209 protein-coding genes and 9 pseudogenes (2 of these 218 only partly in view) are annotated in these 222,580 nt (G+C 71.8%); 114 read left to right on the top strand and 104 right to left on the bottom strand.

Going from position 1 to position 222,580, the window contains the following annotated elements:
• Both ABZ725_RS06345 and ABZ725_RS06340 read left to right on the top strand, forming a co-directional pair.
• A protein-coding gene (locus ABZ725_RS06345) for a sugar ABC transporter substrate-binding protein (RefSeq protein WP_358801600.1) crosses the window boundary here: on the top strand, positions 1–791 show its 3' portion. The gene continues 565 nt to the left of window position 1, outside the view; 791 of the gene's 1,356 nt are visible here — the last part of the coding sequence; the start codon falls outside the window, past its left edge; it ends in the stop codon at positions 789–791.
• Positions 792–878: 87 nt separating this feature from the next.
• Positions 879–2,081, top strand: a complete 1,203-nt coding sequence (locus ABZ725_RS06340) for a Gfo/Idh/MocA family oxidoreductase (protein ID WP_358801599.1) — start codon at positions 879–881, stop codon at positions 2,079–2,081.
• 38 nt (positions 2,082–2,119) lie between these two features.
• Here the strand turns inward: ABZ725_RS06340 and ABZ725_RS06335 are convergent, their stop codons facing one another.
• The 10 genes and pseudogenes from ABZ725_RS06335 to ABZ725_RS06290 form a co-directional block, all read right to left on the bottom strand.
• Positions 2,120–2,815: a L,D-transpeptidase family protein gene (locus tag ABZ725_RS06335; protein ID WP_358801598.1), complete on the bottom strand. Its 696-nt coding sequence runs from the start codon at positions 2,813–2,815 to the stop codon at positions 2,120–2,122.
• A gap of 101 nt (positions 2,816–2,916) precedes the next feature.
• Entirely contained in the window at positions 2,917–4,239 is a 1,323-nt protein-coding gene (locus ABZ725_RS06330; RefSeq protein WP_358801597.1) for an MFS transporter, read from the bottom strand.
• 81 nt (positions 4,240–4,320) lie between these two features.
• Entirely contained in the window at positions 4,321–5,247 is a 927-nt protein-coding gene (locus ABZ725_RS06325; RefSeq protein ID WP_358801596.1) for an SDR family oxidoreductase, read from the bottom strand.
• Positions 5,248–5,336: 89 nt separating this feature from the next.
• A complete protein-coding gene (locus ABZ725_RS06320; protein WP_358801595.1) occupies positions 5,337–5,708 on the bottom strand; it encodes a DUF4180 domain-containing protein in 372 nt (123 codons plus the stop codon).
• A gap of 49 nt (positions 5,709–5,757) precedes the next feature.
• Positions 5,758–6,387, bottom strand: coding sequence for an MBL fold metallo-hydrolase (locus ABZ725_RS06315; RefSeq protein ID WP_358801594.1), 630 nt, complete (start codon positions 6,385–6,387; stop codon positions 5,758–5,760).
• Entirely contained in the window at positions 6,387–7,472 is a 1,086-nt protein-coding gene (locus ABZ725_RS06310; protein ID WP_358801593.1) for an S-(hydroxymethyl)mycothiol dehydrogenase, read from the bottom strand. Before ABZ725_RS06310 ends, ABZ725_RS06315 begins: the two co-directional genes overlap by 1 nt.
• Before the next feature lie 233 nt (positions 7,473–7,705).
• Positions 7,706–8,620: pseudogene (locus tag ABZ725_RS06305) on the bottom strand (IS982 family transposase).
• Positions 8,621–8,753: 133 nt separating this feature from the next.
• Positions 8,754–9,257, bottom strand: a complete 504-nt coding sequence (locus ABZ725_RS06300) for an RICIN domain-containing protein (protein WP_059193282.1) — start codon at positions 9,255–9,257, stop codon at positions 8,754–8,756.
• 163 nt (positions 9,258–9,420) lie between these two features.
• Positions 9,421–9,603: a hypothetical protein gene (locus tag ABZ725_RS06295; protein ID WP_358801592.1), complete on the bottom strand. Its 183-nt coding sequence runs from the start codon at positions 9,601–9,603 to the stop codon at positions 9,421–9,423.
• Positions 9,604–9,666: 63 nt separating this feature from the next.
• Entirely contained in the window at positions 9,667–9,972 is a 306-nt protein-coding gene (locus ABZ725_RS06290; protein WP_358801591.1) for a hypothetical protein, read from the bottom strand.
• 400 nt (positions 9,973–10,372) lie between these two features.
• Between ABZ725_RS06290 and ABZ725_RS06285 the strand changes: the two genes are divergently transcribed.
• From ABZ725_RS06285 to ABZ725_RS06270, 4 genes and pseudogenes are all read left to right on the top strand, one after another.
• Positions 10,373–11,314: a winged helix-turn-helix domain-containing protein gene (locus ABZ725_RS06285; RefSeq protein WP_358801590.1), complete on the top strand. Its 942-nt coding sequence runs from the start codon at positions 10,373–10,375 to the stop codon at positions 11,312–11,314.
• 585 nt (positions 11,315–11,899) lie between these two features.
• Positions 11,900–12,774, top strand: a pseudogene (locus ABZ725_RS06280) (AraC family transcriptional regulator).
• A 35-nt stretch (positions 12,775–12,809) separates the two neighbouring features.
• Positions 12,810–13,285, top strand: a pseudogene (locus ABZ725_RS06275) (ABC transporter transmembrane domain-containing protein); the annotation flags it as partial.
• A gap of 142 nt (positions 13,286–13,427) precedes the next feature.
• Complete coding sequence (locus ABZ725_RS06270; RefSeq protein ID WP_358801589.1) at positions 13,428–13,790, top strand: antibiotic biosynthesis monooxygenase; 363 nt, start codon at positions 13,428–13,430, stop codon at positions 13,788–13,790.
• Positions 13,791–13,870: 80 nt separating this feature from the next.
• On the opposite strand, the gene ABZ725_RS06265 is transcribed toward ABZ725_RS06270, so the two are convergent.
• Complete coding sequence (locus tag ABZ725_RS06265) at positions 13,871–14,167, bottom strand: hypothetical protein (protein WP_358801588.1); 297 nt, start codon at positions 14,165–14,167, stop codon at positions 13,871–13,873.
• A 170-nt stretch (positions 14,168–14,337) separates the two neighbouring features.
• Between ABZ725_RS06265 and ABZ725_RS06260 the strand changes: the two genes are divergently transcribed.
• Complete coding sequence (locus tag ABZ725_RS06260; protein WP_358801587.1) at positions 14,338–14,703, top strand: nuclear transport factor 2 family protein; 366 nt, start codon at positions 14,338–14,340, stop codon at positions 14,701–14,703.
• Between the two features lie 24 nt (positions 14,704–14,727).
• On the opposite strand, the gene ABZ725_RS06255 is transcribed toward ABZ725_RS06260, so the two are convergent.
• Complete coding sequence (locus tag ABZ725_RS06255; RefSeq protein WP_358801586.1) at positions 14,728–15,276, bottom strand: MarR family transcriptional regulator; 549 nt, start codon at positions 15,274–15,276, stop codon at positions 14,728–14,730.
• Positions 15,277–15,347: 71 nt separating this feature from the next.
• Here ABZ725_RS06255 and ABZ725_RS06250 point away from each other — a divergent pair, with 71 nt between their 5' ends.
• Entirely contained in the window at positions 15,348–16,193 is an 846-nt protein-coding gene (locus ABZ725_RS06250; RefSeq protein WP_358801585.1) for a hypothetical protein, read from the top strand.
• 3 nt (positions 16,194–16,196) lie between these two features.
• Here the strand turns inward: ABZ725_RS06250 and ABZ725_RS06245 are convergent, their stop codons facing one another.
• Both ABZ725_RS06245 and ABZ725_RS06240 read right to left on the bottom strand, forming a co-directional pair.
• Positions 16,197–16,982 carry a hypothetical protein gene (locus ABZ725_RS06245; protein ID WP_358801584.1) on the bottom strand — a complete coding sequence of 262 codons (786 nt, stop codon included), beginning with the start codon at positions 16,980–16,982 and terminating at the stop codon, positions 16,197–16,199.
• A 132-nt stretch (positions 16,983–17,114) separates the two neighbouring features.
• Positions 17,115–19,079, bottom strand: coding sequence for a ricin-type beta-trefoil lectin domain protein (locus ABZ725_RS06240; protein WP_358801583.1), 1,965 nt, complete (start codon positions 19,077–19,079; stop codon positions 17,115–17,117).
• Positions 19,080–19,285: 206 nt separating this feature from the next.
• Between ABZ725_RS06240 and ABZ725_RS06235 the strand changes: the two genes are divergently transcribed.
• Positions 19,286–20,515: a glycosyltransferase gene (locus ABZ725_RS06235; protein ID WP_358802053.1), complete on the top strand. Its 1,230-nt coding sequence runs from the start codon at positions 19,286–19,288 to the stop codon at positions 20,513–20,515.
• A 13-nt stretch (positions 20,516–20,528) separates the two neighbouring features.
• Here ABZ725_RS06235 and ABZ725_RS06230 read toward each other — a convergent pair whose 3' ends face one another.
• Entirely contained in the window at positions 20,529–21,215 is a 687-nt protein-coding gene (locus tag ABZ725_RS06230) for a TetR/AcrR family transcriptional regulator (RefSeq protein ID WP_358801582.1), read from the bottom strand.
• A gap of 190 nt (positions 21,216–21,405) precedes the next feature.
• Here ABZ725_RS06230 and ABZ725_RS06225 point away from each other — a divergent pair, with 190 nt between their 5' ends.
• On the top strand, positions 21,406–22,662 hold the full coding sequence (locus ABZ725_RS06225; RefSeq protein WP_358801581.1) for a YncE family protein: 1,257 nt from the start codon (positions 21,406–21,408) through the stop codon (positions 22,660–22,662).
• Positions 22,663–22,902: 240 nt separating this feature from the next.
• Here ABZ725_RS06225 and ABZ725_RS06220 read toward each other — a convergent pair whose 3' ends face one another.
• Positions 22,903–24,765, bottom strand: coding sequence for an endoglycosylceramidase (locus ABZ725_RS06220; protein WP_358801580.1), 1,863 nt, complete (start codon positions 24,763–24,765; stop codon positions 22,903–22,905).
• A 132-nt stretch (positions 24,766–24,897) separates the two neighbouring features.
• Between ABZ725_RS06220 and ABZ725_RS06215 the strand changes: the two genes are divergently transcribed.
• A complete protein-coding gene (locus tag ABZ725_RS06215) occupies positions 24,898–25,992 on the top strand; it encodes an XdhC/CoxI family protein (protein ID WP_358801579.1) in 1,095 nt (364 codons plus the stop codon).
• 187 nt (positions 25,993–26,179) lie between these two features.
• On the opposite strand, the gene ABZ725_RS06210 is transcribed toward ABZ725_RS06215, so the two are convergent.
• A complete protein-coding gene (locus tag ABZ725_RS06210; RefSeq protein WP_358801578.1) occupies positions 26,180–26,674 on the bottom strand; it encodes a metallophosphoesterase in 495 nt (164 codons plus the stop codon).
• A 110-nt stretch (positions 26,675–26,784) separates the two neighbouring features.
• Here ABZ725_RS06210 and ABZ725_RS06205 point away from each other — a divergent pair, with 110 nt between their 5' ends.
• Positions 26,785–28,722 carry a glycosyltransferase family 2 protein gene (locus ABZ725_RS06205; protein ID WP_358801577.1) on the top strand — a complete coding sequence of 646 codons (1,938 nt, stop codon included), beginning with the start codon at positions 26,785–26,787 and terminating at the stop codon, positions 28,720–28,722.
• Between the two features lie 12 nt (positions 28,723–28,734).
• Here the strand turns inward: ABZ725_RS06205 and ABZ725_RS06200 are convergent, their stop codons facing one another.
• Positions 28,735–31,179, bottom strand: a complete 2,445-nt coding sequence (locus tag ABZ725_RS06200) for a SpoIIE family protein phosphatase (protein WP_358801576.1) — start codon at positions 31,177–31,179, stop codon at positions 28,735–28,737.
• 172 nt (positions 31,180–31,351) lie between these two features.
• On the opposite strand from ABZ725_RS06200, the gene ABZ725_RS06195 reads away from it, so the two are divergent.
• On the top strand, positions 31,352–33,505 hold the full coding sequence (locus ABZ725_RS06195) for a SpoIIE family protein phosphatase (protein ID WP_358802052.1): 2,154 nt from the start codon (positions 31,352–31,354) through the stop codon (positions 33,503–33,505).
• Between the two features lie 116 nt (positions 33,506–33,621).
• Here ABZ725_RS06195 and ABZ725_RS06190 read toward each other — a convergent pair whose 3' ends face one another.
• Positions 33,622–35,109, bottom strand: coding sequence for a S1 family peptidase (locus ABZ725_RS06190; RefSeq protein WP_358801575.1), 1,488 nt, complete (start codon positions 35,107–35,109; stop codon positions 33,622–33,624).
• A 795-nt stretch (positions 35,110–35,904) separates the two neighbouring features.
• Between ABZ725_RS06190 and ABZ725_RS06185 the strand changes: the two genes are divergently transcribed.
• The 4 genes from ABZ725_RS06185 (at position 35,905) to ABZ725_RS06170 (ending at position 42,055) form a co-directional block, all read left to right on the top strand.
• Positions 35,905–36,120: a type A2 lantipeptide gene (locus ABZ725_RS06185; protein ID WP_351917495.1), complete on the top strand. Its 216-nt coding sequence runs from the start codon at positions 35,905–35,907 to the stop codon at positions 36,118–36,120.
• An 85-nt stretch (positions 36,121–36,205) separates the two neighbouring features.
• Entirely contained in the window at positions 36,206–37,012 is an 807-nt protein-coding gene (locus ABZ725_RS06180) for an HlyD family efflux transporter periplasmic adaptor subunit (RefSeq protein ID WP_358801574.1), read from the top strand.
• Entirely contained in the window at positions 37,009–39,231 is a 2,223-nt protein-coding gene (locus ABZ725_RS06175) for an NHLP family bacteriocin export ABC transporter peptidase/permease/ATPase subunit (RefSeq protein WP_358801573.1), read from the top strand. The genes ABZ725_RS06180 and ABZ725_RS06175 overlap by 4 nt, the downstream gene beginning before the upstream one ends.
• A gap of 1 nt (position 39,232) precedes the next feature.
• Complete coding sequence (locus ABZ725_RS06170) at positions 39,233–42,055, top strand: NHLP bacteriocin export ABC transporter permease/ATPase subunit (RefSeq protein WP_358801572.1); 2,823 nt, start codon at positions 39,233–39,235, stop codon at positions 42,053–42,055.
• A 59-nt stretch (positions 42,056–42,114) separates the two neighbouring features.
• Here the strand turns inward: ABZ725_RS06170 and ABZ725_RS06165 are convergent, their stop codons facing one another.
• On the bottom strand, positions 42,115–42,966 hold the full coding sequence (locus ABZ725_RS06165; RefSeq protein ID WP_358801571.1) for an alpha/beta hydrolase: 852 nt from the start codon (positions 42,964–42,966) through the stop codon (positions 42,115–42,117).
• A 129-nt stretch (positions 42,967–43,095) separates the two neighbouring features.
• Here ABZ725_RS06165 and ABZ725_RS06160 point away from each other — a divergent pair, with 129 nt between their 5' ends.
• Positions 43,096–44,598: an MFS transporter gene (locus ABZ725_RS06160; protein WP_358801570.1), complete on the top strand. Its 1,503-nt coding sequence runs from the start codon at positions 43,096–43,098 to the stop codon at positions 44,596–44,598.
• Between the two features lie 277 nt (positions 44,599–44,875).
• On the opposite strand, the gene ABZ725_RS06155 is transcribed toward ABZ725_RS06160, so the two are convergent.
• Entirely contained in the window at positions 44,876–45,310 is a 435-nt protein-coding gene (locus tag ABZ725_RS06155) for a protease inhibitor (protein WP_358801569.1), read from the bottom strand.
• 304 nt (positions 45,311–45,614) lie between these two features.
• Here ABZ725_RS06155 and ABZ725_RS06150 point away from each other — a divergent pair, with 304 nt between their 5' ends.
• From ABZ725_RS06150 to ABZ725_RS06140, 3 genes are all read left to right on the top strand, one after another.
• Complete coding sequence (locus ABZ725_RS06150) at positions 45,615–46,226, top strand: hypothetical protein (RefSeq protein ID WP_358801568.1); 612 nt, start codon at positions 45,615–45,617, stop codon at positions 46,224–46,226.
• 158 nt (positions 46,227–46,384) lie between these two features.
• Positions 46,385–47,974, top strand: coding sequence for a cytosine permease (locus tag ABZ725_RS06145; RefSeq protein WP_358801567.1), 1,590 nt, complete (start codon positions 46,385–46,387; stop codon positions 47,972–47,974).
• A gap of 89 nt (positions 47,975–48,063) precedes the next feature.
• Positions 48,064–49,233 (top strand): lactate 2-monooxygenase, encoded by a 1,170-nt coding sequence (locus ABZ725_RS06140; protein WP_358801566.1) that lies wholly within the window; start codon positions 48,064–48,066, stop codon positions 49,231–49,233.
• Between the two features lie 81 nt (positions 49,234–49,314).
• On the opposite strand, the gene ABZ725_RS06135 is transcribed toward ABZ725_RS06140, so the two are convergent.
• The 4 genes from ABZ725_RS06135 to ABZ725_RS06120 all read right to left on the bottom strand — a co-directional run bounded on the left by ABZ725_RS06135 (position 49,315) and on the right by ABZ725_RS06120 (position 54,411).
• Positions 49,315–50,964 (bottom strand): RICIN domain-containing protein, encoded by a 1,650-nt coding sequence (locus ABZ725_RS06135; RefSeq protein WP_358801565.1) that lies wholly within the window; start codon positions 50,962–50,964, stop codon positions 49,315–49,317.
• Positions 50,965–51,435: 471 nt separating this feature from the next.
• Positions 51,436–51,813, bottom strand: a complete 378-nt coding sequence (locus ABZ725_RS06130; protein ID WP_351917472.1) for a toxin Doc — start codon at positions 51,811–51,813, stop codon at positions 51,436–51,438.
• Positions 51,814–51,816: 3 nt separating this feature from the next.
• On the bottom strand, positions 51,817–52,062 hold the full coding sequence (locus ABZ725_RS06125; RefSeq protein ID WP_351917470.1) for a hypothetical protein: 246 nt from the start codon (positions 52,060–52,062) through the stop codon (positions 51,817–51,819).
• Between the two features lie 108 nt (positions 52,063–52,170).
• The gene (locus ABZ725_RS06120) at positions 52,171–54,411 is read right to left on the bottom strand and encodes a glycoside hydrolase family 9 protein (protein WP_358801564.1); all 2,241 of its coding nucleotides are present in this window, start codon (positions 54,409–54,411) and stop codon (positions 52,171–52,173) included.
• A gap of 180 nt (positions 54,412–54,591) precedes the next feature.
• Here ABZ725_RS06120 and ABZ725_RS06115 point away from each other — a divergent pair, with 180 nt between their 5' ends.
• Positions 54,592–55,149 (top strand): cysteine hydrolase family protein, encoded by a 558-nt coding sequence (locus ABZ725_RS06115; RefSeq protein ID WP_358801563.1) that lies wholly within the window; start codon positions 54,592–54,594, stop codon positions 55,147–55,149.
• 196 nt (positions 55,150–55,345) lie between these two features.
• On the opposite strand, the pseudogene ABZ725_RS06110 reads toward ABZ725_RS06115, so the two are convergent.
• Both ABZ725_RS06110 and ABZ725_RS06105 read right to left on the bottom strand, forming a co-directional pair.
• Positions 55,346–55,687: pseudogene (locus ABZ725_RS06110) on the bottom strand (beta-galactosidase); the annotation flags it as partial.
• Between the two features lie 38 nt (positions 55,688–55,725).
• Entirely contained in the window at positions 55,726–57,006 is a 1,281-nt protein-coding gene (locus ABZ725_RS06105; RefSeq protein ID WP_358801562.1) for a transposase, read from the bottom strand.
• Positions 57,007–57,029: 23 nt separating this feature from the next.
• Between ABZ725_RS06105 and tnpA the strand changes: the two genes are divergently transcribed.
• Complete coding sequence (gene tnpA / locus ABZ725_RS06100) at positions 57,030–57,458, top strand: IS200/IS605 family transposase (RefSeq protein WP_358801561.1); 429 nt, start codon at positions 57,030–57,032, stop codon at positions 57,456–57,458.
• A gap of 99 nt (positions 57,459–57,557) precedes the next feature.
• Here tnpA and ABZ725_RS06095 read toward each other — a convergent pair.
• A pseudogene (locus ABZ725_RS06095) lies at positions 57,558–57,968 on the bottom strand (sugar-binding domain-containing protein); the annotation flags it as partial.
• A 225-nt stretch (positions 57,969–58,193) separates the two neighbouring features.
• Here ABZ725_RS06095 and ABZ725_RS06090 point away from each other — a divergent pair.
• Positions 58,194–60,584 (top strand): SpoIIE family protein phosphatase, encoded by a 2,391-nt coding sequence (locus tag ABZ725_RS06090; RefSeq protein ID WP_358801560.1) that lies wholly within the window; start codon positions 58,194–58,196, stop codon positions 60,582–60,584.
• Between the two features lie 73 nt (positions 60,585–60,657).
• Positions 60,658–61,953, top strand: a complete 1,296-nt coding sequence (locus ABZ725_RS06085) for an SLC13 family permease (protein ID WP_358801559.1) — start codon at positions 60,658–60,660, stop codon at positions 61,951–61,953.
• Between the two features lie 9 nt (positions 61,954–61,962).
• Here the strand turns inward: ABZ725_RS06085 and ABZ725_RS06080 are convergent, their stop codons facing one another.
• Together ABZ725_RS06080 and ABZ725_RS06075 are read right to left on the bottom strand one after the other, a co-directional pair.
• Positions 61,963–63,960 carry an RICIN domain-containing protein gene (locus ABZ725_RS06080; RefSeq protein ID WP_358801558.1) on the bottom strand — a complete coding sequence of 666 codons (1,998 nt, stop codon included), beginning with the start codon at positions 63,958–63,960 and terminating at the stop codon, positions 61,963–61,965.
• Positions 63,961–64,320: 360 nt separating this feature from the next.
• Positions 64,321–65,238, bottom strand: a complete 918-nt coding sequence (locus ABZ725_RS06075; protein WP_358801557.1) for a helix-turn-helix domain-containing protein — start codon at positions 65,236–65,238, stop codon at positions 64,321–64,323.
• Positions 65,239–65,312: 74 nt separating this feature from the next.
• Between ABZ725_RS06075 and ABZ725_RS06070 the strand changes: the two genes are divergently transcribed.
• Positions 65,313–66,137, top strand: coding sequence for a phytanoyl-CoA dioxygenase family protein (locus tag ABZ725_RS06070; protein WP_358801556.1), 825 nt, complete (start codon positions 65,313–65,315; stop codon positions 66,135–66,137).
• 56 nt (positions 66,138–66,193) lie between these two features.
• Here the strand turns inward: ABZ725_RS06070 and ABZ725_RS06065 are convergent, their stop codons facing one another.
• From ABZ725_RS06065 to ABZ725_RS06055, 3 genes are read right to left on the bottom strand one after another with little or no spacing between them, the layout of a single operon-like run.
• Entirely contained in the window at positions 66,194–67,162 is a 969-nt protein-coding gene (locus tag ABZ725_RS06065) for an aldo/keto reductase (protein WP_358801555.1), read from the bottom strand.
• Positions 67,163–67,196: 34 nt separating this feature from the next.
• The gene (locus tag ABZ725_RS06060) at positions 67,197–67,712 is read right to left on the bottom strand and encodes a flavoprotein (RefSeq protein WP_358801554.1); all 516 of its coding nucleotides are present in this window, start codon (positions 67,710–67,712) and stop codon (positions 67,197–67,199) included.
• A 9-nt stretch (positions 67,713–67,721) separates the two neighbouring features.
• Positions 67,722–68,183 carry a nuclear transport factor 2 family protein gene (locus ABZ725_RS06055; protein ID WP_358801553.1) on the bottom strand — a complete coding sequence of 154 codons (462 nt, stop codon included), beginning with the start codon at positions 68,181–68,183 and terminating at the stop codon, positions 67,722–67,724.
• A 121-nt stretch (positions 68,184–68,304) separates the two neighbouring features.
• On the opposite strand from ABZ725_RS06055, the gene ABZ725_RS06050 reads away from it, so the two are divergent.
• The 3 genes from ABZ725_RS06050 (at position 68,305) to ABZ725_RS06040 (ending at position 70,241) form a co-directional block, all read left to right on the top strand.
• Positions 68,305–68,850, top strand: coding sequence for a TetR/AcrR family transcriptional regulator (locus ABZ725_RS06050; RefSeq protein WP_358801552.1), 546 nt, complete (start codon positions 68,305–68,307; stop codon positions 68,848–68,850).
• 189 nt (positions 68,851–69,039) lie between these two features.
• Positions 69,040–69,663, top strand: a complete 624-nt coding sequence (locus ABZ725_RS06045; RefSeq protein ID WP_358801551.1) for a LysE family transporter — start codon at positions 69,040–69,042, stop codon at positions 69,661–69,663.
• 116 nt (positions 69,664–69,779) lie between these two features.
• The gene (locus ABZ725_RS06040; RefSeq protein WP_358801550.1) at positions 69,780–70,241 is read left to right on the top strand and encodes a nitroreductase family deazaflavin-dependent oxidoreductase; all 462 of its coding nucleotides are present in this window, start codon (positions 69,780–69,782) and stop codon (positions 70,239–70,241) included.
• A gap of 103 nt (positions 70,242–70,344) precedes the next feature.
• Here ABZ725_RS06040 and ABZ725_RS06035 read toward each other — a convergent pair whose 3' ends face one another.
• Positions 70,345–70,809: a pyridoxamine 5'-phosphate oxidase family protein gene (locus tag ABZ725_RS06035; protein ID WP_358801549.1), complete on the bottom strand. Its 465-nt coding sequence runs from the start codon at positions 70,807–70,809 to the stop codon at positions 70,345–70,347.
• A 115-nt stretch (positions 70,810–70,924) separates the two neighbouring features.
• On the opposite strand from ABZ725_RS06035, the gene ABZ725_RS06030 reads away from it, so the two are divergent.
• Together ABZ725_RS06030 and ABZ725_RS06025 are read left to right on the top strand one after the other, a co-directional pair.
• Positions 70,925–71,287 (top strand): DUF1304 domain-containing protein, encoded by a 363-nt coding sequence (locus tag ABZ725_RS06030; protein WP_351917443.1) that lies wholly within the window; start codon positions 70,925–70,927, stop codon positions 71,285–71,287.
• Positions 71,284–71,847, top strand: coding sequence for a TetR/AcrR family transcriptional regulator (locus ABZ725_RS06025; RefSeq protein ID WP_351917441.1), 564 nt, complete (start codon positions 71,284–71,286; stop codon positions 71,845–71,847). The genes ABZ725_RS06030 and ABZ725_RS06025 overlap by 4 nt, the downstream gene beginning before the upstream one ends.
• Before the next feature lie 7 nt (positions 71,848–71,854).
• On the opposite strand, the gene ABZ725_RS06020 is transcribed toward ABZ725_RS06025, so the two are convergent.
• Positions 71,855–72,715, bottom strand: coding sequence for a hypothetical protein (locus tag ABZ725_RS06020; protein WP_358801548.1), 861 nt, complete (start codon positions 72,713–72,715; stop codon positions 71,855–71,857).
• Between the two features lie 61 nt (positions 72,716–72,776).
• Positions 72,777–73,733, bottom strand: coding sequence for a helix-turn-helix domain-containing protein (locus ABZ725_RS06015; protein WP_358801547.1), 957 nt, complete (start codon positions 73,731–73,733; stop codon positions 72,777–72,779).
• Positions 73,734–73,803: 70 nt separating this feature from the next.
• On the opposite strand from ABZ725_RS06015, the gene ABZ725_RS06010 reads away from it, so the two are divergent.
• Entirely contained in the window at positions 73,804–74,754 is a 951-nt protein-coding gene (locus ABZ725_RS06010; protein WP_358801546.1) for an NADP-dependent oxidoreductase, read from the top strand.
• A gap of 3 nt (positions 74,755–74,757) precedes the next feature.
• Here ABZ725_RS06010 and ABZ725_RS06005 read toward each other — a convergent pair whose 3' ends face one another.
• Positions 74,758–75,864, bottom strand: a complete 1,107-nt coding sequence (locus tag ABZ725_RS06005; protein ID WP_358801545.1) for an NAD(P)-dependent alcohol dehydrogenase — start codon at positions 75,862–75,864, stop codon at positions 74,758–74,760.
• Positions 75,865–75,908: 44 nt separating this feature from the next.
• Positions 75,909–77,363, bottom strand: a complete 1,455-nt coding sequence (locus ABZ725_RS06000) for an aldehyde dehydrogenase family protein (protein ID WP_358801544.1) — start codon at positions 77,361–77,363, stop codon at positions 75,909–75,911.
• Positions 77,364–77,539: 176 nt separating this feature from the next.
• Here ABZ725_RS06000 and ABZ725_RS05995 point away from each other — a divergent pair, with 176 nt between their 5' ends.
• Together ABZ725_RS05995 and ABZ725_RS05990 are read left to right on the top strand one after the other, a co-directional pair.
• Entirely contained in the window at positions 77,540–77,932 is a 393-nt protein-coding gene (locus ABZ725_RS05995) for a MarR family transcriptional regulator (protein ID WP_358802051.1), read from the top strand.
• Between the two features lie 213 nt (positions 77,933–78,145).
• Positions 78,146–78,526, top strand: a complete 381-nt coding sequence (locus ABZ725_RS05990; protein WP_358801543.1) for an anti-sigma factor antagonist — start codon at positions 78,146–78,148, stop codon at positions 78,524–78,526.
• A 141-nt stretch (positions 78,527–78,667) separates the two neighbouring features.
• Here the strand turns inward: ABZ725_RS05990 and ABZ725_RS05985 are convergent, their stop codons facing one another.
• A complete protein-coding gene (locus ABZ725_RS05985; protein WP_351917429.1) occupies positions 78,668–79,621 on the bottom strand; it encodes a ribose-phosphate pyrophosphokinase in 954 nt (317 codons plus the stop codon).
• A 381-nt stretch (positions 79,622–80,002) separates the two neighbouring features.
• Between ABZ725_RS05985 and ABZ725_RS05980 the strand changes: the two genes are divergently transcribed.
• Together ABZ725_RS05980 and ABZ725_RS05975 are read left to right on the top strand one after the other, a co-directional pair.
• The gene (locus ABZ725_RS05980) at positions 80,003–80,692 is read left to right on the top strand and encodes a DUF4230 domain-containing protein (RefSeq protein WP_351917427.1); all 690 of its coding nucleotides are present in this window, start codon (positions 80,003–80,005) and stop codon (positions 80,690–80,692) included.
• 47 nt (positions 80,693–80,739) lie between these two features.
• Complete coding sequence (locus ABZ725_RS05975; protein ID WP_358801542.1) at positions 80,740–81,390, top strand: VanZ family protein; 651 nt, start codon at positions 80,740–80,742, stop codon at positions 81,388–81,390.
• 10 nt (positions 81,391–81,400) lie between these two features.
• Here the strand turns inward: ABZ725_RS05975 and ABZ725_RS05970 are convergent, their stop codons facing one another.
• Positions 81,401–81,637, bottom strand: a complete 237-nt coding sequence (locus ABZ725_RS05970) for a hypothetical protein (RefSeq protein ID WP_358801541.1) — start codon at positions 81,635–81,637, stop codon at positions 81,401–81,403.
• Between the two features lie 147 nt (positions 81,638–81,784).
• Here ABZ725_RS05970 and ABZ725_RS05965 point away from each other — a divergent pair, with 147 nt between their 5' ends.
• Complete coding sequence (locus tag ABZ725_RS05965; RefSeq protein ID WP_358801540.1) at positions 81,785–82,795, top strand: PHP domain-containing protein; 1,011 nt, start codon at positions 81,785–81,787, stop codon at positions 82,793–82,795.
• A gap of 292 nt (positions 82,796–83,087) precedes the next feature.
• On the top strand, positions 83,088–84,080 hold the full coding sequence (locus ABZ725_RS05960; RefSeq protein ID WP_358801539.1) for an SDR family NAD(P)-dependent oxidoreductase: 993 nt from the start codon (positions 83,088–83,090) through the stop codon (positions 84,078–84,080).
• A 67-nt stretch (positions 84,081–84,147) separates the two neighbouring features.
• On the opposite strand, the gene ABZ725_RS05955 is transcribed toward ABZ725_RS05960, so the two are convergent.
• Positions 84,148–85,137, bottom strand: coding sequence for an aminoglycoside phosphotransferase family protein (locus ABZ725_RS05955; protein ID WP_358801538.1), 990 nt, complete (start codon positions 85,135–85,137; stop codon positions 84,148–84,150).
• A 218-nt stretch (positions 85,138–85,355) separates the two neighbouring features.
• Here ABZ725_RS05955 and ABZ725_RS05950 point away from each other — a divergent pair, with 218 nt between their 5' ends.
• Both ABZ725_RS05950 and ABZ725_RS05945 read left to right on the top strand, forming a co-directional pair.
• On the top strand, positions 85,356–85,640 hold the full coding sequence (locus tag ABZ725_RS05950; RefSeq protein WP_358801537.1) for a hypothetical protein: 285 nt from the start codon (positions 85,356–85,358) through the stop codon (positions 85,638–85,640).
• 22 nt (positions 85,641–85,662) lie between these two features.
• Positions 85,663–86,262 carry an HD domain-containing protein gene (locus tag ABZ725_RS05945; RefSeq protein ID WP_358801536.1) on the top strand — a complete coding sequence of 200 codons (600 nt, stop codon included), beginning with the start codon at positions 85,663–85,665 and terminating at the stop codon, positions 86,260–86,262.
• Between the two features lie 189 nt (positions 86,263–86,451).
• Here the strand turns inward: ABZ725_RS05945 and ABZ725_RS05940 are convergent, their stop codons facing one another.
• The gene (locus tag ABZ725_RS05940) at positions 86,452–87,456 is read right to left on the bottom strand and encodes a zinc-binding dehydrogenase (protein WP_358801535.1); all 1,005 of its coding nucleotides are present in this window, start codon (positions 87,454–87,456) and stop codon (positions 86,452–86,454) included.
• A 164-nt stretch (positions 87,457–87,620) separates the two neighbouring features.
• On the opposite strand from ABZ725_RS05940, the gene ABZ725_RS05935 reads away from it, so the two are divergent.
• The gene (locus tag ABZ725_RS05935) at positions 87,621–88,199 is read left to right on the top strand and encodes an ABATE domain-containing protein (RefSeq protein WP_358801534.1); all 579 of its coding nucleotides are present in this window, start codon (positions 87,621–87,623) and stop codon (positions 88,197–88,199) included.
• Here ABZ725_RS05935 and ABZ725_RS05930 read toward each other — a convergent pair.
• Positions 88,163–89,524, bottom strand: coding sequence for an erythromycin esterase family protein (locus ABZ725_RS05930; protein WP_358801533.1), 1,362 nt, complete (start codon positions 89,522–89,524; stop codon positions 88,163–88,165). The two genes, ABZ725_RS05935 and ABZ725_RS05930, sit on opposite strands and share 37 nt — an antisense overlap.
• A 253-nt stretch (positions 89,525–89,777) precedes the next feature.
• On the opposite strand from ABZ725_RS05930, the gene ABZ725_RS05925 reads away from it, so the two are divergent.
• The 3 genes from ABZ725_RS05925 (at position 89,778) to ABZ725_RS05915 (ending at position 93,507) form a co-directional block, all read left to right on the top strand.
• Complete coding sequence (locus ABZ725_RS05925; RefSeq protein WP_358801532.1) at positions 89,778–91,031, top strand: FUSC family protein; 1,254 nt, start codon at positions 89,778–89,780, stop codon at positions 91,029–91,031.
• A gap of 45 nt (positions 91,032–91,076) precedes the next feature.
• Positions 91,077–92,138 (top strand): hypothetical protein, encoded by a 1,062-nt coding sequence (locus ABZ725_RS05920; protein WP_358801531.1) that lies wholly within the window; start codon positions 91,077–91,079, stop codon positions 92,136–92,138.
• Between the two features lie 103 nt (positions 92,139–92,241).
• Positions 92,242–93,507, top strand: coding sequence for a lactonase family protein (locus ABZ725_RS05915; protein WP_358801530.1), 1,266 nt, complete (start codon positions 92,242–92,244; stop codon positions 93,505–93,507).
• Here the strand turns inward: ABZ725_RS05915 and ABZ725_RS05910 are convergent.
• From ABZ725_RS05910 to ABZ725_RS05900, 3 genes are read right to left on the bottom strand one after another with little or no spacing between them, the layout of a single operon-like run.
• Positions 93,475–94,200, bottom strand: a complete 726-nt coding sequence (locus ABZ725_RS05910) for a DUF2470 domain-containing protein (RefSeq protein WP_358801529.1) — start codon at positions 94,198–94,200, stop codon at positions 93,475–93,477. The genes ABZ725_RS05915 and ABZ725_RS05910 overlap by 33 nt on opposite strands.
• Positions 94,201–94,226: 26 nt before the next feature.
• Complete coding sequence (locus tag ABZ725_RS05905; RefSeq protein WP_358801528.1) at positions 94,227–94,952, bottom strand: hypothetical protein; 726 nt, start codon at positions 94,950–94,952, stop codon at positions 94,227–94,229.
• A gap of 23 nt (positions 94,953–94,975) precedes the next feature.
• On the bottom strand, positions 94,976–95,590 hold the full coding sequence (locus ABZ725_RS05900; RefSeq protein ID WP_358801527.1) for a TetR/AcrR family transcriptional regulator: 615 nt from the start codon (positions 95,588–95,590) through the stop codon (positions 94,976–94,978).
• 108 nt (positions 95,591–95,698) lie between these two features.
• Between ABZ725_RS05900 and ABZ725_RS05895 the strand changes: the two genes are divergently transcribed.
• Positions 95,699–97,279, top strand: coding sequence for a cytochrome P450 (locus ABZ725_RS05895; protein WP_358801526.1), 1,581 nt, complete (start codon positions 95,699–95,701; stop codon positions 97,277–97,279).
• On the opposite strand, the gene ABZ725_RS05890 is transcribed toward ABZ725_RS05895, so the two are convergent.
• From ABZ725_RS05890 to ABZ725_RS05845, 10 genes are all read right to left on the bottom strand, one after another.
• Positions 97,241–98,107, bottom strand: coding sequence for a pentapeptide repeat-containing protein (locus tag ABZ725_RS05890; RefSeq protein WP_358801525.1), 867 nt, complete (start codon positions 98,105–98,107; stop codon positions 97,241–97,243). The genes ABZ725_RS05895 and ABZ725_RS05890 overlap by 39 nt on opposite strands.
• A gap of 25 nt (positions 98,108–98,132) precedes the next feature.
• Positions 98,133–98,876 (bottom strand): PIG-L deacetylase family protein, encoded by a 744-nt coding sequence (locus ABZ725_RS05885; protein WP_358801524.1) that lies wholly within the window; start codon positions 98,874–98,876, stop codon positions 98,133–98,135.
• Between the two features lie 28 nt (positions 98,877–98,904).
• Complete coding sequence (locus tag ABZ725_RS05880; RefSeq protein WP_358801523.1) at positions 98,905–100,206, bottom strand: alpha/beta fold hydrolase; 1,302 nt, start codon at positions 100,204–100,206, stop codon at positions 98,905–98,907.
• 104 nt (positions 100,207–100,310) lie between these two features.
• Entirely contained in the window at positions 100,311–101,345 is a 1,035-nt protein-coding gene (locus ABZ725_RS05875; RefSeq protein ID WP_358801522.1) for a LacI family DNA-binding transcriptional regulator, read from the bottom strand.
• Between the two features lie 91 nt (positions 101,346–101,436).
• Entirely contained in the window at positions 101,437–102,861 is a 1,425-nt protein-coding gene (locus ABZ725_RS05870; protein WP_358801521.1) for a BNR repeat-containing protein, read from the bottom strand.
• Between the two features lie 16 nt (positions 102,862–102,877).
• Entirely contained in the window at positions 102,878–103,198 is a 321-nt protein-coding gene (locus ABZ725_RS05865; RefSeq protein WP_351918476.1) for an L-rhamnose mutarotase, read from the bottom strand.
• Between the two features lie 17 nt (positions 103,199–103,215).
• Positions 103,216–104,298 carry a rhamnose ABC transporter substrate-binding protein gene (gene rhaS, locus ABZ725_RS05860; protein ID WP_358801520.1) on the bottom strand — a complete coding sequence of 361 codons (1,083 nt, stop codon included), beginning with the start codon at positions 104,296–104,298 and terminating at the stop codon, positions 103,216–103,218.
• Positions 104,299–104,342: 44 nt separating this feature from the next.
• Positions 104,343–105,335 (bottom strand): ABC transporter permease, encoded by a 993-nt coding sequence (locus tag ABZ725_RS05855; protein ID WP_358801519.1) that lies wholly within the window; start codon positions 105,333–105,335, stop codon positions 104,343–104,345.
• Entirely contained in the window at positions 105,328–106,401 is a 1,074-nt protein-coding gene (locus tag ABZ725_RS05850; protein WP_358801518.1) for an ABC transporter permease, read from the bottom strand. Before ABZ725_RS05850 ends, ABZ725_RS05855 begins: the two co-directional genes overlap by 8 nt.
• On the bottom strand, positions 106,398–107,915 hold the full coding sequence (locus tag ABZ725_RS05845; protein ID WP_358801517.1) for a sugar ABC transporter ATP-binding protein: 1,518 nt from the start codon (positions 107,913–107,915) through the stop codon (positions 106,398–106,400). The genes ABZ725_RS05850 and ABZ725_RS05845 overlap by 4 nt, the downstream gene beginning before the upstream one ends.
• A 283-nt stretch (positions 107,916–108,198) precedes the next feature.
• Between ABZ725_RS05845 and rhaI the strand changes: the two genes are divergently transcribed.
• The 6 genes from rhaI to ABZ725_RS05815 all read left to right on the top strand — a co-directional run bounded on the left by rhaI (position 108,199) and on the right by ABZ725_RS05815 (position 115,924).
• Positions 108,199–109,359, top strand: a complete 1,161-nt coding sequence (gene rhaI, locus ABZ725_RS05840; protein ID WP_358801516.1) for an L-rhamnose isomerase — start codon at positions 108,199–108,201, stop codon at positions 109,357–109,359.
• Between the two features lie 115 nt (positions 109,360–109,474).
• Positions 109,475–111,514 carry a bifunctional aldolase/short-chain dehydrogenase gene (locus tag ABZ725_RS05835; RefSeq protein WP_358801515.1) on the top strand — a complete coding sequence of 680 codons (2,040 nt, stop codon included), beginning with the start codon at positions 109,475–109,477 and terminating at the stop codon, positions 111,512–111,514.
• 5 nt (positions 111,515–111,519) lie between these two features.
• Positions 111,520–112,956, top strand: a complete 1,437-nt coding sequence (locus tag ABZ725_RS05830) for a rhamnulokinase family protein (RefSeq protein WP_358801514.1) — start codon at positions 111,520–111,522, stop codon at positions 112,954–112,956.
• A gap of 72 nt (positions 112,957–113,028) precedes the next feature.
• Complete coding sequence (locus ABZ725_RS05825) at positions 113,029–113,784, top strand: (Fe-S)-binding protein (protein WP_351918487.1); 756 nt, start codon at positions 113,029–113,031, stop codon at positions 113,782–113,784.
• A complete protein-coding gene (locus ABZ725_RS05820) occupies positions 113,781–115,268 on the top strand; it encodes a LutB/LldF family L-lactate oxidation iron-sulfur protein (RefSeq protein WP_358801513.1) in 1,488 nt (495 codons plus the stop codon). Before ABZ725_RS05825 ends, ABZ725_RS05820 begins: the two co-directional genes overlap by 4 nt.
• A complete protein-coding gene (locus ABZ725_RS05815; protein WP_358801512.1) occupies positions 115,265–115,924 on the top strand; it encodes a lactate utilization protein C in 660 nt (219 codons plus the stop codon). Before ABZ725_RS05820 ends, ABZ725_RS05815 begins: the two co-directional genes overlap by 4 nt.
• Here the strand turns inward: ABZ725_RS05815 and ABZ725_RS05810 are convergent.
• A complete protein-coding gene (locus ABZ725_RS05810) occupies positions 115,915–116,487 on the bottom strand; it encodes a hypothetical protein (RefSeq protein ID WP_358801511.1) in 573 nt (190 codons plus the stop codon). The genes ABZ725_RS05815 and ABZ725_RS05810 overlap by 10 nt on opposite strands.
• A 126-nt stretch (positions 116,488–116,613) precedes the next feature.
• Between ABZ725_RS05810 and ABZ725_RS05805 the strand changes: the two genes are divergently transcribed.
• Positions 116,614–117,471, top strand: coding sequence for a MoxR family ATPase (locus ABZ725_RS05805; RefSeq protein ID WP_358801510.1), 858 nt, complete (start codon positions 116,614–116,616; stop codon positions 117,469–117,471).
• Positions 117,468–118,820 (top strand): VWA domain-containing protein, encoded by a 1,353-nt coding sequence (locus ABZ725_RS05800; protein WP_358801509.1) that lies wholly within the window; start codon positions 117,468–117,470, stop codon positions 118,818–118,820. The genes ABZ725_RS05805 and ABZ725_RS05800 overlap by 4 nt, the downstream gene beginning before the upstream one ends.
• Positions 118,821–118,839: 19 nt before the next feature.
• Here ABZ725_RS05800 and ABZ725_RS05795 read toward each other — a convergent pair whose 3' ends face one another.
• From ABZ725_RS05795 to ABZ725_RS05785, 3 genes are all read right to left on the bottom strand, one after another.
• Entirely contained in the window at positions 118,840–119,196 is a 357-nt protein-coding gene (locus tag ABZ725_RS05795) for a cupin domain-containing protein (RefSeq protein WP_351918497.1), read from the bottom strand.
• 141 nt (positions 119,197–119,337) lie between these two features.
• On the bottom strand, positions 119,338–120,318 hold the full coding sequence (locus tag ABZ725_RS05790) for a threo-3-hydroxy-L-aspartate ammonia-lyase (protein ID WP_358801508.1): 981 nt from the start codon (positions 120,316–120,318) through the stop codon (positions 119,338–119,340).
• Positions 120,315–121,016, bottom strand: a complete 702-nt coding sequence (locus tag ABZ725_RS05785) for a PAS domain-containing protein (protein WP_358801507.1) — start codon at positions 121,014–121,016, stop codon at positions 120,315–120,317. The genes ABZ725_RS05790 and ABZ725_RS05785 overlap by 4 nt, the downstream gene beginning before the upstream one ends.
• Before the next feature lie 171 nt (positions 121,017–121,187).
• Here ABZ725_RS05785 and ABZ725_RS05780 point away from each other — a divergent pair, with 171 nt between their 5' ends.
• Complete coding sequence (locus ABZ725_RS05780) at positions 121,188–122,006, top strand: SAM-dependent methyltransferase (protein ID WP_358801506.1); 819 nt, start codon at positions 121,188–121,190, stop codon at positions 122,004–122,006.
• Positions 122,007–122,024: 18 nt separating this feature from the next.
• On the opposite strand, the gene ABZ725_RS05775 is transcribed toward ABZ725_RS05780, so the two are convergent.
• On the bottom strand, positions 122,025–122,939 hold the full coding sequence (locus ABZ725_RS05775; protein ID WP_358801505.1) for a helix-turn-helix transcriptional regulator: 915 nt from the start codon (positions 122,937–122,939) through the stop codon (positions 122,025–122,027).
• Positions 122,940–123,090: 151 nt separating this feature from the next.
• Positions 123,091–123,321, bottom strand: coding sequence for a DUF397 domain-containing protein (locus ABZ725_RS05770; RefSeq protein ID WP_358801504.1), 231 nt, complete (start codon positions 123,319–123,321; stop codon positions 123,091–123,093).
• A 129-nt stretch (positions 123,322–123,450) separates the two neighbouring features.
• Between ABZ725_RS05770 and ABZ725_RS05765 the strand changes: the two genes are divergently transcribed.
• Genes ABZ725_RS05765 through ABZ725_RS05755 form a run of 3 tightly spaced genes read left to right on the top strand, consistent with a single transcriptional unit; the run spans position 123,451 to position 125,424 of the window.
• The gene (locus ABZ725_RS05765; RefSeq protein ID WP_358801503.1) at positions 123,451–123,912 is read left to right on the top strand and encodes an ATP-binding protein; all 462 of its coding nucleotides are present in this window, start codon (positions 123,451–123,453) and stop codon (positions 123,910–123,912) included.
• A 22-nt stretch (positions 123,913–123,934) separates the two neighbouring features.
• Positions 123,935–124,423, top strand: a complete 489-nt coding sequence (locus ABZ725_RS05760; RefSeq protein WP_358801502.1) for a hypothetical protein — start codon at positions 123,935–123,937, stop codon at positions 124,421–124,423.
• A gap of 35 nt (positions 124,424–124,458) precedes the next feature.
• Positions 124,459–125,424, top strand: coding sequence for a pirin family protein (locus ABZ725_RS05755; protein WP_358801501.1), 966 nt, complete (start codon positions 124,459–124,461; stop codon positions 125,422–125,424).
• Between the two features lie 81 nt (positions 125,425–125,505).
• Here the strand turns inward: ABZ725_RS05755 and wrbA are convergent, their stop codons facing one another.
• Positions 125,506–126,117 carry an NAD(P)H:quinone oxidoreductase gene (gene wrbA / locus ABZ725_RS05750; protein ID WP_358801500.1) on the bottom strand — a complete coding sequence of 204 codons (612 nt, stop codon included), beginning with the start codon at positions 126,115–126,117 and terminating at the stop codon, positions 125,506–125,508.
• Positions 126,118–126,275: 158 nt separating this feature from the next.
• On the opposite strand from wrbA, the gene sigJ reads away from it, so the two are divergent.
• The gene (sigJ, locus tag ABZ725_RS05745) at positions 126,276–127,217 is read left to right on the top strand and encodes an RNA polymerase sigma factor SigJ (protein ID WP_358801499.1); all 942 of its coding nucleotides are present in this window, start codon (positions 126,276–126,278) and stop codon (positions 127,215–127,217) included.
• Positions 127,218–127,245: 28 nt separating this feature from the next.
• Here the strand turns inward: sigJ and ABZ725_RS05740 are convergent, their stop codons facing one another.
• Positions 127,246–128,016 carry an isoprenyl transferase gene (locus ABZ725_RS05740; RefSeq protein ID WP_358802050.1) on the bottom strand — a complete coding sequence of 257 codons (771 nt, stop codon included), beginning with the start codon at positions 128,014–128,016 and terminating at the stop codon, positions 127,246–127,248.
• Between the two features lie 174 nt (positions 128,017–128,190).
• Between ABZ725_RS05740 and ABZ725_RS05735 the strand changes: the two genes are divergently transcribed.
• Genes ABZ725_RS05735 through ABZ725_RS05725 form a run of 3 tightly spaced genes read left to right on the top strand, consistent with a single transcriptional unit; the run spans position 128,191 to position 129,523 of the window.
• Complete coding sequence (locus ABZ725_RS05735; protein WP_358801498.1) at positions 128,191–128,670, top strand: MarR family transcriptional regulator; 480 nt, start codon at positions 128,191–128,193, stop codon at positions 128,668–128,670.
• Positions 128,667–129,116, top strand: a complete 450-nt coding sequence (locus ABZ725_RS05730; RefSeq protein ID WP_358801497.1) for a MarR family winged helix-turn-helix transcriptional regulator — start codon at positions 128,667–128,669, stop codon at positions 129,114–129,116. Before ABZ725_RS05735 ends, ABZ725_RS05730 begins: the two co-directional genes overlap by 4 nt.
• 50 nt (positions 129,117–129,166) lie before the next feature.
• On the top strand, positions 129,167–129,523 hold the full coding sequence (locus ABZ725_RS05725; protein WP_358801496.1) for a tetratricopeptide repeat protein: 357 nt from the start codon (positions 129,167–129,169) through the stop codon (positions 129,521–129,523).
• 82 nt (positions 129,524–129,605) lie between these two features.
• Here the strand turns inward: ABZ725_RS05725 and ABZ725_RS05720 are convergent, their stop codons facing one another.
• Positions 129,606–131,003, bottom strand: a complete 1,398-nt coding sequence (locus ABZ725_RS05720; protein WP_358801495.1) for a PepSY-associated TM helix domain-containing protein — start codon at positions 131,001–131,003, stop codon at positions 129,606–129,608.
• 149 nt (positions 131,004–131,152) lie between these two features.
• On the opposite strand from ABZ725_RS05720, the gene ABZ725_RS05715 reads away from it, so the two are divergent.
• Positions 131,153–131,797 (top strand): peptide deformylase, encoded by a 645-nt coding sequence (locus ABZ725_RS05715; protein WP_358801494.1) that lies wholly within the window; start codon positions 131,153–131,155, stop codon positions 131,795–131,797.
• Positions 131,798–131,855: 58 nt separating this feature from the next.
• Here the strand turns inward: ABZ725_RS05715 and ABZ725_RS05710 are convergent, their stop codons facing one another.
• The gene (locus ABZ725_RS05710; RefSeq protein WP_358801493.1) at positions 131,856–133,277 is read right to left on the bottom strand and encodes an NAD(P)/FAD-dependent oxidoreductase; all 1,422 of its coding nucleotides are present in this window, start codon (positions 133,275–133,277) and stop codon (positions 131,856–131,858) included.
• Between the two features lie 119 nt (positions 133,278–133,396).
• Between ABZ725_RS05710 and trxA the strand changes: the two genes are divergently transcribed.
• Positions 133,397–133,771 (top strand): thioredoxin, encoded by a 375-nt coding sequence (gene trxA, locus ABZ725_RS05705; RefSeq protein WP_358801492.1) that lies wholly within the window; start codon positions 133,397–133,399, stop codon positions 133,769–133,771.
• Positions 133,772–133,786: 15 nt separating this feature from the next.
• Here trxA and ABZ725_RS05700 read toward each other — a convergent pair whose 3' ends face one another.
• The 4 genes and pseudogenes from ABZ725_RS05700 to ABZ725_RS05685 form a co-directional block, all read right to left on the bottom strand.
• Complete coding sequence (locus tag ABZ725_RS05700; protein ID WP_358801491.1) at positions 133,787–135,223, bottom strand: benzaldehyde dehydrogenase; 1,437 nt, start codon at positions 135,221–135,223, stop codon at positions 133,787–133,789.
• A 39-nt stretch (positions 135,224–135,262) separates the two neighbouring features.
• Positions 135,263–135,838 (bottom strand): annotated as a pseudogene (locus ABZ725_RS05695) (FAD-dependent monooxygenase); the annotation flags it as partial.
• A gap of 43 nt (positions 135,839–135,881) precedes the next feature.
• Complete coding sequence (locus ABZ725_RS05690; protein ID WP_358801490.1) at positions 135,882–136,919, bottom strand: LacI family DNA-binding transcriptional regulator; 1,038 nt, start codon at positions 136,917–136,919, stop codon at positions 135,882–135,884.
• 66 nt (positions 136,920–136,985) lie between these two features.
• Positions 136,986–137,702, bottom strand: a complete 717-nt coding sequence (locus ABZ725_RS05685; RefSeq protein WP_358801489.1) for a TetR/AcrR family transcriptional regulator — start codon at positions 137,700–137,702, stop codon at positions 136,986–136,988.
• Positions 137,703–137,821: 119 nt separating this feature from the next.
• Between ABZ725_RS05685 and ABZ725_RS05680 the strand changes: the two genes are divergently transcribed.
• Complete coding sequence (locus ABZ725_RS05680; protein ID WP_358801488.1) at positions 137,822–138,385, top strand: NAD(P)H-dependent oxidoreductase; 564 nt, start codon at positions 137,822–137,824, stop codon at positions 138,383–138,385.
• Positions 138,386–138,483: 98 nt separating this feature from the next.
• Positions 138,484–139,431: an FkbM family methyltransferase gene (locus ABZ725_RS05675; RefSeq protein ID WP_358801487.1), complete on the top strand. Its 948-nt coding sequence runs from the start codon at positions 138,484–138,486 to the stop codon at positions 139,429–139,431.
• A gap of 37 nt (positions 139,432–139,468) precedes the next feature.
• Here ABZ725_RS05675 and ABZ725_RS05670 read toward each other — a convergent pair whose 3' ends face one another.
• On the bottom strand, positions 139,469–140,440 hold the full coding sequence (locus ABZ725_RS05670) for a TerC family protein (protein ID WP_358801486.1): 972 nt from the start codon (positions 140,438–140,440) through the stop codon (positions 139,469–139,471).
• A gap of 296 nt (positions 140,441–140,736) precedes the next feature.
• Between ABZ725_RS05670 and ABZ725_RS05665 the strand changes: the two genes are divergently transcribed.
• Positions 140,737–141,714, top strand: a complete 978-nt coding sequence (locus ABZ725_RS05665; protein WP_358801485.1) for an alpha/beta hydrolase — start codon at positions 140,737–140,739, stop codon at positions 141,712–141,714.
• 357 nt (positions 141,715–142,071) lie between these two features.
• Here ABZ725_RS05665 and ABZ725_RS05660 read toward each other — a convergent pair whose 3' ends face one another.
• Positions 142,072–143,409 carry a TerD family protein gene (locus ABZ725_RS05660; protein WP_358801484.1) on the bottom strand — a complete coding sequence of 446 codons (1,338 nt, stop codon included), beginning with the start codon at positions 143,407–143,409 and terminating at the stop codon, positions 142,072–142,074.
• Positions 143,410–143,563: 154 nt separating this feature from the next.
• Here ABZ725_RS05660 and ABZ725_RS05655 point away from each other — a divergent pair, with 154 nt between their 5' ends.
• The 4 genes from ABZ725_RS05655 (at position 143,564) to ABZ725_RS05640 (ending at position 147,889) form a co-directional block, all read left to right on the top strand.
• Entirely contained in the window at positions 143,564–144,568 is a 1,005-nt protein-coding gene (locus ABZ725_RS05655) for a helix-turn-helix domain-containing protein (protein ID WP_358801483.1), read from the top strand.
• A 188-nt stretch (positions 144,569–144,756) separates the two neighbouring features.
• The gene (locus tag ABZ725_RS05650; RefSeq protein ID WP_358801482.1) at positions 144,757–145,905 is read left to right on the top strand and encodes an extracellular solute-binding protein; all 1,149 of its coding nucleotides are present in this window, start codon (positions 144,757–144,759) and stop codon (positions 145,903–145,905) included.
• A 125-nt stretch (positions 145,906–146,030) separates the two neighbouring features.
• Positions 146,031–147,248 carry a sensor histidine kinase gene (locus tag ABZ725_RS05645; protein WP_358801481.1) on the top strand — a complete coding sequence of 406 codons (1,218 nt, stop codon included), beginning with the start codon at positions 146,031–146,033 and terminating at the stop codon, positions 147,246–147,248.
• Complete coding sequence (locus ABZ725_RS05640) at positions 147,245–147,889, top strand: response regulator transcription factor (protein ID WP_358801480.1); 645 nt, start codon at positions 147,245–147,247, stop codon at positions 147,887–147,889. Before ABZ725_RS05645 ends, ABZ725_RS05640 begins: the two co-directional genes overlap by 4 nt.
• A 73-nt stretch (positions 147,890–147,962) precedes the next feature.
• On the opposite strand, the gene ABZ725_RS05635 is transcribed toward ABZ725_RS05640, so the two are convergent.
• Positions 147,963–149,420 (bottom strand): MFS transporter, encoded by a 1,458-nt coding sequence (locus tag ABZ725_RS05635; protein ID WP_358801479.1) that lies wholly within the window; start codon positions 149,418–149,420, stop codon positions 147,963–147,965.
• A gap of 150 nt (positions 149,421–149,570) precedes the next feature.
• Here ABZ725_RS05635 and ABZ725_RS05630 point away from each other — a divergent pair, with 150 nt between their 5' ends.
• Complete coding sequence (locus tag ABZ725_RS05630; RefSeq protein WP_358802049.1) at positions 149,571–150,026, top strand: MarR family transcriptional regulator; 456 nt, start codon at positions 149,571–149,573, stop codon at positions 150,024–150,026.
• A 25-nt stretch (positions 150,027–150,051) separates the two neighbouring features.
• Here ABZ725_RS05630 and ABZ725_RS05625 read toward each other — a convergent pair whose 3' ends face one another.
• From ABZ725_RS05625 to ABZ725_RS05615, 3 genes are all read right to left on the bottom strand, one after another.
• Positions 150,052–150,528: a hypothetical protein gene (locus ABZ725_RS05625; protein ID WP_358801478.1), complete on the bottom strand. Its 477-nt coding sequence runs from the start codon at positions 150,526–150,528 to the stop codon at positions 150,052–150,054.
• 84 nt (positions 150,529–150,612) lie between these two features.
• Positions 150,613–151,686, bottom strand: coding sequence for a low specificity L-threonine aldolase (locus ABZ725_RS05620; protein ID WP_358801477.1), 1,074 nt, complete (start codon positions 151,684–151,686; stop codon positions 150,613–150,615).
• Positions 151,687–151,693: 7 nt separating this feature from the next.
• Complete coding sequence (locus ABZ725_RS05615) at positions 151,694–152,344, bottom strand: TetR/AcrR family transcriptional regulator C-terminal domain-containing protein (protein WP_358801476.1); 651 nt, start codon at positions 152,342–152,344, stop codon at positions 151,694–151,696.
• 90 nt (positions 152,345–152,434) lie between these two features.
• Between ABZ725_RS05615 and ABZ725_RS05610 the strand changes: the two genes are divergently transcribed.
• From ABZ725_RS05610 to ABZ725_RS05595, 4 genes are all read left to right on the top strand, one after another.
• Entirely contained in the window at positions 152,435–153,565 is a 1,131-nt protein-coding gene (locus ABZ725_RS05610; RefSeq protein WP_358801475.1) for a PP2C family protein-serine/threonine phosphatase, read from the top strand.
• A 93-nt stretch (positions 153,566–153,658) separates the two neighbouring features.
• Positions 153,659–154,384, top strand: a complete 726-nt coding sequence (locus tag ABZ725_RS05605) for a response regulator transcription factor (protein ID WP_358801474.1) — start codon at positions 153,659–153,661, stop codon at positions 154,382–154,384.
• Positions 154,381–155,955: an ATP-binding protein gene (locus tag ABZ725_RS05600; RefSeq protein WP_358801473.1), complete on the top strand. Its 1,575-nt coding sequence runs from the start codon at positions 154,381–154,383 to the stop codon at positions 155,953–155,955. Before ABZ725_RS05605 ends, ABZ725_RS05600 begins: the two co-directional genes overlap by 4 nt.
• A 178-nt stretch (positions 155,956–156,133) precedes the next feature.
• Complete coding sequence (locus tag ABZ725_RS05595; protein ID WP_358801472.1) at positions 156,134–157,474, top strand: DUF3500 domain-containing protein; 1,341 nt, start codon at positions 156,134–156,136, stop codon at positions 157,472–157,474.
• An 81-nt stretch (positions 157,475–157,555) separates the two neighbouring features.
• On the opposite strand, the gene ABZ725_RS05590 is transcribed toward ABZ725_RS05595, so the two are convergent.
• Positions 157,556–158,944, bottom strand: coding sequence for a glycoside hydrolase family 43 protein (locus ABZ725_RS05590; RefSeq protein ID WP_358801471.1), 1,389 nt, complete (start codon positions 158,942–158,944; stop codon positions 157,556–157,558).
• Between the two features lie 239 nt (positions 158,945–159,183).
• Here ABZ725_RS05590 and ABZ725_RS05585 point away from each other — a divergent pair, with 239 nt between their 5' ends.
• From ABZ725_RS05585 to ABZ725_RS05570, 4 genes are all read left to right on the top strand, one after another.
• Positions 159,184–160,617, top strand: a complete 1,434-nt coding sequence (locus ABZ725_RS05585) for an amidase (RefSeq protein ID WP_358801470.1) — start codon at positions 159,184–159,186, stop codon at positions 160,615–160,617.
• 27 nt (positions 160,618–160,644) lie between these two features.
• Positions 160,645–160,863, top strand: a complete 219-nt coding sequence (locus ABZ725_RS05580; protein WP_351919620.1) for a hypothetical protein — start codon at positions 160,645–160,647, stop codon at positions 160,861–160,863.
• Between the two features lie 162 nt (positions 160,864–161,025).
• Positions 161,026–162,402: an SPFH domain-containing protein gene (locus ABZ725_RS05575; RefSeq protein ID WP_351919619.1), complete on the top strand. Its 1,377-nt coding sequence runs from the start codon at positions 161,026–161,028 to the stop codon at positions 162,400–162,402.
• Between the two features lie 60 nt (positions 162,403–162,462).
• Positions 162,463–162,909, top strand: coding sequence for a type II toxin-antitoxin system PemK/MazF family toxin (locus ABZ725_RS05570; protein ID WP_351919617.1), 447 nt, complete (start codon positions 162,463–162,465; stop codon positions 162,907–162,909).
• Positions 162,910–162,921: 12 nt separating this feature from the next.
• Here the strand turns inward: ABZ725_RS05570 and ABZ725_RS05565 are convergent, their stop codons facing one another.
• Positions 162,922–163,767: a TIGR02452 family protein gene (locus ABZ725_RS05565; protein WP_358801469.1), complete on the bottom strand. Its 846-nt coding sequence runs from the start codon at positions 163,765–163,767 to the stop codon at positions 162,922–162,924.
• A gap of 306 nt (positions 163,768–164,073) precedes the next feature.
• Here ABZ725_RS05565 and egtA point away from each other — a divergent pair, with 306 nt between their 5' ends.
• From egtA to egtD, 5 genes and pseudogenes are all read left to right on the top strand, one after another.
• Positions 164,074–165,375: an ergothioneine biosynthesis glutamate--cysteine ligase EgtA gene (gene egtA, locus ABZ725_RS05560; protein WP_358801468.1), complete on the top strand. Its 1,302-nt coding sequence runs from the start codon at positions 164,074–164,076 to the stop codon at positions 165,373–165,375.
• Entirely contained in the window at positions 165,372–166,733 is a 1,362-nt protein-coding gene (gene egtB, locus ABZ725_RS05555; RefSeq protein WP_358801467.1) for an ergothioneine biosynthesis protein EgtB, read from the top strand. Before egtA ends, egtB begins: the two co-directional genes overlap by 4 nt.
• Positions 166,733–167,524, top strand: a complete 792-nt coding sequence (gene egtC / locus ABZ725_RS05550) for an ergothioneine biosynthesis protein EgtC (RefSeq protein WP_358801466.1) — start codon at positions 166,733–166,735, stop codon at positions 167,522–167,524. The genes egtB and egtC overlap by 1 nt, the downstream gene beginning before the upstream one ends.
• A pseudogene (locus ABZ725_RS05545) lies at positions 167,521–167,676 on the top strand (L-histidine N(alpha)-methyltransferase); the annotation flags it as partial. The gene egtC and the pseudogene ABZ725_RS05545, both read left to right, overlap by 4 nt.
• A 269-nt stretch (positions 167,677–167,945) precedes the next feature.
• Complete coding sequence (gene egtD, locus ABZ725_RS05540) at positions 167,946–168,926, top strand: L-histidine N(alpha)-methyltransferase (RefSeq protein WP_358801465.1); 981 nt, start codon at positions 167,946–167,948, stop codon at positions 168,924–168,926.
• A gap of 371 nt (positions 168,927–169,297) precedes the next feature.
• Here egtD and ABZ725_RS05535 read toward each other — a convergent pair whose 3' ends face one another.
• The 3 genes from ABZ725_RS05535 to ABZ725_RS05525 form a co-directional block, all read right to left on the bottom strand.
• Entirely contained in the window at positions 169,298–169,918 is a 621-nt protein-coding gene (locus ABZ725_RS05535; protein WP_358801464.1) for a flavodoxin, read from the bottom strand.
• A 92-nt stretch (positions 169,919–170,010) separates the two neighbouring features.
• On the bottom strand, positions 170,011–170,193 hold the full coding sequence (locus tag ABZ725_RS05530; protein WP_358801463.1) for a hypothetical protein: 183 nt from the start codon (positions 170,191–170,193) through the stop codon (positions 170,011–170,013).
• 67 nt (positions 170,194–170,260) lie between these two features.
• On the bottom strand, positions 170,261–171,112 hold the full coding sequence (locus ABZ725_RS05525) for an aldo/keto reductase (protein ID WP_358801462.1): 852 nt from the start codon (positions 171,110–171,112) through the stop codon (positions 170,261–170,263).
• 151 nt (positions 171,113–171,263) lie between these two features.
• Between ABZ725_RS05525 and ABZ725_RS05520 the strand changes: the two genes are divergently transcribed.
• A complete protein-coding gene (locus ABZ725_RS05520; RefSeq protein WP_358801461.1) occupies positions 171,264–172,181 on the top strand; it encodes a helix-turn-helix transcriptional regulator in 918 nt (305 codons plus the stop codon).
• A 133-nt stretch (positions 172,182–172,314) separates the two neighbouring features.
• Here the strand turns inward: ABZ725_RS05520 and ABZ725_RS05515 are convergent, their stop codons facing one another.
• Entirely contained in the window at positions 172,315–172,722 is a 408-nt protein-coding gene (locus ABZ725_RS05515) for a helix-turn-helix domain-containing protein (RefSeq protein ID WP_358801460.1), read from the bottom strand.
• 105 nt (positions 172,723–172,827) lie between these two features.
• Here ABZ725_RS05515 and ABZ725_RS05510 point away from each other — a divergent pair, with 105 nt between their 5' ends.
• The 4 genes from ABZ725_RS05510 to ABZ725_RS05495 all read left to right on the top strand — a co-directional run bounded on the left by ABZ725_RS05510 (position 172,828) and on the right by ABZ725_RS05495 (position 176,585).
• Positions 172,828–173,466 carry an NAD(P)-binding oxidoreductase gene (locus ABZ725_RS05510; protein WP_358801459.1) on the top strand — a complete coding sequence of 213 codons (639 nt, stop codon included), beginning with the start codon at positions 172,828–172,830 and terminating at the stop codon, positions 173,464–173,466.
• A gap of 54 nt (positions 173,467–173,520) precedes the next feature.
• Positions 173,521–174,267 carry an NAD(P)-binding domain-containing protein gene (locus ABZ725_RS05505; RefSeq protein ID WP_358801458.1) on the top strand — a complete coding sequence of 249 codons (747 nt, stop codon included), beginning with the start codon at positions 173,521–173,523 and terminating at the stop codon, positions 174,265–174,267.
• A gap of 374 nt (positions 174,268–174,641) precedes the next feature.
• Entirely contained in the window at positions 174,642–175,670 is a 1,029-nt protein-coding gene (locus ABZ725_RS05500; RefSeq protein WP_358801457.1) for a hypothetical protein, read from the top strand.
• A 66-nt stretch (positions 175,671–175,736) separates the two neighbouring features.
• On the top strand, positions 175,737–176,585 hold the full coding sequence (locus ABZ725_RS05495) for an SDR family oxidoreductase (protein ID WP_358801456.1): 849 nt from the start codon (positions 175,737–175,739) through the stop codon (positions 176,583–176,585).
• A 257-nt stretch (positions 176,586–176,842) separates the two neighbouring features.
• Here the strand turns inward: ABZ725_RS05495 and ABZ725_RS05490 are convergent, their stop codons facing one another.
• Positions 176,843–177,181: a low temperature requirement protein A gene (locus ABZ725_RS05490; RefSeq protein ID WP_358801455.1), complete on the bottom strand. Its 339-nt coding sequence runs from the start codon at positions 177,179–177,181 to the stop codon at positions 176,843–176,845.
• Positions 177,182–177,332: 151 nt separating this feature from the next.
• On the bottom strand, positions 177,333–178,268 hold the full coding sequence (locus ABZ725_RS05485) for a helix-turn-helix transcriptional regulator (protein ID WP_358801454.1): 936 nt from the start codon (positions 178,266–178,268) through the stop codon (positions 177,333–177,335).
• Between the two features lie 210 nt (positions 178,269–178,478).
• On the opposite strand from ABZ725_RS05485, the gene ABZ725_RS05480 reads away from it, so the two are divergent.
• Both ABZ725_RS05480 and ABZ725_RS05475 read left to right on the top strand, forming a co-directional pair.
• On the top strand, positions 178,479–178,925 hold the full coding sequence (locus ABZ725_RS05480) for a cupin domain-containing protein (protein WP_358801453.1): 447 nt from the start codon (positions 178,479–178,481) through the stop codon (positions 178,923–178,925).
• A 16-nt stretch (positions 178,926–178,941) separates the two neighbouring features.
• Positions 178,942–179,506: pseudogene (locus tag ABZ725_RS05475) on the top strand (alcohol dehydrogenase catalytic domain-containing protein); the annotation flags it as partial.
• A 25-nt stretch (positions 179,507–179,531) separates the two neighbouring features.
• On the opposite strand, the gene ABZ725_RS05470 reads toward ABZ725_RS05475, so the two are convergent.
• The gene (locus ABZ725_RS05470) at positions 179,532–180,431 is read right to left on the bottom strand and encodes a helix-turn-helix transcriptional regulator (protein ID WP_358801452.1); all 900 of its coding nucleotides are present in this window, start codon (positions 180,429–180,431) and stop codon (positions 179,532–179,534) included.
• 188 nt (positions 180,432–180,619) lie between these two features.
• Here ABZ725_RS05470 and ABZ725_RS05465 point away from each other — a divergent pair, with 188 nt between their 5' ends.
• The 10 genes and pseudogenes from ABZ725_RS05465 to ABZ725_RS05420 all read left to right on the top strand — a co-directional run bounded on the left by ABZ725_RS05465 (position 180,620) and on the right by ABZ725_RS05420 (position 189,323).
• Positions 180,620–182,026, top strand: coding sequence for an MFS transporter (locus ABZ725_RS05465; protein ID WP_358801451.1), 1,407 nt, complete (start codon positions 180,620–180,622; stop codon positions 182,024–182,026).
• A complete protein-coding gene (locus tag ABZ725_RS05460) occupies positions 182,023–182,421 on the top strand; it encodes a DUF2255 family protein (RefSeq protein ID WP_358801450.1) in 399 nt (132 codons plus the stop codon). Before ABZ725_RS05465 ends, ABZ725_RS05460 begins: the two co-directional genes overlap by 4 nt.
• Positions 182,422–182,477: 56 nt before the next feature.
• Entirely contained in the window at positions 182,478–183,521 is a 1,044-nt protein-coding gene (locus ABZ725_RS05455) for an NAD(P)-dependent alcohol dehydrogenase (RefSeq protein WP_358801449.1), read from the top strand.
• Between the two features lie 283 nt (positions 183,522–183,804).
• Positions 183,805–184,188: a DUF2255 family protein gene (locus ABZ725_RS05450; protein ID WP_358801448.1), complete on the top strand. Its 384-nt coding sequence runs from the start codon at positions 183,805–183,807 to the stop codon at positions 184,186–184,188.
• A gap of 156 nt (positions 184,189–184,344) precedes the next feature.
• On the top strand, positions 184,345–185,940 hold the full coding sequence (locus ABZ725_RS05445) for a Na+/H+ antiporter (protein ID WP_358801447.1): 1,596 nt from the start codon (positions 184,345–184,347) through the stop codon (positions 185,938–185,940).
• Positions 185,941–185,963: 23 nt separating this feature from the next.
• Positions 185,964–186,347 carry a nuclear transport factor 2 family protein gene (locus tag ABZ725_RS05440; protein ID WP_358801446.1) on the top strand — a complete coding sequence of 128 codons (384 nt, stop codon included), beginning with the start codon at positions 185,964–185,966 and terminating at the stop codon, positions 186,345–186,347.
• A 108-nt stretch (positions 186,348–186,455) separates the two neighbouring features.
• Positions 186,456–186,824, top strand: coding sequence for a carboxymuconolactone decarboxylase family protein (locus ABZ725_RS05435; RefSeq protein WP_358801445.1), 369 nt, complete (start codon positions 186,456–186,458; stop codon positions 186,822–186,824).
• Positions 186,799–186,933: pseudogene (locus ABZ725_RS05430) on the top strand (cupin domain-containing protein); the annotation flags it as partial. The gene ABZ725_RS05435 and the pseudogene ABZ725_RS05430, both read left to right, overlap by 26 nt.
• A 49-nt stretch (positions 186,934–186,982) precedes the next feature.
• Entirely contained in the window at positions 186,983–187,675 is a 693-nt protein-coding gene (locus tag ABZ725_RS05425; RefSeq protein WP_358801444.1) for a hypothetical protein, read from the top strand.
• 445 nt (positions 187,676–188,120) lie between these two features.
• Positions 188,121–189,323: an aldo/keto reductase gene (locus ABZ725_RS05420; RefSeq protein WP_358801443.1), complete on the top strand. Its 1,203-nt coding sequence runs from the start codon at positions 188,121–188,123 to the stop codon at positions 189,321–189,323.
• A gap of 303 nt (positions 189,324–189,626) precedes the next feature.
• On the opposite strand, the gene ABZ725_RS05415 is transcribed toward ABZ725_RS05420, so the two are convergent.
• On the bottom strand, positions 189,627–190,886 hold the full coding sequence (locus ABZ725_RS05415) for an extracellular solute-binding protein (protein ID WP_358801442.1): 1,260 nt from the start codon (positions 190,884–190,886) through the stop codon (positions 189,627–189,629).
• Positions 190,887–191,147: 261 nt separating this feature from the next.
• On the opposite strand from ABZ725_RS05415, the gene ABZ725_RS05410 reads away from it, so the two are divergent.
• Entirely contained in the window at positions 191,148–191,363 is a 216-nt protein-coding gene (locus ABZ725_RS05410) for a dodecin (RefSeq protein WP_351919604.1), read from the top strand.
• 19 nt (positions 191,364–191,382) lie between these two features.
• Here ABZ725_RS05410 and ABZ725_RS05405 read toward each other — a convergent pair whose 3' ends face one another.
• Positions 191,383–191,874, bottom strand: coding sequence for a hypothetical protein (locus ABZ725_RS05405; protein ID WP_358801441.1), 492 nt, complete (start codon positions 191,872–191,874; stop codon positions 191,383–191,385).
• A 92-nt stretch (positions 191,875–191,966) separates the two neighbouring features.
• On the opposite strand from ABZ725_RS05405, the gene rpmF reads away from it, so the two are divergent.
• Together rpmF and ABZ725_RS05395 are read left to right on the top strand one after the other, a co-directional pair.
• The gene (rpmF, locus tag ABZ725_RS05400; RefSeq protein WP_358801440.1) at positions 191,967–192,137 is read left to right on the top strand and encodes a 50S ribosomal protein L32; all 171 of its coding nucleotides are present in this window, start codon (positions 191,967–191,969) and stop codon (positions 192,135–192,137) included.
• A 64-nt stretch (positions 192,138–192,201) separates the two neighbouring features.
• Positions 192,202–193,218: an LLM class flavin-dependent oxidoreductase gene (locus tag ABZ725_RS05395; protein ID WP_358801439.1), complete on the top strand. Its 1,017-nt coding sequence runs from the start codon at positions 192,202–192,204 to the stop codon at positions 193,216–193,218.
• On the opposite strand, the gene ABZ725_RS05390 is transcribed toward ABZ725_RS05395, so the two are convergent.
• From ABZ725_RS05390 to ABZ725_RS05365, 6 genes are all read right to left on the bottom strand, one after another.
• Positions 193,215–194,273: an NAD-dependent epimerase/dehydratase family protein gene (locus ABZ725_RS05390; protein ID WP_358801438.1), complete on the bottom strand. Its 1,059-nt coding sequence runs from the start codon at positions 194,271–194,273 to the stop codon at positions 193,215–193,217. The two genes, ABZ725_RS05395 and ABZ725_RS05390, sit on opposite strands and share 4 nt — an antisense overlap.
• A 114-nt stretch (positions 194,274–194,387) precedes the next feature.
• Positions 194,388–195,290, bottom strand: coding sequence for a lysophospholipid acyltransferase family protein (locus ABZ725_RS05385; RefSeq protein WP_358802048.1), 903 nt, complete (start codon positions 195,288–195,290; stop codon positions 194,388–194,390).
• Positions 195,290–196,054 carry a GNAT family N-acyltransferase gene (locus tag ABZ725_RS05380; protein ID WP_358802047.1) on the bottom strand — a complete coding sequence of 255 codons (765 nt, stop codon included), beginning with the start codon at positions 196,052–196,054 and terminating at the stop codon, positions 195,290–195,292. Before ABZ725_RS05380 ends, ABZ725_RS05385 begins: the two co-directional genes overlap by 1 nt.
• 226 nt (positions 196,055–196,280) lie before the next feature.
• Positions 196,281–197,030 carry a succinate dehydrogenase/fumarate reductase iron-sulfur subunit gene (locus ABZ725_RS05375; RefSeq protein ID WP_358801437.1) on the bottom strand — a complete coding sequence of 250 codons (750 nt, stop codon included), beginning with the start codon at positions 197,028–197,030 and terminating at the stop codon, positions 196,281–196,283.
• Positions 197,027–198,979, bottom strand: coding sequence for a fumarate reductase/succinate dehydrogenase flavoprotein subunit (locus ABZ725_RS05370; RefSeq protein WP_358801436.1), 1,953 nt, complete (start codon positions 198,977–198,979; stop codon positions 197,027–197,029). The genes ABZ725_RS05375 and ABZ725_RS05370 overlap by 4 nt, the downstream gene beginning before the upstream one ends.
• A gap of 2 nt (positions 198,980–198,981) precedes the next feature.
• Positions 198,982–199,653 carry a succinate dehydrogenase gene (locus ABZ725_RS05365; RefSeq protein WP_351914042.1) on the bottom strand — a complete coding sequence of 224 codons (672 nt, stop codon included), beginning with the start codon at positions 199,651–199,653 and terminating at the stop codon, positions 198,982–198,984.
• Positions 199,654–199,783: 130 nt separating this feature from the next.
• Between ABZ725_RS05365 and ABZ725_RS05360 the strand changes: the two genes are divergently transcribed.
• Positions 199,784–200,668 (top strand): LysR substrate-binding domain-containing protein, encoded by an 885-nt coding sequence (locus tag ABZ725_RS05360; protein ID WP_358801435.1) that lies wholly within the window; start codon positions 199,784–199,786, stop codon positions 200,666–200,668.
• A gap of 30 nt (positions 200,669–200,698) precedes the next feature.
• Here the strand turns inward: ABZ725_RS05360 and ABZ725_RS05355 are convergent, their stop codons facing one another.
• The gene (locus ABZ725_RS05355; RefSeq protein ID WP_358801434.1) at positions 200,699–201,589 is read right to left on the bottom strand and encodes an NAD(P)H-binding protein; all 891 of its coding nucleotides are present in this window, start codon (positions 201,587–201,589) and stop codon (positions 200,699–200,701) included.
• Between the two features lie 124 nt (positions 201,590–201,713).
• Here ABZ725_RS05355 and ABZ725_RS05350 point away from each other — a divergent pair, with 124 nt between their 5' ends.
• Positions 201,714–202,559, top strand: coding sequence for a LysR family transcriptional regulator (locus tag ABZ725_RS05350; RefSeq protein WP_358801433.1), 846 nt, complete (start codon positions 201,714–201,716; stop codon positions 202,557–202,559).
• 73 nt (positions 202,560–202,632) lie between these two features.
• On the opposite strand, the gene ABZ725_RS05345 is transcribed toward ABZ725_RS05350, so the two are convergent.
• The 3 genes from ABZ725_RS05345 to ABZ725_RS05335 all read right to left on the bottom strand — a co-directional run bounded on the left by ABZ725_RS05345 (position 202,633) and on the right by ABZ725_RS05335 (position 206,887).
• Positions 202,633–204,768, bottom strand: coding sequence for an EAL domain-containing protein (locus ABZ725_RS05345; RefSeq protein ID WP_358801432.1), 2,136 nt, complete (start codon positions 204,766–204,768; stop codon positions 202,633–202,635).
• Positions 204,765–205,577 (bottom strand): SAM-dependent methyltransferase, encoded by an 813-nt coding sequence (locus ABZ725_RS05340; protein WP_358801431.1) that lies wholly within the window; start codon positions 205,575–205,577, stop codon positions 204,765–204,767. The genes ABZ725_RS05345 and ABZ725_RS05340 overlap by 4 nt, the downstream gene beginning before the upstream one ends.
• A 326-nt stretch (positions 205,578–205,903) precedes the next feature.
• Positions 205,904–206,887: an SCO0930 family lipoprotein gene (locus ABZ725_RS05335; RefSeq protein WP_358801430.1), complete on the bottom strand. Its 984-nt coding sequence runs from the start codon at positions 206,885–206,887 to the stop codon at positions 205,904–205,906.
• A gap of 344 nt (positions 206,888–207,231) precedes the next feature.
• Between ABZ725_RS05335 and ABZ725_RS05330 the strand changes: the two genes are divergently transcribed.
• From ABZ725_RS05330 to ABZ725_RS05320, 3 genes are all read left to right on the top strand, one after another.
• Positions 207,232–207,870 carry a hypothetical protein gene (locus tag ABZ725_RS05330; protein ID WP_358801429.1) on the top strand — a complete coding sequence of 213 codons (639 nt, stop codon included), beginning with the start codon at positions 207,232–207,234 and terminating at the stop codon, positions 207,868–207,870.
• Between the two features lie 21 nt (positions 207,871–207,891).
• Complete coding sequence (locus tag ABZ725_RS05325) at positions 207,892–208,656, top strand: hypothetical protein (protein WP_358801428.1); 765 nt, start codon at positions 207,892–207,894, stop codon at positions 208,654–208,656.
• Positions 208,657–208,852: 196 nt separating this feature from the next.
• A complete protein-coding gene (locus ABZ725_RS05320; RefSeq protein ID WP_358801427.1) occupies positions 208,853–209,362 on the top strand; it encodes a hypothetical protein in 510 nt (169 codons plus the stop codon).
• 84 nt (positions 209,363–209,446) lie between these two features.
• On the opposite strand, the gene ABZ725_RS05315 is transcribed toward ABZ725_RS05320, so the two are convergent.
• Complete coding sequence (locus tag ABZ725_RS05315) at positions 209,447–209,953, bottom strand: hypothetical protein (RefSeq protein ID WP_358801426.1); 507 nt, start codon at positions 209,951–209,953, stop codon at positions 209,447–209,449.
• A gap of 333 nt (positions 209,954–210,286) precedes the next feature.
• Between ABZ725_RS05315 and ABZ725_RS05310 the strand changes: the two genes are divergently transcribed.
• Positions 210,287–210,958: a class F sortase gene (locus ABZ725_RS05310; RefSeq protein WP_358801425.1), complete on the top strand. Its 672-nt coding sequence runs from the start codon at positions 210,287–210,289 to the stop codon at positions 210,956–210,958.
• 40 nt (positions 210,959–210,998) lie between these two features.
• Here ABZ725_RS05310 and ABZ725_RS05305 read toward each other — a convergent pair whose 3' ends face one another.
• Positions 210,999–211,838 carry a polysaccharide deacetylase family protein gene (locus ABZ725_RS05305; protein ID WP_358801424.1) on the bottom strand — a complete coding sequence of 280 codons (840 nt, stop codon included), beginning with the start codon at positions 211,836–211,838 and terminating at the stop codon, positions 210,999–211,001.
• A 110-nt stretch (positions 211,839–211,948) separates the two neighbouring features.
• On the bottom strand, positions 211,949–215,215 hold the full coding sequence (gene lysX / locus ABZ725_RS05300) for a bifunctional lysylphosphatidylglycerol synthetase/lysine--tRNA ligase LysX (RefSeq protein WP_358801423.1): 3,267 nt from the start codon (positions 215,213–215,215) through the stop codon (positions 211,949–211,951).
• 88 nt (positions 215,216–215,303) lie between these two features.
• Between lysX and ABZ725_RS05295 the strand changes: the two genes are divergently transcribed.
• A complete protein-coding gene (locus ABZ725_RS05295) occupies positions 215,304–215,777 on the top strand; it encodes a universal stress protein (protein ID WP_358801422.1) in 474 nt (157 codons plus the stop codon).
• A 50-nt stretch (positions 215,778–215,827) separates the two neighbouring features.
• On the opposite strand, the gene ABZ725_RS05290 is transcribed toward ABZ725_RS05295, so the two are convergent.
• Positions 215,828–217,048, bottom strand: coding sequence for a CapA family protein (locus tag ABZ725_RS05290; RefSeq protein ID WP_358801421.1), 1,221 nt, complete (start codon positions 217,046–217,048; stop codon positions 215,828–215,830).
• Between the two features lie 222 nt (positions 217,049–217,270).
• On the opposite strand from ABZ725_RS05290, the gene ABZ725_RS05285 reads away from it, so the two are divergent.
• From ABZ725_RS05285 to ABZ725_RS05275, 3 genes are all read left to right on the top strand, one after another.
• A complete protein-coding gene (locus ABZ725_RS05285; RefSeq protein ID WP_351914009.1) occupies positions 217,271–217,819 on the top strand; it encodes a sigma-70 family RNA polymerase sigma factor in 549 nt (182 codons plus the stop codon).
• A 136-nt stretch (positions 217,820–217,955) separates the two neighbouring features.
• Complete coding sequence (locus tag ABZ725_RS05280; RefSeq protein ID WP_351914007.1) at positions 217,956–218,468, top strand: hypothetical protein; 513 nt, start codon at positions 217,956–217,958, stop codon at positions 218,466–218,468.
• A gap of 141 nt (positions 218,469–218,609) precedes the next feature.
• On the top strand, positions 218,610–219,272 hold the full coding sequence (locus ABZ725_RS05275) for a zf-HC2 domain-containing protein (protein WP_358801420.1): 663 nt from the start codon (positions 218,610–218,612) through the stop codon (positions 219,270–219,272).
• Positions 219,273–219,351: 79 nt separating this feature from the next.
• Here ABZ725_RS05275 and ABZ725_RS05270 read toward each other — a convergent pair whose 3' ends face one another.
• From ABZ725_RS05270 to ABZ725_RS05260, 3 genes are all read right to left on the bottom strand, one after another.
• The gene (locus ABZ725_RS05270; RefSeq protein WP_358801419.1) at positions 219,352–220,215 is read right to left on the bottom strand and encodes a DNA-formamidopyrimidine glycosylase family protein; all 864 of its coding nucleotides are present in this window, start codon (positions 220,213–220,215) and stop codon (positions 219,352–219,354) included.
• Between the two features lie 31 nt (positions 220,216–220,246).
• Positions 220,247–222,334: a SpoIIE family protein phosphatase gene (locus ABZ725_RS05265; RefSeq protein WP_358801418.1), complete on the bottom strand. Its 2,088-nt coding sequence runs from the start codon at positions 222,332–222,334 to the stop codon at positions 220,247–220,249.
• 74 nt (positions 222,335–222,408) lie between these two features.
• A protein-coding gene (locus tag ABZ725_RS05260; RefSeq protein WP_358801417.1) for a hypothetical protein crosses the window boundary here: on the bottom strand, positions 222,409–222,580 show its final stretch. Its footprint extends 296 nt past the window's final position; the window shows 172 of its 468 coding nt (coding positions 297–468); its start codon lies off the right edge, out of view; its stop codon occupies positions 222,409–222,411.

Genomic DNA, 222,580 nt, shown 5'->3' with positions numbered 1-222,580 from the left:
TCGACAACAACGGCAGGCGCGGCGACGAGCCCGGCTTCGACAAGAACGACGTCAAGGTCTACGGGCTGGCCACCAACGGCGGCGGCGACGCCGACGGCCAGACCCAGTGGAGCCCCTTCACCGGCTCGGCCGGCTGGAGCTACACGGACAAGGCGCGCTGGGGCACCGACTACCAGTACGACAGCAAGACCTTCCAGTCCGTCCTCAAGTGGTACTTCGGTCTGGCGGAGAAGGGCTATATGGCGCCCTTCACCGACTACAACATCCAGTCGAACCAGTCGAACGTCCAAGTCGCCTCCGGCAAGGCCGCGACCTCCTTCGACGGCGCCTGGATGATCTCCACCTACACCGGCTTCAAGGGCAGGGACGTCGCCACGGCGCTCACCCCGACCGGGCCGACCGGCAAGCGGGCCACCATGATGAACGGGCTCGCCGACTCCGTCACCAAGGGCGCCCACAACAAGGCGGGCGCCAAGAAGTGGGTGGCCTACCTCGCCTCCGACGCCTGCCAGAAGGTCGTCGGGAAGTACGGCATCGTCTTCCCCGCCACCCCGGCCGGTACACAGGCCGCCGTCGCCGCCTACGAGAAGAAGGGCCTCGACGTCTCGGCGTTCACCGAGCCCGTCGCGGACAAGAAGGCCTCTCGGACCTTCTCGTATCCGATCACCAACTACGCGGCCGACGTCTACGCCCTGATGCATCCCGCGATGGAGGACGTCTACGGCAACGGCGCGCCGGTGAGCGGCCTCGACGAGGTCAACAGCCAGATCAACTTCATTCTCGACCAGTAGACCACCGATCGGCGCAGTTCAACCGATCGGCACAGTCCAACCGATCAGCACCGTTCAGCAGATGACCAGTGAAGGGGCTCCACCCACATGACGTTCTCCCTCGGCATCGTCGGCGCCGGGCAGTTCTCCGGCCAGTTCGCCAAGCTGTTCCTCGCCCACCCGGGCGTCGGCGATGTCTTCGTCACCGATCTCCTCCCGGAGCGCGCCGAACAGCTCGCGGCCGCCGAGGGGCTGTCGGGGACCTTCCCCTCGTACGAGGCCATGCTGGAGTCGAAGGCGGTCGACGCGGTCGCGATCTTCACCCAGCGCTGGACCCACGGCCCGCTGGTGGTCCAGGGGCTGAACGCCGGCAAGCACGTCTACTCGGCGGTGCCCATGGCGATCACCCGGGACGAGATCGCGGCGATTCTCGACGCGGTTCGGGCCACCGGACTGACGTACATGATGGGCGAGACCAGTCAGTACAACCCGGCGACCGTGCACGCCCGCAACCGGATCGCCGAGGGCGCCTTCGGGCGGCTCTTCTACGCCGAGGGCGACTACGTCCACGACATGGACCTGGGGTTCTACGAGGCGTACCGGTACAGCGGCGGCGAGAACTGGAAGGCGACCGCCAGCTATCCCCCGCTGCTCTACCCCACGCACTCGGTGGGCGGGGTGCTCGGCGCCTGGCAGACGCACGCGGTGAGCGTGTCCGCGATCGGGGTCGAGGACGATCGCGGGGACGGGGTCTTCGACAGGGACGTCAGCCAGTTCGGCAACGACTTCTCGAACGCGACCGCGCTGTTCGAGGTGGCGGGCGGCGGCTCGTTCCGGACGAACGAGTTCCGGCGGGTGGGCTATCCGTCGCACATCCGGGAGTCGCGGTTCCGGTTCTTCGGAACGGAGGCCAGCATGGAGCAGCTCGCCACGGTGGCGTTCTGGCAGGACAAGAAGGGGGTGAAGGACATCAGCGAACTCCTCGAGCCCAAGCCCACGATGTCACCGGACGACCCGTCGCTGCAGCACATCGCGCCGGAGCTGCGAGCCGCCTTCACCTCGGGCTCGGCGCCGGTGCACGACCGGGCGCGGCTGCCGCGGGAGTTCGACCATCTGCACAACGGGCACGAGGGCAGCCACCACTTCCTGGTGGACGACTTCGTCACCGCGGTGAACACGCGCTCGCTGCCGTCGGTGAACGCGTGGGTGGCCGCCCGCTACACCCTGCCGGGCATCGTCGCGCACGAGTCCGCGCGGCAGGGTGGGGCGAGGCTTGCGATCCCGGACTTCGGGGACGCGCCGCAGAGCTGAGACCGCGGACAGATCCTGGCCGTCGGGGCCGGGCGCCGTCAGGTGCCCGGCTTGCGACCGTAGACGAAGACGTCGTCGCCGGTCTTCAGCAGCGACCAGTACTTCTTGGCGGCCGTCGAGGTCATGTTGACGCAGCCGTGCGAGCCCGGCGGGTTCCACATGCTGAGACCGACCGAGTGGAAGGCCTGACCGCCGTCGAAGAACTGGCTGTAGGGCATCGGCACGTTGTAGATGGTCGAGACGTGGTTCAGGTTGCGCCAGTAGATCTTCTTCAGACCGGTGCGGGTCTCGTACCCGTTACGGCCGGTGCGGACCGGGACGGGGCCGTAGACGAGCTTGCTGCCGTCCTGGATCCAGCTCAGCTGGAGGGTCAGGTTGACACAGGCGATGCGGCCCTTGTTGGTCGGGCACGTGCCCGCCTTGTTGGGCTTGTTGCCCACCGCCTTCTGCTTGTTCATCAGGTCCATCACGCCCCAGGTGACGGGCCCGGCGTAGCCGATGTTCGGGGTGATGCCGTGCTTGTTCTGGAAGGCCCGGATGGCCTTGCAGTCGGCGGTCGACTGCTTGCCGTCGACGGGCCGGCCGAGGAACTTCTCGACCTGCTTCTGGTACGGCCCGGCCGCCGTCGTACAGCTCGCGGCCTGCGCCGGTCCCGCACCCAACGCGAGCGTCAGCGGCGCGACCAGGCCGGTGACGCCGAGCAGGACGGCTCCTCGTCTGCGTATGTCCCCCATGGTTGCCCTCTCCCTGGCACAGTGGTGGCGATCTCGTCCTTCTAGACCGTCTTGTACGGGCACCGGTTGTAGACAGACTCAAGCTGTGACAAAACAGTGAACTATCTGTTCGTCCGGTCGTCGGCGGCCGTCCGAATCGCGGCGGTTGCGGACAGGCCGGGTCCGGGCAGGCCGGGGAACTGCTGGGGCGGGAGTTCGCGCCGGGTGCGGACCGGTGAGAGGAAGACGGGCAGGAAGTTCGCCGCCAGCAGTGCGCCACCCACCCAGAGGGTGGCCCGTACGCCGGCCAGTTCGCCGATGAGGCCGGAGAGGGCGGCGCCGACGGCCAGCGCCCCGGTCAGCAGGAAACGGAACGTGGCGTTCATCCGGCCGAGGAGGGCGTCCGGCGTCATCCGCTGGCGCAGGCTCACGCCGAGGACGTTGTCCACGCCGGTCTTGAACAGGATCAGCACCCAGGCCACCCCGGCGAGCCACAGCCAGGGCCCCCGGTCGATCAGGGGCACGAGGAGGGCCGCGGGCGCCAGGACCGGGCCGACGACGCCGAGCGCCCGCCCGTGCCCGAGGCGCCCGGCCAGCGGACGGGCGCACCAGGCGCCGAGCAGCAGACCGACCCCGCCCGCCGCCCCGAACAGCCCCAACACACCTGCGGAGAGGTGGAGTTCACGGACGAAGAGGATCGGCAGCATGGTGGTGATGACTTGCGAGCCCAGGTTGGTGAGAGCGGCGGTGAGCGCGAGCGCGCGCAGTTCCGCGTTGGCCAGCACATGCCGGACGCCCTCCGCGATCTGGGCGTGCAGCCTGGCCCCGGGCGGCGGGTGGGGCGTGTCGTCGCCCCGGCGGAGTGCGAAGAGCTGGAGCCCCGAGACGAGGTACGCACCCGCCGCGCACACCACGGCCACGGGCGCGGAGAGCAGTTGGACGAGTCCGCCGCCCGCCCCGCGTCCGGCGATGTTGCCCACCGCCTGGAGGCTGACGACGGCCGAGTTGGCCCGTACGAGGGCGGCGGGGCCGACGAGTTGGGGCAGCGCGCTCTGCGAGCCGACGTCGAAGAACACGGTCGCGCACCCGTTGAGCAGGACCACCGCGTACAGGTGGACGAGGGTGAGCGCGTCGAGCTGCCAGGCGACGGGCACGGACGAGAACAGCACGGCCCGGGTCAGGTCGGCGACGGTCAGGATGCGGCGGTGCCGCAGCCGGTCCACCCAGACCCCGGCCGGCAGCCCGATGAACAGGAACGCCACCGTGCTCAGGGTGGCCAGGGCGCCGATCTGCCCGGGGCTCGCGTCGAGCGCGCTCACCGCGACGAGGGGCACCGCGACATAGCTCACGTTCGTACCGAGCTGGCTCAGTGCGGTGGCCGAGAACAGGACGCGGAAGTCGCGGACGCGCCAGGGTGAGGCGGTCGGCTCGGTGGGGGTCTGCACGGGTGAACGCTGCCCGACGAGCTCCCTGCACCACAAGTGAAAAGATCTACAGGTACTGTTAAGCGCTGCTACGAGTACGGCTCAGCGATAGCCCGTGGTGTTCGCCGGCTTCCCCGGGTCCTGGACCTCGACCATGTAGCGCCAGGCGTCCGGGCGGCTGCCGTCGAGGTCGGTGAAGCCGTACACCGGGGCGAGGCCGCCGCTGGAGAGGGATCGACCGTTGTAGCGAGCCACTTCGGGGTCGGCGGCGAGCGCGGCGACGGCCCGGCCGACATAGCGGGGCGTCTCGGAGATGGCGAAGTGCGGGATGCGCTCGACGGCGTCGCGCCAGTTGTCCTCGCGGACGCCGAAATGGTCGAGCATCATCTCCGAGCGCAGCCAGCCCGGGGTGAGCGCCACGGCGGTGGCGCCGCGCGGGCCGAGTTCATGGCCGAGGGCGAAGGCCATCCGCAGCACGGACGACTTGGCGAGGTCGTAGAAGAAGTTCACGCGGTAGGTGTCGCGGTTGTAGTCGTTGGTGCCGTCGGTCATCTCGACGACCAGGCCGCCCGGCCGGCGCAGCAGGAGCGGGAGGGCGTGGTGGCTGGTGACGGCGTGGGTCTCCACGGCGAGCCGGAGCAGCCGCAGCCCGTTGTCGAGGTCGTGCTCCCAGACGGGGGTGTCCCACTCGAAGAGGTTCTCGCCGCCCCAGACATCGTTGACCAGGACGTCGAGGCGGCCCTGTTCGTCGGCGACCCGGTCGACGAGGGCGCGGACCTGTACGGGGTCGAGATGGTCGGTGGGCACGGCGACACCGCGGCCGCCCGCCTCGGTGACGAGGTCCGCGGTGTCCTCGATCGTCTCGGGACGGTCGTACTCGGAGCGCCGTTCACGGGTGCTGCGTCCGGTCACATAGACGGTCGCGCCGGCCGCGCCCAGTTCCACGGCGATGCCCCGTCCCGCTCCCCGGGTCGCCCCCGCGACCAGTGCGATCTTGCCTTCCAGAGTGCCTTGCAGCGGCGCCGACATGTCCGGCCTCCTTCACGTGTTCCCTCGGTGTCCGTTCTCGTCGAGGGTCGCGTGGAAGCCGGACATCCATTGTCGCCATTCCCGGGAAGTCACCCGGTGGGGCGCAGCCGGGTGTCGAGTTCGCCGTCGTCGGCCACGAACCAGAGCTGGCGGCCCTGGTTCGACTCGCGCACGAAGTCCCGCAGGGCGGAGCTCTCGGCGAGATGCCCGGAGATGTCTCCGACGACGGCCAGCCGGATCCGGTAGTTCGCGAACTTCTGCACGACCTCGCCCGCGACCCCGGACCGGAGCCGGAAGAACTCCTCCCCGCAGCGCTCCGCGGGGATCACGACGAGTCCCGCGTCGTGTCCCATGGCGTCGCCGATGAGATCGAGCGCGGCGCGCTCGCCGTCGAGCGCCGGCCCGTCGGGGGCGCAGCGCAGGACGCGGGTGTCGTGCAGGGTCACGAGTGCGGTGGTCATGCCCGTGAGACTACGGTCGGCCTCGGGCGCGGTGCGCGCGGTTTATCGGTCAGTGCCCCCGGGCGATCCATTCCTCCAGGTGGGGCGCCTCCGCGCCGATGGTCGTCGCTTCGCCGTGTCCGGTCAGCACCTTCGTCTCGGGCGGCAGGGCGAGCAGCCGGTCCTTGATGGACGTGATGATCGTCGGGAAGTGGGAGTAGGAGCGGCCGGTCGCGCCGGGGCCGCCGTGGAAGAGGGTGTCGCCGGTGAAGAGGACACCGAGCCCGGGCTCGTACAGGCAGACCGCGCCGGGCGCGTGCCCGGGGGTGTGCAGGACGGTGAGGTCGGCGCCGGCGGCCTCGATGACCTGGCCGTCGGCCAGGTGGGCGTCGGGCTCGCGGTGCGGGTGGGTGAGTTTCCACAGCGGCAGATCGTCGGGGTGCAGCCAGATCGTGGCGCCGGTCGCGTCGGCGAGGGCCGGCGCGGCGGAGATGTGGTCGTTGTGGGCGTGGGTGCAGACGACGGCCGTCAGCCGTCGGTCCCCCACGGCGGCGAGGATGGCGTCGACGTCGTGGGCGGCGTCGATGACGATCGCCTCGTGGTCGTCGCCGACGATCCACACGTTGTTGTCGACGTCCCAGGTGCCGCCGTCGAGGCTGAACTGGCCCGAGGTGACGAGGTGTTCGATGCGTGCGGTCATCACAGCACCACCACCGAGCGCAGGACGTCTCCGTGGTGCATCCGCTCGAACGCCTGCTCCACCTCGTCGAGTTGGATGGTCTCGGTGACGAATGCCCCCAGGTCCAGGCGGCCTTGGAGGTGCAGGTCGATGAGCATGGGGAAGTCGCGGGAGGGCAGGCAGTCGCCGTACCAGGACGACTTCAGCGCGCCGCCGCGTCCGAAGACGTCCAGGAGCGGCAGTTCGAGCTTCATCTCCGGCGTCGGCACGCCGACCAGGACGACCGTGCCGGCCAGGTCACGACCGTAGAAGGCCTGCTTGTAGGTCTCCGGGCGGCCGACGGCCTCGATGACGACGTCCGCGCCGAACCCGCCGGTCAGCTCACGGATCGCCTCGACGGCGTCCGTTTTCTTGGAGTTGACCGTGTGCGTCGCGCCCATCTTCCTGGCGGTCTCCAGCTTGCGGTCGTCGATGTCGACGGCGATGATCTTCGCGGCGCCGGCCAGGTTCGAGCCGGCGATCGCCGCGTCTCCGACGCCACCGCAGCCGATCACCGCGACCGTGTCGCCGCGGCCCACGTTGCCGGTGTTGATGGCCGCCCCGATACCGGCCATCACCCCGCAGCCCAGCAGCCCGGCCACCGCCGCCGACACCGACGCGTCGACCTTCGTGCACTGGCCGGCCGCCACCAGGGTCTTCTCCGCGAAGGCTCCGATGCCCAGCGCCGGAGACAGCTCGGTGCCGTCGGTCAGGGTCATCCGCTGCTTGGCGTTGTGGGTGTCGAAGCAGTACCAGGGGCGGCCGCGCCGACACGCCCGGCACTGCCCGCACACCGCACGCCAGTTCAGGATCACGAAGTCACCGGGAGCGACGTCGGTGACGCCCTCGCCGACCGACTCCACCACGCCCGCCGCCTCATGCCCGAGCAGGAAGGGGAACTCGTCGTTGATCCCGCCCTGCTTGTAGTGCAGGTCCGTGTGGCACACCCCACAGGCCTGGATCTTCACCACGGCCTCACCGGGACCGGGGTCGGGGATCACGATCGTCTCCACCCGCACCGGCTCGTTCTTCCCCGGCGCGATCACTCCGCGCACTTCCTGCGGCATGAGGCTGCCCCTTTCATCGGCGTCGTCCGTCCCAGGTCCGACCCTACGCGTGACTGATCGGTAAGGGCACGGCGGACAGTCCCGGAAGCCCTCCTTCCGGTCGGCCGGCGAGGCCGTCGACGTGGCCTGGGGGCTCCGACGCACTCCCCGAGGAGCCCCGTGGCCATCGCACGGACCGCCGCCGACCGACCCCGTGGCGGCTGCTGCTCGACTAGATGATCGATTCCAAGGGGTTAGTGGTCGTAGGTGGTCAGTGAGCGCAGGACGAGCTGGCCGGTGTGGTCGTTGTGCCAGATCGCGGCGGTCAGCGCGAGGATGCGCTGCATGACGCGGGCGATCACGCCGGCCTATGTGCGGCCTCGGTGCTGTTCGAGGTTGAGCTGGCCCTTGAAGGTCTCGTTGACCGACTCGATGACCTGCCGCAACGGCTTGAACAGCGGGGCCCCGGGGCGTTCCGGCTCGCCCTTGCGGGCCGGCCGCAGCAGCCGGATGTCCTGCTCGGCCAACTGGTGCTCGAAGTCGCGGCCGAAGTAGTTCTTGTCGCCGATCAGCGTCTGTCCGGGCCGGGCGGCGACGAGGTGCGGTTCGGCGGCGAGCAGGTCCAGCAGGGTCTCGCGTTCGTCGGCCTTGGCCCCGGTCAGGGCGAAGGCGATCGGCAGGCCCTGCAGGGTGCACACCAGGTGCAGGCGCAGGCCCCAGAAGAAGCGGCTGTGGCTGGCGCAGTACCCGTACTCGGCCCATCCGGCCAGGTCGGAGCGTTTGACGGTCTCGCGGGAGCGTCCGCACTCCACCGGCGTGGAATCCACGATCCACACGTCGTCGCTCCATACGGAAGTGTCGGTGGCCAGCAGCCGGGTTACCCGCCGCAGCAGCTCGGCGGCCTTGCGCAGGCGCTTGTTGTAGCCGGGCTGCTTCGGCAGGTAGGGGAAGAGCTGCCGCAGGTGGGAGCGGGCGTGGCGCAGCCACTTGGCCTCGGAGGTGAAGCCCAGCATGGCCTGCACCATGGCGAGCGTGACCAGCTCGGCATCGGTCAGTTGCGGAGCGATCCCGACCGCCGGACGCCAGGGCGCCAGATGCGGTGATTCCTTCAGCAGGTCGTCGGTCTTCACATAGAGTGCGGTGGCGAGGGAGTCCAACTCTGTCTTCACACACTGAGGTTGGGCTCCCTCCCCTTATGCGCGCAGCCGATCCCTTGGAATCTAGCTAGTGAGGCCCGGTTTCCCACTCGCAGTCCGGTCTGCTGGAACAGTCATTGGCGCCGGGCGCCTGGCCTGGGGTGTTTCAGGCGGGCATCGTCCAGATCTGGTTCGTGTTGTTCGTGAAGCAGTCCCACATCTGGATCCTGGCCCCGTCGGCGGCGCTCCCCGAGTCGAGGTCGATGCACTTGCCGCTGGCCACGTGCTGGAGCTGCCCTGCGTTCCCGAACGGGTCCTTGAGCTGCCAGACGGCTGCAATGTCACAACCAAAGAGCTGGAGCCCGGTCCCGTTCGGTACCTGGGCCGTGTTGCTGCTGATGTCGAGGCACAGCCCACTGTTCTGGTTGAGTAACTGGAAGCCGCCGCTCACCGGGACTTTGAGCCATGCCTGGTTGCTGCCGCCGTGGCAGCCCCACTGCAGGATCAACGCGTGTACCTGCGTCGAGCCGCCCTTGACGTCGATGCACTTGCCCGTGACGGAGTGCTTGATCGGCCCGAACCCGGCAGCAGACGCGGGTGCGGCGGTGACGCCGAGGCCGAACAGGCTGATGGCGCCGAGAGCCGTCGCGGCTCTGAGATACCTGGTCATAGTCTCTCCTCTGGAAGATCTCGTCGCCGGAACGACGAGATCAGTGGTCGGTGGCGCCCGGGTCGGCCGCGCCGCTGCCTTGCGGTGCTTATGCTGTGAATCAGCTAGACGGCCGCCGAGGCCAGGGTTGTTGCAAAGTCTGACGGTCTTGGATCGTTGCTGGTCAGGCCAGGCCGAGGAGATCCAGCGGGCGGTGGAAGGGCTGGTAGGACATCTTGCGGAGCCCGGCGGCGATATTGGGGTGGCCTGCTGCCCGTAGGTGGTTGATCGCGAAGCTGCGGAGGGTGGCCATGTTGTCGGGTCCGTGGCCGGTGCGGATCGTTGAGTCGCGCTCGGTTCCACGCATCAGCACGATGACCAGCCATGGTGTTGAAGGCCGCGCGCCCGATGGCAGCAGAACGGCATCCGGTCAGCAGTGGGAAATGGACCCGGCGGCCGCGGCGCTGTTGTCCACGTACGGCGCGTACGTCCATCCGGTGACGAACAGTTCGAGTCCGCCGAGGTGGTTGTAGCGCTCGTCGATGGTGTGATACCAGATGTTTCCTCTGCCCAAGTCCTGACCGGTGCTCCAGCAGTCGGCCAGAAGCATGTCACCGCTCCAGAGGTCCGGAACTCCGACCGTACCGGAGGCCAGATTGGTGCCGTTGAAGACGGCCGCACCGATCTGCATGGTGATCAGCGAGCTTGCGGACGCGCTCTCCGCCGTCGCCAACACCAGCCCCCCCGGCACTCAGTGCTGCAACGGCCGCCATCAAGGCGCCACGGCGCCGGAACTTGCCTCGCATATCTGCCTCCTGATCACTTGGGTGAGTACTCGCTTCAAGCAGCGGGCCGCTGTTCCGCCTGTCACGTCCCGTTCCGGTCAAGGGACCGGACGACCTGCCAGGACGGTCCGGAACACATGTGAAAGGCCCACCGCGGCGTCCACGGGTCCGCGTATTCACACGATCCCGGCCGTCGGCGACCGGGAAAATACGTTTCGGCCCTCGCCGAAACCTGGGATCCTCCGCAGTACGTCCGGACGTACTGCGGAGGGCTATACGGTGTTGCGTATTCACTTCACGCTTAGTGACCTGGCGCGTACCCGGCTGGCAGCTGTACCGAGTCCCCTCGGCGTGACTGCCTTCAGTGCCAGCCGGCTTGTGCACCGTACGGGGACTTCTGAACTCGACCTGTGGCGCCGTGCCGTCAGGGCTGCGTTGAAGCCGTCCGCGCCGCCACTGCTGAGCGGGCTGACACCGACCTCCTCCTCCCACCCCGTCCCCCGCTTCCTCCGTCCTCAGCAGGGCCTGCACACGCTGGAGGAGGAACTGGATCGGCTGCTGGCTACGCCCCGACAGGAGTTGCGCGCGGACCTGGAGTACGTGGCCCAGCACCGGAGCCTGCCCGGGTGGGCCCGCGAGCTGGCCGACGGTGACCGGGGTACCGCAGCCAGGCTTGCTCAGTCCATCCGCGATTACCACCGCATCGCCGTCGCACCGTACTGGCGCGGCCTGGCCTCCACGATCGCGGCCGACCTGGCGGAGCGCGCACGGCAGTTACGGGACGGCGGCCTGGAACAGGTGCTGAGCACCTTGCACCCTCGCATGCGCTGGCGCCCGCCACACCTGGAGATCGATTCCCCGGACGACCTGGACTTCCACCTTGGCGGGCGGGGGCTGCTGCTCGCCCCAGCCGCCTTCATGTCCTACGTTCCCTGCGACCCGGACGAAGAGCGGGCAACCGAGCAGCCAACGTTGTACTACGACGTTGCCGGCGACGGCCCTCCCCGAGCTCTGACAACCGGGCTCTACGGTCCCCATGGCGGGCTGGCCGCGCTTCTGGGGCACAGCCGCGCGGCTGTGCTCGAGGTGATCGCCGAGGGGGCGTCCACGAGCCAACTCGCCCGCCGGGTGGGCCTGTCGATCGCCTCGGCCAGCGAACACGCGACGGTCCTGCGGCGCGCCGGCTTGGTGACCACCCACCGCACCGGCAGGACCCGCCACCACAGTCTCACCCCCCTGGGCGCGGAACTCCTCCTCCACGCCGCGGCCTCGCCCCTGCCCGACCGCCACTGACTCCTGCGGGATCCAGCCGGCCATGAGGGAAGCCGAAGGCGAAGGCCGTGTGCGGGCCGTCCGGACGGACATAGGCGAACGGGTCGACCGACAGTCGTCACGCCACCGCAACCTGCGACTTCGCAGCATCACTCGGACTTTGAAACAGCCCTGCCGCCGAGGCACCCACGTCGTCCTTGCTGAGCAAAGCTGCAAGGGCTGCCCGGACTGCCTCAAACCGCGGCTCGCAAAACCCCTTAACATCAGTCATGGGCGTATGCCTCATGCAACGCCAGGGCTTCCTGCCCAACAATTCCCGTACTGGTTTTATCGGGCGGGGCGCGATCAAATCTTCTCTACTCCAGCAAGGCAGCCTGACAGCGCGCGATCGGGCCGCCGGACCCCTCGGTCACCGCTCCTGTCTTCGCCTCGCGGTCGGCTGATGGCCCGGTCGGCGCCCCAGACCGCAGCGCCGATGACCATCAAGGCGCCGCACGCGGCGAACGGCTCCGGCCTGGACTCGGGTGCCGGCCGCTGTGGCTCCTGCGGCTGTTTAGCAGGGTGGGCGTTCCTCTGTGGAGACGCAAGAAGGAAGGACGGATACGCGTGCTGGAGCGGCTGAATCAGGCGCTGGACCACCTTGGGCCTGCCTCGACCGGGAGGCCGATATAGCCGAGATAGCCCGGATCGCCGCGGTGTCGGAGTACCACTTCCGGCGGCTGTTCTCCGCGCTCGCCGGGATGCCGCTCCCGGTCTATGTGCGGCGGCGACGAATGACGCTCGCCGGGGCCGAGGTACTGGCCGGGGACCTGCTCAATGTCGCGGTGCGGTACGGGTACAGCTCGGGCGAGGCGTTCGCCCGGGCATTCCGGTCGGTACACGGCATCGGGCCGGGCGAAGCCCGGCGCACGGGTGCGGTGCTCACGGCACAGCCGCGCATCTCCTTCCGGGTTGTCGTCGAAGGGAGTACGACCATGCGCTACCGGATCGTGGAGAAGGAGTCGTTTCGGGTCGTTGGCAAGATGGCCCGGCTCCCGCTCGTGCGCGAGGGAGTCAACGCGGCCGCCGCGGCGCGCCTGGAAAGCTTGGACAAGCAGGCAATCGTAAGGATGAAGGAGCTGGCCGGCCAGGAGCCGGACGGGATCCTGTCGGCGGCGGTGTACCTGACCGACAGCCGGGAAGAGGGCGCCGAGGTGGACTACTGGATCGGCGTGGTGACCGGTCCCGAGGTGGCGGCCGAGGGGCTCGACGCCCTCGACGTGCGGGCCGGGACCTGGGCGGTTTTCGACAACCACGGGCCCTATCCGAGCGCCCTCCAGGAGCTGTGGCGGGACGTGTTCACGCAGTGGTTCCCCTCGAACCCGTACATGAGCCGGACAGGCCCAGAGCTCCTGAGGACGCAGCCGGTGGAGATCGGTGCGGAGACCGACTCCCAGCTGTGGATCCCGGTCGAGAGGGGCAGCAGGAGTGCCGGGGCGTGAACATCGGCACCGATCCCTTGGAATCGATCATCTAGGTGCGGCCACACCGCTGGACCCTGCTCGCCGGCGCGGTGCTCTCGCTCGTCACCGGCGCGACCGGGCTGCTGCTGCCGCTCGTGGCAAGGGAGTTGATCGACGACCTGGGCCACGACCGTATCTGCTGCGCCTGCGGATCACGGCCGTCGACCGGAGCGAGCCCGGCGATCTGATGGCCCGCATCACCTCCGACACGACGCTGCTGCGCGAGGTCACCACCGACTCGCTGGTGGGCCTCGGCACCGGCGGTCTCACACCGGCCGCCACGGTCGTGATGATGGGGCTGGTGGACCCGGTGCTGCTGGGGGTCACGCCGGCCGTGATCCTGTGCGCGGGCACGGTCCTCGGAGTGATCGTGCCGCGCATCAACCGGGCGAGCCGGCGCGCTCAGGACGCGGTGGGCGTGATGGGGGCCTCGCTGGAGCGGGTGCTGGGCCCGCTGCGCACGGTGAAGGCGTCGGGCGCCCACCGTGAGCTCGTGGCGGGCGGTCCGCTCTACGCGGAGCTTGCGGCGACCCAGTTTCTCGCGACGGTCGAGTGACGCGGGTTGTGGGCTCAGGCGGGTACGCGAGATCGTTCGAGGCGATCCTGCCGGTGTCGTCAGTTGGAGGACCTCCGTGACCGATCCTGCGCCCGCCTCGCTGCCCGCTCCGCCCTACTACGCCGTGGTGTTCACCGCCGTACGGACGGCCGGCGACAACGGCTATGCGGAGAGAGACGAGCGGATGATGAAACTCGCCGCCGACCAGCCGGGATTCCTCGGTGTCGATGCCGCTCGCGGTGCGAACGGCCTGGGGATCACGGTGTCGTACTGGCAGGACGAGGACTCGATCGCCGCGTGGCGGAATCACGCGGAGCACACCCTGGCCCGCGCGGACGGACGCGAGCACTGGTACACCTCGTTCGCGCTCCACGTGGCCAAGGTCGAGCGCGCCTACGGGTTTGCCCGCCCGGCAGATCAGCAGGCGCCACCGGCCTGAAGGAAGCCGACGAGGGCTGAACGTGCGCGGGGGCCGCCCGGTCGTCCGGACGGCCCCGTGGGTGGAGGTGCGACGCTCGGCTACTCGACCGAGGGCAGCAGCCCGGTGACAGGGCCGGCGAGGTCGGTGACCTGGTGCAGCTCGTTCAGCTTGTGCAACTGGCTCACGTTCTTCACCTCGCGCACCTGCTGGGAGACCGTCGGGAAGGCGGCCCGGTGCTCTGCGGGAATCTGGCTCGCGGCGAGCGTGTCCAGCGTGGTGATCGGGTTGAGCCGGCCGGCGTCCGGGCCTTCGGCCGCGTTCGCCATGGGCGCCGCGAGGCCAGTGACCCCGGCGGCGAGAGCGGCGATGGCGGCGATGCGTCGAGTGGAGATCATGCCCTCAGCAACGCGGCGGGCGCTGTCGTGGACACGGGCGGGCGGCCGCGCTCACCCGACGGGTGGAGCGGGTCGCCTGCGCTTGCCGAGTGCGGCGGGCCGGAGGAGCCTCGAAGGTGAGGGCCCGGCGGCCCGTCCTCCCCAGGGCCGCGCCCTCGAAGGAGGTCACCATGGGCACCGCGGCAGGCTCCGCCTTCGACACCGAGACCCTGCGCAGGGGCGTCGAGGGACAGACCGCGACGACACTGCTGTCGCTCTACGCCGACGACGCCGAACTGCGCGTCATCGACCACAACACCCAGCCCAGCCGCCCCAGAGTGCTGCACGGCCGGGACGAGATCGCCCAGTTGCTCGAAGACGTCTACAGCCGGGACATGACCCACAAACTGGAGGAGTGCATCGTCCAGGGCGACCGTGCCGCCTACAGCGAGTCCTGCCAGTACGCGGACGGTGTGCGCGTACTCGCCGAGTCGATGATCACATTGCGTGACGGCAAGATCGTCGACCAGACGTTGATCCAGGCATGGGACGAGTAGGAAGGAAGACCGCGGGGATCCAGGTCACCTCCCGGCTGACCTGGACCTTCGCGGTGCGGGCGGGGCTGGGGCGGTCGCGTCCGGCCCGGTCTCCGCTGCCAGTACCAGTGTTCGCAGCAGGTCGGCGAGTGTCTCTCGCTCTGCTGCGGACAGCGCTGAGAGCAGCGCGCTCTCACCCGCCTCCTCCGAGGCAGCGTGCCGTTCGAACGCGGTACGGCCGGCGTCGGTGAGCCGTACCCGCACCCGTCGGCGGTCGCCGCTCTCATGGGTGCGGACGATCAGGCCCGCGTCCTCGATGGGGCCGAGCCGTGCGGAGAGCGCTCCGCGGGTCAGGCCGAGCAGGTCGGCGAGGTGGGACGGACTGCTCTCGTAGGGCGGGCCCTGGCGGCGCAGCATCAGCAGGATCTTGAACTGTCCGTGGGACAGCCCGTCCGTGTCGAGGGCGTCGCGGCGGGTCTGCTGCAGGTACCGGGCCAGTACCGCCAGCCGCGCGACGATCTGCTCCTTGACCGGGTCCATCCAGTCGAGTTCCTTCGCCCATACGGCGACATGCCGGTCGACCGAGTCCTCCATGCCCTGCCCCTTCGCTGTCCGTCACAGTAGTTTTCTTGTGGATGGTTTTGCTCATAACTACCGTCCCTCGCATGCCGATTGCCACCGCTTGCCTTCCTGTCGACGAACTCCTGTGCGCTATACGTGAGTTGAGCCGCGCGGGCCGCTGGGAGACCGCCGCGCTTCTCCTCGAATCACTGTCGGTCACGGATCCGGACGCGCGTGCGCGCGTCGCGCTGACCGCCGCCGAAGTCGCCCTGGAACATGACTGGTTCAGCGGGACGGACACCGCGGCGGAACGGGTCGCGGTCGCGGTCGCGGAGAAGGAGACGCACACGACTCCCGGCGGTGCCTGGGATCTGGAGTTCGTACGGCTGCGGCACGACTACGCCCGGCTGCTCCTCGTCGACGGCACGCTGCGGTTCGGGCCCGTGGGCAAGGATCCCGAGGCGCTCGCCGCGCTGCGCCGCAGGGCGCGCGCCCTGCGCGACGGCGCACCGGACGACCGGCGGCGCGGCTGGGCGGCGCTGTACCTCGGCCTGATCACCGACAACCACTTCGCCGAGCGCACCGCCGCGCCCGTCCACTACGAGGCCGCGCTGCGGGCGGGCGAGGCGGGCGCGGACGATCTGCTGGCCCGGGAGGCCCTGCGCCACCTGGGCGACCACGACCACGACTGCGGGGACCGCACCCGCGCCCTGGACCGCTGGCGCCGCGCCACGGCTCTGGGCGCCCGGGCGGGCACCGTCCCCGGCACCCTGTCCCAGCAGTTGCTGCTGGCGGTCCTGGCCCGGGACAGCGGAGACGAGCCGGCCGCGCAGGCACTGGCGACGGAGGTGACCCGCTGGGCGGAGGCGATCGGCGCGACCCGGCTCGCGCAGCAGGCGAGCGCGTTCCTGGGCGGCACGGACCCGACGGCCCCGCCGCAGGACAGGTGACGGTCAGGCCTGCGCCAGGGTGTCGTCGGCGCCGACGGGGGCGTCCTCGGTCGGGGTGCGTGCGTGGCGGCGGATCACCGCGCTCAGCAGGACCAGCGCCACCGTCGCTCCGGCGCCGACGGGGAAGGCCGGCCAGTACGGGGGGACGTCTCCGAAGGCCGTGCGCATGAGGAGCGCGAGGAGCACGAACATGCCGACCGCCCAACCGAGCGCACAGGGGCCGAAACGATCGTCGCGCCCCAGCCGGACCCGGCCGGCCCGGGCCGTGAGGAAGGCGGCGGCGAGCACGGCGAGGGAGACGAGGTAGCCGGTGATCAACGGCATCAGCACCATCAGCGTGACGTCCAGCGCCCCGAAGTGCCAGCCTCGCCAGACGTTGCGGCCCTCGATCTCCACGACCCGCCCGTGCCACAGGCCGACCTGGACCCGCCGACCCTCCCAGAGGTCCCGCGCGGCCCGCTCCTCGACCTGGTCGACCGTCTTGTTCCCTTCGCCCAGGGCGAGTCGGACCGTGAACTCGGTGTGGCTGAGGAACGTGCCGTTGCCGCCGTCCTGGCCGCCGCCCGAGTATCCGGAGACCGTGCGCGAGGTCACCTCCGTCACGGTCGCCGCGGCGGTGTCCAGGGACCCGTTCGAGCGGGCGAGCGCGACGGCCGTCTCCTCGTAGGTGCGTCCGGCGAGCAGCAGGATCAGGACGACCATGACGAGGCGGAACACCGCCCGCCGGGCCCGTCCGCCCTTGGACCGGACCGTCCCGACGTCCGCTGCGGCCTCACTCGTGTCCGACATGGCTCCCCCTTGTACCCGCACCTCGGCAGGAGGAAGGGATGCCCGGTCGGATCAGCCCTCACACGCGATCCGGGCGGGCACGCGCGCGTGCCCGCCCGGACGGAACGGAACAGAACGAACCGGACCGGACTGTCAGGTCAGCGTCCACTTCTGGTTGTCGGCGGTGCCGCAGGTCCACAGCACGATCGGGGTGCGGTTGGCCGTGCCCGCGCCGTTGGCGTCGAGGCAGAGACCCGCGTTGACGTTGGTGATCGTGCCGTCGCTGTTGACGTTCCACTTCTGGTTGTTCTGGCCGTTGCAGTCCCAGATCACGACCTTGGTGCCGTTGGTGGTGCCGAGGTTGTAGGCGTCCAGGCACTTGTTGCCGTACACCACGAGTTCCTTGCGGGAGGTGTACGTCCAGGCCTGGTTGGAGCCGCCGTTGCAGTCCCAGATCTCCGCCTGCGTGCCGTTGGTGATGGTGCTGTTGTAGAGGTCCAGGCAGCGGCCGGACTGGGTGCCGACGACCAGGTTGCCGTTCATGCCGGGCAGCGGCTTGACCGTGATGTCGGCGAGGGTCGGGGCGTTCGTGAAGGTCAGGGTGTTCGACGAGCCCTTGGACAGGGCGACCTGGAGGGTGATCGTGCCCTGGCTGGAGCCGGTCGGCGGGAAGGAGACCGTGGTCGTCGTCTGGCCGTTGACCTTGAGGGTCGCGGTGCGGGCGGTGGACGCGGTGTTGGTGTAGGCCACGTCGACGACCTTCAGGCCGGTGCTGCCGGCGACCACGCCGGAGAAGCTCGACGTGCCGGCGTACGTGCTGCCCGACGCCTCGGTGCCGCCGCTGACGGTGAGCATGACCGAGCCGCCCGCCGGAACGCTCGCGGTGTAGCTCGTGGCGTACGTGCCGACGTCGGCGCGCGTCCACAGGTCACGGACGGTCGCGGAGGCGTTGGTGAGACCCAGGTCCGACCAGCGCACGGTGATGTTCTGGGCGGCGGAGGTGCGGTTGAGCAGGACGACGGCGCGCTTGCCGCTGCCGGCGAGGACCTTGCCGTACACCTGCGCCCCGGTGGTGTCCTCGGCGACCTTGACGCCCTGGAGGCCGCGCGCGTCCTGGTCGACGGCGATGACCTCGGGGTTCTTGAGGATGTTCGCCGTCTCGGTGGTCATCGTGGTCAGGTCGTTGCCGGCCAGGAGCGGCGCGCCGGAGATGGCCCACAGGTTCATGTGGGTGCGGTTCTGGGCGGCGGTGAAGCCGGTCATGCCGACCATCAGCATGTCCGGGTCGTTGTAGTAGCCGGTGTGCTGGGCGGTGGGGTGCAGGCCCTGGTCGAAGTTGGACAACAGGTTCGTCATCGACGGGTTGTTGCCGTAGAAGATGATGTCGGTGCTGGTCCGGTACATGGGGGCCAGGCCCGGGGCCCAGTTCCAGGTGTTCTGGTAACCCCAGTTGCAGATGGAGAGGGTCAGCGGGCGGCCCGTGGTGGCCGTCGCCTTCGTCACCGCCGCGCTGATCGCGGTGTACGTCGTCGGCGCGTCCAGGCCCTCGGCGTCGCCGCCGCACCAGTCGACCTTCACGAAGTCGAAGCCCCACTGCGAGAACTGGAGCATGTCCTGCTCGTAGTGGCCCTCGCTGCCGCTGCCCGGGGCGGCGGGGCGCCCGGTCGGGTAGTAGTAGCCGCAGCCGTCCTTGCCGGCGTCGGTGTAGATGCCGGCCTTGAGGCCCTTGCTGTGGATGTAGTCGGCGATGGCGCTCATGCCGCCCGGCCACTCGGACTCGTCGATGGTGATGTTGCCCGCGCTGTCGCGGGTGCCCTGCCACCAGCCCTCGTCGATGTTGATGTAGTTGTACCCGGCCGCCGGCAGCCCGGCGGCGACGAACGCGTCGACCTGCTGCTTGATGACGTTGTAGTCGATCTTCGCGGCGAAGCTGTTCCAGGAGGCCCAGCCCATCGGGGCGGTGGGCACGGAGATCTGGCGCGAGGTCGCGGCCTGGGCCGGGCCGGGCTGGACGAAGAGCAGGGCGGCGGTGGCCGTCAGCAGGAGGGCGAGGGCCCGCGCGGCGGCTGATCTCCAGCGCCGGGCGAGGCCCGGACGGAGGGGGGTTGGGGGAAACATGCGGCGGCTCCGAGGTACGAAATATCGAACGAGGGTCGATGAATCGAACGTATTGCGCGCCGAAAGTAGAGCCGCCGGAGGGTGAAGTCAACGGCTGGGACAGAAGTGATGTGACCGCTCTCAAAGAGGAAGTGGCTGCTTTCGTAGGGTCGTTCACCCCCACCGGGCTCCCCGCCCCCATACTGTCCGTCGTGCGAGTGGCGATCATGACGGCAGGCTCCCGGGGCGATGTCGCCCCCTTCACCGGGCTGGGGCACGCGCTCGTGCGCGCGGGCCACGAGGTCACCCTGGTCACGCACGAGCGGTTCGCGCCGCTGGTGGCGGGCTCGGGGGTGGGCTTCCACCCGCTGCCCGTCGATCCGCGGGCCGAACTGGAGTCCGAGCAGGGCCGGGGACTGCATCGCAGCAGCACCGGTCCGGGCAAGCTGCTGCGGGTGGCCCGGATGGCGCGGACGTTGGTCGGGCGCATGACCGACGACCTCATGATCGCCGCCCGCGCGGCCGACGCGCTCCTGCTCGCGGCCTCGGTGGCGCCGCTGGGCCACACCATCGCCGAGGGCCTGTCCCTGCCGAGCCTGGACCTCGCCCTCCAACCGGTCGCCCCCACACGGGAGTTCGCGCCGCCGTTGCTGGGCGGCGGCTCCTGGGGAGCCGCCGCCAACCGGCTCGCCGGGCACGGCGTCGAGCTGGCCGTCGAGCAGATCTTCGCCCCCGTCCTGCCGACCGTACGGGCCCGGCTGGGCCTGCCCGCCGTACGCCGCCCGATCGCCGGCCTGCGAGCCCGGGGCCGGCGCGGCCGGCCGGTCCTGCACGGCTTCAGCCCGCTGGTGGTGCCCCGGCCCCCGGACTGGCGGGCGGAGCTGGGCGTCACCGGGTACTGGTGGCCCTACGACCGCGAGAGTCGACTCCCGCCCGCCCTGCGGGAGTTCCTCGACGCGGGGCCGCCGCCGGTCTTCGTGGGCCTGGGCAGCGCGACCGTGCCCGACCCGCGGCGGCTGAGCGTCGAGGTCGTCCGGGCGCTGCGGCGGGCGGGGCTGCGCGGGGTGATCCAGCGCGGCTGGGCGGGCCTCGCGGCCGACGGGGACGACATGCTGACCGTCGACGACGTGCCGCACTCGCTGCTCTTCCCGGAGACGGCAGCGGTGGTCCACCACTGCGGGGCGGGCACGACGGCGGCCGGGGTGCGGGCCGGGGTGCCCGCGGTGCCGGTGCCGATCCAGTTCGACGAGGCGTTCTGGGCGGACCGCCTGGTCGCCCTGGGGGTGGCCCCGGCCCCGGTGCCGCTGCGCCGACTCACCGCCGACACCCTCGCCGACGCGCTCGTGCGGGTCACTCGGGACCCCGGGTACCGCGAGCGGGCGCGGGAGCTGGGGGCGGGGGTGCGCGAGGAGGACGGGGTGACGCGGGTGGTGGAGGCGGTGGGACGCCTCGCCTGACGACCGGCCGGGCCTACGCTGCCCCGGGCCCCGGCGTCGGCGTCGGCTCCGGCGCCCACCCGGGCGGTCGCAGGATCCCCAGCAGTTGCCGGACCAGTTCGTCGACGGCCTCCTCCAGAGTGGCCTCCACCCAGCCGGCGGTCCAGTCGTGCAGGAGGCCGTTGACGCTGCCGATGAACGCCGTGGCCGGGAGGCGGTAGTCACGGACGGCCGCCTCGCCGCGGTCCGCCGCGGCCATCGCCTCGCGGCAGATCAGCTCGATCCAGCGGGCGCGGCGGGCCAGGCGCTGTTCCTCCAGGCGAGCGCTGACGCCGACGATCTCGACGAAGGTGATGCGGATGCGGCGGGGATCGGCGGTGACGTTGGCGGCGTAGGCGCGGAAGATCGCGGTGGCGCGCTCGGCCAGCGGCAGGCCCTCGGCGCCCGCAACACCGGCCACGACCGCCGCCTCCGCCCAGTCGTTGACCTGGAGGTGCAGTGCCGCCAGGACGTCCTCGAGGGCGCAGAACTCCTCGTAGAACTGGCGGGTCGACAGGCCGGCCGCCTCGCTCAGCGACGCGACCGTGGTGCCGCGGTAGCCGGGGGCGCCGCCGAACATCTCCAGCGCCGCGTCCAGAAACCTCGCGCGTCGCTCGGCCTGCCGCTGTTCGGCGGTCTTGCCGGCGTACCGGCCGGTCGGCGCCCTGAGCCTGCCCGTCACTGACCCTCCCTCGTCGCTCCGTGCTCCCCCACCCCCGATTTTGTCGTGTCCGCAATCTTGCCGCGCAGGGCACCCCTTCCTTACTCTCCAGTAAGCAAACTCTGAACTCAAGCGTGTTCAGACTCGGGCAGGCGTGCGCGCGACCCTCCGCCCTGCCCTCACACCCGCCACCCCCAGAGGAGAGAGCAGCATGCCTGATTTCAGAACCAGGCGCCTTTGCTCCGTAGCCGCCGCCCTCGTCCTGACCGTCACCGCCCCCGCGACCGCCGCCACCGCCGCCTCCGACTCCTCCAGCGCCGCCGCCCTGCGCGAGGTGCTCTTCGTCGGCAACAACTGGGAGGGCACCGCGGACGTCATCAACTCCAGCGGTGACTTCGCGAAGGTCGGCCGGATCAACGTGATCCCCGACAAGGCCGCGCGGATGGCGGAGATCAACGCCGACCCGATCAAGTGGATCTACTTCCAGGCCATCCGCAACGGCGTCGGCGAGGGCCACGACCAGTTCGTCGACGACATGTACACCACTCCGGACGGCGCATCGGTGGTCGTCTCCCGGCCCAGTTTCGCCGACGTCGTCTCGATCGACCTGGCCACCGGAAACATCAACTGGCGTTTCCCGGTGTCCGGTTACCGCTCCGACCACATGGCCGTCTCGCCGGACGGGCTCCGGGTCGCGGTCTCCGCGTCGATCTCCAACACCGTGCACGTCCTGAACATCAGTACCGGGAAACAGTTGGGCTCGTTCAAGACCGGCGACAAGCCGCACGAGAACATCTTCACCAAGGACGGCAAGTACATCTACAACATGTCGATCGGCGACGTGAACACCTCGCAGGACGCGCCGTGGCAGGACTTCACGAAGGGCGACCGGCGCATCACCGTCGTCGACGCGAACACCTACCAGCAGGTCAGGATCATCGACATGCGGCAGCGGCTGGACGCGATCGGCCTCACCGACTACTCCGACGCGGTGCGCCCGGCGGTCTTCTCACCCGACGAGTCCAAGCTGTACTTCCAGGTCTCGTTCTTCAACGGCTTCTTCGAGTACGACCTCGCCACGGACCGGATCACCCGGACGAAGACCCTGCCGAAGAACCCGGCGACCAGCGACGACCGCACCACCTTCGTCAACGACTCGCGCCACCACGGCATTTCGATGAGCCCCGACGGCAGCAAGCTGTGCGTCGCGGGCACGATGGACGACTACGCGACGGTCGTCAACCGCACCACGCTCCAGGAAGGCCCGCTGGTCACCGCCTCCAAGCCCTACTGGGCCACGGTCAGCGGCGACGGAAAGAGCTGCGTCATCTCCGAGAGCGGCGCCGACCAGGTCACCGCGATCGACTTCGGCACCGGGCAGAAGATCGTGTCGGTGCCGGTGGGAGATCATCCGCAGCGGGTCCGGCTGGGCCATGTGGCCGCCGACTGGGCCGGAACGGTGAACTGACACTCCGCCATACTGCCGAAGCCGACGAGTGGGACACCGGCCGCCTCGCGGCCGGTGTCCCACTCGTCGGCGATGCGGCGATGCAGGGTGGGCAAGGTGGGCTCCGTCGCTTCGGCGCAGGCCGCGACCTGCCTCACGGAGTACCTCGTCCACCCGCCCTCACGCCCTCACGCCCTCACGTCAGGGTCGAGATTCGATCCTGACGTGAGGCGCGGGACAGAGCGCCGGCCGACGGCCGTTCTACCCCACCTTCTGCGCCACCCAGGCCGCCAGCTCCGTGCGGGCCGCCGCCAGCAGGGTCGCGGACGGGGCGGTCGCGCCGTTGGTGACCAGGGCGTAGTGCACGGCGCCCGTGTCGGACGTGCTCAGCAGCAGACGGCGGCTGCCGGTGCCGCCCGGTTCGACGGCGGCGGCGATCTTCGTGGTGGACGAGTAGGCGGGCGGGCCGTACACCGTGCCGAGGTCGGAGACGACCGTGGTGGCAGCGGTCGGGAAGGACGCGGGCAGGTGCAGCTCGGTGGGCGCCGTGCCGCCGTTCGAGCGCCACACCAGCACGCTGTACTGCCCGGAGCCGACCAGCGAGGCCACGTTCGGCAGGGTGCTGGGGACGGGGTTCCAGGTGAGCGTGGTGGAGCCGTCGCGGGAGCGGTCCTCATAGGTGAAGGCGACGGTCGTGCCGGAGGTCGCGCTCGGGTAGATCCGGTCGAGGAGACGGGCGTCCTGACGGAGCGTCGCCGTGCCGCTGTCGTCCAGACGGACGGCCGACAGGTCCTCGTCGTTCCAGGCGTCGCCCGTGGTGAGCAGCTTGTCGGGGTTGTCGTTCATCAGCTCGTGGTGGCGGCCGTTGTAGATGTCCCACTGCCATTGGCTGCCGGAGAGGACCGGGCCGGAGACGGCCGGGGTGGTCCACCAGGTCACGCCCTTCACCCGGGAGTCGAGTGCCTGGTACATCGCCTTCAGGACGGTCGGCGCCTTGCCCGCGGTGCTGCCGTTCAGCGGATGGCCGAACTCGCTGACGACGGCCGTGGTCCCGGCCGCCGCGGCCCGGTCGCGGACGGTGCCGAAGTCGGTGACGTACTGGCCGTTCTCCGCGTTGCCCCACATGAGGATCCCGGAGATCGCCTTCTGGTCGTAGAAGTGGGTGTTGAAGACGTAGCGGGAGCCGAGCGTGCCCGCGTCGAGGAGACCGCCCTCCTCCTTGCTGACGTTGCCGTTCCAGAAGAGGTTCGGCTCGACGAAGGCGGGCTTGTCCGTCCAGCCGGCCGCGTCCATCCGGGCCCGGAACTTCACGTAGAAGGGCCACAGGAGGTCGCGTTCCCAGGTGCGGCTGGCCTGACCGGAGTCGTAGCTGCCCGCGTACGGCTCGTTGTAGGGGTCGAAGCCGAGGACGCCCGCGAACTGCTCGGCGGTCAGGTTCTGCCTGACGTACGCCATGGTCTGCTGCGCCATGGAGAGGAAGGAGTCCTGGAGGCCGTAGGCGTTGTGCCAGAAGTCGTACTGGGCCTCCTTCACCGCGCTGTTCTGGGTGATGTTCTGGCCCCAGAGGAAGCAGATGCCGCAGGACTCGGCGGGGTAGCCGCCCAGGTCCACCGCCCACTGGGGAGCGCCGTCGCCGGTGTACCAGCTGCCCTCGTTGAACAGGTAGCGGGAGTAGAGGTCCTGGTGGAAGTCGGGGTAGACCCGGATGCCGGCGTCCAGGAAGGCGCCCATCTGGGCGGTGGCGGCGGCCAGGTAGGCGGTGTCGTACTGGCCGCGCACCGGTTCGGCGTAGGCCCAGGAGAGCAGGAAGCGGACGGAGTTGCCGCCGCCGAGGGCGCGCAGGGCCGTCGCCGACTTCTTGGCGTCGGCGACCGAGGCGAAGGGCAGCCCGTCGTTCTCGGCGAGTTTGGTCTCGCCGGAGACGTTGTAGCCGCGCAGCACGACCTCGCGGCCGTTGCCGTCGACGAAGCGGCCGCCGGACACGGTGAGCGCCGTGCCGTCGAAGGAGAGGGAGCCGGGGAGGGTGGCGGCGGTGGCGGCCGAGGAGCCCGCCGCCGTGAGGAAGCCACAGAGTCCGCAGAGGACTACCAGAACAGCGAGCAGACGTGCCCGGATATTCGGCATGTCCACTACAGTCCGGTGATTTCCAGACACCGTCAATACCTTCTGACCCCCGAGTAAGTTCATACTCCGTCAGTCACCGGGCCGGTCCCGTTCAACAGGACTCCTCACTGGTCAACGCATTACCGTTCAATCGTGCGCGAAATTCTCCCGATGCTGAGTGGGTGGTACGCCGCAGGCGAGCCGTTCGGGCTCGCCACCGTCGTCGCCGTCAGCCGCAGCGCGCCGCGCGATCCGGGCGCGGCGATGGCGGTGGGGCCGGACGACGAGGTGGTCGGCGGTGTCTCCGGGGGCTGTGTGGAGAGCGCGGTGTTCGAACTGGCCCAGGAGGTGGTGGCCGACCGCTCGGCCCGGCTGGAGACCTTCGGATACAGCGCCGAGGACGCCTTCGCCGTCGGGCTGACCTGCGGCGGCGAGATCACGGTGCTCGTGCGTCCCGTCACCGCGAGCCTGGACCCGTCGTTCGGCGCGGTCGCGGAGTCGGTGGCCGCGGGCGAGCCGGTGACCGTGGCCACGGTCACCGACGGTCCCGCACCGCGCGGTGCCGCCCTCGCCGTCTGGCCGGACCGGACCTCGGGCACCCTGGGCACGGACGGACTGGACGCCGCCGTCACGGCCGACGCGCGCGGCGAGCTCGCCCTCGGCGTCACCGGCGTCCGGCACTACGGGCCGCGCGGTGAGCGACGGGAGGACGCCGTCTCGGTGTTCCTGCACTCCTTCGCGCCGCCGCCGCGCATGCTGGTGTTCGGCGCGATCGACTACGCGGCCGCCGTGGCCCGCATCGGCGACTTCCTCGGCTACCGGGTCACGGTGTGCGACGCCCGCCCGGTCTTCGCCACGCCCGAACGCTTCCCGCCCGGCGTCGAGGTGATCGTGGAGTGGCCGCACCGGTATCTGCGGGGCACGGACACCGACGGGCGCACGGTGATCTGCGTACTGACCCACGATCCGAAGTTCGACGTGCCGCTGCTGGAGGTGGCGCTGCGCGGGCCCGCCGCGTACATCGGGGCGATGGGCAGCCGCCGCACCCACGACGAACGGCGTGCGCGGCTCGTCGAGGCCGGGCTCACCGACCGTGAGCTGTCCCGGCTGCGCTCACCGGTCGGGCTGGACCTCGGGGCCCGCACGCCCGAGGAGGTCGCCGTGTCGGTGGCCGCCGAGATCGTCGCGCTGCGCTGGGGCGGCAGCGGCGCCCCGCTGACGGCCACGGCGGGGACCATCCACCGCTGATCGGCCAATATCGGCCGAAAGGGGGTGTAGGGGGCGTGGAGCGGGGTAGGCGGCCAGAAGGACAGGCATGCATGTCCTCCCTTCGTCTCGCGAAGGAAGGAGGTCCGTTGAGGCAACGCACACTCGCAAGTTCCGGGCCGCCTCCGAGCCCACTCGGCCGGGGCGGCCCGGTCCTGTGTCCGCGGTTCTACGGCAGCCGGTGCAGGACCACGTCCGTGAGCCGGCCGTCGGCCGCGGTGGCGGTCATGAAGGTGCGGTGCGGCTGACGTCGGCGGTCGGTCGGGGAGCCCGGGTTGAGCAGCCGCAGTCCGCCCGGGGCCGTGGTGTCCCAGGGGATGTGGCTGTGGCCGAAGACGAGGACGTCCAGGTCGGGGAAGCGGGCGGCGCACCGGGCCTCCCGGCCCTGGGCGGAGCCCGTCTCGTGGACGACGCCGAAGCGCAGGCCCCCCAGTTCGGCGTAGGCGATCTCGGGCAGCCGGGCGCGCAGGTCGGGCCCGTCGTTGTTGCCGTACACGCCGACGACGGCGCGGCTGCGGCTCTCCAGCAGGTCGAGGGTGGCCGTGTCGACCCAGTCCCCGGCGTGGATCACCACGTCCGCGCGCGGGAGCTCGTCGAGCAGCGGGGCGGGGAGCTCCTTGGCGCGCTGGGGGAGGTGGGTGTCGGACATCAGAAGAAGGCGCACGGCCTCAGACTACGGACAGGTGAGGGGCGGTCGGCGGGGTTAGCATCGGGCCACGCGCACCCGCCGCCCCGCGCACGGCAGAGCGATCCAGCAAGGGGGCCAGGAGCCCGATGCCGGTCAAGGTCAGCGTCATCGTCCCCGTGTACAACCCCGGTCCCTACCTCGAGACCTGCGTCGCCTCGCTGCTGAGGCAGTCGCTCCCGCCGGACGAGTACGAGGTGATCTTCGTCGACGACGGCTCCACCGACGCCACCCCGGCCCTGCTCGACGCGCTGGCCGCCGAGCACCCCCGGGTCCGGGTGATCCACGAGGAGAACTCCGGCTGGGCGGGCAAGCCCCGCAACGTCGGCATCGACGCCTCCCACGGCGAGTACGTCATGTTCGTCGACAGCGACGACCACCTCGGGGACGAGGCCCTGGAGCGGATGTACGGCTACGGCGTCGCCAACGACGCGGACGTGGTCGTCGGCAAGACGGCCGGCCGGGGGCGCCGGGTGCCGGTGGAGCTGTTCCGTACGAACCGGCCGCGCGCCACCGTCGAGAACGCGCCGCTCATCGACAGCCTCACCCCGCACAAGATGGTCCGCCGGGCGTTCCTGGACCGCATCGGGCTGCGCTTCCCCGAGGGGCGGCGCCGGCTGGAGGACCATGTCTTCGTCACCGAGGCCTATCTGCGCGCGGACAACGTCTGCGTGCTCGGCGACTACGTCTGCTACTACCACGTCGGACGGGACGACGGCGGGAACGCGAGTCTGCGGCCGTTCGACCCGGCGGGGTACTTCAAGAACCTCCGGGAGGCCCTCGACGTCGTCGAGCGGTACACCGAACCGGGCCCGCTGCGCGACCGGCTGTTCCGGCGGTGGCTGCGCGTGGAGATGGTGGAGCGGCTGCGCGGCCGGCGCTTCCTGGACCTGCCCGAGGACTACCGCAGGGAACTGTTCGACGAGATCCACGCGGTGGTCGTCGAGCGGTTCGGGCCGGGTGTCGCGGCGCCGTTGCAGCCGACCCGGCGGGTGGTCGCCGCGCTGGCCGCCGAGGCGCGCTACGACGACGTCGTCGCGTTCGCGGAATGGGAGACCGGCGTCGCGCTCGCCGTCGACCCGGAGGACGTCGAATGGCGCAGCGGCGTGCTGCGGATCTCCTTCACCGCCGAGCTGATGCACGACGGCGGGCCGATGACGTTCCCGTCGGCCGGGGGCTCCCCGCGGTGGCCGCCGCACGACGTGGCCGAGGCGGTGCGATGGCTCGGCGCGGACACCGTGGGCCGGTTCGACCGGGCCGTGCCCGACCTGCTGCTGCGCGAGCGGGCCAGTGCGGCGCAGTACTTCCAGCCGGCGGAGGTGGTCCGGGAGACGGTTCCGGCGGGCGACGGCAGTCGGGTGCGGCTCGTGCTGCGGGCGACGGCCACCGTCGACCCCGCCACCGCGGTCAGCGGCAGCCCGGCCGGCGAGGGCCTGTGGGACGTGTGGGTCCGGGTGGACCTGGGCGGCTGGACCAAGGAGCTGCGGCTGGGGCCGGCGCCCCGCCATGGCCACGGCCGTCCGGCCCCGCCGGCCGGGGTCGTCGGGGGCCGCGTGGTGCTGCCCTACTGGACCGACCGGCACGCGAGCCTCGCGCTGGACGTCGGTCACGCGAGCGGACGGCTCGGCCTGGGCCGGGTCTCGGCCGGGGACGTCACCGTCGCCGAGGAACGGCTCCAGATCGTGCTGCCCCTGCATGTGCCCGAGGCCGCCGCCGCGCTGCTGCGGCTGACGGGGGCGCGGTCCGGCGGCTCCCGCGAGGTCTCCGGCACGCTGTCGCCGGGCGGACGGCTGGCGGCCGTCCTGCCGATCGACGAGCTGACCGGCGGGACCTGGCTGACGACCGTGTGCCTCACTCCCGGCGCGCCCGGGGCGCGCTTCCACCCGCTGCCCTTCGCGCTGCACATCGACGCGGACGGTGTCCTGGTGGTGCCGGCGCCCCAGCCCGGCAGCGCACGGCGCGCGGCCCGCAGGGTGCGCCGGGCGCTGTACCGGGCGCTCGGCAGGATCACGATCCGACGGAGGTGACCGGCCGGTTGATCACTCCAGCGGCAGTTCGCTCCACACCTGTTTGCCGCCGCTGACCGGCACCGTCCCCCAGGTGTCGGACATTGCCTCCACGAGGAGGATGCCGCGGCCGCCGGTGGCCTCCCAGCCGAGGGCGGTCGGCTTCACGGGGCTGCGGGGCGAGGCGTCGGTGACGGCGACGCGCAGCCGCCGGCCGATCAGGGTGAGGTCGAGGCGGACCGGGCCGTCGGTGTGCACGAGGGCGTTGGTGACCAGTTCGGAGACGACGAGGAGGGCCGCGTCCATCGCCGGGTCGGTGACGCCCCAGGCGCGCAGGGTGCGGCGGGTGAAGCGGCGGGCCTGCCGGGCCGCCTCCGGCACCCGCCACACCGTCCAGCCCTCGCGCAGGGGTTTGACGGCCATGCCGTCGTAGCGGATCAGCAGCAGGGCGACGTCGTCGCTGCGGTGGGCGTGGCCGAGGAGGTTGTCCGCGACGAGGCCGAGGTGGGCGGGGTCGGCGGCGGACAGGGCGCGGGCCAGGCGGTCCAGGCCCGTGTCGATGTCCAGGTCGGCGGATTCCACGAGCCCGTCCGTGGTCAGCGCGATGACGGTGCCGGGCGCCAGCCGTAGCGGGGTCATCGGGAACTCGGCCCGGGCCAGGACGCCGAGCGGTGGGCCGCCGTCCGTCTCGGCGATGTCGGTCGAGCCGTCGGGGCGGCGCAGCACGGGCGGCGGATGACCGGCCCGTACGCACCAGGCGGTGCCCTCCTCCATGTCGAGGTCGACGAAGCAGCAGGTGACGAAGAGGTCGGTCTCCAGTTCGAGCAGGAGCCGGTTGGCGTGGGAGACGACGACGTCCGGCGGGTGGCCCTCGGCGGCGTAGGCGCGCAGGGCCGTGCGCATCTGGCCCATGAGGGTGGCGGCGGCCGCGCTGTGTCCCTGGACGTCGCCGATGACGAGCGCGACATGGTGGTCGGGCAGCGGGATCACGTCGTACCAGTCGCCGCCGACGTCGAGGCCGGCGGTGGCCGGCAGGTAGCGGGCGACCGCGACCGCGCCGGCGAGTCTGGGCAGCCGGCGCGGCAGCAGCTGGCGCTGGAGCATGCCGACGAGTTCGTGCTCGGCGTCGAAGGCGTGGGCGCGCATCAGGGCCTGTCCGGCGAGTGCGGCGGAGGCGGTGAGCAGGGCGCGTTCGTCGGGGCCGAACTCGTGCGGCTCGTCCCAGCCGATGAGACAGGCGCCCGCCATACGGCCCCCGGCGGACAGCGGGAGCACGGCGAGGCCGCCCGGTCCGACCTCGGCGAGGGCCGGTTCCAGGGCGGTGCCGGCGGGCCAGATCCGGGCGCGGCCCTCGCGCAGGGCGGCGGCGAGGGTGGGCATGGCCCGCACGGGCGCGTCGGGCCACTCGGAGCGCCACTCCTGCTGCCACAGCTCGGGCCAGGACTCGGGTTCGGGCGGATCGAGGACGGTGACCACGAGCCGCTCGTTCTCCAGTTCGGCGAGCGCGATCCGATCGGCCCGCAGCGGCCTCCGCAGCGAGGCCACGACGGCCTGGCTGACATCGCGGACCGTGCCGGCGGTGGCGAGCGCGGCGGCCAGCCGCTGGACGCGGGCGACGTCGGTGACCTCGTCGCGCAGGGTGGAGGCGTCGGCGACCGTGCCGACGAGCCGGGCGGGGCGGCCGTCGCGGCCGGGCAGCAGCCGGCCGCGCAGCCTGAGCCACTTCGGCGGCCCGGTGGGCTGGAGCACCCGGAACTCCAGCTCGCGTTCGCCGATCGACATGTGGTCGGCCTCGACGACGGACATCAGCGAGGGCAGGTCCTCGGGTACGGCGAGCCCCAGCAGGGTCTCCACCCGGCCGTCGAACTCGGCCCGGCTCAGCGGGAACAGGTCCAGGATCTCGTCGCCGACCTCGACCCGGCCGGTGTCCATGGCCAGGCTGAAGGCGTTGGCACGCAGTTCCTCGCCCTCCACCGGGGCGGCGGCCGGGGCGGGGAGGGCCACGGCCGCGGCGACGAGTTCCAGACAGCTGCGGTCGTCGGCGTCGAACCCGCCGGGACGCTCGCCGACGGCGAGCAGACAGCCGCCCGCGCCGCCCCGGACGGGCAGGGCGGCGAGGTGGACGTCACGCGCGGGCATCCGCCGCGACTCCGCGCAGTCGGCGAGCTCCGCCGGGCCCAGCCACACCGGCCGCCCGGTGCGATGGGCGTCGGCGGCGGGCGAACGGCCGTCGAGCGGATAGCTCTCGCGCAGCCCGTACAGGGTCCTGGGGACGCCGGCCGACTCGACGAGGCGGAGCAGTTCGCCGTCCTCGCCGGGCGTGTAGACGGCGACGAGGGCCGCGCCCGCGAAGACGAGCGCCTGTTCGAGCGTGCGCCGCACCCGTTCGGGCGAGGCAGGATCGGCGGTGATCGTCTTGAGGGCGATCCCGGCACGCCGAGGTCTCGCTCCGCGCTCCCCGGCACCCTCACTGACCACGTCCGCAATTACAGCGCCAAAGGGGCCGGTGCGCAGCCCCTGCGCCTGTTTCACGGAGGTCGACAGGGCGGGGCGCACGGCCGCTTTCGGGCGGGCGGGCCACTCGCCGTGCGCACTGGGCCGCAAGGGGGCAGATTTGGAGCCCGGGACCCGCGCTGCGCCGGGCGAGGAGGTGGTCGCCGTGCCGGAGGAGACATCCGGCCAGGCTCCGGCGGCCGTATGGGCACCGGTCGGCCGGCCGCTGCTCTCCTTGGCGCTGACGTCGATGATGGACGACGTCGGGGCGCACTCCGGCGCCGTCTACCTGCGTCGGGGCGACGAGCCGGTGCTGGAGATGGCGGTGGTGGCGGGGCTGCCCCGGGCCTTCGCGGCGCCCTGGGAGCGGGTGGGGCTGAGCGCGCCGATCCCGGTCGCCGAGGCGGCGCGCGAACGACGGCTGGTGTGGGTGGGCGGCGAGGAGGACATGGCCCGCCGCTATCCGCGGATCGCCGTCGTCCTGCCGTATCCGTTCGCGCTGGCCGCGCTGCCGGTGGCGACCGCGTCCCGGGTGTACGGGGCGGTCTTCGTCACCTGGCCGGGCACCCACCCCACGGAGCTGTCCGACCGGGAGCGTCAGGAGCTGACGGCGGCCTGCGACCGGCTCGCGCTGCGGCTGGAGCGCGCGGCGGCGCAGAACCTCCCGCTGCGCCCCGAGGCCGATGTGGTGGACGCGGGGCCGCTGAGCGGGATCGCCGACACGCTCGGCACGTTGGAGGCGGCGCGGATGGTGGCCCGGCTGCCGTACGGGCTGTGCTCGCTGGATCTGAGCGGGCGGGTGGGCTTCGCCAACGCCGCCGCTTCCGAGCTGCTGGGCGTCCCGGTGAGCGGGCTGCTGGGCTCCCAGCTGTGGGCGACCATGCCGTGGCTCAACGACCCCATGTACGAGGAGCGCTATCGGGCCGCGCTGATCAGCCAGGACGCCACCTCGTTCGTGGCGCTGCGCCCGCCGTCGCAGTGGCTGTCGTTCCGGATGTATCCGAGCACCACCGGGCTCAGCGTCCGGATCAGCCGGGCCCGGGCCGTGTCGGAGATGGGCCCGGCCGATCCCCGGTCGGGGGACGCGCCGACCCGGCTGGTGTCGATGTCGCAGGCGCTGAGCCTGGCCGGGGCGCTCACCGAGACGGTGAGCGTGCAGGACGTGGTGGGGCTGGTCGCGGACGAGATCGCGCCGGCGGTGGGCAGTCAGGCCCTGGCGCTGCTCGGCGCCCGGGCCGGCCGGCTGCATGTGCTCGGGCACCACGGGTATCCCGACCCGCACACGGTGGAGCGGTTCGACGGGATGCCGCTGAGCGAGCCGAATCCGGGCGGGCACGCCGTCACCCACGGCGTCCCGGCGTTCTTCGAGTCCTGGCAGCAGCTGAATCACCTGTATCCGGCCCAGCACACCGGGCCGGACGGCTTCGCCGCCTGGGCCTTCCTGCCGTTGATCGCCTCCGGCCGGCCGGTCGGCGCCTGTGTGCTGGCCTACGCCGAACCGCACACGTTCTCCACGCACGAGCGCGCGGTGCTGACCAGCCTGGCCGGGCTGATCGCGCAGGCCCTGGACCGGGCCCTGCTGTACGACGTCAAGCACAAGCTGGCGCACGGGCTCCAGGCGGCGCTGCTGCCGCACTCGCTGCCGTCGCTGCCCGGCATCGAGGCGACCGCCCGCTATCTGCCGGCCACCCGGGGGATGGAGATCGGCGGGGACTTCTACGACCTGGTGCCCTCGCAGCCGCTGCCGGTGGCCGTGATCGGCGACGTACAGGGACACAACGTGACCGCGGCCGGGCTGATGGGGCAGATCCGCACGGCCGTGCGCGCGTACACGACGGTGGGTCAGGAGCCCGGGGAGGTCATGCGCAGCACCAACCGGCTGCTGATCGACCTGGGCTCGGAGCTGTTCGCCAGCTGTCTGTACCTGCGGCTGGACCCGGCCCGCGGGCGGGCGGTCATGGCCCGGGCCGGGCATCCGCCGCCGCTGCTGCGCCGGGCGGACGGCCGGGTGCGCGTCCTGGATCTGGCGGGCGGCCCGCTGCTGGGCATCGACGACTCGGCGACGTATCCGACGACGGAGGTCGAGCTCTCCCCCGGCTGCGTCCTCGCCCTCTACACGGACGGGCTCATCGAGACGCCGGGGGTGGACATCGAGGACGCGGTCGCCGAGCTGGGGACGCGGCTCGGCGAGGCCGGGGACCGTCCGCTGGAGGAGCTGGCCGACGAGCTGGTGGGGCACTACGCGGCGGCGGAGGAACGGATCGACGACGTCGCTCTGCTCCTGCTGCGGGCGTCGCCACCGGCGACATGAGGCGGGACGCGGCGGAGAACACGACGGTCCGGCCCTCCCGCCGGAGGGCCGGACCGTTCGACCGTGCGTCCGATCAGTCGTCGGTGATCAGTTGCTGATCAGTCGGTGATCAGCGATCAGTGGGTCTCGGTGCCCTCGGCACCCTCTTCGACGCCCGACTGGTCCTCGTTGCCGGCGCCCTGCTGGTGGTCGCCCGCGCCCGCTTCCTCGCCGCCGACCGCGTCACCGCCGGCCTCGCCTGCGCCGGCCTCGCCTGCGCCGGCTTCCTCGCCGCCGCCCTCGATGGCCTCGCCCGTGTTGTCGTCGATGCCGTCACCGTTCTCGTCCACAGCGCCCGCGCCGGCTTCCTCGCCGCCGCCCTCGATGGCCTCGCCCGTGTTGTCGTCGATGCCATCGCCGTTCTCGTCCACGGCACCCGCGCCGGCCTCTTCGCCGCCGACCTCGTCACCGGCGCCGAGTCCGCCGTCGCCGAGGGTCGCGCCGACCGCCTCCAGGGCGGTGGTCACCGGCTGGAAGAACGTCTCGCCGCCGACGGTGCAGTCGCCGCTGCCGCCCGAGGTCAGACCGATCGCCTGGCCGTCCTGGGTGAAGAGCGAGCCGCCGCTGTCGCCGGGCTCGGCGCAGACGTCCGTCTGGATCAGGCCCGTGACGGTGCCCTCGGGGTAGTTGACGGTGGCGTCGAGGGCCAGAACCTGACCGTCGTTGAGACCGGTGGTGCTGCCCATCCGGAAGACCTGGGTGCCGACCGTCGCCTCGGCGGCCTCCGTGATCTGGAGGGTCTGGTCGCCGAGGTTGACCTCGCTCGCGGCCACCGTGGCCGGGTCGTCGTACTTCACAAGCGCGAAGTCGCCGTCGCCGGGGAAGGTCGCCTGGTCGACGGTGGCGATGGGCTCGCCGTCCTCCGCGTCGGACCACTGCTCGGCCGCGACACCGCAGTGACCGGCCGTCAGGAAGGCCGGGGAACCGTCGCCCGCCGTCACGTTGAAGCCGAGGGAACAGCGCGCTCCGCCGCCGAATATCGCGTCGCCGCCGGCCACCTTGGTGGTGAGCGTGCCGGCCGACTTCTGGATCGTCGCCATGCCCGAACCGAGGGTCTTCACGGTCGACTCGAGCTGGTCCCACTTGGTGCCGGTGACCGTGGAGTCGGCGGTGACGAGGATCTTGTTCGTCTTGGGATCGACACCCCAGGCGGTGCCCGGAATGGTCGCTTCCTTCTTCAGCGTCGCCGCGGCCGCCTCGAGTTCGGCCGTGCTGTTGTCGACCTGGCGGATCTTGGCGCCGGCCTTCTTGGCCTGCACGATGACCTGGTTCTCGTCACCGTCGATGTTGATGTCGTCGCCCTCGACATTGATGACGTTGACGACCAGTTGCTGGCCCTCGCTGTCGTAGTACGAACCGGCGAAGGCTTCACCGAGCAGCTCGGCGAGCTGGGAGGCCAGGTCTGAGGCGTCGCCTGCCTTCAGGGTCTTCACCGCGGTGGCGTCGTTGGAGCCGCCGTCCTGGGAGGCGTTGGCCTGGGGAAGCAGGATGGCCGCTGCTCCGAGCGCCGCCACCGCGCCTGCGGCGATGATGACCTTGCGCTTCGTAACTCGCTTGTGACTCAAAAAACTCGACCTCCTGGGGGACGGGGTCTGCTGCCGGTGTCCGGCAGCTCCGTACAGCGGCGCCTGGTTGGTCATGGGTACGCAGGAGGCTCGTGGTGCGTTCAATCGCGTTTGCCAACTTCCTTTGCGAAACGCTGAATCGGCCATGACCCGCGCCCGACCCGGCCGCCGGGCGGACAACCGCCCAAATGGCGATGACGACCCCCTAAACCTCTCGTCCGCGAGCCGTCGAACTGAGGAAGACGGTCCGGCAGCCCACCTCGTTCCGGCGTGTGGTGATCGATTCGGATGGCTGGATCTCGCCGGTGATCACTCGGTGCTCACGTCGATACTTCCGAACCGACACCGTTCGTGGTCGGTCGGCGACGTTCCGTTCGGATCGGGGGGCGGAATCCTGGTTTCAGAGAATCTGCACATCGAATGCCCAAGCAGGTCACTGGATGCCGGGGTTCTGCACAACTCGACGGCCCCGGGCATGTCATTGGGGCGGGAGTGTCGGATTCGCCGCGAGGGCGCAGCGCGCTCATCCGAGCGATTCCCTCCCGAGGTGTGAAGAAGTCGCCGACAAGCCGTGCTCGGGCCTGCACGGTTCCACCCTCCTGTGCCGCAAGTGCCCAGGTGGGACAGGGGTTTGATTGGAAGCCTCGGCGGCGGACCTGCTTTGATCCATCGCACCGCAGGGCCGTCGGGGCCTCCCGGAAACGGGTGTCCGGCGCTCTCGGCCGCGGCCGTCGTCTGTCCCCAGAGGGGGCCGCTCCCCCCTTATGAAATATCCATGTGAAGGGAAGTTCCACCATGAACTCCACCCCCCAGGTTGAGACCGTCGAGATCTCCGACGCCGAGCTGGACAACGTCTCCGGCGGTCTGTCCCTGAACGCCCTCGGCACCGTCACCGGCCTGGTGGACGGCATCGCCCCGGTCTCCGGCCTGGTCGACACGGTCGTCGGCACCGTCACGGGTGTCACCGGCCTGAACACGGCCCCGGTCACCAACCTGGTCGCCGGTCTCTGATCGCGCCCTTTGTGACCCCTTGAGTCCCGGAGCCGTCACCCGGCTCCGGGACTCATCGGTGCTCCGAACTCCCGAGGGAAGTCCCGTGCAGTTCCGCCAACAGGCCCTCGCCAAGCTCCAGTCGCCGGAGGAACTCGACCTGCCGGTGCGTTTCGCGCGCCCGCAGGGCTGGCTGGTGCTGTCCGTGACCGTGGTCGTCCTGGCGGCCGCGTCCGTGTGGGCGGTGACCGGTTCGGTCACGTCCACGGTGAGCGCGCCCGCCGTCCTCACCCACGGCGAGGGCAGTTACATCCTCCAGAGCCCCGCCGCCGGGCAGGTCACGGCGGTCCTCGCGAAGGAGGGCGAGCGGCTGCCCGCCGACTCCCCCGTGCTGAGGGTGCGCACGGCCGAGGGCGACGCCGTGGTGCGGACGGTCGCCGCGGGCCGGATCACCGCGCTCGCCGCCACGATCGGGCAGATCATCGCCACCGGCGCGAACGTCGCCGCCGTGGAGAAGGTCGCGGACGCCGACGACCCGCTGTACGCGACGGTGTACGTCCCCGCGGAGAACGCCGCGTCGATCCCCGAGGACGCGGCCGTCGATCTGACCGTGCAGACCGTGCCGTCCCAGGAGTACGGCGTGCTGCGCGGCCATGTGAAGTCCGTGGACCGGACGGCCCAGTCGGCGCAGCAGATCGCCGCGTTCCTCGGCGACAGTCAGCTGGGCGGGCAGTTCACGAAGGAGGGCCGCCCGGTGGCGGTCCTGGTCCGCCTCGACAGGTCCGCCGCGACGAAGAGCGGCTACAAGTGGTCCTCGGCGGACGGGCCGCCGTTCGCGCTCACCTCCATGACCATGGCGACCGGTTCGATCCGGCTGACCGACCAGCGTCCCGTCGATTGGCTGCTCCCGTGACCGCGACCGAGCAGACCCGCAGCCGCCGCAAGGCCGCCCCGCCCCGGCGCACGGTCCCCAAGAGCCGGGTGAAGACGGTCCGCACGCCCACCGTGCTCCAGATGGAGGCCGTGGAGTGCGGGGCCGCGTCCCTCGCCATGGTCCTCGGCCACTACGGACGGCACATCCCGCTGGAGGAGCTGCGCATCGCGTGCGGTGTCTCCCGCGACGGGTCGCGCGCCAGCAACCTGCTGAAGGCGGCCCGCAGTTACGGCCTGACGGCCAAGGGCATGCAGATGGACCTGGCGGCCCTCGCCCAGGTGAAGTCCCCCGCGATCCTCTTCTGGGAGTTCAACCACTACGTCGTCTACGAGGGCCTCGGCCGTCGCTTCGGCCGTCGGGGCGTGTACATCAACGATCCCGGCAAGGGCCGGCGGTTCGTGCCGATGGAGGACTTCGACGGCAGCTTCACCGGGGTCGTGCTGGTGCTGGAGCCGGGCGCGGACTTCGAGCGGGGCGGGCGCAAGCCGGGTGTGCTGGGCGCGATGCCCGCCCGGCTGCGCGGCACCGCGGGCACCATGCCGGCGGCCGTGCTGGCGAGCCTGCTGCTGGTCCTGGTGGGCGCGGCCGTGCCGGCGCTGAGCCGGACCTACATCGACATGTTCCTGATCGGCGGACAGACCTCGCTGCTGGAGGTGCTGTTCGCGTCGATGGGCACCTGTGTGGCGCTCACGGTCGCCCTGACCTGGCTCCAGCAGGCCAACCTGCACCACGGCCGCATCATCTCCTCGACCCTCTCCAGCGCCCGCTTCCTGCGGCATCTGCTGCGGCTGCCGGTGACCTTCTTCTCCCAGCGCAGCCCGGCCGACCTGGTCCAGCGGCTCCAGTCGAACGACGCGGTCGCCGAGACGCTGTCCCGCGACCTCGCGTCGGCGGGCGTGGACGCGGTGGTCGTCGTCCTGTACGCGGTCCTCCTCTACACCTACGACCCACAGTTGACGTACGTCGGCATCGGCGTGGCCCTGCTCAACATCGTCGCCATGCGGATCGTGATCCGGCTGCGCGCGACCCGTACGGCGAAGCTGCGCGCGGACAACGCGCGGCTGACCAACACGGCTTACACCGGGCTGCAGTTGATCGAGACGATGAAGGCGACCGGTGGCGAGGACGGCTACTTCCGCAAGTGGGCCGGGCAGCACGCCACCACGCTGGAGGAGCAGCAGCGGCTCGGGGTGCCGAGCGCCTGGCTGGGCGTGGTCGCGCCGACGCTCGCCTCGCTCAACAGCGCGCTGATCCTGTGGATCGGCGGCATGCGGGCGATCGAGGGCCATATCTCGGTCGGCCTGCTGGTCGCCTTCCAGGCGCTGGTCACCCGCTTCACCGCGCCGCTGACCCGGCTCAACGGCGTCGCGGGCCGGATCCAGGACTTCGCGGCGGACGTGGCCCGGCTCAAAGACGTGGAGAACTTCCGCGCCGACCCGCTCTACGACCGGCGCGGCGGCGCCGACTCCACGCGCCGGCTCCAGGGTCACGTCGAGCTGGAGAACATCACCTTCGGCTACAGCCCGCTGGACAAACCGCTGCTGACCGGCTTCGACCTGACCGTCGGGCCGGGGCGGCAGGTGGCGCTGGTGGGCGGCTCCGGCAGCGGCAAGTCGACGGTGTCCCGGCTGATCTCGGGCCTGTACGCGCCCTGGGAGGGCGTGATCCGCATCGACGGGCAGCGGCTGGAGGACATCCCGCGCGGGGCGCTCGCCTCCTCGGTCTCCTTCGTCGACCAGGAGGTGTTCCTGTTCGAGGGCTCGGTCCGCGACAACGTGGCGCTGTGGGACCCGTCGATCCCGGACGACGCGGTCGTCGAGGCGTTGCGGGACGCGGCGCTCTACGACGTCGTCCTGCGGCGGCCCGGCGGCATCCACAGCAAGGTCGAGCAGGACGGCCGCAACTTCTCCGGCGGGCAGCGCCAACGTCTGGAGATCGCACGGGCGTTGGTGCGCCGGCCCAGCATCCTGGTGCTGGACGAGGTGACCAGCGCGCTGGACGCGGAGACCGAGCAGGCGGTGATGGACAACCTGCGCCGGCGCGGCTGTGCGTGTGTGGTGATCGCCCATCGGCTGAGCACGGTGCGTGACAGCGACGAGATCGTCGTGCTCCAGCACGGCACGGTCGTGGAGCGCGGGCGGCACGAGGAACTGGTGGCGCGCGGCGGCTCGTACGCGGCCCTGGTCAGGGAGCGTTGAGATGACGGCCGTACCCGAGGACGGCGGCGACGTCGTGCTCGCCGCGCTGGGGCAGATGGGTTCGCGGATCGACTGCGCCGGCTTCGGCCGCCTCGATCTGGAGGGTCCGCAGGTGCTGTGGCTGGTCGCGTCGGGTGCGTTGGACCTGTTCGCGGTGGACTCCGAACAGCAGGGCCACTGGCACCACCTGGGCCGTCTGGAGGCGGGCGCGCTGCTGCTCGGCCCGGTCACCGGCCCGCAGCACACGCTGGTGGCCCGTCCGTTGCGGGACTGCGTGGTGCATCGCATCGGTCTGCGCGAGCTGTACCAGCCCGCGAACACCCAGACCTGGTCCTACGACGAGTACGGCAACCCCCAGTACGTGCCGCCGACTTCGAGCCCGCTGGAGTACGCGCTCGCCCTCGGTGTCGGCCGGGGTCTGTCCATCCTCTTCCAGGCGCCGATGGCCACCGAGCGGGCGGCGGAAGTGACGGACGACGATGTGTTCTGGATGCAGGTGCCGCCGGGCAGTGTGCAGTACGGGTCGCTGTACGGGGCCGAGGCGGCCGCCGACCTGCTGATGGACCCCGCGGTGTGGCAGAGCATGGTCGACCAGCAGTACCGGCTGCTGACCACGCTGGACCGCTGGATCGAGCAACTGGAGCGCACCCACGAGACGCGCACGGCCGCCGGCATCAAGGCGGGCGAGGCGGTCCGCGCCCAGGCCGACCGGACGCTGCTGGCGTCGATCGGCAAGAAGTCGGGGCAGCGCACGACGGCTGCCGACGCCGACGCCACCTTCGCCGCCTGCAAGCTCGTCGCCCAGGCCGCCGGGATCACCCTCGCCGAGCCCTCGCAGATGGGCGCCGACAGCGACCGGCTGGACCCGGTCGAGCGGGTCGCGCTCGCCTCCCGGGTGCGCGCCCGCGCCGTACGGCTCGACGGCCGCTGGTGGCGGGACAACACGGGCCCGCTGGTCGGGCACCGGGCGCTGTCCGGGGCGCCGGTCGCGCTGCTGTGGCGGCGCGGCGGCTATGTCGCGGTGCACCCGGCGACCGGGCGGGAGACGCCGGTCGAGAAGGCCAACGCGGCGGAGTTCGAGCCGCGGGCCGTCATGTTCTACCGGCCGCTGCCGGAACGCCGGCCGAGTCCGCTCGGGCTGCTGCGGTTCAGCATGCGGGGCACCGGCGGCGATCTGACGAACCTGCTGCTCAGCGGGCTGGTGACGGTGGCGATCGGGGCGCTGGTGCCGATCGCGACCGGCAAGGTGCTCGGCGAGTACGTGCCGAAGGCCCAGCAGGGGCTGATCGTGCAGGTGTGTCTGGCGGTGATGGTGAGCAGCGTGGTCGCGGCGGCGTTCATGCTGCTGCAGAACCTGACCATCCTGCGGCTGGAGGGCCGGATCGAGGCGACGCTCCAACCGGCCGTCTGGGACCGGCTGTTGCGCCTGCCCACCAAGTTCTTCGCCGAGCGGTCGACGGGTGAGCTGGCGAGTGCCGCGATGGGCATCAGTGCGATCCGGCGGCTGATGGCGGGACTCGGTCCGTCGGTCGCGCAGTCCCTGACCATCGGCGCCATGAACCTGGGGCTGCTGCTCTGGTACAGCGTGCCGATGGCGCTGGCGGCGATCGGCATGCTGGTCGTCATCGCCGCCGTGTTCCTGGGCCTCGGGCTGTGGCAGGTGCGCTGGCAGCGACGGCTGGTGGTGCTCTCCAACAAGCTCAACAACCAGGCGTTCCAGACGCTTCGGGGACTGCCGAAGCTGCGGGTGGCGGCGGCCGAGAACTACGCGTACGCGGCCTGGGCGGCGCAGTTCGCGCGCAGCCGCGAGCTGCAGCAGGGCCTGGGCCGGATCAAGAACCTCAACACGGTGCTGGGCGCGGTGTATCTGCCGCTGTGCTCGCTGCTGATGTTCATGCTGCTGGCGGGTCCGGCGCGGGGTGCACTGTCGGCGGCCGACTTCCTCACCTTCAACACGTCGATGACGATGCTGCTCACCTCGGTGACCTCGCTGACCGGCGCCTTCGTCTCGGCGGTGGCCGCGCTGCCGCTGTTCGAGGAGATCCGGCCGGTGCTGGAGGCGACGCCCGAGGTCCGCACGGGCAACACCCGCCCCGGCCCGCTGACCGGCGCGCTGGAAGCCCGCCGTCTCTCCTTCCGTTACTCCGACGACGGTCCTCTGGTCCTCGACGACGTCTCCTTCGAGGTGCGGCCGGGCGAGTTCGTGGCGATCGTCGGCCCGAGCGGCTGCGGCAAGTCGACGCTGCTGCGGCTCCTCATCGGCTTCGACAAACCGGTGTCCGGCAGTGTGCTGTACGACGGCCAGGACCTCGCGGCCCTCGACCAGTCGGCGGTGCGCCGCCAGTGCGGGGTGGTGCTGCAGCACGCCCAGCCGTTCACCGGCTCGCTGCTGGACGTCATCTGCGGCACCGAGGCCTACACGCCGGAGGAGGCGATGGCGGCCGCCGAGCTGGCGGGCCTCGCGGAGGACATCAAGCGCATGCCGATGGGGCTGCACACGATCGTCTCGGGCAGCGGGTCGGTCTCGGGCGGCCAGCAGCAGCGCCTGATGATCGCGCAGGCGCTGATCCGCCGGCCGCGCATCCTGTTCTTCGACGAGGCGACCAGCGCCCTCGACAACGAGACGCAGCGCACGGTCATCGAGAGCACCCGCAAGCTCAACGCCACCCGGGTCGTGATCGCGCACCGGCTGTCGACGGTGCTGGACGCCGACCGGGTCGTGGTGATGGAGAACGGCAAGGTCGCCCAGCAGGGCCCGCCGGCCCAGCTCCTCGCGGACACCGGAGGCCGACTGCACGAGCTGGTACGACGGCAGCTGACGTAGTCGGTCGCGACGCGGGATCGGGGTCTGCGCATCGCGAGGGCGCGGCGGACGCGGCGGGCTCACGGTTCCTGCGGGGCGCCCGCCCACAGCCCGGGCACCCGGCCGCCGGCGCAGGTCAGCTGCTGGGTCGCCGTGACCCGCAGGGCCGCCGCGAAGCGGGCCGGGTCGCGCAGGAACTCCATGTGGATGCCGGGGAACTCCGCCCAGGGCGCCCCGATCCGGCGGGCGATCTCGATCGAGGGGCGGGCGTAGTAGGTGCCGCGGTCCTCGGCGCCGGCGGCCAGGAGGATCGGGAACGGGGCCGCCCGGAGGGCCTCCTCGTCGGGGCGGAAGGCGCCGAAGCCCGCCCATTCCGTCCCGAAGAGGTGGTCCTGGTTGGCCAGGAAGCGCTGCCAGAGGTCGGCGGGCCAGCGGTAGGCGCCCTCGCCGCGGGTCGTCTCGGCGAACCGGCGCCCGGCCGCGGGCCCGCCGCCGGCGGCGTACAGCGCGGCCACCTCGGGGAAGAAGCCGCGCTCCGGGTCGCCGTCCGGCAGGACGTTCACGGCGGGCGGTTCATGGGCGATCAGGCCCGCCACCGCCTCCGGGTGCGCCGCGGCCAGGGTGAGTCCGATGATCGCGCCCGCGCTGTTGCCGAAGACCAGGGCCCGGCCGCCGGCCAGGCCGTCGATCAGCGCGCGGGCGTCGGAGGCCTGCTGGGTGAGCCGCATCGGCCCGTCGCCCGCGCCGCCGCTGCGGGAGTTGCCCCGGCGGTCGTAGGTGATCACCGTGAAGGCGTCGGCGAGGTCCTCGGCCACGGCCGTGTAGTAGCCGGCGTCTCCCCCGGCCCCGCTGATCATCAGCAGCGCCGGGCCGCTGCCGCGCACCTCGTGGTACAGACCGGTGCCGTCGATGTCGAACACACCGCTGCGCATGTCCGAGCTCCCCTCGCCGCGCTCCACTAACGAAACTTTGCCGTTTCGCTGAAACTGGTTTAGCCTCTATCTGTACGAAACCGTTTCGTTTACGGGTTCCTTGCCTTCACGTCCCTGGAGTGGTTCCCCATGTCTCCGAAGACCCTCACGGACGGCACCCTTACGGGCGCCGAACAGGATCCGTCCGCGGTATCCGCCAAGAAGTGGTGGATCCTCGCGGTCGTCGCGCTGGCCCAGCTGATGGTGGTGCTGGACGCCACCATCGTGAACATCGCCCTGCCCTCCGCCCAGGCCGACCTCGGCTTCTCCGACGGCAGCCGGCAGTGGATCGTCACCGCGTACGCCCTGGCGTTCGCCTCCCTGCTGCTGCTCGGCGGCCGGATAGCCGACCTCTTCGGCCGCAAGACGGCCTTCCTCGTCGGCGTCGTCGGCTTCGCCGCCGTCTCCGCGCTCGGCGGCGCCGCGACCAACTTCGAGATGCTGGTGACCGCCCGCGCGCTGCAGGGCGCCTTCGGCGCGCTCCTCGCGCCGGCCGCGCTCTCGCTGCTCAACACCACGTTCACCGACGCCAAGGAGCGCGCCAAGGCGTTCAGCGTCTACGGCGCCATCGCCGGCGCGGGCGGCGCCGTCGGCCTGCTGCTCGGCGGCATCCTGACCGACGCGCTCGACTGGCGCTGGACGCTCTACGTCAACGTGGCCATCGCCGTGGTCGCCTTCGCGGGCGGCTGGCTGCTGCTCTCCAACCACCGTGACGCCGCGAACTCCAAGCTGGACGTGCCCGGCACCATTCTGGTCGCCGCGGGTCTGTTCGCCGTCGTGTACGGCTTCTCCAACGCCGAGACACACGACTGGAGCTCCCCGCAGACCTGGGGCTTCCTGATCGTGGGCGGGCTGCTGCTGGCGGCCTTCGCCTGGTGGCAGACGCGCGCCGCGCACCCGCTGCTGCCGCTGCGCATCCTGTTCGACCGCAACCGCGCGGCCTCGTTCTTCGCCGTGCTGATCTCCGGCGCGGGCATGTTCGGCGTGTTCCTCTTCCTCACCTACTACCTGCAGCTCAACCTCGGCTTCAGCCCGACGAAGACGGGTGTGGCGTTCCTGCCGATGGTCGCGGCGCTCATGGTGGCGGCGCAGCTCGGCACCACGGTCCTGGTGCCGAAGCTGGGCCCCAAGGCGGTCATCCCGCTGGGCTTCGCGATCGCCGCGGTCGGCATGGGCTGGCTGACCGGGATCGGCGTCGGCTCCGACTACATGAGCGCGGTGCTGCCGCAGCTGATCGTCATCGGCGCCGGCCTCGGCCTGGTCATGCCGCCCGCCATGCAGCTGGCCACCGCCGGGGTCGCCGCCGAGGACGCGGGCGTGGCCTCCGCCACGGTCAACGCCATGCAGCAGGTGGGCGGTTCGATCGGCACGGCCCTGCTGAACACCCTCGCCGCGAGCGCCGCGACCGACTACCTCGCCGGGAAGGACCCGACGAACAAGCTGGTCCAGGCGCAGGCCACCATCGAGAGCTACACCACCGCGTTCTGGTGGTCGGCCGGCTTCTTCGCCGCGGGCGCGGCCATCGCGTTCGCGCTCTTCCGCCGCGGGGTGCCGCAGGTGGACGCGGACGCGGCGCCGGTGGTCCATATGTGACGGACTTTCGAGGAGAGCCGCATCAGGGAGAGGGGCCGCCGTCCGGGATGGACGGCGGCCCCTCTGTGTTGCGCCTGCACTGCGCCTGCACTGCCTCTGCGCTGCGCCCGTGCTGTACCTGTGGCGCGCCTTTGTTGTGCCGGAGGCCGGCGGGCGGCCCCACACCACCCGCCGGCCTCCTGGTGCGGGATCGCCGTGGTCCCGGGTCAGCGGCTCGCACTCCCCACGTCACGAGCCTGCCTCGGCCTTCCCCACGGGGACCGGGCGATCCCGGCTCTCAGAACGCGAAGAGGCTGCTCGCGGCAGCGTTCCTCACGCACTCGTTGGCGAAGGCGCGCTCGAAGGAGACGCGCTTGCCCTGCCACACGCCGTCGACGGTGACGACCACCGGGTCGTACTGCTTGGTACAGATGCCGCCGCCCGGACCCGCAAGGGCGTCGAGGTCGCCGCCGACGGCGCGCAGTTCGGCGCAGGCGAGGGCGGCGGCGGGGTGGGTGCCGGAGGGCCTCGGCGCGCAGTTCAGGGTCACGGCCCGGGCCGCGTCGACGGTGGCGGCGCTCTCTCCGTGGCCCACGGTCAGCACGAGCGCCGACGGGGCGTAGAGGGAGGTCGGCGCTGCGGCCGGGGCGGCGAGCGCGGACCCGGTGAGGGGTCCGCAGACGGTGGCGGCCGTGAGGCCCAGGGTCGCTGCCCAGCGCGCGGTGTTCCGCATTGTGTGCATCCTTCCGCTCGATTCGAGGGTGTGCCGCTCCGGCTCCGATGGGTGCCGGACGCGACGAGCGCGAGTCTGCCGAGTCCGCCGCCGAATCTCACATCGACCCCACCGGTTTCGGTAACCTTGCGTATTGAATCAGTGGCGCGAAGTTACGGAATTCGAACGTTCCAACGCCGGAAACAAGCGCTTCATGATCCGTTCGGTCGACTCGATGACCGGATTTCATAGCTCCGTTAATCGGCCTGAAACATTCCGCTCTGCGGCCGTCACGGCTGCCCAGGGACGGAGTAATGTTGATTACATGATTACAGCAGAGCAGAACGAGAAGCTGAGGGGCTGGTTCGCGGGCCGACTGCCGGACGATCTCTTCGACGAGCTGACCGAGGTGACGGTCGATCGCGAGGAGATCACCGTCGTCGGCCGCATCCCCGCGCCCCGGCTGGCCGAGGACGCCCCGGCCGCCGAACGCGAGGCCGCGGTCGCCGCCCGCATCCAGGAGTTCCGGGAGCGCACCCGTGAGACCCGCATGGCCGTGGCCCGCGACGCGGAGCACCGGTTCCGGCGGAAGGTGTCCTGGGGCGTGGTGTGCGACGGAGAGCGCGCGCTGTTCACCCATGTGGCCGCGCCCGTGATGACCCGGCTGCGGCAGCCCGAGCGCCAGGTCCTCGACACCCTGATCGCCGCGGGCGTGGCCCGCAGCCGCAGCGACGCGCTCGCCTGGTGCGTCCGGCTGGTCCAGCGCCACACCGACGACTGGCTCACCGAACTGCGGGACTCCCTCGAACACGTCCAGCGGGTACGCGCCCAGGGACCGGACGCGGACACGGAAACGGGCGCGGACACGGACACGGCCGGGGACTCAGGGTCGGAGGAGGTGGCTGATTCATCCACTCGTGACACCGAAGAAGGATGATTCGTCCTCTGGTCGGGGTCTGTCCCAGCGCCGTACCTTCGGCAGACCCCGATCAGGACGGCATCCCCCGCGTCGCCCACCCCCGCGACGAGACGGCCGTCTCTCCTACCGCGCCACCCCGCGCTCCGCCGTCGACCGCCCCGTTGCTGGAGCCCCCTTTGACCCCGCCGTCCCCCGAACACGCCCCGTCCACGCCTCCCCCGTCCCTCACCGAGGTCGAGACCCACGGTGTGGACCGCATCCCCGACGCCGAGCGCACCGCGACCCCGCTCGACCTGTTCCGGCTCGCCTTCGGCGGCGCGAACACCTTCTCCACCTGCGTCCTCGGCGCCTTCCCGATCCTCTTCGGCCTCTCCTTCTGGCAGGGGCTCGCCGCCACCCTCCTCGGGGTCGTCGTCGGCGCGCTGATCCTGTGCCCGATGGCGGTGTTCGGCCCGGTCAACGGCACCAACAACGCGGTCTCGTCCTCCGCGCACCTCGGTGTGCACGGCCGGGTGGTCGGCTCGTTCCTCTCCCTTCTGACCGCGATCGCCTTCTTCTCCATCTCGGTGTGGAGCTCCGGCGACGCCCTGGTCGGCGGTGCCCACCGGCTCTTCGGCCTCTCCCGCAGCGACCTGACCTACGCCGTCGCGTACGCCCTGTTCGCCGGGCTGGTCCTCGCGGTGTGCGTGTACGGCTTCCGGTTCATGCTGTTCGTCAACAAGGTCGCCGTGACCTCGGCGACCCTGCTGTTCCTGCTCGGCGCGATCGCCTTCGCCGGCGACTTCGACCCGTCGTACGCGGGCGTCTTCACGGACTCCGCGGACGCGGCGACCGACGCCCTGTTCTGGCCGTCGTTCTTCGGCGCGGCCCTCATCGTGCTGTCCAACCCGGTGTCGTTCGGGGCGTTCCTCGGCGACTGGTCGCGCTACATCCCGGCCACGACCCCGCGTCGCCGGGTGATCGGGGCCGCGTTCCTGTCCCAGATCGCGACCCTGCTGCCCTTCCTCTTCGGTCTGACGACCGCGAGCATCATCGCGACGAAGGTCCCCGAGTACGTGGACCCGGCCGCCCCCGACTTCGTGGGCGGGCTGCTGGCGATCTCGCCGACCTGGTTCTTCCTGCCGGTGTGCCTGCTCGCCCTGATCGGCGGCATGTCCACCGGCACGACCTCCCTCTACGGCACCGGCCTGGACTTCTCCTCGGTGTTCCCGCGGCTCTCGCGCGTGCAGGCGACGGTGCTGGTCGGCGTGCTGTCGATCGTCTTCATCTTCGTCGGCCGGTTCGGTCTGGACCTCGTCCAGTCCATCTCGACGTTCGCCACGATGATCATCACCTGCACGACGCCGTGGATGGTCGTCATGATGCTCGGCTTCTACACCCGCCGCGGCTGGTACGACCCGGAGGCGCTGCAGGTCTTCAACCACCGGCAGCGCGGCGGCCGTTACTGGTTCGCGCACGGCTGGAACTGGCGGGGCATGACCGCCTGGTGGGTGTCGGCCGTCCTCGGCGTGCTGTTCACCAACATCCCGGGCCAGTTCGTCGGCCCGCTCGGCGACCTGGCGAACGGCATCGACATCGGCCTGCCGCTGTCCCTCGCCGTCGCCGCCGTGCTCTATCTGACGCTGCTGCGGATCTTCCCCGAACCCCGGGCGGTGTACGGGCCGCAGGGTCCGCGGCTGGCCCGGACCGTGGACGTGCCGGTGCCGCCGATCACCGGTCCGGGCACACGGGCCGACGAACGCGCGGCCGAGCCGTCGCACCGCTGAACCGCTGAACTCCCCCGCGCCTACCCGCCGGTATGGTCGCCCTGCGACGCACGCTCGACCATGGGACGACGAGAGGCGGGACGGACGGGATGGCCAAGCACTGGGGAGACTTCCAGTACGAGATCTATCTCAACGGGATGACGGGCGCGGTGCCCCGGCTGCCCACGGACCTCACCCGGCTGGAGGCGCTCACCGAGCAGCGCCTCGGGCCGGGTCCGGTCGGCTATGTGGCGGGCAGCGCGGGGGACGGCAGCACCGCGCGGGCGAACCGGGCGGCCCTGGAGCGCCGCCGGATCGTGCCGCGGATGCTGCGGGACGTGCACGAGCGGGATCTGTCGGTCGAGGTGCTGGGCCGCGCCCTGCCCGCCCCGCTGGCCCTCGCGCCGGTGGGCGTGCTGTCGATCATGCACCCGGAGGCGGAGTCCGCGGCCGCCCGGGCCGCGGCCGCCCAGGGGGTGCCGTACATCCTGTCGTCGGCGTCCAGCACACCCGTCGAGCAGGTCGCCGAGGCGATGGGGGACGCCGAGCGCTGGTTCCAGCTGTACTGGTCGAAGGACCGTGAGGTGACCCGGAGTCTCCTCGGCCGGGCGAAGGCGAGCGGGTTCACAGTGCTCGTCGTCACCCTGGACACCCCGATGCTGGCCTGGCGGCCGCGCGATCTGGACCAGGCCTATCTGCCGTTCCTGCACGGTGTGGGCACCGCCAACTACTTCACCGACCCCGCTTTCCTCGCGGGCCTGGCCAAGCCGGTGCACGAGGATCCGAACGCGGCCGTCCTGCACTTCGTCGGCCTGTTCGCGGACCCCGCCAAGACCTGGCCGGACCTGGCGTTCCTGCGGGAGAACTGGGACGGGCCCATCGTCCTCAAGGGCGTTCTGCACCCCGACGACGCCCGACTGGCCGCCGACGCCGGGATGGACGGCGTGGTGGTCTCCAACCACGGCGGCCGGCAGGTGGCCGGTTCGGTGGCGGCCGCCGACGCGCTGCCCCGGATCGCGGCGGCGGTGGGCGACCGGCTGACCGTCCTGTTCGACAGCGGGATCCGCACCGGCGACGACGTCTTCAAAGCACTGGCCCTGGGCGCGCGGGCGGTACTGCTGGGCCGGCCCTACGTCTACGGACTCGGCCTGGACGGTCAACCAGGCGTCGAGCACGTGATCCGGTGCCTGCTCGCCGAGTTCGACCTCACCCTGGCCCTGTCCGGCCACGCCGTTCCGTCGACCGTCGGCCCGGCGGACCTGGCCGACGACACGCGGTGAGCTCCGGCCGACGCCGTGCGGACAGGACGGGACGGGTTCGGACGCGACCCACACGCCGGCGCCGAACCCCGGGTCCGTCGCTCAGGCCGTTCCGTCCACCAGGTCGATCGGCTGGGCCGACGGCGGTGCGTCCGTGCCGGTGACCGCGAGGGAGCCGGCAGTGGCAGTGGGGGTGTCGGTCAGCCAGCGCTGGCCCGTGGAGTGGTCGCGGACCTTGACGACGACGTCGGAGCCCGCGACCTCGCCGGCGGTCGCCAGGGCGAGTGCGTCGTCCCAGCGGGGCAACAACTCGCCCTGGACCGTGAGGTCGTAGCGGACGTCGTCGCCGCGGGCGTCGGTGGCGTCCGCGCAGGCGCCGAGCATGACCACGCCGGCGTCGACGTGCGAGTCCACGCACAGGTCGGGGTGGGCCGCGCTGCGCAACTGTCCGTCGTCGCTGTACGACCACAACTGCGTGTCGTCGGACGAGCAGGCGGCCAGTTCGACGGCGGCGCCCGCCTGGGCCTCGCCGCTGATGTCGAGGCACAGGTCGGCGGCGGCGTTGCGCAGCCGCGTCTGCTGCGGTGCGGTGGGCAGTTGGGCGGTGTCGGGGGCCGTCGACCCGGCGGTGGCGGACGGCGAGTCGACATCGGGGACGCTGCCGCTGGTGGAGGCGGCCGGGTCGGCGCCGCCGCCGTCCGACCACATACCGGCCGCGAGCAGGGTCGTCAGCAGCCCGGCCGAGGCCAGGCCGACGCCGGTGAACAGCGTGCGCGGCGAACGCGGCGAGCGGGCCTCCCCGGACGTCCGGCGGCGGGGCGAGGGAATGCGCGAGAGCAGGTTGCCGCCGCGCTTCCCGCGCGTGCCGCCCCCGCCGCGGTGCCGGGCAGAACCCTTGAGCCGTACGGTCTGCTGCTTGGTGCGGCCGGGACGGGTGTCGTGGTAGCGGCGCGCGCCCCAGCCGAGCACCGCCTCGGCGAGCAGCAGGCCGAGACCGCTCTCGAAGTGGCCGAGCTGTTCGGCGGCGGAACGGCAGTAGCGGCACTCGTCCAGGTGCTTGCGCACATCCGGCAGGAGATCGCCGCCGCGCCGGATCGGCACGTCGAGGAGCCGGTTGTAGAAGCGGCAGTCCTTGCTCGGCGCGAGTTCCGCGTGCGCGCGGACGACGCCCTCGCGGAGCTTGTCCCGCGACTGTTCGAGGGCAGCAGACACGGCGTCGGTGTCCATGCCGAGCAGCCCGGCGGCGACGGTGATCTGCTCGGCCTCGACCTCCACGTGCCACAGGACGCAGCGGGCGACCGCGGGCAGGCCCTGGAACGAGCGTTCCGCCAGCACCCGGTTCTCCGGGGTCATGGACTTCGCGGCCCGCATCCCCCGGGCGCCGGCCGGCTTGCGCAGCACCGGCAGCACGCCGGAGAGCCCCTCGTCGGCGGACCACAGCCCGGCCATGTCCCGCACGGTCACCAGCAGCCGGGGGCGCAGCGCGGTGCCGGGCTCGCCCAGTTTGAGCCGGTCGAGGACCTGGTGGAAGGCGCCCGCGGTGAGCATGGACGCGACGTTCCCGGAGGAGGCGAGGCAGATGGCCGCGTACTCGTGCACCGGCCGCCAGTGCCGGGCGATCAGCAGGGCGGTGGACTGGGCGACCTCGCTGTCCGCGCCACCGCGTATCCCGGCGGCGAGGGACTCGTCGGACTCTCCGGGGCCCGCGCCCGGCGGCGGATACGGCGGAAGAGGAGGTTGAGCGGTGGGCACTGAGCGAGTTCCTTTGGTACGTACCTGTTCGGTGCGGCAGGGAGCGTGAGTTCGCCTCCGCCGACGAACGCAGGGGGCCCGGCCTCGACCCCCCGCACGGGTCCTTCACCTTTACACAACTAAGTCGTGCACAACAAGGCGGCGGCTGAAGCTGCGCTTTGTTGAGGGAAAGTCGATAAGCGGAACCAACTCCCACCGCTCATCGCGCCTTTCGGCGGCCCCGAGAACCGGTCGCGGCGTCCCGGCCGAAATCCGCCCCTGCGCCCCGTGTGAAACACGCGCACGCAGCGGAGTGCCGCGCACGCTCCCGGCACACCGGCCCAGGTAGTTGGCTGGAACCGGCCACTTCCTCGGAGGCCCCGCGCAGGACGGCGGCTCTCCTGCGCGAAACGGCCGCCGGCCCTGCTCCTCCCGCCCGGGGCCGGCGGCCCGAACCGCTTGCCGCACCACCGCGCAGACCACCGCGCAGACCTATATCTGCCAGGACCTCAACCGGTCCGCCGCCCCGTAGACGTCGGTCTTGCCGTCGATCAGGTCCCGGGCGAGGTCGACGAGCGCGCCGTACGGCGGATCGATGCCGACCCCGCTGGTGAACATGTACGCCACCGCCGTCGCGCAGGCGAACCGGGCGTTGGCCGAGGGCAGGGGTTTGAGCAGGGTGAGCGTGTGCAGCAGCGCGGCGGCCCGCCAGGCCGGATCCGAGTCCACGCCGAGCTTCGGCGGGTCGACCCGGTGTCGGGCGACGGCGGCGACCAGTGCCGAGAAGTCGTTGATGGTGGGCTGCTCGGGGAGTACCTCTTCGTGGCGCTGGAGCAGCCAGGGCACGTCGATGTGGATGACGGATGTCATCGGTCAGGCGACCCGCCCCTCGCCCTGGGCGGAACGTTCGTCGTCGGGGAAGGCGGCGGCGAATTCGTCGGCATGGGACGCGAAGAACCTGCGGAAGGCCTCCGCGCCCTCCTGGAGCGCCCGGTGCCGCGCGATGTCGGCCGCGGCCGCCTCTCGCACGAGTGCCTTCATCGACGTACCGCGTTCCTTGGCGATCTGCCGCAGGTCCTCCAGCTCGCGATCGCTGAACTCCACATTGAGGGCTGGCATGCCCTTCACGGTACCTCGCGGGTACTTACTCGTAAATATCCCCAGGTCAACATGATGACCGCGCGGTACCGGAAGGTGTTCGACCTTGCCCACTCCTGATCGAACCGGCTACCCCTGGTCCGCCACGAAGGAGGCCATCCGGGCCAGCGCAGCGTTCCAGTTGATCGCGGTCTCGTTCGTCGACCAGGACTGGATGTCGTCGATGTAGCAGAACTGGCCCACGCACCCCTGCAGCTTGCTCTGCGCATAGGGGTCCTGGATGCTCGAGTTCGCTCCGCCCGCGAGGGTCCCGGCCGGCGGGTTCGGCAGGTTCGGGTCGAGCTGGTGCGCGTACCAGCGGCTGTGCTGGTTGTGGGAGTCGACGTCGCCGTAGCCGGTCACGTACGAGATGTTCAGCGCGTTGCGGCCGAGGACGTAGTCCATGCTCTGGACGGCCGCGTCCCGGTACTTCGAGGCGCCGGTGAGGTCGTAGGCGGTGGCGATCACCACGGCGTTGTTGAGGACCTGGTGGCTGGAGCCCCAGTCGTAGCGGTTGCCGGTGGGCGCGTAGGGCATCCCGTACGGCTGTGCGGCCAGCGTGGCGAGGTAGGCGTCGGCGCCCCGCACCACCGATCGGCGCACCTTGTCCCGGCCGGGCAGCCTGTTCGGGACGGTCGCGAGGTCGAGCCGGCCGGCGGCGGCCGTACGGGACCAGTCGAAGCCGTTGGGGACGAAGACGTCGGCGGTGTGCACCGGGGAGTTCAGCACCTGGTCGGCGAACTGCTGCTCCGCGGTGGTGAGATACAGCTCGGCGGCCGCCCAGTAGAACTCGTCGGTCGCGTCGTCGTCGTTGTAGGCGCCTCCGCCGTTGCCGTCGGCCGGGTCGGCGTGGACGTCCGGGTGGGCGAGGGCCGCCGCCCAGGCCTTGCGCGCCGCCGTCAGCGCCTTCGCCGCGAACGCCTTGTCGTAGGGCCGGTAGAGGCGGGCCGCCTGGGCGGCCGTCGCGGCCAGGTTGAGGGTCGCGGCCGTGGTCGGCGGGTGCAGTTCGCGCTTCTGCGGGTCGGCGCTCGGCAGCAGCGGCAGACCGGTCCACTGTGCGTCATGGATCTTGTGATGGGCCATGCCGGCGAGGGGCTGCCCGTCCGGCACCTGCATCTTCAGCAGGAAGTCCAACTCCCAGCGGGCCTCGTCGAGGATGTCCGGCACCCGGTTGCCGCTCTCGGGGAGGGCGAGCGTGCCGTCGCCGAGCTCCGCCGGCCGACCGGTGCGGGCGACGAGGGAGCGTTCGTAGGTGCTCAGCAGCTCCCAGGCGGCGATGCCGCCGTTGACGACGTACTTGCCGTGGTCGCCGGCGTCGTACCAGCCGCCGGTGACGTCGAGGGTGTGGTCGCACACGCCGGGCTGACAGGGGACGGCCGAGTCGCCCTGGTTGGGCGCCACGCCCACATGGCCGGCCGGCCTGCCGTAGCCGGGGCGCAGATCGTCCCGGATCTCGATGCCGCTGCGCTGGGTGTAGTAGTACTTCACCGCGTCCAGCCGCAGTCGCTCATAGCCGGCCGTGCCGATGTCGAAGGGGTGGCTGGTCTCGCCGTCGGCGACCAGCGTGAAGCCGGCGCCGCGCTTGCGGTAGGCGCCGAAGTCGATGGAGTGGACGCTCTGCCCGGAGGAGACGTCGAGGCCGCGCGGCACGCTCCAGCCGTGCGCGACCGTCGCCCCCGCGGCGTTCTTCAGCTGCCAGGGCAGCTTCGCGGCGGCGTCCGTGACGAGCGTGGCGTTCTTCGGCCCGGCGGGCAGATAGCCGACCTGGTTGACCCGTACCCGCGGCCCGGTGTCGGGCTCGTAGACCTCCGGCGGCACCCCGCCCAGCAGCGACACGTCGTCCAGGCAGAACCGCCAGGGATCCGCGCTCCCGCCGACCTGGAAGGCGACCTGCCCCTGTGCGCTGTCGACCGGCGAGGTGAAGGTGTAGGAGTACGAGTCCCCCGCCGCGTCCAGCACCGGGGTCGCCTCGTACCAGGTGTCGTACGGGGAGACCCCGAGGCCCACGATCGCCCGCACCACGTGCCCCTCGGGCACTCCGGAGGCGCTGAAGGAGAAGCGGTACGACGACCCCTTCACCAGGGTGATCGCGTCCTGGCCGACGGCGGAGTCCCAGCGGTCGACGGTGCCGCCGGGCACGTCCGCGCAGAGCCGGCCGTCGGTGAGAGCGGGGGTGACGTTGCTGGTCCACCACGGGTCGGCGGTCGTGTCGAAGCCGCCGTTCCTGACCTGCTCGACCTCGTCGGCGCCGGCCTGCTGCACGGGCAGCGCGGTGAGCGCCGCGCCCAGCAGGGCCGCGAGGGACAGCAGGGCGGTTCTGCGTCGTTTCACGTCCGGGCTCCTCGGTCCAGTGGGAGCGCTCCCAGGGAGGGTCACAGGACATGTTTGTTGCAGTCATGACACTCCGTCAACAGGTGGGACGAGATGACCTCGAGGCCGTTGTCAGTGGTGCGTCCTAGTGTGGGCGGCAGGAGTACTCATCGAGCGCACGAAGAGGAACGGGGAACCGCCATGACCACCCTGCCCGACCGGCCGAACACCGCCCTGCTCGTCGTCGACGTCCAGAAGGGCCTGGTGGCGGGCACGCCCCGGCGTGACGAGGTGATCGCCAACATCGGCACCCTGATCGACGCGGCGCGCGCGCAGGACGTGCCGGTGGTCTGGGTGCAGCACTCCGGCGACGACCTCGAACGCGGCAGCGAGAACTGGGAGTACGTCGAGGATCTGGTCCGGCTCGACTCCGAACCGCTCGTCCACAAGACCTACTTCGACTCCTTCGAGGACACCGAGCTGGAGTCGGTGCTCGCCAAGCGCGGGGTGGGCCGGGTCGTCGTCACGGGGGCGCAGACGGACGCCTGCATCCGCTCGACCCTGCACGGCGCCCTCGTGCGGGGGTACGACGCCACGCTGGTGGGCGACGCGCACACCACGGAGGACCTCAGTGCGTACGGCGCTCCGGCCCCGGAGCAGGTGATAGCCCACACCAACCTGTACTGGTCCTGGCAGAGCGCGCCCGGCCGCAGCGCGGGCACGGTGGACACGGCGAAGGTGACGTTCGAGGCGGGCTGAGGCAGCCGACGCGGGCTGGGGGGCAGGCGGTGTCCGGTCGGTTCCTCTCGGCCTCGAACACCGCCTGCCCCTCTCCGACCGGGTCGGCTATGCCTCCCACCTGCTGATGCGGACGGCGCCCTGGACCGCACCGGGTGCGCTGCTGGTCAGGGTCAGGCGCAACTTCGAGCCGCGCACGGGGGCGAAGGTGAGCGAGGATCCGGGAGACGACCTCGACGTCCGCGCCGGCGCCGGACGCGTCGGCGACGGTGGTCGCGACCCGGACGACGGCCCGGTCGTCGGTGATCTCGGGGGTGGTGACGTGGGTGCTCCAGCGGGCCACGTGCACCGGCTCGGTGACGACGAGGCGGGCCTCGCGGTAGATGCCGCTGCCGGAGTACCAGCGGCTGCTCGGGAGCCTGTTCTGCACCTTGACCGCGATCACGTCCTCGGTGACGCCATCGGTGTGCAGCAGATCGGTGAGGTCGAAGGCGAAGCCGGTGTACCCGTACGGGTGGCGGCCGACCTCGGCACCGTTGCAGCAGACGTAGGAGTCCATTTGAAGTGCTCTCCCGGCTGAAGCCGGGAGATTCCTGCTTACCTCGCGGCAGCGGGCTTGACGCGCTTGGCGCGCCTGACGACTGCCCTCCCGGCAGCCGGGACGAGCGCGAGGCCCATCCGGTACAGGTGCAAGACGTTCCGTGCTGCGTTGTGATCGGCGTTGCCCGACCAGCCGCAGCCCGGGCTCCTGCACACGAACACGGCCTGGGACTCCCGGCTCCCGGGTGTGGTGAAGCCGCACGCCGAGCAGCGCCTGGAGGTGCCGGGCGCGGGGACCTTGACCAAGGTGCCGCCGAGGTGGGCGGTCTTGTACGTCAGCATCGTGACCGTACGACCCCAGGCCTCCTGGCTGATGGAGCGGTTCAGCCCGGACTTCTGGGCGACGCTCTTCCCCGGCTCCTCGATGGTTCCCCTGGCCGACTTGACCATGTTCGTGATGGTGAGCGCTTCGACCACGACGGTGCCGTAGGTGCGGGCGATGGCGGTGGTCGTCTGGTGCTGCCAGTCCAGGGCCCGGCGCTTGGCTTTCGCGCGCAGTCCTGCGATCTGGTCGTAGGTGCGGTGCAGTCGGCGGCTGGTGCACTCGCCGGGCCTGCGGTGGCGCTTGCGCTGCGCGGCACGCTGCTCCAGGTGCAGGAGCCTGGCTTGCTCCTTGCCGGTCAGCCATTCGCCGTGCTCGTAGGTTTCGCCGTCCGAGAGGGCGATGGGCACGATGACGCCCACGTCGATGCCGACGTCCGGCCCCTGGTGCGGATCGGGCTTGACCTCCAGGGTCTGGACACGGAAGGCGATGTGCCAGCCGAGCGCGTCCTTGACCAGCCGTGCCCCGGTGATCCGGTTCTCCGCGCCCGCACGCTTGCCGACGGGGAGGTCTTGGGTCCACCGGAACCGGACCCGACCCACCTTGGGAATGTTGACCATGCCCCACCGGCGGTGCACGCGGGTGATGTTCAGGTCCAGGCCCTGCGGAATGTCCACGGACATCACCGTGCGGGGGCGGCCCTTGAAGTTCGGGGCGTCGGCGCGGCCATCCCAACAGTTCTTCCACGCCTGGAAGTACGTCTTGAGCACCGCTTGCGCGGCCTGCGCGGGCAGGACGGCCAAGAAGTCGATGTCCTGGCGGGCCTGGCGAATTGCGGCGTCCACGTTCGCGAGGGTCCGCTTCTCCTTCGGCATCATCCGCCACCACGCGTGCAGCAGGTTCCACATCGTGCGGGCCGCGTGCGCCTGATCATCCGCCGCGCGAACCCCGGCAGGCGACAGCGCAAGCCGGGCACGGTGCCCGAACTGCCGCTTGACCAGGATGTTGTGACTCACGATCGAGACCCTAGCGTTGGTTTATGTCACCCCGCTGGAACCCTCATCCCGATGTCAGAACCGGTCGCCATGTTGTTTACAACCTGCATGTTCACTTGGTTTTCGTCACTAAATACAGGCGGAGAGCGTTCACCGACGCCATGCTGACCCGGACAGAAGAGATCATGCGGGAGGTCTGCGCCGACTTCGAGGCCGAGCTGAAGCAGTTCAACGGCGAACAGGACCACGTCCACCTGCTCGTGCACTATCCGCCCAAAGCCCAGCTCTCCAAGCTGGTCAACTCCCTCAAGGGCGTCAGCTCCCGGCGGCTCCGCCAGGAGTACGACAGCCATGTCCGCCAGTACCTGTGGGGCGGACACTTCTGGTCCGGCTCCTACTTCGCAGGATCATGCGGCGGGGCACCCCTGACCGTCGTCAAGCAGTACATCGAAAACCAGCAGCGCCCCGTCTGACCGTCACCCCGGAGACGCAGAACACTCCGGCGCTTCGCGCCTCCGGGCCAAGGATGCCCTTCACCCCCGCCCTGAAGGACGGAGCACTGGCCAAGATCAGATGTAGACGCCGTCGAACTCGATCGAGATCCGCTTGTCGGCGTCGGCGGGCGGCAGGGTGAAGGCGAGGCGGTACCAGCCCAGGCCGCCGGGGAAGAAGCCGGTGCCGCTGGTCGTGCCGTGCTGCGTGGTGGGCGTCTGTTCGATGCTCCAGTCGTGCGGGACCGCCACCGCACGCCAGGTCGAGTCGTCGTAGCCGGGGGCGGCGGCGTCCGCGTACTGCCCGGTCGGGTCGGTGATCCCGCCCGGGTTGGCCAGCGCGAACCGCCAGCCGTCGCGCAGCGGGACCGTGCGACGGCCGGGGGCGCTCGCGACGGCCTCGGCGGCCTGCGCCGCCGGGGTGCCGAGGAGCGCTCCGGCGGCCGGTGCGGCCGTGGAGGCGAGTAGGACCGATCTGCGAGTGACCGTCATGGTCGGCTCTCCCTCATCAGGAACCAGAAGTACTCACAACTGATCGATAACAAACAGAATCTGACGACGGGCCACTCCTGCCCGTCAAGGGCACGGAAAGCGCCTTCTGTCCCGGCCGCCCCGACCGTCAGGCGGGGCACCCGGTCGCGCACAACCTCCACGCACTAGGCTGGAGCCCGAGTTATGCACTTGTTCACTGTGCGTAAGGGCGATGGAGTGGCGACGATGAGCCCGGTGGATCCGTTCGACGATGCCTCGACCGCGCGGGCCGTCATCGACGACCGGGGGAACGTGGTCCGGTGGGGCGCCGGCGCCCGCCGGCTGCTGGGGTACGAGGCGGCCGAGGCAGTGGGCCGCCCCGCCGCCGACTTCCTGGCCGACGCCGACGCCGACGCCGGCACCGAGGCCCCCGCGAGCACGTTCGCCGCGCCGGCCGGCCCCCGATGGAGCGGCTCCCTGACCCTGCGGCACCGCGACGGCCACGCCGTGTCCGTCTGGCTGCTCGCCCTGCGCCGGCCGACGCACGGCTGGCAGGCCGTCGTCCCACCGGCGGCCGCGGACCTCGACCCGCCGGACGACGCGCTGACCTCGGCGGCGATGAGACAGTCCCCCTGCCCGATGCTGGTCTGCGACCGGGAACTGCGGCTGCGCTGGATCAACGACCGGATGGCCGAGCTGATCGACCTGCCCGCCCACCCGGTCGACGGTCTCAGGATCACCGACATCGGCGTCCGCCGAGAGAACACCGAACTCGAGGAACAGCTGGGCGATGTGCTCGCGACGGGCCGGCCGCGGGACATCGAGAACTACCTCCGCCCGAGCGGCCTGCAGAACGCCTCCGCCCATCTGACCCGGATCGCCCCGCTCACCGACGCCGCCGGCCGGGTCCAGGGCGTCTGTCTGACCGGCCATGACTTCACCGAGCACTACCTGGCCCGCGAACGGCTGCGGCTGGTCAACGAGGCGAGCCTGAGCATCGGCACCACCCTCGACGTGACCCGGACGGCTCAGGAACTGGCGCAGGTCTGCGTCCCCGCGCTCGCCGACTTCGTCAGCATCGACCTGCTCGACCCGCAGGACGGCGTGGAACCCCCGGCCCGGTTCGCACCGCCGCTGCGGCTGCGGCGCACCGCGCACCACTCGGTCAGCCCCGGCACCCCGGAGGCCGTGGCCGATCCGGGCCAGGCGCAGGACTACCCGGCGGGGTCGCCGCAGGCGGACTCGCTGGTCGCGGGGCACAGCATCGTCCGCACGGTGGCCGGCGGCGAGCTGGACGCCTGGCTGACCTGGGACACCGCGCGCGCCGCCCGGGTGCGGGAGCTCGGCGTCCACGCGACGATGTCCGTGCCCATCCGGGCGCGCGGCGTGACCCTCGGCGTCGCCGTCCTCACCCGGTTCCGCCGGCCCGACCCGTTCACCCCGGACGACGTGCTGCTGGCCGAGGAGGTCACGGCCCGGGCCGCCGTGTGCATCGACAACGCCCGCCGGTACTCCCGTGAGCGCGAGACGGCCCTCGCCCTGCAGCGCAGCCTGCTCCCGCGCACCCTGCCCCGCACGGCCGCCGTCGACGCCGCCTCCCGCTATCTGCCGGCCGCCCGCGCCGGGGTCGGCGGCGACTGGTTCGATGTGATCCCGCTGTCCGGGATGCGCGTCGCCATGGTCGTCGGGGACGTCGTCGGGCACGGCGTCCAGGCCTCCGCCACCATGGGCCGGCTGCGCACGGCCGTGCGCACCCTCGCCGACATCGACCTCGCCCCCGACGAGCTGCTGACCCACCTGGACGACCTGGTGGTCAGACTGTCCGAGGAGGCCGGCGTCGAGGGCAGCCCCGGCGAGATGGGCGCGACCTGTCTGTACGCGGTGTACGACCCCGTGTCGCGGCGCTGTGTCCTGGCGCGGGCCGGGCATCCCCCGCCGGTGCTGCTCCGGGCGGGCGGCACGCCCTGGCAGGTGGAGCTGCCCGCCGGTCCCCCGCTGGGCCTGGGCGGACTGCCGTTCGAGTCGGCCGAGCTGCAGCTCGCCGAGGGCAGCGTCCTCGCCTTCTACACCGACGGTCTGATCGAGTCCCGGGAGCGGGACGTGGACGCCGCTCGACGGCTGCTGTCCGAGGCGCTCGCGGCGCCGTCGGACTCCCTGGACGAGACCTGCGACCGGATCCTGGGCACCCTGCTCCCGCCCGGCGGCGCCGCCGACGACGTCGCCCTGCTGCTCGCGCGCACCCGGGGCCTGCCCGCCTCCCAGGTCGCGACCTGGGAGGTCCCGCCCGACCCCGCGCTGGTCGCGCCGATCCGCAAACAGGTCGTCGAGCAGCTGTCGAACTGGGGGCTGAGCGAGGCGTCGTTCACCACCGAGCTGGTGGTGAGCGAGCTGGTCACCAACGCCATCCGGTACGGCTCCCGCCCCATCCGGCTACGGCTGATCCACGACACGACGACGCTGATCTGCGAGGTGTCCGACGACAGCCACACCGCCCCGCATCTGCGCCGGGCGAAGACCTGGGACGAGGGCGGCCGCGGGCTGCTCCTGGTGGCCCAGCTCACCCAGCGCTGGGGCAGCCGGCACACCCCCGACGGCAAGACGATCTGGGCGGAGCTGTCGCTGTTCGAGGAGGAGTGAGGCGGGCGCCCGGCACCGTGTCCGGGGCTCTTACCCTTCCGTGTTCTGATGGAGGAGCACCCGGACCTCATCGATGGGCGGGCACCACCAGATCCCGTCCCGGAGTACCGCCCTGAACACCTCGCTCGCCGCATCACTGTCCGTCGTCCTGCTCGTCGCCGCGCTCGGGTGGGCGGTGCTGCGTCCCGCCGGGCGGTCGGAGGCCCTGGTCGCCGTCCCCGCCGCGGCGGTGGCGATCGTTCTCGGGGCGGTGTCGCCCGAGCATGCGCTGGCCGAGGTCGAGCGGCTCGGGCCGGTCGTCGGCTTCCTCGCGGCGGTGCTGGTGCTGGCGCATCTGTGCGACGTCGAGGGCCTGTTCACGGCGTGCGGGGCGTGGATGGCCCGGCGGGCCGCGGGCCGCCCGCGGCGCCTGCTGGTCGCGGTGTTCGTGCTGGCCTCGGTGATCACGGCCGTGCTCAGTCTGGACGCGACGGTGGTGCTGCTGACGCCGGTGGTGTTCGCCACCGCGGCCCGGATGGGCGTGCGGTCCAAGCCGCATGTCCATGCGTGCGCGCACCTGTCGAACACGGCCTCGCTGCTGCTGCCCGTGTCCAACCTCACCAACCTGCTGGCGTTCACCGCGAGCGGGCTGAGCTTCACCCGGTTCGCCGCTCTGATGGCGCTGCCGTGGGTGGTCGCGGTCGGCGCCGAGTACCTGGTCTTCCGGCGCTTCTTCGCCGACGATCTGCCCGCCGCCGAGCCGGTCGTGGACGACGGCCCGGCGCCCGAGCTGCCGCTGTTCGCGCTGGTCACCGTCGGCTGCACGCTCGCCGGGTTCGTGGTGGCCTCGGCCGTCGGGATCGAACCGGCGTGGGCCGCGTTCGCGGGCGCCCTGGTCATGGCCGGGCGGGCGCTGGTGCGGCGAGGGGTGACTCCGGTCGCCGTCGTGCGGGCCGCCGCCCCGGGCTTCCTGGCGTTCGTGCTGGCGCTCGGGATCGTGGTGCGCGCGGTGGTCGACAACGGGCTCGCCGACGCGCTGCGGCACGTCCTGCCCGACGGCTCGGGCCTGCTGACGCTGCTGGGCGTCGCCGCGCTGGCCGCCGTCCTGGCGAACCTGATCAACAACCTGCCCGCGGTGCTGGTCCTGGTGCCGCTCGCCGCCCCGGCCGGGTCCGGGGCGGTGCTCGCGGTGCTGCTCGGGGTGAACATCGGCCCGAACCTGACGTACGCCGGATCGCTGGCGACGCTGCTGTGGCGGCGGGTGGTGCAGGAGCGCGCGGAGCGGGTCGAGGTCGGGGAGTTCACCCGCCTCGGCCTGCTCAGCGTGCCCGCCGCGCTGATCCCGGCCGTCGTGGCGCTGTGGGCCTCGCTCCAGGTGGTCGGCGGCTGACCGCTCGGGTCAGTGCCGGCCGCCGTCGGAGCCGGAGCCGTATCCCCCGGAGCCGTTGCCCCAGCCGTAGCCGCCGTAGCCGTACCCGGAGCCGCCGGAGGAGCCCGACTGGCCGTCCCACGAGCAGTAGTACCAGGAGTAGTACGAGCAGGACGTGCTGTTCGAGCCGGACGACGAGCTCGACGGCGCCTTGGTCGTCGAGGTGGCGGACGGCGTTGCCGTGGGCGTCGGGGGCTTGGCCGCCTTGGGCGTGGGGGTCGGCTCCGGCGTGCCGGAGGCGTCGGCGTCGATTCCCCAGTTGACGAACTGCATCTGCGGGTCGGGCTGCGAGGTGTCGATCACCCAGCGCTGGGCGGCGCTGTCGGCCCGGTTCTTCAGGACCAGGGCGCCCGACCCGTCGGTGGCGGCGGGCGCCAGCGCCAGGTTCTGACCGGAGCGCGGGACGAGCGTGCCCTGGAGCGTGAAGTCGTAGCGGACGTTCTTGGGATCGGGCTGGTCGGCGCCCGCGCACGGGGCCAGCCGGACCGAGTAGCCGAGGCTGGAGTCGAGGCACAGGTCGGCGTTGGCGGCACTGCGCAGCAGACCGTCCGGTTCGTACGACCACTGCTGGCCGGCCACGGAGGAACAGGCGGCGAGGGTGGCCTCGGTGCCGCTGACGGCCTTGTCGCCGGCGATGCCGATGCACAGTCCGGAGGCGACGTTGTGCAGCCGGCCGCGCAGGGTGCCCTGGGCGTCCTCGCCGGCGCCGCTCAGCACCGGGTCGGTGGTGGCCGTGTCCGTTCCCGGGGCCGGGGTCGCCGTGTCGCTGTTGGCGGTCGGGGCGGCTCCGTCCCCGGAGCCGAGGGCCGCCCACACCGCGAGCGGCAGGACGACCAGACCGCTCACCGTCAGGACGGCGGCGGCGAGGTTGCGGCGGCGGGCGCGGCGGGCCGCCTTCTGGGCGAAGCGACGCGATCCGGGAGGGGCGTCCGCGCCGGGCGTGGCACCGGTGCGGACGACCGCGCCGGAGTGCGATCCGATGCGGGCGAGCGCGCCTGCCCGCAGTCCGCCGCGGGAGACCGAGCCGGCGGCGGCCCCGGCGGCGCGGGCGGCGATCGCCTGGGTGCCGTCGAAGGCCTCGCCCGTATAGCCGTGGGACTGCTCCGCGGCCGGGTCGGCGGAGTCGTCCTCGCCGGCCACCCTGATGCCCACGTAGGCCGCGGCGGCCCAGCCCAGGATTCCCTCGGCCAGGGCCGCGCCGAGCAGTCCTTCGAACTGGTGCAGTTGGTCGGCGGTGTGGGCGCAGTGCCGGCACTGCTCCAGGTGGCCGCGCAGATCGGGGTCGACGTCGACGCCGCCGCGGCGGCAGGTGACGTCCAGCAGCCGGTGGTAGCGGTGGCACTCGTCGTCGGTGGCGAGTTCGCGGTGTACCTGGAGGCATTCCTCGCGCAGCCGCTCGCGGGCCCGGCGCAGTTCGACGCGGGCGCCTTCCTCCTCCAGGCCCAGCAGGCCCGCCGGGACGACCAGCGGCTCGGCCTCGACCTCGATGTGCCAGAGCAGGCAGCGAGCGGACTCGGGCAGCCGCTGGAACGCCCGGGACAGCATGCGCCGGTGCACGGGCGGCAGCAGCAGGGCCGCCGCGCGGTCGCCGTCCTCGCCCTCGGAGCGCAGTGCGGGATGCAGCAGGTCTCGACGGCCGTCGGCGTCCCATTCGGCGGCGACGCGGCGCACGGTGACCAGCAGGTGAGGGCGCCATGCGGCGGTCGGCCCGTTCTGCCGCAGGGTCTCGCCGAAGAGTCTGGTGAAGGCGGCGGTGGTGAGCATGCCGGCCGCGCGCTCGCCCTGGGTGCACAGCCGTGCGTAGGCGAAGGCGGCCTCCCAGTGGCGATCCAGCAGCTCACCGACGGGATGCAGCGCGGGTGACGCTCCCGTCCATTTCTTCAGCTCCGAGCTCAGCTGTTCATCCGTCGCGTCGAAGCGGCGCGCCGAAGGGGAATTCGACAGGCCTGCGTCATTCACGGTCTGCATTCCTTCCGGAGGCATGCGGCATAAAGTCCATACCATCGGGTATGCGACCCCGCCCACGAGGCGGGATCGACTCGCACAAGGTTCGGCACCTCTGACGTCCGTGGGGGGACGGCTCTTTTGAAGCGAGGGGGGTGTGAACGTGAGGTGTCTCGTGCACACGGTGGAAAAAACGTTGTCCGTGCGCCGACACGCCCACCTTTGCACAGCCGGACCAGGAGGAACAAGAGATCTCGCGGTTTCGTGCATAGTGTGCGCGCCGAAGAATTTTGACGAAACGTCAATCCTGGTTCGAGGTCCCGCTGCCGCCTCCGAGCCCCGGTGGGGCGGTCACTGTATCGGTGTCCCTTTTGGTGCCCTTATTCATGTCCCTTTCGGGTCGGTAATTACCGAGCGCATTCCGTCCCGGTAGGCGCCCGGGGGTGTCCCGTAGCGGGCGCGGAAGACGCGGCTGAAGTGGAAGGCGCTCGCGAAGCCCGAGGCCCGCGCAACGCGTTCCACGGGCAGGTCGGTGGCCTCCAACAGCCGTGCGGCATGGTGCAGTCGGGTCTCGCGCAGGGCTCGCATCGGGGCCTGGCCGACCTGTTCCGTGAACAGATGGGCGAAACGCGAGGAGGACAGCGCGAGTTCCTCCGCCAGCGAGCGGACGGTGTGCGGGGCGCCGGGGTCGGCCGCCATCCGCGCCTGCGCCCGGCGGACCCGGTCGTCGAGGCCGGCCGGGGGCGCGGTGGCGCGCGCCGAGGCGGTGGCCAGCAGGACGGCCTCTTCCAGCGCGCACAGGGCGAGTTCCCGCGCGACGGCGCCCTGGGCCACCACGATCCCGTCCCCGCCGGCCGGCTCCTCCCCGCCGGTCCACCGGGCGTCGGCGCTCATACGCCGCCAGACCGTCCCGACCCGGTCGTGCAGCGCGGCGGGGACGGGGCCGACGCGGTACAGGCCGTCGCCGGTGTCGTACGGGCGCAGCCAGGGGGTCCAGGACGGGCGGGCCTGGCAGTGGGCCCACCAGAACCGCCAGTTCCGGGCCCCGGGTTCGATGCCGTAGGAGTGCGGGACGCCGGGCGCGAGCACGACCAGGTCCCCGGCGCCGGCCCGCGCCTCGCTCCCGCCCTGCCGCAGCCGGCCCTGCCCGTCCGTCGTCCAGACGAACAGCCAACTGTCCGATCCCCGGGGCCGGCTGATGCCGTACCCGGGGCCCTCGTCGAAGTGGGCGACCACCACCAGACCGGGCGGCGGGGAGGGAGCCCCGGACCCGGCAGTCCCGGGCAGGTCGTCAGCACGCATGGACATCCTCGCGGTGGGGTGCGTCGGCCTAGTTTGGCGGTGTCGAGGGCAGTTGACGATCGAGGAGGGCACGCATGACAGTCACGGACATCGGCGCCGCCGGAACTCCCATCCTGACCCGGGCCGGGCTGCGGCAGTACCGGGAGGACGGCTTCACCGTCGTCCGCGGATTGTTCGGGGCCGACGAAGTAGCCCGGCTGCGCGAGGAGTTCGCGGCGCTGCACGCGAGCGGACGGCCGGTGCCCGGGCACTTCGAACCGCGCCCCGGAGCCGCCGATCCGCTGCACGCCTACCCGAGGGCGATGAACCCGCACGAGATCAGTCCCCTCGCCCGCCGGGTGCTGCTGGACGCCCGACTGCGGGACGTGCTGGAGGAGTTGCTCGGCGAGGAGGTGCTGGCCGCGCAGAGCATGTTCTACTTCAAGCCGCCCGGCGCCCGGGGGCAGGCGTTGCACCAGGACAACTTCTATCTGCGGGTCGAGCCGGGCACCTGCGTGGCGGCCTGGCTGGCCTGTGACGTGATCGACCGGGACAACGGCGGCCTGGAAGTGGTGCCCGGCACCCACCGGATGGACCTGTACTGCCCGGAGGAGGCCGACGCGGAGCTGTCGTTCGCGCGCGAGTACGTGCCGCCGCCGCCCGGGCTCACGGCGGCGCCGGTCGACATGGAACCGGGCGACGTGCTGTTCTTCAACGGCAGCCTGGTGCACGGCTCGCAGCCCAACCGCAGCGCCGACCGGTTCCGCCGGTCGTTCATCGGGCACTACGTGGGCCGCTCCGCGCGCCGCATCGGCCCCTTCTACCGGACGGTGTCGATGAGCGGGGAGCCGGTACCGCTGGCCGTCAGCGAGGGGGCGGGTCCCTGCGGCACCGAATTCGCACCGCAGGGCCCGCACTGAGCGCGCACGGAGCCCGCACTTAGTCCGCACGGAGTCCGCGAAAGCGCCGGGGAGCTTCAGTGGCCGGCGATCGGGTGGGCCGTGTAGGGCTGCTGAAGCTCCTCCAACTCCTTCTCGGTCAGGGTCAGTTCGAGCGCCGCCACCGCGTCCTCGAGGTGCTGGGGCTTCGCGGCTCCGACGATCGGGGCGGTCACCGTGGGCTGGTGGAGGAGCCAGGCGAGGGCGACCTGCGCGCGCGGGACGCCCCGGTCGGTCGCGACGCGGGTGACCGCCTCGACGACGCTGCGGTCGCCCTCCGCGTAGAGGGAGCCGCCGAAGCCGTCCGTGGCGCTGCGGCCGGTCTCGGCGCCCCAGTCGCGGGTGAGCCGGCCCCGGGCCAGCGGGCTCCAGGGCAGGATGCCGACGCCCTGGTCCGCGCACAGGGGCAGCATCTCGCGCTCCTCCTCCCGGTAGAGGAGGTTGTAGTGGTTCTGCATCGACACGAACCTGGTCCAGCCGTGCCGCTCGGCCGTGTGCTGCATCTTGGCGAACTGCCAGGCGTACATCGAACTCGCCCCGAGGTAACGGACCTTGCCCGCCCGCACCAGGTCGTGCAGCGCCTCCATCGTCTCCTCGACCGGGGTGTGCGGGTCGAAGCGGTGGATCTGGTACAGGTCGACGTAGTCGGTGCCGAGACGGCTCAGGCTGTGGTCGATCTCGGACAGGATCGCCTTGCGGGACAGACCGCCGCCGTTGGGGCCGGGCCGCATCGGGAGGTGCACCTTCGTCGCGAGCACGATCTCGTCCCGGCGGGCGAACTCGCGCAGGGCCCGGCCGACGATCTCCTCGCTGGTGCCGTCGGAGTAGACGTTCGCGGTGTCGAAGAAATTGACGCCGGACTCCAACGCCTGCCGGATCAGCGGCCGGGACGCCTCCTCGTCGAGGGTCCACTCGTGCGCTCCCCGGTCGGGAAGTCCGTAGGTCATACAGCCCAGACAGATCCGCGACACGTCCAGACCCGTCGAGCCGAGCTTCACATACTGCATCGTCGCCGCTCCTGACATCGGTGTGGGCAAGTGTTCACTCAATCAGGTCCAGCGCCCGCTCCCACCCGAATTTCTCCCCCTCCGCGCCGTCGTAGGGGTATCCGAACCGGACGCCCATGCCGCGCAGCCGTATCAGAGAGTCCTGGTAGGCGGGGTGGCCGCCGAGGGTCTCGTTCACGCAGGGCAGGACGCCGACCGGCACGCCCAGGCCGGAGACCTCGCACAGGGTGCCCAGGGCCAGGGTGTCGGCGATGCCCGCCGCCCACTTGTTGATCGTGTTGAAGGTGGCCGGGGCGACGACCACCGCGTCGGGCTCCGGGAACGGCCGCGGGTCGCCGGGTCGCCGCCAGGCGGAGCGGATCGGCCGCCCGGTCTGCGCCTCGACGGCGGCGGTGTCGAAGAAGCCGTTCATGGCGTGCGGCGTCGCGATGACACCGACATGCCACTCCCGCTCCTGCGCGGCGGTGATCAGCTTGCCGACGTCCGCGGCGATGCCGGCGGCACAGACGACGACGTAGAGAAAGGGCGGCTGTTCGTCCTGTTGGCTCACCCGCGAACCCTACTCAAGCGGGAGGGACCGGCCGCGCTCGGCCTCGGGGCGCGGGCCGTGGATCCTGCGCTCCGCCTCCTCGATCGGGACGTCGTCGATGCTCGCCTCCCGGCGGGTCATCAGCCCGCGCTCGTCGAACTCCCACAGCTCGTTGCCGTAGCTGCGCCACCACTGCCCGTCGGCGTCGCGCGACTCGTACTGGAAACGGACGGCGATGCGGTGGTCGTCATGGGCCCAGAGGTCCTTGCGGAGCGCGTACTCGTGCTCGCGCGCCCACTTGGCGGTGAGGAAGTCCACGATCGCGGCGCGGCCGGTGAGGAAGGTGTCGCGATTGCGCCAGACCGAGTCCTCGGAATAGGCGAGCGCGACCTTCCGCGGGTCGCGGGTGTTCCAGGCGTCCTCGGCCGCCTGGACCTTCCGGGCCGCGGTCTCCCGGGTGAAGGGCGGCAGGGGTGGACGGGCGTCCGACATGGCTTCTCCTTGGCTGCTGACACTCCCGACGAGATGGAGAACGATCGTTCTCCGTCCTGGCTGCTAACGTAGAGAACGCTCGTTCTCCCGTCAAGGAAGCTCTGCGGATCGGTGGTCGCCCATGGACAGCGCAACAGCCCGTGAGCAGGCGCTCGACGCCGCGGAGACGCTGTTCTACGGGCGCGGCGTGCAGGCCGTCGGCATGGACGACGTCCGGGGCGCCTCGGGGGTCTCGCTGAAGCGGCTGTACCAGCTGTTCCCGGCCAAGGAGCAGTTGGTGGAGGCCTATCTGGAGCGGCGGGACGTCCGCTGGCGCGGGCTGCTCGCGGAGTCCGTGGCCCGGCGGGAGGACCCCCGGGAGCGGATCCTGGCCGTGTTCGACTGGCTGGAGGAGTGGTTCCTCGAGCCCGACTTCCGGGGGTGCGCCTGGATCAACGCGTACGGCGAACTGGGCGCCGCCTCGGAGCGGGTGACCCGCCAAGTGCGGGCGCACAAGCGGGCGTTCCGCGACTGTCTGGCCGGTCTGGTCGCCGACGCCGGTCTGCCGCCCGCGCTGACCGGCCCGCTGTTCCTGCTGGCGGAGGGGGCGATGACGACGGCCGGCATCAGCGGCGACGCCGCCCCGGCGGCCGAGGCCCGCGAGGCGGCGCGGCTGCTGCTGGGGTGAGTCGGCGGACCCGTCAGACCTGTCGGGTCCGTGGTCTCGGGAAAACCGGTTGCCGCCCGGCGGTCGACACCCGCAGGATCCGGCCATGGCCACATTCGACGCCCTTCCGCCGCTGACGTCCGCCGCCGCTCTTCCGGCTACGGGCCGACAGCAGCCCGGCCGTCCCCATAGGACCGACGCCGCACGACCGTGACGGCCGCGCTCGTCGCGGGCCTGGTCGCGGGCTACGGCATCGCCGTACCCGTCGGCGCGGTCGGGACCTACCTCGTCTCGCTCACCGCCCGCACCTCCCTGCGCACCGGCATGTGCGCCGCACTCGGCGTCGCCACCGCCGACGGGCTCTACGCCCTGGTCGCCACGGTCGGGGGCACCGCCGTCGCCGCCGTGCTGCGGCCGGTGCTGACGCCGCTGAGCTGGGCCTCGGCGGCGGTCCTGCTGGCGCTGGCGACGCTGGGCGCGCTGACGGCCGTCCGACAGCACCGGGCCCGCCGGCTCGCCACCCGGTCCACACCACCACCGCCGAGCCCGGCCCGGGCGTATCTGAGCTTTCTCGGCATCACCCTCCTCAACCCGACGACCGTGGTCTACTTCGCCGCGCTGGTCCTCGGCAGCGGCGCCGCCGACTCCGTGCGGCCGCTGGAGCAGGGCGTGTTCGTGCTGGCGGCGTTCGTCGCCTCCGCGAGCTGGCAGCTGGCGCTCGCCGGGGGCGGCGCGCTGCTGGGCAGAGCGCTGACCGGTCACCGGGGCCGGCTGGTGACGGCGCTGGTGTCGAGCGCGGTGATGACGGTGCTGGCCGTGCGGATGGTGGCGTAGACAGGTCCGCGGGCGGATGAATCGCGCGGGCTCCGGTGTTGAAGCACGGTGCGGGGCGGACGTGGGGGACACGGCCGCCGTGACGACATGACGGCACGATGAAGGGGACGGATGCCATGCCTCTCGAAGGCGAGTACGAAGCCAGCCCGACGCAGTGGGTACGTGAGCAGGTGGAGCTGTACGAGAGCTCCGGCGGCACGAAGGGGACGACGCTGATGGACACGGGGCTGCCCGTCATCCTGCTGACGACCCGGGGTGCGAAGAGCGGGAAGCTCCGCAAGACACCGCTGATGCGGGTCGAGCACGACGGCCGGTACGCCCTGGTCGCCTCCCTGGGCGGGGCGCCGAAGCACCCGGTCTGGTACCACAACGTCACGGCCGACGCCCAGGTCGAGCTCCAGGACGGACCCCGCAAGCAGGACATGACGGCCCGCGAGGTCACCGGCGCGGAGAAGGCCGAGTGGTGGGAGCGTGCTGTCGCCGCCTATCCGCCGTACGCCGACTACCAGAAGAAGACGGACCGCGAGATACCGGTGTTCGTGGTGGAAGCGGACGACAGCGCTCCAGAGATTTCATAGAAAAATCTGCCGCAGGGATGCATGAAGGTGCTCCCACCGGGCACCCGTCAGTCAGGCCCCGCCGCGTTCCCCCGTCGCGGCGGGGCTCTTCTGTGCCCCGGTCTCAGTCGGCGACGAGCCACTTCCCGTCCCGCATCAGCTCCCGCCCCTGGATCTCGACGGCCGTGCGCCAGGCCTGGATCCGGCTGGGCAGGACATGGAAGTACAGGTAGGGCGCGGACAGTTCACGCGGATCGAAGCCGGTCTTGCCCGCGAAGATCTCGGCGTCCTCCTCCGGCAGCTCGGCGGGCGGCACGGCCACGGCGGCGCCCTCGATCATCACGACGTCCTGGGTCGGGCCGACCGCGATCCGCGCGATGCCGGTGGCCAGCAGATTGCGGCCGGTGGGGCTGGTGGCGGGCGTGGCGAAGAGCAGCGTCGCGCCGTCCCAGACGTAGGAGAGCGGGACCAGGTACGGGGCGGCGCCCTCCGCGCCGGCCGTGGCGACCCAGGCGTCGACGTCGTGTTCCAGCCGGTGCAGAGTGTCGATCTTGCGCTGCCGCGCAGCGCGTGCGGGTACTCGCGTCATGTTCTCAGTGTGACCGTGATCCGCCGGCGGGCCAGTGGCCGCCGCCGACAGCTGGACTTCTTGGACAGGTGTCCCGTTATAGTGGACACCTGTCCAAGACTGTTTGAGGGAGATCATGGAAATCCTGGCGAACGTGCTCGTCGTCCTGGTGGCCGCGCTGCATGTCTACATCCTGGTGATGGAGATGTTCCTGTGGCAGAAGAAGCCGGGGATGGGCTTCCACGGGTTCGATGCGGAGATGGCCAAGAAGACCGCCGCGATGGCCGCCAACCAGGGGCTCTACAACGGGTTTCTGGCGGCGGGGCTGGTGTGGGGGCTGATCGCGGCCGACCCGACCGGGTTCCGGGCGCAGGTGTTCTTCCTGTCCTGCGTGATCGTCGCGGGCGTGTACGGCGCGGTGACGGCGAACCGCCGGATCCTGGTCGCGCAGGCGCTGCCGGGTGCGCTCGCCCTGGCCGCCGTCCTGATCGCGCAGTGACCCGCGGCGAGCCCGAGGACCCGCGGGCGGCCCGCACCCGGGCGAGGCTGCGCTCCGCGCTGCTCGAGGAGTGCGCCGAGCGGCCGTTGGAGGAGGTGGGGGTGGCCGCGCTGGTGCGGCGGGCCGGGGTCGGCCGGGCCACCTTCTATGTGCACTATCCCGACCTGGAGGCCCTCGCGGTCGACGCCTGTGCGGACGTCGTGCGCGAGGCCGTGGAGGCGCTGCACTCCTGGCAGGGGCGGCCGGACCCGGTGCGGGCGCCGGCCGCGCTGGCGGAGTTCTTCGGTTCGCTGACCCCGCACGCCACGCTGTACCGCACCCTGCTCGCGCCGGGCGGCGGCGGGCCGCTCGGCCGGGTGCTGCACCGGGACCTGCGGGCCTACAGCCTGCGGGAGCGGACGCGGGCGGGTGCCGCGGACGCGCCGCTGGTCGCCTCGGCCGTCGCCGCGACCTTCGCCGGCGTGCTGGCGGACTGGCTGCACGGCGACCTCGAGGGCGCCCCCGGCGAGATCGCCGACCAGGTGTGGCAGCTGCTCGTCGCCCTGCACGCGAGCCGCTGAGCGACGGTCAGAGGCAGGCCACCGTGTCCTTCGCCAGCGGCCAGGCCTCGACGCCGTCGGACGTGCGGACGTAGGCCGTCCTGCGGTCGTCCGTCAGCCACAGCTGCCGGTCCCCGTAGCGGTATCCGGTGTCGCGCGCATCGGCCGGCATCGTGACGTCGCCGTCGTACGGGGCCGTGAGCAGCTCGCCCGGGAGCACGCCGTCGGGGTCGCGGACGTACTGCCGGTGGTCCTTGCTCCGGCCCATCCCCAGGAAGTGCGCCCGCTCCCAGTCGCAGTGCTCCGCGCCGGCGTAGCTGCTGAGTGTGGTGGTCGGGATCCGCTTCCCGTTCCGGTCGGTCCAGATCTCCTGGTCGCCGGAGTCGGTGACGCTCGCGGGGAGTTCTGCGGGGTCACAGGAGGCGTGGGTCTCCGGGCCCCAACCCGGCCTGTCCTTCTGGTCCTTGGCGACGACGACCGCCACCTTCGTCCGGCCGCCGACGTCGTACGAGTACAGGACGCGGTCGGACTCCTCGCGCTCGACGCGGAATCCCGCGTGCGGAGCCGGCCGCTCGAAGAGGTCGAAGTAGAGCCGCAGCCCGTCCTCGGGCGTGTCACCGCCGTCCCGCTCGCTCCACCCGTCGGGCCCACCGCCCCAGGAGATCTCGCCGTCGCACTCCAGCGCCCGGCCCGCGGCGCCCGAGGCGAGGAGCAGGGCCTGCGGGGTGTCCTCGTCCAGCTCCTCGGTGGCGATGTGGAGCGGACCGCTGTACGGGGTCGCCACGGGTCCGTAGTCGATGATCACGTCCTCCTCGTCCCCTTCCCCGGCCCCGCATCCCACAGCCGTCACCAGCGCCGTCAGCGCCACCGCCACGAACCCCTTGCGCATACCCGTCCCCGTTCCACCGGCCGTTCCTGCACCCCTGCGACGCCCGAGCGGCCCGGAACGTTCAGCGGGCCGCCTGGAACGTCCTGCGGTACGCCTGCGGGGAGACCCCGATGGCCGCGTGCAGGTGCTGGCGCAGCGAGGCGCCGGTGGCGAAGCCGACCCGGCCGGCGATCTGGTCGACGGAGAGGTCGCTGGCCTCCAGCAGCTGCCGGGCGTGCACCACGCGCTGCTGGATCAGCCAGCGGCCGGGGCTCAGACCCACCTCGTCGTGGAAGCGGCGGGCGAAGGTGCGCAGGCTCATCCGGGCGTGTGCGGCGAGGTCGGCCAGGACGAGCGGCTCGTCGAGGTGTTGCAGGGCCCAGGCGCGGGTGGCCGCCGTGCTCGCCGCGCCGGCCTCGGGCACCGGCTGTTCGATGTACTGGGCCTGACCGCCGTCGCGGTACGGCGGCACGACACAGCGGCGGGCCACCTTGTTGGCGAGTTCATGGCCGTGGTCCTTGCGCACGAGGTGCAGGCAGACGTCGACGCCGGAGGCCGCGCCGGCCGAGGTCAGCACCCGGCCGTCGTCGACGAAGAGGACGTCCGGGTCGAGCTCGACCCGGGGATACATACGGCGGAAGCGGTCGGTGACGTGCCAGTGGGTGGTGGCCCGGCGGCCGTCGAGGAGACCGGCCGCGGCGAGGACGAACGCGGCGGTGCAGATGGAGACGATGCGGGCGTCCGGGCGGATGCGGGCGAGGGCCTCGGCGACGCCGTCCGGCAGTTCCTCGGCCACCCACTCGTGGGCGACGGGCGCGATCACGACCGTGTCGGCGCTCTCCAGCACTTCCGGGCCGTGCTCGACGCCGATCGTGAAGTCGGCGTTGGTGCGCACCGGCTCGCCGTCGACCGTGCAGGTCAGCACTTCGTAGTGATCGTCGGCCGCGCCGAGGATCCGGCTCGGGATGCCCAGCTCGAAGGGGTAGACGCCGTCGAGGGCGAGGACGACGACCCGGTGCTTCGCTGCGATTGCCACCATGGCACGATCTTATCGAAGGTTGGCAATCATGCCATTTCCCGCTCCTCCGGGGCCCGGCAGGCTGGTTGCCATGAGCACTGAGAACACCATGCGCGCCATCGGTCAGGACACCCTCGGCGGTCCCGAGGTACTGAAGGAAGCAGAGGTCGCGCGGCCCGCGCCGCGCACCAACGAGGTACTGGTCCGGGTGCACGCCGCCGGCGTCAACCCGACCGACTGGAAGCACCGGGCCACCGGCGGCCTGCTGGGCGAGCCGCCCTTCGTCCTGGGCTGGGACGTCTCCGGAACCGTCGCAGCGGTCGGCCTCGGCGTGACCGCGTTCAAGCCGGGCGACGACGTCTTCGGCATGCTGCCGTACCCCTTCGGCCACGGCTCGCACGCCGAGTTCGTGATCGCGCCGGGCCGGGCCCTGTGGCACAAGCCGGCCGCGGTCGACCATGTCCAGGCGGGCGCGCTGCCGCTGGTCTCGCTGACCGCCTGGCAGGCGCTGGTGGAGACCGCGGACCTGCGGGCCGGGCAGCGGGTCCTGATCCACGCGGCCGCGGGCGGCGTCGGGCATGTGGCCGTGCAGATCGCGAAGGCGCGCGGCGCGTATGTGATCGGCACGGCGAGCGCGGGCAAGCACGACTTCCTGCGGGAGATCGGCGTGGACGAGGCGATCGACTACCGGGAGACCGACTTCACCGAGGCGGTGAAGGACGTCGACGTGGTCCTGGACACCCTGGGCGGCGACACCCCGGTGCGCTCGTTGCGCGTCCTGCGTCCGGGCGGAATCGTGGTGTCGATCCTGCCGGGGGCCCCGCAGGAGTTCTTCGAGGAGGCCGAGCGGCTCGGCGTCCGGGCGACCTGGATCCTCGTGGACGCCGACCGGGCCGGGATGCGGGCGATCGCCGAGCTGGTCGAGGCGGGCGAGCTGCGCGCCACGATCGCGGGGACCTTCCCGCTGGCCGATGCCGCCGAGGCGCACAGGCTCGGCGACACCGGCCGGACCACCGGGAAGCTGGTCCTGGTCGTGGAGTGACTCTCAGAAGGTGAGCACCGGCTTGATGGTCTTGCCGGAGGTCATGTCCTGGACCGCCTGGCCGATGTCCTCGAAGGCGTAGGCGCCGATCAGGCGGTCCAGCGGCAGCCGCCCGGCCTTGACGAGCTCGACCAGGGCCGGGATGAAGCTCTGCGTCTCGCTGTCGCCGAGGGTGAGGCCGACGACCTGCTTGCCGCCCAGCATCCCGTTGACGTCCAGGGAGACCTCGGTGCCGAAGGCCGGTGCGCCGACGATGACGAGGGTGCCGCGGGCGGCCAGCGCGTCGACGCCCTGGCGCAGGACGGCGGTGCTGCCCGTGGTCTCCACGATGCCGTCGGCGCCCTGCCCGCCGGTGATCTCCGCGATGGCCTCGCCGAGGGCGGCCTGGCCGGCGTCGACGGTGTGGGTGGCGCCCAACTCCTTGGCCAGTTCGAGGCGTTCGGCGACCCTGTCGACGGCGATGATCCTGGTGGCCGGGGTGAGCGCGGCCGCCATGACCGCGGACAGGCCGACGGCTCCGGCACCGAGGACGACGATCGTGGAGCCGATCACCGGCTTCAGCACGTTCCAGACGGCGCCGACGCCGGTCTGGACCCCGCAGCCCAGCGGGGCGATCGACGTCAGCGGTACGTCCGGGTCGACCTTGACCAGGCTGCGCTCGTCGACCAACGCCCGCTCGGCGAAGGACGACTGGCCGAAGAAGTGGCCGCCGAGGGTCTCGCCGTCCCGGCTGATGGTGCCGGTGCCGTCGGCGCGGCGGCCGCCGATGAGGTTCAGCGGCAGCCAGGTGGCGCAGTAGGCGGGGTGGCCGCCGTGGCAGTTGCGGCAGTCGCCGCAGGAGGTGAAGGACAGCACGACATGGTCGCCGGGGGCCACGCCGGTGACGGCCGAGCCGACCGCCTCCACGATGCCCGCGCCCTCGTGACCGAGGACTCCGGGCAGCGGGAAGGGCAGTCCGCCGCTCGCCACCCCGAGGTCGGTGTGACACAGTCCGGCCGCCACCAGGCGGACGACCGCCTCGTGCGGGGCGGGGTCGTCGAGGACGACCTCGGAGAGGGTGAAGGGCGCTCCGCCGGACTCGACGACGGCGGCGCGGGTGGTGATGGACATACTGATGAACTCCCTTTGCTGCGCAGGCTGTTCGGCGACCGCGTTCAGTCGAGCGAGACGACGACGGACTTGACCTTGGTGTACGAGGTGAGCGCCTCGGGGCCGTACTCGCGGCCGAAGCCGGAGTCCTTGACGCCGCCGAAGGGGACGGCGGGGTCGAGCATCGCCCAGTCGTTGACCCAGACGATGCCGGCCTGGAGGCGGTCGGCGACCCGGTGGGCGCGGGCCAGGTTGCCGGTCTGGACGCCCGAGGCCAGGCCGTACGGCGTGGAGTTGGCGAGGGCGATCGCCTCGTCCTCGTCGTCGAAGGGCTGGACGGTGAGGACCGGGCCGAAGATCTCCTCCTGGACGACCCGGGAGTCGTTCGCGAGGTCGGCGATGACGGTGGGCTTGTAGTAGTAGCCGCCGTCGAGGTCGAGCCGCTCGCCGCCGCAGACGATGCGGGCGCCCTCCTTGCGGGCGAGGTCGACGTACTCCTCGACCTTGCGCAGGTGCTTCTCCCCCGCCATCGGGCCCACCACGGTCTCCACCGCGCGGGGGTCGCCGACGGGCACGCCGGGGACGGCCTCGGCGAGGATGTTCAGCAGGGTGCTGTAGACCGGGCGGGCCACCAGCAGACGCGGGCCGCCCATGCAGAACTGGCCGGTGTTGAAGACGAAGCCCTTGATGACCGCACCGACGGCCTTCTCCAGGTCGGCGTCCTCGAAGACGATGTGCGCCGCGTTGCCGCCGAGCTCCATCGTGACCTGCTTGAGGTTCTCCCCGGCGACGCTCGCGGCGTGCCGGCCGACCGCGGTGGAGCCGGTGAAGGCGATCTTGTCGACGCCGGGGTGCCGCAGCAGCGCCTCGCCGGCGACCGGCCCGCTGCCGGTGACGACGTTGACGACGCCGTCCGGGACGCCGGCCCGCTGGAACAGGCCTGCCATGTACAGGGCGCTGAGCGGGGTCTCGTCGGCGGGCTTGTGGACGACCGTGTTGCCCGCGGCGAGGGCCGGGGCGATCTTCGAGCCGGCCAGGATCAGCGGGAAGTTGAACGGGGTGATCGCCGCGACCACGCCGATCGGGCCGCGCCTGGTGTAGGCGAGGGCGTTCATCGGGGTGTCGCGGTTGCCGCCCTCCAGGGAGAAGGCGAGGGTCGCGAAGTACTCGTAGTCGTTGGCGGCGTTCGTGACGTCGACCGCGTGCGCCAGGGTGATCGGCTTGCCGACGTCCAGGCTCTCGAGGCGGGCGATGTCGTCGGCCTCGGCGCGGATCAGTTCCGCGATCCTGAGCAGGATGCGGCCGCGCTCGCGGCCGCTGAGTCCGGACCAGGCGCCGGAGTCGAAGGCCGCGCGAGCCGCCCGTACCGCCGCGTCCACGTCGGCGGCGCCCGCCTCCGCGACGGTGGTGACGACCGTGCCCCGGGACGGGTCGACCACCTCGGTCCGCGCTCCGTCCGCGGCCTCGCGCCACTGTCCCCCGATGAACAGTCGACCGGGGTCGATCTCGAAGGTGGTCATCGCCACTCCTCAGCATCGTCGCCAAGATTTCAACAAACAGGATTCCTGTTGGTCCGCAGTCTCTTTACAGACAGGTTTCCTGTCAATGCTCTACGCTCGGACTCATGGTCGGCACCCAGACGAGCAACACAGCGTCCACACCCACGCCCCACCGGGCGCCTCCGTCCCTGCTCTACATGGTGAAGCAGGTGGAGCTGGTCGTGCGATCCCATCTGGACGAGTTGGTCAAACCGTCCGGGATCACTGCACTGCAGTACACGGCGCTCACCGTACTGGAGCGGCACGACGGACTGTCGGCAGCTCAGCTGGCCCGGGACTCCTTCGTCACCGCCCAGTCGATCGCCGACCTGGTGCGCTCCCTGGAGGGGCGCGGCCTGATCCGCCGCGAGCGCAATCCGCGCAACCGGCGCGAGCTGCTGATCCTGCTCACCGACGAGGGGCGCGAGCTGCTCGAGCGGCATGCGGGGCCGGTGCGGGAGCTGGAGGAACGCATGGTGCGGGGGCTCAGTGCCCACCAGTCGGAGCAGTTCCGCACAGCCCTCTCCAAGGCGTGGCACGCACTCTCCTAGCACCCCCCGACCGCCCCTCGCCGACCCCTCTCCCCCCTTCGTCCACAGGGCGAAAAAACTCGGCCAGAGTCGGTTGCATTTCGAAGACATATGTCAATCGAACATGCTGGAATTCACTCCATCGGGGGTAACTTGCTGGTGCGGGGAACTGCTATGCGCTCCCCGGCCGTTGGAAGCTCCCGACCGGTGGAGCGGGTTGGAGGCGATGTCGTCGTGCAGCAGGAACCCGCGCCGGACACCCCACATCTGCGCATCCGCCAGGACCGGGGGTACACGGTGCTCGAGTTCCACGGCGAGATCGACATCGTCGCGGCGACAGAGATCGGCCCGCGGCTCGACGACGCGACCGTCGGCCCGGCCCCGCGGATCGTGATCGACCTGACCCGGATCGAGTTCTTCGACTGCTCCGGGCTGCGCCTGCTGTACCGGGCGCGCCGCCGGGTCCTGGACCGCGGCGGGCATCTGCATCTGGTCTGCGCCCATCCGCTCACCCTGCGGATCCTGCGGGCCACCGGGCTGTACCGGCTGCTGCCGCCCGCCACGACGCTGGACGCAGCCCTGGAACAGCCCGAGGCCACGTCCGGCACGTTATGACGGCGCCCCGAAGCGCTGCTCGACGATCCCGGTGAACCGCTCCCCGCTCCTTCCCGGCCATTCGCTGCGCGCCGCTCCTTCCCGGCCATTCCCTGCGCGCCGCTCCTTCCCGGCCATTCCCTGCGCGCCGCTCCTTCCCGGCTATTCGCTGCGTGCCGCGTCGAACAGGGCGCTGACGGACTCACCGTTGTGAATACGGCGCACGGCCTCGGCCAGGGCGGGGGCGATGGACAGGATCCGCAGCTTGTCGGTGTGCTCCTCGGCGGGCACCGGCACGGTGTTGGTGCACACGATCTCCAGCACATCGCTCTGCTCACTGAGCCGTTTGAGGGCACCGGCCGCGAACAGCCCGTGCGTGCAGGCCACCCGTATCGAACGCGGCTCCAGCTCCCGCAGCCGGTCGAGAAGTTCGAGGACGGTGCTGCCCTTGGCGATCTCGTCGTCGAGGACGATGACGTCCCGCCCGGCGACCTCGCCGATCACCGCGCTGATGCTGACCCGGTCGTCGGCGTACCGCTGCTTGGCGCCCGCCGCCACCTGGGCGCCGATCATCCGGGCGAAGGCCGCGGCCTCCTTGGCGTTGCCGAGGTCCGGTGAGACGACCGTGGTGCGGGTGAGGTCGTAGCGGCGGAAGTGCGCGGCAAGTTCCCGATGGGCGTGCAGATGATCGACGGGCATCGAGAAGAAGCCGTGCACCTGGGGCGAGTGGAGGGTCATCGCGAGCACGCGGTGCACACCGGCCGCCGCCATCAGATCGGCGACCAGGCGTCCGCCCAGGGAGATCCGGGGCGCGTCCTTCTTGTCGGAGCGCGCATAGGAATAGTGCGGCATGACGACGGTGATCCGGCCCGCCGACGCCCCGCGGGCCGCGTCGCACATCAGCAGCAGCTCCACGAGATGCTCCTGCACGGGCCGGACCAGGGGCTGGACGAGGAAGACGTCCCGTTCCCGGCAATTGGCCTGGAGCTGGACCTCCAGGCAGTCGTTGGCGAACCGGCTGAGGCGGGTGGGGCTCAGGGGCACGCCGAGGTGGGCACAGACCTCGGCTGCCAGCTCGGGGTGGGCACTACCGCTGAACACGGAGATGTCTCGCACGATCGGCTCCTCGCTGATCATGTCCGGCTGGGGCGGGATCTCTCATGCTACGGACCACGCCCGTTTTGCCCACCCTCAGGAGTACCCAGAAGCGGCCAGAAGTGGCCAGAAGTGCTCCGGAGTGGCCAGGAGTGCTCTGGCGTGCTCTGGCGTGCCTGGCGTGCTCTGGCGTCCCTCAGGTCCCGAGAAGGCCGGTGACGACCTTCCGGGACACCTCGGGCCGCGGTGGCGGCGCCCCCCGGCCGCTCGCCGAGTTCGCCCGCGCGGCCCGGCGGACGACCGTCCGCGACATCCGCGGCCCCTCCTGTCACAGGATGTCAACAGAGCGGTCTGACAACGGAATTGGCGGGCATCCGGTCAGTAGGAAGGGGGACCCTCTGTATGACGACTTCCACAGAGCCCACCAAGGCTGCCAAGCCCGTCAGGCGCCGAGTCGGCCGGATGCCCGGCTGGGCCAAGGTGCTCACCGCCGTCGTGGTCGTGCTCGTCGTGATGTTCGCCGGGATCCGGCTCAGCCTGCTGCCGGGGCTGCGCGACTTCTTCGGCACCGAGACCCATGACCGCTCCGGCCCCGCACTGCTCAAGTCCATCCAGGACATGAGCCGTTACGACGCCGCCTCCGGCAACTTCCAGGTCGTCGTCGACCTGGAGAAGGACGCCAAGTACCTCCCCGACGCGCTCCGCGGCACCCGCACCCTGTACGTCGGGGCGGGCACCGTGGACGCCTTCGTCGACCTCGGCAAGGTCGGCGACAAGGACGTGACGGTCGACGCCGACCGCACCTCGGCCACGCTCCGACTGCCGCACGCCCAGCTCGGCACACCGGCGCTCGACCCCGACCGCTCCTACGCGGTCTCCAAGCAGCGCGGTCTCCTCGACCGCCTCGGCGACCTCTTCTCGGACAACCCCAACGGTGAGCAGGCCGTGCAGAAACTCGCGGTCAGGCACATCGGGGACGCGGCGAAGGAGAGCGAGCTGACCGCGCGCGCCGAGTCCAACACCACCGACATGCTCCAGGGCCTGCTGCACTCCCTCGGCTTCAAGGAGGTGAAGGTGGCCTACGGCCCCTGATCCCCGCTCGCCTTGTCACGCAGGGAAGTCGAAAACTGGAGGACCGCATGGCCCGTACCGCCTTACGTCCGCTCACCGCGTTCCGCCTGCGCACCGCCAAGACCGACAAGCCCGCCGAGCCGAAGGAACCGCCGAAGGGCAACGGGAAGCATGCCGCACGGGCGAAGGCAACGAAGACGCCAAGGGCGGCAAAGGCGACGAAGGGGACAAAGTCCACGAAGGCGTCGTCTGCCGAGCGGCGGCCGCTGCCGTTCCCGCTGCGGCTGCTGGCGATGCTGTTCGCCTTCGCGTTCATGGTGGCGTTCGCCGTCGCGCTCGCCCGGGTCACCCTGGAGCCGTCGCCCGCCTCCGAGGCGCTCATACACACCAACCTGCGTCCGGGCGACTCGCTGCGGGCCTATCTGGACCAGCCGGAACTGCGCGACGCCGGGAAGCAGATCGGCGGGAACCTGCTGCTCGGCATGCCCTTCGGGGTCCTGGTGCCGGTCGTGGCGCCCCGGGCGCGCGGGCTGCTGCGGGTGCTGCTGCTGACCGCGGCCGTCATGCTGTTGGTGGAGTTCGCGCAGGGTGCGCTGGTCACCGGGCGCGCCTTCGACATCGACGACGTCATCCTCAACACCACGGGCGCGCTGATCGGTTACCTGCTGCTGGGCCGCAGGGTGAGCCGTGCGGTGCACGCGCGGCACAAGCGCCGGTGACGGGGGCGGCTCAGTGCGGGGTCCAGGTGTACCGGTCCCCGCCCACCCACCGCACGACATCGGGGTCGTCGAGGTCATGGACCGTGATGCCGTGGGCGGCGGCTATGACGAGGACGTCGGTCACTTCCCTCGCCTCGCCGACCACCTCGGCGTCGATTTCCACGATGCGGAACGGAGCGGGGGCCGGCTGCACCCCCAGCACGATGATCCGCGGGTGGGACACACGGAGGTACGCGATTTCGCTCATGTCATAGAGGGTAAAGCGGAACTGTTCGGGACGAATCACCGGGTGTCCGGTGAAACCGACAGCGGCCCGACGTCCGTCGTGCGGTCCGGGCACGGGTGGGGAACTCTGGAGCCAGGAGGTGGGGAACTCTGGAGCCAGGAGGTGGCGATGGATCCCGTCGAGGCCCTGGACCGGATCGCCTTCCTGCTGGAGCGGTCCCTGGCGCCGACCTACCGTGTGCGCGCCTTCCGCACCGCGTCCCGGGTGCTGGCGCGGCTGCCCGCGGCGGAGGTCGAGCAGCGGGCGGCGGCCGGGACGCTGGAGTCGCTCAAGGGCGTGGGCCCCAAGACCGCGCAGGTGGTGCGTGAGGCGCTCGCCGGTCGGACGCCGTCCTACCTGGAGAAGCTGGAGGGCGGCGAGGAGGGCCTGCCGCTGACGGACGGCGCGGGGACCCGGCTCCGGGCGCTGCTGCGCGGGGACTGCCATGTCCACTCCGACTGGTCGGACGGCGGCAGCCCCATCGAGGAGATGGGCCGGACGGCGGCCGCGCTCGGCCACGAGTGGGCCGCGCTCACCGACCACTCGCCACGGCTGACGGTGGCCCGCGGGCTGTCTCCCGAGCGGCTGCGCCGGCAACTGGACGTGGTCGCGGAACTCAACGCGACCTGGGCGCCGTTCCGGCTGCTGACCGGCATCGAGTGCGACATCCTCGACGACGGGTCGCTGGACCAGGAGCCGGAGCTGCTGGAGCGGCTCGACGTGGTCGTCGTGTCCGTGCACTCCAAGCTGCGCATGGAGGCCCGTGCGATGACCCGCCGCATGGTGAACGCGGTGCGCGACCCGCATGCCGACATCCTCGGCCACTGCACCGGACGGCTGCTGAGCGGACGGCCGGAGTCGCAGTTCGACGCGGACGAGGTGTTCGCGGCGTGCGCCGAGTCCGGTACGGCCGTGGAGATCAACAGCCGGCCCGAGCGGCTCGACCCGCCGCGCCGGCTGCTGCGCCGGGCCGTGGCGGCGGGGGTGCTGTTCTCGGTCGACACCGACGCGCACGCGCCCGGCCAGCTGGACTGGCAGGTCCTGGGCTGCGCGCGGGCCGAGGAGTGCGGGGCGCCCGCGGAACGGATCGTGACCACCTGGCCGCTGGCGGACCTCCTGGCCTGGACGAGCGAGGCCTGACACAGGCGCTGACACCCACGGCGACGCGCGCGGCGACGCGCTCGGTGACGCGCTCGGTGACACCCACGGCGACGCGCTCGGTGACGCACTTCACCGTGTGGCGCGGCGGGCCCGGGAACACTCATAGGTAGTTCATCGTTGAACCGACTGTGGGTGCGGATGGCACAGTGTCCCGCGGGTGCCGACCCCCGAAGACCGCCCCGACCGTGATTCCCCCGTTGCGGTCGGGGCTCTCCCTTGCCCGCTCGTCGCGCTTGACTTCGAGAGCACTCCAATTCGTAGCGTTGTGAGCATGAACAACAGCGCCATGGACAGCAGCGACACCGCACAGCACAAGATCGGCTCGGGCTTCGGCGCCACGAGCACCGCCGAGGACGTCCTGCAGGGCATCGACCTGACCGGGAAGCTGGCCGTCGTCACGGGCGGCTACTCCGGTCTCGGACTGGAGACGACCCGTGCGCTGGTCAGGGCCGGCGCCCGTGTCGTCGTCCCCGCGCGCCGCCCGGCGGCGGCCCGCGAGAACCTCGCCGGCCTCGACGGCGTCGAGACGGACGAGCTGGACCTCGGCGACCAGGAGAGCGTGCGCGCCTTCGCCGACCGGTTCCTCGCCTCGGGCCGGACCGTCGACTTCCTCATCGGCAGCGCCGGGATCATGGCCTGCCCCGAGACCCGGGTCGGCCCCGGCTGGGAGGCGCAGTTCGCCACCAACCACCTCGGGCACTTCGCCCTCGTGAACCGGCTGTGGCCCGCGATCGAGCCCGGCGGCGCCCGGATCGTCTCCGTCTCCTCCCGGGCCCACCACTTCGCCGGCATGCGCTGGGACGACGTCCAGTGGCGCGAGGGCTACGACAAGTGGGCGGCGTACGGGCAGGCCAAGACCGCGAACGTGCTGTTCGCCGTCCACCTCGACAAGCTGGCCCGGGACCGGGGCGTACGGGCCTTCGCCCTGCACCCGGGCGGGATCATCACGCCCCTCCAGCGGCACCTCCCGAAGCAGGAGATGGTGGAGCGCGGCTGGATCGACGAGGACGGCAACCTGCTCAACCCCGAGGGCTTCAAGTCCCCGGAGCAGGGCGCGGCCACCCAGGTGTGGGCGGCGACCTCGCCGCAGCTGGCCCGGATGGGCGGCGTCTATCTGGAGGACTGCGACATCGCCGAGCCGGCCTTGGCGGACGACGCCACGGCCGGCGTCAAGGACTGGGCGAAGGACCCCGAGCAGGCGGCACGGCTGTGGGAGCTGTCCGCCGAGCTGACGGGCGTGAACGCGTTCCCCGCGCAGGGCTAGCCCGCAGGCTCTCAGGTCGCCAGATCGCCAGATCGCCAGATCGCCAGATCGCCAGATCGCCGGGTCTTCAGGTCGCCGGGTCGGCGATCTCGTCCAGCGCCGCCAGGAGTTCCGGGTCGACCGTCTCCTGCAGCCAGCGGTCGTGATCCGCGCCGCTCGCCCGGGGGATCGTCTCGACGAGCATGATCAGGTAGAGGTAGGCGCGGTAGAGGGCGAGGCGCAGCCGGGCCGACCGGTCGAAGGCGGCCCGGCCTCCGGCGTCGCGGTAGCCCCCGAGGAACGCCTCGTCCTTCCTGATGTCCCCCAGCAGCGCCAGCGAGACGAAGTCCGCGAGGGGGTCGCCCCAGAACATGCGTTCGCCGTCGATGAGGCCCCCGATCCGGGGCCTTCCGTCGGCGCGGCGGTCCACCAGGACGTTGCCCTGCCACAGGTCGAAGTGGACCAGCCGCGGGACGGTGACCTCGTCGAGGGCGTCGTAGGCGGTCCGGGCGACGGCGGCCACCTCGCCGACGGGCCGGGGCAGTCGGGCGCCGTGGTGGCGGGCGTCGTCGAGGATGCCGTCGAACATCGTCGTGAACGCGGTGCGCCAGTCGGGGGCGAGCGGGCCGAACGCGCCGGAGGGGTAGCCGAAGCCGGGCCCGGTCACCTCGTGCAGCCGGGCGACCTGACGGCCCAGCTCGGTGCGCAGCTCGCTCTGTTCGACGGCGTCGATCGAGTCGTCCCAGGGGTCGCCGGGGCACGCCGTCATCAGCAGCAGCCGCCCGTCGACGGCCACGACCTGCGGCGCCGGCACCTCGGCCGCGGCCGCCCCACGGCAGAACTCCGCCTCCCCGATCAGCAGTCGGCTCTCGTAGCGCAGGCCCGGCGCGGTGGGCGCGACCTTCAGCACATAGCGGCTGCCGTCCGTCAGACGGAGTTCCTCGACGGTGTTGTACGTGCCGCCGCTGAGCGGACGCACCTGGGCCAGCCGGTCGGGCGGGACGGCCGCCGTCGCCAGCACCTGCCTGGCCCGTTCCCAGGAGTCCGTCGAGCCCGTCGAGTCCCTCGGGTCCGTCACCGTGTGCCCACCCTTGTCCGGTCTGCCAGGAGCGCGATCACCGTAGCGGGTACGGACGACGGCCGAGTGGCGGGATTGCGATACCGGTCGGCGGATCATGCGTACCGGACCCGGTCGCACCCGGTCTACGTTCGGCTCATGGCAGAGATCAGCTTCCGGGCGGCCGACGGCTGCGCCCTGCACGCCACCGCCGTCGGAACAGGCCCGGCCCTCGTCCGATGGTGCGCGACGCCATCCCCCGCTCGGACCCGGCCGGCATCGTGGCCGCGGCCGGCATCGGCCATGACCGCTCCTTCCGGAGCGTCGACGAACTCGCCGCGATCACCGCGCCGACCCTCGTCTTCCCCGGCGCCGACCCACGTCACCCCACCGCCCTCGCCGAAGCGGCCGCCGCCCTCCCCCACGGGCGACTGGCCACGATCGCGATCGGCGACGACCTCCGGACCGCCGAGGACCTCGCCCTCGCTCCCGCCGTCCGCGAGTTCCTCACCGACATCGCGTGAGACGCCTGGCTAGGCTGGGCGGATGACGACCGCCCCGACCGTGCTGTCCATCGCCCTGGCGGAGACCTCTGAGCCGGTGCTGCGTCCGCTGCCCGCGGAGGTGGCGGCGCTGCTGGCCGAGGTCGGTGCGCCGCCCCGGCTGGTCGCTCACCTGCGGGCCGTCCACGATGTCGCGGACCGGCTCGTCGACTGGATCGGGGCGCACTGTCCGGCGGCGGCCGTGGACCGGGAGGCGGTGCTGTTCGGTGCGGCCACGCACGACATCGGCAAGACCCTGCACCCCGGCGAGCTGTCCGGCCCCGGCGCCCGGCACGAGGAGGCCGGCCGGGAGCTCCTGCTGGCCCACGGCGTGCGCCCCGATCTCGCGCGGTTCGCCGGGACCCACGCCTCCTGGACGGCCCCCGGCATCGGCCTGGCGGACCTGTTGGTGAGCCTGGCCGACAAGGTGTGGAAGAACAAGCGGGTGGCCGACCTGGAGGACCTGGTCGTGGCGGAGCTCTCGCGGGCCGGCGGTCGGCCGGTGTGGCAGGAGTTCCTCGACCTCGACGAGTTCCTCACCGGCCTCGGCGAGGACGCGGACCTCCGGCTGGCCTGGCAGGCGGCGCACTCCGTCCACGGGTGAGCGGGCCGGACCTGCGCCGCGGCCCGCTCGTCCGCGCCGTGGCCGCCCGGCGAGGTGGCCGGGACCGAGGTCGGCGGAGGCATTCGGCCGACCCGCGGGCCGCGTCGCCTCACCCGGCGACTGTGGGCCGGCGGCCGTGTCCCGGGCTTGCGGGCCCGGCGGGACTCAGTGCCGTGATCCGGGCATGCCTCAGCGGCCCGCCCCCGCCACGGTGAGCACGATCTTGCCTCGGCTGTCCCGGCTCTCCAGCCGCTCGTGCGCGGCGCGCGCCTGGTCCAGCGGCAGGACGGTCTCGATCGGGACCCGGTAGTCGCCCGCGGCCACCCCGTCGACCAGCTCGCGCAGGTCCGGTCGCGGATCCCAGCCGCTCAGCTGCAGGTTGGTGAGCTGGAAGCCGAGGATCGAGGCGTTCTTGGGATAGAAGTCGCGGGTGTCGACGGTGCTGGGCTCCAGGGCGACGTTGGCCAGGGCGACGACCCGGCCGCCCTGCGCGACCTCACGCAGGCTCAGCCCGAAGGCCCGGCCGCCGACGGTGTCGAGGACGACGTCGGCGCCTCGCCCCTCCGTCAGCCGCAGCACCTCCTCGACCTCCGCCTCGCCGGGGTGCGCCGAGCCGTCGACCGTGGCGTGGGCGCCGAACTCCCCCGCCCAGGCGGCCTTCCCGGCGGATCCGGCGAGGGCGAGGACACGTGCGCCGGTCGCCGCGGCGATCTGGACGGCGGCGGTGCCCACCCCGCTGGCCGCGGCCTTCACCAGCACCGTGTCGTCCTTGCCGACCCGGGCGAGCCGGCGCAGGCAGTACCAGGCCGACAGCCAGGCGACGGGCAGCGTGGCCGCCGTGGTCAGGTCCACGCCGTCCGGCAGGGCGACGAGTTGTGTGGCGGGCACGACCGCCGACTCGGCGTAGAAACCGGGCGCCTTGCCGCCGTCGAGGGCCAGGACCCGCTGCCCGGGCGCGAACCCGCTCACCCCCTCCCCCACCGCGGCCACCGTGCCGGCCGCCTCCGCCCCCGGGATCAGCGGCGGCCGCCCGGCCCGGTGATAGCGCCCGGACCTGACCAGCGCGTCCGCGCGGTTGACGCCCGCCGCCGCGACCCGCACCAGCACCTCACCGGGCCCCGCCACCGGGTCGGGCACCTCGACCGGCACCAGCACCTCGGGACCGCCGAACTCCTCGATCCGTATCGCACGCATGTCGCACCCACCCGTTTCCTCACGGCGGCCGACGCACTCCGCACCGGCCGACACCGATTGAACAGGTGTCACCCTGCGACACCCCCTCAACCGGTGTCAAGAGGCGACGCCGAGCACGACGACACCTTCTGAACCGGTGTCGAGACGGTAGTAGGATCCCCGTCATGACCGACGCTCCCGACCCCGCCCTCGCCTTCCCGTTCATCGGCGGTCGGCCGTGCCTGGACTTCGTCGCCACGCTCGGCCGGCGGCACAGCACGCCCGTGGAACGGCTGCCGGACCCCGCGGCGCTGGCCCGCTGGATCGACGCGGCCGGGCTGGGCGCGGCGCCCCCGCCGGTGCGGGTCACGGCCCGGGACCTCGCGGACGCCCGCGCCCTGCGCGAGGCGGTGTACGGGCTGCTCCGTGCCGCGCTGGCCGGGCGGGAGCCGGAGCCGGCCGACGTCGAGCGGGTCAACGCGGCGGCCGCCCGGCCCGACCTCGCACCCCGGCTGGGCGACCCGCCCTGGACCGCGCGGCACCCGGCCCGGGCGGCCCTGTCGACGGTGGCCCGGGACGCCGTCCTGCTGGTGCGCGGTCCGCTGATGGAGCGGGTCAAGAAGTGCGAGAACCCGGACTGTTCCCTGCTGTTCCTCGACGACTCCCAGGCCCGCCGCCGCCGTTGGTGCTCCATGGAGCGCTGCGGCAACCAGGCGAAGGTCGCCGGCTACCGGTCGCGCAGCCGGGCCGCCTCCACCCGGTGAAGATGGATCAGGACGTCGTGGCAGCGGCCGAGGGCGATCCTGAACTCCGGCGCCGGGTAGTCGGTGCCGATGAACCGCACCAGCCGCACGACGTCGAGCCACTCCCGGGCCGGTGACGACACCGACCGCAGGTCGACGACGTAGTCCCGGTACCGGACCTGGTCCAGCACGGCCTCGGCGGTGCCCGGCCCGGCCGGGCCCAGCGTCCACTTCCGCAGGTTCTGGTCGGCGTCCAGGGCGTTGAACGAGCCTTGGTCGAAGGTGACCCCGACGCTCACATAGCCCGCCCCCAGCCGGTCGCGCAGGAACGCGCCCTGCATCCGGGGATAGGTGGTCGGGTCGAAGCTCTCGTAGCCGACATGGGCGTCGTGCGCCGACAGCAGCACCTTGGCGCCGGTGTGCTCCCGCCACCACAGGACGTTCTCGGCCATCGTCCGGTCGCGCCACAGCAGCGAGGCGGCGTTCTGCTCCGGGTCCGCGAAGTCGAACGCGTACCAGCGGGCCGTCTGGTCGATGACCGCCGCGTGCTGCACGGCCCGGTCGTACGCCTCGCGGTCCGCGCCCGGCGCGTGCCCGCGCAGCAGTTCCAGGGCCTCGGCGGTGCGCTCGGCCTTCTCCCGGCGCTCGGCGAGCGGCTGGTTGTAGGAGCCCACCATGTACGTCTCGACCGTCACGGTGGGCCGCAGACCGCGGTAGAGGGCGTCGAGGCGGCTCGTGAGCTCCGGGTGGGCGTCGGCCACGTAGCGGGTGACGTCGTCGTACAGTTCCGGGCCGGTCCAGGCGAAGTCGTCGCCCATGAAACGGACCGGGTCCCCCGGATGGCGGACGTTGTACGCCCGCATCCATTCGACGAGCCGCAGGTACTCGGCGTTGTTCCACCAGAGGTACTCGCTCTGGAACTCGTCGCTCATGATGCGCCCGGGGTCGCCCGTGCCGTGCAGGACGTAGTCGTCCAGGCGCAGTCCGGTGCTCCAGCTGCCCTCCAGGGCGAAGGTGCGCACGCCCTTCTCCTCGACGAGGTGACGGAAGACGCGGTCCTTGAGGGTGAAGAAGTCGTGTGAGCTGTGGGTGGCCTCGCCCAGCCCGACGACCTGGGCGTCGCCGATCATCCGGTCCAGGGCGCGCAGATCGCCGGTGTCGCCGCCGGGCTCGACGGTGTGCAGGGGGTGGGCGGCGCGGTCGAGGGCCGCCACGACGCCCGCGTCGTCCGAAGCGGTGGTGGTGGATGCGGTGGCCGGCGCGGCGACGGCCGCGACGGAGAGGGTGCCGAGGAGGGAGAGGACGATGCCGATGCCGGCGACGATGCCGGTCCGGTTGCGTTTCATGCTCCGAGCGTCCCGTCCCGGCGCCCGGCACACCATCCTGTGATCCACCGTCCGGGGGGTGCGGGCAGCCCGGGCGTGAGCACGGGGGATTCCCTTCGCGCCCGCGTGCGCCCGGTGTCTTCCCCGGCAGGTGAGAACGATCTAGGCTCGCTCGCGGACAGTTCCGGTCCTCGATGCAGCCGATGGTCCGTCGGGTCCCGCGAGGTGGTGAAGAGACGTTCGAGGCTGCCGGGGAAAGGGAACGGGACTGGCGATGCGAGATGTACCTGAGCGTGCGGCGCCCCTCGTGCGGCTGGCCCGGCGCTACCGGGAGCCCAGTGTCGTCCAGGCGCTGCGGTCCGCCGCCGCGGCCACGGTCGCGTATGTCATCGCGCTGCGCCTGAGCCCCGAGGCGCTGCCGCTGACCGCGCCGCTGACGGCGCTGCTGGTCGTCCAGGTCACCCTGTACGCGACGCTCACCAACGGGGTCCGCCGGGTGAACTCGGTGGTGGCCGGCGTGCTCGTCGCCATCGCCTTCAGCCTGCTGGTCGGTCTGACCTGGTGGAGCCTCGCGCTGCTGATCATCGCCTCGCTGGCGGTGGGACATCTGGTGCGGGTCGACGAGTACGTCCCCGAGGTGGCGATCAGCGCCATGCTGGTGCTGGGGGTCACCACCGTCGGGGACACGGCGTGGGCGCGGGTGGTGGAGACGCTGATCGGCGCGCTCGTCGGGTTCGCCACCAATGTGCTGCTGCCGCCTCCGGTGTGGGTGGAGGAGGCGGGCGAGTCGATCGAGGGGCTGGCCCGCCGGCTGCGGCAGCTGATGCTGCGCATCGGCGAGGAGGCCGCCGGACGCACGCCGGTCGAGCAGGCGGCCGCCCGGCTGCACGAGGCCCGCCGTCTGGACCACGACATCGTGTCGGTGGACGCGGCCCTGCGGCAGGCCGAGGACAGTCTGCGGCTCAACCCGCGGGTGCGGGAGGGGCTGCTGCACCGGGTGGTGCTGCGCACCGGTCTGGACACGCTGGAGATCTGCACGGTCGTGCTGCGGGTGCTCGCCCGGACCCTCACCGACCTCGCCAAGGAGCGCGAGCCGCAGCCGCTGTTCCCGCCCGAGATCGGCGAGACCGTGGAGCGGCTGCTGTCGGAGATCGCCGACGCGGTGGTCAGCTTCGGGGTGCTGGTGACGACGTCCGTCAGCCTCAACGCGGACGCCGCCGAGGCCCGGCTCAGCGCCGAACTGCGGCAGGCCGCGGCCACCCGCGACAAGCTCGCCCAACTGCTGCTGGAGCAGCTCCAGCACGACGCCCGCCAGTGGCAGCTGCACGGCGCGGCGCTGACCGAGGTCAACCGCATCATCGACGAGCTCGACACCGAGCACCGCTCCCGACGCCTCCTGGAGGAGCTGGACCTCGTGTCCCGGGAGCAGCGCGAACGGATGCCGCGGCTGACCCGGCTGCGCGAGCGCCTGGGCGTTCAGGAGCAGCTGTGGCGGAACCGTACGGGGATCGGCGGGCGTTTTCAGTGAGGGAGCGCCGGGCGGGGCCGGCGCGCGACGCGAGGGAGCGGGCCGATGGCCGGGACCACCGTACGGATCGACGGGGACACGCTGAGGCTGCCGGGCGGGGTGGCGGTGCGGTTCATGCGGACCCTGCGGCTGCCGGAGAGCGGTACGCACGACCTGCCGCCGGGGCTCGGCACGTTCCCGGTGCGGCGGGTCTCCGACCACCCCGACACCGTGCCCGCCGACTGGCTGGCGCGCGGTGGGGTGATGCTGCCGATGTATCTGCGCGAGGCGATGTGGCTGAGCTTCGGGGGCTCGACGGAGCCGGCCGCGCTGCAGGTCGGAGCGGGCAAGGTGTGCGCGGTCTCCGGCAAGCCGTGGAGCGACCGGCTCTCCCGTGATCCGCAGAACTACGTCACGCTGCCCCGTCAGCCCTGGCTGGACGGCATCAACTCGGGCAGGGGCACGGTGCGCCAGTTCGTGGCGGTGCCGCTGGGCCTGGGGGCGACCGTGGAGGGCCAGGTCACCGGCGAGGAGGTCTGGGGCGGGGTCCAGCTGCAGTCGTTCCCGCTGAACGAGCGCAAGCGCGCCGCGTGGCTGGAGGCGGAGCGCCGCCGCGCCCTGGAGACGAGCAGCGTGAAGTCGGTGCGGGTCGCCGGATTCGGCGCCCCGCCGCCCGCGCCCGGCGCGGCCCCGATGATGCCCGCGGCCGCCCCCGCCCCGGGCAGCGCGCCCCGGGCCCGGGCGGCCGCGGCGATGGGCCTGGGGGTGGGCGGTTCGATGCGGCAGGAGGTCTACAAGGACGTCCGTCCGGTCGCGGACTACACCGACACACCCGCCGCCCGGGTCTTCGTGCATCTGGTGACGCCCCCGGAGTGGCGTCGCATCACCGGCGAGGAGCCTCCGGCCTCCCCGGTGGACCGTGCCGCGTACACCGCGGCCGGGCTGCCCTGGTACGACTACTACAACAACGACGCGCACGACGTCGCCCCCAGCGACACCCTGGCGGACGTGCAGCCGGTCGGCGACTGGCTCGGCGCCGATCTCGACCCGTGGCAGCCGCCCGCCCCCGGCCAGGTCCACCAGCTGAAGGACGCGCCGGGGAAGCCGGTGGCGGACGGCGACTGGTAGCCCCGCTCCCCCGCCCTCGGGGTTTCCGCTTTTGCGTTCGACGGCCGGTCCGGGTCAAGGTGGCAGTCACGGCCGAGACGGACGACGACCTGAGGTGCTGGCAATGGGCAGTGGGACGGAAGCGGCGTGCGGCGGCCTGAGCAGGCGCCGTTTCGTCGGACTGCTCGGCGGCGCGGCCGCGGCTTCGGCCCTGGCCGCGTGCGGCGACGAGGGCGACTCACCCGACGCCCAGGGAACCCGGGAGGCCCAGGAGGCGCGGGAGGCCCAGCAGGGCGCGCCGAAGCAGCCGTCGTCGTCCGCGTCGCCGGAGCCGTCGCCGTCCGCCTCGCGGAGTCTCTCCGGTCCCCGCCCCCTCTATCTGGGCACCTACACCTCCGCCGAGGGCGGCGGGAAGGGCATCGGCGTCGCCTCGTACGATTCCGCGTCGGGGCGGGTCACCGGCCGGGGCACGATCACCGGCGTCCCGGACCCGTCGTACCTCGCGGTGCACCCGGACGGCAGAACGCTGTACGCGGCGAACGAACGCGAGCGCGGCGCGGTGACCGCCGTGCGGCTGTCGGATCAGAAGGTGCTGGGCAGCAGGGCCACGGGCGGGGCGCACACCTGCCAGGTGTCGGTCCATCCGAGCGGCCGGTGGCTGCTGAGCGCCGACTTCGGCTCGGGCAGCGTGGCCGTGCACCCCATCGACGCCTCGGGTGCGCTCGGCGAGCGCACCGACAAGGTCGTCCACACCCGTCCGGCGCCCCGGTCGGGCCAACAGGGGCCGCACGCGCACCAGTTCATCACGTCCCCGGACGGCGGCCATGTCCTCGCCGTCGACTTCGGCACGGACACGGTGTACAGCTACCGGCTGAACGGCACGGCGGGGACCCTCACCGAGGTCGCGCAGGCGCACACCCGGTCGGGGGCCGGTCCGCGCCACCTCACGTTCCATCCCGGCGGCAGATACGCCTACCTCGCGAACGAGGCGGACGACACGGTCGCGGTCTGCTCCTACACCCCGTCGAGCGGCCGGCTGACGATCGGGAAGCCGCAGTCGACGGGCTCGAAGGCGGACACCAACTACCCGGCGCAGTTCGCCGTCACGCCGGACGGCAGGTACGCGTACCTCGCCAACCGCGGCGACAACACCCTCGCGCGCTACGCGGTGGAGGCGGACGGGGCCCGGCTGCGGCTGCTCGGCACGGTGCCGGTGGAAGGGGACTTCCCTCGGCAGATCGCCCTCTCGCCGGACGGCGGTCTGCTGTTCGCCGCCAACCAGCGCTCCGGCACGGTCAGCGTCTTCCGGGTGGACGGCGCGGACGGTGGACTGCGGCTCGCGGGCGAGCCGTTCGCGTCACCCGTCGCCGTCTGTGCGCTGCCGCTGTAGGGCGCGCGGGCAGGAGGCGGCGGCCGCCTGTGTGAGCAGGACGTGCATGCGCTCGGTGAGCTGGGAGACGTCGTCGGCGGGCGCGTGGAAGGGCAGGCGTACATCGCCGTGGGCGCGGGCGCGCTCGATGCGCAGCGTCAGCCCGTGCCGGTCCACGGCGAGCGGCTGGACCCGGACGGCGCCGTGCAGGCTGCCTGGGTCGACGAGCCGGGTGAGCCGCTCCACGGCGTCGGGGTGGGAGTCGGCGAGATGGGTGAGCAGCTGGGCCTCGGCGGTCGCGAGGGGGTCGGGCTCGGCCGCCGCGAACTCGTCGAGGTCGACGACGACCGCGCCGGTGGGCTGTTTCAGCACGACGCGGGTGGCGTGGAAGACGAGAGCCTCTTCCTCGGGGGCGAACCAGCCGGCCAGCCAGAGCCGGGCCCGGATACGGTTGCGGACGGGGACGGGGGCGACGTCGCCGAACTCCAGCACGGCGGACGGCTCGCCGCGGGGCGCGCAGATCGCCGCGGTGAGCAGGGCGCTGTCCTCGGGCACATGCAGGATCACCCTGCCGTCCTCGTCGACGGTGTGCGCACCGACGAACTCCTCGCGCCCGCCGTCCGCGGTCACCGCGCAGGACCACGAGGCCGCGAGCACCGAACGGGCCCGCTCGGCAGCGGCAGGCACGGCAGCCCAGCTTTGGCTGTCACCCATCCAAAACCTCCTTAGGTAAGCCTTGCCTAACCTATCGGAGATCCGTGCCCGCGCCAACCACCATGGCCACACCCGTCGGGTTCGGGCATCAGCCGCCGGCCCTCGGGAGTGAAGGTGAAGGTGTCGTCGAGGGGTCCTTCCTCACCGAAGCGCACGGCGAGCAGGACCGGCTGCGAACGCTTCGGGGGCCACTCTCCGTGCGGCTCCGTGCCGTTCCAGAGGTGGAACCACACCATCGGCTCCGCGAGATCGGGCCCGAAGTAGCCGAGCGTCTTGCCGTAGTACGGGTTGGTGCCGCCCAGCAGCAGGGCCGGCTCCCCGAACTCCTCGGCGACGTCCGGCCAGGTGCGGTCCTCGGCCGCCCACGCGCGCGCCCGGTCACGCACGCGCGCGTGGGCGTCCGCGTCGATGACGCGGTCCGGCCGAAGCCAGCCGCGCCGGCGCGCGAACTCCGCGTACACCGACGCCAGTTCGTCGTCGTCGACCCGGTGGCCCGGTGCCATGTCGCGGAAGACGCCCTTCACCCCCGTGCTCCTCCCGGAGCGATCGAGCCAGGACCGCCACTGCTCGTCCCACGCCCCGGTGTCGCGCTCCACGAACGCCAGATGCCTCAAGGCCACCCACAAGGCCGCCTCGCCCCCGTACATGCCAAGGCGTCTCAGCATCGAGTTCACCTGTTCGACCAGGTGGGCGTGGATGTCTTCGGCGCTCGCGAGGGAGTTGTGGGAGTCGAGGGCGTCGGAGGAAGTCATCCCCCATTCTCCCCCGCCGACGATCACCCGGGGAGGGAAATGACCCCCAACAACGCCCGCGCGCACAGCTCCCGGACCTGTTCGCGTGACAGGTCCGAGCCGCGCAGCCACTCCAGGCAGACCGCCGTCGTGAACGCCAGCCAGCCACGCACCGCCAGCCGTACGTCGGGGCGCTCGCCGAAGAGCGGGCCGAACTCCGGGTCGGCGCCGAGGGCCGCCAGGATCTGGCGCTCCTGGGCCTGAAGGGCCCGTCGGTAGACCTTGCGCACGGCCTGGTCGCCGGCCGCGTCCGCACGATGGAAGGCGCGGTAGCCGTGCGCGTGCGTCTCCACGTACTCCAGGTAGGTGTCGAGACCGGACGCGAGCTGATCGCGGACCGGGATGCCGGGCACCGCCGCCGTCATGCGCAGCATCCGCTCGCTCTCGCGCTCGACGACCGCCGCGAAGAAGTCCCGCTTGGTGGGGAAGTAGTGGTACAGCAGCCCCCGGGAGACGCCCGCGATCTCGGCGACCTGCTCGATCCAGACCTCGTCGTACGGACTCTCCGAGAACAGGCGCGCGCCGACCGTCAGGAGCTGTTCCCTGCGTTCCCCGGTGCTGAGTCGGCGCCGGGTGCGCTCCCCCTGGTTCGCGGCCATGCCCGCACTTTACTTGACGCCGGTTCAACGGCGGGACCAGACTGAGGCGCGTTATTGAACCCACGTACAACATGCTCAACCTGCCGCTGCATCAAGGGAGATCGCGTCATGGCGGAGACGGGGACGACGACCGGGGACGTACTGCCGAAGGGGTTTCGCAGCGCGGAGTTCGGCTGGCCCGAGCTGGAGCGCATTCCGCATCCGCCGCACCGGATCCCGCTGCTCGGCGACATCCTGGGCGCGAGCCGGCGCACACCCCTGCAGGACTCCCTGCGGTACGCCGGACAGTTGGGGCCGATCTTCCGGCGCAAGGCGTTCGGCCGGGAGTTCGTGTTCGTGGGGGGCGCGGCGCTGGCCGCCGACATGGCGGACGAGACGCGCTTCGCCAAGCATGTCGGGCTGGGCATCGCCAATCTGCGGCCCGTCGTCGGGGACGCCCTGTTCACGGCGTACAACCACGAGCCGAACTGGCAGCTGGCGCACGACGTCCTGGCCCCGGGCTTCAGCCGGGAGGCCATGGCGGCCTACCACCCGATGATGCTGGACGTGGCGGAGCGGCTCACCGGCCACTGGGACCGGGAGCTGGCCGCGGGCCGGGCGGTGGACGTGCCGGGCGACATGACCAAACTGACCCTGGAGACGATCGCCCGCACCGGCTTCGGCCACGACTTCGGCTCCTTCGAACGCGCCCGGCCGCATCCCTTCGTGACGGCGATGGTGGGCACCCTCACCTACGCCCAGCGCCTCAACACGGCGCCGTCCCCCGCGCTGCTGCGGCGGGCCACGCGGCGCAACGAGGCCGACATCGCGTACCTCGACCGCACCGTCGACGACCTGGTGCGGGCCCGCCGGGACCGGGGCGGCCGAGGCGGCGCGGACGGCGGGGCCGGTGATCTGCTGGACCGGATGCTCGACACCGCCCACCCCGAGACCGGCGAACGGCTGTCGGCGCAGAACGTGCGGCGCCAGGTCATCACCTTCCTGGTCGCCGGCCACGAGACCACCTCCGGCGCGCTCTCCTTCGCCCTGCACTACCTCTCCCTCAACCCGCAGATCGCGGCCCGCGCCCGCGCCGAGGTGGACCAGGTGTGGGGGGACACGGCCGTGCCGGCCTACGAGCAGGTGGCGAAGTTGCGCCACGTCCGCCGGGTGCTCGACGAGGCGCTGCGGCTGTGGCCGACGGCGCCCGCGTTCGCGCGGGAGGCCCGGGCGGACACGGTGCTGGGCGGGGAGCATCCGATGCGGCGGGGCGGGTGGGCGCTGGTCCTCACCGCGATGCTGCACCGGGATCCCGAGGTGTGGGGGCCGGACGCCGAACGGTTCGACCCGGACCGCTTCGACGCGGCGGCCGTCCGCGCGCGGGCCCCGCACACCTACAAGCCGTGGGGCACCGGGGCGCGGGCCTGCATCGGACGGCAGTTCGCGCTGCACGAGGCCACGCTGGTGCTCGGGCTGCTGCTGCGCCGCTATGAGCTGCGGCCCGACCCGGCGTACCGGCTGCGGGTCACGGAACGGCTGACGCTGATGCCGGAGGGGCTGAGGATGCACCTGGAGCGGCGCACGCCGACGCAGGTGCCGACGCAGGGGGTGCCGACGCAGGTGCCGATGCCGTCGGGCGCGCCGGTCGGCCAGGAGGCCGCGGGACCGTCCTCAGAGCTGCGGTGTCCAGTGCACCGGGCGGGTGACTGACTCCGGCAGTCTGGTGCCCGCGCTTCCCCGGGCCGCGTTCAGCTGCGGCTGGGTCAGGAAGAACGCGCCGGTCAGATCGGCGTCCGTCAGGTCGGTGTCGCGCAGGTCGGCGCCTATCAGGTCCGCTCCGCGCAGGTCTGCGCCGGTGAGGTCGGCCGCGATCAGGTAGGCGCCGCGCAGGTTCGCGCCGCGCAGGTCGGCGCCCTTGAGGCGGGCGCCCATCAGGTCGGCGCCCCGGCGCTCCTTCTTGCGCCCGCCCCTACCGGCCCGGGCCAGTTCGCTGGTCTTCAGGAGCAGTGCGTTGACGTCCTGACGGTGCGCCGGGACGTCGAGCGCGGCCAGGTCCTCCGGGTTCAGCCGGGTGAGTTCCTCCGTCGTCTCCAGGGCCCGGCTCAGGTCGCCGTGGATCGGGCGGGCGGCGGGGAGGGTGAGCGCCTCGGTGAGGTACCAGAGGAGTTCGTGGAGTTGCCGGACGACCGGGAACACGTCGGCCATCCGGCGGGCGTCCGCCCGCGAGGCCGTGCGCCGGTCCCGGCCGCCGAAGGTGAGCTGCGAGACCTTCTGACCGGCGCCGAAGCAGTCGTAGACCGTGCAGCCGGTGAAGCCCTTCTGCCGCAGCTGTGCGTGGATGCCGCAGCGGTGGTCCTCGCCCAGGTTGGGGCACGCCTTGCCCGCGGGCTTGTCGATGGCGAAGTCCGCGGAGCGGGCGAAGGGCAGGGCCACACAGCACAGGCCGAAGCAGTTCTCGCAGTCGCCGCGCAGTCCGGCCCGGTCCGGCACCGGGTCCGCAGTCGTGTCCACCGCCGGGTCCGCAGTCGTGTCTCGCATGTCGTCCACCCTACTGACCTGCGGTCTACCGGTTGAACAGCTCGAAGGCCACGGCCGGGCGACCGCCGAACCGCTCGCCCACGGACTTCGCCGCCCCGGTCAGAAAGCCCCGTACGTAGGTTTCCGGCTCCTCGTCGGTCAGCGCGGCGATGTAGGCGCGGTGCTCCAGCAGCGAACCCACCGCGCGCTCCAGGCCCGCCGACGCGTCCACGGCGTGGCTGGGCGTCGCCGATCCGGCCACGGCGACCCAGCGCACGCCGTTCCAGGGTTCGAGGCCCTGCTCGACGAGTTCCGGGAAGATCCAGCGGTTCCCCGCGTCCCCGGCCGCGTCGAGGACGGCGCGGCCGACGGCGACGTGGTCGGGGGTGTTCCAGGCGACCCCGCCCCAGGTGTCCCGATGGTTGAGGGTGATGACGAGTTCGGGACGATGCCGGCGGATCGCGGCGGCGATGTCCCGGCGCAGGGCGGGCCCGTACTCGACGACGCCGTCCCGGTGGTCGAGGAACTCGACCGTGGAGACGCCGACGACGGCCGCGCTCGCCCGCTGCTCCCGCTCGCGCAGCGGACCGCACTCGGCCGGCGGGACGGTGTCGATGCCCGCCTCGCCGCGGGTCGCCAGCACATAGGCGACCTCGCGGCCGGCGTCGGTCCAGGCGGCGACGGCCGCGGAGCACCCGTACTCGAGGTCGTCCGGATGCGCCACCACGGCCAGGGCGCGCTGCCAGTCCTCGGGCATGGGCTGGAGCTGGGGAACAGTCGGCTCGGTCATGCTCGAAGACTAATCCGTGACACTGACATCACGCTTCGTCACGGGTCAGGGCGAGCAGCCGGTCCAGGACGCGGGGGCCGCCGGCCCGTACGCCGTCGTGTTCGAACTCGTCGGTGACCCAGGTGCGCAGACCGCGGATCGCGCGGGCGGTGCGCAGGGAGTGGGCGGTGTCGACGTAGAGGTCGTCGTGGTAGATCGCCGCCGCGACCGGGACCTCGTTCGCGGCGAGGCGGGCGGAGTCGTACAGGGGCGGCCAGTCGGTGCGGGCGGCGAGGAGTTCGGCGGTCTCGCGCAGCGGGCGCAGCGCGGGGTCGGTCTCGAACATCCAGGGGTGGATCGTTTCGCCGGTCAGCAGCAGCGGTCCGTCGCCGGCGAGCGTCTTCGCGGCGTCGAACTGCGGGAACTCGGCGCGCACCCGCTCGGCCGACCAGGCGGTGGGACGGCCGTCCTGGCCGTAGATCGCCTCGTGGACGAGGGCGTAGAGCGGGTGTCCGGCATAGGAGAGGAGGCCCTGGATCTCCTCCTGGAAGGCGTCGGACAGCTCCGGCCCCCGCGGGGTGGGGACGAACGCCTCCTCCAGGAGGTGGTGCAGTCGATGGCTGCCCTCGCTGCCGCCGAGGAGGATGCCGAGCGTCTGGAAGGCCTCGACGGTCAGGCGGTAGCCGCTGGGGAGCGTCACCTCGTGGTGGAGGAGGTGGTCGGCGATGCGGCGGGCGCGTTCGACGTCCTGCGGGTAGCGGGCGTAGTGCGCGGCGACCTTGCGCTCCATGCGCGGGTAGGCGGCGCGGTAGACGTCGTCGGCGTGGGCGTCCAGGGAAGGCAGGCCGCCGGTGATCAGGGCGGCGGCGAGGCCCTCGGGGGCGGTGGAGAGGTAGGTGACCGTGCAGAAGCCGCCGAAGCTCTGGCCGAGCACGGTCCACGGGGCGCCGCCGGTGACCTCGCGGCGGATCAGCTCGCAGTCCCGGACGATGGAGTCGGCCCGGAAGTGCGCGAGGTGGGCGGCCTGTTCGGCCGGGCCGCCGCGCAGCGGGAGCGTCTGGCGGTTGGCCGGGGTGGAGTGGCCGGTGCCCCGCTGGTCGAGCAGGAGGACCCGGTACTCCTTCAGCGCGCGGCCGAGCCAGGCCGGCTTGCCGACGAAGCGGTTGGCGCCGAAGCCGGGGCCGCCCTGGAGGTAGAGGAGCCAGGGCAGGCCCTGGCCGGCCTTGTCGCTCGCGACGACCTCACGGGCGTAGAGCCCGATCGTCTCCCCGGTCGGGTCGGCGTGGTCGAGGGGCACGGTGAAGCGGCGGTCGGTGAGTACGACGCCGGGCTGGCGGTAGCTGAGGGACAACAGGGGTCTCCTGGGACGCTCGGTGTGCGGGCCGCGTCCCAGTTCAGCACATGTCCGGACGACCCCGGAGCCCGGGGGATCATGAACGGCTGCTGAACGGCCGCTCAGCGCGCCGAGAGGCTGGACCTGCGCACCACCAGCTCCGGCTGGAGCACCACCCTGCGGTGTTCGTGCACAGCGACGCCGACCCCGTTCTCGCCCTCCTCCGTCTCCTCCAGCAGCATCTCGGCGGCCAGGGCGCCCATGGTGACGGCGGGCTGGCGGACCGAGGTGAGGGGGACGGCCGCGGCGGCCGCGAACTCGATGTCGTCGTAGCCGACGATGGCGAGGTCGTCGGGGACGCCGACACCGGCCGCGTACATGGCCTGCAGGACGCCGAGGGCGAGCAGGTCGTTGGCGCAGAACACGGCGGTCGGGCGGTCGGCGAGGCCGAGGAGCCGGGCGCCCGCGTCCCGGCCGGCGGCCACGTCGAGCCGTTCGGTGGGCAGCTCGCGCAGGGCCTCCGGCCCGAGGCCCGCCTCGGCGAGCGCGTTCAGGGCGCCGGTGCGGCGGTCGCGGACCTGGGTGAAGCCGGGCGGGCCGCTGACATAGGCGATGGAGCGGTGCCCGGCGTCGATCAGATGCCGGACCGCGAGCGCGCCGCCCGCCACGTCGTCCACCGACACCGAGCACTCGGTGGTGCCCTCGGAGACCCGGTCGACGAGCACGAAGGGGATGCCGTGCCGGCGGAAGGACTCGATGTTGCGGCCGGTGGCGTCGGCCGGGGTGAGCAGCACGCCGCGCACCCGCTGCTCGGCGAAGAGCGACAGGTACTCGGCCTCCTCGCCGGCGCTCTCGGCGCTGTTGCAGACCATCACGCCGAGCCCGGCGTCCCGGGCGGCCCGTTCGGCGCCGCGGGCGACGTCCACGAAGAAGGGGTTGCCCATGTCGAGGACGAGCAGGCCCATGATCCGGCTGCGCCCCGCGCGCAGCTGGCGGGCGGACTCGCTGCGGACGTAGCCGAGCCGGTCTATCGCCGAGAGCACACGGGCCCGGGTCTCCGTGGCGACGGTGTCCGGGCGGTTGATGACGTTGGACACCGTGCCGACCGAGACTCCGGCGGCACGGGCGACGTCCTTGATACCCACCGAATGGGCCATCAGGCGGGGACCTCCAGGTGAACGGGGCACGGCGGGACGGCCTTCACATTACCGTCATCCCGCCGGACCCCTGTCCGCGTGTGGATGCGGATCATGCGGGCAGTGCGAAGTCGATGACATGGAGCGCCGACGGGGTCGTCCCGGTCGACTTCTCCTGGTACATGAACGACAGCACGTTGTCGGCCTTGACCCGCAGTTCGTCGATGACGACCTCGCCGAAGGCGTTGAGACCGCTGCCGTCGAAGAGGACCGTCCAGTTCGTGTAGCCGGAGGCCTTGGAGGCGCCGGCGATCCGGCCGAAGGGGAAGATCGCGTAGGCGTTGTCGTACTTGTCGAGGATCAGTTTGGTGCGCTGGCTGGAGCCGAGGACGACGGGGATCTCCGTTTTCTGCCAGGTCCCGGCGGAGTTCTTGCGGACGTGGAAGGCGCGGCCGTTGGCGGTGCGGTCGCTGACGTAGTTGGTGGTGCACTGGCCGAAGCGGCCGGGGACATAGCTGATGATCGCGTGCGGGAGGCCGGTGGAGTCGGCGGCCTGGCTCTCCTGGTTCATCAGGGAGTGGTCCGGGTTGAGCGCGTCCACGACGAGTCCGCTGTCCGTGACGGCCACCTTGTCGGAGCCGCCCGTGGTGCCGACGGCGGTGCCCGCGTTGTTGCGCCAGGTCCGGCCGCGGTCGTCGGAGTAGACGTAGCCGGTGTCGTGGTTGGTGATGCCGCCGCTGGAGCACATCACGGCGCCGTTCTGCTCGCGCCAGGTGAAGAACGAGTGCAGGCGGCCGTTGACGTCGTAGTCGATGCCGTGCAGGTACATGTTGCGGACCGTGCTGGAGCCGTGCTCGCTGGTGTAGGTGCCGGTGGAACTGGTCCACTCGCCGAGGTTCGTCCAGGTCGAGCCGTCGTACTCGGCGAGCGCGTTGCGGCCGTTGCCGGAGATGCCGACCCGGTAGCTGAGCTGGAGCCTGCCCTCGGGGGTGGCGACGAACTGCGGGTAGGTGAACTGGCTGGTGAGCGCGAGCCCGTCGAGGGTGGTCTGGACGGCGCCGAAACGGGACGAGGTCCAGGAGGTGGTCGCCGGGTTGTCGAGGAGTCCGGCGGTCGACTTCACGTAGAAGAAGCCGTCGCTGTGGGAGTCCATGTTGAGGTGGAGCCGGCCGTCGACCTTGGAGACGCCCATGGAGATGACGTTGTGCGAGTCGCTGGCCTTGAGCTGGTGGGAGAGGGTGACGGTGGACCAGGTGCTGCCGCCGAGGACGCGGCGGGCGACGACCGCGTTCCTGGTCGAGGTGTACCAGGCGGCGTACTGGTAGCCCTTGTAGGTCAACAGGCCGTTCTTCTGGAACGAGTTGTTGTTGACCAGTCCGTCGTAGGACACGAAGAACACGGCCTGCGCGTCGAGTTCGGTGGTGGCCTGCTTCGTGACCGAGGGGCCCGGGTCGGCGGCGCGGGCGGTGCCGGCGGCGAGCGCGGGGGACGCCGCGGCGCTGAGGAGCGCGCCGGCCAGGAGGGTACGTCGTCTCATCTCGGGGACTCCATTGTCATGCGAGGTGGAACACTTCGGTGAGCGGTTTCATCGCCTCGTCGGGGCGGGATCCGTCGAGGGACTCGAAGAACGGGGACATCTCGGCCTGCCAGCGGGCGTTGACGTCGGTGGCCTCCATACCGGCGAGGGCGGCTTCGAAGTCCTCGGTCTCCAGATAGCCGACGAGCAGGCCGTCGTCTCTCAGGAAGAGCGAGTAGTTGTGCCAGCCGGTGGCCGAGAGAGCTTCCAGCATCTCCGGCCACACGGCGGCATGGCGTTCGCGGTACTCGGCGAGGCGGTCCTGTCGGACCTTGAGCAGGAAACAGACGCGCTGCATGAAGTACCGCTCCGGAATCAGAAGTTGAACTGGTCGATGTTCTTGGCGTCGAACACGGTCGGCTTGCCGAGGCTGATCACGCCGTCCTTGCCGATGGTGTACGTGGTGCCGCCGGCCTTGAAGGTCTCGCCCTCCTTGCCGGTGATCTGACCGGAGACCAGTGCCACCGCCGTCTGCGCGGCCAGCGCGCCGAGCTTCGAGGGGTCCCACAGCTCGAAGGCGTCGACGGTGCCGTTCTTGACGTAGTTGCGCATGTCGTTCGGGGTGCCGAGGCCGGTCAGCTTGACCTTGCCCTTGTACTTGGAGCCCGACAGGTACTGGGCGGCCGCCTTGATGCCGACGGTGGTCGGGGAGATGATCCCCTTCAGGTTCGGGAACTCCTGGAGCAGGCCCTGGGTCTGCTGGAAGGACTGCTGGGCGTCGTCGTTGCCGTACGCGACCTTGACGAGCTTGACGTCCTTGTACTTGGCGTCCTTCAGCTCGTCCTTCATGAAGTCGATCCAGGTGTTCTGGTTCGTCGCCGTCTGCGCGGCGGACAGGATCGCGATCTCGCCCTTGTAGCCGATCTGTTCGGCGAGCAGCTGCACCTCGGTGCGGCCCAGGTCCTCGGCGGACGCCTGTGAGACGAAGGCGTTGCGGCACTCGGGGTTGGTGTCGGAGTCGTAGGTGACGACCTTGATCTTGTTGCTCATGGCCTGCTTGAGCGCGGTGCACAGGGCGCCCGGGTCCTGCGCGGACACGGCCATCGCGTCGACCTGCTGCTGGGTCAGGGTGTTGACGTACGACACCTGCCCCGAGGTGTCCGTGGCGCTGGACGGACCGACCTCCTTGTAGCTGGAGCCCAGCTCCTCGAGGGCCGCCTCGCCGCCCTTGTCGGCGGAGGTGAAGTACGGGTTGTTGACCTGCTTCGGCAGGAAGCCGACGGTCAGGCCCTTCTTGGTGGCCGCGTTGGGGTCGGCCTTCCCGCCGGAGGCCGCCGAGCCGGTGGACTCGTTCTTCACGTCCTCCTTGGTGGTGCCGCCGCAGGCGGTCGCGGCGAGGGAGAGGGAGGAGACGACGGCGAGAGCCGCACAGGCACGGCGCAGGGATGACTTACGCATGGTGGTGTCGATCCTTTACGAGGAGGGCTGAGGAGGGCTGTTTCTCAGGCCGTCGGGGTCGAGGCTGCGGCTCTACGGCCCGCCCTCGCGACGGAGATCTGCCGTGCGACCCTGGGGCCGAGCACGGAGACGACGAGCAGGACGCCGGTGACGACGATCTGCGACTGGGCGGAGACGTTCAGGAGGCTCATGACGTTCTGGAGCGCGCCGAGCAGGAAGACGCCGGCGATGGCGCCGCCGAGCGTGCCCTTCCCGCCGTCGAAGTCGATGCCGCCGAGCAACACGGCGGCGACGACGGAGAGTTCGAGGCCGGTCGCATTGTCGTAGCGAGCGCTGGCGTAGTGCAGGGCCCAGAAGATTCCGGTGAGGGAGGCCATCAGGCCGGTCACCGTGAACAGGATCAGTTTCTGCCGCTTGACGCGGATGCCGGCGAACCGGGCGGCCTCCTCGCTGGCGCCGGTGGCGAACACCGAGCGGCCGAACGGGGTGGCGTGCAGCACGACCACGGCGATCGCGAGGAGCACGACGAAGGGCAGGAAGGCCTGCGGGAGGAAGCTGTCCCCGACCCGGCCGGCCGCGAAGTCCAGGTACTGGGTGGGGAAGTCGGTCACCGCGTCGGAGCCGAGCACGATCTGTGCGATGCCCCGGTAGGCGGCGAGGGTGCCGATGGTGACGGCGAGGGACGGCAGCCCGAGCCGGGTCACGAGCAGACCGTTGATCAGCCCGCAGACCACGCCGAGCAGCAGGCAGATCGGGATGATCGCCTCGATGGTCAGGCCCTGGTTCCACAGGGCGCCCATGACCGCGCCGGACAGACCGGCGGTGGAGGCCACCGACAGGTCGATCTCGCCGGAGACCACCAGCAGGGTCATCGGCAGGGCGATCAGCGCGATCGGCAGGGTGTTGCCGATCAGGAACGACAGGTTCAGCGCGTTGCCGAAGCCGTCGACGAGGGAGAAGGAGAACAGCAGCAGGACGATCAGGAGGGCGCCGACGACGGTGTCCCAGCGGATCGCTCGGGCCAGGGACTCAGGCACGGTCCTCCCCCTTCTTCGCTACGGCCGGCTTGGCGGCGGCCGACTTCTTCTTCAGGGCGGACGCCACCCGCAGCGCCACGATCCGGTCGACCGCGATGGCCAGCAGGAGCAGCACGCCGTTGATCGCGAGCACCCAGACCGAGCTGACGCCGAGGGCGGGCAGGACGCTGTTGATGGAGGTGAGGAGGAGCGCGCCGAGGGCCGCGCCGTAGACGCTGCCGGAGCCGCCGGTGAAGACGACTCCGCCGACCACGACGGCGCTGACGACGGTGAGTTCGTAGCCGTTTCCGGTGCTGGAGTCGACGTTGCCGAACCGGGCCAGGTACATCGCCCCGGCGAGCCCGGCGAGGCCGCCGCAGAAGGTGTAGGCGACGAGGATCCGCTTGCGGACCGGGATGCCGGCGAGGCGGGCGGCCTCCGGGTTGGAGCCGAGCGCGTACAGCTCGCGCCCGCTGCCGAAGTGCTTGAGGTAGTAGGCGGTCGCTATCAGGACGACGACGGCGATCAGGGCGAGCCAGGGCACGGCGGAGAGGCCGCCGGAGCCGAAGTCGACGAAGGAGCCGGGCAGGTCGGCCGCGGTGATCTGGCGAGAGCCGACCCAGATGGAGTCGATGCCGCGGATGATGTACAGCGTGCCGAGGGTGACGACGAGGGCGGGCACCTGGCCGAGGCTGACCAGGAGTCCGTTGAGGAGCCCGAAGCCGACGCCGGTCAGGATCGCCAGCACGATCGCGATCACCGGGTTGCCGCCGCCGTGCAGATACGTGCCCGCGGCGAAGGCGCTGATGCCGAGCGTGGAGCCGACCGACAGGTCGACGTTGCGGGTGATGACGACCAGGGACTGACCGGTGGCGACCAGCACCAGGATGGTCGCGTTCAGCAGCAGGTCCTTGATGCCCTGCTCGGACAGGAACTCGCTGTTGCCGGCCTGGGTGACGGCGATCATCACCAGGAAGACGGCCAGGATGGCGAGTTCGCGCATCTTGAAGACGCGGTCGACCAGCCGGGTGCCGCTGGACTTCGGCGCCTCGGCGACGGGCGCCTCGTGGGACGTGGTCACCGTCATGCGGCGGCCCTCCCGGTGGCTGCGGCCATCACGGTTTCCTCGGTGGCTTCGGTGCGGGGGATCTCGGCGCTGATCCGGCCCTCGTGCATCACCAGCACGCGGTCGGCCATGCCGAGGATCTCGGGCAGGTCGGAGGAGATCATCAGGACGGCGACCCCGTCGGCGGCCAGCTCGCTCAGCAGCCGGTGCACCTCGGCCTTGGTGCCGACGTCGATGCCGCGCGTCGGCTCGTCGACGATCAGCACCTTCGGCCCGGTGGCGAGCCACTTGGCGAGGACGACCTTCTGCTGGTTGCCGCCGGACAGCGTGTTGACGGTGTCGGCGATCCGGGCGTACTTCACCTGGAGCTTGACCGCCCAGTCCAGGGAGCGGCTGCGCTCGGCACCGCGGTCCATCAGACCGGCCTTGACGGTCGTGCGCAGGCCGGTCAGGCCGATGTTGCGTTCGATGGACATGTCCATCACCAGGCCCTGGGCGCGCCGGTCCTCGGGGACCAGGGCCAGACCCGCGGACATCGCGGCCGAGGGGGCGCCGTTGGTGAGCCGGCGGCCGTCCACGGAGACCTCCCCGGCGTCCCAGCGGTCGATGCCGAAGACCGCCCGGGCGACCTCGGTGCGGCCGGCGCCGACGAGGCCGGCGAGGCCGACGATCTCGCCGCGCCGGACCTCGAAGGAGACGTCGGTGAAGACGCCCTCGCGGGTCAGCCGGCGCACGCTCAGGGCGACCTCGCCCGGGGTGACGTCCTGCTTGGGGTAGAGCTCGTCGAGGTCGCGGCCGACCATCCGGCGGACCAGGTCGTCCTCGGTCATGCCCGCGATGGGCTCGCTGGCGATCCAGGCGCCGTCGCGCAGGGTCGTCACCCGCTGGCAGATCTCGAAGATCTCCTCCAGTCGGTGGGAGATGAACAGGACGGCCGCGCCCTGTTCGCGCAGGGTGCGCACGACTTTGAAGAGGCGGGCGACCTCGCTGCCGGTGAGGGCGGCGGTCGGCTCGTCCATGATCAGGACGCGGGCGTCGAAGGAGAGCGCCTTGGCGATCTCGACGATCTGCTGGTCGGCGATGGACAGCCCGCGCGCCGGGCGGTCGGGGTCGAGGTCGACGCCCAGACGGCTCATCAGGGCGGCGGTCGCCGCGTGGGTGGCCTTGTGGTCGATGCGGCCGAGGGCGCGCCGGGGCTGGCGGCCCATGAAGATGTTCTCGGCGATCGAAAGGTCGGGGAAGAGCGTGGGCTCCTGGTAGATCACGGCGATGCCGGCGTCGCGGGCGTCGCCGGGACCGTGGAAGGCGACGGGCTCACCGTCGAGCAGCACCCGACCGGCGTCGGGTCGGTGCACCCCCGCAAGGGTCTTGATGAGGGTCGACTTGCCCGCGCCGTTCTCCCCGGCGAGGGCGTGCACCTCGCCGGGGAACAGCTCCAGGGAGACGCCCCGCAGGGCGCGGACGGCGCCGAAGGACTTGGTCACGTCCTTCAGTGCCAGCACCGGGGGTGCTCCCGTGTCGGACGGGTGGGTCATGGGTGGCTCCTCGACGACGCCCGCGAACCGTTCCCACCGAGGACCGGGGGGCCTGTCGCGACGTCGTGAAAGGTTTCAACTGGATTGCCGGGACGTTAGACATGGGGGGCATGTCACGTCAATGGGTCCGTCTCGAAAAGTTTTCGATAGCCGAAGGTCACGCCGGGGTCACGGACAACAGTCCTGGACGAAGGGGTTGACACTCCCTCGACAGCCTCATAGCTTCCCGTTCTGAATCGTTTCATCCGGGAGCTGTTCCGGACCGATGTCTCAGGAGCCCGAAGTGACCGACCTCTCCGCGGTGAAGGCCGCGCTGAAGACCCAGGCCGTCGAGACGCCGTCGTGGGCGTACGGGAACTCGGGGACCCGTTTCAAGGTGTTCGCGCAAGCGGGCGTCCCACGCACCCCGCAGGAGAAACTGGACGACGCGGCTCAGGTGCACGCGTTCACCGGCGTGGCCCCGACCGTGGCGCTGCACATCCCCTGGGACAAGGTGGAGGACTACTCCGCACTTGCGAAACATGCCGAGGACCGGGGCGTGAAGCTGGGGGCGATCAACTCCAACACCTTCCAGGACGACGCCTACAAGCTGGGCAGCATCTGCCACCCGGAGGCGGCGGTACGCCGCAAGGCGCTCGATCATCTGCTGGAGTGCGTCGACATCATGGACGCGACCGGCTCCGCCGACCTGAAGCTGTGGTTCGCCGACGGGACGAACTATCCCGGGCAGGACGACATCCGCGAGCGGCAGGACCGGCTGGCGGAGGGGCTGGCCGAGGTGTACGAGCGGCTCGGGGACGGGCAGCGGATGCTGCTCGAGTACAAGTTCTTCGAGCCGGCCTTCTACGCGACGGACGTCCCGGACTGGGGCACCGCGTACGCGCACTGCCTCAAGCTCGGCCCGAAGGCGCAGGTCGTGGTGGACACCGGGCACCACGCGCCGGGGACCAACATCGAGTTCATCGTCGCCACGCTGCTGCGGGAGGAGAAGCTCGGCGGGTTCGACTTCAACTCGCGGTTCTACGCGGACGACGACCTGATGGTGGGCGCGGCCGATCCCTTCCAGCTGTTCCGGATCATGTACGAGGTCGTGCGTGGGGGCGGGTTCACCTCCGAGGTGGCGTTCATGCTCGACCAGTGCCACAACATCGAGGCGAAGATTCCGGCGATCATCCGGTCCGTGATGAATGTGCAGGAGGCCACGGCGAAGGCGCTGCTGGTCGATCGCTCGGCGTTGGCCTCCGCCCAGGCTGCCGGGGATGTGCTGGAGGCGAACGCCGTGGTGATGGATGCGTACAACACGGATGTGCGGCCGTTGCTGCGTGAGGTGCGGGAGGAGATGGGGTTGGACCCCGAGCCTCTTGTAGCGTACCGCCGCTCCGGGTGGGCCGAGAAGATCGTTGCCTCGCGGGTCGGTGGGGAGCAGGCGGGGTGGGGGGCGTAAGCGTCTGCCTGGTTCCGATTCGTCGCGGGGTGCGGGTCCGTTGTGGCTGGTCGCGCAGTTCCCCGCGCCCCTGAAAAACACGCACTCGCCCCTTGTCGAAAAGTAAGGAATCTCCATGACCACCCGCCCCGAGGCCTCTGCCCTCATCGCCCGGTCGCACCGGCTGGGCGCTGATCCGCGCAACACCAACTACGCCGGCGGGAACACCTCCGCCAAGGGCGCTGACACCGACCCGGTGACGGGTGGGGACGTCGAGCTGATGTGGGTGAAGGGGTCCGGTGGGGACCTCGGGACGCTCACCGAGGCGGGGCTGGCCGCGCTGCGGCTGGACCGGCTGCGGGCGCTCGTCGACGTCTACCCGGGGGTCGAGCGCGAGGACGAGATGGTCGCCGCGTTCGACTACTGCCTGCACGGCAAGGGCGGGGCGGCCCCGTCCATCGACACCGCCATGCACGGACTCGTCGACGCCGCGCACGTGGATCACCTCCACCCCGACTCCGGGATCGCGCTCGCCTGCGCGGCCGACGGGGAGAAGCTGACCGCCGAGTGTTTCGGGGACACCGTGGTGTGGGTGCCCTGGCGGCGGCCCGGATTCCAGCTGGGGCTCGACATCGCCGCCGTGAAGGCCGCCAACCCGCAGGCCGTCGGGTGTGTGCTCGGCGGGCACGGGATCACCGCGTGGGGCGCCACCTCCGAGGAGTGCGAGCGCAACTCGCTGCACATCATCCGCACCGCGGAGGCGTTCCTGGCGGAGAGGGGCCGGGCCGAGCCGTTCGGGGCCGTCGTCGCCGGGTACGAGGCGCTGCCCGAGGGCGAGCGGCGGGAGCGGGCCGCCGCCCTTGCCCCTTACGTCCGGGCCATCGCCTCGCAGGACAAGCCGCAGGTCGGACACTTCACCGACGCGGACGTCGTGCTGGACTTCGTCTCGCGTGCAGAGCACCCTCGGCTGGCGGCGCTCGGTACCTCCTGCCCTGATCACTTCCTGCGCACCAAGGTCCGGCCGCTCGTCCTCGATCTGCCGGCCTCCGCTTCTCTGGACGAGGCGATCACGCGGCTGAAGGAGCTGCAGGCCGAGTACCGCGAGGAGTACGCCGCCTACTACCGGCGGCACGCCGACTCCGACTCCCCCGCGATGCGGGGCGCCGACCCGGCGATCGTGCTCGTGCCGGGCGTGGGCATGTTCTCCTTCGGCAAGGACAAGCAGACCGCCCGGGTCGCGGGCGAGTTCTACGTCAACGCCATCAATGTGATGCGCGGGGCCGAGGCGGTGTCGACGTACGCGCCGATCGAGGAGTCGGAGAAGTTCCGCATCGAGTACTGGGCGCTGGAGGAGGCCAAGCTTCAGCGGATGCCGAAGCCGAAGCCGCTCGCCACCCGGGTGGCCCTGGTGACGGGGGCCGGGAGCGGGATCGGCAAGGCGATCGCGGGTCGGCTGGTCGCGGAGGGCGCGTGTGTCGTCGTCGCCGATCTGAACGGCGAGAACGCCGCCGCCGTCGCGGAGGAGCTCGGCGGGGCCGACAAGGCGGTCGCCGTCACGGTCGACGTGACGTCCGAGGAGCAGATCCGGCAGGCTTTCCAGGCCGCCGCGCTCACGTTCGGCGGGGTCGACCTCGTCGTCAACAACGCCGGGATCTCCATCTCCAAGCCGCTGCTGGAGACATCGGCGAAGGACTGGGATCTCCAGCACGACATCATGGCCCGCGGCTCGTTCCTCGTCTCACGGGAGGCGGCGCGGGTGATGATCGCGCAGGAGCTGGGCGGCGACATCGTCTACATCGCGTCGAAGAACGCGGTCTTCGCCGGCCCCAACAACATCGCCTACTCCGCCACCAAGGCCGACCAGGCCCATCAAGTGCGGCTGCTGGCAGCCGAGTTGGGCGAGCACGGGATTCGCGTCAACGGCGTCAACCCCGACGGCGTGGTGCGGGGGTCCGGGATCTTCGCGGGCGGCTGGGGCGCCCAGCGGGCGGCCGTGTACGGGGTCGAGGAGACGAAGCTCGGCGAGTTCTACGCGCAGCGGACCATCCTCAAGCGTGAGGTGCTGCCCGAGCATGTCGCGAACGCGGTGTTCGCGCTGACCGGCGGCGAGCTCACCCACACCACCGGGCTGCACATCCCCGTCGACGCGGGTGTGGCGGCCGCCTTCCTCCGGTGACGGCCGTGAAGTCGTACGCCGCCGTCGACCTCGGCGCGTCAAGCGGGCGCGTCATGGTCGGCCGCGTCGGCCCGGACTCGCTGGAGCTGACCGAGGCGCACCGGTTCGTGAACCGTCCCGTGCGGGTGCCGGAGGGCCTGCGGTGGGATGTGCTGGCCCTGTACGCGGGGGTGCTGGACGGGCTGCGGGCGGCCGGCCCGGTGGACTCCGTCGGCATCGACAGCTGGGCCGTGGACTACGGTCTGCTGGACGCCGACGGGGCCCTGCTCGGCAACCCGGTCCACTACCGGGACGCCCGCACCGAGGGCGTCGCCGAGAAGGTGTGGGGCACTGTTCCGGCGGCCGAGCTGTACGCGGCCACGGGACTGCAGTACGCGCCCTTCAACACCCTGTACCAGTTGGCGGCCGCGGCCTCCTCGGCCCAGCTGGCGCAGGCCCGGCGGCTGTTGCTGATCCCCGATCTGCTCGCGTACTGGCTGACGGGCGAGCAGGGCACCGAGCTGACCAATGCCTCGACGACCCAGCTGATCGATCCCCGCACGCGCGACTGGTCCTACGACGTCGCCGCCCGGCTCGGCATCGACCTCGACCTGTTCGCCCCGCTGCGCCGGCCCGGCGAGCCGGCGGGGCTGCTGCGGCCGGAGGTGCTGGAGCAGACGGGGTTGAGCGGTCCGGTGCCGGTGACGACCGTCGGCTCGCACGACACCGCGTCCGCGGTGGCCGCCGTCCCCGCCACCGGCGAGCGGTTCGCCTACATCTGCACCGGCACCTGGTCGCTGGCCGGGCTGGAGCTGGCGTCGCCCGTCCTCACCGAGGACAGCCGCGCCGCCAACTTCACCAACGAGCTGGGGCTGGACGGCACGGTCCGCTATCTGCGCAACATCATGGGGCTGTGGCTGCTCCAGGAGTGCGTACGGGCCTGGGGTGACCCGGAGCTGGGCGGGCTGCTGCGGGAGGCGGCCGCCGTGCCCGCGCTGCGGTCGGTGGTGGACGCGGGAGACGCCGCGTTCCTGGCGCCCGGGCGGATGCCGGAGCGGATCGCCGAGGCGTGCCGTGCGTCCGGACAGCCGGTGCCCGGGACGCCGGCCGAGGTCACGCGCTGCATCCTCGACTCGCTCGCGCTGGCCCACCGAAGGGCGATCGAGGACGCCCAGCGGCTCGCCGACCATCCCGTCGACGTGGTGCACATCGTCGGCGGCGGCACCCGCAACGCGCTGCTGTGTCAGCTCACCGCCGACGCCTGCGGGCTGCCGGTGGTGGCCGGGCCGACGGAGGCGGCCGCGCTCGGCAATGTGCTCGTCCAGGCCCGGACGCACGGGCTGGTCGGCGACCGCGCCGACATCCGGCGACTGCTCGCCCGTACCCAGCCCCTGACGCGCTACGAGCCGCAGGGCGACACCGGGCGATGGCACGCGGCGGAGGCCCGGCTCACCGCCCGGTGAGCCGGGGTCTCGCCCGGGCTGCCGTGCCCGACTACCCTGCACTCATCCGATGATCTACCGCTAGGAGCCGCGATGCGTGTCGCACTGTTCCTGACCTGTGTCAACGACACGCTCTATCCGGACACCGGCCGCGCCGTGGTGAAACTCCTGACCAGGCTGGGCGTCGAGGTCGACTTCCCGATGGCCCAGACCTGCTGCGGCCAGGCCCACTACAACACCGGCTACCGCCATGAGGCCGAGCCGCTCGCCCGGCATTTCTCCGATGTCTTCGGCGAGTACGAGGCCATCGTTACGCCGTCGGGTTCGTGCGGGGCGATGGTGCGGGAGCTGTATCCGCGGATGGGCGAGCGGGCCCGGGCCGAGGGGCGCGGGGACACCTTGGCCGCCACTTTGGCGCCGGTGGTCCCGAAGACGTACGAGCTCACCGAGTTCCTGGTGGACGTGCTCGGGGTGACGGACGTCGGCGCGTACTACCCGCACACGGTGACCTATCACCCGACCTGCCACGGCTTGCGGGGGCTGGGCCTCGGGGAGCGGCCCCGGCGGCTGCTCCAGGCGGTCAAGGGGCTGGAGCTGGTGGAGTTGCCCGGCGCCGACGAGTGCTGCGGCTTCGGCGGGACGTTCGCGCTGAAGAACGCGGACGTCTCGGCGGCGATGGGCGCCGACAAGGTGCGCAACGCGGAGTCGACCGGCGCCGAGGTGCTGTGCGCGGCGGACAACTCCTGTCTGATGCACATCGGCGGCACCATGACCCGGTTGAAGACGGGCATGCGGCCGGTGCACATCGCGGAGATCCTGGCGAGCACGGAAGGGGATGCGGCCCTGTGAGCGGGACGTTCGTCGGGATGCCGGCGTTTCCGGAGGCGGCGCGCGAGGCGGTCGGCAACGCGACCCTGCGCGCCAACCTGCGGCACGCCACCCACACCATCCGCGCCAAGCGCGCGAAGGCGGTCGCCGAGGTCTCCGACTGGGCCGAGCTGCGGGAGGCCGGCAAGCGGATCAAGGACCACACGCTCCGTCATCTCGACCGGTATCTCGTGCAGTTGGAGGAGGCGGTCACGGCGGCGGGCGGCACGGTCCACTGGGCCGCCGACGCGGACGAGGCCAACGAGATCGTGACGCAACTCGTCAAGATGACGGGCGAGTCGGAGGTCGTCAAGGTCAAGTCCATGGCCACACAGGAGATCGGGCTGAACGAGGCCCTTCTCGAAGCGGGCATCCGCGCCTACGAGACCGATCTCGCCGAGCTGATCGTGCAGTTGGGCGACGACCGTCCCTCGCACATCCTCGTCCCGGCCATCCACCGCAACCGGGCCGAGATCCGGGACATCTTCCGCCAGGAGATGAGCGAGTGGGGCCGTCCGGCCCCGGAGGGCCTCACCGACACGCCCGCGGAACTCGCCGAGGCGGCCCGCCTGCACCTGCGGGAGAAGTTCCTGCGGGCCAAGGTCGGCGTCTCCGGCGCGAACTTCATGGTCGCCGAGACCGGCACGCTCGTGGTCGTCGAGTCCGAGGGCAACGGGCGGATGTGCCTCACCCTGCCCGAGACGCTGATCTCGGTCGTCGGCATCGAGAAGATCGTGCCGACCTGGCGGGACCTGGAGGTCTTCCTGCAGACGCTCCCCCGTTCCTCGACGGCCGAGCGCATGAACCCGTACACGTCGACATGGACCGGCACGACGGACGGCGACGGACCGCAGACCTTCCATCTGGTGCTGCTGGACAACGGCCGCACCGACACCCTCGCCGACGAGGTCGGCCGCCAGGCCCTGCGCTGCATCCGCTGCTCGGCCTGTCTCAACGTCTGCCCGGTGTACGAGCGGGCCGGCGGGCACGCCTACGGCTCGGTCTACCCGGGCCCGATCGGCGCGATCCTCAGCCCCCAGCTGCGGGGCACCGCCAGCGAGATCGACGCCTCGCTGCCGTACGCCTCCTCGCTGTGCGGGGCCTGCTACGAGGTGTGCCCGGTCGCCATCGACATCCCCGAGGTGCTGGTGCACCTGCGGGAGCGGGTCGTCGAGGGCGGGCCGGTGGTACGGGAGGGCAACAAGACGGTCCTCAAGCCGGCCAAGGGGCACGCGGCCGAGCGGGCGGCGATGCGCGCGGCACGCTGGGCCTTCTCCCACCCGGGCGCGCTGCGCACCGGCCAGCGGCTGGCCTCCCGCACCCGCCGTCTCCATCCCCGGACGCTGCCCGGCCCCGGCCGGGCGTGGAGCGGTACCCGGGATCTGCCGGCCGTGCCCGCGGAGCCGTTCCGCGACTGGTGGCAGCGCACGAACGGCGGCACCGACGAGAAGGGGACGGCGAAGTGAGCAGCAGGGAGCGGATCCTGGGCCGGGTGCGGCGCGCGCTGGCCGACGTGGAGCCGGGCGACCCTCCGTACGCGGACGCCGTCGCGCGCGACTATCTGCGCGAGCACGGCGAGCGGAGCGTCGAGGAGACGGTGGAGCTGCTGGCGGAGAACCTGGCGGACTACCGGGCGATCGTGCACCGCACCGACGTGGAGCGACTGCCGCACCTCGTCGGGCGGTTGCTCGCCGAGCGCGGCGCACGGCAGGTGCTGGCGCCGCCGGGGCTGCCGCCGCAGTGGCTGTCGGCGGTCGACGCGACCCGGGTGGACGACCGCGCGGACAGCACCGCCCATGAGCTGGACGAGGTGGCGAGCGTGGTCACCGGCTGCGCCCTCGCGGTCGCCGAGACCGGGACGATCGTCCTCGACGGCGGCCCGGACCAGGGACGCCGCCGGATCACCCTGATCCCCGACCACCACATCTGTGTCGTCCGGGTCCCCGACCAGGTCGTCTCCTCGGTGCCCCAGGCTCTTGAACGCCTCGACCCGACCCGCCCGTTGACCTGGATCTCCGGTCCTTCGGCGACCAGCGACATCGAGCTGGACCGGGTGGAGGGGGTGCACGGTCCGCGCACCCTGGAGGTGATCCTGGTGGCCTCGGCCGAGGCTCAGGAGTAGGTCATCGCGCAGCCGTGCCGCAGGGAGTACTGGGCGGCCCGCAGGTACACCGCCGTGTAGAACGCCGTGGCCAGGTCGTGGGCCCAGGGACCCGGTCGGGCCGCGGCGGCCTGCTCCCCTTCGCCCTCCAGGAACCACAGGGTGAGTTCCAGGTTGCCGAAGGTCGCCGGTATCAGGTCCAGCGGCAGGGCGAGCGCTTCGGCGAGCCGCTCGGCGAGGGCGAGGACGTACGGCGCTCCGACGACCACCGTCTCGTCCGCGTACGCGGAGCCGACGGGCAATTCGATGCCCTCCGTCAGCGCGAACGGGACGAGCAGCGTCCAGCCGAGGAGGGTCCGGTGCTCCTCGGGGGTGAGCCGCGCCCGGCACAGCGCGTCGAAGCCGTCCATCGACGGGCTCATCTTCTCCTCGAACCAGCCCGAGGCCTCGGGCCGGCCCGCTTCGTACGGCGGCAGGCCGCGCCGCGCCAACTCCGCGTTCAGGGCGTGGGCGACGTCCCCATAGCCGTCCTCCCCAGGCACCGACCAGTCTTCCGCGCTCACGCTCACCAGATACACACCCATGATCGCAACGTACTCTGCGCCACTGACAACGGCTCCTGGCGGCTGATGACAAAGCCGGTGAACAAGCGCTTAGATAGTGAGCGGATCAAGCTCAGCCCAGCTCGCGCCGATCGCCCGGAGGTCTTGTTGTTCACGTCCGTCGACGATGTCTCCGCCCGACTCGCCGAGAGCGGCTATCTGGCCTCCCCCGCCGTCGCCACCACCGTCTTCCTCGCCGACCGGCTCGGCAAGCCGCTGCTGGTGGAGGGCCCGGCCGGGGTCGGCAAGACCGAACTCGCCAAGGCCGTCGCACAGGTGGCGGACGCCCGGCTGGTGCGGCTGCAGTGCTACGAGGGCGTCGACGAGTCCCGGGCGCTGTACGAGTGGAACCACGCCAAGCAGTTGCTGCGCATCAGCGCGGGCCGCGACGAGACGTGGGACGAGACCCGCACGGACATCTTCAGCGAGGAGTTCCTCCTCCCGCGCCCGCTGCTGACCGCCATCCGCGGCGACGAGCCGACCGTCCTGCTGATCGACGAGACCGACAAGGCCGACGTCGAGGTGGAGGGACTGCTCCTCGAAGTGCTCAGCGACTTCCAGGTCACCGTCCCGGAGCTGGGCACGATCACCGCGACCCGCCGCCCCTTCGTCGTCCTGACCTCGAACGCGAGCCGTGAGCTGTCGGAGGCGCTGCGCCGCCGCTGTCTGTTCCTGCACATCGGGTTCCCCGAGGAGGAGCTGGAGCGGCGGATAGTCCGGCTGAAGGTGCCCGGCATCGAGGCGGCGCTGGCCGAGTCGGTGGTCCGGGTGGTCGGCGCGCTGCGGGCGATGGACCTGCGCAAGGCGCCCTCCGTCGCCGAGACGATCGACTGGGCGCGCACCCTGCTCGCGCTCGGCGCCACCGCCCTCGACGAAGCCGTGGTCCGGGACAGTCTGGGCGTGATCCTCAAGCACCAGGACGACATCCTCAAGGCCGGCGCCAAGCTCGACCTGGACGCCGTGTGAGCGCCGAGGTGGCCGACCGTCTGGTCGGCTTCGTCGCCGCGCTGCGCGCGCACGGCCTGCGCGTCGGCACCGGCGAGACGGTGGACGCCGCCGAGGCCGCGGCGGCGCTGGGCTTCACGGACCGCGCCCTGCTGCGCGAGGGACTGGCCGCGACGCTGCTGCACTCGACGGACCAACGGCGGGTGTTCGACACCGTCTTCGACCTGTACTTCCCGCATGGCGTCGGCGCGCCCCGGGGCGAGCCCGGCGACCGGGACGACCTGCGCGACCGGCTGGCCGCCGCGCTCGCCGCGGGTGACGAGGCGATGCTGGCCCGGCTGGCGATCGAGGCCGTCGACGGGCTGGGCGGATACGGGAGTTCACCGGGCGCGGACGGCTGGTCGTCGTACCAGACCCTGGAACGGCTGCGCCCGCAGACGCTGTTGGCGCGGGTCCGGGACGACATCCGCGCCGGGGGCGGCGCCTCCGGGTTCACCGACCGGTTGCTGGAGGACGAGATCCGGCGTCGTATCGAGGTCTTCCGGGCGCTGACGGCCGGGGAGGCGCGGCGCCGGGTGGCCGAGCGGCGAGGGCGCGACGAGATCGCCCGGCGCGCGGTGGCGCCGACCGCCGACCGCGTCGACTTCCTGTACGCCGGGAAGGACCGGCTGGCCGAACTGCGGCGCACGGTACAGCCGTTGGCCCGCAAGCTGGCGACCCGGATGGCCGCGCGCCGCCGCCGGGCCGCCCGGGGCACGATCGATCTGCGGCGCACCCTGCGCGGCTCGCTCTCGACGGGCGGGGTGCCGATGCGGCCCGTGCTGCGCCGCCGGCGTCCGGTCCGCCCCGAACTGGTGCTGCTGTGCGATGTGTCGGGCTCGGTGTCGGGGTTCTCCGACTTCACGATGCTGCTGGTGCAGGCGCTGCACGAGCAGTTCGCCAAGGTGCGGGTGTTCGCCTTCGTCAACCGGATCGACGAGGTGACGGGGCTGCTGGAACACGGCGCGGCCGACCCGGAGGGCCTCGGCGCCCGTATCCGGGCGGAGTCGACGCTGACGGGCTACCACGGCAGCAGCGACTACGGCGTCGCCCTGGGCGAGTTCGCCGAGCGGTACGGCGCCGCGGTCGGGCCGCGCACCACGCTCTTCGTGCTGGGCGACGCCCGGACGAACATGAGCGACCCGAATCTGGCGGCGCTGCGGCAGATCGCCCGACAGGCCCGTCAGGTCCACTGGTTGAACCCGGAGCCGCGTCCGCAGTGGGGCACGGGCGACTCGGCGGCGCCCGAGTACGCCGAGCTGGTCGCGATGCACGAGTGCCGCAACGCTCACCAACTCGGCGTACTGGTAGGAAAGTTGCTGCCGGTCTAGCCTGCCCCGGCCGGCTGTCCTACGCCTTCGCGTACTCCTTCGCCATGCCTCCGGCGAAGTCGTACACCACGCACTGCTCGTCGCCCACGACCCAGGCGTCATGTCCGGGCGAGACCACGAAGACGTCGCCGGGGCCCAGCTCGGACTCGCCGCCGTCGTCCATCTTGACGTGCATCCGTCCCTGGAGGACATAGCCGTTGTGGTGGACCTCGCAGCTCTTGGTGCCCGCTATCGGCGCCACCGACTCCGACCATCGCCAGCCGGGCTCGAACGTCGCCACGGCGAAGTCGAGTCCGCTCATGTGGACGGCTTCGAGATGTCCTCGGGGAAAGTCCCGCCGCTCGTCCGGCTTGTCGAGCGTCTTCACTTCCAGCATGACGCTCCTCCCTTCCGGCCGCACTTCACCGCGGCCGGGGCCGGTCCCCCCGGCGGCCCTGTACCTCACCGGCTGGGGGCCGCACCCCGCACCTCCATCGTCCGCCCGTCCGGCGGGGGCCGCCAATCGGGGCCCGGCCGCTCAGCCGGCGTCGCCGCACAGCTCGGCGAAGCGGGCGGTGTCGATGTTGCCGCCCGACACGATCACACCGACCCGCCGGGGCAGACCGCCGAGCCGCCCGGCCAGCAGAGCGGCGAGCGGAGTGGCCCCGCTCGGCTCCACGACGATCTTCAGGCGTTCGAAGGCGAACCGCATGGCCGCGCGGATCTCTTCGTCGGAGACCAGGACGATCTCGTCCACGAGTCGCCGGTTCACCGAGAAGGTGAGCTCGCCGGGTGTGTGCAGGGCCTGGCCGTCGGCGATGGTGCGCGGCACCGGGATCTCGACCCGTCGGCCCGCCTCCAGCGACCGCTTGGTGTCGTCCCCGGCCTCCGGTTCCACGCCGACGACCCGGATGCCCGGTCGCAGCCCCTTGACGGCGGTGGCGCTGCCGGCGATCAGCCCGCCGCCCCCGACCGGCGTCAGCAGGGCGTCCAACTCCCCTGCCTCCTCCAGGAGTTCGAGCGCGGCGGTGCCCTGGCCGGCCATGACGTGCGGGTGCTCGTAGGGCGGGATCAGGGTCAGTCCCCGCTCGGCCGCCAGGGCCTCGGCGATCGCCACCCGGTCGCCGGTGTAGCGGTCGTACGTCACGATCTCGGCGCCGTAGCCTTCCGTCGCCGCGCGCTTGGAGCGGGGCGCGTCCTCGGGCATGACGATCACGGCGGTGGTCCCGAGTTCCCGCGCGGCCAGCGCGACGGCCTGGGCGTGGTTGCCGGAGGAGTAGGCGGCGATGCCCCGGGCGAGCTGTCCGGGGGTCAGCCGGGAGGCCGCGTTGTAGGCGCCGCGGAACTTGAAGGCGCCGACGCGCTGGAAGTTCTCGCACTTCAGCAGGATCTCGGCGCCGACGATGCGGTCGAGGGTCCGGGAGCGGAGCACGGGCGTGCGGTGTGCGACGCCCTTGAGCCGGGCGGCCGCGTCGCGTACGTCGTCCAGGGTGATCGGCAGCGCGGGTGTGGTCGTCACGGGTGGGCCCCCTGGTGGGTGTCGTCGGTGCCGTTCGCCGCCGCCTCGTGCGAGGCTCTGGCCTGGGAGAGGTAGCTGTAGGCGGAGGCGCGGGAGATGCCGAGCCGGGCGGCGACCTGCTCGATGGCGCGGCGCACGGCGAACACACCGCGTTCGTCCAGGCTCCGGAAGAGCGCCAGGCGCCGTGCCCGGTCGAGGCCGGCCCAGGTCTGGTCCTGGCGCAGCAGATGGGTGTCGAGAAGGGTGTCGACGACGGAGTCGATGTCGTCGCCGAAGGTGGTCACCGGTGCGTCGGCCCGCGCTCCCGCCGTCCCCGCGAGCGCTGCCAGCAGTCCCTGCACCCGGTCCACCTCGCCCACGTCCACGTTGACGCACAGTGCGCCGAACACGGTGTCCGTGGAGTCGCGCAGCAGCATCGTGGACGACTTCACCAGCTTTCCGGCGCCGGTGCGGACGACGTAGTTCAGCTCGTCCACGGCGGCTTCGCCGCGGGCGAGGGCCCGCATGCCGATCTCGCTCATCGCCCCGCCGACCGTCCGCCCGGTCACCGCGCCGGCGACGGCGACGACGGATCCCTCCGGCCGCCGGTAGTCGTGCAGCACCACCTCGCACACCGGCCCGAAGGTCGCCGCGATGCCGTCGACGACGGGGGTGAGCGCCCGCAGGATCGCGTCCCGCTCGGATTCCTGGGATTCCATGCCGTCATTAGACCACACGTCCAGAGGCTGGACCAGGCGTCCAGATCAGGGCGGTGTGTTGACGCCTTCGGGGGAACCGTCGATCAAGGGGGTGGTGTCGCCAATTGCCGTTTCCCTAGGATGTGTTGCGGCCGCGCCGGTCCGGGGCACGGCAGGCAACTGGGGGAAGAGATGCAGCCTGGCAAGCCGCTGTCCACGTCGATCGACGCCACGGTCCCGACAGCCGCACGCATGTACGACCACTACCTCGGCGGCAAGGACAACTACGCGGCCGACCGCGCCGCCTGCGAGGAACTCGACAAGGTCGTCCCGAGCACCCGCGTCCTCGCGCTGAACAACCGGCGCTTCCTGCAGCGGGTCGTGAAGACCCTCGCCCAGGAGCACGGGATCCGGCAGTTCCTCGACCACGGCTCCGGCCTGCCCACCCAGGACAACGTGCACCAGGTCGCCCAGCGCATCGACCCGAGCACGCACGTCGTCTACGTCGACAACGACCCGATGGTGCTGGTGCACGGCCGGGCGCTGCTGGAGCAGGACGAGCGGACCACCGTCATCCACGCCGACATGCGCGAGACGCAGGCCATCTTCGAGCACGAGGACACAAAGCGCCTCATCGACTTCTCGCAGCCGGTGGCCGTGCTGTTCAACTCGGTCTTCCACTGCATCCCCGACAGCGACACCGACGGCCCGCGGGCCGTGGTCCGCCGGGTGTCCGAACGCCTGGCCCCCGGCAGCTGCCTGGTGATGTGTCAGCTGGTCAGCGAGGACCCCGCGGTCCGGGAGTTCGTCACCGACTTCATGGACAAGGCCACCCAGGGCCACTGGGGCCGGGTCCGCCAGGAGAAGGACGTCGCCGCGCTGTTCGAGGGCACGGAGATCCTCGACCCGGGTCTGGTGGAGGTCTCCACCTGGCGCCCCGACACCGAGGTGGCGCCCCGCCAACTCACCCAGGAGTGGATCGAGTTCGGCGGTGTGGCTCGGCTGGGCTAGACACCTGCCGGACGGACGTCAGGCGTAGCGCTGCCGGGCGGCCGTCTCCAACAGGGCGACGGACTCCCGTGGGTTGAGGGCCTCGTCGGCGAGCCGGTCCAGCGCGACCCGGTACTCCTCCGTCTCGTCCCGGTCCTCCAGGAAGGTGGCGCTCCTGATCTGCTCCAGATAGACGACGTCGGGCAGATCGGAGCCGCCGAAGCGCAGATAGGTGACCGGTATGGCCGGCGCCGAGGCGTGCGTGACGTCCAACGGCACCACCTGGACGGTGACATGGGGCAGCGCGGCCAGCTCCACGAGGTGGGCGAGCTGGTCGCGCATCACCTCGCGGCTGCCCAGCACCCGCAGCAGCACCGACTCGTCGAGGATCGCCCACACCCGCGGGGCGTCCGGCCGGCGCAGCAACTCGGTGCGCCTGGTGCGCAGTTCGACCCGGCGCTCGACCTCCCGCGGCGTCGCCGTCGGCAGCCCGCGCTCCACGACGGCGCGCGCGTACGCGGCGGTCTGCAACAGGCCCGGCACGTACTGGATCTCGAAGGTACGGATGGCGGTGGCCGCCTCCTGGAGACCGACCAGCCGGTCGAACCACTCGGGCATCAGCCGTTTGTCGTAGCGCTGCCACCAGCCCGGCTCACCCGCCTGCCGCAGCAACCGCAGCAGCACGGAGGCCTCGTGCTCGTCGGTCTCGTACAGCGACAGCAGCGCACGGACGTCCGCCTCGACGGGTGGCCTGCGGCCCTTGCCCGCCTCGATGCGCGACAGCTTCGCCGCGCTGAACCCGATGGCACGCGCCGCCTGGTCCTGGGAGAGCCCGAAGTCCTCCCGGATACCCGCCAGCTGAACTCCGACCAGCATTTTCAGCAAGGTCGGGGCGGGCTCGGCGCGGTTCAGATACGGTTCGAGACGGGAGACGCGAGGCGACTCGAGAGACATCCTGACTCCCCGTGGACCGGCAGACGACAGACGGCAGTATCGCATCCGAAGCCCTCCGGCCGCACGCGGCAAGGCGATCGAGCTCTCGGCGGGCGCCCGGCGGATCCCTCTCGGGTCTTCACGCGCCCACTTCACGACCCTCACGCGACCTTCACACGAGGTGGTCGAAATCCCCGCCCTTCGCCCCGGCCACGAACGCGGCCATCTCGGCCGGCGTGTACACCAGGGCCGGCCCGTCGGGGTCACGGGAGTTGCGCATCGCGACGCCTCCCCCGTCCAGGGCCGCGACCTCCACACAGTTGCCCTCGGCGTTGCTGTGACTGCTCTTGATCCAGCGGACGCCCAGCGAGCTGGCCCGCACTCCGTTCGGCACTGAAGGCACCGCACCCTCCTTGCTCGTACGCGCAATTTCCCGTGAAATTGCACGGGGACACCGTCAGCGTGGATACTATCCATGCCGTCAACCGCACTTCCGGCGCCCCGTCCTGACGTCGTCTCAGGGAGCTGCCCCGTGTCATCACCTGCGCAGATCCGGAGCCACCAGTCCGCTTCGGTGCACGACTCGCCCAGAACGGCCGCCCTGCACCTCACGGGCAGCCGGGACGGATTCGCCCAGGCACGGGACTTCACCCATCGCACGCTCGACTGCTGGTCCCTGGGCCACTGCGGCGACGACGCGGTCGTCGTCGTCACGGAACTGGCCGCCAACGCGGTCCTGCACGCACTCCCGCATCCGTGGGTGGACGAGTTCCACGCCCGGCTCAGGCTCACCCTGCGCCGCTCGCACCTCGTGTGCGCCGTCACCGACCCCAGCGACAACCTGCCCGTCTACCCGCACAGCGCGGACGCCCTGCTGGAACACGGCCGCGGACTTCAGATCGTCGAGGCCCTCTCGGAGCACTGGGGCTGGACCCGCCGCTCCCCCGTGGGCAAGACCGTCTGGGCCATGCTGCCGACCCACCACCGACCCTGATCCCCCACACCTGATATCTGAGATGACTGCCACGAAGAGAACCGCACCGTTAGCAGCCCTGGGACATGTGCCGTGGCCCGAGATCAAGGACTCCACCGGCTCCGCCGCGGCCATCCCGTCCCTGCTCACCACGGTCGCCCGCGGCGACGCCGACAGCGCCGGCTCGGCGCTCGGCCAACTGCGCCGACGCATCTGTCAGTTCGGCTTCATCGTCGACGAGGCGACGGCGGCGACGGTGCCCTTCCTCTGGGAACTCGTGCGACGCCCCGAGGTGACCTGTCGCCCGCAGATCCTGCAGCTGCTGAAGAGCATCGCCGACACCCGGCAGTGGGAGACGACGGCCGTCGCCTACCCCAAGCTGCTGCACCATCCCGACAACTACGTGGCCTGGGAACGGGCGGCCCGCGACGCCGTCCACGCCCAGCGCGACGTGCTCCCCCAGCTGCTCACCGAGCGGGACACCGAGATCGTGCGGGCCACGACGGAACTCGTGGCGACACTCACCCACTGAGGCGCGCTCCCGCACCGGAGCGCTAGGTTGACCGCATGAGCAACCTTGACCGCGCCCCCGTGCCCAGTGTGTGCGGCGGCCGTGGATTCGTCGTCGCCGAACCCGTCCGCGAGCTGCTGAGCCCCCGGCATGTGAAGCTCGGCGAGTCGACCGAGGTACGCCGACTGCTGCCGAACCTCGGCCGGCGGATGATCGGCGCCTGGGCCTTCGTCGACCACTACGGCCCCGACGACATCGCCGACGAACCCGGCATGCAGGTCCCGCCGCATCCGCACATGGGTCTGCAGACCGTCAGCTGGCTGCACGAGGGCGAGGTGCTGCACCGCGACTCGACCGGCAGCCTGCAGACCATCCGGCCCAGGGAACTGGGGCTGATGACCTCGGGGCGTGCGATCAGCCACTCCGAGGAGAGTCCCAGGACGCACGCCCGGTATCTGCACGGAGCCCAGCTCTGGGTCGCGCTGCCGGACGCCCACCGGCACACCGACCCGCGTTTCGAGCACCACGCCGACCTGCCCACGGTCACGGCCCCCGGCCTCACGGCCACGGTGCTCCTCGGCGACCTCGACGGCTCCACCTCGCCCGGCACGGCGTACACCCCCATCGTGGGCGCCGACCTCACGCTCGCCCGCGGCGCGGACGTACGGCTGCCGCTGCTGCCCGACTTCGAGTACGGCGTGCTGTCGATGTCCGGCGAGGTCGAGGTGGACGGCGTCCCCGTCCTCCCCGGCTCGATGCTCTACCTCGGCTGCGGCCGCACCGAACTGCCTCTGCGGGCCGAGTCCGACGCGGGTCTGATGCTGCTCGGCGGCGAGCCGTTCGACGAGGAGCTGATCATGTTCTGGAACTTCGTCGGCCGCACCCAGGCCGAGATCGAACAGGCCCGCGAGGACTGGATGACGGGCAGCCGCTTCGGTGAGGTGAAGGGCTACGACGGGGACCCGCTGCCCGCACCGGCACTGCCCCCGGTGCCGCTGAAGCCGCGAGGCAGGGCGCGCTGACGCGTTGTCGCCGCCGACGACGACTGCCGTCGTCGGCGGCGAGCTCTTCGGCGGTCAGCGGCCCATGCGTTCCGCGCCGGATCAGGCCGCGCGGCCGGCCTTGAGCGCGGCCGCGATCTCGACGGCACGGCGGGCCTGGTGGCGGGCCGCCTGCAGGGGCACCTCACCGGGCGCGCCGTCGCCGGCCACGTGGGAGGTCCCGTAGGGGTTGCCCGACTGGAACTGGACGGGGTCGGTGTAGCCGGGGGGCACGATCACGCCGCCCCAGTGGTAGAAGGTGTTCCCCAGCGCCAGGAGGGTCGACTCCTGGCCTCCGTGGGCGGTGTTGGAGGCGGTGAAGGCCGAGTACACCTTGCCCGCGAGCTTGCCCTGGAACCACAGCGGGCCGGTGGTCTCCATGAAGGCCCTGAGCTGGCTGGCCGGGTTGCCGAAGCGGGCGGGGGTGCCGAACAGCACCACGTCCGCCCACTCCACGTCGTCGAGGCTCGCCTGGGCGACCTCGGCGGTGTCCTGAAGGTGCTGGGCCCACTCCGCCCGGGAGTCGACCGCTTCCGGCGGGGCCGTCTCCGCGACCTTGCGCAGTCGCACCTGCGCGCCGGCCTTCTCCGCACCTTCGACGGCCGCCTGCGCCAAAGCGTGCACATTGCCTGTGGAGCTGTAGTAAATGATCGAGACGTTGACCGATTCCGACATCGGTTGCCTACTTTCCTCGCCGGGACAGCGTTTGCGTTCATCAGTGCCGACGACGCGGCCCTGTGGAACGTGAGGCGAAGCGGCGCCCGGCTCACATTCCGCCGCGCTGTCTCGTCGAACTGAACGGGAGCAGAACGACCGAGGGAGTCGGCGACACCATGACCGAACCGTCCACGTCCGAGCACGACAGGACCGATCCGAGCCTGAGCGCGATCATGAGCGAGCGGCAGCAGCTGATCAATCTCACGTACCGGCTCCTCGGCTCACTGACCGAGGCCGAGGACGTCGTGCAGGAGACCTACACCCGCTGGTACGCCATGTCGCCACAGCAACGGGAGGCCGTCGAAACCCCCGGCGCCTGGCTGACGACGGTCGCCAGCCGCATCTGCCTCGACCTGCTCGGCTCGGCACGGGCCCGGCGCGAGCGCTACGTCGGGGAATGGGTCCCGGAGCCGCTGCCCGACGGCATGCAGTGGGTCAGCGGGCGGTGGGGCGGCACCGCCGCGGCCGACCCGGCCGACCGGGTCACCCTCGACGAGTCGATCAACATGGCCTTCCTCGTCGTCCTCGACCTGATGACCCCGGCCGAGCGGGTCGCGTTCATCCTGCACGACGTCTTCCGCTACTCCTTCGCCGAAGTGGCCGCGATCGTCGGCCGGACGCCGGCGGCGTGCCGGCAGCTGGCCTCGTCGGCCCGCCGCCGGATACGCGCCTCGCAGTCCGCCGCGGCCCCGGCAGCCCTGCGCGCCGACACCGTCCGGGCCTTCAAGCAGGCGTGGGCGGCCAAGGACATCGACGCCCTCATCGGGCTGCTCGCCCCCGATGCCACGGCGACCGGCGACGGCGGCGGACTCGTCCCGGCCGCGCTCCACCCGGTCGAGGGCGCCGAGCAGATCGCGCGCTTCTTCGCCGGCCGGATGGACTCGGCGCCCGACGTGACGCTGGTGGAGAGCACGGTCAACGGTCAGCCGGGGCTGGTCGCCCAGGTGGACGGCGTCTCCGTGTCGGTGCTGGCGTTCGACGTCGAGGGCGACCGGATCAAGCGGATCTGGGCGGTGCTCAACCCCGACAAGCTCCGGCCCTGGAGGACGGCGGGCTGACCGTCGTCCGATGCTCACCTGCCGTTACTCACCTGCCGTAACGCCGCTCCCGGGCCGCGTATGAACGCAGTGCGCGCAGCAGGTCTATCTCACGGAAGGCAGGCCACAGGACTTCGACGAAATGCACCTCCGCGTACGCGGACTGCCAGAGCAGAAAGCCCGACAGCCGCTGCTCACCGGAGGTGCGGATGACGAAGTCGGTGTCGTGGCCCGCCGAGGAGTAGAGGTTGTCGGAGATGTGCTGGAGATCGAAGTTCTCGGCCAGTTCGCGCGGGTCGCCCCCGGCGGAGACGTGTTTGTCGAAGGCGGACCGGACCGCGTCGATGATCTCGCGGCGCCCGCCGTAGCCGACCGCCACATCGACCTTGAGGCCCGCCCGGTGGGTGGTGCCCGCGACGGCGTCCTTCAGGGCCCGCGCGGTGTCCGCCGGCAGCAGGTCCAGCGAGCCGATGACCTCGATCTGCCAGTCCTCGTCGGCCGCGCAGATGCTGGCCACGGTCTCTTCGATGATGGCGAGCAGTGGCTCGAGCTCGGCCGGCGGCCGGTGGAGGTTGTCGTCGGACAGCATCCACAGGGTGACGTGCTCGATGTCCGCGGCGGCGCACCAGCGCAGGAAGTCGCCCACCTTCGCACCGCCGACGCGGTAGCCCTCACGGACGTCGTCGTGCCCGGCTCCGCGCGCCCACCGGCGGTTGCCGTCCAGCATGATGGCGACGTGCCGTGGACGGGGTTTGCCCTCCAACTTGCGCGCCAGGCGCCTGACGTACAGGGCTTCCAATGCCGAGCGAAGCGCCCTCAGTGCCACGTGCCATGTCCCTTCGTCCCCGCCAACGACCGACCGGGAGCCACCGTATCGCCCGGCGCCCGCCGCCCCGTCCGCCGCCCCGCCCGGGGGCCTGGCAGGGGGTCGGGCACGGGGTCGGGCAGATGAATATAGTAGCCATGGACATAGTAGCCATGTAATCTATCGAGCATGAGCAAGGGTTCCGAACGGGCCACGCCCGGTTTCCTCGTGTGGCGTCTGTCGACGAAGTGGCGTGTGGCGGTGGACCGGGCGGTGGCTCCGCTCGGCCTCACCCACGCGCAGTACTCGCTGATCGCGTCACTGCACGGCATGCAGCGCGCGGGCGAACGCCCCAGCCAGCGGCGGCTCGCCGACCACACCGGCCTGGAGCCGCTCTACGTCTCGAAGCTCGCCAGAGCCCTGGAGTCCGCCGGCCTGATCGAGCGGACCCGCGACCCCCGCGACCCGCGTGCGGTCCAACTCGCGCTCACCGCGCAGGGCGAGGAGGTCACCCGACGCGCGATCACGGTCGTCCAGGGGCTGCTGGAGCAGTTGCTGGCGCCTCTGGGCGGCATGAAGAGCGCCCGGACGCACGCGCTGACCGACGAACTGAGGACCCTGCTCGACGTACCGCTCGAACCCATCGAGACCTCCCAGGGGGAGTCATGACCACCACCGCACCTCCCGCCGACAGCCGCCTCATCGGCCGGGCGCACTACGCCAGCCGCGCCGTCCTGGAGCACTTCCTGGCCCGCCACGGGGCCACCTTCCTCCAGCAGTTGACCCTGCGGGCGACCGTCCTCGCCGACGGGCCGCTGGAGCTCGACGCGCTCGTCGAGCAGATCGCCGGATCGCTCAAGAACGACCCGGCGGACGTGCACCGCACCGTCGACGAGCTCCTCGCCAAGGGGCTGTTGGTGGCCGACGGCACACTGGTCGGGCCCACGGACGCCGGGCGCGAGCTGATCGCCGCCGTCCTCGCCGAGACGGGCGGGATCACCGCCCGGATCTACGCCGGAATCCCCCCGGAGGATCTGGCCGCCGCCGGCCGGGTCCTCGTCCACGTCACCGAGCGGGCCGAGGCGGAGCTGGCCGTGCTCGACGGTCAGCCGTAGTGGAATATTCAACTACCCCGTCCGGTTGACCGCCCCGAAGGAGGTCACGAGTGGACACGACATACACGACGTACTACGCCCACGGAACGCCGGCGGAGCGGTGGGAGCGGGCGCAGCAGTTCTTCGGCGCCAAGGAGTACGCGACGGCCGCGCAGGTGCTGGTCGGACTCGTCGAGGAGGTGCCGGAGCAGACCGGGCCCCGGCTGCTGCTGGCCCGCGCCTACTACCACTCGGCCCAACTGCTGCGCGCCGAAGCCGAGCTGCGGGTGATCGTCGAGCGTGACCCGGTGGAGCACTACGCCCGGCTGATGCTCGGCCGCACCCTGGAGCGCCAGGGTCGGCACGAGGAGGCGGGACCGCACCTGCGGATCGCCTCGGCGCTGGCGGGCGACTTCCCGCAGGAGTGACAGAACCGAAGAAGCGGCCCGGCGGTGGAACCCACCGCCGGGCCGCTCCCATGTCGCTGCCGTACCGCTCCGGCCCCAGATCTCAGACCGTCGTCCGCCGCCCCCGTCGGTACGCGATCTCGCCGAGGACGATGTCCACGAGCAGGAAGCCGGCCAGCGGGATGCCGAGGAGCGGGATGAAGTAGCCGACCACGGCGACCCCCGCCATCAGCGGGACCAGGACGTACGGCGGAACCTGCGCCCAGGCGCCGCGCGGGATCGGCCGGCCGAAGGATGAGCCGCGGCCGCGCTGCCACCACATGCGGTAGCCCAGCACGATCAGCAGGATCAGGGAGAGCGTGAGGACCATCAGCGCGAGCTGGTTGACCAGGCCGAACAGAACGCCGGTGTGCAGGTCGATCCCCCATCGGGTCAGCTTGGCGAGCAGCGGGTAGTCCGCGAACCGCACGGTGTCGGTGACCTCGCCGGTGGCCGGGTCGATCGCGACCGCGTCCTGCTTCTCGGGCCAGCTGCGCTGCACCTGCTTGACCACGTACGCGGAGGACGCGTCCGCGGGCGGGACCATCTCGACCGGGTCGCCCAGGCCCTCGGCGCGCGCGGCGGACAGGATCTTGTCGAGGCCGACGCCGTGCTCGCCGTCCCCGCCCGCGGCGGACGCCGAGTCGTGCCCGGCGTGCTCGCCGCCGCCCGCGGCCGCGGAGACCGACGGGGTGGACTGGCCGAGGGAGGTGCGCAGTTCGTCGACGTTGGCGCCCGCGTACGTCGACCAGGTCAGTCCGGTCGCGGACAGGAAGAAGAACCCGGCGGCGGCCCACACGCCGACCGTGCCGTGCAGCCCGAGCGTGCGGCGCCGCCCGCTGGTGCCGCGCACCTTGCGCAGGGCGCGGCGGCGGGAGAACCACAGCGCGACCCCGCCGCCCGCGATCACCCACAGCCAGCTCGCGGCGAACTCGCTGTAGAGACGCCCGTTCTCACCGAGGTGCAGGTCGCGGTGGAACTCGTCGATCCAGGTGCGCAGCGGCAGCGCGCCGGTCGAGCCGTACTGCTCCAGCGCGCCGCGCACCGTGCCGGTGTACGGGTCGACGAACACGGCGAGGGTGTGGGTGGCGGCGACTCCCTCGACGCCCGACAGCATCACCCTGGTCGTGGCGTCGTCCTCCGGCGAGGGGCGCACGGCCGAGACCGTTCCCTCGGGGTGGGCCTTGCGGGCGGCGTCCACCTGCTCGGAGATCGGCAGCTTCGTGTCACCGACCGGCACGGTCAGCTCCTGGGAGTACAGGAGCTTCTCGGCCTGGAACGCGCCGGCGTAGAGAAACCCGGTGACGGCGGCGATCAGCACGAAGGGCGCGACGAACAGGCCGGCGTAGAAGTGCAGGCGCAGGACCAGGGGACGCAGCGGGGCCCATGGGCCGCGGGACTTCGGCGCGGGGGCCGCTGCCTGCGGGACCTCGTCCGTGCTGGTCGGGGGAGCGATGGACATCGGCGGGCTTCTCCGGGGTCGGGGTGGCCGGGGTGGGGAGGGGACGTTTCCCGGCGTGACGATCAGGTAGTCGGAACGGGACCCCTTCGAGTTCCGACCACTTCGAGTGACCTGCGTCACATGGACCTCGAGCGTGGCATCCTGGCCGAATGGCATCTCCCAGTACCCGCGCGCCCCTTGCCGACCGGATCGAGGAACTCCTCGCCCCCGGCGGCCCGTTGCCCATCGTCGCGGCCGGCGACCCGGTCCTGCGGGCCGGGACCGCGCGCTACGACGGCGAGCTCGACCCCGCCCTGCTGGCCCGGTTCGTGGAGGCCCTGCGCGTCACCATGCTCGCCGCCCCGGGTGTCGGTCTCGCCGCCCCGCAGGTCGGCGTGGAACTGCGGATCGCGGTGATCGAGGACCCCGCTCCGGTGCCGGAGGAGGTGCGGCTGGCCCGCGGGCGGGTGCCGCTGCCGTTCCGGGTCCTGGTCAACCCGTCGTACGAGCCGGTCGGTTCCGCGCGGGTCGGCTTCTTCGAGGGCTGTCTGAGCGTGCCCGGCTACCAGGCGGTGGTGGCCCGGCCCGCCGAGGTGCGGCTGACCGGCGAGGACGAGCAGGGGCGGCCGCTGGACGAGGTGTTCGCCGGGTGGCCCGCCCGTATCGTCCAGCACGAGACGGACCACCTCGACGGCCTGCTCTACCTCGACCAGGCCGAACCGCGCTCGCTGTCGGCCAACCAGGCCGTGCTGGAGCGTTGGACGCAGCCCACGCCGCAGGAGGCGGCGCGGGCGCTGAACTTCGAGTTGCCGTAGGTCGATTGCCGCAGGTCGATTGCCGTGGGTCAGCTGCCGTGGGGCAGCCGACCCAGGGTCAGTTGTCCCGGTACGCCTCCAGCAGCCGCAGCCACACCTCGCTGATCGTCGGGTAGGCCGCCACCGCGTGCCACAGCCGGGCGATCGGCACCTGGCCGGCGACCGCGATCGTCGCCGAGTGGACCAGCTCGCTGACGCCCGGTCCGACGAAGGTGACCCCGCGCAGGATCTCCTCGTCCAGGTCGACGACCATCCGGGCGCGGCCCTTGTACCCGTCGGCGTACAGACCTGCTCCGGCCGCCGAGGCCATGTCGACGTCGACGGCCCGCACCCGGTGCCCGGCCTGTTCCGCCTCCGCCAGGGAGAGGCCGACCGCCCCCGCCTCCGGGTCGGTGAACACGACCTGGGGGACGGCGTGAAGGTCGGCCGTGGCCGCGTGGGCGCCCCACGGCTCGGTCTGCAGGAGCGGGGTCCCGGCGGCGCGGGCGGCGATGGCGGCGCCCGCGATCCGGGCCTGGTACTTGCCCTGGTGGGTCAGCAGGGCACGGTGGTTGACATCGCCGACCCCGTACAGCCAGTCGGTGCCGTTCACCCGCAGGCTGTCGTCGACGCCGAGCCAGGAGCCGGGCTCCAGGCCGACGGTGTCCAGACCGATGTCGTCGGTGCGCGGGGCGCGTCCGGTGGCGAAGAGGATCTCGTCGGCCTCTATCCGGTCCCCGGTCCCGGTGACGACCACGACGACGCCGTCCGCCGTGCGGCTCACGGACTCCACCGAGACTCCGGTGCGGATGTCCGCGCCCGCTTCGGTGAGCGCCTCGACGACGAGTTCGCCGGCGAACGGCTCCATCCGGTTGAGCAGGCCCTTGCCGCGCACCAGCATGGTGACCCGCGCGCCGAGCGCCTGATAGAGGGTGGCCATCTCGGCGGCGACGACTCCCCCGCCGACCACGACGAGCCGGCCGGGCACGGTCTGTGCGCTGGTCGCCTCCCGGTTGGTCCAGGGCTTCACCTCGGCGAGCCCCGGCAGATCGGGCAGGGCGGCGCGGGTGCCGGTGGCGACCGCCACGGCGTGCCGGGCGGTGAGCACCCTGTCGCCCACGGTCACCGTGCGCGGGCCGGTGAGCCGGCCCTGGCCGCGGTAGAGGTCGGCGCCGATGCCGTCGAGCCACTGGGCCGCGCCGTCGTCGTGCCAGTCGGAGGTGTAGTAGTTGCGATGGGCGAGGACCGCGGGAACGTCGAGGGGGCCCTGGACCGCCTGGGCGAGACCGGGCACCCGGCGGGCGTCGGCGCGGGCGAGCACCGGGCGCAGCAGGGCCTTGCTGGGCATACAGGCCCAGTACGAGCACTCGCCGCCGACCAGCTCGCTCTCCACGACCGCGGTGGTGAGACCGGCCGCGCGGGTGCGATCGGCGACGTTCTCCCCCACGGGCCCGGCCCCGAGCACCACGACGTCGTACGCGATGGTTTCCGTTTCCGTCATGGGGCCAGTCTGGTGGGTGGTGTGCGGGGCGGCCACACGGGTAGGGGCGCGGAATACGCGATCCGCCGACCGTGTTGTGCGGACTGCTTCGCCCCACACCAGGAAGAAGGAATCAGGTCATGAGCAGCACCGTGGAGCTCACCAAGGAGAACTTCGACCAGACGGTCACCGAGAACGACTTCGTGCTGATCGACTTCTGGGCGTCCTGGTGCGGGCCGTGCCGTCAGTTCGCCCCCGTCTACGACAAGGCGGCGCAGGAGAACCCGGACCTGGTGTTCGGCAAGGTGGACACCGAGGCGCAGCCGGAGCTGGCCGCGGCGTTCGACATCCAGTCGATCCCGACGCTGATGATCGTGCGGGACCGGGTCGCCGTCTTCGCCCAGCCGGGCGCCCTGCCCGAGGCCGCCCTCACGGACGTCATCGGACAGGCGCGCAAGCTGGACATGGACGAGGTCCGCAAGGCCGTCGAGGCCGAGCAGGCCAAGAGCGAGTAACCCCTCGCGGGGGGCCTAGAACGGGTACGGCGCCACGTCGGCCCGTACCGTCGTCCAGCGGACGTCGGTGAAGGCCTCCAGGTTGGAGTCGCCGCCGAAGCGGGCGCCGGTGCCGGAGGCGGCGACCCCGCCGAAGGGGGCGACGGCCTCGTCGTTCACCGTCTGGTCGTTGATGTGCACGATGCCGGTCGGGATGCGTTCGGCGAGGTCGAGGCCGCGCGCGGCGTCCCGGGTGACGATGCCGAGCGAGAGGCCGTAGGAGCTGTGCGCGGCCAGGGCCACGGCCTCGTCCACGGTGGTGAACGGGCGCACGGGGGCCACCGGGCCGAAGACCTCCTCCGCGTAGGCGGGGGTGGCGTCGTCGACGCCCGCGAGGACCGTCGGCCGGTAGAAGAGGTCCTCGTGCGTGCCGCCCGCGGCGAGCTTCGCGCCGGCCGCGGTGCTGGCCTCCACCAGGGCGTGCACCTTGCTGAGCTGGCCGGCGTCGATGAGGGGGCCGAGGTGGACCTGCGCGCGGTGCGGGTCGCCGACGGCGAGGGCGTCGGCCTTCGCCGCGAGCCGCTCGACGTACTCCTCGTAGAGGGAGGCGTGCACCAGGTGGCGGCCGGTGGTCATGCAGATCTGGCCCTGGTGGAAGAACGAGCCCCAGGCCGCCGTGGAGATCACCGCGTCCAGGTCGGCGTCCTCCAGCACGATCATCGCGGAGTTGCCGCCGAGTTCCAGATGCGCCCGCTTGAGGTGGCGTCCGGCGGCCTCGCCGACCGCGCGGCCGGCCGCGGTGGACCCGGTGAAGGAGATGACGGGGACCCGCGGGTCGGCGACCAGCGCGGCGCCCGTCTCGGCGCCGCCCGGCAGCACGTGCAGCAGTCCCTCGGGCAGTCCGGCCTCGGCGAAGACCGCGGCCAGGGCGAGGCCGCCGCAGACGGCGGTGCGCGGGTCCGGCTTGAGGACGACCGCGTTGCCGAGTGCGAGGGCGGGCGCGACGGAGCGGATCGAGAGGATCAGCGGGGCGTTGAACGGGGAGATCACGCCCACCACGCCGACCGGGACGCGCCGGGTGTACGAGAGCCGGGGCGCCTCGCTGGGCAGGACCTGTCCGGCCGGGCGGGAGGCCAGGGCGGCGGCCTCGTAGCACTCCTGGGCGGCGACGTGCAGCTCGAAGTCGGCCTTGCCCGGGATGGAGCCGGACTCGCGGACGATCCACTCGCGCAGTTCCTCGGCGTGCGCGGCGAAGAGATCGCCGGCCTTGCGCAGCACTCCGGCGCGGACGAAGTGCGGAAGCCGCGCCCACTCGGTCTGCGCGGCGCGGGCGGCCTCGGCGGCCGGGCCGACGTCCTCGGCGCCTGCCAGGACGACCCTGCCCAGCTGGTCGCCGGTGGCGGGCTCGGTGACGGTGTACCGGGGCCCCGACAAGGTGCGGGGCTGCCAGGTCTGGGGGTCGAGCAGCGGCATGAAGGCTCTCCGATCGGTGACCCGCGGGACTCGCGGCTCTCACAGGGGGAGGGGAAGTCCCGTGTGGTTGGCCGCCGGTTCGGCGGCGGCATGGCGGGATGCGGTGATCCGGCGCAGCCGGGCGCGCTGCATCCGGTGGTCGAACGCATCCCCATCTGGTTGAGCGTGCAACATCCTAGTCATGTCGTAGGAAAAACGTGTCGCCTGCCACACACGTTGCAGACACAACTCCGAACACAGCCGACCGCGGCGCATCGGCTCGTGACCACAACTGCGCATCCGGGTCACGGACTCGAGGCAGTCCCGCACCCTTGTGCCGCACGGGACTCGGAGGTTGAGCCGCGAGACGTGCGTCGAGCGCATGCGGTGCAGGGCGAAGCCTCGCTCATGCCGTGCATGGATCAACTCGTCGCAGAAGGGCGGCACTTCGGCGAGCACGCCGAGCCAGGAGTACGGGTGGTCATGCGTGTACGTCCGGCCGCAGGCGGCCGGGAAGGCGTCGCGGGCGATGCCGTGCGAGCCGTCGCAGCCGACGCCCCGGTCGCGGCCGAGGCTCTGCTCGCGGCCCTCGATCTCCGTCCGGGCGTGGATCGTGACCGTGTGGCCGCCGATGATGCCGACCGTCGTGCGCATGGCGTGCCTCCCCTGGAACCGTAGTTCAGCTGGAGTCGCGGTGCACCACCGTGGCCTCGATGAGCCCGTGCGACTCGGGGGCGGCCGCGGGGTTGCGGACGGCCCGGTCGACCAGCGCGGCGAGGTCGCGGCCGGAGGGCAGCTCGATCCGGACCGTGCTGAGCCGGGGCCGCAGCAGCCGCCCGAGCATGAGGTCGTCGGCGCCGATGACGGCCACGTCCTCGGGAACGCGCAGGCCCTCGTCCTGGAGGGCGCGCAGCAGCAGCATCGCGTACTCGTCGTTGTAGGCGAACACGGAGTCGAGACCGAGGTCGGGCCAGCGGGCGGCGAGGGCGGCCGCGGAGCTCTGGGTGTAGGCGAGGGGCAGCTCGGTGACCGTGGCGTCGGTGCCCTGCAGGGCCTCGCGGGCGCCGCCGAGACGGGGCGCGGAGAACATCTCCATGCCCCGTTCCTCGGGGACGACCACGCCGATCCGGCGGCGGCCGCGGGCGTACAGATGCCCGGCGGCCCGGCGTCCGACCCCTGCGTGGTCCAGGAGCACCGCATGGGCGCCCTCGACCTGTTCGGGGCTGAACGTCACCACGGCCCGGGCCCCGGAGCGCTTGAGGACGGCCACCCCCTCCGGGCCGAGGCCCGGCACGGGCACCAGCACGGCGACCGGCCGCAGCTCGGCCCAGGCGCGGGCGGCGGCGTCGCCGGGCAGTCCACTGGCGCCGTACTGGACGACGGTGTAGTCGAGGCGGCTGAGCGCGCCCTGGAACTCGTGCACGAACTGGCTGTAGAGCGGCCCCGCCGGGACCGGCAGGGTGGGCATCAGCACCATGCGGCTGTGACCGGCGCGCAGCGTGCGGGCCGCCGCGTGCGGCACGTACCCGAGTTCCTTGGCGGCCTCGTGGACACGACGGCGGGTGGGTTCGCTGATGCGTACGGCGCTGGTGTTGTTCAGGACATAGGAGACGGTCGCGCGCGAGACGCCGGCCAGGCGGGCCACGTCGGCGCTCGTGGGCACGGGGCGCGTCGCCGGCGACTTCGTCGGCGCGGGCGTGTTCGGTATCTGCACCATGACGTGACGCATCTTGGCAGAAGCTGTGCGCGGCATGTCGGGCGGGGGGACGCCGAGTTCGGCGGCTCAGCCCTGAGTCGAAGGCACCGCGCCGGTGACCGCGCTGGTCACACCGCTTGTCACCCCGCCGGTCGCGCCACTGGTCACCCGGTCGATCAGATCGCTCCAGCCGGCCTCCAGCCGCGCCGGCGGCATGCCGCACTTCCGGGTGAGGTGGTGCACCAGGACCGGGTTGAGGTACCCCATCAGCGTGTGGGCGAGCAGTTCGCCGTCCGCGTCGGGCAGCGCCTGGCGCAGCAGCAGGGCCAGATGGCCGTGGTGGACGCGGCGCACCGGCACCGAGTAGCGGCGGTCCGGTCCGGGCTCGGCCGCCAGCTGCAGATCCAGCTCGTCGACGCAGCGCCTCAGCAGGGCGATTCCGAAGGCCCTCAGCCGCTCCACGGGCGGCGCGCCCGGCCCCAGCGGCGGCGGACCGCTCAGGAAGGCGGCCTGGAACTTGCGCTCGGAGTGGTCCAGGAGCGCGGTCAGCAGCCCGGTGCGGTCACCGAAGCGGCGGAACACCGTGCCCTTGCCCACGTTCGCCGCGCTCGCCACCGCCTCCATGGTGACCCCGGCCGCACCGTGCTCGGCGATCAGCCGGGCGGCGGCGTCCAGCAGCCGGGCCCGGTTGCGGGCCGCGTCGGCACGCAGACACGGCTCGTCGCCGGCCGACCCGAGCTGCAACAACTCGGGTTCGCCGGTCCTCTCCTCGGGCTCCGGACAAGGTGGCAGAAGGCTGGACATGAACTCAGCGTAAAGCACCGGGAATGAAACTGGACCGCGGTCCGGTTAGAGTGCTAGAACATTAAACGGACCCTGGTCCGGATTCGTAACGGCAATGTTTCAGCTCTCTGGGAGTACCCATGTCTGTCCGCATCCTCGCGCTCGTCGGCAGCCTTCGCGCCGGTTCGACCAACCGCCAGCTCGCCGAGGCGGCCGTCAAGGTCGCTCCCGAGGGCGCCGAGGTCGACCTCTTCGAAGGCCTTGCCGAGATCCCCTTCTACAACGAGGACCTCGACGTCGAGGGCAGCGTCCCGGCCGCCGCCGCCAAGCTGCGCGAGGCCGCCCAGGCCGCCGACGCCTTCCTGCTCTTCTCCCCCGAGTACAACGGCACCATCCCGGCCGTGCTCAAGAACGCCATCGACTGGCTGTCCCGCCCCTACGGCGCCGGCGCCTTCGGCGGCAAGCCCGTCGCCGTGGTCGGCACCGCGTTCGGCCAGTTCGGCGGCGTCTGGGCGCAGGACGAGGCCCGCAAGGCCGTGGGCATCGCCGGCGGCAAGGTGATCGAGGACCTGAAGCTCTCCATCCCGGGCTCCCTGACCCGCTTCGCGGAGACCCACCCGGTCGACGACACCGAGGTCGCCGCCCAGCTGACCGAGGTCGTGGCCCGGCTGCACGGCCACGCGGGCGAGGTCACGGCCGCCTGAGCACACTGACCGAGAAGGGGCCCGGCACGACTGCCGGGCCCCTTTCGTCGTCCGTCGACGTGCAGACCGCAGCCGGTCGCGTCTGATAGGGCTTGGGGATGCGAACCCTTTATCGACGACTGCTCGCACTGTTGCCGCGCATCGGCGTCGAGGTGACCGACCTCGGGCCGGGCACGGCGGTGGTCTCGCGGCGCGGCGGTCCGTACCGGGTGACCGGCACGGACAAGGACACCTGGGTACTGCGGCGGACGCGGGACGCGGCGCGGTCCGAGGTGGTCGAGGGCGGCGTCGTGCGGCTGGGCGACACGGGCGCCGTGCTCCTGATGGACGCCCCGGACCGGCAGGACGAGCGCAGACTGCAGCTGGCGGCCGCCGCCTACCTCTGCACCCAGCACGTGGCCGCGATGCTGGAGCTCTACGGCGTGAACTGCGTCTTCGACGTCGGCGCCAACACCGGCCAGTACGCCAAGGGGCTGCGCCGACACGGCTACACGGGCCGGATCGTGTCCTTCGAGCCCACGTCGCAGGCGTTCGCCCGGCTGGAGGCGGCCGCCGCGAACGACCCCGCCTGGCGGGTGTACCGGTGCGGACTGGGCCGTGCGGAGACCACGGCCGAGATCCACACCGGCTGGAAGACGATGAACTCCCTGCTCCCGGCCAGCGACTACGGCAAGGGCCGCTACAGCCGGTTCACCAAGCCCGACACCGAGGAGATCCGCGTCCGGCGGCTCGCGGAGGTCATGGACGAGGCGCTGGACGGCCTCACCGATCCACGCCCCTATCTCAAGATGGACACCCAGGGCTACGACCTGGAGGTCTTCGCCGGGGCCGGGGAGCGGACCGCGGAGTTCGTCGGGATGCAGTCCGAGGTCGCGGTGCTGAAGCTGTACGAGGGCAGCCCCGGCATGGGCGAGGCCGTCGCCGTGTACGAGGCCGCCGGATTCGGCATCACCGGCATGTACCCGGTGACCCGCGAGGCGAGCACCGGGCGGGTGATCGAGTTCGACTGCGTCCTGATGCGCGCGGACGCGGCGCCCACCGCATAGCCGGGCGCGCCCGCGGAGCCGTCCCGCCACCGAGCCGTCACGCCACGGAGCCGGCCGCCGCGGCCTCCTCCTGTCGCTTGGCGGCCCGCAGGCTCGTGACGGTCGTGACCGCGAGGACGAGCACGATGAAGCCGAGCGAGAACGGGATGCCGATCTCGGGAACGTGCACCCCGGACTCGTGCAGCGCGTGCAGCAGCAGCTTGACGCCGATGAAGCCCAGGATGATCGACAGCCCGTAGCTGAGGTGGACCAGCTTCTTCAGCAGGCCGCCGATCAGGAAGTACAGCTGCCGAAGGCCCATCAGCGCGAAGGCGTTGGCCGTGAAGACGATGTACGGGTCGTCGGTCAGCCCGTAGATGGCGGGGATGGAGTCGAGCGCGAACAGCACGTCGGTGGAGCCGATCGCGAGCATCACGACCAGCATCGGGGTCATGACCCGCTTGCCGTTCTGCTCGACCCACAGCTTCGTGCCGTGGTAGCGGTCGGCCACGCCGAATCGTTTCTCCACCGACTTGAGCAGCTTGTTCTCCTCGTACTCCTCCTCGTGCCCGCCGCTCTTCGCGTCCTGGATCAGCTTCCAGGCCGTCCAGATCAGGAACGCGCCGAAGAGGTAGAACACCCACGAGAACGTCGAGATGATCGCCGCGCCGGCCGCGATGAACAGCGTGCGCAGCACCAGGGCCATCAGCACGCCCACCATCAGCACCCGCTGCTGGTACTGCGTGGGCACCGCGAACTTGCCCATGATCAGGACGAACACGAAGAGGTTGTCCACGCTCAGCGACTTCTCGGTGATGTACCCGGCGAAGAACTCCCCGGTGGGTCTCCCGCCGCCGAAGACGAACAGACCGAGGCCGAACAGACAGGCCAGGACGACCCAGACGACCGTCCAGGTGCCGGCCTCCCGGACCGAGACGTCGTGCGGTGTGCGGCCGATGAGGAAGTCGACGGCGACCAGCGCGCAGAGCGCTGCGACGGTCAGCAGCCAGACGGAGAGCGAGACGTTCACTGGTGGGACTCCTGATACCTGCGTGGGGGTGAAAATCGTTGTCGAAATGGCCGGATCCTTTCCACCCCGCGCAGGTGAACAAAAGGTCATGTCCTGGCAAGCTGCGGAGGCGGAAGGCGGCGGCAGCGGCTGTCACCCGCCGAACGGCGGGCAGGTTCCGCCGGACGGCGGTGCTCCGGCGAGTGGCGGACGGACCGAACATGGGCCGCACGAGCAGCACGAGCACCACGAGCAGCACGAGCAGCACCAAGTCGCACGAGCCGCCGCGCATCCGCGTTCCGCGTGAGGAGAAGCCCATGACGTCCGTACCGCCGCCGCCCTTCGACCCCGAACTCGCCGCCGCCCTGGAACTCATCAAGGAGATGATCCAGCCGGGGATGACCCCCGAGGACATCGAGTTCGTCCGCCAGGGGCCGGGCATCGCGCTGCTCGCCGACCTGGATCTGACCCTGGGCGGGGCCTTCGAGGTCGAGGACCGGACGGTGCCGGGACCCGAGGGCTCCCCCGAGATCTCGCTGCTGATCTGCCGGCCCACCTCGCCGGCCCCCGACCGGCCGCGGCCCGTCGTCTACCACGTGCACGGCGGCGGCATGGTCATCGGCAACAACCGGGTCGGCGTGGACGTACCGCTGGAGTGGGCGCGGGAACTGGACATGGTCGTGGTGTCCGTGGAGTACCGGCTGGCGCCCGAGAACCCGCACCCGGCGCCGGTCGAGGACGTGTACGCCGGTCTGCTGTGGACGGTGGAGCACGCGAAGGAGCTGGGCGCCGACCCGGAGCGGATCGTGATCGCCGGGGCCAGTGCGGGCGGCGGCCTCGGCGCCGCGCTCGGCCTGCTGCTGCGCGACCGTCAGGGGCCGCGGCCGCTCGGACAGCTGCTGATGTGCCCGATGCTGGACGACCGCAACGACACCCCCTCCAGCCACCAGATGGCGGGCCTCGGCGTCTGGGACCGCACGGCCAACGCGACCGGGTGGGGCGCCCTGCTCGGCGAGCGGCGCGGCGGCCCGGACGTCTCCCCGTACGCGGCGCCCGCCCGGGCCGAGGACCTGACCGGGCTGCCCCCGGCCTTCCTCGACGTGGGCTCCGCCGAGACCTTCCGGGACGAGGTCGTCGCGTTCGCCTCCCGGATCTGGCAGGCCGGCGGGGTCGCCGAGCTGCACGTCTGGCCGGGCGGCTTCCACGGCTTCGACGGCTTCGCCCCACAGGCCGCACTGTCGAAGTCGGCCCGCGCGGCCCACCTCGACTGGCTGCGCAGGCTGCTCGCCGACTAGGACCTGTCCGGCCGATCATGCCGCAGACGCGGGGTGTGGCACGCACATCTGCCGCGTTGTCGTCAGTCGCCGACGCTCCGCGTCGACTCCCTCCTCCGCCTTGCAGCTGCACGCACCACACCCCACTCACCCGTGTTTCAAGGCCCCGCCGGATTCCTGCGACTTGATCGGCCGGACAGGTCCTAAGCGCTCCGCTGGAAGTGCCGCGATGCGCCGTCGTTTTGCTGCGGCGCCATCGTGGCCGGTCGCGCCCGCGCGGCGGAGCCGCAGATGTCAGCGCCCCGCGCCCCTTCAGGGCGCTGCCGAACCGCAGCCGACTTCGCCCGACCCGCTGAGGCCGACCGCCCGGGCGGGGGCTCAGCGCCGTTTGAACTCCACGGGGCCCGCGTTCATCTCGATGGTCCCGTCGGGGTGCAGCACCGGCCGGCGTTCCGTCATACGGGAGCTGTAGGCCTCGATGTGGTGGATCGCCGCTCCGTCGGCGGAGGTGAAGTCGACGAGCGCGATCGCCACCCAGTACCGGGTCTTGGTGTTCTCGAAGAGCGGGACGGTGACGTTGGAGCCCCGGCCGTCGTCGACGACGACCTTCGCGCCGAAACTGCGGAACGAGCCGAAGCCGTTGCTGACCGCCGAGTACGCGCACAGCAGGACGTAGCCCTGCTCGTCGGGGCGCGCGATCCGCACGGCCTCACGGCCGGGGACCCTGGAGTCGCCGTCGAGGACGATGTACGGGTGGCTCCTGAGCGAGCCGAGACGCTTGTAGTAGACGACGTCGGCCTTCTCCTTCTTGCCCTTCTTCGCCGTGGCCCCGGCGGTGTGCTGCCCGCCGGGGCGCAGCGGCTCGCCCTGCGGAACGTGCCCGGACTTCACGAGGGCGCCGGGCGTCAGCGGGCCGCGCAGCGCCTTGCTCGCGGGCACGAAGAGGGCGTACAGATCGAGGTCGGCGCCGGCCCTGCGGCGCCGGTCGCTGCCGCCGTCCCACTCCAGGGCGACGGTGACGACGAGCTCGCGGTCGGCCTTGTCCAGGCTCAGGGAGACCTGGCTGCCCTTGTCGAGGCTGATCCTCCCGAGCGGCGGCTTGACCAGGCTCGGCCGGGGCGGGGCGGCGACGGCAGCGGCGACCGGGGGTGCGGCGGGCGCCGGTGTCTCCTCGGCCGCGGTCTCCGGGGCGTCGTCCTCCTCCGCGACGTCTATGCCGAAGTCGGTGGCGAGGCCGGAGAGGCCGTCGGCGTAGCCCTGGCCGATGGCGCGCAGCTTCCACGCGCCGCCGCGCCGGTACAGCTCGGTCAGCAGCACCGCGCGTTCGCCGTCGGAGAGGGTCGGCGGCCGGAAGACGACCGCCTCGCCGCCGTCCTGCACGGCACGCACCTCGACGTTCTTCACGTCGCTGAACGTGCGCGTCCGGTCGTCGGGGTCGCAGCTGGCCACCAGCACGACCCGGTCGACGTCCGCGGGCAGCGCCGCCGGGTCCACCTCGACGCGCTCGGGGCCGTCGGCGTCGGCGGTCCGGTGCCGTACGGCGTCGGACTCCGCGGAGGGCTGGTTGTAGAAGACCAGGTCGTCGTCGGATCTCACCCTGCCGTCCGCCGCGACGAGCAGGGCGCTCAGGTCGACCTGGTCGCCCTGCGCGAACAGCTCCATCCGTACCGGTCCGGCCCCCAGCGCCGTGTTCCCGCCCTTGCCCAGCTCCGGCATGTCGCCCACCCCCACGCGATCCCGTCGGTTTTGCCGCCACTTTGCCATAAGTGGCCGGGAACCGACCGTCCGTGCCGGCACCTCACAGGAAGCCTCACAGGAAGCGGAGGCCGGACCCCTCCTCGGGGGCGCCCGCATGCCGCATCATGGCCGTATGAAAGAGCTGGCCGGGCGCCTGACCGCGCTCGACCCGGACGCCGGCGCCGCCGTGCGGGTCATCGCCTACTTCGACCGGCTGGCCGAGTCACGGGCCGGGGTGGAGGCGCTGGTGCGCGGGGCCGCGGTGCTCTCCGGGGTGCCGGCGCGGCTCGTCGACGCCGACCGGCGGGTGCGGATCCGGGTGGAGGCCGACGGCACGCGCCGCGACACGGACCTGCCGCCGGACCCGGCCTGGCCGTCCGCCGGGCTGACGCCCGAGGGCGCTCCCGCGCTGTGGCTGGAACGCGCCGGCGCCGAGCCCAGCGTGGTGGACGCCGTGATCCTGGAACGGGCGGCCGGCGTGGCCCGGCTCGTCCTCGATCGCACGCGCGGACGCGCGCCGCTGGACGATCCCGCCCTGGTCGAGACCCTCCTCGACGCCACGGCAGCCGAACCGGCCCGGCTGCACGCGGCCCGCCGCCTCGGCCTCGACCCCGCCGCCCCGGCCCGCGCTCTGGCCACCCCCGGCGGCCGACCCCGGGTGCTGTCGGCGGACGCCCAGGCGGCAGCCGCCACGGACGCGGTTCCCGTCGGCCGGGCCGGGTTCGGGCCGGCCGTGCCCGTGCTGGAGCTGCCCCGCTCCTGGGCGGCGGCCCGCACCGCGCTCAGGTTCACCGCGGACGGCACCGCGCAGGACCCCGGTCCCCGGGTCGTGTACGCCGACGAACTCGGCGGCATCGCCCTGCTGGCGGACCTCGTGCTGCCCGGGGCCGAGCCTTTGCCGGACGTCCACGCGGTCGAGGCGGCCGCCGCGGACGCCCCCTGGCTGCTCGCGACGCTGTACGCCGTCACCGCCACGGCGAGTCTGCGGGCGGCGGCCGCCGAGGCGAACGTCCACCACTCCACGCTCCAGGACCGGCTGACGCACGCCGAGCATCTGCTGGGGTGGCCGGTGCGCACCCCGCAGGGCCGGCTGCGGCTGCATCTCGCGCTGACGATGCGGCGGTTGGCGCGGCCGTAGCGATCCTGCTCGGGGCGGACGGTCAAAAGGGGCGCGTTCAACCGTTCGGTTGAACGGGGGTTCCATCGGACGCGGGCCGTCCGATCCGTCCGGACGACGCGCGGCACAGGCGGGGCACAGCAGAATCGGCTTCGACCGAGGCGCCCGGTCCCCACCACCCCCCTCAGCAGCAGAGAGGTCTCCCCAGCATGCCCAGCTTCCCCAGCAGAAGGCGCCTCCTCGTGACCGGTGCGGGCGCCGCCCTCGGCGTCGGCGCCCTCGGTGCGTCGCCCGCCGTCGCCACTCCCGCCGCTTCCGCTTCCTCCTCCGCCGGACGGAGCTCCGGCGCCGAGGAGACCAGGTCGCTCGACGAGCTGTACCGGGCCGCGCTCGCGGAGGGCGGCAAGCTCGTCATCTACGCCGGCGGGGACACCCCGACCCAGCAGGACGGCACCAAGGCCGCCTTCCTCAAGGCCTTCCCGGGCATCGACCTGAAGCTGATCGTGGACTACAGCAAGTACCACGACGTCCGCGTCGACAACCAGTTCGCCACCCGCACCCTCGTCCCGGACGTCGTCCAGCTCCAGACCCTCCAGGACTTCGTCCGCTGGAAGTCGCAGGGCCGGCTGCTGGCGTACAAGCCCGCCGGGTTCTCCAAGGTCCACGAGGGCTTCAAGGATCCGCAGGGCGCGTGGGTCGCCATCGCGGCGATCGGCTTCAGCTTCATGTACGGGACGGACGCGGTCGGCGCGGACGCGCCGCGCACCCCGCTGGACCTGCTCGACCCGAAGTGGAAGGGGAAGATCGCGTCGTCGTTCCCGCACGACGACGACGCTGTCCTCTTCCTGTACTCCCTCTACGTCAAGCACTACGGCTGGGACTTCGTGGCCGGGCTGGCCGCGCAGAACGTCCGGTTCGCCCGCGGCAGCAACTCGCCCGGGGACGCCGTGCGCGCCGGGCAGTACCCGATCGGCGTCGGCGGCTCGGGCTCGGCCCTGTCCACCGGCCCGGTGAAGTGGGTCCTGCCGGACAGCGCCCCGTTCATGGCGTGGGGCCAGCGGGCGGCGATCCTCAAGGCGGCGAAGAACTCCACGGCCGCCAAGCTCTACCTCAACTGGCAGCTGTCGACGGCCGTGCAGGGATCGTCGTTCAGCGGCTGGTCGGTGCGCACCGACATCACTCCCCCGGCCGGTCTGAAGCCGGTCTGGGAGTACCCGAACGCCAACGTCGACGGCTTCCCCCGCTTCATGTCCGACCGGGCCGAGGTGGAGCGGCTGAAGCAGACGTTCGCGCTGTACTTCGGCGAGGTGAAGGGCGACCCGACGCCGGGCTTCCTCGGGCTGCACCCGGGCGCCTGACCGAGGGCGGCCGTCCTCACACGGTCCCTACAGGTGGCGGATAGACTCGGACCCCCGTTCGAACGGATCATCGTCCAAGGGGATCTGCCGTGTCCGACCGTGCTCCCGTCCGTAGTTCTGACGCTGTGAGAGCCGTCCGCGGGAGCCGGCCGACGCCCGCCCACTTCGCCCATCTGACGTTCTTCGTCGTCGTGGGCGCCGGGCTGGTCCGGCTGGTGCAGCTGAGGATCGGGCTGTGCTGGGACATCGTGACCGTCAGCGGGCTGCTCGCGCTGGTGTACGCGGGCGGGCTCGCGGCCGGGGAGCGGCTCGGGCGGATCGGCCGGCATCTGTGGGTGGCGGCCCTGGTGGCGCTGTGGACGACCCTGGTCTGTCTCGCCCCGCAGTCGCTCACGGCCGCCTACGTGTGGTGCGCGGTGCCTCTGGCCTGTGTCGCGCTGCGGGCGCTCGGCCGGCGGGCGGCCGGGGTGGCGCTGGCCGTGCTGACCGTCGTCCTCGCCGCTCAACTCGTGCGCAGCACCGGCTCGTTCGACCCGGAGGTCGTCCTGATCCCGGTGGCGGCCGTGTGGGGCACCGTCGCCCTCTACCGCACCCAGCAGCGCGACGCGGCCGAACGGCTGCGGCTGGTCGAGGAGTTGCGCGGCACCCGGGACGTGCTGGCCCGGCAGCAGCGGCAGGCCGGGGTGCTGGCCGAGCGGGCCCGCATCGCCCGGGACCTGCACGACACGCTGGCCCAGGAGCTCTCGGGCGGGGTGATGCTGCTCCAGGCCGCCGACCGCGACTGGGACACGCGTCCGGACGTGGCCCGCACCCGGCTGCGGGCGGTCGCCGACGGGTTGCACGCCAATCTCGCCGAGACCCGCAGGATCATCAGCGATCTGACGCCGGCGGCCGTGGACGAGGCCGGTCTGGAGGGCGCGCTGCGGCTGCTGTGCGCGCGGGCCGAGGCGGAGGGCGCGGCGGCCCGGGTGCGGTTCCGTTCGGCGGGCGAGCGTCGGCCGGCCCTGGACGGGCAGTCGGCGGCGACCCTGTTCCGGGTCGCGCAGAGCACGCTGGCCAATGTGCGCGAGCACGCGCGTGCGGTGAACGTCCTGGTCACGCTGCACGGGCACGCGGACCGGGTGGAGCTGGAGGTGCGCGACGACGGCGCGGGGTTCGAGACCGGCCGGATCGGCGTGCCGTCCCAGAGCTCCCGTGGGCTCGGGCTGCCCGCCGTCCGGGCGCGGCTGCGCGAGTGCGGCGGCGACCTCGACGTCGGCAGCGCGCCGGGCCGCGGCACCCGGCTGCGGGCGACCGTGCCGACCGTGCCCATGACCCGCCCGGCCCCGGTGACCGTCCGATGACCGGCGGGCCGTTGCGGCTGCTGCTGGCGGACGACCATGTCGTCGTACGGGCCGGGTTGCGTGCGCTGCTGGAGGGCGAGCCGGACGTCGAGGTGGTGGCCGAGGCGGGGAGCGGTGAGGAGGCCGTGCGGCTCGCGGCACGGCTGGCGCCCGATGTGATGCTGATGGATCTGCGGTTCGGCGGCGGCGGTGGCATCGACGGCATCGAGGCGGTGCGCCGGCTGGCGGGCGAGGCCCCCGGGGTGCCCGTGGTGATGCTGACGAGTTACTCGGGCCGGGCCGATGTCGTGCGGGCGCTGGAGGCGGGGGCCCGGGGGTATGTGCTGAAGGCGGGTCCGCCTCAGGAGCTGTTCCGGGCCGTGCGCGGGGCCGCGGCCGGGGCGTTGGGGCTCGCGCCGGAGGTGATGGACGAGCTGGTCGGCCAAGTGGTCGCGCCCGAGCGGGAGTTGAGCGGTCGGGAGGTGGAGGTGGTGCGGCTGCTGGCCGACGGCTTGAGCAACCGGTCGATCGCCGAGGCGCTGTTCCTGAGCGAGGCCACCGTCAAGACGCACCTGGTGCGGGTCTACCGCAAGCTGGGCGCGGAGAACCGGGCCGCGGCGGTGTCGGAGGCGGTGCGCAGGGGGCTGCTGGACCTGGCGTGAGACATGCGAAACGTGAGACATGCGAAAAGGGGCGCCCGACACTGGCCGGGCGCCCCTTTCGTTCTCCGTCGGATCAGACCTTGGCCTGCTCGGGTGCGGCGACCGGTTCGGCCGTGTCCTCGTCCGCCGCGGTCTTGCGCAGGGCGGGGATGACGGCCGCGACGGCCCCGGAGACCAGGGCGAGTCCGCCGCCGACGAGCAGCGCGGTGCGGAAGCCGTCCTCGGAGGCGAAGGTGTGGCCGCCCATGGTGGTGGTCATCTGGGAGAGGATCACACCGATGACGGCGGCGCCGATCGAGGTGCCGAGCGAGCGCATCAGGGTGTTGAAGGCGTTGGCGGCGGCGGTCTCCGTCAGCGGCACCGAGCTCATGATCAGCGCGGGCATGGCGCCGTAGGCCAGGCCCACACCGCTGCTGGTGATGATCGTGACCAGCATGACGCCCCAGGCGGAGCCGATCAGGGCCAGCGAGACGAAGTAGCCGGCGGCCAGCACCAGGGCGCCGCAGACCAGCGTGAACTTCGGACCGCGGGCGTTGGTGAGCTTTCCGCCGAGCGGGGAGACGATCATCATCATGACGCCGCCGGGCGCCATCCACAGACCGGCCGCGAGCATCGACTGGCCGAGGCCGTAGCCGGTGGCCTCCGGGAACTGCAGCAGCTGCGGCATCACCAGCAGGCTCGCGTACATGCCGAAGCCGATGAAGACCGAGGCGATGTTGGTGAAGAGCACCCGGGGGCGGGCCGTGGTGCGCAGGTCGATCAGCGGGTCGGTGGTGCGCAGCTCCCACACTCCCCAGCCGACCAGCGCCAGGGCGGCGGCGGCGAACAGGCCGAGCGTGGTGGCCGAGCCCCAGCCCCAGTCGGCGCCCTTGGAGATCGCGAGCAGCAGGGACACCAGGCCGACGCCGAGGCCGATCGCGCCGGGCAGGTCGAAGCGCTGGCCCTTGGCGCCGGCGGGGACGTCCGGGACGAGCAGGAAGATCAGGACGGCGACGACGGCGGCCAGGGCGGCGGCGCCCCAGAACAGCACCCGCCAGTTCGCGTACTGGGCGACCGCGGCCGCCACCGGCAGACCGATGGCGCCGCCGATGCCCATGGAGGCGCTGACCAGCGCGATGGCGCCGCTGAGCTTCTCGGCCGGTACGACGTCCCGCAGCAGCGCGATGCCGAGGGGCACCATGCCCATGCCCATGCCCTGCAGACCGCGGCCCACGATCATCGTCACGACGTCGGAGGCGAAGGCGCACACCACCGAGCCCACGACCAGCGGCACGGAGCAGGCGAGCAGCATCCTGCGCTTGCCCACCAGGTCGCCGAGGCGGCCGACGACCGGCACGCACACGGACGCCACGAGCAGGGTCACCGTGATCACCCAGGCCGCGTTCGCGGACGAGGTGTCCAGGATCTGTGGCAGCTCGGCGATCAGGGGCGTGACCAGGGTCTGCATGACCGCCGCTGTGGTGCCGGCGAAGGCCAGCGTGGCGATCACGGCTCCTGGGCGGGCCGTGGGCTGGGGGGCGGGGGCGCCCATGGGGACTCCTCGAACGTGGGGTGCGCGGTGAAGGATCTCTGCTGCGATGGATGTGCATCGTACATGTCGTATGTATCGAGCACATGACATGGGGCATGCATACCGGTGTGCCAGGATGGTGTGAGCGCAGCGAAGCAGGAGGTCGGGCACATGGAGACGCCGGCGCACGAGGTCGAGTACGAGCAGATGCTGCTGAGCCGCCACTCGTTTCTGAACCAGCGGGGCGGCCGTCGCAAGAACAGCGTCATGGAGCGCAGCGCGTACATCATGCTGAGCCGGATCCGGATCCAGGGACCCATGTCGATCGGGGAACTCAGCGACGCCTTCGGTCTGGACGCCTCCACGCTGAACCGGCAGACCGCGGCGGCGATGCGGGCGGGGCTCCTGGAGCGGATCCCCGACCCGGAGGGCGGGATGGCGCGCAAGTTCCGGCTCACCGAGGAGGGCGACCGGCTGCTCGACACGGAGCGCGAGGGGATCGTGGAGATCCTGGGCGAGGTGATGGCCGACTGGTCCGACGAGGACATCGCCGCCTTCGCGGCCTATCTGCGGCGCTTCAACTACGGCATCGAGGCGATCGGCGCGCGCCCCTGGCCGCGCCCGTAGCGCACCCCCGCCCGCATCCGGTGGGTCACGAGGTGGTCGGGACCGCGCTCGGGCCCGTGCCGCCGAGTTGCTGGATGGTTCCCCCGAGCTTGGGGCGGAGCTCGGTCAGTTTCTTCGGCTGCGCGCTGATGACCCAGCGGGATCCCACCAGGTACTGGCCGCCGTAGATGCTGGCGGCCTCCAGCCAGGTCTCCTTGAGCTGCTCCTCGGGGAACGTGGTGATGAAGTAGTCGGCCTCCTCGGTGTGGCAGACGCCCTGGCGCAGCTCGTCCGCCTCGATGCGGATCTTCGCCGTGCAGCCGGTCAGCCCCGCGATCACCTCGACCTTCGCCGGCGCCACGACGCCGGCCTCGGGGGCGGCGGTCACCGTGGTCGCCGCCGGCGTGGCCTTCCCGGCGGCGTCGTCCCCGCCGCCGCTGCACGCGGTGACGAGGGAGAGCAGGGCCAGACTGCCGGCCAGGGCGAACGTGCGCACACGGCGGGACGGGGGCTGCTGAAGCACGTACGACTCCGAATTCGGCGCTCTGCCCGTCCGCGCCTGTGGACGGGCGTTCGCCAGGCAATACGCGCGAACGGCGGCGACCGTTCAAGCGCCTGCCGGGGTTCGGGCGGCGTGTCGGCGGACGTCGGCGAGGAGGCCGTCGACGTCCTGCTCCGTCGTCGCGAAGGAGGTGACGAAGCGGACCACGCCCGGCTCCCAGCGGTCGTGGTAGAAGGCGTAGCCGTCCGCCAGGAGCGCCTCGGTGATCCGGTGGGGCAGGCGGCAGAAGACGATGTTGGCGTCGGCGGCGCCCAGCAGGCCGACCTCGGGTATCGCCTTGAGGCCCTCCTGGAGCCGGGCGGCCATCGCGCCCGCATGGGTCGCGTTGCGCAGCCACAGGCCGTCGGTGAGGTAGGCGTCGAGCTGGGCGGCGTGGAAGCGCATCTTCGACGCGAGCTGGCCGGCGCGCTTGGCGCGGAAGGAGAGTTCGGCGGTGCGGGAGCGGTCGAAGACGACGATCGCGTCGGCGGTCATCGTGCCGTTCTTGGTGGCCCCGAAGGACAGCAGGTCGACGCCGGCCCGCCAGGTCAGCTCGGCGGGGGTGCAGCCGAGGGCGGCGACGGCTCCGGCGAACCGGGCGCCGTCCATGTGCAGACCCAGCCCCGCCTCCCGGGCGATGGAACCGAGGGTGCGGACCTCGTCGAGGGTGTAGACCGCCCCGGTCTCCGTGGCCTGGGTGACGCTCACGACCGAGGGTTGGACGCTGTGCACGTCCCCGGCCTTGCGCCGGGCGGCCGCGCGCAGTTCGTCGGGGTCGATCCTGGCGTCGCCGCCGCCGAGCGGGACGAGCTTGGCGCCCGCCGTGTAGAACTCGGGCGCGCCGCACTCGTCGTTGTTGATGTGGCTGTCGCGGTGGCACAGCACGCTCCCCCAGGGCGGGGTCAGCGCGGCCAGGCTCAGCGCGTTCGCGGCGGAGCCGGTGGACACCGGCAGGACGTCGACGTCGCGCTCGAAGACCTCGGCGAGGCGGCGGCGGACCGAGGCCGTGCTGTCGTCGGCCCCGTAGGGCAGCGCCTGTCCGGCGGCCGCCCGGGCCACGGCCTCGACGATCTCCGGGGAGGCGCCGGCGGCGTTGTCGCTGCTGAAGACGCGTGCGGTGGGGGTGACGGTGGTGCTCATGGAGTCCTCACTGATGGTCGTGGCGCGGGTCGGCCGCGTGGATGAGCTGGCGCAGCGCGCCGTAGTAGACCTCGTGATCGGTCAGGGTGGGCACGATCGACGCCAGATGGCCGGTCAGCACCGGGAACGTCTCGGGGTCGAGCGCGGCCAGGGCGGTGCGGGCCGCCGCGCCGGTGGACTTCGGGTCGCGGTGGTCGACGAAGCTCGCGCTGCCGAGGGTGAGCAGGTACATCCGCCGGTACGCGGCGAACGCCTCCTCGGGGGTCATCCCGGCGGCGAGGCTGTCGGCGAGCTGGGGCTCGACCAGGCGGGCCAGCAGGTTCGGGCTCAGCCAGGGGCGGGAGCCGCGCAGGGCGAGCAGCCCGGGACGATCCGCCAGCAGTCGGTACAGCGCGGTGAACCGGGTCTGTGTGGCGCTCGCCCAGTCGGTGCCCGGCGCGATCTCGGGCAGCCGGGCGGCGAGGTGGTCGGTGCACAGGTCCAGCAGTCCGGCCAGGTCGGTGCAGCGGCGCTGGAGGGAGGCGAGCGAGATCTCCAGTCGCGCGGCCAGCGCCCGGAACGTCAGCGCCTCGGGGCCGCCCTCGTCGACCAGGAGCAGGGCGGTCTCGGCGATGCGGTCCGGTGTCGCACGGTCCAGCGAAGGGGAGTGACGAGGCATGTGGGTCATCGTACGGTACGCCGTATCGGGAGCCGCGGCCGGGGAGCTGTCTAAGCTGGCAGAGAGATCATCACCTGCGCGGGAGTTCCCATGATCGGTACCCGTCGGAAGCGGACCGCCGTCGCCCTCGACACCCTCGACGCCATCGAGCCCCCGGGCAACGCCGAGACGGTCCTCGGCGTGCTGACGGTGACGCTCCTGGTGGAGCTGCTCGGCATCCTGTCCGGCTCCGAGGTGTGGCTTCTCGGGCTGCTGATCTTCCTGCCGAGCGCGGCGTCGGCGCTGTGCACCGTCCAGCAGACGAGGTTCATCGCCGCGTGGACCGCCCTCTTCGTCACCGTCACCGTGCTGGTGCGGGCCCCCGCGGGGGGCCGATGGCTCGACCGGGCGCTGCTGGTGCTGCTCACCCTCGCCCTGGGAGCCGTCTCCGTCTACGCCTGCCACCGGCGCATCGGACGCGAGCGCGAGATGCTCCGGCTGCGCTCCACCGCCGCCGCCATGCAGCGGCACATCCTGCACCCGCTGCCGCTGCTCACCGACGACGTGCTGGTCAACGGCGTCTACGAGCCCGTGCAGGAGGACCGGCTGGTCGGCGGCGACATCTACGACGTCGTCGACTCGCCCTGGGGCGCGCGGGTGCTGATCGGAGACGTGCAGGGCAAGGGGCTGGCCGCGGTGGGCGCCGCGTTCGCCGTCATCGGCGCGTTCCGGGAGGCCGCCCACCGGGAGCCCACGCTCACCGCGCTGGTCGACGCCCTGGACGCCTCGGTCGTCCGCCACAACTCCTACGCCGAGCAGACCGGCGACGACGAACGGTTCGTCACCGCCCTGATCATCGGCGTCGACGCGGGCCCGGAGGCGCAGGTGGTCAACTGCGGCCATATTCCGCCCCGGTTGATACACGAAGGCGCCGTCACCACTCCCGCGCTGGACTCCGGCGTCCCGCTCGGGCTCGCCGAACTGGCCGCCGAGCCCACGACCGTGGACTGGTTCGACTTCCCGGCCGGCTCGACGCTGGTGCTGACCACCGACGGCCTGACCGAGACCCGTGCCGCCGACGGCACGTTCTACCCGGTCGACGAACGTCTGATGAAACAGCTCGACGTCTCCCCCACCGAGCTGCCCCGGGCACTGCACGAGGACGCCCGCGCGTTCGCCGGGGACGGCCGCCGGCACGACGACGTCGCCGTCCTGACCGTCCGCCGGTCGCCACGCCTCTGACCACGGCCACCGCGACCGCGACCGCGACCGGCCCATGAGAAACGCACAGCCTGCGTACAGCGCCCTGATGGCGAACCAAGAGAAGGTCGATCCATGTCTGGCGCCTCCGCTCCCCGTGAAGGCACGGTTCGCGTGCTGATAGTCGACGACGAGCCCGAGCTCACCGAGCTGCTGTCCGCCGCCGTGACCGAGGCGGGCTGGCGGTCCTTCACCGCCGAGAACGGCCGCAACGCGCTGCGCCTCGCACGGGACTGCGCCCCGCACGTCGTCGTCCTCGACGGGATGCTGCCCGACGTCGACGGGGTCCAGGTGCTGCGCCGGCTGCGCAGCGAGAACGCCCGGCTGCCCGTGCTGATGCTCACCGCGCGCGACGCGCTGGAGCACCGGATCGACGGGCTGTCGGCCGGCGCGGACGACTACGTGACCAAGCCGTTCTCCCTGGAGGAGGTCATCCTGCGGCTGCGCGGTCTGCTGCGCAGGGCCCGCCCCGCCGAGACCTCCGAGCAGGGCTCCGTGCTGACGCTGGGCGACCTCGTGCTGTCCGAGAGCACCCGCGAGGTGCAGCGCGCCGGCGCCCCCGTCACGCTGACCACCAAGGAGTTCGACCTCCTCCGGTTCCTGATGAGCCATCCGCACCAGGTGCTCAGCAAGGCCCAGATCCTCGACCACGTCTGGAACGCCTCGTTCGACGGCGAGGGGAATCTGGTCGAGGTCTACATCTACGGTCTGCGTGCGAAGATCGACAAGGGGCGGGCGCCGATGCTCCGCACCGTGCGCGGTGTGGGGTACGCGATCAGGGCCGCGGACGAGTGGACGTGACGCAGCTGCGCCTCGGTCGGCGTTCGCTGCGGGTCCGGCTCGTGCTGTTCGTCTCGGCGACCCTGGTCGTCGTGTGCGCGGCCATGGCGCTGACCACGGTGCTCGTCCAGCGCGTCCATCTCCTGGGGGATCTGGACCAGCGCGTCACCGACGCCGCCGAGCGCAGCCAGGGCGGGTTGCAGCGCCGGACGGGCGGCGCGACGGATCTGGGGTTCCTCAACGAGCGGGGGCAGCCGGCCGGCACGCTGGCCGCCCGGCTCGCCGACGGCAGGGTGATCGCCGCCGAGGTGGTGACCGCGGACGGCCATCAGCAGGTGCTCACCGCCGCCCAGCTCGCCGCCCTGAAGGGGATCACCGCGGACGGGTCGCTGCACACCCGCACCGTTCCCGGCTTCGGGACGTACCGGGTGACCGCGCTCGGCGGCGACGGGGTCCCCGTCCTCGCCGGGCTGCCGATGGCCGACGTCCAGCAGGCGATCGACCGGCTGATCGTCGTCGAGACGGTGATCGCCGCCGTCGGACTGGCCGCCGCGGCCTGTACCTCCGCGCTGGTCATCCGGCGGCAGCTGCGTCCGCTCGGGCGGGTCGCGGCGACCGCCGCCGAGGTCGCCCGGGTGCCGCTGGACCGCGGCGAGGTCGCCACGCTCGCCCGGGTCGCCCCGCGGGACACCGATCCCGGCACCGAGGCGGGCCAGGTCGGCGTCGTGCTCAACCGGCTCATCGACCATGTCGAGTCCTCGCTCGCCGAACGCCGGCGCACCGAGGAACGCATGCGCCGCTTCCTCGCCGACGCCAGCCATGAACTGCGCACCCCGCTCGCCTCGATCGCCGGCTACGCGGAATACATGAAGGGCGACAACGACCACCGGACGATCGAGCCGGAGCTCGCCTGGCGCCGCGTCTCGGCGCAGTCGGCCCGGATGACCGGCCTGGTCGAGGACCTGCTGCTGCTCGCCCGGCTCGACGAGGGACGGCCGTTGCAGCGGACGGAGGTGAACCTGGCGACGCTGGTCGCGGAGGCCGTCTGGGACGCGCAGGCCGCGGGCAGCGAGCACGAATGGCAGCTCTCGCTGCGGCTCGACGGGCCCGTGTCCGTGGTCGCCGATCCCTCCCGGCTGCATCAGGTGGTGGCCAACCTGCTGGCCAACGCCCGGGTGCACACACCCGCCGGCACGAAGATCACCGTCGTCGTGGAGAGCCTGGCGCCTTCGCCGGCCGACGGTACGGGGTCCGACGGTACGGAGTCCGGCGGTACGGAGTCCGGCGGTACGGAGTCCGGCGGTACGGAGTCCGGCGGTACGGAGTCCGAAGGCCGACAGTGCGTGATCCGGGTACGGGACGACGGGCCGGGCATCCCGGCCGACCTGCTCCCCTCCATCTTCGAGCGCTTCACCCGAGCCGACGGCTCCCGCTCCCGTACCTCCGGCGGGGAGGGCGGCACGGGCCTGGGGCTGGCCATCGCGGCGGCGCTCACCGAGGCGCACGGCGGCCGCATCGAGGTGCGGAGCGAGCTGGGCAGCGGCACCGAGTTCTCGGTCACGCTCCCCGTGACCGCCCCCATGACCGCCTGATCCGAACTCTAAGGGCTCTCACAGAACCGCAGTTCAGGCCGCGTGCGCGCAGGCCCTGCGGGCTGTTTCCGACCGTCGTCGCGCCGGCGCTTCAGGCCTGCCTCAGTTCGCTCCCCCACAGTGATCACCGGGCGGCCGTCCAGCGTGGACGTGCCCATGACGAAGGGAATCAGCGACGATGACCGAGCTCGACACCGGTGAACCGACGGCCCACGAGCCGCAGTCCGAAGCCGGCGGCCGTGCTCACGCGAGCCGCCGCAACTTCATGCGCAAGGTCTTCTTCGCCAGTGGCGCCACGGCCGTCGCGACCATGGGCGGCGCCGGAGCGTGGGCGGCGATGGCCGACGACACCACCGGCACGGCCGACGCCTCGGCTTCCCCCGCCCCCAGCGGCGCGCCCAGCGGTGGCCCGGGCGGCGGCGCCGGAGGCCCCGGCAACATGTCGATCACCGAGGACTTCTTCGGCCTCACCACCGACGGCAAGCGGATCGACGACCTGTTCACGATCCACTCCACCGGGGTGAAGACCGCGCCGGTGATCGCCGCGGCGAACGCGTTCCTGGCCGGGCTGACCGACACCCAGAAGTCCTCGACTCAGTTCACGGTCCACTCCACCGAGTGGCGGCTGTGGAGCAACGTCGACTCCTACGACCGCCAGGGCGTCTCCCTCGCCGATCTGAGCGACGATCAGAAAGCCCTGGGAACCGCCCTGTTGAAGTCGGCCCTGAGCGCCGACGGGCTGGAGACCACGGAGAAGATCCGGAAGATCAACCAGGCGGCGGGCGAGGCGATCGGCAACACCACCGCCTTCAACGAGGACGCCTACTACTGGACCGTGATGGGCACCCCGTCGGCGACCGAGCCCTGGGGCTTCCAGTTCGACGGCCACCACCTGGTGATCAACTACTTCGTGCTGGGCGGCCAGGTCGTGATGAGCCCCTGCTTCTGGGGTTCGGAGCCGACCTCGATGGACATCGACGGCGAGACGGTGACCGTCTGCCACGAGGAGGTCGTCGCCGGCCTCGCCTTCATCAACTCGCTGACCGCGGCCCAGCAGGCGGTCGCCATCGAGTCGACGACCAAGTCCAACGAGTCGATGACAGCGGGCGCGTTCTCGGACAACGCCGTCCAGGCGTACACCGGCATCCGCGGCGACGCGCTGACCGGCGCCCAGAAGACCAAGCTCCTGGGTATCGTCCAGGCCTTCGTCGGCCGCGCCAAGGCCGATGTGGCCAAGGCGCATCTGGCCGAGGTCCGCAAGCACCTCGACGACACCTACGTGACCTGGGCCGGCGGGACCGGCGACGACGCCGCCTTCTACGTCCGCGTGCACAGCCCCGTCGTCTGGATCGAGGTCGACTGCCAGGCGCCGGGGCCGCTCGCCGGCGCGTACGGGGCGAGCCAGGGCAGCGGCGCGACCCAGAAGCACGTCCACTCCGTCGTCCGCACGCCCAACGGCAACGACTACGGCAAGGAGCTCCTCAGGCAGCACTACCTGACGTCGCCGCACCACCGGTGACGGGGACGAACGCATGACCACCGGGCCGGGGACCCGTCATCCCGGCCCGGTTTCGCGTCATGCGGCCGGCTCGGACCTGGCCTAGGCCCAGGCGGTGGTCGGCACGAACGAGCTGTCCTGGCGGAAGAGGTCGGTGCCGTCCGTCAGGGCCACGCTGAGCTGGTAGTTGTAGTGGCGCAGGTAGTAGCCGGGGTAGTTGTACGACTCGAAGCGGATCGCGCTGCTCGTGGTGCCGGTCCGGGCGACGAAGGTGGCGTCCTTCGCGAAGGTCGCCGTGCCGTCGTTGGCGTCGAAGCGGGCCCGGTAGTTGTAGTGGCGCAGATAGTTGCCGGCGGCGTCGCGGAAGGAGTATCCGTTGGCGTCGGCGAGGCCGGCCACCACGGTGAAGGTGGACGCCTGCTTCTCGGCGGTGGTGCTGGAGCTGGTCACCACGGGCAGGTTGAGCAGCGCGGACTGCTCCTGCCAGTAGCGGGTGGTGTAGTTGGCGGAGCTCAAGGACCGTGTGACGCTCTTCGCGAGGGTCGGGCCGCCGGTCACCGTCTCCTTGATGACCGTGAAGTGCCGTGCCGTGCCCGAGATGCCGGGCAGCGCCTTGGGCGTGGTCCAGGTGGCGAAGGTGTCGTAGCTGTCGCTGTAGTAGTAGTTGCCGTCGCCGTAGCCGTCGAAGAAGATGCGCCAGGCGCCGTTGTCGAGCTGGATGACGGACGGGCCCTCGCGGTAACTGCCCCAGCCGGCCCAGTCGCCGGTCTTGGTGATCGTGTACGGTCCGGCGAGGCTCGACGCCGTGCCGTACTCGATGTACTTCGCCGTCTCGTTCTTGGTGAACGCGTGGTAGGTCGAGCCGATCTTCACGATGTACGTGTCGATGTGGTTCGACCCGATCCCGGACAGTGCCACCGGTGAACTCCACGCCGTGAGCGCGGTGTTGGTCGCCTTGAGCAGATACGGGGTGAAGATCCACTCGTCGCTGGTGACCGAGCAGGACACGATGACGTTGACGCTGCCGTCGCTGTCGACGAACCACTCCGGCGCCCAGGCGCGGGAGAGGTTGGTGATCGGGACCGTGTAGTCGTACAGGAACGTCCAGTTGACCCGGTCGGAGCTGCGGGCGAAGCCGATGGTGGTGCTGGTGTCCTGCCAGGTGTGGGTGGTGTACGTGACGTAGTAGTAGCCGTTGGTGTGCTTGAAGACACTCGCGTCGCGGATGCGGTTGCTCGGCGGGGTGTAGGCGGAGGACTGCACCAGCCGGAAGTCGGTGGCGTCGTCGGACTGGTAGACGTTCACCGTGCCGTCGTTGCTGTTGAGGAACGGGACGATGGTGTAGCGGGTGGCGGAGCCGCTCGCGGGGGCGGCGGCCGCGGCCGTGCCGAGAAGTCCGGGCAGTTCGCCCAGGACCAGGGCCGACACGGGCAGGGCGGCCATGGCCCGGAGCAGGGCGCGGCGGGAGGGGGTGGAGGGGCGTGTGGTCACGGGCGGCTCTCCCAGGGACTCGTGCAGAACGCGCGGGTTGTATGCGGCTTCAGGTGTCCGACATGTCGAACAAAGTTCGAGAAGTCGAGCAGAAAGTAGAGCTGGGGCAGGTGCACGTCAATGGTTTGCGCGGGACTGGACGACACCTGTGCGAAACCTGTACAGCACCGCCCGTTCGAGAGTTACTCTCCGGTAGACATCGTGTACGCAGACACCGTGCACCCGGAGGTGGTCCCGCCATGACGCTCGACCGTGCCCAAGGCCTGGCCGAGTCCGCCCGCGCCCTGGCGGCCGGGGAGGTGACCACCCGGCAGCTCGTCGAGCGGGCCCTCGCCCAGATCGCGGCCACGCAGGGCACCCTCAACGCCTTCCGGGTCGTGCGCGAGGACGCCGCGCTCGCCGAAGCGGACGCCGCCGACCGGGAGTTGGGCACCGGGGCGCCCGGGACGCGGGGGCCCCTGCTCGGCGTCCCCGTCGCCATCAAGGACGACATGGACGTGGCGGGCGAGCCGACCGCCTTCGGCTGCCAGGGCGCGCACCCGCCGGTCGCCGAGGACGGGGAGGCGGTACGGCGGCTGCGCGCGGCGGGGGCCGTGATCGTCGGCAAGACCAACACCTGCGAGCTGGGGCAATGGCCGTTCACCGAGGGCCCGGCCTTCGGCGCGACCCGCAACCCGTGGAGCCCCGAACACACCCCGGGCGGCTCGTCCGGCGGCTCGGCGGCCGCGGTGGCGGCGGGCCTGGTGCCGGCCGCGCTCGGCTCGGACGGGGCCGGCTCCGTGCGCATCCCGGCCTCCTGGACGCACCTGGTCGGCATCAAACCGCAGCGCGGACGCGTCTCGACCTGGCCGCGCGGCGAGTCCTTCCAGGGCATCACGGTCAACGGCACCCTCGCCCGGACCGTCGCCGACGCGGCCCTGCTGCTCGACGCGGCGAGCGGCAACCACGCCCACGACCCGCACCGGCCGCCCGCCGTGGACGCCTCGGCGGCGGCGAGCCGTGACCCCGGGCGGCTACGGATCGCGCTCTCGCTGAAGCCGCCGTTCACCGCCGCGCCCGCCCGTCTGCTCCCCGAGGTGCGCGCCCGGGTCCTCGAACTCGCGGAGAAACTGGCCGACTTGGGGCACACCGTCGAGGAGGCCGACCCGCCGTACGGGCAGATCGGGCTCACCTTCCTGCCGCGGGCGACCGCGGGTCTCGCCGAGCGGGTCGCCGAGGCGCCCTTCCCCGCGCTCCTCGACCGGCGCACCCACGAAGCCGCCCGGCTGGGCCGGCTGCTCGGCGGGGTCCCGCTGCGCGCGGCCCGGCGCGCGGAGGCGGTCCTGCACCGCCGTATCGGCCGCTTCCTCGAGACGTACGACGTGGTCCTCGCGCCGACGACGGCCGCTCCCCCGCCCCGCGTGGGGGCCATGCTGCACCTGAGCGGATTCGCCACCGACCGCGCCATGATCGCCGCGTGTCCGTACGCCTGGCCGTGGAACGTGCTGGGCTGGCCCGGCGTCAACGTCCCGGCCGGCTTCACGCCCGGCGGGCTGCCGGTCGGGGCGCAACTGCTCGGCCCGGCGAACAGCGAGCCGCTGCTGATCTCGCTCGCCGCACAGCTGGAGGCGGAGCTGCGCTGGCACGAGAGCTGGCCCCCGGAGCAGGCCGGCGTGGAAAGCCCGGCGGTGTAACGGCGTTGTGCCCCCTACTCTGTGACCATGGACGAAGCGTCGATGGTCGGGCTCATGGGGCGGGTCACCGGAACGGTCGGGCCCGGGCTCGTCGGCGAGGTGATCGTCCGGGTGCGCGGCGGTGCCGAGCACTTTCTCGCCTATGCCGCCACCGGCACGGAGCGCATCGAGCGCGGCACGATGGTCACGGTGGTGGAGTACCTGCCGCCGCGGACGGTCTACGTCTCGGCGATGTACGGCGGTTGAGGCCGCTGAGGCGCCTGTGCCGTCCTGTGTACCGAGCGGGCAACAGTGGGTACCAAGCGGGCAACAGCGGTTCGACGGCGTGTGTACACGGTGCGTGCGCGGGCTCACACTCCCTTTACGTTCGGTGCCCCAGGGCACCCTGAACAGGGGGAGCGCATACCCATGGAAGTCGGAATTCTCGTCGGGGCGGCATTCGGCGCCGTCCTCGTCCTGATCGGTGCGTTCAAGTTGATGTGGCGGGTCGCGGAGCCCAACGAGGCGCTCATCATCTCCGGTTCGAAGCACAAGCTGGAAGGCCTCGAGGAGGGCATGGGGTTCCGGATCGTCACCGGGCGGGGCACGCTCGTGACGCCCGGGATGCAGGCCGTGCGCAAGCTGTCGCTCGACCTCAACCAGACGGAACTGCACGTGGACTGCGTCACCCACCAGGGGATCCCGCTGAAGGTGCGGGGCGTGGTCATCTTCAAGGTGGGCGACGACTTCGTGTCGATCGCCAACGCGGCCCGCCGCTTCCTCGACCAGCAGAAGCTGATGGCGGAGCGCGTGCACACCGTGTTCGCCGGTCATCTGCGCGCCATCGTGGGCGGGTTGACGGTCGAGGACATGATCCGCGACCGGGAGAAGCTGACCGGGCAGGCGCGCGCCGCGTGCGGCACGGAGATGGAAAAGCTGGGCCTGATCGTGGACTCCCTGCAGATCCACGAGATCGAGGACCCGACCGGGTACATCAAGAACCTGTCCGCCCCGCATCTGGCGGCCGTCCGGCGGGACGCGCGCATCGCGCAGGCCGAGGCCGACCGGCTGGCCACCGAGGCCGAGCAGCTGGCGTTCGGCCGGATGGCCGAGGCCACCCGGGACAGCGAGATCCTCAAGGCCGGGTACCAGGCCGAGCAGGACAAGGCCAACGCCAAGGCCCGGCAGGCCGGTCCGCTCGCCGACGCCGCGGCCCGCCAGGAGGTCGTGGTCCAGGAGACTCGGGTCGCCGAACTCGAGGCGCAGCGGCGTGAGCAGCAGCTCCAGGCCGACGTCCGCAAGCCGGCCGACGCCAAGGCGTACGAGAAGCGGACGCTGGCCGACGCCGAGCGCGACGCGCGGATCTCGGCCGCCGAGGCCAAGGCGACGGAGACCCGGACCACCGGTGAGGCGGAGGCCGCCGCCACGCAGGCGAAGGGTCTCGCGAAGGCCGAGGCGAACCGGGCCCAGGGCCTTGCCGAGGCCGACGCCATCAAGGCCCGCGCCGCCGCCCTCGCCGAGAACCAGGAGGCCGTCGTCGCGCAGCAACTCGCCGAGAAGTGGCCGGAGATCGTCCAGGCGGGCGCGTCGGCGTTCGGCAACGTCGACAACATGGTGGTGCTCAACGGCGCCGACGGCGTGGCCGACATGCTGGCCAAGGCGCTCACCATGGGTGGGACGGGGCTGGGGCTGGCCCGTCAGCTGCTCTCGTCGATGAACCAGAACGGGCAGACGCCGGGCGGGGCTTCGCCGCTCAACGGGGTCGCCGCGCCGCCTTCGCAGAAGGTGCCGGTCGAGGAGAAGTGACAGAGGAGAAGTAGCACACGTCGTGGACGTGCTCACGGGGGCAGACCGTAGGGTGCCCCCGTGAGCACGTCTACCGATGAGAACACTCCGGGCCGCTTCGGCCCCTCCGCCACGATCGAGGCCGACCCCCGCGAGGTCGGCCGGGTGCGCACCGAGTACTCGCCTGCGCACGACGGCGATCCCGACCCCGGTGAGATCGTCTGGACCTGGGTGCCTTTCGAGGAGAACGACGGCCGGGGCAAGGACCGCCCGGTGCTCGTCGTCGCGCGGGAGCCACGCGGCACCTTCCTCGCCGTGCAGCTCTCCAGCAAGCGCCATGACGGCGACCGGGAGTGGGTGCCGATCGGCAGCGGGCCCTGGGACCGCACCGGGCGGGACTCCTGGGTGGACGTCGACCGCGTCCTGCGCCTGCACGAGGACGGCATGCGCCGCGAGGCCTGCGCGCTGGACCGGATGCGGTTCGACCTGGTGCGCCGCCGACTGCACGAGCGCTACGGCTGGACCTGAGCCCCTGTTCGACTAGCGCGGGGCGAACGTCTTCTCGAAGGCGCCCAGCACCACGGTGCCCGGTGTCCGGTCCAGCACCCCGAAGACCACGTGTTCGAAGGTTCGTGCGAACCGTCCGCCGGGGCCCAGCAGCGCTCGGAACGCCTCCGCCACCTGCGCGGGGTCGTTGCGGAACACGCCGCAGCCCCACGCGCCCAGCACCAGCCGCCGGTAGCCGTGCGCGGCGGCCGTCTCCAGCACGCGCTCGGCGCGGACGGCCAGCGCCGCCGGCAACTCGGGCGCCCGCTCCGGCGTCGTCCGCAGCACCACGCCCGCGTTGGGCGCGGCGGCCGTCAGGAAGCCCGCGGCGAACGGCTCGTCCAGCAGACGGCCCCGGTCGTCGCGGAAGACGGGCACGGCCGGCGAATGGATGACCCGGTCGGTGTAGAACGGGTCGCGGTGGGCTCGGTGATGGTCGTAGAAGTCGCGGGCCTGAAGCAGACAGGTGTACAGCGCGGAGGCCCGGCACAGGGCCTCCTCCTGCGCCTGGGCGCCGTTGAGGAAGCCGCCGCCGGGATTGCGGGCGGAGGCGAAGTTCAGAACGGCGACCGGCGCGTCGGCGAGCCGACGGGCGGCCTCCAGGCTGCTCTCGCCGGTGACCTCGACGACGGGCTCGGCATGGGCGTCCAGGGTGTCGGCCGTGTCCGCGGGCGGGTTCCTCGGCACCTCCACCGGTCCCGGTCCCAGCATCCGCGTGCCCGCGCGGGCGGCCTCGATCGCGTCCGCGAGAGCTACCGTGCGTCCGTCGGACGTGCGGTAGCCGCCCGCCGCGACGATCTCCTCCGTCTCCCGCGCGATACCGCGCAGCCGCGCGCTCATGGCGCCACCCCCGTGGACTCCATGATCGCGTGCAGCGCGGTGTCTCGCACCCCGCTCGTCTCCCCCGTCGTGCTCATGCACGCATCGTGAGTGATCCTGGACAACGTGTGCAACAGAGTTTCCCGAGTACGTGAACACGCTGCACACGCACAGAAAACGCCTGGAATCATCGATTCCCGGTCCCAAATGTGCCGTTGTGCACCCTTGTGCGATCCGGATCGAAGGTCTTGGGTGGGACGAGCGATGCCTGTCCGGCCGCACCGAGGCCGGACCGGTGGCATGGTGGAATCTCAGGAGGATCCCGACATGTCCGACTCGGTCAGCGACTGTACCGACGGAGCAGAGCCCCGCAGCGCCCTCACCGAAGCCGAGGTGGAGGCCCTGGTCCGGGGCATCTGTTTCAAGACCGGCCCACCCCGCACCATCGGGGTCGAGGTCGAATGGCTGGTCCACGAGCTGCGCGCGCCGCAGCTCCCCGTCACACCCGAACGACTCGAAGCGGCCTACGCCGCACTGCGGGACGTGCCCCTGAGCTCACCGCTCACGATCGAACCCGGCGGCCAGCTGGAACTGAGCTCGCCGCCCGCCGCCTCCCTGATGGAGTGCGTGGGCATCGTCTCCGCCGACCTCGCGGCCGTCCGCGCGACCCTGGGCGAGCAAGGCCTCGCTCTCGCCGGCAGCGGCACGGATCCCTGGCACGCCCCGCGCCGGTTCCTGCACGAGCCGCGCTACGACGCCATGGAGGCGTGCCTCGACCGCAAGGGCCCGGCCGGCCGCGCCATGATGTGCACCTCGGCCTCCGTCCAGGTCTGCCTGGACGCCGGGTACGAGGAGCCCGGCCCACTGGGGCACGGCCGCCGCTGGTGGCTGTCGCACACCCTGGGCGCGGTGCTGGTGGCCGCCTTCGCCAACTCCCCGCTGCTCCGCGGCGCCCCCACCGGCTGGCGCTCCACCCGGCAGTTGCTGTGGATGGAGATCGGCACGGACCGCGCGGGCGGGCCCGTCCTGGACGGCGATCCCCGCGCGGCCTGGGCCCGGCGTGTGCTGGACGCGCCCGTGATGTGCGTCCGGCGCGACAGCGGGCCGTGGGACGTACCCGAACGGCTCACGTTCCGGCAGTGGACCCGGACGGGCGCGCCGACCCGCGAGGATCTCGACTACCACCTGACGACCCTGTTCCCGCCGGTCAGACCGCGCGGCCACCTGGAGCTGCGCATGATCGACGCGCAGCCCGGCGACGACGGCTGGATCGTGCCGCTCGCCGTGACGACCGCCCTGTTCGAGGACCCGGAGGCCGCCGAGGTGACCTACCGCGCCGTGAAACCGCTGGCCGAACGGGCCCGGCCGCTGCCGGCCCCGCACAATCCGCTGTGGATCGACGCGGCCCGGTTCGCGCTGACCGACCCCGAACTGCACGAGGTCGCCGTCGCCTGCTTCGCCACGGCGCTGCGGGCCCTGCCCCGCCTCGGCGCCTCCGACCAGGTCATGGGCGCCGTGACGGACTACCTGGACCGCTACGTCCGCAAGGGCCGCACACCCGCCGACGACCAGCTCGACCGCCTGCGCGGCACGGACACCCGCGCGCACGGGAAGGACCTCCGCACATGACCGAGCCCGCCCTGGACACCGAGCCCGCCCCGGACGCGGGCGCCGGGCCCGCCGCCCTCGACGCGGACACCCTGCGCGCCCGCGTGCTCGCCTCGCTCACCACGGCCCGCGAGCGCACCACGCTGCTGACCAGCTGTGTGGAGGAGCCCGACCTCACCGCCCAGCACTCCCCGCTGATGTCCCCGCTGGTGTGGGACCTCGCCCACATCGGCAACCAGGAGGAGCTGTGGCTGCTGCGCGCGGTGGGCGGCCGGGAGGCGATGCGCCCCGAGATCGACGGACTGTACGACGCCTTCGAGCACTCGCGCGCCGAACGGCCCTCGCTGCCGCTGCTGCCGCCCGCCGAGGCGCGCCGGTACGCGGCGGAGGTGCGCGGCCGGGTGACGGATCTGCTGGAGTCGGCCGACTTCCAAGGCACCCGGCTGACGGAGGCCGGTTTCGCCTTCGGGATGATCGCGCAGCACGAACAGCAGCACGACGAGACGATGCTGATCACCCATCAGCTCCGCACCGGACCGCAGGCCCTCACCGCCCCCGACCCGGAGCCCGTACCGCTGTTCACCGGCCCGGCCGAAGTCCTCGTGCCCGGCGGCCCGTTCACGATGGGCACCTCCGGTGAGCCCTGGGCGCTGGACAACGAACGGCCCGCGCACCGGCGCGAGGTGGCGCCCTTCCACATCGACACGACGCCGGTGACGAACGCCGCGTACCAGGCGTTCATCGACGACGACGGCTACGGGAACGAGCGCTGGTGGACCAGGGAGGGCTGGGCGCACATCCGCCGGCACCGCATCCACGCCCCGCTGTTCTGGCGCCGCGACGGCCGGCAGTGGCTGCGCCGGCACTTCGGGGTCACCGAGGTCGTACCGCCCGACGAGCCCGTGCTGCACGTGTGCTGGTACGAGGCCGACGCCTACGCCCGCTGGGCCGGACGCCGGCTGCCCACCGAGGCCGAGTGGGAGAAGGCGGCCCGCTTCGACCCGGCGACCGGCGGCTCGACGCGCTACCCGTGGGGCGACGCGGACCCCGCCCCCGAGCACGCCAACCTGGGCCAGCGCCATCTGCGCCCGGCGCCCGCCGGCAGCTACCCGGAGGGTGAATCCCCACTCGGCGTACGGCAGTTGATCGGCGATGTATGGGAGTGGACGTCCAGCGACTTCCTTCCGTACCCCGGATTCCAGGTGTTCCCGTACAAGGAGTACTCGGAGGTGTTCTTCGGCCCCGAGTACAAGGTGCTGCGCGGCGGTTCGTTCGCGGTGGACCCGGTGGCCTGCCGGGGCACCTTCCGCAACTGGGACTACCCGATCCGGCGGCAGATCTTCTCCGGGTTCCGCACGGCCCGCTCGGAAGCCGTCTGATGTGCCGTCACCTCGCCTATCTGGGGCCCCAGGAGCCGCTCGGCCGGCTTCTGGTGGAGCCCCCGCACAGCCTGTACCGCCAGTCCTGGGCGCCCCGGCGCCAGCGGTACGGGACGGTCAACGCCGATGGTTTCGGGGTGGGTTGGTACGCCGACGGCGACCCCGTGCCGGCCCGCTACCGCCGGGCGGGGCCGATCTGGGCGGACCTGTCCTTCGCCGATCTGGCCCGGGTCGTCCGCAGCCGGTCCCTGCTGGCCGCCGTACGGGACGCCACCCTGGCCGGGGCCGACGGGGAGGCCGCCGCGGCCCCGTACGCGGCCGGGACCTGGCTGTTCAGCCACAACGGGGCGGTCGCGGGCTGGCCGCGCTCGCTGGCGCCGCTGACCGGCTCCCTGCCCGCCGCCGAACTGCTGTCGATGGAGGCCCGCAACGACTCCGCGTTCGTGTGGGCGCTGGTGCTGGCCCGGCTGCGCGGCGGGGACACGGAGGGCCAGGCGCTGACGGACACCGTCCTGGAGGTCGCGGGCGCGGCCCCCGGGTCCCGTCTCAACCTGCTGCTCACCGACGGCGAGTCCATCACCGCGACCGCCTGGGGCGACACCCTGTGGTACCTCGCGGAGCCCGGCCGGGGCACGGTCGTGGCCTCCGAACCGTACGACGACGATCCGCGCTGGCAGGAGGTCCCCGACCGCACCCTGCTCGCGGCGAGCCGCGCCGACGTCCTGCTCACCCCGCTCAAGGATCCGAGCCCGGACGTGGCGTCCGCACCACCCAAGGAGACCGGCACGTGAGCCCGTTCCAGATCACCCGCACCCTCCCCGAGGACGCAACGGACGCCGCCCTGCGCGCCGACGTCCAGCGCGGCCTCACCGCGAACCCGAAGACCCTGCCGCCGAAGTGGTTCTACGACGCGCACGGCAGCGAGCTGTTCGAGCGGATCACCGAACGGGAGACAGTCGCGGCACACGGCGTGTCCCACACGGGTCGTGTTGCCTCAGTGGTGGGCAGAGGTCTTCGCTCTCATCGCTTCGCAGTTCCCCACCGCGTCCCTTTCGAAAGGCCAGTCGACTCTGGCTGGTGACGCAGAGCGCTCAGGTTCAGACCCGACCCCGAGCAGGGCGTCCGCGCCCAGGGGAGAACCGGGCCTGACTTCTGGCTCCCGCAGTCACTCCAGGTACCCACCGCCACGACGTCGACCGAAACGAGGCAATCATGTCCGGCACCCGCGCCTACGGCTACACCGACACCCTCGACGCCAAGCACTACGCCAAGGCACTGCGCGCCGATATCCACGGCGGGCTGACCAGCACTCCCAAGTCCACCGCACCCACGTGGTTCTACGACGCCCGGGGCAGCGAACTCTTCGAGGAGATCACCCAGCTCCCGGAATACCCCTTGTGGCGGGCGGAACTGGGGTTGCTCCAGCTCCACGCCCGGGACGTGGCCGCGCGGACCGGGGCCCGCAGCATGGTCGAGCTCGGATCCGGGAGCTCGACGAAATCCAAGCTGATCATCGAGGCGCTGGGGCCGGCCGACCTGAACTACGTTCCCATCGACGTCAGCGCGGACGCGCTCCATCAGGCCGGCGCCCAACTCGTCCAGGACTATCCGGGGATCCGTCTGCACGCCCTCCGTGCCGACTTCACCGCTCCGCTCGTCCTGCCGGCGCTGCCCGCTGACGGCCCACGGCTCATCGCCTTTCTCGGCAGTACGCTGGGGAATTTCCGGCGCCCCGCCCGGGGCCCCTTCCTCCGCGGACTCCGGGACATCATGCGCCCCGAGGACTTCCTTCTGATCGGCGCCGACCTGGTCAAGCCGGAGCACGAAATGACCGTCGCCTACGACGACGGCCAGGGCGTCACGGCCGAGTTCGACAAGAACCTGCTGCACGTCCTGAACCGCGAACTGGACGCCGACTTCGACCCCGACGCCTTCGACCACGTAGCGGTGTGGAACAGCGCGGAAAGTCACATCGAGATGAGGCTGCGCAGCCGAGTCGACCAGCTCGTCAAGGTCCGGGAACTTGACCTGGCGGTGCACTTCGGGCGCGGAGAGGAATGGATCACCGAGCGCAGCGCCAAATTCACGACGGACGGTCTTCAGACAGAAATGGCCGACGCGGGTCTCCGCACAGATCAGCTCTGGGCCGACCGCAACGCCGGCTTCATGCTCACTCTCGCCACCGCCCACTGAATCGGCCAGGGCACGGTTGTCGGCCGGTGTCCGGCCCGCGCCCTGCTGTCGAGCCGTCGAAGTGCTGCGCGAGTTCCTCTCCAGCTTCCCGTACCCGTCCCAGAAACGAATGCTTCACACCCTCCTGGCCGCCGGCATGGACAGCGCCCAGCGACCGCACCACGCCGCGAAGGCCCAGTCCCTGCTCAACGGGCACGCCGCGATGGATCCGACAGGTGCGTCGTGAGGAGGGCAGCCGATAGGCGACTCGAGCTCGCGGGCGCGGTGGTCCGGTGCGAACGTCGACGATTCCGTTGCCCGACGGAGATGAGGTCCGAGAGACCGCGACCGATGGTGCGGCCGACTGCCGGTCGCCGCTGGGCTCGAACGAGTCAGTCCCGGAGAGCACCGATGCGCCGCAGCCACGACCGGACCTCGGCGTCGGCTTTGCCTACTTCCTCGCCACGCACCGCGATCCCTTCCCCGATGAGCGCGCCCCGGCAGACCTCCGCGTAGTCGCGCTCGGTCGTGCCCAGTCCGCTCATCGCATGAGTCGTGACCGGGTGGACCGTCTTGCCGCGGAAGTCGTATGTCTCGGCGAAGGTCGACATGATCATGGGAGCTCGGACGTTCCAGATGGGGCTGCTCAGGAGCACCACGTCGTAACGGTCGATCCCGGGCAGGGGGTTGACGATGGCCGGCCGCGCATCGGCGTCCTGCTCGCGGACGTTGCGGGCGACCGTCTCGTCGTAGTCGTCGGAGTAGGCGTCGACTGCTTCGATGCGGTGCACGTCGCACTCGATGTGCTCGCTGATCATGCGGGCGAGGACTTCCGTGTTTCCGATCTGGAGGTCGGTGCGTCCGCCGTTGAAGTAGTTCTCGCCCGGCCGGGAGAAGTAGGCCAGCAGGACCCGTTTCCCGGACGAGGGCGTCGCCGCAGAGCGCTCGCCGGCCTCCGGTGCCGCCTCGCCCGACTGCGACGCGGAACAACTTGTGACCTGGACACCGGTCATGACGGTGGCTCCTCCCAGAAGTACGCCGCGAAGGATCGTGCGTCGCCCGGGCGCGGCACGTTCGTCCTTTGCCCGGCCGCATCCAGCCGCTTTCATCCGCTCGTTCCGCGATCGGACGGCAGACCGCCGGCCCGCAGAAGGCATTCGGAGCGCCGCTTCCAGGGAGCGGCGCCGGGGATGTCGCTGCGCGTCGCATGGATGGAGGTCATCAGTGCCACGCGCGGCCGGGCGCCGTCGAGGGCCCGTACATCGGTGATGTTCTGCTTCTGGGACATGGTGAGGCTCTGCTCCATGAGGTGGGTGCCGTCGCGATACTTCGTTCGGCGCCGCGGCGCTGTCGGCTCAGGCGTCCAGGCGCCGGGCGCTGAGCCAGCTGACCATCGCCGGGTCGTGGTGGTCGAAGAACAGCGTCGCCCCGGTGTCCAGGGCGGCGACGGCCGCCATCTGGTCGTCGGTGAGCTCGAAGTCGAAGATGTCGAAGTTCTCGGCCATACGGTCGGCACGGACCGACTTGGGGATCGCGACCACACCGCGCTGGGTCAGCCAGCGGAGCACGACCTGCGCCACCGACTTGTCGTGGCTCGTGCCGATCTCGCTCAGGACCGGGTGGGTGAAGATGTCGTTCTTGCCCTCGGCGAACCCGCCCCACGACTGGATCTGGACCCCGTGCTCGCGCATGAGCTCCTGGTCGGCGGTGCGCTGGAAGAAGGGGTGGGTCTCGATCTGGTTGACCGCGGGGGTGATCTCGTTGTTGATGACGAGGTCGAGGAGACGGTCGGGGTAGAAGTTGGCGACGCCGATCGCCTTGGCGCGGCCCTCGCGGTGGAGGTCCTCCATGGCACGCCACTGGCCGTATACGTCGCCGTAGGGCTGGTGCATCAAGTACAGGTCGACGTGGTCCAGGCCGAGCTTGGCCAGGGACGTCTCGAAGGCGCGCTCGGTGTTCTCCTGCGCGGGCGCGTCCTGGACCCACAGCTTGGTGGTGACGAACAGTTCCTCGCGCGGGATGCCACTGTTCTTGATCGCCCGGCCGACGGCTTCCTCGTTGCCGTAGGCGGCTGCGGTGTCGAGCAGCCGGTAGCCGGCGGTGAGGGCCTCGGTGACGGCCTGCTCGGTCTGCTCCGGCGGGATCTGGTAGACGCCGAAACCGAGGATCGGCATTTCGACGCCGTTGTTGAGGGTGACGGTCTGCATGGGGTGCTCCTTACTTTTCGCGGGCTCTTCGAGCATCCCGCCTGTCCGGCCCGGCTGGCAGGTCGAGCTGTGCCGGGGAACGGCGTTCGGGGTAATGGCAGGGCCCCCCACGCATCTGCCACCCAGGTCAGCGCGGTGCGACACTGACGGCATGGCATCCGAGCAGAGCACCGACAGGGGCGGCGGCGGAGAGCTGGGCCGGTTCCTGCGTGCGCGGCGCACCCGGACGAGCCCCGACCAGGTCGGCCTCACCGTGAGCACCGGCCTGCGCCGCACCCCCGGCCTGCGCCGCGAAGAACTGGCCACGCTCTCCGGCATCAGCATCGACTACTACGTCCGCCTGGAGCGCGGCAAGGAGACCCGCCCCAGCCCCTCCGTGCTGGACGCGATCGCTCGCGCCCTGCGCCTCGACGATGCCGAGCACCAGCATCTGCGTGAGCTCGCCACCCGGGCCGCGCGGTACGCCCCCGAACCTCCGCCGCCGCCGAGCCGAACCGTGCGCCCGCACCTGAAACTGGTCCTGGAGACGCTGCGGCCGAGCCCCGCCTACGTCATCAGCCGCAGCATGGACCTGCTCGCCTGGAACCCCGGCGGCCTCGCCCTGTTCGCGGGCCTCTCCGACTGGCCCGCCGCCCAGCGCAACATCGCCCGCTACCTCTTCCTCCACCCCACCGCGCCCATCCTCTTTCCCGACTGGGACTACCAGGTCCGCGGCTGCGTCGCCCGGCTGCGCGCCCAGTCCGGCATCGACCCGGATGCCCCCGACCTCACCGACCTGGTGGGCGAACTCCTGCTCAAGAGCGCCGACTTCGCGGGGCTCTGGGAGCGCTACGACGTCGTCGGCCGCAAGAAGACCCAGAAGACCTTCCACCACCCCCAGGTCGGCGTCCTCACCCTCAGCGGCCAGAGCATGCACCTCGAAGACACCCCCGGCCAACGCCTCGGCGTCTACACCGCCGAACCCGGCACCCCCGACCACGACGCCATGCTCCTGCTCGATCTGAACGCACCCGAGCCCACCGCGCATCCGGACATGACGGCCGAGCAGCAACGGCGTACACGCTCCTGACCGACACGACTTCCGGCTCCACGGACTGGTGGCCGAGGGGGACCTCGCCGACGCGGAGTGGCGGGAAATCTTGCGGCCGCGGGCGGTGCGGATCATCGCGGCGCAGGCCCCCGGGGTGCGGTGCATTCCCGCCTCAGTCGACCGTGTCGTCCGCGGGCGACGCCGAGCCGGCGCCGTTCGCACGCTGGTGGGCGACGATGCCGGGCAGTTGCTCGTAGATCGCGTCGATCAGGTCGCAGACGCGCTCGGCGATCGGGCGGCCGAGACCGGTGAGTTCGTAGTCGACCCGCCTGGCGACCGTGGGGTGCGGTGTCCGTGCGACGAGGCCGTCGTCCTCCAGGCGCTGGAGGGTCTGCCACAGCATCCGGTCGGAGACTCCGGACACGTTACGACGCACCTCGGCGAACCGCAGGGGACCGTCGACCAGGGCGGCGAGGGTCAGGGCGCCCCACCGGCCCGTCGCGTGCTCCAGCACCTCCCGCGACGTGCACTGCGGATCGAACACGCTCATCCCGGCCACGCGATCGGTCCCTCGGCTCATGCGCTCATACTAAACGGGGGAAGTGCTTATTCAGAGTAAGTACTGTACTTTCGTAAGCATGAGCAGCCCTGAGCCGCCGAGGCTCCTGAAGGGAGACGTCGTCCGATGAAATTCCTCCTCCTTGGCGCCACCGGCGCCACCGGCATCCTGTTCCTGGAGCGGGCCACCGCGGCCGGACACGAGGTGGTCGCCTTCGTCCGCGATGCCTCCAAGATCACCCCGGCCGACCGGCTGACCGTGATCGAGGGGAACGTCCGCGACGCCCGCGCGCTCGCCGAGGCGATGCGCGGCACCGACGCCGTGGTCAGCACGCTCGGTCTCGGCAAGGTCAAGAACCCGGGCAACCTGATCGCCGACACCACGCGCGTGCTGGTCCGGGCCGCCGAGGACAGCGGAACCGAGCGCGTACTGATCATGTCGGCGTTCGGGGTCGGTGACTCCCTGGCCAAGGCCTCCGCGTTCGCCCGGTTCCTCTACAACTCGGGCGGCAAGGCCACCTTCGCCGACAAGGCCGCCGGGGAGCGGATCCTCACCGCGTCCGGTCTGGAATGGACGCTGGTCTACCCCGTGCTGCTGACCAACAAGCCCGCCACGGGCGACGTCCACGCCGTCGACCTGACCGCGCTCGACCGCCTGCCCGGCCTGCCCAGGATCTCCCGGGCCGATGTCGCCGCCTTCCTGCTGGACGCCGCCGTCGCGGGCTCGTGGTCCCGGCGCACCGCGGTACTCACCGCCGGCCGCTGACCGCCTCGGCACGCCACATCACACGCCCCACACGCCCCACAAGGAGATTGACCCATGGCCAAGACCCTCGGCCTCATCGGCGCAGGCAACATCGGCAGCGCGCTGGCCCGCCTGGCGGTCGCCGCCGGCCTGAATGTCGTACTGAGCAACTCCCGTGGCCCCGAGACCCTCGCCGAACTCGTCGCCGAACTCGGCGAACGGGTGCGGGCGGCCACACCCGCCGAGGCCGCGCAGGCCGGCGACCTGGTGGTGGCGACCGTCCCGCTGAACACCTATGAGCAGCTCCCCGCCTCCGCCCTGGCCGGCAAGACCGTCATCGACACCATGAACTACTACCCCGAGCGCGACGACCGGATCGCCGAGCTCGACGCCGGCGAGCAGACCTCCAGCGCCCTGGTCCAGCGACACCTGGCCGACTCCCAGGTGGTCAAGGCCTTCAACAGCATCGACTTCGTGCGCCTGTTCACCTCCGCCCGGCCCGCCGACGCCGACGACCGCAGCGCCCTGTCCATCGCCGGTGACGACAAGGCCGCCAAGACGCAGGTCGCCGAGCTGCTGGACGTGCTGGGCTATGACGCCGTGGACATCGGCACCCTCGCCGACAGTTGGCGCAGCGAGCCGGGCACCCCCGTCTACGTCCAGCCGTACTTGCCGGCACGGCCCGAGGGGCTGACCCCCGAGGAGACGGGGCGCTGGTTCTTCGAGGTCCCGGGCGTCCCGGTGCCCGCCGACAAGGTGAGGGAACTGACCGACACCGCCGTCCGGCGTTCCGCGGGCGACGCCCGCGCGACCCTGGCCTAAAACCCCAGGACCCCAGGACCGCCTGTTCGGCGGGTGGGGGGCCGTGCCACAGCCCGGAACACCGCTCCCCCGTACAGCCCGACCTGTCACCCACCGGGCCAAGCCTCTAGCTTGGCATTGGGCCGAGCAGCCACGCGTGACACCCCCGGCTGAGGACACCGGACACATCGCGCGTGTTCGCGCAACGCCGACGCGGGGACATCGAATCGAACGCGGTTGGTCGAACGCGGCCGACTTGGCCGAGCCCGACGAGTTGCTCACTCTCATGGGCAGCCGCTACCGGAGCCGCTGCCCCTCCTCCAGCCCTGTCCGCACCCCGCTGAGGGCTGCCCAGGGCCGGCAGGAGGGCACGGCCGCAACACGAAGAGAATGCGATGAACCCGAGCCGAATCCCCCTGAAGAAGCGGTTCAGACTCGCGGCGGCGGTTGCCGCGACGTCAGCCGTCCTCGTCTCGGCGCCGTACGCGTCCGCCGCGACGAGCCAGGCGCAGCCGAAGCCGGTCGTCACCCACGTGAAGACCGTCGCCTCGTTCGACTTCGCCGTCGGCGACGCGCCGGAGAACCTCACCCTCAACCCGGACGGCTCGCTGACCGTCTCGATGCTGGGCGGTTCGCCGGGCAGGCGCCCGGCGCTCGTACGGGTCGACGAGTCCGGGCACCGTGAGGTGCTCGTCGCCGGGCAGCCCGGTGACATGGTCACCGGCAACACACGGGGGCGTGACGGCGCCGTCTACTACAACGTGTCGTCCAGCGAGGCAGCCCGGTCCGGCGTGTGGAAGCTTCCGCTGGGCGGCAGCCCCCGGCGCATCGCCGCCCTGCCCGCCGGGGAGCTCCCCAACGGCCTGGCCATCGACCCGGCCGGACGCACCCTGTACGTCGCCGAAAGCTTCAAGGGCGCCGTCTGGACCGTTCCGGTCTCGGGCGGTGCGGCGACTCGCTGGCTGACCGACGCCTCCCTCGCGCCGGCCCGGTCGCCGCTGCCGTTGGGCGCGAACGGGCTCCGCTTCCACAACGGCGCCGTGTGGGTCTCCAACCTCAGCAAGGGCACCCTGCTGCGGGTCCCGGTCACCGCCACCGGCTCGGCCGGCCCGGTCCACGTCGTGACCAGCGGTGTCGTGGGCATCGACGACTTCAACTTCCTGAGCGGCCGGTCCGACGTGGTGTTCGCCGCGCTGGACACCACCGACGAGATCGCCGTGGTCTATCCGAACGGCACCAAGAAGACCGTCCTGACCAGCGCGGACGGGCTCGCCTCGCCGACCGCCACCGTGGTGCGCGGACAGCGGCTGTACATCGCCAACGGCGGATTCGCCGAGTCCCGCGACGCGAAGCTCCAACAGGGGAAGATCAACTTCTCTGCCCTGTTCGCCGACGCCGCGTCCGGGCCGGTCACGAGCGGCTGACCGGTCCGTCGGCCAGGTCCCGCGTACCCCTCCACCCCGAGAACACGGAACGAAGGAGCCTGAAACATGAGCAACGAGCCCACAGCCGCCAAAGAAGTCGTCGTCGTCATCGGCCCCGGCAGCATCGGTCTGGCCATCGCCCGCCGGGTCGGCGCCGGCCGCACACTGCTGCTGGCCGCTCATGACGAGAAGGCATCGCAGGCCGCCGCCGAGCAACTGCGCGGCGAGGGCTACGAAGTGGCCGTCCAGACCACCGACATCTCCGAACTGGCCCAGGTCGAGGCGCTGGCCGCCACGGCCGCCGGGATGGGCGCGGTCACCCAGGTGATCCAGGCCGCCGGCGTCTCACCCACCCAGGCGACCATCGAGCGGCTGCTGCACGTCGACCTGCTCGGCACGGCGTATGTCCTCGACGCGTTCGCCCGCGTGATCGCGCGCGGCGGGGCCGGCATCGTGGTCGCCAGCATGGCCGGGCACCGGGAGAGCCCCTACCCGCACGAGATCGAGCACGCGCTCGCGACCACCGAGACCTCGCAACTGCTCGCGCTGCCGTTCCTGCAGCCCGACCGGATCGGCACCTCTGTCCACGCCTACGCCCTGTCCAAGCGGGCCAACTCGCTGCGCGTGCAGACCGCCGCCGCCGCGTGGGGCAAGCGCGGAGCCCGCGTCAACGCCGTCAGCCCCGGCGTGATCATCACCCCGCTGGCCCTCGATGAGCTCTCCGGCCCGCGCCGTGAGTGGTTCGAGACGGTACGCGAGGTATCGGCAGCCAAGCGCTTCGGCACCTCCGAAGAGGTCGCCGCGGCCGCCGCCTTCCTGCTCGGCCGGGACGCCGGCTTCATCACCGGGGCCGACCTCCTGATGGACGGCGGCGTCACCGCCGCGCTGCGCGCCGGGGAGCTGACCACGCCGTAACGAGGTGAGAGCCGAGGCCGTGAATCCGCCCTGGTCCGGGCCCGCAGCCCGGACCAGGGCGGACGGCTGGTCCTCACGGCCGACGCCCCGGGCCCTACGGGCGATGCACGGCTGTCTGCGCGGTAGCGGCACACCGCCTCGCTTCGTGTCGCCCGGCTTACCGTTGTGCCCGCGCTCCATCCAGCGCTTGGACACCTGTCTGCGGTCTCCCGTGTCGCGGCCGGTACGAAGCGAGCCGGCGCCGACGACGGACCGGCTCAGCGGCCCACATGGCGGCGCAGCTCCCCGTACCAGCGGGTCTCCGCCGCAGCCACCGCCGCCAGGATGACGACGACACCCGCCAGAGCGGCCACCGGCGGGAGTGCGGCCGCCGCCGGGATGCCCGCGAGCAGCAGGCACAGCGCCAGCAGCAGCACTCCGTGGAGCACGCCCGTGCCGGTGTGGTGGTGGGCCATGTACTGGGTGATCTGGGTGAGCGTGAAGACGTACACCAGGTCGAAGAACAGCTCGAAGGTCGTCACCCGACTGCTCGCCGACGCCTTACGGGCGCCGGCCGGCGGGCCGCTCTGCGGCGGTCCGTACTGCTCGCTTTCCAACTGCGTGTCCTCGGAGCATGTGGGTCGCGTGGCGTGGTCGTGGCGCTCGCCTTGGGGCCGATGAGGCCCGTGGGTGCCGGCCTTCAGGTTGTCCGTGGAGCGAGCGGGCGGCAACAGCACCGCGATCGTCCGGCTGACGGCCGCAGGACGGTCAGGTCAGAGGGGAGGCGGGATCGTCCTCCACAGCCGCCGGCCGGTCGTCGCGTGCCGACGTCCGTTTCGCGGGCTTCTCCTGCCCGAGCAGGTCGAGCAGGACCATGGCGTCGTGATCGGCGGTGCCGGGCTGGGCGTAGTACGTCACCATGCGGTGGCCGGAGGTGCCTTCCAGCTCCATGGACTGGTAGCCGAGGGTGAGGTCGCCGACGTCGGGGTGGTGGAAGGTCTTGCGCCCGTAGGAGTGGCCCTTGACGTCGTAGCGTTCCCACAGGCGGGCGAACTCCGGGCTCTTGAGGAGGAGTTCACCGGCGAGCCGGGTGAGGTCGGGGGCGTCGGGGTCGGTACCGGCGAGGGCGCGCAGCCGGGCCACGCAGCCGCGGACCTGGGTGTTCCAGTCGTGGAACAGGTCACGCGAGGTGGGATGGAGGAAGAGGTAGCGGGCGATGTTGCGCTCCCTGACCGGCCAGTCCTCGATGCCGGGGAGGAGTCGCAGTCCGCCGGGGTTGGCGGCGAGCAGGTCATTGGTGCGGCTGACGACGTGCGCGGGCTGGGGGCGCAGGCTCTCCAGGAGCAGTTTCACGCCGGGCCGGACGGTGCGGCTGGGTGCGGTGGGAGGCTCGGGCATACTGCGCGCGGCGCGGGCGGCCAGGCTGCGCAGATGCTCGTGCTCGTCTTCCTCCAGCAGGAGGGCGCGGGCGAGGGAATCGACCACGGACACGCTGGGCCGGGTCTCCTTGCCGCGCTCCAGACGGACGTAGTAGTCGATGCTGATCCCGGCCAGAGTGGCCAGTTCCTCACGGCGCAGCCCTGGCGTACGGCGCAGGCCGGAACCAGCCGTCAGGCCGGCCTCCTCCGGGGTCACCCGGGCCCGGCGGGCACGCAGGAAGCGGCCCAGCTCGGTGCCCGCGGTGTTCTGCTGCTCGCTGTTCATGTCTTCCAGTCTGCGGGCCGCGCGACCGCTGCGGCACATGCGTGGGGGGCCCTGTCATACCCCGGAACGCCGCTCCCCGGCACAGCCCGACCTGCCACGCGGCGCGCGGTGCAGGAAGAGTGGTGGCATCGAAGACCTCCGTCGGGATGCACGGCGGACAGGAACGTTTCTACGCCAGATCGTCGAGAACCATGAGCAAGGAGCGGCACGTTGGAAATCCTCAAGCAGCAGCCCACCGTCAAGGCGCCCGCCGACTGGTTCACCGGGGACGTCTGGTTCGACGTCATCCATGCGGGTCAGGAGCCGTCGCGGATACGCGCGAACATGGTGCGTTTCTCGCCCTGTGCGCGCACCGACTGGCACTCGCACGCGATGGGCCAGACCCTCCACATCGTCTCCGGCGTCGCGCTGATCGGCACGCGTGACGGCACGGTCATCGAGGCTCATCCCGGTGACACGGTCCACACCCCGCCGGGCGAGGAGCACTGGCACGGTGCCGCCCGGGACCGCTTCATGGAGCACCTCGCGATGTGGGAGGGCACCGGCGACGGCAGCCCCGAGACCGAGTGGCTCGAGAAGGTCTCGGACGAGGACTACGACGCCCCGCGCCGCAGTACATCACTGTTGCTCGCCCGAGACCTCTCCCAAGTGTGTTGATCGGAAATCGGACGTCGGCAGCGACCTGTGGCCGTACGGGTCGATGCCCGCCTCCGAGGAGGGCCGGCGCATGGGCCACGAGTTCCTCGGTGTGGTCGAGGAGGTCGGCTCGGCGGTGTCCGGGCTGACGTCCGGTGACCTGGTGGTCGCGCCCGGCAAGTCGGTGACGGTGATCGGCGACGGCGCGGTCGGACTGTGCGCGGTACCGGCCGCCAAGCGGCTCGGCGCCGAGCAGATCATCCTCATGGGCCGACACACCGACCGTACCGACCTCGGCCGCGACTTCGGCGCCACCGACGTCGTACCCGAGCATCGTCCGCCACGGTGGCGTGATCAGCCGGCTCGGTGTCGCGCAGTACACCGGGATCCCGCTCGGCTTCGAGTCGATGACGGGCAACATCACGGTCACCGGCGGAGCCGCCCCGGCCCGCGCCTACATCGAGGAACTGCTGCCCGACATCCTCGACGGCACGGTCGAGCCCGGCCGGGTCTTCGATCACACCGTCGGCTTCGACGGCGTACCCGACGGCTACCGGGCCATGGCCGACCGGACCGCTCTCAAGGTCCTGATCCGGCCCTGACCTGGTCGAGAGCCCTCGCCGACCGTCAGTTCTGCTTCTCCTCCGCGGGTTTCACGTTCGCCCCGGCGGCGACCATGTCCAGCAGGATCATCCGGTCGTGGTCGGGGGTGCCGGGGGTCGCGTAGTGGGCGACCAGCCGGTGGCCGGGGAAGCCTTCCAACTGCATGGACTGGTAGGCGAGGGTGAGCGTGCCGACGTCCGGGAGGTGGAAGGTCTTGCTGCCGTGGGTGTGCGCCCGAACGTCGTAGCGGTCCCAGAGCTGTACGAACTCCGGGCTCTCCGCCAGCAGTTCGTCGACGAGCCCGACGAGGTCGGGGGCATCCGGGTCGGTGCCGGCCAGGGCACGCAGCCGCCCCACGCACGCGCGGATCTGCTCGTCCCAGTGGTCGAAGACCGTGCGGGCACCGGGGTTGAGGAACACCCAGCGCGCGACGTTGCGCTTCTCTACCGGCCACTGCTCCATGCCGACGAACAGACGTAGCCCGCCCGGGTTCCACGCGAGCAGGTCCATCGTGCGGCTGACCACGACCGCGGGGTGGGGCCGCAGGCTCTCCAACAGCAACTCGATGCCGGGCCCTACCGATGAGCTGGGCGCTGTCGAGGGTGCCGAGGCGGCGGGGCGGGCGGCGCAAGCGGCGAGGTCCCGCAGGTGCTCGTGCGCGTGCTCGTCCAGCAGGAGGACCCGGGCGAGCGCGTCGACGACGGACGGGCTGGGGTGTGCCTCCTTGCCGCGCTCCAGGCGCGTGTAGTAGTCGATGCTCACGCCGGCGAGGGTGGCCAGCTCTTCGCGGCGCAGCCCGGGTGTGCGCCGGAGGCCGGGGCCCGCCTTGAGGCCGGCCTGCTCGGGTGTCACCCGGGTGCGGTGGGCGCGCAGGAAACGCCCCAGTTCAGTGCCGTCGCTGCCGTTGCGCCGCTCACGTGCCATGCGGCCAGTGTGTCAGGCCGGGCGAGGATCCAGGTGCTGGTCATGGGGGCCCTGTCACACCCCCGAACAGCGCTCCCCGGCACAGCTCGGCCTGCCACGCGACGCGTCCGGCGCGCAGGCTGAATGACGGTTGAAGAAGTCGTTCCGCGCAGAGAATCCCCTTCGCTTCGTTCTCAGGAGAACCACCCGTGTCCAGTTCTGTCGCATCGGACAAGCCGTCGTCGTCGGCCGATACCGCCGCCGGGCGGCCCGGCAGCGAGAACGGTGCCCGTTGGGCGCTGGCGGCGGCGCTGCTCGGCTTCTTCGTGATGACGCTCGACGCCCTGATCGTGAACGTCGCACTGCCCGAGATCGGGCGCGGCTTCGGCGGCGGCATGACAGGGCTGCAGTGGGTGGTGGACGGCTACACGCTGATGTTCGCCGCGCTACTGCTGTCCGCGGGGTCGGTGACCGACCGGATCGGTGCGCGGCAGGCGTTCGGGACCGGGCTCGTGGTGTTCACCGCCGCCTCGGCCGCCTGCGGTTTCGCACCGAACCTGGGTGTGCTGATCGTGGCGCGGCTGGTGCAGGGCGCGGGTGCCGCGGTGATCGTGCCGGCCTCGCTGGCGCTGATCCGCGAGGCGTTCCCCGACCCGGCCCGCCGCGCCCGGGCGATCTCGGTGTGGGCGATGGGCGGATCGGTGGGCGCCGCGGCCGGCCCGGTGCTGGGCGGCGTGCTCAGTGAGCTCAACTGGCGGATGATCTTCTTCGTCAACCTTCCGGTGGGCGTGCTGGCGCTGTTCCTCCTCACCCGCACCGCCCGCTCGCCCCGCCGGGGCGACGCCCCCTTCGACTGGACCGGGCAGACAACCGCAGTCGCCGCGATGGGCGGCCTGACGTACGCGGCCATCGAGGCCGGTGCCGTGGGCCTGGGCGCGCCGCGCGTACTGCTCGCGCTGGCGGTGGCCGTGGTGGCGGCAGTGGTCTTCGTGGTGGCCCAGGCACGCGGCCGGAACCCGATGGTGCCGCTGGAACTCCTGCGCGCCCGCACGATGGCACTCTCGGCGACCATCGGCTTCGCCCTCAACGTCGGCTTCTACGGCATGATCTTCCTCCTCGGCCTGTACCTCCAGCAGGAACAGGACCTGTCGCCGATGGCCACCGGCCTGGCGTTCCTGCCGATGACACTGCTGACCGCGGTCAGCAGCCCGACCGCCGCCCGGCTCAGCGCGAGGTTCGGGGCGCGGACGCCGATCATCACCGGCCAGCTCCTGATGGCCGCCGGCCTGGTGGCGCTCTGCCTTCCGCCCGCCTCGGCGCCCGCCTGGCTCCTGGTCCTGCTGATGATCCCGGTCGGAACCGGCGGCGGCCTCGCCGTACCGGCGGTGACCTCACTGCTCCTCGACCGCGTCCCCGCCCAGCGCGCCGGCACCGCCAGCGGCGTCCTGAACGCCTCCCGCCAGCTCGGCGGCGCCCTGTCCGTGGCCGTCTTCGGCGCCCTGGTCTCCCACCACGCGCAGTTCCTGCACGGGCTGCGCACCAGCCTCCTGATCGCCGCCCTGCTCGTGGTCGTGACCGCGGCAGCCTCCGCACTCCTCAAGGAGAAGACCTCATGACCCCGACATCGGCGACATCGGCCTGGACCAGCCAGGAGCTCGACAGCATCGAACACGCGGAGGAACTGGAGATCGCGTCCCTGCGACGCGACGGCGAGCTGGGCAGCCGGCGAACCATCTGGGTGGTCCGCGTCGGCGACGGCATCTGCATCCGTTCCGTCAACGGCCCCACCTCCGCCTGGTACCGCAGCACCCGGGCCCGCCAGGAAGGCCGTATCCAGGCCGGCGGGGTCGGGAAGGACGTCACGATCGTCGACGTCGCCGACGACACCACCGTCAACGACGCCGTGGACGCCGCGTACCGGGCCAAGTACGGGCACTACGCCGCGTACATCATCAAGGCCATCACCAGCCCCGAGGCGGCCTCCACCACGATGCGGCTCGAACCGCGCTGACCCAACTCCCCCACGGCCAACAGCAGCTCCACGAGAACCATCAGATCGGAAACACCATGCTCACCGTCAACGCCTACGCCGCCACGTCCGCCACTGAACCCCTCACCCCCACGACCGTCGAGCGCCGCGACGTCGGCCCGCACGACATCCTCATCGAGATCAAGTACGCCGGCATCTGCCACTCCGACATCAGCAACGCCCGCAGCGAGTGGGGCCCGTCGACCTACCCCGTGGTCCCCGGGCACGAGATCGCCGGCATCGTCACCGAGGTCGGCGCCGAGGTCACCCGGCACGCGGTCGGCGACCGGGTCGGCGTCGGCTGCATGGTCAACTCCTGCCGTGAGTGCGAGCCCTGTCTGCGGGGCGAGGAGCAGTACTGTCTGGCGGGCAACACCCTCACCTACGGCGCCGTCGACAAGGACGGCACTCTCACCCAGGGCGGCTACTCCACCCACGTCGTGGTGACCGAGGACTTCGTCGTCCGCATCCCCGAGGGCCTCGGCCTCGACGAGGCCGCCCCGCTCCTGTGCGCGGGAATCACCACCTACTCCCCGCTGCGCCGCTGGGGCGCGGGCCCCGGCAAGAAGGTCGCCGTCATCGGACTCGGCGGCCTGGGCCACCTGGCCGTGAAGCTCGCGCACGCCATGGGCGCCGAGGTCACCGTCCTGTCCCAGTCGCTGAAGAAGATGGACGACGGTCTGCGGCTGGGCGCCGACCACTACTTCGCCACCAGCGACCCTGCCACCTTCGAGGAGCTGGCCGGCACCTTCGATCTGATCGTCAACACGGTCAGCGCGAAGCTCGACCTCGATGCCTACCTCGGCCTGCTGGCCGTGAACGGCGCCCTGGTCAACGTCGGCGCCCCCGCCGAGCCGCTGTCGGTCCAGGTGTTCTCGCTGATCCTGCGCGGCCGGTCGTTCGCCGGTTCGCTGATCGGCGGCATCCGCGAGACCCAGGAGATGCTCGACTTCTGCGCCGAGCACGGCATCGGCTCCGAGATCGAGGTCATCCCGGCCGACAGGATCAACGAGGCGTACGAGCGGGTCCTCGCCTCCGACGTGCGCTACCGCTTCGTGATCGACACCTCGACGCTGGCCTGACCCACGGCCACGGCCACCTGAGACCGCCCCGTACGAGGAGCCGCGCCCGAGAGCCCTCGTACGGGGTGCCGCCGAGCAGAGAAAAGCCGGGGCGGCGAGGGGGTGCGGCGGCAGCGGCGTGGGGGGCCGTGTCACACCCTGGAACGCCGACTTCCGGCATGGCACGGTCTGCCGTGGTGCGGGAACAGCGACCGGGCCCGATGCTCGTCGAAGATCCTCTCGCACCCGCAGGAGTCCGCCCGCCCCGCGGAGACTGCCGCACGAGAACCGAGGAGATGAGCGGATGGCCACCACTGCTCCCTGGACCGACGACGAACTCGACCGGGTCGGATCGGCCGAGGAACTGGACGTCGCCTCCCGGCGCCTGGACGGCGAGCTGGGCAGCCCGCGCACCATCTGGGTCGTGCGCGTGGACGACGACATCTACGTCCGCTCCGTGAACGGGCCCACCTCCGCCTGGTTCCGCGGCACCCGAGCCCGCCACGAGGGCCGGGTCGAGGCCGGCGGGGTCGAGAAGGACGTGGCGTTCGAGGACGTCGACGGCGAGATCAACGACGCGGTCGACGCCGCCTACCGCACCAAGTACGGCCGCTACTCCGCCAACACCATCCAGCGCATCACGAGCTCCACCGCGGGCTCGACGACCATGCGGCTCCTGCCGCGCTGAACGTCGCAGGAGAAGAACGATGTTCACCCTCAACGCCCACGCCGCCACGTCACCCTGCGAGCCCCTCGTCCCGACCACGATCGACCGCCGTGATCCCGGTCCCCGAGACGTTGCGCAGTCGGTCGTCCCGCTCCTGACCAGGCCGGGGGTCATGCCGTGATCGGTCTCGAACTCGTCGTGGTCCTCGGCGTGGCGGTGCTCCTGGGCAACGCCGCCGGTGACCGCTACCGGATCGCCCCGCCCGTCGTGCTCCTCGTCCTCGGCGCGCTGCTCGGCTTCGTGCCCGCGCTGCGCGAGGTGGAGCTGCCGCCGGAGGCGGTGCTGCTCATCTTCCTGCCGGTACTGCTGTACTGGGAGAGCCTGACCACGTCCCTGCGGGAGATCCGGCGGGATCTGCGCGGCATCATCCTGATGAGCACCGTGCTGGTCATCGGCACCGCCGGAGCCGTGGCGGCCGTGGCACACGAGTTGGGCCTGGCCTGGGGACCGGCATGGGTGCTGGGCGCAGCCGTGGCCCCCACCGATGCGACCGCCGTCGGCGTTCTCGCCAAGGCACTGCCCCGCCGCAACGTCACCCTGCTGCGCGCCGAGAGCCTCATCAACGACGGCACCGCGCTCGTGGTCTTCGGACTGGCAGTCGGCATCACGGTCGGCGAGGAACACTTCACCGTCCCGCACGTCACCTGGCTGTTCGCCGTCTCCTACCTCGGCGGAGCCGCCGCCGGAGCGTTGACCGCATGGCTGGTGATCATGGCGCGGCGGGTCTTCGACAACCCGCTGCAGGGCAACGTCGCCATGATCCTCACCCCCTTCACCGCCTATCTCCTCGCCGAGCTGATCCACGCCTCCGGCGTCCTCGCGGCCGTCTCCGCCGGGCTGATCATGAGCCAGGCCGGACCGCGCATGGCCGCAGCCGCGATGCGCCGCCAGGCGGAGGAGTTCTGGTCGCTGGCGACCTTCCTGCTCAACGGTTCCCTGTTCGTCCTCGTCGGCCTGCAGGCGCAGGCGGCCGTACGCGAACTGCACGGCAGTGACCTCACCCAGGCCCTCATCGCCGTCGCGGCCGTCTCAGCCGTGGTCGTCGCCGCGCGCTTCGCCTTCAACTTCACCGTGCCGTACCTGATCCGTCTGCTGGACCGCCGTCCGCAGCAGCGCCTGCGCCGGATGAACTACCGCGCCCGTGTGATCACGTCGATCGCCGGCTTCCGGGGCGCGGTCTCGCTGGCGGTGGCCCTGTCGGTGCCGACGGCGCTCGACTCCGGCGCGCCCTTCCCCGACCGCGACACCATCGTCTTCGTCACCTCCGGCGTCATCGTCACCACCCTCGTGGTGCAGGGGCTGCTGCTGCCGGCCGTGGTGCGCTGGGCCGGGCTGCCCCACGACACGTCGGTGGACGAGGAGCGCATCCTCGCCGAGACGACCGCCACCGAGGAGGCCCTCAAGGCCCTCCCCGCGCTCGTCGACGACCTGGCCACGGACCCGGCCGTAGCCGAACGCATGCGCGAGGAGTACGAGTCCCACCTGCTCGTCGTCCGCGCCGACGGCGGCGGCGAGACCGCCACCGAGGACGAGGACGTCCTGCGCCACCACCGGCACTACACCGCCCTGCGCCTGGCCCTCCTCGCCCACAAACGCGCCACGTTGGTCCGCCTGCGCGACGACCACGAGATCGACGACACCGTGCTGCGCCACGTCCAGCGTCGGCTCGACCTCGAAGAAGTACGGCTGTCCGGGCGCCAGGCCGCCGAATGACCCCCACCAGAACAGGAGAAACCATGCCCGCGTCCCCGGACGAAAGCGATCGCGAAGAGGTCCTCACGGCCTACCGCGCCCATCTGCGGGCGATGACCGACGGCGACACCGACACCCTGGACGACCTGCTCGACGACGGCTTCGTCCTCACCCACATCACCGGGTACCAGCAGCCCAAGGCCGAGTGGCTGTCCCAGATGCGAGCCGGCCGGTTCGTCTATCACCGCGTGATCGAGAAGAACGTCACCGTCGACGTGGAGGGTGACACGGCCCGCCTCGTCGGCCGCATCGTCACCGAGGCGACGGTCTACGGCACCCATGCCGACTGGCCGCTGCAATTCGCCATGGACTGGGCCCGGGACGGCGACACCTGGACCGCACTGCGCTCCGTGGCAACGACCTGGTAGCAGGTCCAGGACCAGGCGGACGCGAACCGGAGATCACGTCCGAGCGCGAGACGGAACACGAAGAAGGCAAGAAAGCACAGAGCAAGTACCAGGAAGGGCGGCACACACATGGCACAGGAACCCTCGCGGGCCCAGCAGTTGCTCGGCGACCTCGCGCCGAAGATGGTCCAGCTGACCGACGACGTGCTGTTCGGCGACGTGTGGAAGCGGGAGGGTCTGTCCCCGCGGGACCGCAGCCTGATCACCGTCTCCGTGCTGGCGGCGACGTACCGCCCCGAGCAGCTGAACAGCCATCTGCGGCTGGCGCTGGAGAACGGGCTGACCAGGGACGAACTCGTCGAGGCCCTCACCCATCTGGCCTTCTACGCCGGATGGCCCAGCGGAATGGGCGCGCTCACCCAGCTCAAGACCATCGTCGACGACGAGACGAAGAAGCGGGGCGAGGTCCCGCGGCCTGGTGCAGGCCCGTGGCGGTGAGGTCCTGGTGATGCGTGCGGGCGACACCGTCCACACACCCCCGGGCGAGTGGCACTGGCACGGTGCCGCCCCCGACCACTTCATGACCCATCTCGCCCTGTCGGACAGCACGGGCGATCCCGCCGTGCCCGACGTCGAGTGGGGCGAGCACGTGAGCGATGCCGACTACGAGTACGAAGGACATTGCGATCGGCTGTGCGGTGAGTGTGCTGGTGGGGCTCTTCTTCTGGCCGCGTGGCGCGACGGCGGCGTTCGACCGGGCTCTCGCCGAGGCATATAGGGACAGCGCCCGGTACCTGGCGGGCGCGGTGGAATACGCCGTCGGCCGCTGCGGCACCGAGCCCGTCTCCGCCGACGCCTCGCTGGCAGAACGCCTCGAAGCCGCAGCCGCCGCCCGAAGGCTCGACGACGCCTTCCGCGGCTACCTGGCCGAACGCGGCCCGAAACCGGTACCCCTGGCCGAGATGGCCACCCTGGTCACCGGCATCGTGGGGCTGCGCCTCGCCGCGGACGCGGTGCTGGGCCTGTGGCAGCGCGCCGGCGAGCTGGAGCCCGAGCCGGACCGGGCCGGTGCTCGCCTCGTCCTCCTGGGCGCCGTCGGCCGCGTCTCCGGCTGGTACCGGGACCTGGCCGCAGGCCTGGGCCAAGCCACCCCCGTCCGGGATCCCCTGCCGCGCAACCCCGTAGCCGAAGCGGAGTTGGTCGAATCCCTCCGCCGCGATCTGAGCGACGAGCACGGGCAGGCCACGGACACCGCCGTCCGCATCATCTGGACCGCCGACCACCTCGACGCCGCCCGCCGCCTCCAACCGAGCCTGGCAGCCGCCGCCGGGGCGGACAAGCCGTCCTGACCCGGGATGCCTTCCGAACCAACCCGCACATACCGGCGGGCCAACTCCGTTCGGCTGCACGGGAGTTCCTCGACGAGGCCGGTCAAGTCAAGGCCGGACGTGGGGGGTAGTGGCGTTACCCGGCAAAGCACGCCCTCCCACCCGGACGAGCACGCTGATTGAATCGGCCTCACCGCCCGACAACATCCGAACCGCAGGACGCCCACCGCCGGACGAGCATAGGCGTCACCCGAAGCCACAGACGTGAACCGAACGTCGCGGGGCGCCATGCCCAGGGTTCATCTCGGGCTCGGTCCACTTCGGCCGCTCGATGAGCGAAGGCCGCATCCGAGGCCCAACAGGGCCAGGACAGAAACCTGACCAGGGCAACAGGGTGTGCTTCTTCGCCACCTCCGGCGACACGCCACGGGCGCTCCCAACAATCGAACCACGAGGGATGTAACCCATGCACGAACAGGACAGCACGCCGAACGGCGACTCGGCAGACCGCAGCCGTCGCGGCTTCCTGAGCGCGGCCGCACTCGCAGCGACCTCACTGGTGGCCGTGTCGGGGGCCGTACCCCAGGCATACGCGGCACCGTCCGCCACGGGAACCGGGACCCCCGACCGCCGTCGCAGCCAGGTGACCGCAGCCATCACCCAGACCGGCCACCGCAGGCTCGGCTCCTTAAAGGTCTCCGGCATCGGCCTCGGCACCCAGACCATGCCGGGCAACCTCTACGGCCCCGTCACCAGCCGCAAGGACATGATCGGCCTCATCCGGACAGCCGTCGACCAAGGGGTGACGTTCTTCGACACGGCCGAGGCGTACGGACCCTTCGAGTCGGAACGGATCGTCGGGGACGCCCTCCGACCCGTCCGCGACGACGTGGTGATCGCGTCCAAGTTCGGCTGGGACATCGACCCGGACACCGGGGCCCGAGGCGGCCTGAACAGCCGTCCGGACCACATCCGCCGCGCCGTCGACGGCATGCTGAAGCGCCTCAGGACGGACCACATCGACCTGCTCTACCAGCACCGGGTCGATCCCACCGTCCCGATCGAGGACGTCGCGGACACCGTGAAGGACCTCGTCTCCCAGGGCAAGGTCCTGCACTGGGGCCTTTCCGAGCCGGGTCTGCAGACCATCCGCCGGGCCCACGCGGTCCTGCCGCTCACCGCGATCCAGAACGAGTACTCCACGCTGTGGCGCGGACCCGAGGAGCACGTCCTGCCGCTGTGCGAGGAACTCGGCATCGGCTTCGTGTGCTGGGCGCCTCTGGGCATGGGCTTCACGACCGGCACCATCAATCCGTACACCCGGTTCGCGCAGGGCGACTTCCGGGCCGCGGTGCCCCGCAACAGCCCGGACAACATGCCCGCCAACATGGCACTGGTGCAACTGCTCCAGGACTGGGCCGTACGCAAGGGCGCCACGCCCGCCCAGATCGACCTCGCCTGGCTGCTGGCCCAGAAGCCGTGGATCGTCCCGATACCCAGCACCACCAGGCTGTCCCACCTCCTGGAGAACATCGGCGCGGAAGAAGTCAGGTTCAGCCCCGGCGAACTCCAGGAGCTGAACGCCGCCGTCGCGCGGATCACCATCAGCGGTGCACGGCTCATGCCGCCGGTCCTCGCACAGACGGGCGTCGAAGCACCGCCCCGCTGACCGACCACGCACACCGAACAGGACAGGACGTAGTCGTGCCGCCCCGGCCGAACTCCCATACCTCAGAGGGAGTTCGGCCGGGGACGGTATTCGCGAGGCCCTCAAGCGGCCGGCCGGTCAGGATTCTTGCGGCCCTTGTGGCCCACACGGCCGGATGCGCTGCGGACGGTGAGTACAGCGCAGACGGTGCATACGGAACCCGGGGCTCCAGCATCGGGGTGTCCGTCACCCTGGAGGACGATGCCATCACCGCCGTCGAGGTCAGCACCGTGCGCTGAACACCGCGGGAGGCGCGAGCGGCGCTCAGGCGGCCACCTTCAGCGCCTCCGTGATCAGGCGTGAGGCGCGGCGGGCCTCGGTCGCCGGGTCGGAGCCGGTGAGCACGTTCGTCATGTAGCCCTTGATCGGGTTGTCCGCCTCGACGGCGGCCCACTCGGGTGTGCTGGGGGTCGCGCGGCCCTGCGCGGCCCCCGCCGCCATCGCCGCGACCCCTTCCTCACCGGCGACGGCCTTCGCCAGTTTCGCCTTGTTCGGCACGTAGTTCATGGTGCGGGCCAGCTCGGTGTCCCACTTCGCGCCGGTCAGCGCCGCGACCACCGCGACGGCGCCCTTGCGGACGTCCGTCCTGCGGGGGACGACCAGATCGGAGCCCCCGGTGAAGACCGCGCCGGGCTTGCTCTCGCTCTTGCCGGGCACGGGGAAGAAGCCCAACTTGCCTTCCAGGGCGGGATTCTGCTCGAGAACCGCCTGGGCCAGTCCGGGCACTCCCACGATCTGCGCCACCTTGCCCCCGGCGAACACGCCGGCCTGGGGCGGGTGGTCCTCGTCCGCCGCGACGGGGCCGTCGCCGAGCGCCTGGAGCCGGCGGTAGAAGTCCATGCCGCGCAGGGCGGCCCGGGTGTCGAGGGCGCCCGTCCAGCGGCCGCCGTCCTCGGTGGCGAGGTCGCCGCCCTCGTCCCAGATGAACCCGGCGAGGGTGTACCAGTCCTGGCCGGCCAGGTAGATGCCCTGGTCGCCGCCCGAGTTCAGCTTCTCGGTCGCGGCGAGCCAATCGGCGCGGGTGCGGGGCGGGGCCGTGACGCCGGCCTGCGCGAAGAGGTCCTTGCGGTAGATCACCACACGGTTGGCCGCGTACCAGGGGATGCCGTACTGGTGGAAGCGCTGCTGTCCCGGTTCGGAGAGACCGGGCAGCCAGTCGTCCCTCCCCCACTTCGCCGCGGCCTCCAGCGTCAGGTCGAGCAGTCCGCCTCCGTCGACGTACTGCGGGACCTGGGTGTTGCCGACCTCGATGACGTCCGGCCCGTTCCTGTCGTCGGCTGCCAGCGCGGTCTCCACCTTGTCGCCGATGCCGGTCCATTGCTGGATGCGGATGTCGAGGTCGAGGTCGGGGTGGTCGTGTTCGAAGTCGGCGGTGAACCGGTCGAGGAACTCCTGGGAGGCACTGTCCTTCATCAGCCACACGGTGACCGTCTGCCGGTCCGATCCCCCCGTCCCGGGAAGCACGCCACAGGCGGTGAGGAGGAAGGCGGACACGCAGACAACGGCGAGGAGGCGACGTCTCACGGGGATCCTGTTCTGTCTGGCGGACAGGGCGAGGGGCCCGACATGGGGGACGAGCGCTGCGCTCGAGCGGGTGCCTCCGGATTTTGGTATGGACCAATGCGAGCGGTCAAGAGGGGCCCGGGGAGATCGGACCCGGCCCCCGTCGCCCCGCCATCCCGTAGCCCCATCGCCCCGACGCCTCGCGCTCCGCCGCACCTTCGGGCACGGTGGAGTGACGCGTGACACACGTGACGACGCCGTCACGGTCGAGAGGAGCACCTGATGTCGAACCACACCTACCGGGTCACGGAGATCGTCGGCACCTCGCCGGACAGTGTCGACCAGGCCGTCCGCAACGGCGTCGCCCGCGCCTCGCAGACGCTGCGCAACCTGGACTGGTTCGAGGTGACCCAGGTGCGCGGCCAGATCGAGGACGGCGGGATCGCACACTGGCAGGTGGGCCTGAAGGTCGGCTTCCGCCTGGACGAGTCGGACTGACGACCGAGGCCGAGGCCCTTCAGGTCCGGCCCTCGCCCTCCTGCGCCTGCTCGAGCGCGCCGGACGGAGCCGTCCAGCGCGCCCGGACGACGGTGAAGCCGGCCCGTTCGGCGTCGTCGCACACGAGTTCGTCGTCGTCCACGAGCACGCGGACATCGCGGTCGCGGGCCAGCCTTCGCAGGACCTCCAGCTTGGTGCGCCGGGCGGGCCTGCGGTCGTCGTTGCGCCGCATGTGGACGCGCCCCTCCGGCAGGCCCTGTGCGGCGAGCCAGGCCAGGGTGTCCCGTCGGCAGCGCTCGGGCCGGCCGGTGAGGTAGACGACCTCGCACTCCTCGGCGCTGGCCAGCACCAGTGCGATGCCCTCCGGGAGCGGCGGGTCGTGCGGCGCGGCCGCGAAGAACGCGTCCCAGTCGCGCGGACTGCGCTCCAGGAACCGCTGCCGGTGGGCCGTGTCGGCGAGGGTGTTGTCCAGATCGAACACGGCGACGGGCCGCCTGCTGCTGTCGGTCACGGCATCCACCCTAGGACAACCTTTATTGCTCATGGGATCCATTTTCATATAGCGTCCTCGCAGCTCACCCCGAGCCGATCGAGGAGGTTCCCATGGCCGTCCCCAAGCGGAAGACGTCCCGCAGCAACACCCGGCACCGCCGCGCCCAGTGGAAGGCGAGCACGCCGCGGCTCGTGCCGGTCACCGTCGACGGCGTCCGCCACCTCGTGCCCCAGCACCTGGTGAAGGCCTACGAACGCGGCCTGCTGCACCCCGAGGGCTGACCGACATGCTCCGACTGGCGGAGCGGCTCAGGAATCCTGCGGGCCGTGCGGTGTTGAACCTCGTATGAGTTCCGTGATCGCCTCGGCCCGCTTCTCCGTCCTCGACCGCTCGCGCATCCGCGAGGGGCACACCGCCGCCGAGGCGCTGCGGGACACCGTGGCGCTGGCGCGGGAGGCCGAGCGGCTCGGCTACCACCGCTTCTGGGTGTCCGAGCACCACGGCGTGCCCGGGGTGGCGGGTTCCGCGCCGACCGTTCTCGCGGCAGCCGTGGCCGGTGCGACCCGTACGATCCGGGTCGGCACGGGCGGGGTGATGCTGCCCAACCACCGGCCGCTGGTGGTGGCCGAGCAGTTCGGCGTGCTGGAGTCGCTCTTCCCGGGCCGGATCGACATGGGTCTGGGGCGCTCGGTGGGCTTCACCGGCGGTGTGCGCCGGGCGCTCGGCCGGGACAAGGACGACGCCGACGCCGACGACTTCGCGGCCCAGCTGGCGGAACTGCTCGGCTGGTTCCGGGGCGGCTCCCCGACCCGGGTGCACGCGTACCCGGCAGAGGGCCTGAGCGTGCCTCCGTTCGTGCTGGCCATGGGCGAGGGCGCGACGATCGCGGCCCGTGCGGGCCTGCCGCTGGTCATCGGCGACCTCCGCGACCGGGAGCGGATGCGGCGGGGCATCGACCACTACCGCACCCACTTCCGCCCCTCCCCCTGGGCGTCGCAGCCGTACGTCGTCGTCTCGGGCACGGTCGTGGTGGCCGCCGACCCCGGGCAGGCGCGCCGTCTGCTGCTGCCGGAGGCCTGGTCGATGGCGTACTCCCGCACCCACGGCACCTTCCCGCCGCTGCCGCCCGCCGGACAGGTCGAGACCCGCACGATGACCGCGAAGGAACGCGGCTTCTACGAGTCCGGCCTGAGCGGCCATATCGCGGGCTCCGAGGAGCAGGTGACCGACGAGCTGGAGACCCTGCTGAAGGAGACCGACGCCCAGGAGGTCCTCGTCACGACCAGCACCCACGACCGTGCCGCGCTGCTGGACTCCTACCGCCGGCTCGCCGGGATCGTGGACCGGGAGCGGAACCGCTAGCTGCGCCGCTGCTCCTGCCAGGAGCGGTAGTGGTCCACCAGGGTCTCCTCGATCGGGCGGTAGGCGAGGCCGAGTTCCTCGGTGCTTCTGCGGTTGTCGACGCGGAAGCGGATGCCGAGATGGTTGCGGATGTAGGCCTGGGAGAGACCGAAGGCGGGGCCGAGGATACGGACCGGCCAGTGCGGGAGGGCGGTGCGGGGGAGGCGCCGGTTTCTCGGGTGGTGCTTCAGCAGGGCCTTCGCCATCTGGTGGAAGGAGGTCATCTCCTGCGCGGCGACGATGTAACGGCCGTGCGCTTCGGGGTGTTCCGCCGCCGCCATGTGGGCCGCCGCCACGTCCCGGACGTCGACGGTGGTGAAGCTGAAGTCGGGGGCGCCGTAGAAGAAGTAGCCCTTGAAGAGCTCGTCGAGAAGGAACAGGCTGCCCGAGTCCGAGGCCGGGGTGAGGGACGGGCCCAGGATCAGGCCGGGGTTGAGGGAGACCATCCGCCAGCGGTCCTGGGCGGCCTCGGCCTCCCAGGCGGCCTGCTCGGCCACCGTCTTGGCGTAGTGGTACGGGTTGTTCTCGACCGTGCTGGTGGTGTTGAAGTACCTCTCCGACAGGGTCCGGTCGTCCATCGCCCGTACGTCGGAGTAGTCGCCGAAGATCGCGCCCACGGTGGAGGTGAGGACGAGACGCTCGACCGTCTCCGTGCGCTCGACGGCCGCCACGACGTTGCGCGTGCCCCGCAGGGCGGGTTCCACCACGTCCCGTCGGCCGTCCTTGATCTTCTCCGGCATCAGGAAGGGCGAGGCCACGTGGAAGACCACCGCGCAGCCCTTCATCGCCTCGTCGAAGGAGCCCTCCGTCAGCAGGTCCGCCTCGAAGAGGTCGAGCCGGCCGGGATGGGCGTCCCGCAGGGCGTGCAGGGGCCGGAGCTTCGCCGGGTTCGCCGTGGAGCGCACGGTGGTGTGCACGCGGTAGCCGCGTTCCAGCAGCTGACGTACGAGATGGGCGGCCACGAAGCCGCTGCCTCCCGTCACGAGAACCGTTCGGCCGGCCGGGCTTCCGCTCACGCGCGCTCCCCTCGGAGGTCGGGATGCGCCATGATCCCATCGGAGCCTCCCGAGAGCCCCCCACTCACCGGAAATTCGTTCGACGAGCGGTGCTGCCCGCACCCGGCCGACGGGTCAGCCGCCTCCCGCCTCGACCCGGCGACCGACGGGCCGGCGGTGCCGGGCGCGCGGGGCGAGGCGGGGGGTCGGGGGCTCGCCGTGCCGGGGGGTCGGGGCGACGAGCTGTCGTTGCGGCGGACCGCCCAGCACCCGGGACCCGGCGGCCGCCGCCAGCGCCTTGCGGTCGGCGTGGTCGCCCGGGGCGAGCGCGGGCAGTACCTCGACCTCCGCGACCAGGCCCCGTGCCGTCACCACCCGCCACAGCGAGGCCAACAGCGGGTCGTCGCCGACGAAGGCGGCCACGGTGCTGGCCGCCCCGTCGCGGTCCCGGTAGCGGATGCGCACGGGCTGGACGGGTACTCCGGCGTCCAGCGCGGACTGGAACACGGCCCGCCGGAAGTGCCCCTGGGCGCGGCCGCACCAGGTGCTCCCCTCCGGGAACACCGCGACCGCCCGCCCGGCGCGCAGTGTGTCGGCGATCCGGGCGACCGTCTCGGGCAGGGCGCGCAGCCGGTCCCGGTCGATGAACAGGACTCCGCCACCGGCGACGAGCGCGCCCGCCACCGGCCACCGCCGGATCTCCGCCTTGGCGAGCATCCGGGCCGGGCGGACGCCGGCCAGCAGCGGGATGTCCAGCCAGGAGATGTGGTTCGCGACCAGGAGCAGCCCGGTCGAGGTGGGCGCGGTCGCACCGGTCACCCGGACCCGGACCCCCGCCGCCCGCACCACGGTCCGGCTCCACGACCGGACCACGCGGGCCGGTATCCAGGCGCTGAGCGGCGCCAGCACGACCCCGACCAGGACCAGCAGGACGACCGTCGTGAGCCGCAGCACGGCCCGCGGCAGGCCCGTGAGGGACGCCGTCGTCTCCACGCACGCCCGCGGGGTGCAGGGCGCGCTGGGCAGCCAGACGCTCATCACGCCGGGACGAGCGAGAGGAAGTGCCGCAGATAGCGCGGGTTGACCCGACGCATCGACAGCAGCACGTACAGGTCGGCGACGCCGAAGTCGGGGTCGTGGGCGGGCTCGCCGCACACCCAGGCGCCGAGGCGGAGGTAGCCGCGCAGCAGGGCCGGGAGCTCGGTGCGGGCGACCGGGCCGGCGCCGTTCGGGGTCCAGGGCAGCAGCGGCCGGACCCGGAACTCCTGCGGCGCCAGGTGCTTGTCGCGCACCCGGTCCCAGGTCGCGGTGGCCAGCGTGCCGCCGTCGGCCAGCGGGATCGAGCAGCAGCCGGCCAGCCACTCGTGGCCGCGGTCCACCATGTAGCGGGCGATGCCGGCCCAGATGAGGCCGATGACGGCGCCGTCCCGGTGGTCGGGGTGCACGCACGAGCGGCCGACCTCGACCATGCCGGGCCGGATCGCGTCGAGCGGGCTCAGGTCGAACTCGCCCTCGGAGTACAGCCGTCCGGCGACCGCGGCCCGCTCGGGCGGCAGCAACCGGTAGGTGCCGACCACCTCGCCGGTGACGCGGTCCCGGATGAGAAGGTGGTCGCAGTACGCGTCGAAGGCGTCCGTGTCGAGGCCCGGTTCGGGGCCGTCGAGCCGGGCGCCGAGCTCCCCGGCGAACACCTGGTGGCGCAGTCGCTGTGCGGCCCGGACGTCGTCCTGGTCACGGGCCAGCGACATGAGGTAGCCGTTGCCGCCGGGCGGGACGGCGAGGGCGGGGGGCGAGAGCGGCATGGCGGTCATGAGGTCTCCTGCGCCGAGCGGAAGAAGCATGGGGACGGTGCATGGGGAATGCGCACCTGCTTTCTTCCGCGGCCGGCTGGCCTCGGCGTGTCCTGCGCGGAACCCGGGGATGTGCGGCTGCTGAATCCCGGGAGACGCCGCCCACCAGGGGCGCGGGGCACCGCGCGACCGGCTGCGACGCACCCGCGCCCCGCAGCCTGCGGCCCTCCCCGCGCCGCTACCGCTTGGCGACCTTGCGGGTGGCCCGCAGCCACTCCTTGTTCATGCTCGTGATGGAGACCAGCGGGATGCCCTTCGGACAGGCCGTCGCGCACTCCCCCGCGAGGGTGCAGCCGCCGAACCCCTCCTCGTCCATCTGCGCCACCATGTCCAGCACCCGTGTCTCGCGCTCGGGAGCACCCTGGGGCAGCACATTGAGGTGGTTGACCTTGGCGGAGGTGAACAGCATCGCCGCCCCGTTGGGACACGCGGCCACGCAGGCCCCGCATCCGATGCACTCGGCGTGCTCGAACGCGAGGTCGGCGTCCGGCTTGGGCACCGCGGTGGCGTGGGCCTCGGGCGCGGCGCCGGTGGGGGCGGTGATGTAGCCGCCGGCCTGGATGATCCGGTCGAGGGCGCCGCGGTCGACGACCAGGTCCTTGACGACGGGGAAGGCGGCGGCCCGCCACGGCTCGACGTCGATCGTGTCGCCGTCCCGGAAGGACCGCATGTGCAGCTGGCAGGTGGTGGTGCGCTCCGGTCCGTGCGCGTCGCCGTTGATGACGAGCGAGCAGGCGCCGCAGATGCCCTCGCGGCAGTCGTGGTCGAAGGCGACGGGGTCGTCGCCGCGCAGGATGAGCTCTTCGTTGAGGGTGTCGAGCATTTCCAGGAAGGACATGTCGGGCGAGATGCCGTCCACCTCGTACGTGGACATCGCGCCGTCGGCGTCGGCGTTGCGCTGCCGCCAGACGCGCAGTTTGAGCTTCATGCATAGCTCCGCTGGGTGGGGTGGACGTACTCGAAGACCAGGTCTTCCTTGTGCAGGGTCGGGGCTTCGCCGGTCGTGGTGAACTCCCAGGCGGCCGCGTACCCGAACGCGTCGTCGCGGCGGGCGGCCTCGCCGTCCGGGGTCTGCGACTCCTCGCGGAAGTGGCCGCCGCAGGACTCGGCGCGGTGCAGGGCGTCGAGGCACATCAGCTCGGCGAGTTCCAGGTAGTCGACGACCCGGTTGGCCTTCTCCAGGGACTGGTTGAACTCCTCGCCGACGCCGGGGACCTTGATGCGCCGCCAGAACTCCTCGCGGATCTGCGGGATGCGCTCCAGCGCCTTGCGCAGACCGGGATCGGTGCGGGCCATGCCGCAGAACTCCCACATCAGCTCGCCGACCTCGCGGTGGAAGGAGTCCGGGGTGCGGTCGCCGTCGACCGCGAGCAGCAGGTTGAGCCGGTCCTGGGTCTCGGCCAACACCTCACGGACGACGGGGTGTTCGTCGCTCACCTCGCCCTGGTCCGGGTTGCGGGCGAGGTAGTCGTTGATGGTCGCCGGGAGGACGAAGTAGCCGTCGGCCAGGCCCTGCATCAGCGCGGAGGCGCCGAGGCGGTTGGCCCCGTGGTCGGAGAAGTTGGCCTCGCCGATCGCGAACAGGCCGGGGACGGTGGTCTGCAGGTCGTAGTCGACCCACAGTCCGCCCATCGTGTAGTGCACGGCCGGGTAGATCCGCATCGGCACCTCGTACGGATCCTCGTCGGTGATCCGCTGGTACATGTCGAAGAGGTTGCCGTACTTGGCCTCGACGGCCTTGCGCCCCATGCGCCCGATGGCGTCGGCGAAGTCCAGGTAGACGCCCTGTCCGCCGGGGCCGACGCCCTTGCCCTCGTCGCAGACGTTCTTCGCGGCGCGGGAGGCGATGTCGCGCGGGACCAGGTTGCCGAAGGAGGGGTAGATCCGCTCCAGGTAGTAGTCGCGCTCCTGCTCGGGGATCCGGTTCGGCGGGCGGTCGTCGCCCTTGGCCTTCGGCACCCAGATCCGGCCGTCGTTGCGCAGCGACTCGCTCATCAGCGTCAGCTTCGACTGGTGGTCGCCGGTGCGCGGGATGCAGGTGGGGTGGATCTGGGTGAAACAGGGGTTGGCGAAGTACGCGCCGCGCCGGTGCGCCCGCCAGATCGCGGTGGCGTTGGAGTTCATCGCGTTCGTCGACAGGTAGAAGACGTTTCCGTAACCGCCGCTGGCGAGGACGACGGCGTCCGCGAAGTACGTGTCGATCTTTCCGGTGATGAGGTCCCGGGCCACGATGCCGCGCGCCCGCCCGTCGACGACGATCAGGTCGAGCATCTCGGTGCGCGGGTGCATCTCGACGTTCCCGGCGGCGATCTGCCGGCTCAGGGCCTGGTAGGCGCCCAGCAGGAGCTGCTGGCCCGTCTGGCCGCGGGCGTAGAAGGTCCTGGAGACCTGTACGCCGCCGAACGAACGGGTGTCGAGCAGACCGCCGTACTCCCGTGCGAAGGGCACGCCCTGCGCCACGCACTGGTCGATGATCTCGACCGAGATCTGCGCGAGCCGGTGGACGTTGGACTCCCGCGCCCGGAAGTCGCCGCCCTTGACGGTGTCGTAGAAGAGGCGGTGCACGGAGTCGCCGTCGTTGCGGTAGTTCTTCGCCGCGTTGATGCCGCCCTGCGCGGCGATGGAGTGGGCGCGGCGCGGGGAGTCCTGGTAGCAGAACTGGACGACGTGGTAGCCCTGTTCGGCGAGCGTGGCGCCGGCCGAGCCACCCGCGAGTCCGGTGCCGACGACGATCACGGTGTGCTTGCGCCGGTTGGCCGGGTTGACCAGCTTGGCCTCGAACCGGCGCTTGTCCCAGCGCTCGGCGATCGGACCCGAAGGGGCCTTGGCGTCGACGATCGGCTCGCCGGTCGGGTAGTCCGCGTATGCGGTAGTCATGTTCAGCTCACCACTCCGGTCATAACGCCCACGGGGACGGCGATGAAGCCGGCCGTGAGCAGCAGCGCGAGGACGTCGGCGCCGGCCTTCAGGGCACGGTCGCGGGTGCGGCTGCCGGCGCCGAGGGTCTGGGCGGCGCTCCAGAAGCCGTGCCGGACGTGCAGGCCGAGCGCGAGCATCGCGACGATGTAGATGACGTTGCCGTACCAGGTGGAGAAGGTGTCGATCACGTTCTGGTACGGGTGTCCGGACTGGAAGCCGCCGCTGTGCACGGTGCCGGTCGTCAGGTCCAGGATGTGCCAGACGATGAACAGCGCGAGGATGACGCCGCCCCAGCGCATGGTGCGCGTGGCGTAGTCGGCCCGCGGCCTGCTGTGCACGTACTTCGTCGGACGGGCCCTGATGCCGCGGCGGCTCAGCTGGTACGCGGACACGGCGTGCGCGACGACGGCGGCGACCAGGACCACGCGGATGATCCACAGTGCCCACTCGTAGTGCAGGAAGGGCTCGCCGAGGGTGCGCAGCCAGTGCGCGTAGTGGTTGAAGTCGCCCGATCCGAAGAAGATCTTGAGGTTGCCCAGCATGTGGACGACCAGGTACGACAGCATGATCAGACCGCTGACGGCCATCACGGTCTTCTTGCCGACGGACGAGTCCCACATGGTGCGCGTCATGGACGGTTTTCGGTCCGTCCCCGGTGCCAGAGCCATGGGTCCGACGGTAGGACCGGACCGCCCCATCGGTCCAAGACATGGTCCGCCTGGTTTCCATAGGCGATGACTATCGGCGGCGTAGGCTTGCGGCATGCAGTTCCAGCAGCTCCAGTACTTCGTGGCCGTCGCCGAGACCCGGCACTTCACCCGGGCCGCCGAGCTCGTGCATATCGCTCAGCCGTCGCTGTCGCAGCAGATCAAGGCGCTGGAGCGGGAGTTGGGGGCGGATCTGTTCCTGCGGGCGCGCGGCAACATCACGCTCACCGACGCGGGCGAGGCGCTGCTGCCGCTGGCCCGGCGCATCCTCGCGGACACCGAGACCGCACGCTACGAGGTGCAGGAGCTGGTGCAGCTGCGCAGCGGGCGGGTGCGGCTCGGGGCCACGCCCAGCGTGTGCACCGGCCTGCTGCCGGACGTGCTGCGCGACTTCCACGACCGCTACCCGGGCATCCGGCTGATGATCGAGGAGGGCGGCTCGCACGATCTCGTCCGCGAGCTGGCCCGCGGCGCCCTCGACCTGGCCCTGGTCGTCCTGCCCCTGCCGACGCCGTCCCCCGCGCTGACGACGGTGGAGCTGCTGCGGGAGGACCTGGTCGTGGTGTCCTCCCCCGAGGCCGCCAGACCGGGGAACGGGGGCCGGACCGTCCGGATCGCCGATCTGGAGCGCGAGCCCCTGGTGATGTTCCGGCACGGCTACGACCTGCGAGAACTCACCGTGGCCGCCTGCCGCGCGGAGGGGTTCGAACCGGACTTCGCGGTGGAGGGCGGGGAGATGGACGCGGTGCTCGGGTTCGTGCGGGCCGGGCTGGGCGTGGCGGTCGTCCCGCGCATGGTCGCCGCCCGGTCCGGGCGCGGGCTGCGGGTCACCCCGCTCGCCCGGCCCGGTCTGCACCGCAGAATCGCCCTCGCGCACCGCAGCGACGTCGCGCCGCCGCGGGCGGCCCGGGAGCTCCAGCGGATGCTGCTGGAGCGCTGATCCGGGCTCAGACCCTGTGCACACAGGTGCTCAGTCCAGCACGGCCGGCCTGAGCACCTCCTCGCACCACTGACGGAAGGCGGTGGGGGCGAGGTCGGGGGTGGGGAGCTGGACGGCGCCGTAGAAGCCCTGGTCGTTCTGGGCGTCGATCATGTCGGCGTACCCCTGCGCCCAGGCCTCGGTCGCTCCGGAGCGCAGGATCGCGGCCTGCTGTGCCGCGACGGTGACGAACTCGGCGCGCACGGGCCGGTCGAGCACCTCGGCGAGGACAGCGGCCATGCCCTCGGGGGTGAGGTCGTCGGGGCTGACCAGGGGGACGTCCGCCCGCCCGGTCCAGGAGTCGTCGAGCAGCAGCCTGGCCGCCGCGGCGCCGATGTCGCGCGTGGCGCACAGGCGCAGCACCCGGCCGGGCAGATGCGGCGTGACGAGGACGCCCGTGTCACGGATCGCGGCGGCCTGGCGCAGGGTGTTCTCCATGAGGGCCGGCGGGCACAGGGCCCGGTAGTGGACGCCGGTGGCGGCGATCGCCTCGTCCATGGCGAGGCCCACGGAGATCAGCCCGGCGTTCCTCGCGACGCCGCGGCCGAGGGTGGAGACGGCCACGACCCGGGTGATGCCCTGGGCGCCGATCACCTCGCACAGCGACTCGTTGAAGGCCCGGTACTGTCCCTCGACGCTGTCGGCGGCAGGGTCCGGCGGGACCAGCCAGAACACACGGTCGGCGCCCTCGCACGCCTCCTTCAGGACAGCGGGGTCGGCGTGCGAGCCCCGGACGACCTCCACCCGGTCACGGACCTGCGGGTCGAGCCGGGCGGGGTCGCGGACGATCACCCGGACCGGTGCGGCCGCGGCGGGGTCGTCGAGGAGACGGGCGACGACCTCACGGCCGATCTGGCCGGTCGGAGTGGTGACGACGATCATGAACTGCTCCTGGAAGAACGGTGGTCGGGATGTCGTCGAGCCTGCCGCCGGACCCCGCCGAACTGAAGGACCGCTTCGCTCCCGCTTGTTACCCTCAGGGCAATACCGATCGAAGGGCCGGCCCATGGAGTCCCGTCCGCTGCGCTATTTCGTCGCGGTCGCCGAGGAGCTCAACTTCGCCCGCGCGGCGGATCGGTTGGGCATCTCGCCGCCGCCGCTGTCCCGGGCCGTCCGTCAGTTGGAGACGGAGCTGGGAGCGGTCCTGTTCGAGCGGACGACGCACAGCGTGACGCTGACCACCGCCGGTCAAGTCCTCCTGGAGGAGGCCCGGTTCGCGCTGGAGGCCTTGGAGGCCGCGGAGCGACGGACCCGGCGTGCGGCCTCCGACGAGCCGAAGCTGGTGCTGGCGGTGAAGGCAGACGGGGACGCCGGGCTGCTGGAGCCGATCCTCGCGCGATACGCGGCCGACCCCGCGGCGGCGCCGGTCTCCGTGCGGCTGTGCGCATGGCACGAGCAGACCCGGCTGCTGCGCCGGGGCGAGGCCGATGTCGCCCTGGTCTACGAGCCGTACGACCGCGGCGGCCTCGATGCCGAGCACCTGGCCGCCGAGCCGCGCGTCGCCGCCCTCGCCGTGGCCCATCCCCTCGCGGCCCGGGTCGCGCTGACCCTCGCCGACCTGGGGCTGCGCCCCGACGAGGCGCACGGGTACATGGACGAGGTGCGCGGCAGGGGGAACGACCTCGCCCAGCTCCTCACCCTCGTGGGCCTGGGCGAGGTCGTCCCCCTGCTGCCGGCGTCGGTGGCCGACCGGTATCCCCGGCCGGGCGTCGTCTACCGGCCGGTCCTGGACGCGCCCCCTGCCGTCCTGGTCGTGGCCTGGCCCCAGCAGTCCCGCTCGACGGCCACCGCGGCGCTCGTCCGGGCGGCCACGGCGGTGGCCGAGGACGTCCGCGAACGGCGGGCGGGCTGACGCCGGACGGCCTCGGGCGGTGCCGGCGTCCCCTGGCGGCGGTGGGGTTGCGTGGTCATCCGCCCATGGCCGCTCAGGCCGTCGCGTCCACCAGGGCCAGCTCGTGGAGCCTGTCCGGCGGGCCGGGGCGGGCGTAGTACCAGCCCTGGGCCGTGTCACAGCCCAGTATGCGCAGTTGCTCGGCCTGGGCGCCGGTCTCCACGCCCTCCACCGTGACCGCGAGGTTCAGACTGTGGGCAAGGGAAACGATCCCCTCCACGATCTTGAGGTCGACGGGGTCCGCCGGGAACTGCTGCATGCCCTGGGTGAAGGAGCGGTCCAGCTTGAGCACGCTCACCGGAAGGCGGCGCAGGTTGGCGAGGTTGGAGTAGCCGGTCCCGAAGTCGTCCAGGGCGATGTCGACGCCCATCTCGGCGAGCCGGCGCAGCGGCTTGAGCAGATCGTCGTCGGCGCCGATCAACGCCGACTCGGTCACCTCCAGGCACAGCGCCTCCGGTGCGACGCCCGCGCGTTCCAGGATGTCGACGGTGTCCTGCACCAGCCCGGGGTGGGTGAGCTGGCAGGGAGAGAGGTTGACGTTGATGCGGAGGGGGTCGGAGTCCCCGCCCCGCTCCCGCCACTCGCCGGCCTGGCGCACCGACTCCTCCAGCACCCAACGGCCCAGCGGCACGATCAGCCCGGTGTGCTCGGCGAGCGGGATGAACCGGTCGGGGCCGAGCACCCCGTGCTGCGGGTGCAGCCAGCGCACCAGGGCCTCCGCGCCGCGCACACTGCCGTCGCCGAGGTGGACCAGCGGCTGGTACTCGATGAAGAACTCACCGCGTTCGAGGGCCGCCGGGAGCGCCGTGGTCAGACCGTGCCGGGTGATCGCGCGGGCGTCGGCCTCCGGGTCGGCGAGCTCGAAGCGGTTGCCGCCCGCCGACTTGGCCCGGTACATGGTGATGTCGGCGCTGCGCAGCACCTCCGCCGCGCTGCGCTCCCCCGCCGGGCCCTCGACGATGCCGATGCTGCCGCGCACGGTCAGCTCCCGGCCGTCGATGCTCACCGGCGCGATCAGGGCGTTCATGATGCGGGCGGCGAGTTCGTCGACCTCGTGGCGGGTGTCCCGGCCGGTGGTCAGCGCCACGAACTCGTCGCCCCCCAGACGAGCGACCATCTCGCCGGGCGCGGTCGCGCAGGACTGGAGCCGGTCGGCGACCTCGACGAGCAGCCGGTCGCCGGCCGCGTGTCCGAGGCTGTCGTTGATGGTCTTGAAGCCGTCCAGGTCGAGGTAGCACAGGCCGAAGCGCTTGCTCTCGCCGGCGCCCAGCACCTTCTCCAGGCGTTCGAAGAACAGCGTGCGGTTGGGCAGGCCGGTGAGCGCGTCGTGGGTGGCCTCGTAGCGCAGCCGGAGGTTGAGCAGCCGGCGCTCGGTGGTGTCCTCCATCAGGGCCAGCATGTACTGCGGTGCGCCGTCGGCGTCCCGCAGCAGGGAGACCGTCAGGTTGGTCCACAGGACCGTTCCGTCGGGGCGGCTGAACGCCTTCTCCGTGTGGAAGTGCTCGCGTTCGCCGCGGACGAGTTCGTCGTAGAGCTTCCAGATCTGCGGCGCGTCCTCGGGATGCGTCAGATCCTCGACCTTGCGGCCGCGCAGACTCTGCTCGGACCCGCCGAACATGCGCAGCAGCGCCCCGTTGACCTGGAGGACGTTGCCTTCCAGATCGGCGATGCTGATTCCTATCGCGGCGCCCTCGAAGACCGCGCGGAAGCGGGCCTCGCTCGCGTGCAGCGCCTGCGCGACCACGCCCTGGGCCTGCAGCGCGGCCCGGGCGATGGTCTCCTGTTCGGCGAGCGTGCGCTCGCGCAGCGCCTGCGCGTACCCGGCCGCCATGGCGTGCTGCAGCCGTGAGGCGCGGGTGCGCAGGTCCTCCTGGGGACCGTCCTCGCCGCAGTAGAGCACCAGGTAGGCGTCGACGCAGTCGAGGGACCGGCTGAGCGCCTCGGGGTCGGTGCAGTGCACGTCGACGAGGGCGGCGCCGACGGTCTTGCCCGCGGCGGCGTCGAAGGCCCGTTCCAGCAGCGCCTCGCGCAACCGCCGGGCCAGCGGCAGAAGTTGTTCCTCCAGCTCGGGCCGGGTCAGCGACGTCGCGGTCACCGGGAACACGGCCCGGCTCCAGATCGTCGCGAACCGCCGCAGTCTGTCCTGCGGCCCGTCCGGCTCCGCGCTCACGCCGTACGCCCCAGGCCGGCGAAACCGGTGAAGGCCCAGGGGTCCTCGTCCTCAGGCGCCGTGTCCGGCCGCCAGTGCGGCGTCGGGACCAGTCCCGGTTCCACCATGTCGTACCCCTCGAAGAACCGCGCGATCTTCTCACGCGAGCGCATGATCAGCGGGTTGCGAATGTCCTTGTATACGTCCACCGCGCCCTCGGCCCGTTCCGGCGGCTGCGGGATTCCCTCGTACGAGGCATGCGTGAGCACGAGCAGACTGCCCGGTGCGAGCGCGGCGCCGAGCTCGGCCACCGCCGCGTACGGGTCGTCCGCGTCCTCGACGAAGTGCAGTACGGCGACGAGCAGCAGCGCCACCGGCCGCTCCAGGTCGATCAGCTGCTCCACCTGCGGGCTGCTCAGGATGTCGTGCGGCTTGCGCAGGTCGGCGGCCACGACGTCGGCGTCGGCGTTGTCCGCCAGCACCTCCTGGCTGTGCGCGACGGCCACCGGGTCGTGGTCGACGTACACCACGCGCGCCCCGGGGCTCGCCGCCTGGGCGACCTCGTGGACGTTGCCGAAGGTGGGGATGCCGGAGCCGATGTCGAGGAACTGGGTGACGCCCTCGGCCGCCGCACAGCGCACGGCCCGGCGCATGAACGCCCGGTTCGCCTGCATGATCTTGGGAAGCCCCGGCATGAACTCCATCGCCCTGCGGGCGGCCTCCCGGTCGACCTCGAAGTTGTGCGAACCGCCCAGGTAGTAGTCGTGGATCCGCGAGACACTCGGCACCGAGATGTCGATGCTCCGAGGGGCCCAGGCGGGACGCTCCATCAATCTCTCCAAGGCGTAGGCGATCCGGTGTTCGAGCTGAGGCTACTGATCGCCCGCCAAACGGGCGAGTGGAAACGGAAATTGACCGTCCGTTCCCGGTCACTGCCTGCGGCACGTGCCGAATCGACGCCCCCCGTGGGGCTACGAAGGGTGCCCGGGACGTTCCGGAGAGTTCCGGGCGGTCCACAGGGCGGCGAAAGTCTACGCACAGGAGGCGGGGGGCGGACAAGCACAGCGGTCCGCCCCCTCCGTGCGGCGCGGAGGGGGCGGACCAACGGTCGTGCGCTATGGGGCAGTTGCGGGGATCAGCCCTGGGGAGGTGATCTCTACTGCTCCGGCGCTCCGACCAGCTTTCCGTCGGGCGCGACGGCGTACCACGTGCCGCCGACGCCCTGGCCGTTGATGTCTCCGGGCGCCTTGTCACCGGAGAAGGTGTAGATCGGCGAGCAGTTGATGGTCTGCTGCTTGGTGCCGTCGCCCCGGGTGAAGTTCATGTAGCCCTTCTCCTGGATGCCCTTGGTCTCCGCGAAGTCCACGGGCGCGACCGCCGGCCACTTCACGAGGCAGGCGCCGTTGCAGTTCGAGACCGGCTCGGGCCACGCCTTGTCCTTGATGAACCGGTAGACCGTCATGCCGTCCTTGTCGACGACGATCTTGCCGAGGTTGGGGTCGTTGCGCACGGACAGCCCGGGCAGTTCGGTCTCGGCCTCGGAACCCGAGCCCGCGCCCGACTTGGCGGCCTTCTTGCCCTCGGGGGTCAGCGCGAACCACTTGTTGCCCACGCCCTGGCCGGTGGTGTCGCCCGCCTTGGCGTCCTTGGCGTAGTAGTAGGCGGGCCAGCCGGCCACGGTCAGCTGCTTGGTGCCGTCGGTGCGGGTGACCTCGCCGAGCAGCGACTTGTCGATGCCGTCACCGGCGCTGATGTCATCGGCGGAGACCGGCGGCCAGGTGGTCGCGCAGTCGCCGTCACAGTTGGACTTCGGCGGTTCGGCCGTGTCCGCGTCAAAACGGTAGAGGGTCTTGCCGGCGCCGTCGGTAAGGATCTTGCCGAGGTCCGTGTTCGCGGAGATGGCCAGTTCGCCCGCTGCGCCCTGGGCGCCGGCACCGCCGGTCGCGCTGGCGCTCGCACTGGAGCCGACACCGCTGCCGACGCCGGTTCCGACACCGACTCCCGCGATGCCACCGGCCGGGGCCGTGGCCCCGACGTTCTGGCTCGACGACGTGCCGCTTTCAGAACCGCACGCCGTCGTCAGCGCCAGAACGGCCACAGCGCTCGCCGCGAGTGAGGCGCTCCGCCAGGTGGTCTTCATCGTCAACAACTCCCCGATCGTCACAAGGGTGTTGCAGCGCCCTGCTGCGCCGCCGCACGGCCCTGAGTACGCAGGGGGGTGGTCGTTGCGTTCAAACCCGGCACAAAATTCTTTCTGCGACCTGTGACGCGGGCCCCGTCCGGCCACCGCGGCGACGACCGCGGCGGACGCCGTGACCTGCCGCGAAGGGCCCGCGAAGCCTCGCGCCGGTCGTACATGCGCACGAGGCATCCGGATACGCGCACGCATCGCCGGCAAACCTGCGGACCGGAACTTCCCCCGTTCGGGGCAATCCTCGTAGGGCACGGGCGTAGGGCGGCGCGAGAGGCCGCATGATCTCCGTCGTGCATGGATCCGAACCGACCCGATCCGCCCTCGTCACCAGGGCAATGGCCCTGGGAGTCGTGGCCTGGATCCTCGCGGCCGCACCGGCCGGGGTGGCCACGGCCGACGCGTGCGCGTACGCCTCGACGGGCCCGGACGGCACCGAGGCGGTGGCGGTCGCCGGCGGCCACAAGTGGCCGACTCCCCCGGTGTGTCCGAAGCCGACGCCGACGCCCACCCCGACGCCCACGCCGCCGAAGCCGAAGCCACCGCCCGAACCGACGCCGACCCCCACTCCCACCCCCACACCGACCCCGCCCCCACCTCCGAAGCCGACGCCGAAGCCGCCACCCGAGTCCGTGCCGCCCCCGAAGCCCAGGCCGCCCGCGCCGAAGCCGCGCCCGACGCCGCCGGCGCCCGCGCCCCGGCCCGCGGCGCCGCTCCCCCGGCCGGTCCCCACGCCGACGCCGACTCCCACCCCCGAGCCGACGCCCCCGCCCAAGCCCACACCCCGGCCCTCCCCGACCCCGGTGAGCTATCCGGTGTACCACTCCTCGCCGCATCAGCGGCCCGCCCGCGGCGGCCAGTCGCCGGTCACCTACGTCCTGCTCATCACCGTGCCCGCGGTGATCGCCGTCGCCGCGCTGCGACCGCGCTGACACCGATGCTGGAGGCATCTCTTGCCGGAATGGCTTGTTCTCACCCTCGCGATGCTCGCCGCCTGTGCGGTGGTGGTCGTCGTGACCCTCGTTCGACACCGCAGGGCGCCCGAGGACGAGGACCCCTCCGAGACCCCGGACGTCATCGAGTACATGACGATGTGGATCGGCGTGGTGTACGCCATCGTCCTGGGCCTGGCCATCGCCGGGGTCTGGGAGGCGCGCAGCGTCGCACAGGACCACGTCCAGGCGGAGGCGCAGGCGCTGCACGAGATCTCGGAGCGGGTGCGGGTCTACCCGGCCGACGCCCGTGACCGCATTCGGGAGGATGTCAACGCCTATGTCGGACACGTCGTCACCACCGAGTGGAAGAAGATGGCCGACGACGGCGAGGTGACGAAGCGGGGCGACGAACTCCTGCGGCAGGTCCGGGTGGACGTCACCGACTACGAGCCGAAGACCGACTTCCAGGCGCAGGCCTACCAGCCGCTGCTCGACCAGATGGCCGCGGCCGACCAGGCGCGCAACGCCCGCGCCGCCTCGACCGGGGCCACCATGCCCGGAGTGGTGTGGTTCGGGCTGCTGGCCGGGGCGGCCATCACCATCGGCATGGTGTTCGCGCTGCAGATCCGGCGCACGCCGCGCGAACTGGTCCTGGCCGGGCTGTTCTCCGCGCTCATCGCCTTCCTGCTCTTCCTCATCTGGGACTTCGACGCGCCCTACAGCCGGGGCATCACCGCGTCGGCGGAACCGTTCCTCCATCTCTTCCCCGGCATCAAGGGCTGAGATCCTGAACGGCTCGGGCGTTCGGGGGCGGCCGCCACGCCGGCGCCGTCCCCTGTGCGGCCCACACGCGTGCCCCATTCGCACGACTGCGATCGCGCGAGCGCACACATGTTCCTAGCGTTTCGGTCATCGAGGTGCATTTATGGCGCAAGCGGAACAGGTCCGCAGCTGCTCCTCGGGGACCGGAGGTTCCACCATGCGCGCGATACGCGTCGCTTCGGCCGCCCTGCTGGGCGTCACCGCACTGACCTTCTGCGCACCGGCCGCCGTAGCCGCCGACGACGACCACTACGTCATGTCCAACGGTTACAGCGTGCTGCCCTCGGCCGTCTCGGCGGGCGGGCAGGTCACCGTTCAGGTGGACCGCCACACCAGCGGCTGCAGAAGCTCCGTGACGGTCACTTCTGAGGTGTTCGACGCGGTCGTCATCCCGCGGGGCTCCTCGTCGGCGGTGGTCCTGGTCGACCGAAACGCCAAGGCGGGCGCGTCGTACCGGGTGACGTTCAGCTGCGGCGGCCTCAGCGCCGTCAAGGAGTTGACGATCGTCGGCGGCCGTCCGGTCCCGCAGGGCGTGCAGGCCGGTGAGGGCGGCAGCGTCGCCGGGTTCGACCTCGAGGAGATCGGGCTGGGCGCGGCGCTCATCGCGGGTTCGGTGGGCGCCGCGTACTACTTCTCCCGGCGGCGCGCCGCAGAGGACGGCGGCTGACGGCTCGGGCACGCGCAGACCCGTTCGCGCGCAGGCCTTCGCCCCGGATCCCAGCAGGGACCGGGGCGAAGGCCTGTTCATGGGTCAGGTACGGCGCTCGGTGCGACGCCGCATCCAGAACAGTCCGCCGCCGAGCAGGGCCGCGGCGACGAGTCCGCCGCCGATGGCCATGTCGGTGGGGGTGGCGCCGGTGGTGGTGCTGCCGCCGAGACCGCCGCGGACACCGCCGATGACGGTGAAGGCGGCCGGGCGGGTCAGGGTCCGGCCGGAGCAGTTGACGGTGATGTCGTAGGTGCCGGGCCGGGCGTCGTCGTCGATGGTCGCGGTGCCCTTGGCGGTCTGGTTGGCACCGCTGATCGGCGTCAGATTGGCCTGCCGGAAGGCGTTCGAGGTCATGGTGCCGCCGGTGGGGCAGCCGTCCACGGTGACCGTGATCTGGCCGCCGCGGGCGATGACGGCGGGCAGGACGACGATGTTGCTCGGATTGGCGCCCATGCCGTCGCGTGCGACGGCGGCGGGGGCGGCGACTCCCAGGGCGGTGGCCGCGACGACGGAGACCGCTGACGCCGCCAGAACACGAGTGGTACGCATGTGATCCTCCGCGGAAGGCGCCCCGGGGCCCGTCCCCGGCATGTCGGCGAGAAAGCGCCTCCCAAAAAGACCCTCAGATGCCGTGCACGCGCCCGCATTTCGGGAATGGTCCGTCCTGGTGAGGGGACACGCCGAGCAAAATGCTTGTAAAGGGATATCGCCGCAGGTCACGGACCGTCAGAAAATTCCTGCCGTCGGCAACTCGGATGGCGCACCGCAAGGATGTCGGGCCACCCGTTCGCTGTGGCCCCGTCGCCGGTTCGGGCCGGGGGACTTAGCGTTCTCGTATGCGCGAAAGGACGTGGCGACGGCCGCGTCGAAAGGGGATGGCGAATGTCTGCGTACGAGCTGTCCGAGGCGGCGGAAGAAGAGGAGCGGCGGCGGAAGCGCGCCCCTTGGGGCGTGATAGCGCTTGTTCTGCTGACCGGTCTCGCGCTCATCCGGAACGGGTCGGGGGAGTTCGACATCGGCCCGCCGCAGCCGGCCTCGGCGGCGGCCGCGGACGGCCGCACCACGGGCGGCGCCTTCGGCCTGACCCCGACTCCGCTGCCGTACGCCGAGCCGGACCGGGTGCGGATCCCCGCCATCCAGGTGAACGCGCCGGTCATGGCGGTCGGTCTGGACGCGGACGGCTGGGTGGGCGCGCCGCCGCCGGAGGACCCCAATCTGGCCGGCTGGTTCACCGGTGGCGTATCGCCCGGCGAAAAGGGAACCGCGGTCGTCGTCGGCCATGTGGACAACCAACTGGGGCCGGCGGTCTTCTACGGTCTCGGCGCCCTGAAGAAGGGAAATCGCGTCGAGGTGGCGCGTAAGGACGGAAAGACCGCGATCTTCGAGATCTACGGCATCGAGGTCTTCGAGAAGAACAATTTCCCCGGCGACCGCGTCTACGCCTCCAAGGGCGCCCCCGAATTGCGCGTCATCACCTGCGGCGGCGGTTTCTCCAAGGCGAACGGATACGACGGGAACGTCGTCGCCTTCGCCCGCCTGGTCGAGGTCCGCTGAGCGGCGCCCGACCGGGCGGGCGGCGGCAACAGGGCCCGGGTCAGGTGTACGGCCGGTGCGGGACGGTGAGGTGGTAGCCGGAGTCCAGGAGCTCCGGGAGATAGCTGCGCAGCGCCCGCACGCTCTGCGAGCGGTCGCCGCCGGCGTCGTGCGAGAGCACCACGACGCCGGGCGCGGCGCCCTGCTCGACCCGCTCGACGATGGCGCCGGTTCCGGGAGAGGTCCAGTCGAGGCTGTCGACCGTCCAGGCGAGGGGCTCCATGCCCAGTTCGGCGCCGAGTTGGAAGGCGGCGCGGTTCCAGGCGCCGTAGGGGGCGCGGAACCAGCGGGGCCGTTCGCCGTACCCCTCCTCGATGACGTCGCAGGTGCGGGACATCTCGGAGCGGATCCGGCGGCGGGTCAGTCCCGTGAGCAGGGGGTGGGACCAGGTGTGGTTGCCGACGATGTGGCCCTCGTCGGCCATGCGGCCCAGCAGCTCCTGGTTGTCGGCCGCCATCTCCCCGCACACGAAGAACATCGCGGGCACCTCGTACTCGGCCAGCGTGTCGAGGATGCCGGGGGTGTAGCGGGGGTCGGGTCCGTCGTCGAAGGTCAGCACCATGGTGCGGCCCTGGCCGGTCATCCTCAGCAGCGGTTCGCGGCGCACCGGGGTGCGGCCGGGCGTCGTACGCGGGGGGCCGTAACCGGTCAGCGGCTGGAGGCGGTAGGCGGAGGGCTTCAGCGGGACGCCACGCGGCGGGGCGCCGGCGGCGGGGGCGGCGGCCCGGACCGGCCTGCCGTTCTCGCCCCGCACGAACACCTGGGCCGTGCCGACGCCTGCGACGACGGCGGCCCCGGCGAGCAACGCCCGGCGCCGCGTGAACAACTGATCCTTCTTCATGCATTATCAGTCGCCCGGCCGAGCGCCGGCCCACCCCACCGACACCGCTCCGGCGGCACGATTCCACCCGCCTGGCGCAGTGCCGTCCCGTCCCGTCCGGTCCGGTCCCGTCAGCGGTGCCGAACCAGCGGGAAGGGCAGGGTCTCGCGGATGGTGAGGCCGGTGAGGAACATGACCAGGCGGTCGACGCCGATGCCGAGGCCGCCGGTCGGGGGCATCGCGTATTCCAGGGCGTCGAGGAAGTCCTCGTCGAGTTCCATCGCCTCGGGGTCGCCGCCCGCGGCCAGCAGGGACTGCTCGGTGAGACGGCGGCGTTGCTCGACGGGGTCGGTCAACTCGGAGTAGGCGGTGCCGAGTTCGGTGCCGAAGGCGACGAGGTCCCAGCGTTCGGCGAGGCGGGGGTCGGTGCGGTGCTGCCGGGTGAGCGGGGAGACGTCGGTGGGGAAGTCCTTGTAGAAGGTGGGGAGTCGGGTCTTCTCCTCGACGAGTCGCTCGTACATCTCCAGGACGACGTCGCCGCGGCCGTCGTCCGGTGTGTACGGGACCGAGGCACGGTCGCAGTGCCGTTGCAGGACCGTCAGGGGGGTGTCGGCGTCGATCTCCTCGCCGAGCGCCGCGGAGATCGCGCCGTGGACCGTGCGCACCGGCCACTCCCCCGAGATGTCGTGCTCCCGCCCGTCCTTGCGGGCGACCGGCGAGCCGAAGGCGGCCGTGGCCGCGCCCTGGATCAGCTCGCGGGCCAGGTCGAGCATCACGTCGTAGTCGGCGTACGCCTGGTAGGCCTCCAGCATGGTGAACTCGGGGTTGTGCTTGTAGGAGACGCCCTCGTTGCGGAAGGTGCGGCCCATCTCGAAGACCTTCTCCAGGCCGCCGACGCACAGCCGCTTGAGGTACAGCTCGGGGGCGATGCGCAGGTAGAGGTCGAGGTCGTAGGCGTTGATGTGGGTGGTGAAGGGGCGGGCGTTGGCGCCGCCGTGGATCTGCTGGAGCATCGGTGTCTCGACCTCCAGGTAGCCGCGCTCCAACAGGCCCTGGCGCAGGGCCTGTACGGCGGCGGAGCGGGCGCGGACGACATCGCGGGCGGCGGGGCTCGCGATGAGGTCGAGATAGCGCATGCGGACCTTGGCCTCGGGGTCGGTGAGACCGCGGCGCTTGTCGGGCAGGGGGCGCAGGCATTTGGCGGTGAGCTGCCAGGAGGTGACGAAGACGGTGGGCTCGCCCTTGTCGCTCGTGCCGACCGTGCCGGTGGCGGTGAGGTGGTCGCCGAGGTCGGTGTCGGCGCGGAAGCCGCCGAGTGCCTCGCGGGTGAGGGCGAGTTGGCGGTCGCCCGACCAGTCGCGCAGGGTCACGAAGACGATCCCGCCGAAGTCGCGCACCCGCATGACCCGGCCGGCGACGGTGACCGTCTCGCCGGTGCGCACCTCGGCGAGGGTGTGGGTGCGGGGCGGGACGCCCACGGGATAGGGGTCGGCGCCGGCGGTGCGCAGCCGGTCGAGCTTGCGGCGCCGGACGCGGACCTGTTCGGGCAGGCCCGCGTCCGGACCGGTGCCCCCGGCCTCGTCCCCTCCGTCGAGGCCGAGCGCCGTCAGGGGCGGCAGGCTCTCGGTGGTGGCGGGGCGCGGCCCGCCCTGCGGGTTCCGCTTGCCCCAGAGCTTGCGCAGCGAGGGCACGGAGACGAAGCCCTCGGCGATGCCGGAGGCGAGGCCCACCCGGGCGAGGGAGCCGGCGTCGCCGTAGCAGAGGAAGCGGGGGTACCACTCGGGGCGGTACTTGGCGTTGGACCGGTAGAGGGCCTCCAGCTGCCACCACTTGGAGAAGAACAGCAGCAGCCGGCGCCACAGCCGCAGGACCGGTCCGGCGCCGATGCGGGCGCCCTCCTCGAAGGCGGAGCGGAAGACGGCGAAGTTGAGGGAGATCCGGTGCACGCCGAGCTTGGGGGCGGCGGCGCACAGGTCGGCGACCATGAACTCCATGACGCCGTTGGGGGCGGAGCGGTCGCGGCGCATCAGGTCCAGGGAGACGCCGTCCGTGCCCCAGGGGACGAAGGAGAGCAGGGCGAGGAGGCGGCCGTCGCCGTCCAGTGCCTCGACGAGGAGGCAGTCGCCGTCGGCGGGGTCGCCGAGGCGGTCCAGGGCCATGGAGAAGCCGCGTTCGGTCTCGGTGTCGCGCCAGGCGTCGGCCCGGTCGACGATCTCCTCCATCTCCTCGTCGGTGAGGGTGGAGTGGCGGCGGACCCGGCAGCGGGCGCCGGTGCGGCGCACCCGGTTGACGGCCTGCCGGGTGACCCTCATCTCGCGTCCGGCGAGGTCGAAGGAGGCGATGTGCAGGATCGCCTCGTCGCCGAGTTGCAGGGCGCCCATCCCGGCGCGGGCGAAGGCCTTCGCGCCGTCCTCCGAGGCGCCCATGACCGCGGGCGCCCAGGCGTGCCGACGGGCCGCGTCCAGCCAGCCGGCGATGGCGTGCGGCCAGGCCTCGCGGTCGCCGACGGGATCGCCGCTGGCCAGGCAGACGCCCGCCTCGACGCGGTAGGTGACGGCGGCCTTGCCGCTGGGCGAGAAGACGACGGCCTTGTCGCGCCGGGTGGCGAAGTAGCCGAGCGAGTCCGCCTCGCCGTAGGCCTTCAGCAGGGCGCGGATGCGGGGTTCCTCGTCGCCGTGCAGGGCCGCTTCCATGCGCTGGGAGCGGAACAGGGCGGCGGCGGCGTTGAGGAGGGCGAGGGCGCCGAGGAGGCCGAGGACGAAGTAGAGGGCGCGGGGCGGGCGGCCGTCGAAGGAGCGGGTGGAGACCAGGCCGCCGAGGACGTGGTTGGCGGCCCAGCCGAAGCGCTGGCCGGTCGGCAGCGTGCCCGGGAACAGCTCCACCAGGCCCCAGCCCGCGAGGATCGCCAGGACCAGGCCGACGAGCAGGACGGCGAGCGCCCGCCGGACCGCGCCGCGGCGGGAGGCGGCGTAGAACTCGCCGCGGGCGAGCACCAGGAGGCCCAGGGCGAGCGCGCAGACCGCCAGGGACGGGATGGACTGCGCGTACAGACCGAGGGCCACGCCGAGGATGTCGGTGAGGACGAGCAGGCCGAGGTAGACGACGACCAGCCACCAGGCGACCTTCTTGCGGGCGGCGGTGGCGGCGGCCAGCAGGAGGAGGAAGACGGCGTAGGCGAGGTTGGCGCTGACCGGGACGATGAGGAGGTCCAGGAAGCGGACGACCGGGCGCAGCAGGCGGCGCAGCGGCGGGACGAGGGCCAGCAGGACGCAGAGCAGGGCGAGGGCGCCGAAGAAGGCGGCGAAGGCTTCGGGCACCCGTTCGAGGGAGCGGCCCGCGAGCCGTCGGGGCGGGCCGGGGGCGCTCTTCGCCGTGGCGGAGTCCACGGTGGCACTCATGTTCCGACTGTAGGAACACCCGGGCCGGGCCGCCCGTCGAGCGGCCCTCCCACCGGCCGGACCTGCGGGTTCCGATAGCCTCTGCGCCGTGACGGAACAGCACTCGCAGCAGCCCGAGCACCAGTTCGAGCGGGGCACGGACGGACCCAGGGTCATCCTGGCCGGCGTGGACGGCTCCGACACCTCGCTGCGGGCCGCGGCCTACGCCGCCGGTCTGGCCCGCCGCCAGCACGCGCTGCTCGCCCTGGTGTACGTGCAGCCGGTGATGGCGACGGGCGCCGCGTTCGGAGCGCCGGTCGCGGAGGCGACCGACACGATCGCCGAGGAGCTGGTCGCCCAGATCCGGCAGGCCACCGAGCAGATGCGCGGGACATTCGACGTGCGCTGGGAGTTCCGCACGTTCCGCGGCGACCCCTACAACGGCCTGGTGAAGGCGGCGGACGAACTGAAGGCGGACGCCGTGGTGGTGGGCGCCTCCGAACAGGCCGGCCACCGGATCGTGGGATCCGTCGCGGTACGGCTGGTGAAGGCGGGACGGTGGCCGGTGACGGTGGTGCCGTAGCACCCCGTCACCCGAAGGCCCCGGCCGTCGCCAGGTCGTGCGGGCACGGTCTAGCCCATCACCAGCCCGTCCTTGGCCGCGCCCCGGCTCAGGACGACGTCGCGGATGCGGTCGCGTACGCCCGCGACCCCGGCGCCCTGGGCGAGGGCCTGGTCGAGGTCGACCACCCGGCCGGCGTCGATGTCGAACATCTGGGGCACGAACTCGGCCTTGCGCACCTCCCAGCGGCCGCCGGGCCGGGCGGGCGGGCCGAAGGTGAAGCGGGCGACGGTGGACTGGCTGCCGCGGGGGTCCTGGACGCCCTGCCGGTTGACCATCTCGCCCGCGATCTGGTCGCCCAGCCCGTAGACGACCCAGGTGCCGTTGACCTTCTCGTAGGCCTGCGGGACGTGTGTGCGGGCGCCGAGGATCAGGTCGATGTCGGGACGGCCGTCCGTGCGGGAGGCGGTGAGCGTGCGGGCCAGGGCGAGCCGGCGGTCGTCCGGGGCGTCCTGCCAGGCGGTGCCCCCGTGCACGGAGACGACGACCACGTCGGCGCCCGCCTTCCGGGCGGCCTTGGCGTCGGCGACGATCCGGTTCTCGTCGGCGAGGTTGACGGTCCAGGGCTGCCCCGGCGGAAGCGGCTGCCCGCCGGTGCCGTCGGTGTAGGCGAGGTGGGCGACGGTCGCCCGCCCGGCGCGCAGGAGCGTGACCGAGTTGCCCTCGGCCTCGGTGCGCGCGGTGCCCGCGTGCCGTACGCCTACGGCGTCGAGCGCGTCGAGGGTGCGCTGTACGCCGGCGGCTCCGTCGTCGAGGCTGTGGTCGGAGGCGGTGGAGCAGCCGTCGTAGCCGGTGGCGGCGAGGGCCTGGGCGATCTCGGGCGGGGACCTGAAGAGGGGGTGACCGGTGTAGTCGCCGTTCGCGCCGTACGGGGTGTCCAGGTGACACAGGGCCAGATCGGCGCGGGAGACGACGGACCTGGCCCCCTCGAACATGGGCCGGAAGTCGTAACCGGAGCCCGCGGCGCTCCCGACGCCTCCCACGCCTCCAGTTCCTCCCACATCTCCAGTCCCTCCAGCGCCTCCAGCGCCTCCGGCGTCGAAGCGGGCGCGGTCGATGACGGCGGTGTGCGGGAGGATGTCGCCCGAGGCCACGAGGGTGAAGCCGCGGGCGGCGGACGGCGCCGGGCGCCCGGGCCGGTCGGTCGGCCGGTGGTCTCGGGCCTGGCAGGCGGCGGCCGATGTGAGGAGGGCCGTCAGAGCCAGAGCCACCTGGTGTCTGCGGGCGATCACCGGGTCACCCCCTCTCGCATGGATCGTCGTATTTACGCACGTATCACTACTAGTCCATGACGGACGCCCGACCGGCCCGGCGCTCCCTTCGTCCAGGACCGATGCCCGCGATCGGCGTAGCCCGGACCGTTCGTCGAACCGTTCGTCGACGCGATCGACCGTCCGCCGCAGAACGTTGTGCGCACCCTGTCCCGAACCGGCGCACTGCGGTGCCATACGCGCATGACCGCCGGAACCGCCCTCAAAGCCAGGACGACGACCGCCGAGCACGAGCTCGCCGCACTGCAGCGCGAGCACGGCAGGCCGCTCTTCGCGCTGCTGCTGAGGCTGTGCGACGGCGACCGCCAGCGTGCCGAGGACCTCGTCCAGGAGACCCTGGTGCGCGCCTGGCAGCATCCCGAGGCACTGCGCACCGACGCCTTCGAATCCGTCCGGCCCTGGCTGCTCACCGTGGGCCGACGGCTCGCGATCGACGCACGGCGGGCCCGCCAGGCACGGCCCGCGGAGGTCGGGGACGCGGTGCTGGAGAACGCGCCCGTCTGCGCCGACCACGCCGAGCGGGCCGCGGCGGCCCTCGATGTGCGCGAGGCTGTGAAGACACTCACTCCGGAACACCGTGAAGTACTGGTGCTGGTGTATTTCCAAGGGGCGAGTGTGGCGGAGGCCGCCGAAACGCTCGGAATTCCTCCCGGTACCGTGAAGTCGCGCGCTTACTACGCGCTGCGCGCCCTGCGCAGAGTGCTTCCGGGATACGCAGCCGACCTGCACTGAAACCCACGGCTGGGTCAAGCCTCCGTAAAGCGCCTTGCCGAGGACCCCCTTTGAGTAATCGGGTGTCCTTATCCGTGTTCCGGACTGGGGTCCCGGCAACGGGCGACGCGCAAGCACCGGAGGAAGGCAGGAAGGGATGCTGCACAGAGGTCACCAGAGCACGGACGGCACCGGCGGCGGTGAACTGACCGTCCCCATGGCCTGGTTGTATGCCGAGTACATCGCCGACGAACTGCTGCGGACCGGCGATCTGATGCCGCCGACGTCCTTCGAGTTCCGCGCCGGGCGCGACGCCCTCGCGCTCACCATCTTCCTGTCCGACACCGACGGCGAACTGCCCGGCATCCGGGTCGTGACCCAACTCGAGACCTGGCTTTCGCTCACGGCGTACGACCAGCCGTGGCAGGACTGGGTCGACGAACGTATGTCTCAACTGACAGCCGAAGCCGCCGAGTTGGAGGGGCCCGCGCCCGATCTCGAACTGGCGGCCGCGGCTTGGCGCTGGCTCGAGGAGACGGAGCTGTTGGCCCCCGACCTCAACGCGGTGCCGGGCGGCGCCCCGCCCGGCGAGGACGAAGGACCCAAGGTCTGGACACCCGCGTGGCAGCTCGGACTGCCCCTCGGCCACTTGGCGATTCATCTTTTTTAGATTCACACCAATCCGCGGGCCGGACCGCTCCGAACATCTGGGTCACGATTCGGTACGTGGCTTGAGTGATTCGTCGGTCGGGTGCGTACCGGTGGGAGCAAGGAGTAACCCCACTGGCACTCAACGGCACGAGGTTTCGGCATGAGGTCCCTGGAAAGGCATCGCGACGTCGGCGCGTACGCGCTCGGCGTGCTGGACGAAGCGGAGGCTTTCCGCTTTGAGGACCACCTCATGGAGTGTCCTCAGTGTGCGGCGCAGGTCACCGAGTTCGGGCCCACCGCACGGCAGATGATGCTCTACCGGCGCGCCACCCCGCGCGCCGTGCACCCCTTCGCCGGCCCCGGCCCGCAGCTGCTCGACCGGCTGCTCGCCGAGGTGGCGACCCGGCACCGGGCGATGCGCCGGCGGCTGATGTTCGCCCTCGCGGCCTCGGTCGTGGTCGCCGTGGCCGCGCCCGCGCTCGTGATGATGGCGGGCGCCGGCAAGGGCGACGCCCAGGACACCGTGCGGGTCACCGCGACGGACGAGAAGTCCGGGGTGTGGGCGCAGATCACCACCGAGAACGAGACCTGGGGCAGCCATGTGCAGCTCGAGGTCAAGGACGGCGCCGGCCCGCGCTCCTGCCACCTGGTCGCCATCGGCCTCGACGGCTCCGAGCAGACGGTCACCAGCTGGAGCGTCCCCGAGCACGACGCCCGCCCCAACACCATGCAGGGCGCCGCGGCCTGGCACCCCGACGAGATCGCCCGCTACGAGCTGCGCACGGCCTCCGGAGAGCACCTGGTGACGCTCGACGCCCAGTGAGACCGGCCCGGAGTGAGTTCAGGTCACTTCGACGCCGGATGCTCGAGTCGGCTGCTCCAGTCGGCTGCTCGCGCATCGGCTACTTGAGCAGTCGGGACATCCTGCGGTCGGCCAGCGGCTTGCCGCCCGTCTGGCAGGTGGGGCAGTACTGGAGCGAGGAGTCGCTGAAGGAGACCTCCCTGACGGTGTCGCCGCAGACCGGGCAGGGTTCGCCGGTGCGGCCGTGGACCCGCAGGCCGCTCTTCTTCTCGGCCTTGAGTCGCCCGGCGGCAAGGCCCCGCGAGCGTTCGACCGCCTCCGTCAGCGTCGTGCGCAGGGCCTCGTACAGGGTGTGGGTCTCCTGCGGCGTCAGGGAGGCCGCGAGTTTGAACGGGGACATCCTCGCCGCGTGCAGGATCTCGTCGCTGTAGGCGTTGCCGACGCCCGCGATCAGGCTCTGGTCGCGCAGGGCGCCCTTCAGCTGACGTCGTTCGCCCGCGAGCAGTGCGGCGAAGCGGGCCTCGTCGAAGTCGGCGGCGAGCGGGTCGGGCCCGAGACGGGCGATGCCGGGCACCTGGTGCGGGTCGTGGACCACGTACACCGCGAGCCGGTGCTGGGTGCCGGCCTCCGTCAGGTCGAAGCCCTCGCCCGTCTCCAGGGCGACCCGCAGCGCCAGGGGACCTTTGCCGGGGCGGGGCGGACCGTCGGGCAGCCGGTCCTTCCAGTGCAGCCAGCCCGCGCGGGCCAGGTGGGTGACGAGGTGGAGGCTGTCGCCGGTCGCCAGATCGAGGAACTTGCCGTGCCGGTGCACGGCGGTGACCTCCTGCCCCTCGACGGCGGTGACGGGCGGGTCGTAGGTCTTCAGGACGCTGACGGCGACGGGCAGCACCCGGACGATCTCGTGGCCCACGAGATGCTCGGTCAGGAAGTCCTTCAGCGCTTCGACCTCGGGGAGTTCCGGCATACGTCCAGGGTGCCATCCGCCGCCGGAGCGGTCAGCTCCGCTCCGCCGCGACGAACTCGCACCACACGCACTTGCCGCCGCCCCGCGCCTCCACGCCCCAGGCGTCGGCGAGCAGGTCCACCAGCAGCAGGCCCCGCCCGGAGACCCCCGACTCGCCCGCCTCACGGCGGCGCGGCAGCGCGCTGGAGGTGTCCTCGACCTCGACCCGCAACCGGCGCTCCCCGCCGGTGAGCACCCGCAGCGTGACGATCGCCGCGCCCTCGGTGTGCATCAGCGCGTTGGTGATCAGCTCGTCGGCGACCAGCTCGATCTCGTCGGAGCGGTCCCGGACGCCCCAGGCCCGGACGGCGGCGCGGATCATGTGCCGGGCCTCGCTGAGGGCCTCCGGGTCGCCGGGCGCCACATGCTGCTGGAGCCTGCTCCCGGCCTGCGGGGTGTCCGGGCCGCGCCGGCGCAGCAGGAGCAGCGCCACGTCGTCGTCCCCGCCCTGCCGTTCCGCGACCTCGATGAGCTGGTCGGCGAGCTTGCGTACGTCGTCGGGGGCCGCGGCGATGAAGGCGGCCAGGGCCCGCATGCCGTCGGCGAGGTCGGTGCCGGGCTGTTCGACGAGTCCGTCGGTGCACAGCAGCAGGGTGTGGCCGGGGTCGAGTTCGACCGTGCCCACCGGGTAGTCGAGCCGGCCGAACTCGGCGGACAGGCCGAGCGGCAGCCCGCCGGGCACCGGGACGCGCCGGCAGGTCCCGTCGGGGCTGCGCAGCAGGGGGTCGATGTGCCCGGCGCGGACCGCCTGGACGACCCCGGTGGTCAGGTCGACCTCCGCGTACAGGCAGGTCGCGAAGCGGTCGGTGTCGAGCTCGTGCAGGAAGACGGAGGCACGGGCCATCACGGTGGCCGGGGTGTGCCCCTCGGCCGCGTAGGCCTTCAGCACGATCCGCAGCTGGCCCATGACGGCCGCCGCGTGCGTGTCGTGGCCCTGCACATCGCCGATGACGGCCCCGACCCGGCCCCCGGGCAGCGGGATCAGGTCGTACCAGTCGCCGCCGATGTCGCGGCCCAGCGAGCCGCCGATGGTGGCGGCACGGTAGCGGACGGCCACGTCGGCGCCCGGCACGCTGGGGATGGTGCGCGGCAGCATGGCCTGCTGGAGACCCTGGGCGATGTCCTTCTCCTGCTCGTAGAACATGGCCCGCTGCAGGCTCTGCGCGATGCTGCTGCCCAGGGCGACGAGGATGTTGCGCTCCTCCTGGGTGAACCCCTCGCGATCGCTGTAGAGCAGGCCCATCGCGCCGATCGGGCGGGCCTGGACGATGAGCGGCAGATAGGCCGCGGAGGTGATCTTCAGATCGGTGATGTGCGGCCACAGCACGGGGTAGCCGGCCGCGAACTCCTCGGGCGACTCGATGAAGCGGGGGGTGAGCGTGCGGACGACCTCGCTCATCGGGTACGGCTCGTCTATCCGGGTGACCAGCGTGCCGGGCACGAAGCTGCCCTCCGGCCCCTCCGCGATCAGCCGGATGCGGCCGGCCTCGACCAGGCCCATGACCAGGCTGGTCGCGCCGAGATGGGTGAGGCCGTGGGTGTCCTTGAGGACGTCGATGACGTCCTGCACGGTGCGGGCGTGGGCGAGGGCGGCGGTGGTGAGCTGGACGACGTTGGTCTGCTCGCGGCGCGCGTCGTCCAGGGCGGCCTCGTCGCGGCGGGCGGCGAGGTCGCTGAGCTCGTCGGTCGCGTCGCGCACGATGCCGACGATGCGGCGCGGCCGGCCGGTTCCGTCGCGCCGGATGTAGCCCTGGGTGTGGGTCCAGCGCAGCCGGCCGTCGCGCAGCCGCATACGGAAGTAGGCGCCGTAGTTCTCGCTGCCGTCCTTGATGGCCTGGGCGACCAGTTCGTCCAGCCGGATGCCCTCGTTCGGCGGGACCCGGATCGCGAGGCTGGCCGGGTTCCCGTCGTATTCGTCGGGACGCAGGTCGAAGATCTCGTGGGCCCGGGCGTCCATGTGGAACAGCCCCGAGTCCAGGTCCCAGTCGAAGCTGCCCATGCGGTTGAGCGCCAGGATCGGATCCGGGTGGGCGGGCCAGTCGTCCGGGAGTGACGGGGCCCTCGCTCCCCGATCAGCCATGCGCCCACCTTGCCAGGATTTGCCCGATTCTTCGACCGGGGAGCGGGACCCTCCCAACCGGCTGCGCCGACGGGTCAGCCGCTGAGGGCGTCGGCGGGGCTGCCGAAGACGATGCCGGTCGCCTCGGACGCGCCGGACGCGCCGGACTCCTCCGACTCATCGGGTCCGTCGGGGATCAGCCCGCCGCCGTCGGGCAGATCGGGCACTTCCGGGACGGTCTCGGGTCCGACGGCGTTCGGGTCGAAC

This window comes from Streptomyces sp. NPDC006872, assembly GCF_040635845.1.
Lineage (GTDB): Bacteria > Actinomycetota > Actinomycetes > Streptomycetales > Streptomycetaceae > Streptomyces.
The sequence above is the reverse complement of the archived record's forward strand: the minus strand, read 5'-3'. Positions and strand labels throughout refer to the sequence as shown.

Excerpts from the sequence above, each read along its gene's own strand:
- ABZ725_RS05335 (WP_358801430.1), bottom strand. The coding sequence starts at position 206,887 with ATGAAGACCACCTGGCGGAGCGCCTCACTCGCGGCGAGCGCTGTGGCC.
- ABZ725_RS05575 (WP_351919619.1), top strand. The coding sequence starts at position 161,026 with ATGGAAGTCGGAATTCTCGTCGGGGCGGCATTCGGCGCCGTCCTCGTC.
- ABZ725_RS06090 (WP_358801560.1), top strand. The coding sequence starts at position 58,194 with ATGAGCCCGGTGGATCCGTTCGACGATGCCTCGACCGCGCGGGCCGTC.
- ABZ725_RS05960 (WP_358801539.1), top strand. The coding sequence starts at position 83,088 with ATGAACAACAGCGCCATGGACAGCAGCGACACCGCACAGCACAAGATC.
- ABZ725_RS06265 (WP_358801588.1), bottom strand. The coding sequence starts at position 14,167 with ATGATCTCCACTCGACGCATCGCCGCCATCGCCGCTCTCGCCGCCGGG.
- ABZ725_RS06155 (WP_358801569.1), bottom strand. The coding sequence starts at position 45,310 with ATGCGGAACACCGCGCGCTGGGCAGCGACCCTGGGCCTCACGGCCGCC.
- ABZ725_RS06250 (WP_358801585.1), top strand. The coding sequence starts at position 15,348 with ATGCCGATTGCCACCGCTTGCCTTCCTGTCGACGAACTCCTGTGCGCT.
- ABZ725_RS05655 (WP_358801483.1), top strand. The coding sequence starts at position 143,564 with ATGAAAGAGCTGGCCGGGCGCCTGACCGCGCTCGACCCGGACGCCGGC.
- ABZ725_RS05385 (WP_358802048.1), bottom strand. The coding sequence starts at position 195,290 with ATGAGCGTCTGGCTGCCCAGCGCGCCCTGCACCCCGCGGGCGTGCGTG.
- ABZ725_RS05700 (WP_358801491.1), bottom strand. The coding sequence starts at position 135,223 with ATGCCGCTGCTCGACCCCCAGACCTGGCAGCCCCGCACCTTGTCGGGG.
- ABZ725_RS06015 (WP_358801547.1), bottom strand. The coding sequence starts at position 73,733 with ATGGTGGCAATCGCAGCGAAGCACCGGGTCGTCGTCCTCGCCCTCGAC.
- ABZ725_RS06315 (WP_358801594.1), bottom strand. The coding sequence starts at position 6,387 with ATGACCGCACGCATCGAACACCTCGTCACCTCGGGCCAGTTCAGCCTC.
- ABZ725_RS05865 (WP_351918476.1), bottom strand. The coding sequence starts at position 103,198 with ATGCAGCGCGTCTGTTTCCTGCTCAAGGTCCGACAGGACCGCCTCGCC.
- ABZ725_RS05535 (WP_358801464.1), bottom strand. The coding sequence starts at position 169,918 with ATGACCGGTGTCCAGGTCACAAGTTGTTCCGCGTCGCAGTCGGGCGAG.
- ABZ725_RS05870 (WP_358801521.1), bottom strand. The coding sequence starts at position 102,861 with ATGAGACGACGTACCCTCCTGGCCGGCGCGCTCCTCAGCGCCGCGGCG.
- trxA (WP_358801492.1), top strand. The coding sequence starts at position 133,397 with ATGAGCAGCACCGTGGAGCTCACCAAGGAGAACTTCGACCAGACGGTC.
- rhaS (WP_358801520.1), bottom strand. The coding sequence starts at position 104,298 with ATGCGTAAGTCATCCCTGCGCCGTGCCTGTGCGGCTCTCGCCGTCGTC.
- ABZ725_RS05650 (WP_358801482.1), top strand. The coding sequence starts at position 144,757 with ATGCCCAGCTTCCCCAGCAGAAGGCGCCTCCTCGTGACCGGTGCGGGC.
- ABZ725_RS05995 (WP_358802051.1), top strand. The coding sequence starts at position 77,540 with ATGGTGAAGCAGGTGGAGCTGGTCGTGCGATCCCATCTGGACGAGTTG.
- ABZ725_RS06070 (WP_358801556.1), top strand. The coding sequence starts at position 65,313 with ATGACAGTCACGGACATCGGCGCCGCCGGAACTCCCATCCTGACCCGG.
- egtB (WP_358801467.1), top strand. The coding sequence starts at position 165,372 with ATGACCGAGCCCGCCCTGGACACCGAGCCCGCCCCGGACGCGGGCGCC.
- ABZ725_RS05470 (WP_358801452.1), bottom strand. The coding sequence starts at position 180,431 with ATGGCACGTGAGCGGCGCAACGGCAGCGACGGCACTGAACTGGGGCGT.
- ABZ725_RS05610 (WP_358801475.1), top strand. The coding sequence starts at position 152,435 with ATGATCGGTACCCGTCGGAAGCGGACCGCCGTCGCCCTCGACACCCTC.
- ABZ725_RS06225 (WP_358801581.1), top strand. The coding sequence starts at position 21,406 with ATGCCTGATTTCAGAACCAGGCGCCTTTGCTCCGTAGCCGCCGCCCTC.
- ABZ725_RS05265 (WP_358801418.1), bottom strand. The coding sequence starts at position 222,334 with ATGGCTGATCGGGGAGCGAGGGCCCCGTCACTCCCGGACGACTGGCCC.
- ABZ725_RS05915 (WP_358801530.1), top strand. The coding sequence starts at position 92,242 with ATGGGCAGTGGGACGGAAGCGGCGTGCGGCGGCCTGAGCAGGCGCCGT.
- ABZ725_RS05530 (WP_358801463.1), bottom strand. The coding sequence starts at position 170,193 with ATGTCCCAGAAGCAGAACATCACCGATGTACGGGCCCTCGACGGCGCC.
- ABZ725_RS06295 (WP_358801592.1), bottom strand. The coding sequence starts at position 9,603 with ATGCGTGGAACCGAGCGCGACTCAACGATCCGCACCGGCCACGGACCC.
- ABZ725_RS06005 (WP_358801545.1), bottom strand. The coding sequence starts at position 75,864 with ATGTCCATCACCACCCGCGCCGCCGTCGTCGAGTCCGGCGGAGCGCCC.
- ABZ725_RS05920 (WP_358801531.1), top strand. The coding sequence starts at position 91,077 with ATGGCCGGGACCACCGTACGGATCGACGGGGACACGCTGAGGCTGCCG.
- ABZ725_RS05690 (WP_358801490.1), bottom strand. The coding sequence starts at position 136,919 with ATGGTGCAGATACCGAACACGCCCGCGCCGACGAAGTCGCCGGCGACG.
- ABZ725_RS05515 (WP_358801460.1), bottom strand. The coding sequence starts at position 172,722 with ATGAGCCGAGGGACCGATCGCGTGGCCGGGATGAGCGTGTTCGATCCG.
- ABZ725_RS05630 (WP_358802049.1), top strand. The coding sequence starts at position 149,571 with ATGGAGACGCCGGCGCACGAGGTCGAGTACGAGCAGATGCTGCTGAGC.
- ABZ725_RS06205 (WP_358801577.1), top strand. The coding sequence starts at position 26,785 with ATGCCGGTCAAGGTCAGCGTCATCGTCCCCGTGTACAACCCCGGTCCC.
- ABZ725_RS06220 (WP_358801580.1), bottom strand. The coding sequence starts at position 24,765 with ATGCCGAATATCCGGGCACGTCTGCTCGCTGTTCTGGTAGTCCTCTGC.
- ABZ725_RS06165 (WP_358801571.1), bottom strand. The coding sequence starts at position 42,966 with ATGCGCAGCGGTGTGTTCGACATCGACGGCACCGGTCTGTACCACGAG.
- egtD (WP_358801465.1), top strand. The coding sequence starts at position 167,946 with ATGTCCGGCACCCGCGCCTACGGCTACACCGACACCCTCGACGCCAAG.
- ABZ725_RS06260 (WP_358801587.1), top strand. The coding sequence starts at position 14,338 with ATGGGCACCGCGGCAGGCTCCGCCTTCGACACCGAGACCCTGCGCAGG.
- ABZ725_RS06240 (WP_358801583.1), bottom strand. The coding sequence starts at position 19,079 with ATGTTTCCCCCAACCCCCCTCCGTCCGGGCCTCGCCCGGCGCTGGAGA.
- ABZ725_RS05280 (WP_351914007.1), top strand. The coding sequence starts at position 217,956 with ATGCTGCACAGAGGTCACCAGAGCACGGACGGCACCGGCGGCGGTGAA.
- ABZ725_RS06160 (WP_358801570.1), top strand. The coding sequence starts at position 43,096 with ATGTCTCCGAAGACCCTCACGGACGGCACCCTTACGGGCGCCGAACAG.
- ABZ725_RS05945 (WP_358801536.1), top strand. The coding sequence starts at position 85,663 with ATGACGACCGCCCCGACCGTGCTGTCCATCGCCCTGGCGGAGACCTCT.
- ABZ725_RS05835 (WP_358801515.1), top strand. The coding sequence starts at position 109,475 with ATGACCACCCGCCCCGAGGCCTCTGCCCTCATCGCCCGGTCGCACCGG.
- ABZ725_RS05440 (WP_358801446.1), top strand. The coding sequence starts at position 185,964 with ATGCCCGCGTCCCCGGACGAAAGCGATCGCGAAGAGGTCCTCACGGCC.
- ABZ725_RS05890 (WP_358801525.1), bottom strand. The coding sequence starts at position 98,107 with ATGCGAGACACGACTGCGGACCCGGCGGTGGACACGACTGCGGACCCG.
- ABZ725_RS05905 (WP_358801528.1), bottom strand. The coding sequence starts at position 94,952 with ATGACTTCCTCCGACGCCCTCGACTCCCACAACTCCCTCGCGAGCGCC.
- ABZ725_RS06255 (WP_358801586.1), bottom strand. The coding sequence starts at position 15,276 with ATGGAGGACTCGGTCGACCGGCATGTCGCCGTATGGGCGAAGGAACTC.
- ABZ725_RS05925 (WP_358801532.1), top strand. The coding sequence starts at position 89,778 with ATGCGAGATGTACCTGAGCGTGCGGCGCCCCTCGTGCGGCTGGCCCGG.
- lysX (WP_358801423.1), bottom strand. The coding sequence starts at position 215,215 with ATGAGTGCCACCGTGGACTCCGCCACGGCGAAGAGCGCCCCCGGCCCG.
- ABZ725_RS05675 (WP_358801487.1), top strand. The coding sequence starts at position 138,484 with ATGCGAACCCTTTATCGACGACTGCTCGCACTGTTGCCGCGCATCGGC.
- ABZ725_RS06140 (WP_358801566.1), top strand. The coding sequence starts at position 48,064 with ATGGCCAAGCACTGGGGAGACTTCCAGTACGAGATCTATCTCAACGGG.
- ABZ725_RS05460 (WP_358801450.1), top strand. The coding sequence starts at position 182,023 with ATGACCCCGACATCGGCGACATCGGCCTGGACCAGCCAGGAGCTCGAC.
- ABZ725_RS05735 (WP_358801498.1), top strand. The coding sequence starts at position 128,191 with ATGAGCAAGGGTTCCGAACGGGCCACGCCCGGTTTCCTCGTGTGGCGT.
- ABZ725_RS05635 (WP_358801479.1), bottom strand. The coding sequence starts at position 149,420 with ATGGGCGCCCCCGCCCCCCAGCCCACGGCCCGCCCAGGAGCCGTGATC.
- ABZ725_RS05795 (WP_351918497.1), bottom strand. The coding sequence starts at position 119,196 with ATGCTGGAAGTGAAGACGCTCGACAAGCCGGACGAGCGGCGGGACTTT.
- ABZ725_RS05875 (WP_358801522.1), bottom strand. The coding sequence starts at position 101,345 with ATGGCCCATTCGGTGGGTATCAAGGACGTCGCCCGTGCCGCCGGAGTC.
- ABZ725_RS05585 (WP_358801470.1), top strand. The coding sequence starts at position 159,184 with ATGACGCTCGACCGTGCCCAAGGCCTGGCCGAGTCCGCCCGCGCCCTG.
- ABZ725_RS06300 (WP_059193282.1), bottom strand. The coding sequence starts at position 9,257 with ATGACCAGGTATCTCAGAGCCGCGACGGCTCTCGGCGCCATCAGCCTG.
- ABZ725_RS06130 (WP_351917472.1), bottom strand. The coding sequence starts at position 51,813 with ATGACATCCGTCATCCACATCGACGTGCCCTGGCTGCTCCAGCGCCAC.
- ABZ725_RS05315 (WP_358801426.1), bottom strand. The coding sequence starts at position 209,953 with ATGCGTACCACTCGTGTTCTGGCGGCGTCAGCGGTCTCCGTCGTCGCG.
- ABZ725_RS05420 (WP_358801443.1), top strand. The coding sequence starts at position 188,121 with ATGCACGAACAGGACAGCACGCCGAACGGCGACTCGGCAGACCGCAGC.
- ABZ725_RS06170 (WP_358801572.1), top strand. The coding sequence starts at position 39,233 with ATGACGGCCGTACCCGAGGACGGCGGCGACGTCGTGCTCGCCGCGCTG.
- ABZ725_RS05980 (WP_351917427.1), top strand. The coding sequence starts at position 80,003 with ATGACGACTTCCACAGAGCCCACCAAGGCTGCCAAGCCCGTCAGGCGC.
- egtA (WP_358801468.1), top strand. The coding sequence starts at position 164,074 with ATGTCCGACTCGGTCAGCGACTGTACCGACGGAGCAGAGCCCCGCAGC.
- ABZ725_RS05380 (WP_358802047.1), bottom strand. The coding sequence starts at position 196,054 with ATGCCGCTCTCGCCCCCCGCCCTCGCCGTCCCGCCCGGCGGCAACGGC.
- ABZ725_RS06310 (WP_358801593.1), bottom strand. The coding sequence starts at position 7,472 with ATGCCGCAGGAAGTGCGCGGAGTGATCGCGCCGGGGAAGAACGAGCCG.
- ABZ725_RS05620 (WP_358801477.1), bottom strand. The coding sequence starts at position 151,686 with ATGAGCACCACCGTCACCCCCACCGCACGCGTCTTCAGCAGCGACAAC.
- ABZ725_RS05360 (WP_358801435.1), top strand. The coding sequence starts at position 199,784 with ATGCAGTTCCAGCAGCTCCAGTACTTCGTGGCCGTCGCCGAGACCCGG.
- ABZ725_RS05350 (WP_358801433.1), top strand. The coding sequence starts at position 201,714 with ATGGAGTCCCGTCCGCTGCGCTATTTCGTCGCGGTCGCCGAGGAGCTC.
- ABZ725_RS05375 (WP_358801437.1), bottom strand. The coding sequence starts at position 197,030 with ATGAAGCTCAAACTGCGCGTCTGGCGGCAGCGCAACGCCGACGCCGAC.
- ABZ725_RS05320 (WP_358801427.1), top strand. The coding sequence starts at position 208,853 with ATGCGCGCGATACGCGTCGCTTCGGCCGCCCTGCTGGGCGTCACCGCA.
- ABZ725_RS05940 (WP_358801535.1), bottom strand. The coding sequence starts at position 87,456 with ATGCGTGCGATACGGATCGAGGAGTTCGGCGGTCCCGAGGTGCTGGTG.
- ABZ725_RS06040 (WP_358801550.1), top strand. The coding sequence starts at position 69,780 with ATGCCTCTCGAAGGCGAGTACGAAGCCAGCCCGACGCAGTGGGTACGT.
- ABZ725_RS05580 (WP_351919620.1), top strand. The coding sequence starts at position 160,645 with ATGGACGAAGCGTCGATGGTCGGGCTCATGGGGCGGGTCACCGGAACG.
- ABZ725_RS05785 (WP_358801507.1), bottom strand. The coding sequence starts at position 121,016 with ATGGAATCCCAGGAATCCGAGCGGGACGCGATCCTGCGGGCGCTCACC.
- ABZ725_RS06010 (WP_358801546.1), top strand. The coding sequence starts at position 73,804 with ATGAGCACTGAGAACACCATGCGCGCCATCGGTCAGGACACCCTCGGC.
- ABZ725_RS05615 (WP_358801476.1), bottom strand. The coding sequence starts at position 152,344 with ATGCCTCGTCACTCCCCTTCGCTGGACCGTGCGACACCGGACCGCATC.
- rpmF (WP_358801440.1), top strand. The coding sequence starts at position 191,967 with ATGGCCGTCCCCAAGCGGAAGACGTCCCGCAGCAACACCCGGCACCGC.
- ABZ725_RS05355 (WP_358801434.1), bottom strand. The coding sequence starts at position 201,589 with ATGATCGTCGTCACCACTCCGACCGGCCAGATCGGCCGTGAGGTCGTC.
- ABZ725_RS05665 (WP_358801485.1), top strand. The coding sequence starts at position 140,737 with ATGACGTCCGTACCGCCGCCGCCCTTCGACCCCGAACTCGCCGCCGCC.
- ABZ725_RS05885 (WP_358801524.1), bottom strand. The coding sequence starts at position 98,876 with ATGACCGAGCCGACTGTTCCCCAGCTCCAGCCCATGCCCGAGGACTGG.
- ABZ725_RS05640 (WP_358801480.1), top strand. The coding sequence starts at position 147,245 with ATGACCGGCGGGCCGTTGCGGCTGCTGCTGGCGGACGACCATGTCGTC.
- ABZ725_RS05660 (WP_358801484.1), bottom strand. The coding sequence starts at position 143,409 with ATGCCGGAGCTGGGCAAGGGCGGGAACACGGCGCTGGGGGCCGGACCG.
- ABZ725_RS05975 (WP_358801542.1), top strand. The coding sequence starts at position 80,740 with ATGGCCCGTACCGCCTTACGTCCGCTCACCGCGTTCCGCCTGCGCACC.
- ABZ725_RS06030 (WP_351917443.1), top strand. The coding sequence starts at position 70,925 with ATGGAAATCCTGGCGAACGTGCTCGTCGTCCTGGTGGCCGCGCTGCAT.
- ABZ725_RS05775 (WP_358801505.1), bottom strand. The coding sequence starts at position 122,939 with ATGTCTCTCGAGTCGCCTCGCGTCTCCCGTCTCGAACCGTATCTGAAC.
- ABZ725_RS05730 (WP_358801497.1), top strand. The coding sequence starts at position 128,667 with ATGACCACCACCGCACCTCCCGCCGACAGCCGCCTCATCGGCCGGGCG.
- ABZ725_RS05435 (WP_358801445.1), top strand. The coding sequence starts at position 186,456 with ATGGCACAGGAACCCTCGCGGGCCCAGCAGTTGCTCGGCGACCTCGCG.
- ABZ725_RS05305 (WP_358801424.1), bottom strand. The coding sequence starts at position 211,838 with ATGAAGAAGGATCAGTTGTTCACGCGGCGCCGGGCGTTGCTCGCCGGG.
- ABZ725_RS05685 (WP_358801489.1), bottom strand. The coding sequence starts at position 137,702 with ATGTCCAGCCTTCTGCCACCTTGTCCGGAGCCCGAGGAGAGGACCGGC.
- ABZ725_RS05520 (WP_358801461.1), top strand. The coding sequence starts at position 171,264 with ATGGCATCCGAGCAGAGCACCGACAGGGGCGGCGGCGGAGAGCTGGGC.
- ABZ725_RS06235 (WP_358802053.1), top strand. The coding sequence starts at position 19,286 with ATGACGGCAGGCTCCCGGGGCGATGTCGCCCCCTTCACCGGGCTGGGG.
- ABZ725_RS06335 (WP_358801598.1), bottom strand. The coding sequence starts at position 2,815 with ATGGGGGACATACGCAGACGAGGAGCCGTCCTGCTCGGCGTCACCGGC.
- tnpA (WP_358801561.1), top strand. The coding sequence starts at position 57,030 with ATGTCACCCCGCTGGAACCCTCATCCCGATGTCAGAACCGGTCGCCAT.
- ABZ725_RS06020 (WP_358801548.1), bottom strand. The coding sequence starts at position 72,715 with ATGCGCAAGGGGTTCGTGGCGGTGGCGCTGACGGCGCTGGTGACGGCT.
- ABZ725_RS05275 (WP_358801420.1), top strand. The coding sequence starts at position 218,610 with ATGAGGTCCCTGGAAAGGCATCGCGACGTCGGCGCGTACGCGCTCGGC.
- ABZ725_RS05500 (WP_358801457.1), top strand. The coding sequence starts at position 174,642 with ATGAACCCGAGCCGAATCCCCCTGAAGAAGCGGTTCAGACTCGCGGCG.
- ABZ725_RS06320 (WP_358801595.1), bottom strand. The coding sequence starts at position 5,708 with ATGACCACCGCACTCGTGACCCTGCACGACACCCGCGTCCTGCGCTGC.
- ABZ725_RS05285 (WP_351914009.1), top strand. The coding sequence starts at position 217,271 with ATGACCGCCGGAACCGCCCTCAAAGCCAGGACGACGACCGCCGAGCAC.
- sigJ (WP_358801499.1), top strand. The coding sequence starts at position 126,276 with ATGACCGAACCGTCCACGTCCGAGCACGACAGGACCGATCCGAGCCTG.
- ABZ725_RS06055 (WP_358801553.1), bottom strand. The coding sequence starts at position 68,183 with ATGTCGGACGCCCGTCCACCCCTGCCGCCCTTCACCCGGGAGACCGCG.
- ABZ725_RS05935 (WP_358801534.1), top strand. The coding sequence starts at position 87,621 with ATGACCGACGCTCCCGACCCCGCCCTCGCCTTCCCGTTCATCGGCGGT.
- ABZ725_RS05900 (WP_358801527.1), bottom strand. The coding sequence starts at position 95,590 with ATGGCCGCGAACCAGGGGGAGCGCACCCGGCGCCGACTCAGCACCGGG.
- ABZ725_RS05595 (WP_358801472.1), top strand. The coding sequence starts at position 156,134 with ATGACCGAGCTCGACACCGGTGAACCGACGGCCCACGAGCCGCAGTCC.
- ABZ725_RS06035 (WP_358801549.1), bottom strand. The coding sequence starts at position 70,809 with ATGACGCGAGTACCCGCACGCGCTGCGCGGCAGCGCAAGATCGACACT.
- ABZ725_RS05845 (WP_358801517.1), bottom strand. The coding sequence starts at position 107,915 with ATGACCCACCCGTCCGACACGGGAGCACCCCCGGTGCTGGCACTGAAG.
- ABZ725_RS05340 (WP_358801431.1), bottom strand. The coding sequence starts at position 205,577 with ATGGAGCGTCCCGCCTGGGCCCCTCGGAGCATCGACATCTCGGTGCCG.
- ABZ725_RS06085 (WP_358801559.1), top strand. The coding sequence starts at position 60,658 with ATGGGCGGGCACCACCAGATCCCGTCCCGGAGTACCGCCCTGAACACC.
- ABZ725_RS05895 (WP_358801526.1), top strand. The coding sequence starts at position 95,699 with ATGGCGGAGACGGGGACGACGACCGGGGACGTACTGCCGAAGGGGTTT.
- ABZ725_RS05970 (WP_358801541.1), bottom strand. The coding sequence starts at position 81,637 with ATGAGCGAAATCGCGTACCTCCGTGTGTCCCACCCGCGGATCATCGTG.
- ABZ725_RS05495 (WP_358801456.1), top strand. The coding sequence starts at position 175,737 with ATGAGCAACGAGCCCACAGCCGCCAAAGAAGTCGTCGTCGTCATCGGC.
- ABZ725_RS06115 (WP_358801563.1), top strand. The coding sequence starts at position 54,592 with ATGACCACCCTGCCCGACCGGCCGAACACCGCCCTGCTCGTCGTCGAC.
- ABZ725_RS06075 (WP_358801557.1), bottom strand. The coding sequence starts at position 65,238 with ATGCGTGCTGACGACCTGCCCGGGACTGCCGGGTCCGGGGCTCCCTCC.
- ABZ725_RS05715 (WP_358801494.1), top strand. The coding sequence starts at position 131,153 with ATGGCATCTCCCAGTACCCGCGCGCCCCTTGCCGACCGGATCGAGGAA.
- ABZ725_RS05950 (WP_358801537.1), top strand. The coding sequence starts at position 85,356 with ATGGTGCGCGACGCCATCCCCCGCTCGGACCCGGCCGGCATCGTGGCC.
- ABZ725_RS05720 (WP_358801495.1), bottom strand. The coding sequence starts at position 131,003 with ATGTCCATCGCTCCCCCGACCAGCACGGACGAGGTCCCGCAGGCAGCG.
- ABZ725_RS05485 (WP_358801454.1), bottom strand. The coding sequence starts at position 178,268 with ATGAACAGCGAGCAGCAGAACACCGCGGGCACCGAGCTGGGCCGCTTC.
- ABZ725_RS06245 (WP_358801584.1), bottom strand. The coding sequence starts at position 16,982 with ATGTCGGACACGAGTGAGGCCGCAGCGGACGTCGGGACGGTCCGGTCC.
- ABZ725_RS06000 (WP_358801544.1), bottom strand. The coding sequence starts at position 77,363 with ATGACCACCTTCGAGATCGACCCCGGTCGACTGTTCATCGGGGGACAG.
- ABZ725_RS05310 (WP_358801425.1), top strand. The coding sequence starts at position 210,287 with ATGTCTGCGTACGAGCTGTCCGAGGCGGCGGAAGAAGAGGAGCGGCGG.
- ABZ725_RS05450 (WP_358801448.1), top strand. The coding sequence starts at position 183,805 with ATGGCCACCACTGCTCCCTGGACCGACGACGAACTCGACCGGGTCGGA.
- ABZ725_RS05270 (WP_358801419.1), bottom strand. The coding sequence starts at position 220,215 with ATGCCGGAACTCCCCGAGGTCGAAGCGCTGAAGGACTTCCTGACCGAG.
- ABZ725_RS05525 (WP_358801462.1), bottom strand. The coding sequence starts at position 171,112 with ATGCAGACCGTCACCCTCAACAACGGCGTCGAAATGCCGATCCTCGGT.
- ABZ725_RS05605 (WP_358801474.1), top strand. The coding sequence starts at position 153,659 with ATGTCTGGCGCCTCCGCTCCCCGTGAAGGCACGGTTCGCGTGCTGATA.
- ABZ725_RS06065 (WP_358801555.1), bottom strand. The coding sequence starts at position 67,162 with ATGCAGTATGTGAAGCTCGGCTCGACGGGTCTGGACGTGTCGCGGATC.
- ABZ725_RS05755 (WP_358801501.1), top strand. The coding sequence starts at position 124,459 with ATGAGCAACCTTGACCGCGCCCCCGTGCCCAGTGTGTGCGGCGGCCGT.
- ABZ725_RS06150 (WP_358801568.1), top strand. The coding sequence starts at position 45,615 with ATGATTACAGCAGAGCAGAACGAGAAGCTGAGGGGCTGGTTCGCGGGC.
- ABZ725_RS05810 (WP_358801511.1), bottom strand. The coding sequence starts at position 116,487 with ATGGGTGTGTATCTGGTGAGCGTGAGCGCGGAAGACTGGTCGGTGCCT.
- ABZ725_RS05710 (WP_358801493.1), bottom strand. The coding sequence starts at position 133,277 with ATGACGGAAACGGAAACCATCGCGTACGACGTCGTGGTGCTCGGGGCC.
- ABZ725_RS05410 (WP_351919604.1), top strand. The coding sequence starts at position 191,148 with ATGTCGAACCACACCTACCGGGTCACGGAGATCGTCGGCACCTCGCCG.
- ABZ725_RS05425 (WP_358801444.1), top strand. The coding sequence starts at position 186,983 with ATGCCGACTACGAGTACGAAGGACATTGCGATCGGCTGTGCGGTGAGT.
- ABZ725_RS05365 (WP_351914042.1), bottom strand. The coding sequence starts at position 199,653 with ATGACGCGCACCATGTGGGACTCGTCCGTCGGCAAGAAGACCGTGATG.
- ABZ725_RS06185 (WP_351917495.1), top strand. The coding sequence starts at position 35,905 with ATGAACTCCACCCCCCAGGTTGAGACCGTCGAGATCTCCGACGCCGAG.
- ABZ725_RS05965 (WP_358801540.1), top strand. The coding sequence starts at position 81,785 with ATGGATCCCGTCGAGGCCCTGGACCGGATCGCCTTCCTGCTGGAGCGG.
- wrbA (WP_358801500.1), bottom strand. The coding sequence starts at position 126,117 with ATGTCGGAATCGGTCAACGTCTCGATCATTTACTACAGCTCCACAGGC.
- egtC (WP_358801466.1), top strand. The coding sequence starts at position 166,733 with ATGTGCCGTCACCTCGCCTATCTGGGGCCCCAGGAGCCGCTCGGCCGG.
- ABZ725_RS05825 (WP_351918487.1), top strand. The coding sequence starts at position 113,029 with ATGCGTGTCGCACTGTTCCTGACCTGTGTCAACGACACGCTCTATCCG.
- ABZ725_RS05395 (WP_358801439.1), top strand. The coding sequence starts at position 192,202 with ATGAGTTCCGTGATCGCCTCGGCCCGCTTCTCCGTCCTCGACCGCTCG.
- ABZ725_RS05930 (WP_358801533.1), bottom strand. The coding sequence starts at position 89,524 with ATGAAACGCAACCGGACCGGCATCGTCGCCGGCATCGGCATCGTCCTC.
- ABZ725_RS05910 (WP_358801529.1), bottom strand. The coding sequence starts at position 94,200 with ATGGGTGACAGCCAAAGCTGGGCTGCCGTGCCTGCCGCTGCCGAGCGG.
- ABZ725_RS06050 (WP_358801552.1), top strand. The coding sequence starts at position 68,305 with ATGGACAGCGCAACAGCCCGTGAGCAGGCGCTCGACGCCGCGGAGACG.
- ABZ725_RS05510 (WP_358801459.1), top strand. The coding sequence starts at position 172,828 with ATGAAATTCCTCCTCCTTGGCGCCACCGGCGCCACCGGCATCCTGTTC.
- ABZ725_RS06340 (WP_358801599.1), top strand. The coding sequence starts at position 879 with ATGACGTTCTCCCTCGGCATCGTCGGCGCCGGGCAGTTCTCCGGCCAG.
- ABZ725_RS05370 (WP_358801436.1), bottom strand. The coding sequence starts at position 198,979 with ATGACTACCGCATACGCGGACTACCCGACCGGCGAGCCGATCGTCGAC.
- ABZ725_RS06325 (WP_358801596.1), bottom strand. The coding sequence starts at position 5,247 with ATGTCGGCGCCGCTGCAAGGCACTCTGGAAGGCAAGATCGCACTGGTC.
- ABZ725_RS05850 (WP_358801518.1), bottom strand. The coding sequence starts at position 106,401 with ATGACGGTGACCACGTCCCACGAGGCGCCCGTCGCCGAGGCGCCGAAG.
- ABZ725_RS05680 (WP_358801488.1), top strand. The coding sequence starts at position 137,822 with ATGTCTGTCCGCATCCTCGCGCTCGTCGGCAGCCTTCGCGCCGGTTCG.
- ABZ725_RS05565 (WP_358801469.1), bottom strand. The coding sequence starts at position 163,767 with ATGAGCGCGCGGCTGCGCGGTATCGCGCGGGAGACGGAGGAGATCGTC.
- ABZ725_RS06080 (WP_358801558.1), bottom strand. The coding sequence starts at position 63,960 with ATGCAGACCGTGAATGACGCAGGCCTGTCGAATTCCCCTTCGGCGCGC.
- ABZ725_RS05760 (WP_358801502.1), top strand. The coding sequence starts at position 123,935 with ATGACTGCCACGAAGAGAACCGCACCGTTAGCAGCCCTGGGACATGTG.
- ABZ725_RS05505 (WP_358801458.1), top strand. The coding sequence starts at position 173,521 with ATGGCCAAGACCCTCGGCCTCATCGGCGCAGGCAACATCGGCAGCGCG.
- ABZ725_RS06125 (WP_351917470.1), bottom strand. The coding sequence starts at position 52,062 with ATGCCAGCCCTCAATGTGGAGTTCAGCGATCGCGAGCTGGAGGACCTG.
- ABZ725_RS05455 (WP_358801449.1), top strand. The coding sequence starts at position 182,478 with ATGCTCACCGTCAACGCCTACGCCGCCACGTCCGCCACTGAACCCCTC.
- ABZ725_RS05780 (WP_358801506.1), top strand. The coding sequence starts at position 121,188 with ATGCAGCCTGGCAAGCCGCTGTCCACGTCGATCGACGCCACGGTCCCG.